This window comes from Massilia cellulosiltytica (genome assembly GCF_047325105.1).
Taxonomy (GTDB): Bacteria; Pseudomonadota; Gammaproteobacteria; order Burkholderiales; family Burkholderiaceae_D; genus Telluria; species Telluria orientalis.
Genome location: NZ_CP168562.1, coordinates 1,873,076 through 2,103,761, shown reverse-complemented (window position 1 = coordinate 2,103,761; position 230,686 = coordinate 1,873,076). Strand labels below are relative to the sequence as shown.

The following is a 230,686-nucleotide window of genomic DNA, read 5'->3' as shown; positions in this document are numbered from 1 at the left end:
TGACATAGGCTTCCACCATCGACCGGTCCAGGAACACGCGCAGGCGCACGTGCTCGTCGCGCAGGTCGAACGCGCCGCCCTGCACGCCGCGCGAGCGGGCGTCGGCATCCAGCGTCGTGTGCGTGCGGTCGATCTCGAAGCGCTTGCGCGCGGTATCCACGACGAGGTCCGTGTGCTCGGCATCGTCGGGCGTCCTGCGGACGACGAGCCCGCGCCGCGCGTGGCCGTCCGCCGCGAGTTCCAGTTCCACTTCCAGCGCGTCGCCCTTGATCGTTGCCAGCCGGGCCACCGCCGTGGCGGGCGTGACGTCGGCCAGGTCCAGCAGCAGGTCCTGGCGCAGGCTCCGAAGTTCGTCGATGGGGGCCAGGCGCAGGTCGTCGTCCGGGCCGATCGCGAGCGTGATGGGCAGGCCCGCGTTGTGGGCCCAGCCGCTCGCCCATTCGTCGCGCAGGCTGCGTTCGCCCTGGGCGATCGAAAACACGATGGTCCGTCCCGTCCTTGGATCGACGAAGCCGCTGGGACCGGAAAAATGGTGGTCGCCCAGGTCGAACACGCGCGGGGCCTCGCTGTCCGGCACGAAGCGCGCGGCGGCGGGGTCGAACACGCCGATCCAGTAATACGCCTGGGCCCCCACGTCCGTCAGGAACACGTGACGGGGGCGGCCGTCCGTCCCCATCCCGATCGGCAGCAGCACGGGCAGCTCGAACGTCTTGTCGAAGCCGGGATAGCGTTTCGCATCGAGCGTGAACAGCGGCCCCCGATAACGCCAGTGGACGAGGTCGGACGATTCGTGGACGAGCGCCGTGCCGCTGCCGCCAGCGATCCGCGAGCCCACGAGCTGGAACCAGCGGTCGCCGGCGTCGTCGCGGAACACGAACGGGTCGCGGAAATCGCCCGTGTGTCCGGGGCCCGGCTGCTGCTCGGTCACCGGCACGGGATATTTCATCCATCGCACCAGGTCCGCATCCGCAGGCCGCGCGAGCCCGGTGCGCTCGTGGATGGGCGCCTTGTCGTTCCCCGCCGTGAAGAACAGCACCGGCGTGCCGTCCCGCGCATGCGTGGCGCTGCCGGACCAGATGCCGTCCGGCGCGAGCGTGTCGTCTTCCGGCGCCAGCGCGATGGGCAGCTCGCGCCAGTGGACCATGTCCGGGCTGGCCCAGTGTCCCCAATGGATCTGGTGCCAGAACGGGCCGAACGGGTTCTTCTGGAAAAACAGGTGATAGCGGCCGTCCTGGTAGAACGGCGCATGCGGTTCGTTCATCCAGCCGGAATCCGGCATCGCGTGGTACTGCGGGCGATGCCGGTCGCCGGCGAACGTGACCGGTGCGATGGTGACGTCGGCCTGCGCCAGCGTGGGCGCCTTGCCGCCGTGGGCCGCCAGGTCGGCATGCACGCGGCGGGCGCCGCGATCCGGACCTCGTCCATCAGGCCGAGGAAGGTATTCAGCTGGAACACGCCCTCCACGGTGCGTGGCTGCGAATAGCGGCCGATTGTCAGCGCCCGCGCGGGCAACGCGAAGCTGCCCTGCGCCGGCGCCGAGCCGGCGGCCACCTGTTCACCGTCGAGGAACAGCCGGACCACGCGGCCGCGCGGATCGTAGCTCGCCGCCACGTGCGACCACGCGTCCCTGGGCAGCTTGCGGTCGCTCACGCGCAGGTCGAATTCCCCGCTCCCGAACCCCAGCTTGATGCCCCATGTGCCGAAGCGATACATCCCGAACGCGAAGCCGGTCTTGCTGCCCTCGTCGAACTGGCTCAGGAACGCCGAGTACTGGCCGCCGTCGCCCCATTCGAACGCGTGCGGCGCGACCCACGCACTGATCGTCCAGCCGGCGCCCAGCTGCGCCGCCGTGAGGCCGGGTGCCGTGATATCCGTCGAGTAGCCGTCGAACAGCAGGCAGCCGCCCCTGATGCATGCGCCCGCCGGGCGCCACAGCGGGTCGGAATCCGGCTTGAAGCGGGCATGGTTGAAGACGTACTCGACGGGATCGTGGCGGCCCGAGACCGCTTCCATCGTCCTGCTGCCGCGCTGCTCGTCGAGCGGCCAGGCGGCGATGTCGGTAGCCGCCCCGGCACGGGCCGGCGCGAGCAGCGCCAGCAGCATTGCCGCCACGCTGCGCCGCCACGGCCGCCTTCCTTGGTTGAAGGGAATCACGGTGTCTCCTCCATGATGGTTGTCCATCGTTGTCATTCCGGTGCCAAAATGTCGTCCAGCCGGTAGCGGCCATGCTCGAAGCGCAGCGGGATCGGGTCGCTGATCTGGCCGACGAACCGCCCGTCCGGCCCCGCATCGAGAAAGGCCATCAGGCAGTCCTCGCCCGTCACCGGGTCACGCAGGATCTTGCCCGCGTAGCGCCGGCACGGTACGTCGCCATCCAGGAAGCCTTCGGCCGGTTGCCACGGGCCGAGCGGATTCTCGGCCACGAGGTAGTGCGTGCCCGAGACGCCGCCGCCCTGCTGCGCGCGCTGCGCCTCGGCCCAATGGTCGCGCACGTTGCAGAAGGTGCAGAACCATCGCCCGTCGCGCGCGAACACCTGCGGCACTTCCAGCTGGCCGTAATGGCCGCCCTCGTACACGGGGGCCGTCGCTTCCCAGTGCACGAGGTCGGGCGAGACGGCATGGCCGATGACGCCGCGCTCGAACCTGGGGCCGTCGTTGCGGCGCGCCGTGAAGAACATGTGGTACATGCCGTCGATCCGGTCCGGCAGCACCCACGGGTCGCGCAGGGCGCGGTCGTGCCAGCGGCCCTCCGCATGTTCTTCGTAAAAGCGTGCGTCGAGATCCAGCGCGAGGCCGTCGCCCACGCGCATCCACGGGCCGTCGATGCTGCCGGACGTGGCGTGGCCGATGCGCTGGCGCAGGCCGTTCTCGGCGCGGCACGTGCCCGTGTAGAACAGGTGGTAGCGGCCTTCCGCATGGATCACGGAACCGGTCCACGTCGTGAAGTCGTCCCATGCGGGTCCGGCGGACGGCCCGAACACGGTGCCGCGGTAATCCCACTGTCTCAGGTCGCGCGACACGGCGTGGCCGATGGAGACGTTCCAGTGGCGCAGGTCCGGATCGCCGATGGCGCGGTCGGCCTGCAGCATGAACAGGTGCTGGGCGCCGCCTTCCGCGTAGTGCCAGAAATCCCAGATGTATTTGTCGTCGAGTTTGAGTGTCATGATGATTGAATCGATTCAGCCCTTGATGCCGGAACCCGCCACCGAGGCGACGAACTGGCGCTGGAACGCGAGGAATATGGCGAGCACGGGCAGCGTGACCACGGACGCATAGGCCATGATCTGGCCCCAGGAATTGGAACGCCCGAAGAATTGCTGGATGCCCGGCTGCACGGGGCGCGCCGCTTCGCCCTGCACGACCATGATCGGCCACAGGTACTGGTTCCACGCCGCGATGAAGAGCACGATCGCGGCCGTCGCGATCACCGGACGGCTGTTGGGCAGGATGATGCGGAAGAACAGGGTCCAAGGTCCGGCGCCGTCCATCCTGGCGGCTTCGTCCAGCTCGCGCGGGATGTCGCGGAAAAACTGGTAGAACAGGAAGACGCAGAAGGCGTTGGCGAGGAACGGGATGATCTGCACGTGCAGGCTGTTGAACCAGCCGATGTGCCACGTCAGCGCGCCCTGTTCGATGCCCGGCCACGGCAGGCGCGCGACCAGCGACAGCAAGGGAATCGCGATGACTTCGAACGGGACGATCATCAGCGCGACCACCACGGCCAGCACCGCGCGGCGGCCGCGCCAGCGCATGCGGCTCAGGGAAAACGCGAGCATGCTGTTGACCAGGACGCCGCCCATGACGACGCACGCGGCGATGATCGTGGAATTCAGCAGGAACAGCGGAAGGTTGCTGCGCTCGAAGATGGCCGCGTAGTTGGCCAGCGACCATCCCGCATCGGGGACGAAGGCGGACCAGCTGGCGAGGTTGGCGAAGATGGCGTCATCGCGCTTGAACGACGACGCGAACATGAACAGCAGCGGCGCCGCGAACACGATCCCGAGCACGCCCATGGCGGCGGCCAGGAAGGCGGTGCGGAGGAACGGCTTCATGCGTTCTCCCCCCGCGCGACGAGGACGCGCTGCAGCACGGCGACCAGCAGCACGATGCCGAAGAAGACCATGGCGATGGTCGAGCCGTAACCGATGTCCTGCTGGCGGAAGCCGGTGCGCACCGCGTGGTACACGACGGTCGTCGTCGAATCGAGCGGTCCGCCCTGCGTCATCACATCCACTTGCGTGAACAGGCCGAACGCCAGCAGCAGGGTCGACACGACGACGAAGACGATCGTGTTGCGCAGCCCCGGCAAGGTAACGTGCACGAAGCGCTGCCACGCATTCGCGCCCATCAGGGTCGCGGCCTCGTACAGCTCCGGCGAGATCGACTGCAGGCCCGCGAGGAACACGAGCATCTGGAATCCCGCGCCCTGCCAGGCCGACATGATGGCGATGGCGGGCAGCGCATAGCGGGGCTCGCCCAGCCAGTCCGGCCCGACGTTCGGATCGCCCGTCACGGCGCGCAGCAGCTCGTTGATCATGCCGCGGTCGGCGTTCAGCATGAACGACCAGACGATAGCCGCGACCACCATCGACGTCACGACGGGCGCGAAATACACGGTGCGGAAGAAGACGCGCCCGGCGATGCGCTGGTTCACCAGCAGCGCCAGCCCCAGCGCAGCGCCGCATTGCAGCGGCAGCACCAGCAGCGCGAACAGGAAGGTGTTGATGAGGGAGCGGTAGAACAGCGGGTCCGTCGCGGCCAGCACGAACCGGCGCTCGCCGAACCGGACCTGCCACGCGGGGCGGTATTGCGCCAGGCCAGGGTGCGCGCGGCGCGTCTGGCGCCACGTCGGGAAGCGGATCCCCTCCTCGTCGCGCAACGCCGCGCCGGCCGCGTCGCGCAGCGGCTCCACCTCGACCACCTGCAGCGCCAGCAGGCGCCGGTAGTTCTCCAGGCCGATGTAGCGGGTCGGCTCCGGCGACACCAGCCGGTGATCGGTGAACGTGGCGCCGGCCGCGAACAGCAGCGGCAACAGCATGAAGAGGCCGAGCAGCAGCAGCGCCGGACCGGCGAAGCCGGCGATCGCCAACGGATGGTCGCGGCCGGGCAGCGTATTCATTGGCGCGCCACCGCTTCGCGTCGGATGAATCCGTAGCCACCGTTGCGGGCGATGTCGTGTTCGATCGTCTCGACCGCCTCGTCCATCGCCTCGGCCGCATCCTTCCCGGCACGGACATCCGCCATGGCTTTCTCGAACGCCGCCGAGATCGCGGGATAGCCGGGCGTCGCGGGCCGCGGCCGCGCATAGCGGGCGGCGAAGTCGAAATAGATGCGCCAGGCGCCGCCCGGGCGGTAGTGCGTCGTGAGCGCCGCGGCATCCGCCGTGACGGGGACCAGTCCGGTCATGTGCGAGAACTCGGCCATCTCCGGCGCGGACAGCACGTGCTCGAGAAACGCCGCGGCGCCCGCCGGATAAGGACAGCTGCTCGACACCGCCCATTGCCAGGACGCCGCGCCGATCCGGGGGCCATGGCCGAAATCGGGCGGCGGCATCACGACGAGATCGTCGCCGAAGCGTTCGCTGTAGTCGCGCGCCTTCCACGACCCGGTGTACTGGAGCAGCGAGCGCCCCTGTTCGAAGCTCTTGTCGTCGGCGGGATTGCGTTCGGCGAGACGGTCCCTGAACAGGCGGCCGTAGTAGCGGGCGACGCCCACGGCGGCGTCGCCGTTGAGCACACCGTCGACGCGCAGGTAGTTGCCGCGGTCGATCAGGTCCGCCCCCGCGCTCTCGAGCCAGGGCGAGAAGGCATAGCTGAACCACTCGCCTGTCGACTTGCCGTTCAGGTCGAGCGGATAGCGGTAATGGCCGGACCGCTTGACCTTCAGGAGGATGTCGTAGAGCTCGCGCGCCGAGTACGGCTGTTCGATGGTCGCCACGCGGATGCCCTCGGCGGCGAGGCGCGACCGGCGCGCAAACAGCGCCAGCACGACGTCGAACTGGCCCACGCTGTAGAGCCGTCCCCGGTACGTGCCGCGCCCGCCCGGCAGCAACGGTTGCACTACCGCCGCCGGCAGCAGCCGGTCGAGCGGACGGATCGTGCCGGCCCACGCGAAGTTCGGCACGGCCGGCTGGTCGATCGCCATCACGCACGGCAGGTGCCCGACGAGGGACGCCGCCGTGATCGATTCCGTGTACGTGCCTTGCGGGATCGTCTCGACGACGACTTTCCACTTGTCCTGGGCGCGGTTGAACCGGTCGACCATGTTCCGGCTCGCGACCATTTCGGCGTCGCCGGTATCGTGGCGCCACACGGTAATGTCGATGGGCGCCGCCAGGGCGGGCGACGCCACCATGGCGAGTACCGGAAGCAGCGCCCGTTTCATCATTGTCCCGCCTTCCCGCCCGACGGCGCCGCCACGGTACCGCGCAGCACGGCGCGGCATGGCACGCGGACGATGCCGGGCTCCAGGTCCTTGGCGAGCGCCCGGCGCGCGGCGAGTGCACCGATCTCGCGATACGGCAGCGTGACGGTCGTCAGGCCGGGATCGGACGCCTCCGACAGAAGTCGGAAGTCGTCGAAGCCGACGACGGACACGTCTTCCGGCACCCGGAGGCCGCGCCGCTGCAGCAGGAAGATCACGCGGATCGCCATCTTGTCGTTCCCGCACAGGATGGCCGTGGGACGTTCGGCGCCCGCGAACAGGCCGGCTATCGTCGTCCGCAACTGCGCGAACTCGTCCTCGACACCGGGCGTGGCGCCATGCAGCAGCCAGGCGTCGTTCGGCCGTACGCCGTGGTCCTGCATGGCGCGGCGAAAACCCTGCAGGCGCAGGCGCGTCGCCACCATGCCCTCGATCAGCTGCAGGAACGCGATCTTGCGGTGGCCGGCGCGCAGCACGGTCTCGGCCGCCGCATAGCCGCCGCCCTCGTCGTCCGGGATGACCTCCGCGAACCGCGATGCCGCTTCGAAGCAGTTCGCGAGCACGGCCGGCGTCTGGCCCAGCGTGTCGGTGACCGTCACGGGACGGTGGAACGTGGTGGCGAAGATGATCGCCTCGACGCGGCGGGTGCGCATGTCGGCCACCAGGCGGCTGGCGACGTGCGCCTGTCCGCCCGTCTCGCCGATGATGAGCATCTTGCCCAGGTCTTCGCAGACGGACTGGATGCCCTTGATGATCTCGGACGAATCGGGGGTCGTGGTGAGCTGGTCCGCGATGACGGCCACGAGATCGGTCGGACGCCCGCGCAGCATGCGCGCGGCGGCGGACGGCGCGAAGTCGAGCGCCTGCATGGCGTGCTCGATCCGCTTGCGCGTCTTTTCCGACACGCTGCTCGCGTCGTTGAGCACGCGCGACACGGTCTTGATCGATACGCCGGCTTTTTCGGCGACATCGTGAATGGTCGACACCTCGTCTCCTCCGCCCCTTCGGGTCTTCGAACTGGTCAGCGTCGGCGTCGCGGTCGTCTTTCACCGCAATTTGTCCAACGTTGTCATTTGACCGAATGCTATCGGCTTTTCGGGCCGTGGTCAACAACTTCAGGTGGGGGAGCGGTGTGGAAGGAGAATGAAAGGCGAGGACGTGAGTCGAACACGTCTGAACGGCTTTGCAAGCCGTCGCATAACCGCTTTGCTACCTCGCCGTAAACAATGATAGGCGGGTATCCACGACGGGTATCTGTGCCATATCAAGCGAACGCACCGCCGTGGTGCGGCACTTACCTGCCGGATTCTGGTCAAACGTGTTTCCAGCCCTGCTTCGGAGGCATCGCATCATGAACATCCTGTCCGACATCCCGCCAAGCGAACAGCGGCGCGAGGCCAGCACGTGGCAGGGCGGCGCGCGGCCGCGCTATCCCGAGGCCAGCGTCGAACACGCGCACGTCGACCTCGCACTGAACGCCGCGCTGGGGCGCCTGACCGGCTACGTGTCGCCGGCGGCCCTGGCCGGCGCGTGGCACGACTGGGCCACCCACCTGCTCCTCTCGCCCGCCAAGCAGCTGGAGCTGGGCGTGCAGGCCATGAACAACATGCAGCGCTGGCTGCAGTACAGCACCAGCGCCATGTTCGGCACGCCGGCCGAGCCCGTGCAGCCGCTGGCCCAGGACAAGCGCTTCAACGATCCGCTCTGGCATGCGTGGCCGTGGAACCAGCTGAGCCAGGGCTTCCTGCTCACGCAGCAATGGTGGCACCGGGCCACGACCGACGTGCGGGGCGTGTCGTCGCACCATGGCGACGTGGTCACGTTCGTCGCGCGCCAGCTGCTCGACGGCGTCGCGCCGTCGAACTTCATCGCCACCAATCCGGTCGCGCAGCAGGTCACGCTCGCCAGCGGCGGGCAGAACCTCTTGCACGGCATGGCGCGCGCGGGCACGGACATGCGCCGCACGCTGGCCGGCACGTCGGCGCCCGCCGGCCTCCGGCCCGGGCGCGACGTCGCCATCACGCCCGGCAAGGTCGTGATGGAAAACCACCTCGTCGAGCTGCTGCGCTACGATCCCGTCACGCCGCAGGTGCATGCCGTGCCGCTGCTGATCGTGCCCGCGTGGATCATGAAGTACTACATCCTCGACCTCTCCCCGCACAACTCGCTCGTGCGCTACCTCGTCGAGCATGGCCACACCGTGTACATGATCTCGTGGAAGAATCCGCAGGCCGACGACCGCGACCTGTCGCTGGACGATTACCGGCGGCACGGCATCATGGAGTCGCTGGACATGGTCGTGCGCGCGAGCGGCGCCCCACAGATCAATGCATGCGGCTATTGCCTTGGCGGCACACTGCTCGCGATCGCGGCGGCGGCGATGGCGCGCGACGGCGACGAGCGCCTTGCCAGCATGACGCTGCTGGCGGCGCAGGTCGACTTCACGGAGCCGGGCGAGCTGTCGCTGTTCATCGACGAGAGCCAGGTCAGCTTCCTGGAAGCCGTGATGTGGCAGCAGGGCTACCTGGACACACGCCAGATGGCGGGCGCCTTCCAGCTGCTGCGCTCGAACGACCTGATCTGGTCGCGCCGCCTGCGCCACTACCTGCTCGACATCCCCGACAAGGACAATGACCTCGCCTCGTGGAATGCGGACGCCACGCGCATGCCCTACCGCATGCATTCGCAATACCTGCGCAACCTGTTCCTGCAGAACAGCCTGGCCAGCTCACGCTACCTCGTGAACGGGCGGCCGGTGGCGCTGACCGACATCCACATCCCCATCCTCGCGGTCGGCACGATGACGGACCACGTGGCGCCGTGGCGCTCCGTCTATAAAATCGTTCCGCTGAGCGATACGTCGGTGACGTTCCTGCTGACGTCGGGCGGCCACAATGCGGGCGTCGTGTCGCCGCCGGGTACGCCGAACCGCAGCTACCAGATGAGCACGCACGAGCACGACGCGCCGTACGTCGATCCCGATACCTGGCAGGCCGAGACGCGCGTGCGGGAAGGCAGTTGGTGGCCGGCGTGGGAACATTGGCTGGCCCGCCTGGCCGGTCCGTGGGTGGCGCCGCCTCCACAAGGACGCAGCGTGCGTGATGCGCCCGGCCACTACGTCCTGGAGCCGTGAGCCGTCAGCCCGGCAGCACGATGCCCGTGGTGCCGGGGCAGACAGGACGCGAGAATTCGCGCGAGACGTCGATGCAGCCGCCATCGGCATACACGCCGCGCGTGTCGCGCAGGCGCGACATGCGCGCGACGACGGACGCCAGCGCGGCCGGGTTGGCGGCCGTCTCCGCCACGTGCGCGGCGACGATCGCCTCGTTCATCCGCAAGTCGCCGGCGGCGTCGACATACGTGCCGTGGCGCCAGTGGTAGATCTCCAGGCATTTCGCGACCAGGCTGTAGGGGCGGTCGCGTTGCCAGAAATTGCTGAACAGGCCGTTGCCGAGATAGATGACCCACGAACCCTCGTAGCCGGACGCGTCCGACGAGAGCCCGTCCGGATTGCGGAACCACACGCGATCGCCCGGCACGTACCAGCGCGGCGGCAGCGGCGCGTCGAACGAGCCGTATTCGACGAGAAAGACGTCGTGGAAGGCGCCCGACTGGATCGCGGACGTCTCCCACTGGCGCTGCAAGGCTGCGAGCAACGGCGGGTTGGCCCGTTCGAGTTCGCGCGCGATCCCGAGCAGCATCACGTATTCGGTCGCGCGGTAGCAGGAGAACGCGTACATGCGCCCGTCGCCCGCGCCGGGCTGCGTCGCGAGCGTGAGGGCCTCGATCAGCGTCCGTCCGGGCAAGACCGTGAAGCCGCGGTCTTCGTCGTACGTCCAGTGGCTGGCCGGGCGGTCCGCTTCGGCCGTGCCGAACGCGAGCTGGGTGGCGCGCGCGGCCACGACAATGTTGCGTCGGATCGCGACCGCCGCCAGGAATTCGGCGGCACTCGCAAAGCGCAGCAGGCGCGGCGCGGCCAGCAGCGCCAGCACGATCTCGCGTTCGAGGTGGACCATGTTCGCGGCGGTGTCGAGGCCGAGATCGCGGCACAGGTTCAGCGTGTCGCCATCGTCCACGAGCGCATGCGCGGCGTCCGCCGACAGCGCGACACCGCGGCCGTGGTCAAACGGCGCGAGATAGGGCCGCAAGCCGAGCTCGTCGAGCTTGTCGAGGACCTGGCGGTGCTGTACGGGATCGTCCCCGAGGATGGCCAGGCCGCCGGGTTGCGGTGGAGCGAGTTCCTGCGGGGCGAGCTCTTGGTATGCGGCGAGTTTCACGGGCGACAGCCTTAAAAGGGACGAAGGACAGGGCAAGAAATGCTTCCGATATGCAATGAAAACGGTACGCCGCGAACCTGAAGCGAAAATTAAAAACAGGCTCGTCGAACATTACAGATTGGAAAGGCTGCCGTGTCTCGCGTGGCTGGCGTCAGGCTTGATGCGCCTCAAATGCGTCCAGGGCATCGAGTACCGCGCGATCGGTATCCCGGTGTAACAGGCCACGCGCCTGCGTAGGCGTCACGAGGTGGACGGCCTGCGACTCCCACCCCATGTGCGCGGGATGGCCACCAATCCGGCGCGCAATGTAAAAGCGTGTAAAGGTCTGGGTGCGAGGGAAGTCGCCCAGCCAGGCCACCGGTTCCACGAGCAGCCCCGATTCCTCCCAGACCTCGCGGATGGCCGTCGCCTGCAGCGGCAGGCCCGGTTCGACGCGCCCTTTCGGAAAGGTCACCGCATAGCCGCCGAAGCCGTTCGACGGCGCCACGAGCCAGATGCGGCCGTCGGCTTCGCGCACGACGGCGCCGGCCGCCGCCTGCTTCCCGGACGGGAGGAGGAACGGCTGTTCCACGAGCGTGGCGCCACCGACGCAAGCGGCATCGACCATGGCGCGCGTGCACGGCACGAGCGGCACGCCAGCCAGCATGCCCGCGCATGCGCTGCCCGGCACGAACGTCACCGCGGCCTGCGGGTCGGCCAGCGCGGCGAGATTCGCTGCGCACGACGGCGCGTGCAGCCGCACCTTGCGGCCGTGTTCGTCCAGTTGCGGATGCCAGGTGTCGTCCATGCCGGCGACTATACCAGCGCCGCGTAAACATGGTGTTCATCATCCAATCGTACGACAGCCTCATCCGCAAATTTGTGAGAATATCGGCCGGGCGACACGTTGATCAAACGCAAGGTCGCTCGCGATTCGTATTGACACATCGAGGAACGGATGAAGCCAACCCCATCGCTCCGCAACGGAGCCGGCACGTGAACACACGGGATCAAAGCGTACTGCACGAAGGCACGCAGGCGCCCGCCGAAGTACCGAAAGCCTGCGCCACCGAATTCGACAGCATCGCGCTCGTCCTGCAGGGCGGCGGCGCGCTCGGTGCGTACCAGGCCGGCGTGTACGAAAAGCTGCTGGAAGCGGGCGTCGAGCCCACGTGGGTGTCCGGCATTTCGATCGGCGCCATCAACAGCGCGATCATCGCCGGCAATCCGCGCGAGCAGCGGGTCGAGCGGCTGCGCGAATTCTGGGAACTGGTCAGCGCGTCCGGCGACGGCATCGTGGGCGACCGGTGGACCGGCGTGCCGCTCGTCGATACGCTGCACGCCTGGGTCAACCAGGTCGCGGCCGGACGCGTGCTCGTGCAGGGCGTGCCCGGCTTCTTCGAACCGCGCGTGCCGCCGCCGTACCTGTCGTGGCCCGGCCTGGGTGCGACGAGTTTCTACGACACGACACCCCTTCGGGCGACCCTGGAGCGCCTCGTCGACTTCGACCGCATCAACGCGCGCGAGATGCGGCTGTCGATCGGCGCCGTCAACGTCAGGACCGGCAACTTCGCCTACTTCGACAATGCGAAGGATCGCATCGGGCCGGAGCACGTCATGGCCAGCGGCGCACTGCCGCCGGGCTTCGACGCGGTGGAGATCGACGGCGAGCGTTACTGGGACGGCGGCATGGTGTCGAATACGCCGCTCGACTGGGTACTGTCCGCGCGTTCGCGCCTGCATACGCTCGTGTTCCAGGTCGACCTGTGGAGCGCGCGCGGCGAAGTGCCGAAAGACCTCGCGGCGGTCGCGACGCGCATGAAGGAGATCCAGTATTCGAGCCGCACGCGCACCGCGACCGACGCATTCCGCCGCACGGAAAAGCTGCGCACGGCGTTCAACGAACTGCTGGCGATGATGCCGCCCGACCTGGCCGCGACGCCGCAGGCGCAAATGCTGGCGGAAGCGTCGGATCCCGCGCTGTACAACATCGTCGAACTGGTCTACCGCTCGCCGACCTACGAAGGCCAGTACAAGGATTTCGAATTCTCGCGCCGCACGATGAAGGAACACTGGCAGGCCGGTTACGCGGATGCGACGAAGACGCTGGCGCATGAAGAGATCTTCCAGCTGCCGCGCTTCGAGTGCAACCCGGCCACCTACGATTTCCTGACGCCTCCCGCGCACCCGCTTCCTCTTCCCCCCTCCGCAGAAAAGGATCCACTATGAACATGCAGGATAAAGTCGCCGTCGTCACGGGCGCCGCCAGCGGCATCGGCAAAGAGATCGCGAAGACCTATTTCGACCATGGCGCGAAGGTCGCCATCGCGGACCTCAACCTGGAAGCCGCGCAGGCCGTCGCGCGCGAATTCGATCCGACCGGCGAACGCGCACTGGCCGTCGCGATGGACGTGACGAACGAGGAACAGGTCGACGCGGGCATCGCGCAAGTGGCCGATCGATTCGGCGGCATCGACGTGCTCGTGTCGAACGCGGGCATCCAGATCGTCGCGCCGGTCGACGAATTCAAGTTCTCCGACTGGAAGAAGATGCTCGCGATTCACCTCGACGGCGCCTTCCTCACGACGCGCGCGTGCCTGAAGCGGATGTATGCGCAGGGCCGCGGCGGCAGCGTGATCTATATGGGGTCCGTGCACTCGAAGGAAGCCTCGGTGCTGAAGGCGCCGTACGTCGCGGCGAAGCATGGCCTCGTCGGCCTGGCCAAGGTCGTCGCCAAGGAAGGCGCGAAGCACGGCGTGCGGGCGAACGTGATCTGCCCGGGCTTCGTGCGCACGCCGCTCGTCGACAAGCAGATCCCGGAACAGGCGAAGGAACTGGGGATCAGCGAGGAGGACGTCGTCAAGAAGGTGATGCTGAAGGAGACGGTCGACGGCGAATTCACGACCGTGGAAGACGTCGCGCACACGGCGCTGTTCCTCGCGACGTTCCCGTCGAACGCGCTGACGGGCCAGTCGATCGTCGTCAGCCACGGCTGGTTCATGCAGTAGGTCTTGCAGCCCGCGGGCGATCGTTACCTAGGACCTTCCAGGGGACGGTAGTTCACGTCCTGCACCTGCAGGCGGCCCAGCGCCGCCGGCATCCGCGCCTCGAACCCCGCATAGTCTTTCAGCGCCTTTGGCGTCCACAGGCCTTCGGCCAGCGCCACGAGGCGCGGCCAGGCCATGTATTCGACGTCGCGCGGGGTCGCCATGTATTCCGTCCACAACTGCGCCTGGCTGCCCAGCACGCGCCGCGCCTGGGACGCCGGCAGCGCGGCCGGCAACGGGTCGTACGCATACACGCGCGCGAGCGTCGTCACGTCGCGCACGCCCATCGGTTCGCGGAAGCCGGGGCTCTTCGGGTCGGCCTGGTAAAAATCGAAATAGGTCTCGCGCTCCGGCGTCATGACGACGTCGTGTCCGGCGCCGGCGGCCTTGATGCCGCCCGCCTCGCCGCGCCAGCTCATCACGGCGGCGCCCGGCGCGAGGCCGCCTTCCAGGATCTCGTCCCAGCCGATCAGGCGGCGGCCGTGCTGCGTCAGGTACGCATCCATGCGGCCGATGAACCAGCTCTGCAGGCCGTGCAGCGCGGGATGTTCGGCCGGCTTGCCCTGCGCATCGCGGTAGTCCTGGATGTCCTGCTGGGTGGCCGTGACCGGCACGAGGCCCAGCTGCTTCATGCGCGCCAGCGCGGCCGGCGACTGCGCCCATTCCGTCTTCGGGCACTCGTCGCCGCCCACGTGGATGGTCTGGCCCGGGAACAGGTCCATCACCTCGTCCAGCACATTCTGCAGGAAGGCGATCGTGCCGTCTTCCACGTTGAACACGTGCGGGATCACGCCCCAGTCGGTGCCGACCTGGAGTGTCCGATCCGGCCGGTTGCCCAGCTCGGGATACGCCGCGACGGCGGCCTGCGCATGGCCCGGCATCTCGATCTCCGGCACGATCGTCACGTGGCGCGCGGCCGCGAAGGCGACCACTTCGCGGATGTCGTCCTGCGTATAAAAGCCGCCGTGCGGCTTGCCGTCGTAGCGCGGCGGATCGTACGCGAGCATGCTGTCGCGGCGCCACGCGCCCACCTGCGTCAGGCGCGGATAGCGCTTGATCTCGATGCGCCAGCCCTGGTCGTCCGTCAGATGCCAGTGGAAGACGTTCATCTTGTGCTGGGCCAGCAGCTCGATGTGCTTCAGCACGAATTCCTTCGGCATGAAGTGGCGCGCGGCGTCCAGGTGGCTGCCGCGCCACGAGAACCGGGGCGCGTCCTCGATCGCCACGGCCGGCAGCGCCCACGTGCGTTTCACCCGCGCCCGGCGGTAAATGTCGGCTGGGAGCATCTGGCGCAAGGTCTGGATGCCGTAGAACAGGCCCGCGAGCTGCGCCGCCGAGATGGTCACGCCGCGCGCATCGCTCACGAGGCGGTAGCCCTCCTTGCCCAGCTCCGCCTTCGGGTCGAGGCGCAGGCGGATCGCGTCGGCGCCGTCGTGCGCGGTCACCGGCAGGTCGAAGCCGGTGGCCGGGCGCAGGTAGTCGCGCAGGGTCGACGCCTCGGGCAGCGCGGCGCCGCTGGCGACGATGCGGGTGGCTGCCGTCAGCATGTAGCCGCCGGTCCCGCGCTCCAGTCGGGCCGGACGCGGCACGATGTCCTGCGCGTGGACCGCGCCGATCAGGCAGCTCAAGGACAGGACGGCGAACATGCGCATGACGACACCTCGATGATGAAAGAGTGGATTCACAGCCTTGCCCAGCTGCCCTTGTACAGCACGGGTCCCGTCGGCCCGTTCGGATCGGGCGAGCCGCCCTTCGGCTCCAGGCTGATCGCGAGCAGCGCCACGTCCGGCGCGGTCGCGCGCGCGTCCAGCGTCAGGTCCGTGCTGCGGTTGTCGGGCAGGATGCCGAGCGAGCGGGGTTTGCCCGTGCGCGTGATCGCCCACAGTTGCAGCGTGCGGTCGGCGGGGACGTGGACGTCTTCCGCCACGCGCACCTGCAGGCGGCGGTGGCGCGTGTCGGCCGTGACGACCATGACGGTCTGCGACTGGGCGTCGGACAGCGCGGCGATCTGCTGCGTCCGCGGCGTGGCCGCCGGCGGCGCGGCGAGGCGCACGGCCAGCACGAGCGCGCCCGCGCCCGCGGCCAGCGCCAGCACGCCCCACGGGCGCGCGGCGGACGTGCGCCAGAACTGCCACCACGGCGGCTGTACCGCAGGCCCCAGGCAGCGCTCGATGCCCTCCCACACGCGCGCCGGCGGCGTCACCGGCCGCTGCAGTTCGGCCAGCGCCGCGAGCCGGCCCTGCCAGTCGGCGACGGCGGCGCGCAGCAGGCGGTCGTCGCGCAGCCACGTCTCGAAGCGGCGCCGCGCCCCGCCGCGCAAGGTGCCGAGCGCGTATTCGGCCGCGAGCCGGTCGCGCAGCGGCGCGTTGTCGCGGATATTCATGCGGCCTCCCGTCTGGACAGGCAATCGCGCAGCCGGTCGAGGCCGCGCCGGATCCACGTCTTGACCGTGCCGAGCGGCAGGCCGAGGCGCGCCGCCACGTCCGAATGCGACAGGTCGTGCAGGTAGGCCATGCCGATCGCCTGGCGCTGGCCGCCCGCGAGCGTGTCCATGCAGCGCGCCAGCGCCTGCGCGTCGCGCGAGAGCTGCGCCAGTTCGTGCGGACCCGCCGCCATGTCGGCCAGGCTGTCGGCATCCGCGAGTTCGACGCGGACGTCGCCGCCGTCCGCCCGCGCGCGGCGGCGGACGTCCAGCGCCTTGTTGCGCACGATCGTCACCATCCACGTGAGCGGCGCCGCCAGGTGCATCTGGTAACTGGCGGCCGCGTGCCAGATCGCGACGTACGCATCCTGCACGGCCTCCTCCGCCAGTTCCTCCTTGTGCAGCACGCGCAGCGCGAAGCCGAACAGCTTCGCCGACGTGGCCTCGTACAGCCTGCGGAACGCGGCGCGGTCCTGCAGGGCCACGGCCGCGAGCAGGTGGTACAGCTGGTCGTCCTGGTCGGTCTCCTGGCTCACGGCGCCTCTGTCATTGATTTAATGAAAACATTGTAACCGTACAGTGGCAGGACTGGAAACGATTACATGCGTGCGGACAGGTATTGCTCGCGCACGGACAACCCGGTCTGCGGCAGATGCGCGGCCGTCACGGTGGCCACGTAGTCCGCGTAGCGGTATTGCACGCGCGCCGTCTGGATCGGGCTTGCCGCCAGCACGTCCGGCGCCGGGTCGCCGACCGCGAGGCCGGGCGCACCCAGCGCCGCGCGCAGGCGGCCGGCCGCGTCCGACCACACCGCGCGCACGTCGTCCGGCCGCATGCCGCGCCGGTACACGTCGACGCCGACGAGGCGCCCCGCCGGTCCGAAGCTGAGCCACATCTCGCTGACGGGCGGCCCGGCCAGCCCGAGCGCGGCCGCATCCACGCCGCGGCAGCGCAGGTGGCGGTAGCCGCGTGCCTGCACCTCGCACGCCGCGTGCGCGCGGGCGAGGAGCGCCTGCGCCTGCGCTTCGGTGGTCATGTCCAGGACAAGGCCCGCGACGGCCGGGCGGACCGGCGCGGCGGTAACGCCGCGCAGCCCGGCCAGGCCGGCCCGGCGTACGTGGTCGACCTGCGCCGCCGCGACCCGGTCGACCGGGCACGGCACGCCCAGCGCCGCCAACGCACGCAGGCCGGCGCGCGTGTGCATCGCACCGCCCACGCCCAGCACGAGGAGCGCGGCGCCCGCCCCCGCCATCACCCACGCGCGGGCGCTCATGACTGGCAGTTGGCCGCGGTGGTCGAGCCAAGATAGACGGGCGTCTTCGACACGATGTCGCCCTTCAGGCCGACGAGCGTGGGCGCCACGCGGTTGATGTACGCATCCGGCACGCCGTCCTGCTTCATGACGGCCGCCAGGTCGACCATGAACTGGTCGAACACGCAGCCGGGAATGCCGAGATCCTTGTGCGCCGCGACCATGTCTTCGCACTGGACCGTCGTGTTGTCGGCCGTGGCGGAGCCCGGATACGTGTACGGTCCGCCCAGCACGGCGTTGAACTGCAGGCGCAGGCAGGCTTTCAGGCGGTCGACGGAATCGTGGCCGGGTGTGCCGACGACGGCGAAGTACGGCGCCTCCTTCGGATCGGCCAGCAGGCCGGCGGCCGCGTCGTCGACGACCTTCGCCACCGCCGCGGGCGCTTTCGCGTCCCCGCCGAGGGCCATCCAGATGTCCTGGTTCTGCGCGAACTGCGCCTTCGGCATGTCGTCGTCGCCGCCGCCGCACGCGGACAGGAAGGCGCACAGGGATGCTGCTGAAAGGATGAGGGCAGGCTTCATGTCGATCTCCGGGTTGAGGGTTGTGGCGGGGGAAAACCTCCCCCGCTCCCTCTTGTACGCAGCCACCCGGCGATCGGATTCAAGAATTTACTACACTGCCGTCTTCAGCGACTTCACCAGCTTCACGCGCTTGATCTCGCCCACGATGAACACATAGCTGAAGATCGCGACGGCCGCGTTGGCGCCGACATACACGAGCGCCCCCGCGAACGAGCCGGTGCCCTGCAGGATGTAGCCGATGACGATCGGCGTCGTGATGCCGGCGATGTTGCCGAAGGTGTTGAACAGCGCGCCGGACAGGCCGCCCGCTTCCTTCGGCGACGTGTCCGCGACGACGGCCCAGCCCAGCGCGCCGACGCCCTTGCCGAAGAAGGCCAGCGCCATCACGGCGACGACGACGGCGTCGGCGTCGATGTAATTACAGGCGATCATGCTCATCGACAGCAGCATGCCGCACACGATCGGCACCTTGCGCGACATCGACAGCGAGAAGCCGGCCTTGGCGAGGCGGTCCGAGATCGTGCCGCCCACGACGCCGCCGAGGAAGCCGGCGATGGCGGGCAGCGACGCGACGAAGCCCGCCTTCAGGATCGTCATGTGGCGCTCCTGCACGAGGTACACGGGGAACCACGTGAGGAAGAAGTACGTCAGCGTGTTGATGCAGTACTGGCCGATGTACACGCCCAGCAGCATGCGGTTGCCCAGCAACTCTTTGACGCAGGCGAGCGTGTCCACGGCGGGCGCCTGCGCACTGCGTTTGGCGCCGTCGAGGTCGACGAGCGCCCCGCCCTGCTCGATGTATTCCAGTTCGCCGGCGCTGACGGACGGGTGGTCCTTCGGTCCGTGGATGACCTTCAGCCAGACGAAGGCCAGCGCGATCCCGAGGCCGCCCATCACGATGAACACGCTCTCCCAGCCGAACGCGTGGACGAGCCAGCCCATGATCGGTGCGAACAGCACGGTCGCGAAATACTGCGCGGAGTTGAACAGCGCGGACGCGAGGCCCCGTTCGTGCGTGGGGAACCACGCCGACGTGATGCGGCTGTTGCCCGGGAACGAAGGCGCTTCCGCCGCGCCGACGAGGAAACGCAGCACGAACAGCGTGCCGACGGCGGCGGCCCCGGTGAGGAAGCCGACGCCGCCCGTCAGCAGCGTGAACAGCGACCAGAGAAAAATGCTGAAGAAATAGGTGATCTTCGAGCCGAAGCGGTCGAGCAGCCAGCCGCCGGGCAGCTGGGCCGCCACGTACGACCACGCGAACGCGGAAAAGACGAAGCCCATCTCGACGGGCGACAGGCCCAGGGCCTTGCGGATTTCCGGACCCGCGATCGAGATCGAGGCGCGGTCCGCGTAGTTGACCGTCGTGACGATGAACAGGATGGCGAGTATGCCCCAGCGCGTGCGCGACGCGAGTCTGGTTGCAGCAGCCGGCATGGCGGTGGTTGTCGTGTGCTCCATGGTCCCTCCAAAGATTGGTATGCCCGCCGGACTCAGAACGTCTGGCGGATGCCCAGGTTGTAGCCGGTGTTGCCCGTACCCGGCTCCGTGTTGTTGGCGACCGTGTAGCCGGCGCCGTTCTTGTTATGGATATGTGCGTACGCCGCGTACAGGCCCGTGCGTTTCGACAGCGGATACAGGTAGCCGATGCCCCACTCGTGGGCGTCCTGGTTGAGGTGCGTGCGGTCGTCCTTGCGCTGCGTGGAGAACATCAGCGTGCCCGGCCCGACGGGCGCGGAGAAGCCCAGCAGGATCTCGCGGCCGTCCGTCGACGGCGTCGGCTTCACCCCGCCGTACGGGTTGTTCGCGTTGCCCAGGGTGGCGCTGTTGAAACCCTTGTCGACTTCGAATGCGCCGTACAGCTTGATCCATTTGAAGTCGTAATTCGCACCGAGGAGCACGTTGCGGCCCAGGTCGTGGTTCACCCCCGTCGCCGCCACGTCCGTGTTCTTGTTGTTGTACGCGAGCCGTACCCGCAGTGCGCCCTGCGCGTAATCGAGCGCGCCGCCGAACTGGCGACCCGCCGACAACTCGGTCTGCTCGCCGGCGCTGTACGCGAGTTCCGCGTGCACGCCGCTCACCTTGGGCGACGTGTACGTGATCGTGTTACTGGCGCGGACGTTGGTGCCGTTGTCCGGGAAGAGGTTCTTCGCCGTGCCCGCGTAGCCGGTGCCGAACGGGTCGGCGACGGCCGTCAGGGTGAGGTGGTAAGGCGTGTACTGGCGGCCGAAGGCGATGGCGCCCGCGTTCGTCCTGATGCCCACGAAGGCCTGGCGATTGAAGATCGTGTTCGCGGCATCGAGTTCGCCCGTGTCGATCTTCGCGCCCGTCTCCAGCGTGAAGAACGCGGACATGCCATTGCCCAGGTCCTCCGTGCCGCGGAAGCCGATGCGCGATGCGGACGCGGCGCCGCTCGTGATCTTCGTCTGGTGACCGGCGCTGGAACCGTTCTCGCCCACGAACGCCGCGTCGGCGATGCCGTAGATCGTGACATTCGTCTGGGCGTGCGCGCCCGCGCCCGCGGCCAGGCCGAGGGCGATACATACTGCTTTCTTCACAATGTCTCCTTGCTGTTGTCTGTCTTGTGTGGTCGTCCGTGCGGTCAGGTCACGGGCGCAGGATTGAAGAGCGTGAGCGCGTTGTGGAGCTTCCAGTGCTCGGCCCACGTCTTCTTGCGGCCGCTCGCCACGTCGAGCAGGAAGTGGAACAACTCCCAGCCCACGTCCGCGATCGTCGCGTCGCCGGTCGCGATGCGGCCGGCGTTGATGTCCATGAGGTCATGCCAGCGGCGTGCCAGGTCGTCGCGCGTGGCGACTTTCACGACCGGCACGGCGGCCAGGCCGTAAGGCGTGCCGCGGCCCGTCGTGAACACGTGCATGTTCATGCCGGCGGCCAGTTGCAGGGTGCCGCAGATGAAATCGCTGGCCGGCGTGGCCGCGTAGATCAGGCCTTTCTGCTGCAGCTTGTCGCCCGGGGACAGCACGCCCGCGATGGGTGCCGTGCCGGACTTGATGATGGAGCCCATCGCCTTTTCGGTGATGTTGGCGAGGCCGCCCTTCTTGTTGCCCGGCGTCGTGTTCGCGCTGCGGTCCACGCCGCCCCGCTTCAGGTATTCGTCGTACCACGCCATCTCGCGGATCATCGCCTCGGCGACGCCGTCGTCGGCGGCGCGCGCGGTCAGCTGGTCGATGCCGTCGCGGACTTCCGTCGTTTCGGAGAACATGACGGCGGCGCCGGCCCGCACGAGCAGGTCGCTCGCGAAGCCGACGGCCGGATTCGCGGTCACGCCGGAAAACGCATCGCTGCCGCCGCACTGCACGCCGACGACGAGTTCCGACGCCGGCACGGTCTCGCGCCGGCGCTCGTTCAGCACCGCCAGGTGCTTCTCGGCCGTGCGCATGATGGATTCGATCATGTCGCCGAAGCCCACGTGAGCGGCATCCTGCAGGCAGACAGTGTCCGGCGCCTGGATCGGGATCGAGCCGGCCGGGAACATGCGCGCCGGCTGCAGCTTTTCGCAGCCCAGGCTCACGAGCATCACGCGGCCGCCGAAGTTCGGGTTCTTCGCGATGTTGCGCAGGGTCCGGATCGGGATCTCGGCGCCTGGCGCGTCGATGGCGACGCCGCAACCGTACGTGTGCTCGATGGCGACGACGTCGTCCACGTGCGGGTAGTTCGGCAGCAGCTCCTTCTTGATGCGGTCGATGGCGAACGCGACGACACCCGACACGCACTGCACCGTCTCGCTGATGGCGAGGATGTTGCGCGTGCCGACCGAGCCGTCCGGATTGCGGAAACCTTCGAACGTATAGCCTTCCAGCGGCGCCAGCGGTGCGCGGTCGCGGACGGGCTTCGGCAGGTCGTCCAGGCCGCGCGCGGCCGGCATGCCGACCAGCGATTCCTCGATCCACGTGCCGCGGGCGATGGGTTGCAGCGCATGGCCGATCGTGACGTCGTAGCGGACGATGGGTGCGCCCTGGGCGATGTCGACGAGCGCCACCTTGTGCCCTTCCGGCACGCGGGTGGTCAGGGTCAGCCCGTCCGGGAAGATCGTGCCTTCCGGCAGGCCGCCGGCGTTGACGACGATGGCGACGTTGTCGTTCTCGTGCATGCGGATGGTGCGGGGGATAGTCATCAGCGTCTCCATGATTGCGCAATCATTTAGTAGCAAAGCACAACAGCCATGCGCTTTGCGCAAAAAATGACACCGCAATCATTCTTGTCTTAAAAATATGGCCGGTAGGTCGGCCGAGGTGTTTGGTATGATACCGCAATCATCTTCGAACGCAAGCGTTTTGTGATCGGATGTCGTACAAGTGATAAAGAACACAACAACATGATAGCCCCCGCAGACGACACGCTCCCCACCAACGGAGACCGCCCGAAAAGCATCACGCTCAAGGATGTCGCGCGGCTCGCGGGCCTCTCTCCGATCACGGTATCGCGCGCGCTGCACAACCCCAGGCTCGTCAAGCCGGACACGATCGCGCGCGTGAAAGAAGCGGCGGCCGCGATGGGCTATATCCCGAACATGCTGGCCGGCAGCCTGACGACGAAGCGCAGCCAGCTGATCGCCGCCATCGTGCCGCAGCTGTCGAACTCGATGTTCGCCGAGACGGTGCAGGGCCTGAACGACGAATTGTCGGCGCACGGCTACCAGCTGCTGCTGTCGTTATCGAACTACTCGCGGCAAAAGGAAGAAGACCTGCTGACGGCGATCCTGTCGCGCCAGCCCGACGGCATCGTCCTCACCGGCATCCATCACCACCCCGGTGTGCGCAAGAAGCTGCTCGCGACCGGCGTGCCCGTCGTGGAAGCGTGGGACCTGACGCCCTCCCCCATCGACATCGCCATCGGCTTTTCGCAGGAACGCGTGGGCGAAAAGGTCGCGCAATACCTTTTATCCAAAGGATATAAACGGTTCGCGTCGATCTGCGCGCGCGACGAGCGCGCGAACCGGCGCCGCCTGGCGCTGGAGGCGGAACTGGAACGGCACGGCGTGGTGCCCGTCGCCACGCACCTGGCCACGCCGCCGACCGTGATGAATCTCGGCCGCGAAGGCCTGCGCGCGATCCTCGCGGAAGGCCACGCGCCCGACGTCGTCGTGTGCAGCTCGGACGTGCTGGCCCAGGGCGCCCTCATCGAGGCGCAGGCGCAAGGCATCGCCGTGCCGGAGACGCTCGGCATCATGGGCTTCGGCGACTTCGACTTCGCCGCGTACACGCATCCTCCCATCTCGTCCGTCCACGTCGACAAGCGCGCCATCGGCGTGCAGGCGGCCCGGGCGCTCATCGCGAAGATCGAAGGCGAGGCGCCGGCGGGGAATGTCGTGGACGTGGGGTTCAACCTGGTCGAGCGCGGCACGACGCGGCAAATCGGTTAAGGCCTGACACGCAAAAACCGTCGCCCCCGGACTAGGCGTCCCCCTTGGCGGGGGCTCATGTTGCACGCGGTCTCGCGACGCGGACAGAACTTGGGTCCCCGCCTCCGCGGGGACGACGTTTATGCGCACATGACCAAAAAATTCTTGCGATGCTGCGATCTTAGTTGTACGATGTCTGACAAGTTAAACCCACCGCCCTGGAGCAAAAATGAATCCGCAAGAACTCAAGCAAGTGATGTCGTCCGGCCTGCTGTCCTTCCCCATCACCGACTTCGATGCCGAAGGCAACTTCCGCAAGAGCACCTACATCGAACGCCTGGAATGGCTCGCCCCGTACGGCGCCACCGCCCTGTTCGCGGCCGGCGGCACCGGCGAATTCTTCTCGCTGACGCACGACGAGTACTCGCAGGTGATCAAGACTGCCGTCGACACGTGCGCCGGTAAAGTGCCCATCCTCGCCGGCGTCGGCGGCCCGACCCGCGCCGCGATCGCCTTTGCCCAGGAAGCCGAGCGCCTCGGCGCGAAAGGCGTGCTGCTGCTGCCGCACTACCTGACGGAAGCGAGCCAGGACGGCCTCGTCGCGCACGTGGAAGAAGTCTGCAAATCGGTGAACATCGGCGTCGTCGTGTACAACCGCGCGCAATGCCGCCTGACCGCGGAATCGCTGGAAAAGCTGGCCGACCGCTGCCCCAACCTGATCGGCTTCAAGGACGGCATCGGCGACATCGAACTGATGGTCTCGATCTGGCGCCGCCTGGGCGACCGCTTCAGCTACCTGGGCGGCCTGCCGACCGCGGAAGTCTACGCCGCGGCGTATAAAGCGCTGGGCGTGCCGGTGTACTCGTCGGCCGTCTTCAACTTCATGCCGCAACTGGCGATGGATTTCTATCACGCGATCGCCAAGGACGACCACGCCACGACGAACCGACTGCTGGACGAATTCTTCCTGCCCTACCTGGCGATCCGCAACCGCAAGGCCGGCTACGCCGTGTCGATCGTCAAGGCCGGCGCCCGCCTCGTCGGCCACGACGGCGGCCCGGTGCGCGCGCCGCTGACCGACCTGACGGAAGAAGAACACGCCATGCTGGATCAACTGATCAAGAAGCAGAACGTGCGCTGATCACCAGAAGGTCGCCGGCGTCCCCATGATGACGACGTCGGCGATGCGGCAGTTGGCGCCCGCCAGCCGCAGCCGCAGGCGCCGTCCCGTGACGGCGCGCACGGGCACGTCGAACGTGTCGGCCGCCGCCGGCACGTCGGCCAGCACCTGCCACACGCCACCCGCATCCTGCGCTTGCGCCGTCACGCCGCAACGCCCGTCCGGCGCGAACCGCACGGCCAGCCGGCGGTAATTCACGATGCGCTCGGGGTCGATGGCGATCCACGGCGCGGCGTCGTCCGCCGCCGGGGCCCACCACGTGGCGGCGTCGCCGTCGTTGGCCAGCGACGGCGCATGGCCGGCCGCGCTCGAACTGGCCTGCGTGGGATTCTTCAGGCCGAACGCCTGCTCCGTCCCCACTTCCATCTTGCGCTGCAGGTACGGCCGGTCGGCCGCCAGCGGCGTCACGCCGTCCACGAAGGCCGGACCATCGACCGTCTCCACCGCCAGCACGCCGTCGGCGAGGCCGGGCGACGTCGCGCGGATGCGTGTCGTGCCGCGCTGCCAGCTGCGCATGGCGATGGCCGCCTGGCCGTCGCGGATCGGGATGTCGCCGTCCGGCGTGAACGCGATACCGCGCCCCGTCGGCAGCTCGCCCGGCCCCGCTTCCAGCGCCAGCCGCACGGGCGGGCTGTTGGACAGCGCCTTGCCGGCCGCGTCGACGACCGTCACGACCAGCTGCACGTCGTCCGTGCCGTCCGCGTGGCGGATCACGGGGCTGCTGGCCGTCACCCGCAGGGCGGCCGGCTGGCCCGGCTGCGGCCACGCGGGCGGCGCGATGCCGCGGTAGGCGTTGCGGTACCAGTACCAACTGCGCTTCGGCAGCCGCGCATAATCGACGAGGCCCATCGAGCCGAACTTGCCCGCGATCGAGCCGTGGTCGAACCCGGCCCACACGGCCTCTCCCGCGCGCCACGGGAAGCGCCACGACGCTGGCTCGCCCGCCTTCGCGCCCGGCGTGTGTTCGATGTCGCCCCAGCCCGGGTCGTATTCGCCCGGCCGGTCCGAGATGGTCGAGCCGTACTCCGCGACGAAGTTGGCGATGCCGGGATTCGGGAACAGCACGGCGCCGTCGCCGTTGTAGCCGGCGATGTCGCCAATGCGGTCGATATCGCCCCGCTGCGCGCCGTCGACGGCCGCGGGCCGCGTGGGATCGAGCGTGTGCGACAGCGCCACCTCGTCCGCCAGCAGCTTGCGCACGGCCGGCAGCGTGTCCTTGTCGGTGAAGAAGACCTCGTTGTCCATGCCCCACGCCACGACCGACGGATGGTTGCGGTTGATGCGGATGAGTTCCGCCAGCTGCTGCTTGACGCTGTCCTCGAACGCGGCCTGGTGTTCGGCTTCGGGCGGATAGGCGGACCGGCTCCACGGACTCTTCATGCCGGCCGTGCCCCAGAACGGCGCCTCCGGCAGGAACAGCATGCCGATCCGATCGGTCGCTTCGGCGAAATGCGGGTCGTGCGGATAGTGCGAGCCGCGGATGAAATCGAAGCCGGCATCCTTCATCAGCTGCACGTCGCGGTCGATGGCGGCATTCGTCACGGCGTCGCCCCATCCGGCCTGGTCCTGGTGGACGTTGGCGCCGCGGAAGTAGCGGTGCTCGCCGTTGAGAAAAAAGCCCTGGTCGGCCGTCCACTCGATGGTGCGGAAGCCGAACGACGTCTCGAAGCGGTCGCGCGGGCGCCCCGCCACGGCGAGGGTCGTGACGGCGCGGTACAGCGTGGGCGTCTCGGGACTCCACAGCTTGAGGCCCGCAAGCCGCGCGGACTGCTGCGCGACGTCCAGCGTCCGCCCCGGCGGCACGCGGACGGCCGCATCGGGCAGCACGGCCACGGTGGCGCCGCGGGCGTCGGCGATGCGGGTGCGCACCCTCACCTTGACCGGTTTGCGGCCGTCGTTGCGCACCTCCGTCGCCACGCGCACGGCGCCGCTGCGGCCCGCCAGGCCCGGCGTCGTGACGGTGGTGCCGGTCCAGGGGACGTGCACGTCGTCCGTCGTCACGAGCCAGACGTCGCGGTAGATGCCGCCGCTGAAGATATGTTCGCCGGCGCGCGGGGCGAGCGTGGGGTCCCAGGTGTTGTCGACGCGGACGGCGATCACGTTGCGCCCGGGGTGCAAGGCGCTCGTAAGATCGACGGGAAAGCCGGTATAGCCGCCGCGGTGGCGCGCGATCTTGCGGCCGTTCGCGTACACCTCGGCCGTCTGGAACGCGGCTTCGAATTCGAGCGTCCAGCGGCGCCCGGCGGTCACTTGCGGCAGCACGATGTCCTTGCGGTACCAGCCGTAGCCGACGTACACCTCGGGCGCCTGGAAGTAAGGCGTGCTGAAACTGTGCGGCAGGCCCACGGCCTGCCAGTCGCCGTCGTCGAAGTCGGCCTTCTCGGCGCCGCCGATGTCGCCCAGGTGGAAGCGCCAGCCGGCGTTGAAACTCTGCCGCTGGCGCGCGGTGGGTGCTTCGGCCGGGGTTGCGGCATGGACCGCGCCGGTCAAAATGGCAAGCGCGATGGCGGCGCGGGTCGCCAGGCGTGTCAGGGTCGCCGTCTGCGAACGCATTCGTGCTCCAAGTAGAAAATCGTTATTGTGCGGATGCCCGGCCCACCCGGGCAATGATGAAATCCACCGGAGCGGCGAACGTTTTTTCAGCGCACGGGCGCGAGCCCTTCGGCGGACGCATCCAGTTGCAGGGCCACCACAGTGTCCATGTCGTCACGCGCGGCGGCCGGCACCGAAATCTCGATGCCGCGCGCGGATTGCTCGACCTTCGCCGCGCCGCCGCCCAGCACGGACGCGCGCACGACGCGGGCGGGGATCGCCGGCAGCGCGAGCTTGTCGCCCGGCCAGTTCAGCACGTGGACATAGACCGTGTTGCCGCGGCGCGTGGAGGCGCCCCAGCTGCCCGGCAGGAACGGCCCGCCGCGGGTGCCGTAGATGCTGTCGCCGTGCTTGCCCAGCCACGCGCCGATCTCGCGCAGGCGCTGGGCCTGCGCCGGGTCGATGCGGCCGTCGGGGTCGGGCCCCACGTTGAGCAGCAGGTTGCCGTCGCGGCCCGCCACGTTCGCCAGCAGCTGGATGTAGTGCTTCAGGGGCTTCGGCTGCATGTTCGGCTGGTAGCCCCAGGCGCCGGCGATCGTCGTGCACAGCTCCCACGGATGCTGGTCGTCGTAGTCGCCCAGCGCGCCGTCACCCTCGCGCGAATGGAAGTCTTCCTTCATGTCCGCGCGGCCGTTGATGACGACGTTCGGCTGCAGGCGGCGCAGCATCGTGTGCACCTTGTCGTGCTGCCAGTCGAAGCCGCCGCCGTAATGCTTGCCGGGCGCGCGCTTCTGCCACTGCGCGGCGGACCAGTCGCCGCCGAAGCTCAGCCAGTCGGTCTCGCCGCCGTCGAACCACAGCACGTCGAGCTTGCCGTAGTTGGACAGCAGTTTTTCCATCTGGCGGTGGTACTGGGCCCGCATCGCTTCCGCGCTGTCCCGGTACAGGTCGGGGAAGAAGTAGCCCGGGTAGCGCCAGTCCAGCGGCGAGTAATACAGCCCCACGCCCATGCCTGCCTTGCGCGCGGCCTTCACGTAGTCCGCGACGAAATCGCGCTGCGCGGCCGTCTTCGTGCTCGAGAACGGATTGTCGCCGTCGTCGAACATCGCAAAGCCGTCGTGGTGGCGCGACGTGAACACCATGTATTTCATGCCCGCGGACTTCGCCAGCTGCGCCCACCCGTCGGGGTCGAAGTGGCGCGGCTTGAACTGGCCGGCCAGCTTCGCATATTCGTTCACCGGGGTCTGTTCCATGAATTGCGCCCACTCGCCGCGGCCGGGGATGGCGTACAGGCCCCAGTGGATGAACATGCCGAAGCGGGCCTGGCGCCACCAGGCGATGCGGGCGGCCGCGTCGCCGTCGGCGGCCGGCGCTCCGGCGGCCGGCGCCCCGGCGGGGGTCGTCTGCGCGGACGCCGCGCCCGGCAGCGCGCATGCGGCGGCGGCCAGCAACAGGCCGGCCAGGGCGCGACGGCGGCGGCCGTGCGCGGGGATGAATGGCTTCACAGTGTCTCCGTTGGATTTTTCCGGATTGTCCGAGTTGCGGCGCATCTCCGCAATCATCAAATCACTTTTCGCCGTTATGAAAAATGTCGAACCGGCGCACGGCACGATGGTATCGTTAACAAATCGATTTCTGCAATACAATCTTGCGAATTCGACTAAATGTGTCCTGTTACCATGCCCAGTTCCACATTGTTTCCCGCCGCCGTCCGGGTCTCTGCCCTCCTCGCCACCCTGCTCGCCGCGCCGGCAGCCATGGCCATCGTCCCCGCGCAGAACGACGATATCGCGGAACTGAGCCTGGAAGAACTGGCCAACATCCAGGTCACGTCCGTGTCGAAACGGTCGGAATCGCTGTCCGACGCGGCGGCCTCCATCTTCGTCATCACGGGCAACGACATCCGCCGCGCGGGCGCCGCCTCGCTGCCGGAAGCGCTGCGGCTCGCGCCGAACCTGCAGGTGGCGCGCGTCGATGCGCGTAACTACGCGGTCACGGCGCGCGGCTTTTCAAGCCCGTTCGAAAACAAGCTGCTCGTGCTGATCGACGGCCGCGCCGTGTACTCTCCCTTGTTTTCCGGCGTGTTCTGGGACGTGCAGGACGTGGTGCTGGACGATGTCGAGCGCATCGAAGTGATCAGCGGTCCGGGCGCGACCTTGTGGGGCGCGAATGCCGTCAACGGCGTCATCAACATCATCACGAAGTCGTCCGCCGCCACCCAGGGCGCACTGCTGGCGACGACCGTCGGCAAGGATGCGCGCGACGGCGCCGTGCGCTACGGCGGCCGGCTGGGTGGCGACGGCCACTACCGCGCTTACGCGAAGCATGCCGAAAACGACGACACGCACACGGCGACGGGCGCCACCTCGCAGACGGGCTGGCACCGCGACCAGGCCGGGTTCCGCACCGATTGGGGCGATGGCCTCACGGTCCAGGGTGACGTCTACGATGCTCGGCTGCGCCAGGCGAATACGCGCGACATCAGGGTCGCCGGCGCGAACCTGCTGGGGCGCGCGGCGCGCACGTTCGCGGACGGCTCGTCGGCCACCGTCCAGCTGTACTGGGACCATACGGAGCGCGACCAGCCGAACGCCTTCCACGAACGCCTCGACACGTTCGACCTGCAACTGCAGCACGCCGTGCACGTCGACGGCAACCACCACGTCGTGTGGGGCGGCGGCTACCGCCTGGGCCACGACCGCGTCGAGAACGGCCCCGCGTTCGGCTTCCTGCCCGGGACGCTGAACCTGCGCTGGGCGAACCTGTTCGCGCAGGACGAGATCGCGCTGCGCGACAACCTGCGCCTGATGGCCGGCCTGAAAATCGAGGACAACAATTACACGGGCGCCGAAGTGCTGCCCACCTTGCGCCTCGCGTGGAATCCGCGGCCGGCTGCCCTCGTGTGGACGTCGCTGTCGCGCGCCGTGCGGGCGCCGTCGCGCATCGACCGCGATTTGTACAGCCCCATCCGGCCACCCGTCGTAAACGGCGTGCCGCAGTATGGCGTGGCGGGCGGTCCCGGGTTCGAATCGGAGACGGCCAAGGTGTTCGAACTGGGCTACCGCGGCCGGCCCTCGGCGTCCCTGTCGTATTCGACCACGTTGTTCTTCAGCCGCTACGACCGGCTGCGCACGCTGGAGCCGAATCCGTCCGGCCCGGGTTCCGTGTTCGAGAACCGGGCGGACGGCCTCACGCGCGGCATCGAAGCGTGGGCCACGTGGCAGGCGGCGGATGCGTGGCGCCTGTCCGGCGGCGGCGTCGTGCAGCGCGTCGGCACGACCCTGGAACCCGGCAGCCGCGACCTGTCGGGAGCGACGGGCCTGTTCACGAGCGACCCGACGCATTACTGGCAAGTGCGCTCCTCGTACGACATCGGCGCCGGCCAGGAATTCGACGTCACGCTGCGCCACGTGGGCGCGCTGCCGCGCCCGAGCGTGCCCGCGTACACGGCCGTCGATGCGCGCTGGGGCTGGCGCATCCGCCGCGGCCTCGAACTGTCGATCATCGCCCAGAACGTTTTCGATCCGCGCCATGCGGAATTCGGGGCGCCGGCCACGCGCAGCGAATACGAGCGCGCGCTCGCCGTGCGGGTCGTGTGGACGCCCTGACGCCAGCCGGCGTCAGGACGGAAACCGCAGGCTGAACACGGTGCGCCCGCCCGGCACGCTGTCGACTTCCGCCGTGCCCCCGTGCAGGCGCATGATGGCGCGCACGATCGACAGCCCCAGGCCGACCGAACTCCCCGCGCCGCGCGCCGCGTCGGCCCGGTAATAGCGTTCGAACACGCGCTCGAGATGCTCGGGCGCGATGCCGTCGCCGCTGTTTTCCACCGACAGCGTGACCCACTGGCCGTCGCTCGCCGCACCCAGGTTGACGGCGCCGCCCCGCGGCGTATGCGCGATCGCGTTCGACACGAGGTTGTTGACGGCGCGCCGCAGCAGCACCGGGTCCGCGTGCACCTGCAGGCCGGCGACGTCGCCGAGGCCGAACCGGATGCCCTTGTCCTCGGCCAGCATCTCGAAATATTCACGGATGTGCTCCAGTTCCGCGCGCACGTCGAGCGCGGTGCTCGCCAGCGCCAGCTGGGCGTTGTCGGCGCGCGCCAGGAACAGCGTGTTCTCGATCATGCGCGCCAGCCGCTCGTATTCCTCGAGGTTGGACGCCAGCAGGGCCTCGTACTCGTCCGCCGTGCGCACGCGCGCAAGCGCGACCTGAGTCTGCATCATCAGCGCGTTGACGGGCGTGCGCAGGTCGTGCGCGAGGTCGGCCGCGAAGCCCGACAGGCGCTGGACGCCTTCTTCCAGCCGGTCGAGCATCGCATTGAATGCGACGGCCAGCGCGCGCAGCTCGGCCGGCAGCTCGGCGGCGGGCATGCGCACCGCGAGGCGCTGGGCGTGGATGGCGTCGGCGCGGGCGATCACGCCGTACAACGGACGCAGGCCCCGCTTCACGGCCGCGAACCCGAGGGCCGCCGCGACGAGCGTGCCCGCCACGAGGGCGCCCAGCAGGTCGAACGCATAACGGCGCAGGATCGCGAGCCGGTCGGAGCGCGTGCGCACGAGCGTCACCTGCAGCGGCGCCGCGGCAGCGCCGGCGAGCACGGTGACGACGCGCCGGGAGCCCCGCGCATCGTCGCGCGCGGCGATGTCCGCGAGGCCAGGATCGCGCCCCAGCGGCACGGCGCGCACGCTGGCGTCCGCCGCGCTCACCTGCAGGGTGACGCCGTCCTGGCCGATGGCGCGCACCAGCAGCGCGGGATCGCGTGTCGGCAATGCGCCCAGCAGCTGGCGCGCCAGCACTGCCTTGTTGAGCAGGTCCGCATCGTCGCGCCGGCCCATCTGGTGCGCCAGCGTCTGGTACAGATAGGCGCCGACCGCGACGAACACGGCGGCGGCGATCGCGGCGAACAGCAGGCCCAGACGCAGCGCGATGGACATCGGACGCGCCGTCACTCGCGCTCTTCCATCAGGTAGCCCATGCCGCGCACCGTGTGGATCAGTTTGACCGGGTACGGATCGTCGACCTTCGTGCGCAGGCGGCGGATGGCGACGTCGACGACGTTCGTGTCCGAATCGAAGTTCATGTCCCACACCTGCGACGAAATCAGCGAGCGTGACAGCACCTCGCCCTGGCGCCGCGCCAGCAGCACGAGCAGCGCGTGCTCCTTCGGCGTGAGGTCGATGCGCTTGCCGGCGCGCGTGACGCGGTGGCGGCGCAGGTCGATCTCGAGGTCGGCCACGGCCAGGATGTCCGGCTCGCGCGTGGGCGCGCGCCGCAGCAGCGTGCGCACGCGCGCCAGCAACTCGGCGAACGCGAACGGTTTCACGAGATAGTCGTCCGCGCCGAGCTCCAGGCCGCGCACGCGGTCGGCCACGTCGTCGCGCGCCGTCAGGTACAGCACCGGTGTTTCCTTGTGCTCGCGCAGTTTGGACAGCACCGTCCAGCCGTCCATCGCCGGCAGCATCACGTCGAGCACGACGAGGTCGTAGTCGTGCTCCAGCGCCAGGTGCAGGCCGTCCGGTCCGGTGCGCGCGAGGTCGGCGTTGAAGCCGGACTCGCGCAAGCCCTTGTGCAGGTAGTCGCCCGTCTTGGGCTCGTCTTCGACGATCAATATGCGCATGCTTCCTCCTGCGGACATTGTGCCGCAATTCCGGGCCGCGCTGGATGACAGGTGCGCCATCCGGCTGTCATCGAATTGTCATTCAGGAGTCACCCTCGCGTCAGCGGCCCTTTTGCACAATGCGTCCATCCCAACCACGAAGGAGAACCGCATGACCAAGCTGACCCGCACCCTCGCCCTGTCCGTCCTCGTCCTCGCCGCCGGCACGGCCGGCGCCATGCCGCGCCCGATGGATGCCGGCCGCGTCATCATGAGCGACACGGCCGACCTCGACGTCGCCGTCGACGCCTCGACCCGCTGGGTCAACGTCACCAACGGCCAGACGGTGCGCTTCACGGTGGGCGGCCGGCAGTTCACTTACGTCTTCGACGCATGGCCCAGCACGGATTCCATCCCGCTGTCGGCCATCGCACCGAAGGGCGTGACCGTGCCGGACGTGCGGGTCTACATCGCCCCCAACCCGCTGTACCAGGACTGAGGCCATGAAAGCCCTCATCGCCACCCTGGCGCTGTGCGCCGCCACCACCGCCGGCGCCCAGCACATGCACGGCGCGCCGGTACCCGCATCGTTCGTCGCCAGCAGCGACAAGCCGTTCGCGGCGCTGATGAACGACGCGATGGCGATCATGGACCGCGACATGGCCGCCGCGCCGATGAACGGCGAGCCGGGCCACGACTTCGTCACGATGATGATGCCGCACCACCAGGGCGCCATCGACATGGCGAAGGCCGTCCTGCTGAACACGCAGGACCCGGAACTGCGCAACCTGGCGCTCGGCATCATCGCCGAGCAGCAGAACGAAATCAACGTGATGCGGGCGTGGCTGGCACGTCACCCCTCGTCAACAAGGAGTCAGCATGAACACCATTGAACGGCTCGCCATTGCCGCGGGCGCCCTCGCCGTCGCGCAGGCGGCAATGGCCCTCCCGGCGGCCTCGGACCGCGTGTACACGGCCGACCAGAACACGAACACCATCTCGGTCTTCGACCCGGCCGGCAACCGTCTGCTGGGCCAGATCGTGCTGGGCAACCAGCGCCCCGACGTGCTGTCGCCGCTGTACCGCGGCGAGATCAACGTGCACGGCCTCGGCTTCTCGCCCGACCACAAGACGCTGGTCGCGATCTCGAACGGCTCGAACTCCGTGACGTTCATCGACACCGCGACGAACAAGGTCAAGGGCAAGACCTATGTCGGCCGCTCGCCCCATGAAGGCTTCTTCACGGCCGACGGCAAGGAAGTGTGGGTCGTCGTGCGCGGCGAGGATTACATCTCCGTCATCGACCCGCGCACGTTCAGGGAGACGCGCCGCATCCCGACGGCCGTCGGCCCCGGCATGGTGCAATTCCTGCCGGACGGGAAGCTGGCGTTCGCCGTCTCCAGCTTCACGCCGGAGGTCGACGTCATCGACGTCAAGGCGCACAAGGTCATCAAGCGGATTCCCGTCGTCAGCCCGTTCTCGCCCTTCCTGCAGTTCACGCCGGACCATCGCGAGATGTGGATGACGCACAAGGACGTCGGCAAGGTCACGCGCATCGACACGCGCACGTTCGAGGTGACGGGCGTGATCGACACGGGCTTCATCACGAACCACCTCGCGTTCGCCCGCGTCGGCGGCAAGACGCTCGCGTACGTGACGGTGGGCGGCGAGAACGTCGTGAAGGTGTACACGACGGACAAGGAGGCAAAGCTCCTCGCCACGATCCCGACCGGCGCGCTGCCGCACGGGATCTGGACGTCGGACGACAGCAGCCGCGTCTACGTGGGCCTGGAAAACGGCGACGGGGTCGACGTCATCGACCCCTCCGTCAACAAGGTGGTCGCGCACATGCCCGGCGGGCAGGCGCCGCAGGCCCTCGTCTACCTGTCGCACGTGGCGGCGCCGGGCAGCGCGGACAACCTGAGTCCGAGGATCAACCAGGATGCCGTCAACATCCCGCTCGCGGCGCCCGACGGCGCGGCGGCCCGCGGCTTCGTCGTCGCGCGCCAGCTGGGCGTCGTCGATGCGCTCGAGGTCAACGTGTTCAAGCTCAAGCCGGCGACGCAGTACAGCGTGGTCCTGGGCGGCCAGCCGGTCGGCACCGTGCGCACGGATGCGAAGGGCAATGCGAACGGCACGATGATCGGACCCGTGCGGTCCTTCACCCGGCCGGACGCGGCGCCCGCCGGCCAGGCCGCCGGGAAGATCCTGATCATGGAGGGGACGACAGCCCCCTCCGCGGCCGCGGCCGTGCTGGCGGGCTGACGCCGTCAGAACTTGTAGCGGGCGCCCAGCATGTAGCGCGGACCGCCCGTCGTGACCGACAGGACCTGCATGTCGGTACGGCCGTGCTGGCGCTGGTGCGCGTCGGTCAGGTTGATGGCTTCCAGCGACAGGCTCAGGTTGTAGTTCACGTTGTAGCCGATCGACAGGTCGACCTGGCCGTACGGCTCCACATAGCCCGGATTGGCGCGGATCGTCCGAGCCGCCGATCTTGCTGAAGAACTGGCGCAGGTCGGCCGGCTGCCACAGCGACTGGTCGTAGACGTTGGCCGCGTTGGCGTGGCCGCCCGGCGCCGTGCCCTGCCACGCATCCTGCTGGACATGCTGGAACGCCGAGTTGATCCGCGCCCGCGTCGTGCCCACGCCGAAGTTCAGGTTCGACGACGACCCGATGTTCAGCTTGCCGCCGGCCTGCACCTGGTCGATGGTCTGCTTGACGGCCGCGTCCTGGAACCAGGAACCGGCCACCTCGTAGCCCATCGGCATGATATACGCTACCAATGTTTGCTAACATTTGTGTTATGCGCAAACACTCACGCCGATTTCACACGGTGTTAAGCAAACAATCCGCAGCGGTGCGATCATTGCGTTCTCTGTATCCGAACAACTCATAGAGGACCGACGCACCCATGACCACCTCCAGCTATCCCGACACCCGCCTCCTGATCGCCAACGAATGGGTCGACGCCACCGGCGGCAAGACGATCCCGGTCGTGAACCCGGCCACGGGCCAGGCGATCGGCACGGTCGCGCACGCGGCCATCGCCGACCTGGACCGCGCCCTCGCCGCCGCCCAGCAGGGCTTCGAGAAATGGCGTTTCGTGCCCGCGGCCGAGCGCGCCGCCACGATGCGCCGCGCCGCCAACCTGCTGCGCGAACGCGCCGGCGACATCGCCCGCCTGCTGACCCAGGAACAGGGCAAGCCGCTGGCGGAAGCAAAAATGGAAGCACTGGCCGGCGCCGAGATCATCGACTGGTTCGCGGCCGAGGGCATGCGCGTGTACGGCCGCATCGTGCCGGCCCGTAACCCGCAGGCGCAGCAGCTCGTGCTGAAGGAACCGGTCGGCCCTGTCGCCGCCTTCACGCCGTGGAACTTCCCGATCAACCAGGTCGTCCGCAAGCTGGCCGCCGCGCTGGCCACCGGCTGCTCCTTCCTGTGCAAGGCACCGGAAGAGACCCCGGCCTCCCCGGCCGCGCTGTTCCAGTGCTTCGTCGACGCGGGCGTGCCGGCCGGCGTCGTGGGCCTCGTGTTCGGCGATCCGGCCGAGATCTCAGGCTACCTGATCCCGCACCCGGCCATCCGCAAGGTCACCTTCACGGGTTCCACGCCGGTCGGCAAGCAGCTCGCCGCACTCGCGGGCGCGCACATGAAGCGCGTGACGATGGAACTGGGCGGCCATGCGCCGGTGATCGTCGCCGAGGACGCGGACGTGACCCTGGCCGTCAAGGCCGCCGGCGCCGCCAAGTTCCGCAACGCGGGCCAGGTCTGCATCTCGCCGACCCGCTTCCTCGTGCACAACGCGATCAAGGACGAGTTTACGCGCGCCTTCGTCGCGCATGCGGAAGGCCTGAAGCTGGGCGACGGCCTGCTCGAGGGCACGACCCTCGGTCCCCTCGCCAATTCGCGCCGCGTGACGGCGATGGCGAAGATGGTCGAGGATGCGCAGGCAAAGGGCGCGATCGTCGCGACGGGCGGCAAGCGCGTGGGCGATGCTGGCAACTTCTTCGCGCCGACGATCCTCGCCGACGTGCCGCTGGAAGCGTCGATCTTCAACGACGAGCCGTTCGGCCCCGTCGCCGGCATCCGCGGCTTCGACAGCCTCGAAGATGCGATCGCGGAAGCGAACCGCCTGCCGTACGGCCTGGCCGGCTACGCGTTCACGCGCTCGATCAAGAACGCACACCTGCTGATGAACCGCGTGGAAGTGGGCATGCTGTGGATTAACCAGCCGGCCACGCCGAGCGCCGAGCTGCCGTTCGGCGGCGTCAAGGATTCCGGCTACGGTTCCGAAGGCGGCCCGGAAGCGCTGGAAGCCTACCTCAACACGAAGGCCATCTCGATGGTGGGCGTCTAAGCGACGGCGACGCGGTTGCGGCCGGCGTGCTTGGCGCTGTACAGCGCCGCGTCGGCCTGCGACAGCAACGTGCCGATGGGCGTGTCCGCGGCCTCCCGGCAGCCCAGGCCGATGCTGACGGTGGCGTGCAGGCGCACGCCGCCCTCCAGCACCGCGGGCTGCGCCGCGAACGCGTCGCAGATGCGCTGCGCGATCGCGCGCGCGTCCCCGGGCGCGCAACCGGGCAGCAGCACGGCGAACTCCTCGCCGCCCAGGCGCCCCAGCACGTCGCCCGCACGCAAGCATCCCGCCGCCACGCGCGCGAAATGGGCCAGCACGGCGTCGCCGGCCGCGTGGCCGTGGGTGTCGTTGACCTTCTTGAAAAAATCGATGTCCATCATCAGCACGGCGGCCGCCTGCACCGTGTCCGCGCGCGCCATGAAGCCGCCGCGGTTGAGCACCTGCGTCAGCGGATCGTGCGAAGCCGCATGCTGCAGCCGCGCCAGCAGCTCGTTGCGCGCGACCATCACGCTGGCGACGGCCAGCGGCGCCAGCGCCGTCAGCGTCACCCCGACGCGCAGCGACATGACGGCTTGCGGGGTATCGACTGCAGCGCCGATCGCGAGCATGCCGCTGGCGATCGCAAGCAGGGTCCACATCGAGAACAGCAAGGTGATGCCGGCCGTGGCGAACAGGCTGTACGTCAGCGCGCACCACAGCATCGCGGGAATCGGGAAGGAGATCACGCCCGGCCCGCCCAGCTGCGTCTCCAGCCACAGGCTGCTTGCGAACGCGGCCAGCGGCGCGAGATGGCCGATGCGCCAGGCGGGCGCGTCGCCGCGGCGCCCGCGTCCCGCCAGCCGGCGCGCGAGGTCCGGCATCGTCAGCAGCACGGGCAGGATCGCGATGGTGTTGACGAGCTCAGTCGAAAACCAGAACAGGAAGCCGTAGGCGCGCGTGCCGCCGAACAGCGCCGGGTGGATCACGGTGCCGCCCACGCCGGCCGCCGCGGCGCCGCACAGCGCCACCAGCACGAAGCGCAGCATCGAGCGCGGATGGCGCAGGCCGCGCATGTCGTCGCTCATCCGTTTCAGCAGCGCATAACACACCGACACGCCCATCAGGTTGGTCGTCGTGAGCATGACGGTCTTGGGCCAGCCGTGCCGCATGATCAGGTCGGCGACGATGTAGCCGGCGATGGCGGCCAGCCAGTGCGCCGCTGTCGGCGGATGGGCGCGCCGCAACAGCAGCCCGACGAGGACGGCGTTCGTGGGCCAGAACGCGGCCAGCACGCCCGGGGGCGCCGTGTAGATGCCGAAGATGGAACAGACGAAGACGAGCGCGCCGACGAGCAGCGCGTCTTTCAGGTCGAGGCCGGCAACCGGTCGATGGGGGGCATGGGAAAGTTGCACGGCTCGAAGGAATCGGTGAAACACGCTTCCGGCCAGATTAGCACAGTTCCACACGGAAACAATCTATTCTGACAAGGGGCGTGTTCACACCGCAACGCCGTCATCCCCGCTTTCGCAGGGACGACGAGTTTGGGTGCTTACGGCTTGCCGACCACGATCCCCCGACCCGCCGTGCTCATGTAGACCACGCCGAACGTGTTCATGTCACCGACGACGAAACGGCCGTTGCCCGGACCGCCGTACTGGTGCGCGTTGTCGTTGATGCGGGTCCAGCTCTGGCCCGCGTCGGTGGACCGGTACACGCCGGTCACGCCGCCGATGGTGCCCCAGATGAACACGGTCGGATACGACGCGCCCGCCGCGGCCTTGCCGAAGCCGACCGCGCCGCAGTACGTGACGTTGGCGATATTGCTGAATTGCCAGCCCGAGCTGGTGGTCCGAGCGAGGCCGCCCCAGTTCAGCGGCACCCAGATATCGCCTTCGCGGCCCGGCGCGGCGCGGATCACGTCGCTGCCCCAGGTGGCCAGCGTGTTGAACTTCCAGAACGACGCGCCGCTGTCCGTGCTGATCATGAAGCTGCCGTCGGCCGGGTTGTACACGTAGAACTTGCTCGCATTGGCCGGATCCGCGACTGGCCGCGCATTATTCACGCTGAGGCCGCCCACCGTCGACCAGCTCGCCCCCATATTGGTGGAACGGTACATGGTCGACGAATTGGACGGGTTGTGCAGCAGGACCGTGCCGCTGGCCGAGAGTGCCACCTGGCCGTATGTGCCGTTCATATTGGCCTGGTTCCAGTTCACGCCGCCGTTGGCCGACGTGTACATCTTGTTCCCGACCCGCACCGCGAGGCTCTTGTTGGCGTCGGCGACGGCCAGACCCGTGGTCGTGCCCATCGTCGGCGCGAACTGCGGATTCGTGTACGTGTCGATGTTGTAGTGCAGGAAGCCGTCGTAGTCGCCGATGGCGGACAGCACGGGGCCGCCCGGGATGCTGTTGATGTTCAGCGGCACCGTTTCTTCCAGACCCTTGACGGTGAACGTCCACGTGGTCGGCACGGCGTCGATATTGGCCGTCTTGAAGATGCCGTTGCCCGAGGTCACCCACACGGCCTTGTTGTTGAACGGATCGAACACGGCCACGCCGGCCCAGTGGATCGCCTTGCCATTGATCCAGGGCACGCCGCCATTGTCGCGGACGAAGCCGCGGTTGATCACGTCGGTCCAGCTGGCGCCGCCGTTGGTCGAGATGTAGATATGGTCGCCCCAGCTGTCGCCCTGCTGCATGTACTGGTTGATGGTCGACGCGACCAGGCGCTGCGAATTGGACGGGTCCACGCTGATGCCGCTGAACGCCGCGTTGACGCCGGACGGGGTCACGTTGGTCCACGCGCCGTTCGAGATCGTGTAGCGCCAGATCTGGCCGCTGTTCATGGGCTCCGAGCCCGAGCCGTTGCCGTTCGGTCCGGCGCCGTTGGCATACGTGATGACCACATTGCCGGCGCCGTCGAACGCGGCGCGCTGCGGCATCAGGCCGGATGGGCTGCCGGAGATGGCGCTGAACGACGCGCCGCCGTTGTCGCTGCGGTACAGGTTCGCCCCCGCCGAGCCGTAGCGCGAGACGCCCACCAGCAGCCGCTGCGCCACGCCGCCCGACACGCTGGACGGATCGGCCAGGACGAGGCTGATGCCATTGTCGTTGGGCGTCGTCGTCACGTTCAGCGCCGTCACCCTGGCCCAGCTCGCGCCATAGTTCGTGCTCTTGAACAGCCCGCTCTGGCGCGTGCCGGCATACAGCACATTGCTCGATCCCGGGTCGACGACGAGCCGTTCGCCGTTCTGGCGGCCCATGCCGTTGCCGTGCGCCTTGAACTGGCTCGTCACGTCGGCGACCGTAAACGTCCTGCCGTAGTCGGACGAGCGCAGCACCGCGGTCTTGCCATTGTTGAAATAATTGATCCCGACGGTCATGTAGACATTGGCCGCGTTCTTCGGGTCGACCGCGAGCGCTTCGACCCCGAGGAAGCCGACCTGGTCTTCCGCCACCCAGTCCAGCAGCGACACCCAGCGGCCGCTGGCATTGTCCCACCGGTACGCGCCGCCGACGTCCGTGCGTGCGTACACGACATTCGCTTCCGTCTTGCTGGGAATGACGGCGGACACGAATCCGCCGCCGCCGATGCCGACATTCCCCCACGAATACGCCATCGCCGGCTGCTGGACGGCCAGCGCGGCCGCCGCGAGCAGTGTTGCATTGATCAACTTCATGTAATGCCTCCTAAGATTTGTTATGCATCTGAAGTAAGACAACGCCTGTTTCTGGGCAGGCGTCGATTCCCGCATCGGCCTGTCTCCTCCAGGCCGAACCGCAAGAATCTTCGAAACATATCTCAGGGATTTGCGCGCACACCGTGCTGTAACCGTGCCTGCGATAAATTGTTCAGGCACTTGGTGATTTTTATAACGGCGTGGCGCCGCCGCGGGCCTCCAGCACCCGGTCGATGAGCCCATACTCGACGCCCTCGGCGGCGGACATGTAACGGTCGCGATCCGTGTCCTTCTCGATCCGCGCCAGCGTCTGCCCCGTGCGCTCCGCGAGCATCGTGTTCAGGCGGTGGCGCTGGTACAGCATCTCGCGCGCCTGGATGTCGATGTCGGCCGCCACGCCCTGCGATCCGCCATGCGGCTGGTGGATCATGATGCGGGCGTTCGGCAATGCGTACCGCTTGCCGGGCGCGCCGGCCGCCAGCAGGAACGAGCCCATGCTGGCGGCGAAGCCCATGCACAGCGTCGATACGGCGGGGCGGATGAACTGCATGGTGTCGTACACGGCCATGCCGGCATACACGGACCCGCCGGGCGAGTTGATGTACAGTGAGATGTCCTTGTCCGGATTGTCCGATTCGAGGAACAGCAATTGCGCGACGATCAGGTTGGCCGACTGTTCCGTCACCTCGCCGACGAGGAAGACGACGCGCTCCTTCAGCAGGCAGGAATAGATGTCGAAGGCGCGGTCGCCGCGGCCGGTCTGTTCGATGACGGTGGGAACAAAATTCATGATGGTCCTTGCGGTGGTGGAAGGTGCCGCCATGACGCTTGCCGCCGGGCGCCGTGTGACGGCGTAAAAAATATTCCGGCGGCGTGTCACATCCGGGCCGCGCCGGGCGTCAAGCGGTACCACCACCAGCGAGGAGATGCATGATGCCATGCACCAGCGCCACCGACGTGTTCGAACAATTGCGTCCGCGCCTGATCGCGCTCAGCCTGCGCATCGTCGGCAGCGCGGCGGACGCCGAGGACGTCGTGCAGGACTGCTTCCTGAAATGGCAGGCCGCGGACCGGGCCGCGCTGGCGACGCCCGCGGCGTGGCTGACGACCGTCGTGCAGCACCAGTCGATCGACCGCCTGCGCCGGCGCGCGCGCGAGACGCAGGCCGCGCACGCCGCCATGGAACTCGTGCCCGCCGCGCCGCCCGCCCCGCCGGACGAGGCGCTGCTGCGGCGCGCGGACGTGGGCGACGCGCTGGCCCGGCTGCTCGCCCGGCTGACGCCGTCGGAGCGGCTGGCGCTGGTCCTGTTCGACGTGTTCGAATGCAGCCACGCCGACATCGCGGCCGCGCTCGGCACGACACCGGCGAACGCGCGCCAGCACCTGTCGCGCGCGCGGAGGCGCCTGCGCGCACCCGAGGGCGACACGTCGCCGGACGACAAGCTGTGCCGCGAGCTCATCCGCCGCTTCCATGCAGCGCTCGACGGCCTCGACGTGCCGGCGATGATCACCCTGCTCGGCGAGACGCAGCCGATGGCCGTGCGCGCCCAGGCGTGCGCCAACGATGGCGTGTACGGTTTCCTGCTGGCGGCATAGGGACGGCGGCGACGTTATAATGGCTCGTCCATTGCTGACGCGTCCCTCCATGCATTACGCCCTCGCGCCGCGCACGCTCTTCTTCAGTCATTACTTCTATACCGGCCTGCGCATCGCCACGGGCGTCGTCGGCCTGACGTTCCTGACCTACGCCGTCGCCGACCTGCCGACCGCGATGGCGGTGGCGATGGGCGCGCTGTGCACGAGCCTGATGGACCTGCCCAGCCCGCTGCGGCACAAGTTCAACGAGATGCTGGCCGGCGTGCTGACGTGCTCGCTGGTGGCGCTGCTCGTCAGCCTGAGTTCTCCCGTGCAATGGCTGCTGCGCACTGTCATCGTGCTCGTCTCCTTCCTCGCCAGCATGATGACCGTGTACGGCCGCAAGGCGATGCCGCTGCAGTTCGTCGCGCTGTTCGTGATGATGCTGTCGAGCGACGCCGCCGCCACGCCGCTGCAGGCGCTGCGCCACGCCGCCCTGTTCTTCGCGGGCGGTGCCGGCTACATGACGTATGCGATGGTCGTCGTCTGGCGGCTGCGGCGCCGCCTGAAGCAGCAGGTGCTGGCCGAAGCGCTGTACGAACTGGCGGCCTACACGGGCATCAAGGCGGGCTGCTACGACATGGCCATCCCGCTGCCGGCGCAGATGGAAAAGCTCGTGCGCCAGCAAAGCGTGCTGGCCGAACGCCAGCAGGCGTCGCGCGACCTGGTCCTGCGCGGCAAGCCGAGGGACGACGAGGCCGTCCTCGTGCGCGTGCACTACGCCATGTTCGACCTGTACGAACTGGTGCTGTCGACGCACACCGATTACGCCCTGCTGCGCCAGCATTTCGCGGGCGGCCCCGTGCTGCCGCTGCTGGGCGACCTGATCGGCAAGGCGGCGCGCGACATCGAATCGGCGGCATACGCCATGACGCGCGACCGGCCGTCGCATGCCGATACGGACTACCGACCCGAACTGGCCGCGCTGGAGACGGCATTGCGCGCCCTGCCCCCGGCCGACAGCGACGAAGTCAACGCGCAGGCCGTGCTGCGCGCCACGTCCAACAAGATCCGCGACATGATCGCGATGATCGCGCGCCTGCACGCCGCCAGCGGGACGGACGGCGGGACACTCCCGATGGCGCCGGGCAGCGACCTGACGCCCTTCCTCACCCAGCAGCGCTACAACCTGGGCACGCTCGTCGCCAACCTGCGCTGGACGTCGCCCACGTTCCGGTTCGCGCTGCGCGTGGCGATGGCGATCTCGGTGGGCCTGCTGTCGTCCGAATGGCTGCCGTACACGTCGCACGGCTATTGGACGGCGCTGACGATCGCCGTGATCCTGAAGCCGACGTTCAGCATGACGCGCCAGCGCCGCACCGACCGCCTGGTCGGCACGCTGATCGGCTGCGTGCTCACGGCGCTGATCCTCCGCTTCGTCCATTCGCCCGCCGCGCTGATCGGCGTCCTGTTCGTCGCGACCGCGGCCGGGCCGACCTTCCTGTCGATCAAGTACCGCTACACGGCGATCGCCGCCAGCGTACAGGCCCTGCTGCTGATCGGCCTGACGGTGCCGCATTTCGCGGGCGCCATCGAGCAACGCCTGCTCGACACGCTGCTCGGCGCGCTGATCGCCTCGTTCTTCAGCTACGTGCTGCCGAACTGGGAACACCAGAACCTGCCGGAACTGGTGGACGCCGTGACCGCCGCCAACCGCGGCTACATCGACGCCGCCGAGGACCTGCTGCTGGGACGCGCGGCCGACGACGCCCGCTACCGGATCCAGCGCAAGCGCTTCATGGACGCCCTCGCGAACCTCAGCGCGGCGCTGGGCCGCATGCTCGACGAACCGGCGGCCCAGCAGCGCGCGCCCGCCGAGCTGAACCGCTTCACGGTGCAGAACTACCTGCTGATGGCGCACATGGCCGCGCTGCGCCTGCTGCTGCAGCGCTATGCGGACAACCTGCCGCACGCGGAAGTCGAAGCCACGCTCGGGCACGCGTTCGCCCGCCTGCGCGGCACGCTCGGGGCCGCGCAGGCGGAACCGGGGCCGCTGCCCGGCAGCACGGTCCGGATCGCGGCCTGGGCGGGCTGGGCGCCGCTGCGACGCCGGCTGCGGCTGCTGCAACAGGACGCGGCGCAGGTGGCGCTGTGCCATGGCGTGATCGATGCCGCGCTCGGGCGCACGATGCATCGATCCACTTCAAAAACCGCGGACGCCGAATGGAACTAAATACGCCCCGATCCGCTCTGTAATTCATGATCCTGGCGCAGACACGCGATCATGAACACCTCCAAACCACTCTCCGGCAAGCGTATCGCGGTCCTGGCCGCGGACGGATTCGAACAGGCGGAACTCAAGATGCCGCTCGCGGCCCTCGCCGACGGCGGTGCCGACGTGACATTGATCTCGCTGCGGCGCGGACGGATCCGCGGCATGCACATGCACCAGCCCGGCGACCTCGCACGCGTCGGCAAGGCCATCGACGACGCCCAGGCCGCCGACTACGATGGCCTGCTGATCCCCGGCGGCTACATCAGCCCCGACAGCCTGCGCCAGTCCGCCCCGGTGCGGGCCTTCGTGCGGCAGTTCGATACGGCGGGCAAGCCCATCGCGCTGCTGTCCCAGGCGCCATTGATCCTCGTGTCGGCCGGACTTGCGCCGCGGCGCACGCTGACGTCGTGGCCCGGCATCCGCGACGACGTCGTCAACGCGGGCGCGACCTGGCTGAACCAGGACGTGGTGCGCGATGCGCACGTGCTGTCGTGCCGCGGCATGCAGGACCTGGCCGCGTTCGTACAGGCGTTGACACCCTTCTTCGCGGGCGAACCGGCGACGCAGGCAGACGCGGCCGAGGCGCGATCGGACCCGGCGCAGGACAAGCCGCTGGAACAGCCGAACCAGTCGCTGCGCTGGCTCGCGGCGCCGTCGTTCGGAACGATGCTCAGCCTGGCGCTGCTGGGCGTGGGCGTCGTGGCCGCGCAGCGCGTACGGCAAAAGACCGCGTCCGCGGACGTGCCCGCGGAAGACGCTAGTGCTCGCGCACGAGATTGAATTGCCGGGCCTGGCGCTTGTAGTCGACCACGGCCTGGCGGATGTAGCGGGTCAGCGCATCGCCCGTCAGCGCGAGCGGATACAGGCCGATCTGCGCGCGCATCTGCGCGAACTCGGGCGCCGACTCGATGCGGTCGAAGGCTTGCACCCAGCGGCGGTAATCCGCGTCGGACACGTCCGGCCCCATCAGGATGCCGCGGATCAGCGGCCACACGATATCGTAGCCCTGCTCGCGCGCCGTGGGCACGCCGGCCATCGCGCCCGTCAGGCGTTTATCGGACAGCACGGCCAGCACGCGCACCTTGCCCGACGCCGTGTACAACGCCGTCTCCGACACGTCGCTCGACACGACCTGCACATAGCCCGCCTGCATCGCGACGAATTCCTCGCCGCCCCCTTCCAGCGCGACGAAGCGCAGCTGGCGCGGGTCGAGGCCGGCCTGGCGGGCCAGCAGCGCCATCTTCATCCAGTCCTGGCTGCCGATCGTGCCCGACATGCCGATCACGATCTTCTCGGGGTCGCGGCGCAGGACCTCCACCAGGTCGCGCAGCGAACGGTAAGGCGAATCGGCCGGCACGGCGATCACGCCGTAGTCGACGCCGAGCGCCGCCACCCAGCGCACGTCGTCCGGACTGGCCTTGCCGAACTTGCCCTGCGCGAGGTTCAGCAGCGACCCGCCGGAAAACGCGACGAGCGTATCCGGCTCGGCGCGCCGCTGCGACACCATCGTGTGCCATGCCACGGCGCCGATCCCGCCCGGCAGATAGCTCAGCTTCAGGCGCGGCGCGCCAGGCTTGGCTTGCAGCGCCTTCTGGGCGAGCTTGCAGGTCAGGTCCATCGCCCCGCCCGGCTTGGACGGGACGAGGCATTCGGCGGCGGGTTGTGCCGCTCCGGCGGGCAGCGCGGCCAGCAGCGGCAAGGACAACAGGATCGTGCGCAGGGACTTCATGACGCTCATGATACTCGCGTTCGCGTGCGCTTCAGTGCAGTTGCGACATTGCCAACAAGGTCAGCGTGACCGTGATCGCGCCGCCGATACGGGTGGCGATCTGGGCGAACGGCATCAGCTGCATGCGCTCGGCCGCCGTCAGGATCGCGACGTCGCCCGTGCCGCCCTGGCCGCTGTGGCAGGCGTTGATGATCGCGGTCTCGATCGGGTACATATTCATGCGGCGGCCGACGAAGAAGCCGGTGGCGATCAGGCTGGCGACGGTCGAGACGATGACCGTCAGGTTGACCACGTTGAAGGCGGAGACGAGCTTGTCCCACGGCGTCATGGACGCGCCGATCGCGAACAGCAGCGGGTACGTGACGGCCGTCGAAAAGAATTTGTAGACGATATAGGAACTCTGCTGCAGCTGCGGCGACACGAGACGCGACAGCTTGAACATCACGGCCACGAACAGCATCGCGACGGGGGCCGGGAAATCGAACAGGCGGAAGCACATCATGCCGACCATGTACAGCGAGATCGAGGTGATGCCCGCGGCGGCGATGTTGGCGATGTCGAACTGGCCCGGCAGGCTTTCCGCCTGCGGCGCGATGGCTTCCTCGCCCGGCTGCAGGCGGCCCTGGCCGGTCAGGTGCGGACGCTTCTTGCCCAGCGAATTCAGCATGCCGGACAGCAGGATCGCCGTCAGACTGCCCAGCATCACGGGCGGCAGGACTTCGGCGAAGATATGGCCCTGCTCCTGGCCCAGGATGCCCGCGTAGCCGATCGACAGCGGGATCGCGCCCTCGCCGACGCCGCCCGCCATGATCGGCGCGACGAGGTAGAAGAACGTGTGGTACGGGCCCAGGCCCAGCAAGGTGCCGACCGCGGTGCCGACGGCGCCCGCCACGACGGACCCGATGGCCAGCGGCACGAAGATCTTCAGGAAGCCCTTGATCAGGACGTTGCGGTCCATGCTCAGGATGCTGCCGACGATGATCGACGAGATGAACAGGTACAGGAAGTTGGTGGACTTGGTGAAGTCGACGACGTTCTTCAGCACGGGCGCCGGCAGCAGCTTGCTGAAGGCGAGATACGACGGGATGAACGTCGCGAAGATGGCGGCGGCGCCGATATTGCGGAAGTACGGCAGGCGCTTGCCCAGCTCGGCGCAGGAAAAGCCGCCGACGGTGAGGATGGCGATCGACACGCAGATGTCGTTCGGCACCTTGCCGGTCGCGACGAAGCCGCCGATCAGCGCCAGCAGCAGCACATAGACCGGCAGCGGCACGATGCCGATGCGGGTACGCGCAATCTTGAGGCAGAGCTGGGGGATGGATGAGCCGGCCGCCTGCTGTTCTGCGTTCGCCGGAGTGTAGGTTGTCGTGTTCATGTGTGCTCCTCGTTCTTGTCCAGGCAAGATATCGGAACCGTTGATACGGCCGATCAGCCTGGTGAATGGAGCCCACTATATCGACGCAACCCTTCAATTACCTTTCAGCGGCATAATGGCGGGTTTTCGCCGTCCTTGACGAGGTTTTCGTGTTTTCTCCCGTATCGCTCGACGTCAGCGCCGCCATCAAGACCCTCGTGCTCACCTTGGACCTGCTGGGCACGTTCGTGTTCGCCCTGAGCGGCGCCGTGGCCGGCGTGCGGCGCCGGCTCGACCTGTTCGGCGTGCTGGTGCTGTCGTTCGTCGCCGCCAACTCGGGCGGCATCGTGCGCGACGTCCTCATCGGCGCGACGCCGCCGTCCGCGATCCGCGACTGGCGCTACCTGGCCGTGTCGCTGCTCGCGGGCGTGCTGATCTTCTTCTGGTATCCGCGCATCAAGCGCCTGCAGAGCCCCGTGCTGATCTTCGACGCGGCCGGCCTCGCCCTGTTCTGCGTGGCCGGCGCCCAGAAAGCCCTCGTGTTCGGGCTGGACCCCGTGATGGCCGCGCTGCTCGGCATGCTGACGGGCGTCGGCGGCGGCGTCGCGCGCGACGTGCTGCTGTCCGAGATCCCGGCCGTGCTGCGCTCGGACATCTACGCCGTCGCCGCCCTGGCCGGCGCGGCGGTGATGGTGACGGGCGACGCGCTGGGCGTGCCGGGCACCGTGAGCGCCTGCGCCGGCGCCGCGCTGTGCTTCGGCCTGCGCCTGGCGGCCATCAAGCTGGACTGGCACCTGCCCGTCGCGCATGCGTCGCTGAAGGCGGCGGCGGATGCGGCGAAGGCGGAGGGGCGGAACGAGCGGTAGGAGCGGCTTGGCCAGTCTGGCGGTGACAGTACTGCCGACTCGCCCTGGTCCAGCGAGACGGACGACAATCTCATTGAATCGTAAATTTCAGCTGACTTTTTTTGAATGGATTGTTACTTCATGCGGGACGGATGACTACTTGCAATCTCAGCAATTTTGCAAATAAACTAGTTGTCCGACAACTTTCCGCCCGATCATGAAAACCGACTTCAACAAGCGACTTGCCGTTCTCGGATTTGCCGCGCTTGCCGGCTGCGCAACGCAACCGGCAGCCGTTCCCTCTGCCCTGGCTGACGCGCTTGCCCGCCAGGGTGTCGGTCCCGTGGACAACTTCAATTACGTGGATGAGCATGGCAAGCCGATGACCGAGCGCGACTTCGTGGCGCAGGTCAGGCAGTCACGCCAGTTTGCGGTCACCAGGGCACACGACGACCGCGAGCGGGACGTGACCTTGCGCTTGCGTCCGGTTGGCTACGATGCCGGCCAGACAGGCAGCGCGCTGCCGTCGGCATCGCTGAATCCGGCCGAGCTGCCCGCCATGATCGATTTCAAGACGTGCCCGAGGCCGGCCTATCCGCCGGACGAGGTGCGGGCGAAGCACATGGGCCTGGTCAAGCTGAACTTCCTGATCGGCGCCGATGGGGCCATCAGGAAGGCGGAGATCGGCACGTCGTCGGGCTACCCCGCACTCGACCAGGCCGCGCTGGCCGCCCTCTCCCGCTGCAGCTTCACGCCGGGTACGTCGGCCGGCGCGCCGGTGGAAAAGGTGTCTATCGTGCAGTACAAATGGACCATTGAATGACGCCGGGTCAGCGCGCGCGCCGGTAGTGCATGGCGACCGCGCCGTTGTGCAGCGGTGTCGCGGAGAGCAATTCGAGCCGGCGTGTGGCCGGCAATCCGCTGTCGTACAGCGTCGGGCCGTGCCCGGCGATCCTGGGATGGACGAGGAACCGGTATTCGTCGATCAGGTCCAGCCGTTCGAGCGCGGCGGCGAGCTTGCCGCTGCCGAGGAGCACGCCGTTCGGGGTCGCGTCCTTGAGCTGCTGCACGCTCGAACGCAGGTCGGCCGTGACATGGTGGCTGTTCGTCCAGGGGAAGTCGGACCGGGTCGAGGACACCACGTACTTCGGTTTGACCTCCAGCTTGTCCGCCCATGCGCGCAGCGCCGGCGGCGCGTCGACGGCGCCGCGCGCGACCGCCGGCCAGTAGGCCTCCATCATCTCATAGGTGACGCGGCCCCACAGCATCGCCCCGGCCTCGTCCATGAGGTCGGTGAAAAAGGCATGCGTCTCGTCGTCGGCGATGCCTTCCCGGTGGTCGACGCAGCCGTCGAGGGTCAGGTTGATACTGAAGGTCAAAAGTCCCATCGTGTCTCCGTTCGCTTGGTCGCTCCAACTATACCTTTCGACGTACCGCCATCAGCGACGAACGCGATAGCGGATGTGCGTCGCATCCGGTGTGTCGATTACCCGGACGATCTCCAGCTCGATCCGTGAAGGCAACACCTCGAACAGCCGCCGGCCGCCACCGAACAGCACCGGTATCTGATGGATCTGCAACTCGTCCAGCACACCGGCCTCAAGTGCCCGTTGTGCCGTGTACGCGCCGAGCACCAGCACGTTCAGGTTGCCGGCGGCGGCCTTCGCCCGCGCCATCGCGTTCTCGATGCCGTCGCGCACATACGTCACCAGCGGATAGTTTGCGACGGATGGGCCGGCCGGCCGGTGGCTGGGTACGAAGATCGGGACACCGTGATTGTCACCGCCCCAGTGATCAATTTGCTCCACGGTCCGCCGCCCCGCCAATATCGAACCAGGCGTATTCCACTCGTCCCACAATTCTCCAACAGGTCCAGACGGCCGGGAAAAGTCCCCATACCACTCGTGCAGCCGATCGAAGGCATCGCCTCCAGGATTGCCGACTTCGTCGTTCGGACCGGCAATATATCCGTCGAGCGACATTGACATGAATAGTACCGACGAAGCCATTTGAATCTCCTGCGCTCATGAGAAATGATGTTGTCTCTGCACGACGTACGAGGAACAGCAGGATCGACATGATTGCTTCAGATTTTTTTGCGACGTGCATGCGACGAGCGCCGGCCGCCCCCGAGCGGACACTCTGCGATATGCGGAAGTCCGTAAAGGGCCGGGCACGGCGAATGTTGCTTCAACTGAAATATTGGGTTTGCCAGGCGGACTAGGTGGGATTGATGCTGTTCAGTCCCAGGTAACGCCCTTCCTGGTCGACGTGCGCCGGGTCTACATCCATCTCGCTGTCCGGCACTGCAGTCAGTTTGTTGAGGATGATGAATTCCATCGTTGCGTAGCCATGCGACAACGTCACGTCATTGCCGACTGGGTACTGCGCGAAGCGGTAGACTTTTACGGTCATCGATATCTCCAGTTCGGGCTTCATTTAGGTTGCGCTTCTTTCAGGTAAAGAACCACCTGAAAACAGGCAGAAATTTCGTTCTTGCACAACCTGGACCAAAGTGGACTGTCGCCTCCGCTCTGTTCGCCAGCGCGATGCTCGCAGTATCGATATCGCCGCGGCGGATCGGTTCCAAGTTTCAGCCAGAGGGCCAACGTTAAGCCAAGGCGCATATGACAGATAATATCTTCATCATAGGTCTTTAAGTCAGTATTCTCTAGGCGGCATTGCGGACGTCCGCTCCTGGCCGAACCCGGCCGTTCGTAACGGCTCAGCGCACGGCCCGTATTGCTCTCCCGGCAAGTCCGGTTTTTGGTCGACGTATTTAGTCCCCCGGCCCGTCGCAGGGCAGCTTGTCCATGTCCGCCAGCGTCCACTGGTCGCGCCACCGCACGACCGGCTTGCCGTCCTCCCACTCGATGGGCAGCCACACGTAGCGCCCGTCGATCGCATCCTCCTTGCGCCAGATGTCCAGCATCAGGATATGCCGCGTGCAGCCGTTGCGCCGGAGTGTCAGCGTATACGTCGACTGGCCGCCGAACGTGATCTTCTGCTGGTCCGGCGTGCCGCGCACGGGGTTGCCGAGCGCGCGCCACGGGCCCAGTATGTCGTCCGCCACGTACGACTTGGCCGCGTTCGGCGCCCAGCCCGTCAGGCCCGACGTCACGAGGTAATACTTGCCGCCGTGCTTGAAGACGGCAGGCGCCTCGTCGTCGCCGTTCTGCTTCACGCGCGCATACTGCCCCGCCGAACGCAGGTAGTCGTCCGTCAGGCGCGACACGTGCATCGTGTGGTTTTCCTCCGACGCGTAGAACTGCCAGGCCTTGCCGTCGTCGTCCACGAACAAGGTCATGTCGCGCGACATCTGCCCGCCCGCGAAGTCGCGCGCGAGGAAGGACGTGGCGGCATCCTTGTCCGCCGGCGTCACGTCGACCGGCCATGCACCCGCGTCCGGCCGGAACGAGCCTTGATACACGTACGGCCCCGTCACCTTGTCGGCGACGGCCACGCCAGCTCGTGCGGCGTCGTAGCGCTTGCCCTTGAGTTCCAGGTGGAACCACATGACGAACTTGCCTGTCTTTGCATTGCGGATCACTTTCGGCCGTTCGATGATCGCGCCCTTGACGATGTCGCTGGCCGGATCGGCGCTGACAGCGAGCGCGATGCCCTCGTCCTTCCAGTCGGTCAGGTTGCGCGAGCTGTACACGTGCACGCCGACCTGGGCCACGTTGCCCGCCGTGCCGGACACCTTGTGCTCGCCGAACCAGTAATACACGCCGTCGTGTTCCAGGATCCCGCCGCCGTGCGCGTTGATGTGCACGCCCTTGTCATCCGGCCACAGCGCGCCGGGGCGGAGCACGCCGTCCGCCCGCGCCGCCGCCGCCGCGCTCAGCAGCGCTGCCGCCGCCAGGAAAAGCTTCATCTTGTGCTTCATACGTTCGCCTCCATCAGTGGACGTGCAATGTTATCGATATCCATACCTTTTGTCGCGGACTTTTTATTACACTGGCCGCCGCGATCGATGAAAGGAAGACAATGAGACCGGTGCTTGCCCTGCTTGCGGTATTCAGTGCGACGTCCTGCTTCGCCCAGCCGGCACCGGCGCAAGAGCAGCTGGCGTTCTGGGTGGACGCCGGTGACCACGGTATCGTACAGTGCACGCTCGCGACGATGCCGGCCGGGGGCGACATCCGGCAATTCCTGCACCTGACCCTCGGCGTGGGCGTCGACCCCAGAAAGCTCGAACTGGTCGGCAAGGTCAGGCTGCGCGAGGACGACCCGCCGGCCCGCCCCCACCTGTTGGAAATCGGCGCGGGCGCGCAGACGGCACTCAGCGTCGCGCTCCATCCGGACATGGCCGACCGTGCGTCCGCGCAGATCCCCGCCCCGGCCATGATGGACGTGTTGCGGGCGTTCCTGCGCCAGCGGACGCTGTGGATGCGCATCGACGGCGCCGCCGCGCGCACGGTCGCCGTCGCCGGCAAGGAGGCGGACCTGGCGTCCTGCGTCGCCACCCTCGAACGCGACTTGGCCGACGAACGCGCCTCCCGCGCCCGCGGCGATGTCAGCGACGCCTTCCCGAGCCTGCAGAGCGATTAGGCACCGATTGCATCCGGCAGCGGATATCTGCTACCATGTGATCGATAACAAATATGGGAGACCTCATGCGCCAATTTTTCGCCGTCGTCTGGCTGTGCGCCGCGGCCGTGCACGCCACCGCCGCGGACATGATCGAACGCGTCGCCTCGCCGGACGGCCACATCGTGCTCGAACTGGCACAGAAGCTGGACGCCGCCGGCAAGCGCGCCCTGTCCTACAACGTGCGCTACGACGGCGAGACCGTCATCCGCGACTCGCTGCTGGAACTGCGCCTCGATAACCACCTGTCCGAGAACGCGATGGCCCTGCCCGTCGACCATCATGCGCGCTGGTTCGAGAACCTGCGCGTGACGGGCGTGCACCGCGCGCGCCACGACAGCACGTGGACGCCCGTCACCGGCGAGCGCACGCACGTCCGCGACCAGTACGAAGCCCTCACCGTCGACCTGGTCAAGGACGACAACCCGACCTATAAACTGTCCGTCGAAGTACGCGCTTACGACGCCGGCGTGGCGCTGCGCTTCGCGTTCCCCGAGAACGAAAAAGGCACGTACTACCGCATCATCGGCGAAGACACGGAATTCGCCCTGCCCGCCGGCACGCGGGCGTGGTTCCACGGCTGGGCCCAGGGTCCGTACCAGCTGATGCCCCTGTCGAACTGGCCGGACCAGGCCGAGCGCCCGCTCACGCTGCAGCTGCCGAACGGCCTGTCCGTCGCCCTGCTCGAAGGCCAGATGGTCGATTACGCGCGCACCAAGTTCAAGCTGAGCCCCGACAAGCCGGACACCATCGTGACGGCCATGCACGACCCGGCCGACCTGGTCTCGCCGTTCGCCACGCCCTGGCGCGGCATCATGATCGCGCGCCGTCCCGGCCAGCTGATCGAGAACAACGACTTCATCCTGAACCTCAACGCCCCGTCGCGCATCGCCGACACGTCGTGGATCAAGCCGGGCAAGATCATGCGCGTGATGTCGCTGACGACGAAGGACGCGAAGGCCAACATCGACTTCGCCGCGCGCCACAAGCTGCAATACGTCCTGTTCGACTTCAAGTGGTACGGCAACGCGTTCTCGTTCGACGCGGACGCGACGAAGGTGGCGATTCCCGACTTCGACCTCCCGGGCATCATCGCCTATGCGAAGGCCAAGGGCATCGGCGTGTGGCTGTACGTGAACCAGCAGGGCCTGATGGCGCAGGGCGACACGCTGTTCCAGACCTACCGCGACTGGGGCGTCGCAGGCGTGAAATTCGGCTTCGTGCAGGTCGGTTCGCATCGCTGGACGACGTGGCTCGAGAAGACGATCCAGCAGGCGGCCGCCGCCCACATCATGGTCAACATCCACGACGACTGGCGCCCCACCGGCGAGCAGCGCACCTGGCCCAACCTCCTGACGGCGGAAGGCATCCGCGGCAACGAGGAAATGCCGGACGCCACGCACAACACGGTGCTCCCGTTCGTGCGCTACCTCGCCGGCGCGGCCGACTACACGATCTGCTACTACGACCCGCGCATCCGCACGACGCATGCGCACCAGCTGGCGCTGGCCGTCGTCTATTACAGCCCGCTGCAGACGCTGTACTGGTATGACACGCCGGACCGCTCGCACGACGAGCCGGAGCTGGCGTTCTGGGACCGCATCCCGACCACGTGGGACGAGACGCGCGTGCTGGACGGCGCGCCGGGCCGCGACGTGACGATCGCGCGGCGCAAGGGCGACGAGTGGTTCGTCGGCAGCATCACGAACAACGACGCGCGCCGCATCCCGCTGCGCTTCGACTTCCTCCCGAAAGGCAAGCGCTACGAAGCGACGATCTACGCGGACGACCCGGCCGCGCCGACGCGCACGAAGGTCGGCATCCACACGCGCACGGTGGACGCGGCCACCGTGCTGCAGCTCGACCTGCCCGCTTCCGGCGGCCAGGCGCTGTGGCTGCGCCCTCTCTAGGCCTCGTACCAGCGGTCCTTCGCCAGCAGGATCTCGTGATGCCCCCGCCCCGCGGGGATCATCGGAAAGCAGTTCTCGGCCTGCTCGACGCGCACGTCGAGCAGGTACGGCCCCTCCGCATCCATGCACGCCGCCACCGCGCCATCGAGTTGGGCGGGATCCTCGACGCGGCGCGCCTGCCAGCCGAAGGCGCGCGCCAGCGCCACGAAGTCCGGCAGCGCTTCCGAATAACTGTGGCTGTAGCGCCCTTCGTAATGCAGCTCCTGCCACTGCCGCACCATGCCCATGCAGCCGTTGTTCGACAGGACCAGTTTCACGGGACACCGGTGCTGCACCGCCGTCGCCAGTTCCTGGATGTTCATCAGCACGGACGCGTCGCCCGAGATGCACACGACGAGATCCTCCGGATGCGCGACCTGGGCGCCGATCGCCGCCGGCAGGCCATAGCCCATCGTGCCCGCGCCGCCCGACGTGAGCCAGCGCCGCGGACGCTCGAAACCGAGATACTGCGCGGCCCACATCTGGTGCTGGCCCACGTCGGTCGACACGATCGCGCCGCGCCGCGCCACGTGATCCGCCAGCGTGCGCATCAGCCGTTGCGGCAGGATGCCCGCGCCGGACACCGGCACGTCGAGGCAGCGCGCGGCGCGCCATGACGCGATCCTGTCCCACCACGTCGCGACGGGCGCGGGGTCGACAGCGTCCAGCATCCGGAGCAGTCCATCGAGAATGGCGGCGCAATCGCCCACCAGGCCGACGTCCGTGCGCACGACCTTGCCGATCGACGCGGGATCGACGTCGACGTGGACGATGCGCGCGTCCGGACAGAAATGCGCCAGCTTGCCCGTGACGCGGTCGTCGAAGCGCGCACCCACGCACACGACGAGATCCGCCTCGTGCATCGCGAGGTTCGCTTCCAGCGTGCCGTGCATGCCCAGCATGCCGAGCCAGCGCGGGTCCGACGCGGGAAACGCGCCCAGCCCCATCAGCGTCAGCGTGCACGGCGCATCCTTCCAGCGCACGAGCCGGCCGAACGCGGCGCATGCGGCGTCGCCCGCGTTGACCAGGCCGCCGCCGCCGTAGAACACGGGCCGGCGCGCGTGCCGGATCAGGTGCGCGGCCTGCTCGAGCGCGGCTTCCTCGAGCGCGGCTTGCGGCACGCTTGACGGGACAGCGCCGGCGGACGAACCGCACCGCGCCGCCACCACGTGGCTCGCCTGGATATCCTTCGGCACGTCGACCAGCACGGGCCCCGGCCGCCCGCCCAGCGCCGTCGCGACGGCGGTGCGGATCGTGGCCGCGACGGCCGCGGCGTCGCGCACCTGCGTATTCCATTTCGTGACCGTGCGCGTGATGCCGAGCGCGTCGCACTCCTGGAACGCGTTGGTGCCGATCGCACCGGTCGCGACCTGGCCGCTGACGCACAGCACGGGAATCGAATCGCTCAGCGCGTCGAGCAGACCGGACGTCGTGTTCGCGACACCGGGGCCGGACGTCACGAACACGACGCCGAGCCGGCCGGTCGACCGCGCATACCCCTGCGCCGCGTGGACGGCCGCCTGTTCGTGGCGGACGAGGATGTGGCGGATGCGCCGGTCGAGGGCGAGCGCATCGTACAGCGGCAGCACCGCGCCGCCGGGATAGCCGAACACGGTGTCGACGCCGCAGTCCACCAGCGTGTCGACCAGCACGCTCGCGGCGGTCAAGGGAGGAAGTGTTTTCATCCCTGAATTTTATCGAGCTTATGGCCGAAAGTGCTTCACGGTTTTCGCTATAATCTGGCACCTTACTGAAAAATTTTCACCCATCATGGACGATCAGAGAAAAATTTACGATGCAGCCGATCTGCAGATCCTGGCCATCCTCCTGAAGGACTCGCGCACGCCGCTGCAGGAGATCAGCGGCGCCGTGAACCTGTCGACGACGTCGTGCTGGAACCGCATCAAGCGGATGACGGACAGCGGCCTGCTGGAGGCGTACACGGTGAAAGTCGACCTGGCGAGCCTCGGCTACCACGACACCGTGATCGTCCAGGTGACGCTGGACAGCCACAGCGAGGAGACGCTGTACAAATTCGGCCAGGCGCTCGAATCGATCCCGGAAGTGCTGGAGGCCGCGCTGATTTCGGGCGACTACGATTACTTCATCCGCATCGCCGTGAAGGACACGCGCGACTACGAACGGCTGCTGCGCGAGCGCATCTACAACATCCCGGGCATCCGCCACAGCAAGTCCAGCTTCGTGCTGCGCACGCTGAAGAAGGTCGATACGCCCCTCACCTGAGGGGCCGGCGCCACACTTTCGGGCAGCTTTCACAGTTAACCGATATTACGTCTTATGTCTTATAGAAGACTTGAGATACAATATCGGCAGTACCGGGCCAGCAACCGCTGTCCTGCTTTTCAAAACGACTGAAAGAGCTTCCCATGTTAGCCGCATACCGCACCCATGTCGCCGAACGCGCCGCCCTCGGCGTGCCCCCGCTGCCCCTGTCCGCAGCCCAGACCACGGACCTGGTCGAACTCCTGAAGAATCCGCCGGCTGGCGAAGAAGACTTCCTGGTCGACCTGATCACGAACCGCGTCCCGGCGGGCGTGGACGACGCGGCCAAGGTCAAGGCCGCGTTCCTGAACAAGATCGCCCGCGGCGAAGACACCAGCCCGCTGATCTCGCGCGAACTGGCGACGCGCCTGCTGGGCACGATGCTCGGCGGCTTCAACATCAAGCCGATGATCGACCTGCTGGACGACGCCGTCGTCGGCAAGGTTGCCGCCGAAGGCCTGAAGAAGACCCTGCTGATGTTCGACTACTTCCACGACGTCAAGGAACTGGCCGACCAGGGCAGCGCCAACGCCAAGGAAGTGATCCAGTCGTGGGCCGACGCCGAATGGTTCACGTCGCGTCCGGCCGTCCCGGAAAGCATGACCCTCACCGTCTTCAAGGTGTCCGGCGAGACCAACACCGACGACCTGTCGCCCGCCCCGGACGCGACCACCCGTCCCGACATCCCGCTGCACGCGCTGGCCATGCTGAAGAACCCGCGTCCGGGCATCAACCCGGAAGAGCCGGGCAAGATCGGCCCGATCAAGCAGATCGAGGCACTGAAGGCCAAGGGCCACCTGGTCGCCTATGTCGGCGACGTGGTCGGCACGGGCTCCTCGCGTAAATCCGCCACCAACTCGGTGCTGTGGTTCACCGGCGAAGACATCCCGTTCATCCCGAACAAGCGCTTCGGCGGCGTGTGCCTCGGCACCAAGATCGCCCCGATCTTCTACAACACGATGGAAGACGCCGGCGCCCTGCCGATCGAAGTCGACGTGTCGAACATGGAAATGGGCGACGTCATCGAACTGCGTCCGTACGACGGCAAGGCCCTGAAGAACGGCGAAACGATCGCCGAGTTCAAGGTCAAGTCCGACGTGCTGTTCGACGAAGTGCGCGCCGGCGGCCGTATTCCGCTGATCATCGGCCGCGGCCTCACCGCCAAGGCCCGTGAAGCGCTGGGCCTCGCGCCGTCGACGCTGTTCCGCCTGCCACAGAACCCGGAAGACAGCGGCCGCGGCTTCTCGCTGGCCCAGAAGATGGTCGGCCGCGCGTGCGGCCTGCCGGAAGGCCAGGGCATCCGCCCGGGCACGTACTGCGAACCGAAGATGACCACCGTCGGCTCCCAGGACACCACCGGCCCGATGACCCGCGACGAGCTGAAGGACCTGGCCTGCCTGGGCTTCTCGGCCGACCTCGTGATGCAGTCGTTCTGCCACACGGCCGCGTATCCGAAGCTGGTCGACGTCAAGATGCACAAGGAACTGCCGACCTTCATCGAGAACCGCGGCGGCGTGGCACTGCGTCCGGGCGACGGCGTGATCCACTCGTGGCTGAACCGCCTGCTGCTGCCGGACACCGTCGGCACCGGCGGCGACTCGCACACCCGCTTCCCGATCGGTATCTCGTTCCCGGCCGGCTCGGGCCTGGTCGCCTTTGCCGCCGCCACCGGCGTCATGCCGCTGGACATGCCGGAATCGGTGCTGGTCCGCTTCAAGGGCGAGATGAAGCCGGGCGTCACGCTGCGTGACCTCGTCAACGCGATCCCGCTGTACGCGATCCAGCAAGGCCTGCTGACCGTCGACAAGAAGGGCAAGAAGAACATCTTCTCCGGCCGCATCCTGGAAATCGAAGGCCTGCCGAACCTGAAGGTCGAACAGGCGTTCGAACTGTCCGACGCGTCGGCCGCGCGCTCGGCCGCCGGCTGCACGGTCCACCTGGACAAGGCACCGATCATCGAGTACATGAACTCGAACATCACGCTGATGAAGTGGATGATCGCGAACGGCTACCTGGACCGCCGCACGCTGGAACGCCGCATCAAGGCGATGGAAGCGTGGCTCGCGAAGCCGGACCTGCTGGCACCGGACGCGGATGCCGAGTACGCCGCCGTCATCGAGATCGACCTGGCCGACATCCATGAACCGATCGTCGCCTGCCCGAACGATCCGGACGACGTCAAGACGCTGTCCGACGTCGCCGGCGACAAGATCGACGACGTGTTCGTCGGTTCGTGCATGACCAACATCGGCCACTTCCGCGCCGCTTCGAAACTCCTGGAAGGCAAGACCGACATCCCGGTCCGCCTGTGGGTCGCCCCGCCGACCAAGATGGACCAGCAGGTGCTGACGGCCGAAGGCCACTACGGCACGCTGGGCCGCACCGGCGCGCGCATGGAAATGCCGGGCTGCTCGCTGTGCATGGGTAACCAGGCGCAGATCCGCAAGGGTGCGACCGTGATGTCGACGTCGACGCGTAACTTCCCGAACCGCCTCGGCATCGACACCCGCGTGTACCTGGGTTCGGCCGAACTGGCCGCGGTCTGCTCCACGCTGGGCAAGATCCCGACCCGCGAAGAGTACATGGCGCACACCGGCGTGCTCAGCGAGAACGCCGACCAGATCTACCGCTACATGAACTTCGACCAGATCAGCGAGTTCCGCGACGTGGCGGATACCGTCGCCGTCTGAGACCGGCGCGTCAGCCAGTAGAAGGCCGGGTCCTGTAACATACGGGGCCCGGCCCTTTTTCTTTGCATCGTCTCTTGAACAGCCTCCCTCCGTTCGGCTTCCGCCGCGACCTGCCCCGCTGGCGCCAGCTCGTCACGCCCGCGTGGCTGGCGGGCCGCGCCGACGCCGCTTGCCGCCTGTTCGAAGTCGGATGCGACGGTGCGGCTGACCATGCGGCCGGCCATATTCCCGGCGCCGGCTACCTCGACACGATGTGGTTCGAACACGGACCGCTGTGGAACAAGGTCCCCGACGCGGCACTCCAGCGGGTACTGCTCGCCCACGGCATCCGCCACGATGTCACCGTCATCCTGTACGGCCGCAACGTCCTCGCGGCCGCGCGCATCGCGCACCTGCTGCTGTACGCGGGCGTCGAGGACGTCCGCCTGCTCGACGGCGGGTTCGCGGCCTGGCAGCGGGCCGGCCTGCCGCTCGAACCCGGGCCGCCGCGTCCCGGTCCCGCTGCGGACGATTTCGGCGCGCCCTTCCCCGCGCGGCCGGACTACCTGCTCGACATGGACCAGGTGCGCGGCCTGCTGCGGCATGGACAGGGCACGCTGGCCAGCATCCGCACGTGGAACGAATACATGGGCCGGACATCCGGCTACAGCTACATCGATGCGCGCGGCGACATCCCCGGCGCGCTGTGGGGCCGCGCCGGCGAGGACGGCGACGTGAACAGCATGGCCGCGTTCCAGCACGCCGACGGGCGCATGAAACCCGCGGCGGACATCGTGCGCATGTGGGCGGCGAGCGGCATCCATGCGGGCCGGCCGACCGTGTTTTATTGCGGCACCGGCTGGCGCGCGTCGCTGGCGTTCTTCTACGCGTGGCTGATGGGCTGGGAGCGCATTGGCGTCTATGACGGCGGCTGGTGCGAATGGAGCCGCGACGGGGATAACCCGATCGTGTGCCGCGTCGACCTCACGCTCGTGCGAGGAAGCGCCGCAGCGTCGCCGTGAATGCGGCGGCCTGTTCCAGGTTCGACACGTGCCCGCAATCGGGCAGGATCGCCACTTCCGCCTGTGGCAACAGGCCGGTGATCGCGAGGTCGATCGTTTCCTGGTCCCCGCGCACGACCAGCACCGGCATGGCTGGCCTGGCCGCCGTGAGCCGTCCCTTCACCGACCGCCCGAGCAGCAGGCGCGGCTCGACGTGCAACGGCTGCCACGCCGGCCACTCGTCGATCATGCGCCACAGCGGACACCGCAACGCCTCGCGCCCGCTGCCGCCGTGGCTCACCAGGTCGTCCAGCCAGCGCCGCTTGAACGGGGCGATGCCGGATGCCTTCAGCGCCGCGATCTCGCCGCGCCGACGGGCGACCGCGTCAGCGGTCCACGGCTCGTCCGGCCCCGGCACGTCGAACAAATCGCCGCCGGCCATCGTGGCGCTCAGCGCGCGGTCGGGGTACAGCGCGATGAAGTCCGTGACGACGAAACCGCCCAGCGACAGGCCGACCAGGTGCGCGCGCCGGATGCCCAGTGCGTCCATTAACCGGCGCACGTCGTCGGCATGCAGGAACGGTTTGTCCTCCTCCGGTTGCGACGAGCGTCCGTAGCCGCGCAGGTCGTAGCGGATCACGCGGTGACTGCGTTCGAACGCCCGCACCTGTGGCGCCCACTGGCGCCGGTCGAAGCCGTGCCCGTGCAGGAAGATGAGCGGCGCACCGCTGCCGCTGTCCTCGACATAAAGCCGGCCGCCGTCGATGGGGACGAACGACCGCCTGGTACGCGTGTCGCGGGCCTCTTCCAGGGCCGTGCGCACCATGGGCGCGTAGATCGACGAGCCGAGGAAGGTGCTGTAGCCGTCCGCCACGGCTTTCCCGACATTGGCCTTGGCGATGACGACGCCCCAGACGTCGTTCGTCCGGTCGACCCACGCATAGGCGCCGGCCCAGCCCGGGGAGGACTGCAGGTCCACCTCTTCGCGCCACAGGCCGAGGCCATAGACATCCGTGCGCGCGACGTCCTGGCGCGCGAGTTCGACGTACTCGCCGCGCTTCACCGCCGCGGCGCGCACCTGGTTCGCCTCCAGCGCGGCGATGGCATGCGTACTCAGGATGCGCCGGCCGTCCGCCATGCCGCGGCGCGCGATCATCATCAGGAAGCGGCCGTAGTCGCGCGTGGTGGTGAACAGGCTGCCGCCCAGCATGGGGCTGAAGCCCGGCTCGGTCGACACGGGCGTGTAGCCGGAATGCCGCATGCCGAGCGGGCCCGCGATGCGCGACTGGAAGATGGCGTCGAACGGCTGGCCGGCGGCGATTTCCGCCATCCGGCCGGCTACCTGCATCGCCAGCCCGCCGTATTGGAACACCTCGCCCGGCCTGGCGACGGCCGGCAGGTCGACGATGTGCGCAACGGCTTCCTCCAGCGTCGGATAATCGTCGCGGCGCCGGCCTTCCGGCTGGTAGTCCGGATAGCCCGCCGTGTGCGACAGCAGCTGGCGCAGCGTCGCGTCGCCCTTCCCGTCCGTGAATTGCGGAAGCCAGGCGCGGACCGGATCGTCCCAGCGCAGCCTGCCTTCGTCGACGAGCGCGGCGATCGTGGCGGCCGCCGTCCACTTGCCCGTCGACGCCACGTGGCGCACGACGTCGGGGCCGCCGTCGCCGACACATGCCTCGTGCAGGATGCGCCCGCCGCGCCCGATCGTCAGGCCCATGCCGTCGAACCAGCCGTTGTCCACGCGCTCGCGCAGGCGCGCGTCGAGCCAGGAAAAATCGGGCACCGCCCTGCCGCCGGCCGCGCCCGCGTACGGTGCGAACAGCGAGGATGCGGACAGGTGGAGAAAATGGCGTCGTTTCATGATGCACTCGCAAAAAAGGCACACCAGCCCGGACGGGCATGGCGTGCCGAACCTCCGAGGAGAACGGAAGCAGGTCAGAACGTGTACCGGGCCTGGATGCCGAAGCGCTTGTTCAGCGGCTGGTAATTGGCCTGGTTGTGCGGATTGCCGTAATACGTCTCCACCGCCGCGCCGTTGACGTTCACGCCGTCCACCACGATGGACAGCTGTTTCGTGACGTCGTAGCCGATCGAAAAGTCCAGCGTCCCCATCGACTTGCTGAAGATCGGCACACCCATCGCGCCCGACGAACTGGTCGAGACCACATACCCTTCGCGCCAGTTGTAGGCGATGCGCGCCTTGAACCGGCCCTTTTCATACATGCCGATCAGGTTGTAGCTGTTCTTCGACAGCCCCTCCAGCGGCACCGTACGGCCGGCGACGGCGGATGCCGCCTTCGAATCGACGTACGTGTAGTTCGCCTGCAGGCCCAGGCCGTCGAACGGCGCGGGCAGCATGTCGAAGAACTGCTGGTAGCCCGTCTCGACGCCCTTGATCGTCGACGTGCCCGACGACTTGAACGTCGACACGTTGTACGTCTCGCCGTTGATCACGCGCTGCTCGGCCACCGTCTGGATGAAGCCGTCCACTGTCTTGTGAAACGCGCCCAGGAACGCCATGCCGTTGCGGCCGAAGTAGTGTTCGAGCGAGACGTCGAGATTCTTCGACGTGAACGGCTGCAGGTCGGGATTGCCCGCGCGGGCATCGTGCTGGACCTGGTTCGTGATCGTCGTCGCGGCCGCCATGTAGCCGAAGTTGACCGGCGCGAGCGTCTTCGATGCGCCCAGGCGCAGGTTCAGGTTGTCGCCGAGCGCGATGTTGGCGTTGAACGAAGGGAGCACGTCGTGGCGGGTCGAATCGCGCGCCTGCAATTCCAGCGTGCCCGCCGCGTTCGCGCCGTACGACTCGCCGTGCAGCTTCGTCTCGATGGCGCGCACGCCGACGTTGCCCGTCACGGGGCGGTCCGCGAGCGTGAACTCGTAGTTCGCCTTCAGGTACAGCGCCAGCGTCTTTTCACGGTTGAGCTGGTCCTGGTCCTGCGTGTTCGATTCACCCGCGGGCAGTCCGTACAGCGTGCGCAGCGCCGTCTGCCCGCGCACCGCGGCCGTCGCATACGTCCAGTACGGCCCGACAAGGCGCGATTCGGCCGCCGGCACCTGGTGCAGCAGCGCGGGGTCGACCGTCGCCAGGGTCCTGCCGCTGTTGCAGCCGTCGATACAGTAGAAATTCACGAAGCCGAACGAGTGCCGCGTGTAGTCGTTCGCCCGCAGGCCGAAATCGATCGAGTTGACGATGCCGCTGCCGGTCCGCCAGGTCGCATCGAGCGTCGACGCGGTATTGCGTTGCGTGCCGTCCAGGTGGATGGCGAGCAGGTAGTTCGGGTGGTAGTTCGCGAGGTTGTTCAGGTCGATGCCGGCAATCGACAGGCCGGTCGGCGCGCCGTCGTTCATCGTCATCGTCATGGACGGGATGGTGGCCGCGATGCCCCATTCGTACAGCGTGTTCACGACGGCCGTCTCGTTGTGCGCGAGGCGCGCCCGGACGGTCAGCGGTCCGCCGTTGCTCCACTTGCCGCCCACGTCGAACAGCTTCGATTTGCGGTGCTCGTCGCCGATCACCGACACGTCGGTCAGCGGGTTGCTGGTGAACGTGCCGGATTTCAGGTTGTCGCTGCCGTCCGCGTTGGTATCGCCCCACGACGTGAACGACGGTGTCGGGGTACCGTGGTAGACGCGCGCGGTCTGGAAGTTATTCCGCAACAGGTAATCGATGCCGACGTAGTTCGCGAAGAAACTCAAGCCCGGGGTGACGCGCCACTGGTACGACGCGATGACCGTGTCGCGCTTGCGGTCGCCGTGGTGGCCGTTCCCGGTGAACAGGCCGATCGGCAGCGTGACGCCTTTGCCCGACCCGGCGTAGTCCGGGACCATCTCCGTCCGTTCCACTTCGTTCTCGGCCAGGCCGAAGGCGCTCTCCGTGTGCGCGGCATTGACCAGGAACCCCATGTCGCCCACGCCCGTCTTCCAGCGGTCGCTGTACAGCGCCGAGACCTGCCCTTTCGTCTTGTTCCCAAACCCGCCGGCCATGCGGTAATCCGTTGCCTTGGCCGACACCGTCGCGGCCCGGCCCTGGAAGTCGAACGGCTGGCGCGTGCGGATGTTGACGTAGCCACCGAGGCCGCCCTCGATCTCGTCGGCCGACGAGCTCTTGTTGACGTCGATGCCCGCCAGGACGTCGGCCGGCAAGTCTTCGAGGCCGAAGCTGCGCCCGTTGTATTCGCCGCCCGCGCCGACCATCTCCAGGCCGTTCAGCACGATCTTGTTCTGGCCCAGCCCGCGGATCTGGATGCTCGCGCCCTCGCCCTTGTTGCGGCCCAGCTGGATGCCGGGAATGCGCTGGGCGGCTTCCGCGATGTTCTGGTCCGGCAGCTTGCCGATGTCGTCCGCGACGATCGAATCGGAAATCGCATCGCCGTTGCGCTTGCGGTTGCGCGCGCTCTGCAGGCTCGCGCGCATGCCCGTCACGACGACGGTCGCCGTGTCTTCCCGTTTGACCGCGCCGTCCGGCGCCGCGCTCCCGTCGGGCGCCGTTTGCGCATACGCGGCGCCCGCGCTGCCGAATGCCAGCAGCACGGCGCAGCACGTCGCGCGCCGTTGCATTGGAATCGTACCTGTCACTGTCTTGTCCCCTTTCGATGTGCGGTCGGGGCCCACGATGAAGATGGCCCCGCTCGCGTTCATACGACTCGTCAGGCCGGTCCGGGACAGCAGCTTGTCCAATGCTTCGGCGACGGTGAACGTGCCGCGCACTGCCGGGGTCTCGATGCCCGCGAGGACGTCGCCGGAGGCCAGCACGTTGATGCCCGCCTGCCGCGCGAATTCCACGACGGATTGCAGCGCGGACCCGGCCGCGATGTCGAACGGCTTGCGCGCTTCCTCGGCATGGACCGCCCGCGGCAGTGCGGCAATGCTCATGCTGAGCACGACCGCGGCCGTTCTTCCGCACAGATCTGGAACCATCTCGCTGTCTCCTCCAAACCAACCTGTTTATCCGGATTGTCTCCGTTATCGATAACGACGAACGGTGCGACGACTTCCTACGGGACTGCCGGGAATTTATTCAACTGCCGCCGATGACGATCTTCTCGGCCGTAATGGACACCGGAATTTGCAGGACCGCGCCGACGTCCTGCGCGAACCGCTCGGGCGCATCGATCTGGTATTGGCCGACCAGCTTGCGGCGCCCGAGCGCCGGATCGGCGATGACGATCTTCTTCTGGCTGTAGCGGTTGAATTCCGCCACCGCTTCGCCGAGCGTCTGGTTATCGAATATCAGTTTGCCCTCCCGCCACGCGAGTTTTCTCTCCACTTCCACCGGTTGCCGCGCGACCGCGATGTCCGCCGCCCGGTCGGCCACGACGGTCCGCTCGCCCGCGTGCACGAGGCGTTTGCGCGCGCTGCCGTCGCTGCTCCATACCTCGACCGTCCCCTCCGTCACGAGCACTTCCGCGCCATTGGCGAAACGGCGCACGCCGAAGGCCGTGCCGACGGCACGCACGCGGACCTCGCCCGCCTCCACGATGAAAGGCTTGGTCTTGTCCTTGGCGACTTCCAGCCACACCTCGCCCCTGGTCAGCCTCACCTGTCGCGCCTGCGCGGTCATCCTGACTTCAAGGCGGCTGTTGCTGTTGATGTCCGCCACCGACTTGTCGGCCAGCGGCACCTTGCGGAACTCGCCCCTGGCAGTCGTCAGGACCGTCCTGTCGGCGCCGGCGAACAGGCCGGTCAGCGCGAACAGGCCGGCACCGGCGGCGACACCGCCGGCCGCCAGGAACGCGCGCCGCGAACCGGCCACTTGCCACGACGCGCCGGCCCATTCCGCTTCCAGGCGTTCGCGTTTCGGCCGCAGGGATTCCTGCACCGTCGCCCCGTTGAGCGCGCGGTGGATGGCGACGGCGCGCAGGTACGCACCCTGGTGGCGGATGTCCGCCGCGTACCAGGCATCGAATGCGCGCTGGCTCTCGGCGTCGAGCGGATGGTCGGACTGGCGCACCACCCAGTCCAGCGCCTGGCGGTCAATCGTTGACATGGCGCTTCCCGACGGTGGACCTTGCCCTCGCGCGCGACACCTCGTGCACGCCGACCCGGGCGATCATGTCCGAGATCAGGCCCATGCCCCGCATGACCTCCTTCTCGACGATGCCTTCCGAGATCGCCAGCGCCGCCGCCGTCTCGGTCTGCGACAGCCCGTAGATGCGGCGCGACATGAATACCTGCTTGCAGCGGTCGGGCAGGTTGGCGATGAGGCCGAACACCCAGCGCAGCTCCGCTCGCGCCAGCGCGACGCGTTCCGGGGTCGGCGCCGCATCCGCGATCTCCAACTCTTCCAGGTTGGCCACCGACTCGATGCTCACGATCGCGTCGCGCCGCATCCGGTCGATGACGAGGTTCTTCGCCGTGCGCACGAGGAACCCGCGGGGCTCGCGCACATGGTCCAGGCTCTCCGACTGGAGCACCTTGTAATAGGTTTCCTGCACCACGTCGTCCACCTCGGCCGGGCCGCTGCAGACGCGGGCCAGCATCTTGCGAAGCTCGGCTTCGAAAGGCAGGAAATTCGACATGACCCACTCGACGACATCATCATCCATAGCTCACTCACACATTGCGCCTACCCCTACGACGAACGGGAAAAAGTTTTCCTACGATCCTAACGCAAAAAACAACAAGGAAGTTATCGATATCAAAAATCGTTGTTGACAAAGAAAAAATCACATAGAATCCGCCAAAGTTATCGATACCACACGATGACCGATCCCATTAAAAAGAGGAAAACATGAGGAAGACATCCAAGCATGCCTGGCGCCTTGCCGCGTTCAGGCCTACCCCCGCCGTCGCCGCGCTGGCCGGCGCGGGTCTCCTGAGCGCCAGCCTGGCGCTGGCGCAGGACAAACAACAGGAAGCGAGTCCCACCCAGACCGTGATCGTCACGGGCACGGTGGGCGCGACCGAAGCGAAGCGCGCCAACGTGTCGTATTCCGTGCTGGACGCGAAGGACCTGGGCAAGTTCACGCCCATGAGCGCGGACGACTACCTGCGCGACATGCCCGGCGTGGTCGTCGAGAGCAACGAGGGCGTCGCGCGCAACGAGTCGTTCACGCGCGGCATGAGCGTGGGCACGGGCAGCCCGACGAGCGGCAACTTCTGGACGTCGATCCTGGAAGACGGCCTGCCCGTCGTCCCCGTCAAGTACAACAACTTCCAGGACAGCGACTTCTTCCGCGCCGACATGAGTGTCTCCCGCGTGGAATCGATCCGGGGCGGCTCCACCGGCACGTCCGTCGCCTCGTCGGCCGGCGGCGTCTTCAACTTCATGCCGGGGGCTATCCGTCCCGGCGCCTCTGTGCAGACCCGCCTCGGCTTCGAAGGCGAGAACCCGCATTTGTCCTGGAAGGAGGTGGGCGCGCTGTACGGCTGGAAGAACCAGGCCGGTGACCTGCGCGCGGAAGCCTCCGGTTTCTACCGGACGTCGACGGGGAAAGTCGATCCGGGCCATCCGCTCAACCTGGGCGGCCAGGTCAAGCTGCGCGTGCAGAAGACCTACAACACCGCGTCCGGCGGCGGCGGCACCGTCAGCCTCACGGCCAAGCACCTGGACGACACGAACTCGTGGAACGGCCAGTTCACCCTGCCCGTGCACGGCGTGCTGAATCCCGTGATGGCGCCCGGCTTCGGCAGCTCGCCGAACATGTTCTTCCGGGGTGGCCAGCACGTCGTGCCGACCGACGTCGTCGACGGCCCGGGCTCCACGCGCTATCACGATCCCGAGAAGGGCGCGAACTACAAGCAGGACGCCCTGTGGCTGAAATGGGAACACGACACGGGCGGCCGCTGGACCTTCAACTCGGCCGTCAAGGTGCAGAACAGCCAGGCCTATCTGCAGCAGGCGTTCTACAACGCCGGCCCCACCTCGCTGTGGAACGCGAGCACGTTCCAGGATGCGTTCACCGTCAACCAGGGCCTGGCCCCGAACGTGGCGGCGAGCCTGAACCGCGTACCGGGCACCTACGAGGTGTATGACCTGAACACGGGCGCCCTGCGCGCGCGCATCGCCAACAACGTGGGCGCGTCGAACGGCATCAACTACCGAACGGGTGCCGCCTGCCCCGCCGGCTCGATCGCGAGCCCGGCGCAATGCGTGCTGTCCACGAACCTGCCGAACGCGAACTTCGACCTCGGTGGCGGCCTCGTGAACGGCATCATGGTGCCGTCGGCGACCAGCGTCTCCAACCAGGACGTCGTCTACATCACGAACTCGAACCTGGGCACGCGCACGTCGAAGGACATCATGCTCGACTTCATGACGACCTACGCGGGCGACAACTACCGCATACAGGCGGGCATGTTCGCCGTGCAGGCCGACCAGGGCATGGACACGTACTACAACGGCCGCGGGCTGTCGGCCTTCGCGGACGGCCAGGTGACCAACCTGGGCGTGCGCTACGTGACGCAGAACGGCACGTACCAGTTGACGGATCCGGCAGGCTGGGGGCGCCTGGGCGGCGGCAACGTCGACGGTTTCACCGCCTACCGCTACCGCGACCGCGAACGCGACATCTCGCCGCTGCTGGGCGCCTCCTGGTCGCCCGGCAAATGGGACCTGAACGGCAGCTACAAGGGCACGCTGACGCTCGCGAAGACCCACACCATCCCCTACGTGACGGCGCCGCAGGCGACGGGCGCGAACTCGCTGGGCTACGGTGGCCTGGACGGCAATCCGTATACCTGGTACGACAACCAGAACTATGTGCGCGCCGCGCCGATCGAGGCGACCAAGCGCGTCTTCCTGAAGAACTGGACCGCGTCCGTCGGCTACAACGTGACGCCGTCCGACAAGGTGTATTACCGCCACAGCATGGCTGGCAACAACATCAGCGGCATCCTGACCCGCTATGCGACACAGTTCAACGCCGACAACAAGCCGCTTTATCCGCAGGCCGACCTGAAGCAGGACGAACTGGCGTGGGTGTTCGGCCGCGGCTCGATCAGCGGCCAGCTGACGCTGTTCCGCACCGAGCTGCTGCTGTGGCAGCAGCAGACGCCGCCCAACGTCGACGGTTCCACCTACGTCGTCGAATATCTCGACCACTACCTGACCAAGGGCGCCGAGGGATGGCTGAAATGGCGCGTGACGCCGAAGTTCAGCTGGACGAGCTCAGGCCTGTTCTCGCAGGCGCGCGCGCTGGCGGTGGGCAGCTTCTCGGCCGGCAGCCCCGGGCCGGACGATGACGTGCTGACGACGGTGGCCGGCATCATGGCGCGCACGCCGAAGTGGGTGGTGTCGAACACGTTCTCGTACGAGTGGAACGACTTCCAGTTCAACGTGCGCCACCGCTACATGTCGCGCCGCAAGCTGGACAACAATCCGGTCAACAACATCTACCTGCCGGAACAGCGCAACGTCGATTTGTCGGTGCTGTATGCCGGGTTCAAGAACCTCCGTCTCTCGCTCGACGTGCGCAATGCCCTGAACAACAAGTACATCAGCGGCTACGACACGATGCTCCCGACGGTGACCGGCGTGACGAAGAACGACATTTACCAGCAGTTGCCGAACGCCGGCGGCTGGGTGGCGCTGAACTCGCCGCGCTCGTTCTGGCTGACCGCGCGGTACGACTTCTGATGCAAGCGTTCCGACACTGCGCCCTCGCGGCGCTGCTCCTCGTCGGGACGTGCGCGGCCGCGCCAGGATCGCAACCGCCGCAGCCGCGGACAGGCCATCCGCGCCTGCTCGTGGATGCGGCGCGCGGCCGCGCCGACCTGCAGGCGCTGCTCGCGCGCGATGCGGACGCGGCCCGCCGCTACGCCGCGCTCGTCGCGCGCATGCACCCGTACGTCGACCGGCACCGCACCGACCCGGCCTGGATCGTCTCGCGCCTGCAGATGTACTGGCAGTCGCACAGCACGAAGGTCTTCGTGAAGAACGGGGTCTACGACCATGCGGAAGGCAGCGCGCCCGTCCCCACGGTGCGCTTCACGGGCACGCGCGACGCCGCGTCTGCTTACTTCACGCCGAAGCTCGAAGACGTCAAGCCGTACATGGGCGAGCGCGACCTGCTGTGGCTGCAGAACCGCAACGCATCCGGCCAGCCCTGGGAATGGGTGAGCCAGGCGAAGAGCGGGCGCATCGTCGAAGCGATCAACCTGCGCATCGCGAATCTCGCGCGCGACGCCGCGTTCCTGTACTGGGCCACGGGCGACGACGCGTATGCGCGCTTCGCTTACGACATCTTCTCGACCTACATGGCGGGCATGACCTGGCGCGAGGAACCGGTCGACCTGAACCACGGCCACGACCAGACGCTGCTCGGGCTGCAGTCCTTCGAAACGATCCACGAAGACATCGTGGTGCCGCTGACGGAAGCCTACGATTTCATGCACAGCTACGTGCCCGCCGACCGGCGCCCGCTGTTCGACCGCGCCTTCCGCCAGTGGGCCGACCTGATCGTCAGGAACGGCGTGCCGTGGAATAACTGGAACCTGATCGAGGCCCGCTTCATCCTGCACATCGCCGCCGTCTTGCCGACTCAGGAAGGCGACGCCTACGTGCGCAAGGTGCTCAAGGAAGGCGCGGCGCGCCAGTGGACGCTGCGGCGCCTGCACGACCACGGCTACAATATCGGCGACGATCGCGCGACTGGCATCTGGAACGAATCGCCGGGCTACTCGATGAACGTGGCGAACGACTTCATGGAATGCGTCGAGCTGCTGGACGAGGTCTTCGGCATCGACGTGCTGCCCGACCTGCCCGCGCTGCCGCGCGCGGCGCGCGCCCTGCCCCAGTACCTGCTTCCGAACGGGCGTACCGTCGGCTTCGGCGACTCGCGCTACGAAACGCCGCGCACGGGCATGATCGCGCGCCTGCTCGCCCACGCGCGGCGCCACGGCAAGGCCGAAGACGCGGCGGCGTACGCTACGCTGCTGGCCACGCTGCGCGGCGCGGACGAAGGCGGCGGCACGGATCCCGTGCGCGGGCTGCTGGAAGCATCGAAGGCCCCGGCGGCAGCTCCCGCCAGCGTCGCCGCTTACCAGACGCCCACGTTCTACGCGCCGAACGCGAGCTGGCTGGTGCAGCGCAACGGTCATGCAGGTCCGGACGCGATGGCGATTTCCGTCGCCGGCTCCAGCGGCAACCACGCGCACGCGAACGGCATCGCGATGGAGCTGTATGCGCAGGGCCTCAGCCTCGCGCCGGAATCCGGACGGGGGTCCGGCTATCTGCAGAACGACCACCTGGAATATTACTCGCAGTTCCCCGCGCATAACACGGTGGTGGTCGATGGCGTGTCGGCCTACCCGTCGATGAAAAGCAATCACCCGTTCACGCTGCTGGCCGCGTATCCGGCGCCCGGCAGTCCGGCCGCCGCCGCGTTCCCGCGGGCGACGTTCGGTGCCGTGGCCTTCCGCGAACCCGAGACGGACGCGGAGCAGCAGCGCGTGCTGGGCATCGTCCGCGTGGACGGTACGCACGGCTACTTCGTCGACATCTTCCGCTCGCGCCGGCGCGACGGCAAGGACCGCTACCACGATTACCTCTACCACAACCTCGGCCAGTCGCTGCGCTTTCTGGACCCCGCCGGCCAGCTGCTGGCGACGACACCGTCGCAGCGCCTCAGCTTCGCCGACGGGGACCTGATCGGCTACGACTACTGGCGCGACCGCGCATCGCTCACCAGCCGCGCCCCGCTGCGGGCACGGTTCGACCTGCAGTTGTCCGGCCAGCAACGCACGATGACGGCCTGGCTGCAGGGCGGCGCGGGGCGCGAGTTCTTTTCCTTGCTGGCGCCGCCCTCCACCGCGTGGTCGGCGGGCATGCTGCCGCGCGAAGTCGAACAGGCCCCGCTGCCGACCCTCGTCATCCGCCAGGCCGGCGAAGCATGGCTGCGTCCCTTCACCGCCGTGTTCGAACCGGGCGACGGCGGCCCCGCGCACGTCGTCGGCGTCGAGCAGGTCGGCGATGGCCGCGCGCTCGCGCTGCGCGTGCGCACCACGGACGGTGCGCGCCAGACGATCTTCTCCGGCGACGCCGAGGATGCGGTGTTCGAGCGCGACGGCCAGCGCCTGCGCGGCCGCTACGGGATCGCGGCGGAGCGCGACGGGCGCCTGCAATACCTGTTCCTCGGCCAGGGGCGCGAGATCGCATCGTCCGGCTACGCGCTGTCCGCGCCGGCGGGCGCGGCGGCGGCCCTGTGGCAACAGGACGGCCGCTGGCGGTTCAGCGCGGACCGGCCCGTGCGGCTGCAGGTGCCGGCCGCGGACTGGCCCGCGCAGCTTGCGATCACGGTGGACGGCCGCGCCACGCGCATCGCGGCCCGGCGCCGCCAGGTCGACGGCAGATCCGTCCTCGACTACGCCCTGCCCGCCATGACCGCGGCGATCCTCCGATGAACGCGCGCTGGTTGATGTCGCTGTTGACCGTGGCGCTCGCACCGCTGATCGCGAACGCCGCCGAGTACCAGTGGTCCGTGACCGTCGATACCGTCGTGTCGAGCGAGACGAACGCCCACCCGCGCGCCTTCCTGTGGGTGCCGCCCGGCTGCGACCGGATCCGGGCCGTCGTCATCGGCCAGCACAACATGCAGGAAGAACCGATCCTGGAACATCCCGTGTTCCGGCGCGAGATGGCAGCGCTGTGCTTCGGCGAGGTGTGGGTAACGCCCGCGATGGGCTCGAACCACTTCCGCTTTGACCGCGGCGCCGGCGCCATGCTGGACCGGTTGATGGCGGCGCTGGCCGAGCGCTCCGGCTACACCGGGCTGGCGCGCGCCCCGCTGGTGCCGCTCGGCCATTCGGCGATGGCGTCCTTCGGCTGGGACATGGCGGCATGGGACCCGCAGCGGGTGCTGGCGGTCATCTCGACCAGCGGCATGTGGCCGTATTTCAAGGATACGGGCAAGGGCAATGCCGAGCCCCCCGACTGGGGCGACCGCACCGTCGACGGCGTGCCGGGCCTCGTCGTCAAGGGCGAGTACGAGGTACAGGGCAATATGCGCGACGGCTGGTACGCGGGCCTCGAGGGCGATTCGCTGCAGCGGCATCCGCAAACCGTCCTTACCCACGTGATCGAACCGGGCGGCGGCCACTTCGACGCCTCCGGCGAGCGCGTGGCCCTGATGGCCCTTTTCCTGCGCAAGGCCGCGCACTACCGGCTGGGAGGTCCGGCGGCGCCGGACGGCAGCACGCCGCTCATCCCCGTCGATCCGCGCCGCACGGGCTGGCTGTACGAAGGCTGGCAGCTCGACACGGCGCCCGCTGCGCCGGCAGCGCCCGTGGCGGCCTACCGGGGCGCGCGAGCCGACGCTTACTGGGCGTTCGACGGCGAGATGGCCGCGGCCATCGAGACCCTGCAGGCGCGCTTCCGCCACCGGCGCCCGCTGGCGATCGGCTACCGGCAGCGTGACGGTATCGTGCCGCCCAGTCCCGACCACGCGATGATCCACCTAACCTTCGAACCATTCGACGACGACCTGCATTTCAGGCTGGCGGGCGCCTTCCGCGGCGACGTGCCGAACGATCCCGGCGGCCTGCGCATCGACCGGATCTGCGGTCCGGTGGTGCAAACGGGACCCGACACCTTCGCCATCCGCTTCTACCGGATGGGCATGACGAACGCCAAGCGGTCGAACGACGTCTGGTTCGCCCTGACCTGGCCCGGAGACGGCAACTCCAAGCGGACGGTCCAGCAGGCTGAACTCAGATTCCCGTTGACGAACACGGAGGGCCGGGAGCAGACGCTGAGGTTTCCTGCGATTCCCGACCAGCGCGCGGACGGGCCGCTGGCGCCCATCCGCCTCGACGCGACGTCCAGCGCGGGCGCCCCCGTCCATTACTATGTCCGCGAAGGCCCGGCCGAAGTGAGCGACGACGGCGTGCTCACGTTCACCGCGCTGCCCCGCCGCGCACGCTTTCCGATCGACGTGACGGTCGTCGCCTGGCAATGGGGGCGCGCTACCGAGCCCCGGCTGCGCAGCGCCGCACCCGTCGAACGCCATTTCCTGATCACTCAACCCTGAAGACCACCACCATGACAACAACGATCTCCCACCGCCTGCTCGCCATCGACGAAGGCCGCCAACAACTGTCGCTCGTCGACACGGCCACCGACACCTTCCACTGGACCCTGGACCTGTCCCCCTACCCGCTCGCGCGCGACCTGCAGCGGATCGACGCGGCCCGCGCGCTGGTCGGCTTCGACCGCGGTTTCTTCGAGCTGGACATCGAATCGGGCCGCGTCCTGCACGCGTGCGCGCGCTGGACCGACGTCACGGCCGTGCACCGCCGGCCCGACGGCCACACGCTCGTGACGGGCTGGAACCTGGACGGCACGGGTGGCGTCAACGTGCTGACGCTGGACCGCGACCGGGACGTCGTCGCCAGCGCGCGCCGCGACGGCGACTACGTCCGCCTGATGCGCCCGACGCAAGACGGCACGTACCTGCTGTGCACCAACGACCACATCCTCGAAACGGCGCCGGACCTGACGGAACGCCGCCGCTTCGCGGTGCCGGAGTTCGAGCATGCGTGGAAGGCCGAACGGAACGCGGACGGCACCACCCTCGTGTCGGGCGGCTATGGCGCCGTGATGGTGCTGTTCGACGCGGCCGGGAACGTGCGGCAGCGCTGCGGCGCCGCGGCCGACCTGCCCGCGGAGGTGGCGCCGTTCTTCTACGCGAGCTTCCAGCAGCTGGACAACGGCCACCTGCTCGTCGCGAACTGGCAGGGACACGGTCCGGACAACGGGCACAAGGGACGGCAGTTGCTGGAGTTCGACGCGCAGCGCCGGCTGGCCGGCACGTGGTCGGCCCCGCAGCGGATCTCGTCGCTGCAGGGCATCCTGGTGCTGGACTAGTCCGCCACCGTATCGGCCTGCGTGGCGGACGGTGCGCCGCGCGCGCCGATCCGCTTCACGAGCAGCTGGTCGATGCGATAGTGGTCCACGTCGAGCACTTCGAAGCGCATGCCTTCGTATTCGACGCTGTCGGTCGGCTTGGGCACCTTGCGCAGCATGTACATCATGAAGCCGGCCGCCGTCTCGTAGTGCTCCTCCTCGGGCAGCGCGTCCAGTTCGAGCACGCGCTTCATGTCCGCCACCGGCGTGCTGCCGTCGATCAGCCAGGAACCGTCCTCGCGTTGCAAGGCCTGCTGGTCGGCCTCCAGCGGCGCGCCCCATTTGCCCATGACGGTCACCATGATGTCGCTGAGCGTGACGACGCCGACGACGAGCGCGTACTCGTTGATCACGACGGCGAACGTCTCCTTGGTGGCGCGGAAGCGGTCGAGCAGTTCGGACAGCGTCAGCGAATCGGGAATGATCAGCACCGTGCGGATGCTCGATTCGTTCAGCTGAAAACGGGACTGCCGGTTCAGCAGCTGCACGAGGATGTCGCGCGTGTCCACGTAGCCGATCACGCGGTCGATCACGCCGTCGCACACCGGGAATTTCGACAGCGCGTGCGTGGCGATCTTCTGGCGGATGCTGTCCTCGGATTCGGTCAGCGTGAAGAACACGACGTTCTCCCGCGTCGTCATCGTCGACGTGACCGCGCGCGATTCCAGCTCGAACACGTTCTCGATGAAGTGCTGCTCCTGCTTCTGCAGCACGCCGGCCTGCGCGCCCGCTTCCACGACGGCCGAGATTTCGTCGAAGGTGATGCGGTCCTCGCGCGTCGTGTCGACGCCGAATACGCGGAACAGCATGTTCGCCACCTTGTTCAGCGCCCAGGACAGCGGCTTGAATACGCGGATGACGACCATGACCGGCCGCACGACGGCCATCGCCGTGCTCTCCGGCGCGATCATCGCGAGGCGCTTGGGCATCAGGTCGGCGAACAGCACGAACAGCGTCGTGACGAACACGAACGACAGCGCGAACGCGACATTGTCGCGGCCCGGCCCGTCGTAGAAGAGCGTCAGCCATTCCAGGAAAAACGGCCGCAGCGCGCCCTCCCCGAGGATACCGCCCAGGATGGCGATCGCATTCAGGCCGATCTGCGACGCGGCGAAGAAGTCGGCCGACTGCGCCTGCAGCGCGATCACCTTGTGCGCGCGCTCGTCGCCCGCCTCGGCCAGCAGTTTCAGCTTGATCTTGCGTGCGCCCGCCAGCGCGATTTCGCTCAGGGACAGGAAGCCGGCGGCCAGCACGAGGACGGCCAGCAAGGCCAGATGTTCGAACAGATTCATGGGACACCCGGAATAATGATGTCACTTTAACATATGCCCTAACCCTGCCGAAATTGATATACCGGATGACACATTTAATAATTGTCGAACGCTCCTGCGCTTTGCATAATCTGCTATTACGTCCACATCTCACACTGGAAATCCCGATGCAAAAGCCTCGCCTCGCCCTGATTCCCCTGTTGTTCGCCGCAGCCTTGTCTCATGCCGCCACCGACCCGCTCGCGCCGACCGCGCGCTGGAGCGCCTACACCGCCGGCCATGCGGCCACGCCGCCGATGGGCTGGAGCAGCTGGAACGCGTTCGGCACCGACATCGACGAGGCGAAGGTCCTGGGCGCGGCCCAGCGCCTCGTGGACAGCGGCCTGGCCGCCAAGGGCTACCGCTACGTCAACATCGACGACGGCTGGGCGCTGCGCCGCAACCAGCCGGACGGCCGCCTGATCGTACGCCCGGACCGGTTCCCGTCCACCGCCAACGGTGGGTTCCGTCCGTTCACCGACAAGATCCACGCGATGGGCCTGAAGGCCGGCATCTACTCGGACCTGGGCCGCAATACGTGCTCGCAGGCGTACGGCGGCGACGACCCGAACCTGCCCAAGGGCAGCGTGCTCGAACGCGAAGTGGGCCTGTACGGCCACATCGACCAGGACATCGGCCTGTTCTTCCGCGACTGGGGCTTCGACTTCATCAAGGTCGACGGCTGCGGCCTGCGCGCGTACGGCGCGGACAGCCCGAAAGTCAAGACGGGCAACTACCGCGCGCTGAAGCCCGTGCTGGACCTGGAATCGGTCGCCCGCTCGGACATCCCGGCCGTGCAGGCGGAATTCACGCAGATCAACGAGGCGCTGAAGCGCAGCAATCCGGACGGCGACTACCTGCTGTCGCTGTGCGTGTGGGGCTCGGCCGACGTGCGCGCCTGGGGCAAGAACTTCGGCAACCTCTCGCGCACGAGCGACGACATCCGCCCGAACTGGCCGCGCCTGCTCAGTAATTACGACAGCGCCGCGCGGCGCGAACTGTACGGCCATCCGGGCAGCTGGAACGATCCCGACATGCTGTACATCGGCGCCGGCGATTTCGACGCGAACCACCTGACCGAAGCGAAATCGCACTTCGCGCTGTGGGCCATGCTGAATTCGCCGCTGATGACGGGCGCCGACCTGCGCACGACGCCGCAGGCGCTGATGGACATCTTCGGCAACGCCGACATCATCGCGCTGAACCAGGACCCGGCCGGCAACCAGGCGGTCCTCGCCTACGACGCCGACGACGTGCAAATCCTCGTCAAGACGCTCGCGTCGGGCGACAAGGCCGTCGCCATCTTCAACCGCGGCCTCGCGGCCATCGACGCCGACCTGACGGCCGAGCACCTCAAGCTGCGCAAGGACGGCAAGATCACGCTGACCGACCTGTGGTCGAAGGAAGCTTCTTCGTTCACGAACGAGACCAAAGTGAAAGTGGCGCCGCGCGAGACGCGCATCTTCCGCGTCCAGGGCGCACGCGCGCTGGCGGACGGCCTGTACCTGTCGGAGCAGCCGGGCAGCGTGAATCCGGCCGTCGACGGCGTGACCAAGCCCACGGCCGATCCGACCGTGTTCCGCTCGTCGTTCGGCTGGAGCGGCACCAAGGGCGGCGGCGAACGCCCGATGTACGCCGGCTTCGGCGGCGCGCGCGCGGACAGCACGCCGTACGGCCAGTGGCTGCAGATCGGGGGCAAGCGCTACGACGCCGGCATCGGCATCCTGGCCAATTCGCGCCTGGAAGTGCGCAACCACGATTACCGCCGCCTGGAGACGAAGGTCGGCGTCGACGATTCCGCGCAGGACCGCAAGAACGGCGTGACGTTCCTGGTCTACGGCGACGGCAAGCTGCTGGCGAAGAGCCGTGCGCTGCGCTGGGGCCAGCCGGCGCAGGCGCTGAGCGTGGACGTCGGCGGCGTCAAGCTGATCGAACTCGTGGCGAAGAGCACGGGCGGCGTCAACGAGCAGCTGCCGGTTACCTGGGGTGACGCGGCGCTGACGTCGGCGCGCTGATGTTCGAGGACTGGCGGCGTGCCGCCAGTTCCTGTTCCAGCTTGACGTCGCGGCCGTAGATGTCCGCGGCGAAGCGCGCACCGCCCTCGCTGTCGACGATGGCGGTCGCGTAGAACAGCACCACGGGAATCGAACGAGCCAGGTCGACGTGCTTCGTCGGCCCCGGCTGCAGCGCTTCCTGGATCGCATCCGCCGTCCACTGGCGCTGCCCGCCGAGCACGTACTGCGCCAGCGCGGCCGGATGCTCGACGCGGATGCAGCCGTGCGACAGGTCGCGCCGGCTGCGTTCGAACAGTTCGCGCGCCGATGTCGAGTGCAGATAGATGTCCATCGGGTTCGGCATCGCGAACTTGATCGGTCCCAGCGAATTCTTCGCCCCCGGGCGCTGGCGCACGCGCGCCCGCCCTGCCTTCAGGTCCGCCACGCTCGCGTCGGGCGGCACCGTCTCCATGTCATGCTGCTTCAGGTACGCCCGATTGCGCGCGAGCTTCGGCAGGATCTCTTTTTCCAGGATGCTGCGCGGGACATTCCAGTACGGGTTGAATTCGAGGTAGCGCATCTGCCCGACGAACAGCGGCGTTTCCGTCTTGACGGCGGAGCCGACGACGACGCGCATCTCCAGCGGCGCCTCCGTGCTGCCGTTCTGCAGCGCCCACAGCCGGTAGGCCGGCAGGTCGACGACGATCAGCGGGCCGGGACCGAAATCCGGCAGCCAGCGCAAACGCTCCAGCGTCAGTTCGAGCTGGCGCACGCGCTGCACGGGCGGCACGTTGAGCGCATTGACCGTGCCGCGGCCCAGCACACCGTCTTCCTCCAGCCCATGGCGGGCCTGGAAGTGGCGCACGCCCTCTTCCAGCTTGTCGCCGTAGATGCCCTCGGCCGGCGGCGCCGCATCGGCCGGCAGGTCGCCCAGCAGCACGAGGCGCTCGAACAGCGCCTGCGTATCCGCGTACGCCCCTCCCGGCTTGACCTTCGCCTGAGGCACCGGCAGCGCAGGATACGGCTGCTGCGCCAGCTCGCGGTAATGCGCCAGCGCCGCCTTGACCTGCGCGTACAGCGGCAGCTGCGGCTCGGCCGCCTGCACCGCGTCGCGCAGCTTGCCGGCCGCGAGTCCCGTGCGCAGCCGCTCGACCGGATCATAGCGCTTGAGGCGCGCGTCCGACTTGCCGGTGTGGTACTCGGAGCGTACGCGCCCCACGCGCAGATCGGCCAGGTAGTGCAGCATCGCCGTCGTCAGCGCGACGTCGAACCAGGCCGGATCGGCACGGCCGGATCGCAGCTGCTGCTGCAGGTCGTCGGCGCCGTAATCCCGCGGATCGAGGCCCTGCACGGGGGCCTGGCGCAGCACCCACAGCGCGGCGGCGGCGGTCTGCGGATTCCACGCGGGCGCGTACTTGCGCGGCGCGTAGAACCGGTCGAGCCAGCCGCGTTCGTCGTAGGGACCGGACGGCAAGGTGAGCTGGAGCGCCTGCGCATGGATGGCCGCGGGGATGGACTGGGCGAAGGAGAAACGGGGAACGAGGGCCGCGGCACAGAGCACGAGCGCGGTGGCGATTTTCTGGCTGGACTTCATGGATGCTTTCGGACTTCGGCAACGATACGTTACCGATGAGCATCATACCCGCAACGCGTGATATCAGCGTGTACGATTGGTGCGCGTGGCGAGCCAGCACAGGATGGCGCCGCCGCACACCATGGCCGCGCCCTGCCAGAACGCGAGCGACAGTGGCGCGCGCAGCATGAGTGCCGAGAGCGCCGCGGACAGCACGGGGATGAAGTACGACGCGCCGGCCAGGACCGTCACGTTCCCGTGCAGGATGCCGACGTTCCACGCGCCGTAGCCGAAGCCCATGGCGCCCGCGGCCAGCAGCAGGTAGACGACGGCCTCGAGACTGAAATCCATGGGGCCGCCGCCCTCCAGCAGGTACTTGCCCCACAACGTCGCGGCCACGAGGATGAAGAACAGCGTGACGCCGTTCTTCCCTTCCGCGATGCGCGCCGTCACCGTGCAGTACGCGGCCCAGATCACGGCCCCGGCGAACGCCAGCCCATAGCTGAGCGGGTTGGCGCGCACGTTGCGCAGCATGCCGGGCAGGTCGACGCCTTGCGCGCCGCCCAGCACCCAGCAGATGCCGACGATGGACAACGCGAACCCCGGCACGATCAGGACATTCGTCTTCTGCCGGTTGAACAGGATGCTTGCCACGATCGTGAACGTGGGCCACAGGTAGTTGACCATCCCGACCTCGATGGCCTGGCGCGCCGTGTCCGCATAGCCGATCGACAGCGACAGGCACAGCTCATAGGTCACGAACAGCAGGCTGCCCCAGGCCAGGTAACGGCGCGGCAGCCGCGCATGGCCCACCGACAGCAGCAGGAATACCGACGCCACGCTGTACATCAGCGCGGCCCCGCCCGTGGGGCCGAGGTGGACGCTGACCTGGCGGATCAGGCCCACGATGGCGCTCCACAGCAGCACGGCCGTCAGCCCGATCAGGGTCGCCTTGTTCCTGTCTTTCACAAGGCTTCCCTGACGTGCGGGATGCTTAGATCGTCGTAGATCGAATACACGGCGGCCAGCATGTTTTCCAGCTCGGGCGCGCGGTCCATGTGGCGCACGCTGAAGAAGATCGGCGACACCGCGTGCTTGTCTTCGATGCGCCGGTACACGACGTTCCGGTGATGCATGCCCTGCACGCTCTCCGGCACGACCGCGATACCCTGCCCGGCCGCCACGAGGCCCATCGCGATCTGCAGTTCGCGCACTTCCGTCACGTGGTCCGGCGTCAGGTTCGCTTCGCGGAAGGCGGCCAGCACCTGGTCGGCAAAGCTGGGCCGCGGCGCCTTCGGATACACGAGCAGCGCCTCGTGGATCAGGTCCGTCAGGCGCAGCTTGCCCTCTTTCTCCGCGAGGCGGTGGCCGGGGAACAGCGCCACCACCATCGGCTCCTCGCGCAGCAGGATGCGGCGGATGCTCGTGTCCTCGCTCTTCAGGCGCCCGAAGCCCACGTCGATGCGCCCTTCCTTCAATGCCTTGAGCTGCTCCACCGTCGTCATCTCGTGCAGGGTCACCTCCACCTCCGGGTGGTTCTCGCGGTAGCGTCGAATGATGTCCGGCAGCAGGCCGTACAAGGTCGATGCGACGAAGCCGACCGACAGCGTCCGTTCCAGCTTGCCCACGCGCTGCGTCATCGTGCGCAGGTCGCGCACCTGGTCGAGCAGCGGCTTCGCATGCGCCAGGAAAAAGGCGCCGGCTTCCGTCAGGCGCAGCGGCCTCACCCCTTTTTCGATCAGGGTCACGCCCAGGTCTTCCTCCAGCTGCTGGATCTGCCGGCTCAGCGGCGGCTGGGCGATGTGCAGGCGCTCGGCGGCGCGCGTGAAGTTGCGTTCTTCCGCGACCGCGACGAAGTAGCGCAGGTGTCTTAATTCCATACTCGATACCTATAGGGTATTGAAACCATACCAAAACGGTGTTGGACGCCCGTCATTTGCAGGAATATCGTGTCCTCACCTCACCGAATTATACGCAAATAATATGATTCAATATATCAAAACCTTCCTGCTCGACGTGCCGACGATCCGGCCGCACAAGCTGTCCGTCGCGACGATGAACACGCAAACCCTGGTGCTCGTGCGCGTCCGCTGTGCCGACGGCATCCAGGGCTGGGGCGAGGCCACCACCATCGGCGGCCTGGCCTACGGCGAAGAGAGCCCGGAAAGCATCAAGGCCAATATCGACACCCACATCGCCCCGCTGCTGATCGGCATGGACGCCGCCCAGCCGGCAAAAGCGATGGCGAAGGTGCGCAAGGCCATCCAGGGCAACCGCTTCGCCAAGTGCGCGCTGGAGACGGCGCTGCTGGATGCGCATGCGCGCCGCCTGGGCGTGCCGCTGTCCGACCTGCTGGGCGGCCGCGTGCGCGACGCTTTGCCGGTCGCGTGGACGCTGGCCAGCGGCGACACGGCCAAGGACATCGCGGAAGCGGAACACATGCTGGAGATCCGCCGCCACCGCATCTTCAAGCTGAAGATCGGCCTGCGCAGCGTGGACGCCGACGTCGCCCACGTGCTGGCGATCAAGCGCGCGCTGGGCGACCGCGCCAGCGTGCGCGTCGACGTCAACCAGGCCTGGAGCGAAGCGCAAGCCGTGCGCGGCATCGCGCAGCTGGAAGCCGGCGGCGTCGACCTGGTCGAGCAGCCCGTGAAAGCCCATCACACGGCGATGCTGGGCCGCCTCGCGCGCCGCTTCGACGTCGCGATCATGGCCGATGAGGCCCTGCACGGCCCGGTCGATGCGCTGGCGCTGGCCCGCGCGGACGCCGCCGACGTCTACGCCGTCAAGATCGCCCAGTCCGGCGGCCTGTTCGCGGCGCTGGAAGTGGCGGCGGTCGCGCGGCTGGCCGGCATCGGCCTGTACGGCGGGACGATGCTCGAGGGCGGCATCGGCACCGCGGCCACGGCGCACGTCTGCGCGACGTTCGCCGACCTGGAGTGGGACACGGAATTGTTCGGCCCCCTGCTGCTGACCGAGGAAGTGCTGCGCGAACCGCTCGTGTACCGCGACTTCGAACTGCAGGTGCCGACCGGGCCCGGTCTCGGTGTCGACATCGATACCGACAAGCTGCGCAGCCTGCAACGCAAGTAAAGACACTGGAGACCACCATGCTGTTCCACGTCCGAATGAACGTCGACCTGCCCGCGACGATGCCGCCTGCCGAAGCCGCGGCGCTCAAGCAGACCGAAAAAGACCTCGCCCAGCGCCTGCAGCGCGAGGGCAAATGGCGCCACCTGTGGCGCATCGCCGGGCAGTACGCCAACGTCAGCATTTTCGACGTCGACAGCGTCGACGAGCTGCACACGCTGCTGACGTCCCTGCCCCTGTTCCCCTACATGCACATCGACGTCATGCCGCTGTGCCGCCATCCCTCGTCCGTCCGCGACGGCGACATTTGACCCAACCTAAAAAAGGAGACCTGAAATGAACCACGCAGACATCGAACGACTGGCCCACAGCTGGGTCGTGGACGCCGCCGACCGCCCCGCCGACCCGCGCGTGCAGCAGGTGGTGCTGCGCCTGCTGGGCGACCTGTGCAAGGCGATCGAGGACCTCGACATCACGCCGACCGAATTCTGGCACGGCGTGGCCTACATGTCGGCCGCGGGCGCCGCCAACGAACTGGGCCTGCTGGCCGCGGGCCTGGGCCTGGAGCGCTTCCTCGACATCCGCGCCGACGAAGCGGAACAGAAGGCCGGCCTGGAAGGCGGCACGCCGCGCACCATCGAAGGCCCGCTGTACGTGGCCGGAGCGCCGGAAAGCGTGGGCTTCGCCCGCCTGGACGACGGCACGGAAAGCGAAAAGGGCGAGGTCCTGTTCATGCAGGGCACCGTGTTCGACCAGCAGGGCAAGCCGCTGCCGGGCGCGAAGGTCGAGGTGTGGCACGCGAACCTGACGGGCAACTACTCGTTCTTCGACCAGACGCAGGCGCCGTTCAACCTGCGCCGCACCATCGTCACGGACGACCAGGGCCGCTACCAGTTCCGCAGCATCATCCCGGTCGGCTACGGCTGCCCGCCGGACGGCACGACGCAGCAGCTCCTGAACCTGCTGGGCCGCCACGGCCAGCGCCCGGCGCACATCCACTTCTTCGTCAGCGCCCCGGACCATCGCAAGCTGACCACGCAGATCAACATCGACGGCGACGAATACCTGTGGGACGACTTCGCGTTCGCGAGCCGCCCGGGCCTCGTGCCGCCCGTGAACCGGATCGACGACCCGGCGCAACTGGACGCCAAGCGTGTCGACAAGCCGTTCGCGTCGATCGACTTCGACTTCCACCTGTACCACGACACCGCCGCCGCGCCGACCACGCAGGTCGACCGTCCGCGCGCCGCCGCCTGAGGACACCGCCATGATCCCGATCGTTCCTGTCGACGCGTTCAAGCCCAAACGGCTGGACGACTACATGATCGAAGACGCGCAAACGGGCGACCACCGCCTGCACCGCAGCGCCTTCACCGACGAGGCCCTGTTCGAGCTCGAGATGAAGCACATCTTCGAGGGCAACTGGATCTACCTGGCGCACGAGAGCCAGGTCGCCAACGTCAACGATTACTACACGACGCACATCGGCCGCCAGCCGGTGTTCATCGCCCGCAACAAGAGCGGCGAGCTGAATGCGTTCATCAACGCGTGCAGCCACCGCGGCGCCCAGCTGTGCCGCCACAAGCGGGGCAACAAGGCGACGTACACCTGCCCGTTCCACGGCTGGACCTTCAACAACAGCGGCAAGCTGCTGAAGGTGAAGGATCCGGAATCGGCCGGCTATCCGGAATGCTTCAACAAGGAAGGCTCGCACGACCTCAAGAAGCTGGCGCGCTTCGCCAACTACAAGGGCTTCCTGTTCGGCAGCCTGAATCCGGACGTCGAACCGCTGGAAGCCTTCCTCGGCGAGGCCGGCAAGATCATCGACATGATCGTCAACCAGTCGCCGGAAGGGCTGGAAGTGCTGCGCGGCTCGTCGACCTACACGTTCGAGGGCAACTGGAAACTGCAGGCCGAGAACGGCGCCGACGGCTACCACGTGACGGCCGTGCACTGGAACTACGCGGCCACCACGAACCACCGCAAACAGGAGCAGGCCGCGGGCGAAGACAAGATCCGCGCCATGGACGCCGGCAACTGGGGCCGCCAGGGCGGCGGCTTCTACGCCTTCGAGCATGGCCACATGCTCCTGTGGTCGCAGTGGGCGAATCCGGAAGACCGCCCGAACTTCGCGCGTCACGCCGAGTACACGGAAAAATACGGCAAGGCGACCGCGGACTGGATGGTCGGACGCTCGCGCAACCTGTGCCTGTACCCGAACGTGTACCTGATGGACCAGTTCAGTTCCCAGATCCGCGTGCTGCGCCCGATCGCCGTCGACAAGACCGAGGTGACGATCTACTGCATCGCGCCGAAGGGCGAATCGGCCGAGGCGCGCGCGCACCGCATCCGCCAGTACGAGGACTTCTTCAACGTCAGCGGCATGGCGACGCCGGACGACCTGGAAGAATTCCGCGCCTGCCAGCAGGGCTACAACGGCGCCGCGATGCAGTGGAACGACATGTGCCGCGGCGCCAGGCACTGGATCCACGGCGCGGACGACGCGGCGCAGGACATCGGCCTCGCACCCGTCATGAGCGGCGTGCGCACGGAGGACGAAGGCCTGTACACGATCCAGCACCGCTACTGGCTCGACGTCATGAAGAAGGCATTCGACGCCAAGGGAGAAGCGAAATGAGCGCGGTCACGATCCAGGATATCCAATCCTTCCTCTACCGCGAAGCGCGCCTGCTCGACGACGAGCAATGGGACGACTGGCTCCAGTGCTACGACGCGAACGCGCGCTTCTGGATGCCGTCGTGGGACGACGACGGCACGCTGGTCCAGGACCCGGAGCGCGAGATCTCGCTGATCTTCTACCCGAGCCGCCAGGGGCTGGAGGACCGCGTCTTCCGCATCAAGACGGAACGCTCCAGCGCGACGATTCCCGATACGCGCACGAGCCACAACATCGCCAACGTGGAACTGGAACAGGTCGACGGCAGCCGCCACACGGTGCGCTTCAACTGGCACACGCTGAGCCACCGCTACCACACCAACTACAGCTATTTCGGCATGTCGCGCTACGTGATCGACTTTTCCGGTCCGGCGCCGAAGATCCTGGACAAGTACGTCGTGCTGAAGAACGACTACATCAGCCAGGTGATCGACATCTATCACATCTAAGCAGGAGACGGTCATGAGCCACACGATCGCACTGCAGTTCGAAGACGGCGTCACGCGCTTCATCAGCTGCAACCCCAACGAAAAACTGTCCGACGCGGCCTACCGCCAGAAGGTCAACATCCCCCTCGACTGCCGCGACGGCGCCTGCGGCACGTGCCGCGGGCTGTGCGAATCCGGCAGCTACGACATGCCGCCGGACAGCTACATCGAGGATGCCCTCGAAGAAAAGGATGCGGCGGCTGGCTACGTGCTGGCGTGCCAGATGCGCCCGACGTCGGACTGCGTCGTGCGCATCCCGGCCACGTCGGCCGCGTGCAAGACGGGCGTCGGCGACTTCCCCGGCACCGTCACCGCCGTGGAACAGCTGTCGCCGTCGACGATCCGTTTCTCGATTGCGCCGGACCATCCCGACCAGCTGGACTTCCTGCCCGGCCAATACGTGAACGTGACGGTGCCGGGCACGGACCAGACACGCTCGTATTCATTCGCTTCCGCGCCGGGCGCGGAACAAGCCAGCTTCGTGGTGCGCAACGTACCGAATGGCCTGATGAGCACCTGGCTGACCGGCCAGGCGCAATCGGGCCAGCCGATCTCGTTCTCCGGTCCGTACGGCAGCTTTTATTTGCGGCCCATGCACCGTCCCGTGCTGATGCTGGCCGGCGGCACCGGCATCGCGCCGTTCCTGTCCATGCTCGATGTGCTGGCGGCCAAAGGGTTCCCGCATCCGGTACGCCTGGTCTACGCCGTCACCAACGACCATGACCTGGTCGGCCTGGCGCAACTGGACCGCATCGCGGCCGCGCACCCGCAGTTCCAGTACGTGACCTGCGTCGCGGCGGCGTCCAGCACGCATGCGCGCAAGGGTTATGCCACGGCGCACGTGGAACCGGGCTGGATGCATGGCGGCGACGTCGACGTCTACCTGTGCGGCCCCGTGCCCATGGTCGACGCGGTGCGCGGCTGGCTGGACGGCATCGGCGTGAAACCGAATTCGTTCCACTTCGAGAAGTTCTCGGCCACGAGCACGGCGGGGGTGACGGCATGATGCATCCGGACCGTTTCAGGGACAAGGTCATGATCGTCACCGGCGCCGCCCAGGGCATCGGCCGCGGCGTGGCGCTGGCGGCCGCCGCGGAAGGCGCGCGGCTCGTGCTGGCGGACCGTTCGCCGCTCGTGCACGAGGTAGCCCGGGAGACCGGGACGCAACCCATCGTCGTCGAGGCCGACCTCGAAACGTGGGCCGGCGCGGCCACGCTGGCGGCACGCGCGCTGGAGGCCTGCGGCCGCATCGACATCCTCGTCAACAACGTGGGCGGCACGATCTGGGCCAAGCCCTACCAGGAATACGATCCGGACCAGATCGAGGCCGAGATCCGCCGCTCGCTGTTCCCGACGCTGTGGTGCTGCCGCGCGGTGCTGCCGGCGATGATGGCCGCGCAGGCCGGCGCGATCGTCAACGTGTCGTCGGTGGCCACGCGCGGCATCTACCGCATCCCCTACTCGGCCGCGAAAGGCGGCATCAACGCGCTGACGGCCAGCCTGGCGATGGAGCACGCGCAGGACGGCATCCGCGTCAACGCTGTCGCCACCGGCGGCACGGAAGCCCCGCCGCGCAAGGTGCCGCGCAATCCGAAGGCGCTGAGCGAGCAGGAGCAAACGTGGTACCAGGGCATCGTCGACCAGACCATCGCGACGAGCCTGATGCACCGCTATGGCACCATCGACGAGCAGGTCGCCGCCATCCTGTTCCTCGCCTCGGGCGAAGCGTCGTACATCACGGGCACCGTCCTGCCCGTGGGCGGCGGCGACCAGGGGTAAGCGATGAGGTACGTTGACATTGACGACGTCCGCCTGCACGTGCGGACCGACGGCGATCCCGCGCGACCGTGCATCGTGCTGTCGAACTCCCTCGGCACGGACCTGTCGATGTGGGATCCGCAGGCCGCCGTCCTGGCCCGCGACTATTTCGTGCTGCGCTACGACACGCGCGGCCACGGCCTGTCCCGGCGCGGCACGATGCCTGTGACGCTCGAACGCCTCGGCCGCGACGTCGTCGGCCTGCTCGACGCGCTCGGGATTCCGCGCGCGCATTTCTGCGGCATCTCGATGGGCGGCATGACGGGCCAGTGGCTCGGCATCCACGCGCCGCGGCGGCTCGACAAGCTCGTGCTGGCCAACACCGCGGCGCGCATCGGCACGCACGAGGGCTGGACCGCGCGCGCCGCCCAGGTGCGGGCCGGCGGCATGGATGGCGTGGCCGACGGCGCCGCGGCGCGCTGGTTCACGCCCGCCTTCCTTGCACGCGAACCGCACGTGGTCGCGCGCATGATCGCCCGCCTGCGCGAGCAGGATGCCGAAGGTTACGCGGCCTGCTGCGATGCGCTGGCGGACGCCGACCTGCGCAGCGCGATCGGCACCATCGCCGTCCCTACCCTGATCATCGCCGGCGCCGCGGACCCGGTCACCACCGTCGCCGACGCCGGCTGGATGCGCGACCGGATTCCCGGCGCGTGCCTCGCCACGCTGGCGGCGTCCCACATCTCCAGCATCGAAGCGGCACCGCAGTTCGCCGGCGCCCTCGTGTCCTTCCTCGCCGGCTGACCGGGGAAAGGCGGCAGCAACCCTGCCGCCTTGCCGCCATCAGAACGCGTGCCGCAACCCCGCCATCACCCCGCTCTGCGCCTTGCCCGGCGCCGTCGTGCCGCCGGCATCGAGCGCGATCGCGGCCGCGCCGTGGTTGTCCATGCGGCCGACGCCCGCATACACGGCGCTGCGCACCGACAGCGCATACGTCAGGCGCGCGACCGCCAGGTTCGTGTCGTCGGGCGAGCCCCTGACGTTCTTGCGCGCCACCTGGGCATCCAGCGTCAGGCGCGGTGCGACCGGGATGCTCGCGCCGAGGTAGAACAGGTCGGACTCGGCGACGCCCGACGCGGCATCCGTCTTGCGGTCGATGACGCCGGCGCCGATCTTCGTCTTGCCCGCCATCATCCAGCCGTTGGCCGTGATGCGGCGGTCGTAGTGCGCGCTGTCCGTCAGCCCACCCGCCGCGCCCGTATTCCCATACAGCTTGTCGTACGTGGCATTGATGCCGTAGGCCTTCGTGTCATAGCCCAGCAGGGCCGTGTATTGGCGGCAGGCGCGCGCATTGCCCGGCGCCTCGCCCGCGCAGCCGGTCGCGGACGGACCGCCGGCCGCGGAGCCATCGCGGCCGAAGCTCCAGGTGGCGCCGACTGTCCAGCGGTCGAACGTGCCGAGATAGCCGATCGCGTTGTCGCTGCGCGCGTTCGGTAGATATAAATCGATGCTGTTGATCGAGAAGAGGTTCGGTCCCAGCACGTCGCTCTTCATCGTGGCGAGATACGTCATGTTGAGGATGCGGCCCAACTGCAACGTGCCCCAGCGGCCGCGCAGGCCCACCCACGCCTGGCGTCCGAACAGGCGGCTGCCCTGCCCGAGCGTGCCGACGTCCGGATTGAAGCCGCTCTCCAGGTTGAACACGGCGGCGAGACCGCCGCCGAGGTCCTCGCTGCCGCGCAAGCCGATGCGCGACGGCAGGCTGCCCGTCAGCGACGGTTCGCGCGTGACGCCGTGGCCCGCCGCGTCCGCGTTGTTCATGTGCGCCAGCGCCACGTCGACGATGCCGTACACCGTCACCTGGCTTTGCGCCTGCGCGCCGCCCGCTCCCAGACCCGCCGCGAGGGCGATCGCTACTGCCTTTTTCATCATGTCTCCTGTTGGTTGTTGTTCGGGCGGAGGCAAGGCTCCGCCCTGGATGCCGCGCACCCATGAAAAACGTGTGTGAGGGAATCCGGTCAGGCTTCGGCGACGGCGCCGGTGTGCTGCGGCACGGCGGACGCCGAGCGCCCATGGCGGATCAGTGCTACCGACACGGCGGCGATGACGGCCGGGATGGCCATCGCCTGGAAGTTCTGCTGCAGCGGCAGCGCCATGCCGACGAGCGTGCCGATGACGATCGGTGCGAGGATGGCGCCGCCGCGGCCCACGCCGGAGGCCCAGCCGATGCCGGTCGAACGGATCGCGGTCGGATAGAACTGGCCGGCATAGGCGTAGGTGACGATCTGCGTGCCGATCGTCGACGCCCCGGCGAGGCCGACGAGCACGAACAGCGCCGGCGTGGATACCGGATAACCCAGCAGCGTGATCGAGACGGCGGCCAGCGCATACATCGCCACCAGCACGTACTTGATGTGGAAGCGGTCGGCGAGCCAGCCGCCGCCGACGGCGCCGACGACGGCGCCGAAATTCAGCACGAGCACGAAGGTCAGCGCGGACCCGAGGCTGTAGCCCGCCCCGGCCATCAGCTTGGCGAGCCAGGAGCTCAGCGCGTACACCATGAACAGGCACATGAAGAAGGCGATCCAGAACATCGCGGTGGAGAATCCGCGGCCGTCCTGGAACAGCTGTCCGATCGGGGCGCCCTGCGCGCGGTCGGTGGCGGGCAGGTCGAAGCGGTCGCCGGCTTGCGCGCGGTACGATGGCTCCATGCGCGCGAGCGTGCGCTGCAATTCGGCCAGGCGCTTGCGCTGCACGAGGAAAGTCATCGATTCCGGCAGGCTTTTCAGGATGAACGGAATCAGCAGGACCGGCACGCCGGCCGCGAGGAACACGGACTGCCAGCCGTGCTGCTCGATCAATCCCTTGCCCAGCAGCGCGGCCAGCATGCCGCCCACCGCGTAGCCGCTGAACATCAGCGTGACCATGGTCGCGCGGATGCGCCTGGGCGAATATTCCGTCATCTGGGCGACCACGTTCGGCATCACGCCGCCGATGCCGAGGCCCGCGAGGAAGCGCATCGCGCTGAACACGTACGGATCGCTGCTCATGCCCGCGGCGGCCGTGAACACGCTGAACAGCGCGAGGCAGATGACGATGGCGTGGCGCCGGCCGACGCGGTCGGCGATCGTGCCGAGGAAGATCGCGCCGAACATCATGCCGAACAACGCGGAACTGACCATGAAGCCGGCGTTCTGCGCCGTCACGCCCATCTCCTTCATGATCGACGGCAGCGCGATGCCGGCCACGGCGAGATCGTAGCCGTCGCAGATGATGATGAGGGCGCACCACGCGAGGATGCCGGCGTGGAAGCGGTTGAACCTGGCCCCGTCGGCCAGTGCGTGGATGTCGATGTGCCGCATGCGATTGTCTCCTTATGGATGTGGTGTCGTGGGGTGATGCAGGATGCGGTGCGCCGCCATGCCGATGACGACGCCCCAGAACGCGGCGCCGAGGCCGAGGAAGGTCATGCCGGACGCGGTGGCGAGGAAGGCGATCACGGACGCTTCGCGGTGGTCCCCGGCCGCCATCACGCCGGCGAGGTTCGAGCCGATGGCGCCCAGCAGCGCCAGTCCCGCCAGGCAGACGATCAGTTCCTTCGGCAGCGCGGCGAACAGCATGACGATGGAACCGCCGCACAGGCCCGCGAGCAGGTAGAACACGCCGTTGGCGATGCCGGCCACGTAGCGGCGGCGCGGGTCCTCGTGCGCGTCGCGGCTCGTGCACATCGCGGCCGTGATGGCGGCGAGCGCGATCGTGATGCCGCCGGTGCACGCGATCGCCAGCGACACGAGGCTGCACGTGACGATCACCGGCCGCGCCGGCGTGGCGTAGCCGGACGTCTTCAGCACCGCCATGCCGGGCAGGTACTGGCCGGTGAGCGTCACCAGCACGAGCGGCAGCGCGAGGCTGAACGTGCTGGTCCAGCTCCACGCGGGCGCGATCACCGCGGGCACGACGAACCCGAAGCGGACGGCAGAAAAGTGCGTCGCGCCGGACAGCCACGCGATGCCGGTGCCGGCGACGAGCAGCAGCACGACGCCGTAGCGCGGCACCGCGCGCCGGAACACGAGGTACGCGGCGATCATGCCGAACGCCAGCAGCGGCAGCGTGCCGGCCGTCCTGAATGCGTTCATCCCGAACGGCACGAGGATCCCGGCCATCATGCCGCTGGCGATCCCTGTCGGCACGTGGGCCATGATGCGTTCGAGTGAGCCGGACAGGCCGATGGCGAGCAGGATGGCGGCCGCGGTGAGATAGGCCCCGACGGCCTCGCCCAGCGGCAGCTGCGGAAACAGCGTGATGAGGAGCGCGCTGCCCGGTGCCGACCACGCCGTGATGACGGGTGCGCGCAGGCGCCAGCTCAGGACGATGCCGGCGATGCCCGCGCCGACGGAGATGCCCCACACCCACGATGCGAACATGGCGTCCGGCATGCGGCCCGCCTGCGCGGCCTGGTAGAAGATCGCCAGCGGTCCGGAAAACGAGACCAGCACGGCCAGGAAGCCCGCGGCCACGGCCGACAGCGATCCGTCGGACCAGCGCCGGCCGCGCACGGCGGCGCACTCCACCTGTCCTGTGCCCATGGTGTCTCCTTGTCTTCTCGTTATCGGGACCAAGGGTAGAGAGATTGCACAGGCGCGTCCAAGACCGATTTGGTATCCATTCGATACCTGATGGGTATGGCGTGTGCGCGGTTTTGTGTCGCGTGTCCCCTACAATCTGGTACTGTTTTCCTGGAGACCCCTGGCGAATAATCGACGATTTCTCGCCAAGGAATCTCCATGAAGCTCCTGCTGCTCATCCCCTTCCTGGGCCTGCTGTGGACGCCGTTCTACAACGAGCCCCTGCCCGCCCTGTTCGGCTTTCCGTTCTTTTACTGGTACCAGTTCCTGTGGGTGCCGCTGACGTCCTTCCTGATCTGGCTCGTCTACCGCCACGAGCAAAGAAAGGGGGACCAGCGATGACATCCACGATCAACTGGACCGCGCTGTGGGTCTTCATCGGCTTCTTCGTCCTCGTCACGGTGATGGGCTTCATGGCCTCGCGCTGGCAGTCGGGCGGCGCTGGCAAGGGCGAGCACCTCGACGAATGGGGCCTGGGCGGCCGCAACTTCGGCACGTGGATCACGTGGTTCCTCGTCGGCGGCGATTTCTATACCGCCTACACCGTGATCGCCGTGCCGGCCCTCGTCTACGCGGTGGGCGCCTACGGCTTCTTCGCGCTGCCCTACACCATCCTCGTGTACCCGATCGTCTTCGTCATCATGCCGAAGCTGTGGGGCGCCGCGCAGGCCGCCGGCCACGTGACCGCGGCCGACGTGGTCTACGGCCGCTACGGCTCGCGTCCGCTGGAACTGGCGATCGCGCTGACGGGCGTCGTCGCCACGATGCCCTACATCGCGCTGCAGCTCGTGGGCATGGAGGTCGTGATCAGGGCGCTGGGCCTGACGGGCGAACTGCCGCTGGCGGCGGCGTTCATCGTGCTCGCCCTGTACACGTATGCCGCGGGCCTGCGCGCGCCGGCGCTGATCGCCTTCGTCAAGGACGTCATGATCTACATCGTCGTGCTGGTCGCGGTGGTGCTGGTGCCGGTGAAGCTCGGCGGCTATGCCGGCATCTTCTCGGCCGCCGGCGACGCGTTCGCGGCCAAGGGCGGCGCCACCGACCTGGTCTTGCAGCCCGCCCAGATGCTGCCGTATGCGACCCTGGCGCTCGGCTCGGCGCTGGCCGCGTTCATGTACCCGCACACGCTGACCGGCATCTTCGCCGCGAAGAGCGCCGACACGATCCGCAAGAACGCCATCTTCCTGCCGGCCTACACGATCCTGCTCGGCCTGATCGCGCTGCTCGGCTACATGGCGCACGCGGCGCACCTCAAGGTGGCGAGCAACAACGACGTCGTCCCCGCCCTGTTCGGCGCCCTGTTCCCGGACTGGTTCAGCGGCTTCGCCTTCTCCGCCATCGCCATCGGCGCGCTGGTGCCGGCCGCCGTGATGTCGATCGGCGCCGCCAATCTCTTCACGCGCAATTTCTGGAAGCCGTACGTGAACCCGCACGTCAGCCCGGCCGGCGAAGCGAAGGTGGCGAAGATGGCATCGCTGGTCGTCAAGGTCGGCGCGCTGGTCTGCATCGTGTTCCTGCCGACGAAGTTCGCACTGGACCTGCAGCTGCTGGGCGGCGTGTGGATCCTGCAGACCTTCCCCGCCGTCGTGTTCGGCCTGTTCTCGCGCCGCTTCGGCAGCACCGCCCTGCTGTGCGGCTGGGCCGTCGGCATCGTGGCCGGCACGTGGATCGCGTTCGGCGACGGCATCAAGCCGGTGCATACGCTGCACGTGGGCGATGCCGGCGTGACCCTGTACACCGGCTTGCTGGCGCTGGCCGTCAACGTCGCGGTGGCGCTCGTCGTGCAGGTGGTGGCGGGTGTAGCGCAGCGCGGCGTCGCGGGGAAGAACGCCGCGTAGGGAAGCGTATTGAACAACGTCGAGGCGCTTGCCGGTGGCCGTGCCGCCGCAGCGCCTCGCACAGGTCCCTGCCGGGAGATGCACCGCTGTCGGACATGCACGAAACGGGGGTGACAGGGGATGTACGGCGCCGACTGTACCAGTTGCGCCACGTATCGTTGCAACGGCTGCCACGAATCTGCCCGCGCGTTCCAGATTTCATCCTGTCGGTCACCCGACTGCTGTACTCTGGGTGACTTCACCATTCGAGCCCGGATACGTTGATCATGCGAAACCAGATGAACATGCCAGACAGCGCCGTGGCGCTCATGAACTATGTCGACGGTGCCGGCTGGACCGAACACGCGGAGGTCGTCGTGCAGATCATGATGTCGAGCGTGCATCCGGACATCGAGTCATCCATCGCGACGGTCGCATGTCTTCCGAATCACCTGCGGACGAACGTCGCCCATTTCCTGACCGAGATCCTCACGGGCGCCGTCGACAACGAACAGCGGCACGCCATTTTTTCGTGGACGCAGTGCTGGGCGCTGGCGAGCCTCGACCAATAACCGCCGCCGCATCGCACGACCGGCTTTGCCGGCGGTTGACAGCCTACCTACTAGAAGGTAATCTCACTGTCATGAACAAATCGCTCTCCACTGCCGACGATATCCTGGCCTGCGCACGTTCCCTGATCGTCGCCGGCGGTTACAACGGATTCAGCTATGCAGACATTGCCGAGGTCGTCGGTATCCGCAAGCCGAGCATCCACCACCACTTCCCGAGCAAACTCGACCTGGTGAAAACCCTCGTCATCCGGTACCGGGAAGCCGCCGAAGAAGGCATCGCCAACCTCGAGCGCGCCGTGCCGGGACCGCTCGATCAACTGCGCGCCTACATCGGCTACTGGAAAACCTGTATCGGCGACGCGAGCGCGCCGTTTTGCGTATGCGCCCTGCTGGCCAATGAATTACCGGTATTGCCGGAAGAGATCGCGCTCGAGATCCGTGCGTATTTCCGCTTCCTGTCGGGCTGGCTCACGGCTGTCCTCGAGCGCGGCGCCGCGCTCGGCGTCGTGGCGCTGACCGATACGCCGCGCGTGGAAGCGGAAGCCTTCATGGCGACCGTGCACGGCGCCATGTTGTCGGCGCGCGCCTATGGCGATACCGCCATCTTCGGGACCATCATGGACCCGCAACTGGCGCGCCTGTCGGCCGGGGCCTGATCGTACCGTATGTCCGGGTCCGGTGCGCCGGGCCCACTTTTTGCCATCACCATCTACCAACTAGTAGGTCGGATTTCATTAAAGGAGTTTTAGCATGCCTCATCCTCTCTCGAACGTCGGCGCCATTCACACGGTGCTGAGCCTGATCCCCATCGTCGCGGGGCTGCTCGCTTTCGTTCGCCAAGGCCGCATCGATCCGGCCAGCGGCCTGGGCAGGATTTACTGGGTGGGAATGATCCTGTCCGTCGTCACCGCCTTCGGCCTGTCGAGCACGGGCGGGTTCAATCCGGGACACGCGCTCGGCCTGCTGACCTTGCTGGTGATGGCGTGCGCCACGGCCGCGCCCCGCATCGCCTTCCTGGGCCGTGCAGCCGGGTATCTGCAGGTCGGGCTGATGTCGTTCAGCTTCCTGCTGCTGCTGGTGCCGGGGACGAACGAGACGCTGAGCCGACTCCCTGTCGGCCATCCGATCGGGCATGGTCCGGACTCGCCGCCCGTCAAGCTGGCGCTGGCCTGCGTGTTCGTGCTGTTCGTGCTCGGCACCGGTTACCAGATGTTGCGCCTGCGCCAGCGCCATGGAAAGCCAGCAACACTTCGGTAATTTTTACAGTCTAGGATGAGTCTGGCGGCGGCGCCATTCCAAGTCATTGAAACCAAAGCCTATTTTTTCCTTGGCATGGACATTGCTGGTTACCCGTCAAAACAAAGCGCGACCAGCTGTTGCCCAGGAGACCATCATGAACTCGTCCGCGAACAACCCACCGATTCCCCTTTGGAGAATCAACCGGTCCGTACTGTTGGGCATGTGCCTGATTGCACTGACTGCCGTGCTGTTTTACGGACCGGTTCTGCTGCTACTGTGGCGCGAGCTGGGGTGAGGTTGGGCCTGCTTACAGCCGTCCACGCAGTTCGAGCGCGATCGCACGCGGCTTGCTCACATAGCTGTAAGGGGAGCCGACGACAGAACCGAGCGTGCTGATCGCGATCGTTTGCCGGTTGGTGAGATTCGTCACGACCGCACCCACGCCCCAGTTGCCGGACGGCGCCGTCCAGCCGAGACGCACGTCGACTTTCTCGCGCGCCGCCCCGGTATCGACGCTGCCGTCGGGGTTGCACGTTCCCTGCGCCCGCGTGTCGGCATTGCAGCGCCGTTCACCGATGTAGCCGAGCATCACGTTGAAGTCCGCCGTCCCGTTCCACAGCGCCCAGCGTGCGGTGGCGCCGGCACTGGCGCTCAGGCGCGGGGCGCCGGCCGGCTGGCCGTCCAGCCGGACACCGGACGGCGACACGTAATGCGCATAGGTCTGGTCGAGGTAGGCCAGCGCGCCGTTCAGGCGCCAGATCCGGTTGAGCGTCCACTGCGCGCTCAGCTCGGCGCCCGTCGCGCGCTGGTCGCTGTTGACGACCTGGTAGCTGGGCACGCCGGCGCCGGCATTGGCCGGCACCAGGGTCAGGCTTTGCAGGTTGGTGTAGTCGTAATGGAAGATCGACGCCTCGTAGGACAGGCCCAGCGCACGCACCCGCCCCTTGATGCCGATCTCGGTATTCGTCACCAGCTCCTCGTCGTAATAGCCATTCACGCCGAGGGCATCGAAACCGCCGGCCAGATAGCCCTTGCTCCACGAGCCGTACACCATGTGATCACGCGTCAGGTGGCGGTCCAGCACGATGCGCGGGCTGAAGTTGTTCCAGCTCCTCGATGCGGGGAACGGGCTGGTGCTCGACACGGTGTTGTTGAACTCGACATTGCGTGCCACGACGGCCTGTAGCGATGCCGCCTGTTGCGGGGTCAGCAGTTTCAGGGCCACAGCCGTCGGGAACAACTGTGCTTGCTGCATGACGGCGAGGCGAGCGTCGAGCTCGCTGGCGATACGCGGCGGGTTGTACCAGCTGAAGCGCTTGTCGTCGTGCGTCAAGCGGCCGCCGACCGTCAGGTTGGTGACCGGGTTCACATGCCAGAGCAGGTCGCCATACACGGCGTACGCGCGGTATTCGCCCTTGTCGTGGATGCTCTCGCGCCACGGCAGGCCGGCAAGGCTCAGCCCTTGCAGCGCCGCGTTGCCGGTGGCACGGCCGATACCCTGGGCCAGGCCGGTCAGCGTGGCATAGGGCGCGCTGCCGGCGGCATGGCGAATCAGCGTGTCCAGCGACAGCGTCGTCAAGTCCACGTGTTGCGTCTGGGTGGCGCGCTCGCGATAGGCACTGACGCCGCCTACCCAGTCGAGCGCGCCGTTCTGTCCGCTCAGTTTGAATTCCTGCTGCCAGGTCGAGTTCGATTCGACGTTGCCGATGCCGATATACGCCGCCGGATTCACCGAGCCGTCGTTGTCCTGCCAGTTCTGCGTGTTGAAGTGGCGGTAGGCGGTGATGCTGCTCAGTGTCGCATGGCGCAGCGGCGTCGTCACGCGCAGGGTGAGGCCGTCGAAGGTGCGCGCCTGCGCATTGGGCTCGGCGTCGTTGGCCAGCGGCTGCTTGCGCGGATCGACCCACGTCGCGGGCCCGCCGAAGTCGATCTTCCCGCCCGTGAGGGAAAACACCGGCGGGCCGGACACACGCATCACCCCGTGTTCCCAGCCGAGGATGGCGTCGGTGTCGTCGCGCCGCCAGCGCACGGTGGCGCGCAGGCCGCGCTCGCCTTCGTCGCCCATGCGCTGCCCGTTGAAGGTGTTGCGGACCCAGCCGTTGTCACGCTGGTCGAGGGCCGAGATGCGCAGTGCCAGCCCCTCGGCCAGCGGTGTGTTATAGAGCAGCTCGGTATGGACCGCCCCGCGGGTGCCGACCCGGACCAGTCCACTCGCTTCGGTCCGCTCGAGGGGATCGTTGGTGACAATGGAGATGACGCCTGCTGCCGCATTGCGTCCGAACAGCGTACCCTGCGGACCTTTCAGCACTTCGATCCGCTTGACGTCATTGAAGTTCAGGAGCGATCCGCCGGTCTTGCCGACATACACGGAGTCGGTGAAGATGCCGACCGGCGAGTCCGTGCCGATGCCGTAGTCCTCGGTGCCGACGCCACGCAGGAAAATGATCGGACGAGTGGATTGCAACGGCTCGACCGACAGGCCGGGGACGAACGCATCCATGCCGGCCAGGTTGACCACGCCGACATCCCTGAGCGCGCTGCCGGCCAGCGTCTGCACGGCGATCGGCACGTTCTGGATGTCCTGGCTGCGGCTCTGCGCGGTGACCGTGACCACCGGCATGACATCCTGCGCGCGACAGGCGTCCGGCGCGCCCGCTGCCGCGACGGCCGTGGTCAGTGCAAGCTTGACGGCATGCCGGTCCATCCCCCGACGCAACTTCCGCTGACTCGATTTCATTATTGCCCCGTGAAACGTTCTATCAATGCGATATCGTGATCACATCGGCAGACCTTGGCAAGACCAATCGAGCGCTTTGCCGCATGTTTTTCTCAGGCAGCCCGCCCTGGCCCGCCTTCTTCGCATATTGGGCGGGGACGCTCGAGCGCCTATACCGGACTGTTCGCAAGCATTCGACCACGCGCAGACATGCAAGGATCGCGGATCAGGATATGGCAGACCAGCGAAATGAAACGGTCGGACGCCTTACCGCCTACGCCCAGATAACGTCGTTTCTCCAGGCCTCGCTCGCAATGAGCGATTGCAGCTTCTCCTGCAGCATCGTCGACCATGCCTCGACCAGCCTGGATGGCCGGTTCTCGCGCAGCGTCGTAATGGCCACGGTCGACCGGATCGAAGGGCGTTCGATGGCGTGGGCGACGACATCGCCCCGCGCCACCTCGTCCTTGATCGCGACTTGCGTCAGGATCGAATAGCCCAGTCCCGCCTTCACCAACTGCTTGGTCAGGGCCACGCTGTCGACTTCGATCTCGACCCGCAGCCGCACGCCATGCTGGATCGCGGCCTGCTCCACAAGGCGGCGATTGCTGTGGGGTAGCCCAGGGAGAATGAGAGGTATGTCCGCGAGATCCCGGATGTGGTAACTGGGCTTTCGTCCCGCATCGCCGGCCGGACCGATCAATATCATGGGCTCGCTGAACAATGGAAGGACATTGAACGCGTCGAGCAGCGGCTGGTTGTACACGACCGCCAGGTCGACCCGCTTGTCGAGCACCCACTCCTGCAATGAACTGCTGAGCCCTTCGCGCAGGTGCAACGTCACGCGCGGCCAGCGTGCGCGGAAATCCTTGATCAGGTCGGCCCCGATCAGTGCCCCGATCGTCGGCGGCAGCCCGACGGCGAGATGCCCCCCCTCCTCGTCCGCGCTGGCACGCACCTGCTCGCCGGTCTCGTTCACCATGTGCGTGATCATCTCGGCCCGTTCCAGCAGCCTGGCGCCGGCGGCGGTCAGGCGCACGCCGCGGCCATGGCGGATCAGCAACGGTACGCCGATTTCGCCTTCCAGCTTGGCGATCTGCCGGCTCAACGCAGGCTGGGCAATGTAGAGCTCGGACGCCGCACGGCTGAAGCTCCCCGACCGCGCCACGTGAATGAAGCTCCTGAGTTCTCGTATATCCATATCCAACACCAGCCATGCCGAAGAAGCATAGGATCATATATTCATACGGTCTTTGTCAAAGTTTTTACATGAACCTATGCTTCATACAAATAGCAAGCCACTCAAAACAAGCCGCCATCGGCGACCTTAGGAGACGTGATGAAACAACTGAAGAAACTGCATGTGCAGGTATTGATCGGGCTGGCGTGCGCCGTCGTGCTCGGTCTCTTGGCGCCCGCCACCGCCATCGCGATGAAACCGCTGGGACAGGGCTTCATCGCACTGTTGAAGATGATGCTGGCACCGATCATTTTCTGCACCCTGGTCCAGGGCCTCGCCCACGTCAAGGACATGCGCAAGCTGGGACGGCTGGGACTGAAATCCCTGGTCTACTTCGAAGTCGTCAGCACGGTCGCGATGATCATCGGTTTCGTGTTCGTGAACGTCTTCGAGCCCGGCGCGGGACTGCACGCGACGAACATGGTCGAAAGCGCCGACGCCCTGAAAGCGACGGCCGGCGCCGGCCAGATCTCCGCGGTCAACTACCTGCTGGGCCTGATTCCGCACACGCTCGTGGACGCATTCGCCAAGGGCGACATCGTGCAGGTCCTCATCATTTCTATCCTCGCCGGACTGGCCCTGAACGTCTCGGTCGGCGCGGATTCGATCCTCCTGCGCGGCATCGACGAGGCGCAGGCCGTCCTGTTCAAGATGCTGGCGTTCATCATGAAGCTGGCGCCGCTGGGGGCATTCGGCGCCATGGCGGCCGCGATCGGCAGCTACGGCGGCATGACGCTCGTGTACCTGTTGAAAGTCATCGTCGTCTACTACGGTGCGTCGCTGGTGTTCGTGTTCGGCGTCCTGAGCTCGATCAGCTGGATGATCGGCCTGCCGTTCTTCGGCGTGCTGAAACTGATCCGCGACGAGATCCTGCTGATCTTCGGCACCGCGTCCAGCGAAGTCGCCTTCCCTCGCCTGCTCGAAAAACTGCAGCGCGCCGGTTGCGACGAGGTCGTCGTCGGCTTTGTCCTGCCGGCCGGCTACAGCTTCAACCTGGACGGCACGTCCATCTACATGGCGATCGCGATCGGCTTCATCGCCCAGGCGACGGACACGCCGTTCTCGCTCTGGCAGCAGCTGGGCCTGCTCGCCATCCTGAGCCTGACCTCGAAGGGCGGCACCACGGTGGCCGGCGGCGCGTTCGTGAAACTCGCGGCGACCCTGCAATCGGTACGCACGCTGCCGCTCGGCGGCCTCGGCCTGCTGTTCGGCATCGACCGCGTGATGGCGACCGCCACCGCCCTCGTCAACGTCGTCGGCAACACGATCGCGGTCTTCGCCATCTCGCGCTGGGAGAACGGCTTCGATGCGGATGCGTTTGCCCGTGAGACGGGAACGCGTCCTCGCCGCACCCGCCTGCAGCCGGACAAGGCCGCGGCGCAATCCCAGCCGGCCCAATCGAACATCTGACACCAGGGAACCACCATGCCACGCATTTCGCCTATCGATCCCGAGCGTCTCGACGCCGCGCAGCGCGCCGTCCACGACGCCATCGCCAGCGGCCCGCGCAAGGGCGTCCGCGGCCCGCTCGCGGTGTGGCTGCACCGCCCGCAGCTTGCCGACCGCGCCCAGGCGCTGGGCCGCTACTGCCGCTACGACAGCAGCCTGCCGCCGCGCCTGTCCGAACTCGCCATCATGCTGATGGGCCGCCACTGGCTCGCCGAATACGAGTGGGCCGCGCACAAGCCGTTCGCGCTGGAAGCCGGCCTGTCGTTGGACGTGCTCGATGCGATCCGCGATGGCCGCGCACCGGCCTTCACGAAGCGTGACGAAGCCTTGATCCACGCGTTCATGCAGCAGCTCCATGAACGCCGCGCCATCGACGACGCGCTGTATGCCGACCTCGAACGCGAGATCGGCCGCGACGCGCTGGTGGACCTGGTCGGCGTGGCCGGCTACTACACGCTGATCTCGATGACGATCAAGGTCTTCGAGGTGCCGCCGCCCGCCGGCGTTGCACCGGAACTCCCTACCTCCACGAATTAAGGAAAGCAGCATGGAAACTTCAACCGCACACCCGTCCACGGCGCCGGGACGCCTGAACAACAAGGTCGCCATCGTCACCGGCGCCGGCTGCGTCGGCCCGGGTTGGGGCAACGGCCGCGCCGTCGCCGTGCTGTTCGCGCAGGCGGGCGCAAAGATCTTCGCCGTGGACAAGAGCGCGGAAGCGATGGAGGAGACCGTCCGACGCGTCCGTGAGGCCGGCGGCACCATCACGGCGCACACATGCGACGTCACCGACAGCGCCGCCGTCGAGGCCATGGTCGCCGCGTGCCAGGCCGAATACGGCCGCGTCGACATCCTGGTCAACAACGTGGGCGGCTCGGCGGCCGGCGGTCCGGTCGCGCTGTCCGAAGACAAATGGGATGCGCAGGTCGCCTTCAACCTGAAGAGCGTATTCCTGACTTGCAAACACGTGCTGCCCGTGATGGAAGCGCAGGGCTGCGGCGCCATCGTCAACACGGCGTCGACCTCCGGCATCCGCTGGACCGGCTCCGCGCAGGTTGCGTATGCCGCGTGCAAGGCCGGCGTGATCCAGCTGGGCAAGGTCGTCGCCGTCGAGTATGCAAAAAAAGGCATCCGCGTGAACACGGTCGTACCGGGCCAATTGCATACGCCGATGGTCGAAGTCCGCCTGGCCGGCCAGCGCAGCGGCGGCGACGTCGACAAGCTGCTGGACAGCCGGCTCGCGCGCATCCCCCTCGGCTTCATGGGCGACGGCCGGGATACCGCCAACGCGGCGCTGTTCCTCGCGTCCGACGAAGCGCAATTCATCACCGGCACCGAAATCATCGTCGATGGCGGCATGACCGCAAGGTGCGACTGATGGTCCGGCCCGCGCTCACCGGCGGCCCGTGGGACTGCCACACCCATATCTACGGACCGTGGGACGCGTTTCCCCTGCCCGCCACGGCCGCGTACCGGCCGGCAGCGGCGCCCATGACCGAGCTGCTGGCGATGCACGAACGGCTCGGGATCGGCCACGGCGTGCTGGTGCAGGCGGCCTGCTACCAGTCGGACCACAGCGCGCTGCTGGCGGCGCTCGCGGCGACGGATGGACGCTACCGCGGCGTGGCGCTCATCGACGAGACCATGGATGACGCCGACCTGCGCTCGCTGCACGACGGCGGGGTCCGCGGCGTGCGCTTCAATTTCATGGGACACCTGCCCGGCGACCGCGACCTCGACCGGTTGCGCAGCGTCGCCGAACGGGTGCGCCCCCTGGGCTGGCATGCGCTGCTGCACGGACAGCTGGCGCAAGTCCTGCCGGTCCTCGACGCCTGGCGCGACCTCGACATGCCGCTCGTGATCGACCACATGGCGCGCCAGGATGCGACGCGCGAATGGGACGAGTCCGCCCTGAAGCGGCTGGAACGCCATCTTGCGCATCCGCAGCGGTGGCTCAAGCTGTCCGGCGTCGACCGCGCGATGCAGGGCGCGCCGGCGCCGTGGCCCGCCGCGCTGCCGCTCGCCCGACGCCTGCTCGCCGCCGCGCCGCAGCGCGCGATCTGGGGCACGGACTGGCCGCACCCGAACATCCAGGGCCCCGTGCCCGACGACGGCCAGCTGCTCGACTTCCTTGTAGAGGTCTGCGGCGACGCGGCGACCGCACAGGCCGTACTGGTGGATAACCCGAAGCGGCTGTATTTCTGACCACACGATTGCATCAATCAAATAACGACAGGGAGACGATGGAATGAACAAATCAAGTAACCGTGCTTGTGCGACAGCCCTGCTTGCCCTCGGCTGTTCGGGATTGTTGTCGACCACGGCGCAGGCCGCCGACATCCATGTCCTCGCCACGGGCGCGCTGTCGGCGGCGTTCAGGCAACTCGGCCCCGACTTCGAGAAGAAGTCCGGCCACCATCTGGTGGTGTCGTGGGGCCCGTCCTACGGTAGCTCGCCCGATGCGCTGCCCATGCGCATCCAGGCCGGCGAAGCGATGGACGCGTGCTTCATGATCAAGGCGGCGATGGCCGACCAGATCAAGCAGGGCAAGCTGCTGCCCGCGACCGCCGTCGACCTGGCCGAGTCGCGCGTCGGCGTCGCCGTACGGGCGGGCCTGCCCCGGCCGGACATTGCGTCAGTCGACAGCCTGCGCGCCACGCTGCTCGCGGCGAAGTCGGTCGCGTTTTCCGAGGGCGCGAGCGGCAAGTACATCGTCGGCACCCTGTTCCCCGAGCTCGGTATTGCCGACGCGATGAAGGCGAAAAGCGTACCCATCCACGGACGCGAACTGGTCGGCACGGCCATCGAACGCGGCGACGCCGACCTCGGCCTGCAGCAGATCAGCGAGCTGCGCGCCATCCCCGGCATCCAGTACGTCGGTCCTCTCCCGGAAGCCGTGCAAAAGGTCAGCGTCATCGCCGCGGCGATCGGCAAGGACGCCAGGGAGCGCAAGGCCGCCGAGGCCTTCCTCGCCTACCTGAAGACGCCGGAGGCCGCAGCGACGTTCGTGAAGACGGGACTCGACCCGATCGGCGCGAAATAAAACGAATAACCACGACAGACAGGAGACTCACATGAAACTTCGCAAGCTCAGCTACGCATTCGTCCTCGCCGCAACCTTGTCGGCATGCGCGTTCGCCGGCACCGCCGGCACGGCGGATCATCAACTCGTCAAGTACGGCAACGTGCAGATCGACGTGATGCGCCAGGGACAAGGCCCCGTCATCGTGATGCTGCCGTCGCTCGGTCGCTCGGTGCGGGACTACGACCAGGTCGCCGAACGCCTGGTGGCGGACGGGTTCCGCGTGCTGCGTCCCGAACCGCGCGGGATCGGACTCAGCAAAGGTCCGATGGAGAATCTCAGCGTGCACGATTTCGCGAAGGACGTCGCCGCCGTGATCGAGCACGAGAACAAGGGACCGGTCGTGGTGGTTGGCCATGCCTGGGGCAACTTCGCGGCGCGCCAGCTGGCGGCCGACCGGCCCGACCTCGTGCGCGGCGTCGTCGTCGCGGCCGCGTCGGCCGGCAAGGTGCCGCCCGGCTCCAACGAAAAACCGATCGGCCCGGAGATGCGCAAGGCCATCGACGGCCCTTCCGACATGAAGCTGCCGGAAGCCCAGCGCCTCGACTACTTGCGCAAGGCCTTCTTCGCGCCCGGCCATGACCCGCGCGTGTGGCTGACCGGCTGGCACTCGGAAACGCACGAGGCTGAATCGCACGCGCGCAACACGACGCCGGTCGACGATTACTTCGCGGCCGGCACGGCCCCCATCCTCGACCTCCAGGCCGAAAACGACGCCGTGGCGCCGCGGCGCTTTTCCCAGGTCCTGAAGAACATGCTGGGCGACCGGGTCACCGTCGTCGTCATTCCGAATGCCGGCCATGCGCTGGCGCCCGAACAGCCGCAAGCCATGGCCGACGCGATCGCCGCGTTCGCGCACCGGGTCTTCGCAAACAAATAAACGCTTCCCGCTCGCATGCGGCATCGGATCGCCCGGCGAGCAAGCCGGGCGAACGGCACTCCTTTACCTGTTCGGTCAATACCAAATGAAAAAGCAGATCATCGCATCGGGACTGCTCGTCCTGGTGGGCGGCACGTCGTCCGCGCAAAGCAATGTCACGCTGTACGGGATCGTCGACGTCGGTCTACGTTACGGAAACGCCTCTACGTCGAACGCCAACACGCTGTCAGTTGGATCGGGGCAGCAACGGGCGTCGCGTTTCGGTTTTCGCGGCACCGAGGAGCTGGGCGACGGACTGTCGGCCAGCTTCCAACTGGAAAGCGGCTTCAACGCCGACGACGGCACGCTGGGCTACGGCAACCGTCTCTTCGGCAGGCAATCGTGGGTCGGGCTGAACGGCGGATTCGGTTCGATCCGCTTTGGCAGGCAGACGACCGCGGTCTACGACGTGCTGTTCGCGGTCGATCCGTTCGTCATCAACGGCACCGGCAACGCGCAACGGGTGTTCGCCTACGGCCTCGGAAAAGCCGATCCGCTGTCCCGGGCAGACAATGCGGTCACGTACAGCATCCGATTGCACAACGGCGTCGGATTCTACGCCGGCCACGCGTTCGGCGAAAAGGCCGGGAGCTTCGCCAGCAACAGCAGCGACTTCGCCTCGGTGTCGTATGCGTCCGGCAGGTGGAACGTACGCGCGGCGTACCAGCATGCCGACGGCGTCGACCTCGGCGCGGCATCGACGCCGCTGGGTGCCCTGGTCGGCCCAGCACATCTGGGATCCGCGAACGTCAACGTGAAAAGCGCGGTCGTCGGCGCCGTCTACGATCTCGGACCGGTCAAGTTCCACGGCATTTATGGCGATACGCGCATCGGCAATGGCGGCGCGCTGGCGATGCGCAGCTACATGACCGGGGTGACCGTCGGCGCCGGGCGCGGCACGATGTGCGCATCGTGGAATCGCAACGACATCAGGGAGTTCCGCAACGGGGTCTCCGACCAGTACGCTCTGGACTACACCTACCCGCTCACCAAACAGACATTTCTCTATGCCGCGGCCGGCTATACGAAAAACGGTGGCGGTGTGCGCCTGAACTCGGCAAGAAACGGTTTCAGCGAACGTGAGGTAGAGACTGGAGTACGTCACACGTTCTGATATGGGCTATCGGAGCTGAAGTGGCACATCGATGGCCGACGTGCGCATGCCTGAAGGCTGCGATGCGTAAACGAGCGAAATTCACTGGTGACGTAGATCAGCGCCAATGCGCTGATCTGACAGAATGCTGGAGGCGAGGACAGGAGTCGAACCCGTCCAGACGGCTTTACAGGCCGTTTCGGCTGGTACGAATCAAGGAGTTTGCTCTGCACCGCACTTCGCACCGCATGAGGTCGCTGGAGCATATCGGTCAAAACCCGACTAGCGAACTCTCCGGTTGGTCATACTTGCCGAGTGGAGCCCGCTTTCGATCCGAAGCAGACGCCGACGACCAAACGTCAATTCGGAGCGATGACGTCGTGGGGCTGCAGCACGCTCCAACCTGTGCCTGTTGCATGAGGTGAAGATCGTCACCGTCACGGGAAAATTAGCGGCAGGGTGCATCCCCACATCAACTTCAGCAACGTCAGGTACACCAGTCCAATCCTGGCCGGCAGTCCCGCACGGATAGGGAAGAAAGGGAAGAAAGGGAAGAAGCCTAGGATCTATTACGAGCCTCCGGACATCCGTGTTGTGAAGGCATTCTTCAGTGACGGCACCGCAGACAACAACGCTTGACGCTGGCGCATCAAAGCTGATATGTTATCGATACCTCGCGAATGCGGGTATTTTTTCCGCAATTAATGTTATCGATAACTAATTGTCGCCCCGGAGGCGATCGAGAATCAGGAGACTACCTTGAAACTGAAACTTAAACGCCGTCACCCGGCCGTTCTTGCATGGCAGGCCGGTGCCGGCCTGCTCGTCCTCGGTTCTACGGCCTTCGCGCAAACCACGATGGCGCCAGCCTCTGGCAAGGCGGACGCGGATCCTGCACAGGTCGTCGTAGTTACCGGCGTCCTGCACGATACCACCGCCGACAAGGCCGCGATTTCGGTCACCACACTCGACGAAGAGCGGATACGCGCAGTGGCGCCCGTCAGTGCGGCCGACTTGCTGACCGAGATTCCGGGCGTGGTGGTGACGTCGGACGCCGGTGAAAGCCGCAATACCGTGTACACCCGCGGCATCTCCAACGGCACCAGCGCGGGCACCGTAGGCTATTACTGGAACGCCCTGATGGAAGATGGCCTGCCTGTCGTAGGCGGATTGTTCTCGAACTTCTCGCCCGACATGTTCTTGCGCGTGGACGCCACCACGAGGACCGTGCAGGCGGTACGTGGCGGTTCCGCGGCCGTCACCGGCCCGAACGCGCCGGCGGGCCTGTTCAACTACCTCTCGAAAAACGGCCTGGACAATCCGGGCGGCATGATCGGCGCCCGCCTCGGCGTCGAGAACAAGGACCATCCCGGCAACCTCTACCAGAAGTACGACTTCTATTACGGGGCGCGCAGCGCGGATGGCACGCTCGGCTGGTCGGTCGGCGGCGATTACCGCCGCAGCTATGGCTACCGCGACATCGCCTATGCGCCCAACCGCGGCGGCCAGATCAAGGCAAACGTCAAGAAGCTCTATCGGACCGACATGGGCAACGGCAGCCTTCTGTTGTCCGTGAAACTGCTGGACGACCACACCGGCTACCTCGACATCGTGCGCCCCCTCGCGCACGGCTTCGGCCCGATCACGTTCGACACGCCGTTCGGCCAGACCGCCAATTTCATCCCGACCGGCGACCTGGCGCACGCCATTCCGTCGGGCCTGAATGGCCGGACGGACTACTGGGATCCGAGCCAGTTCGCACGGAACAAAGGACGTGCGCTCGGGCTGAAGTGGGACCATGATTTCGGCAATGGCTGGAAACTCGGCAACAACATGCGCTACCAGGTCAACGAGGTCCACCACAACGAGGCGGAAGGGATCAGCTACCAGTCGATCACCAACTCGACCGTGACCAATAATCTTGGCGCCACGCTTGCAGGCCTGAACAGCACGCCCGGCTACTATACGTTCATCGACCGGGCCACTGGCCAGGTCATCGCCCGCGTCAACCAGCGCACCGCGGCCAGCACAGGCACCGGCGCGGCGTGCGGCAGCCTCTGCCTCCAGTCGACCACGCCGAATCTGCTCCCGAACAGCACGATCAACGGCAATTCCCCGATCGCGAACAGTAACCTGACACTGGGCGTGTCCGCGATCAACAACCGGATGCGCAGCACGGACATCGTCGACCTGTTCACGGCCAACAAATCGATCAGGCTGGCCGATGCCTCGGCGCTGAACGTGACCGCCGGCGCTTACCTGGCCTGGATTCACTTCGTCCGTGATTCGCTCAACGGTGGCCAGGGCGTCATGCCGCTGCAAAATTCACCCGATCCATTCGACGTGACCTTCACCACGCAGGCAGCGACACCGGTCACCTACCAGCTGACCAATCCGCAAGGGTTCGGCGCAGTCGGCGGCCCGGGCGGCAACAGCGTGGGCAGCCTGTACGACGACGTGCATACCCGCGAAGTGTCGCCGCTGCTGGGCCTGACCTGGGAAAAGGACAAGTGGCTGCTCGATTTCGGCGCGCGCTACACCCACTACAATTTCCACGGCAAGAATTACCGCTACGTGACCAACCCGAACGCCACGAGCCGGTCCTTCGGCGGGCTCGACGGCAACCCGTTGACCATCTACGACAACCTGTACGCGGTCGTGCCGGCCGAGCCCGTAACCTTCAACAAGAATGTCCACTATTTCCAGTACACGGGCGCGGTAAGCTACAGCTTCAGCAGCAAGCAGATCGTCCACGTCCGCTATACGCTCGGCCACAAGAACGGCGACGGCTACTGGAACAACTACGATGCCCAGTGGAAGGTTGACGCCACCGATCCGAACATCCTGCCCGTCATCAAGCAGGCCGAGATCGGCTACACCTACCGGACCAAGGGCTTCAGCATCGAAGCGACGCCGTACTTCGTCGACATCGACAAGGTCGGCGTGACGAGCTACGGCACGCTGGCCGATGGCGTGACGCCGTACACCCGGCCGCTGATCTACAGCCACTTCCGCTCCTACGGTATCGAGTTCGACAACCGGTTCCGGATCGCGCGCTGGCTCGGCATGCACAATATCCTGACGCTCAATGAAGGCAAGGCGCTGCGCTCTGCCGCCTGGGCGGCTGGTTGCGGCGGCGTGTTGAGGGCGTGCGCGGCCGGCGTTGCGCCCACGCCCGACACCCCGGTCTATACGTCCGGCCCGCAGGAACGCGCGGCGAAGGTCGTCTACAACGGCACGCTGAACGCCGACTTCGACCACTACGGCGGCTATTACCGCTTCCGCTATATCGGCAAGCGTCCCACCACGACGGCGGCACTGGCTTACCTGCCCCCGAACCGGGTGTCGGATATCGGCCTGTACTACAACTACGGCGACAAGCTGCGCTTCGACTTCAACGTCAACAACGTGTTCAACGACCGCAACGCGACACAGATCGGTGTGCTGGGCAGCCTGCCGACCGGTGTCACGCTCGACCAGTTCATCGCGCAGTATCCGAACGCGCTGACCACGGTCCAGACCAACGCGCCGCGCTCGTTCTTCTTCAGCGCGACCCTGCAGTTCTGAGCGCCGCCACGTTCACCCGCCGCAGCGGCGGGTGCGCCGCCTCATCCACAACTATTTCGCGAACGCCTGCCGTTCGAGGCTCAACATGATGAAACGAATCGTTCAACAGCAGCCACGCCGACGTGCCTGCCGTTCTCTCCAACGGGGCGCTTTGCTCGCCATACTGCTTGCCGACGCGCTGTCCGCACACGCGGACGTGCTGCGCTTCGGCGACAGCGTCTCCGAGCGCGCGCACGGCCTGAGCGCACAGCACAGCGACGTCTTCCCCGGCGCCATGGGCGCACCGGCCCGCCGCCTGCTTCCGCCCGGCGACAAGAACTGGCGCGGCGGATCGGTGTCGTTCGACATCGCCGTCGACCCGAAAGCGCAGAACTACGCAACGCTGACGCTATGGGGCGGTGAGGAAAACCACAACCGGCTCATCCTGTCCTGCGACGGCAAGCAGATCGGCACACGCCACCTGGGCGACACCGACCTGCTCGACATCGGCAGCGTGGCCCCGATGGCGGCCGGCCGCTTTTTCCACAATACGTCCCCCCTGCCCCTCTCGCTCACGCGGGGCAAGGACAACCTCGCCTGCCGCATCGACAGTACCGGCGCGATCTGGCCCTACGGTCTGACGTTCGAGCAGTTCCAGAAGCCGATGGTGGCGCCGGCGCGCGGCATGTACGCACTGACGGTCCACACCGATCCCTTCGTGCCCGCGGGCCCGCTCGAGCGAAAAGGCGGCGCACCCGCACCGAAAGTCCGGCCGGCGCCCGGCGCGGAGGTGCTCGCGGCGCTCAAGGACCGTGTCGGCCGAACGGTCGACGACCTGCTGGCGGCGGACCGCCCGTTGCGCCAGCCCGAGATGTTATTCCTTGCGAACGCCCATGACGTGGCGTGGACGCATGCGTACGGCAATCCGGCCATCGGCAGGAAACTCGTACGCGCCATGGACGATTATTTCGTCCTGTACCGAGCCGACATGCAGAAGGTGATCCGCGACCCCTCGACCTACAATCCGGGCTGGTTCGGTCTCGGCCAGGCCGCCTGGGCGTTGATGCTGCGCGAGGAGCTCGTCAAGCCGTCCCTCGACGAACGCATCGCCGATCCGAAAGGCGGCACGATCGTCCGCCGCGACGCCTGGGTCGAGATGCTGGCAGGTGTGCGCGACTGGCAGCGCACGCATCGCCGCTACTACACCAACCAGTCGATGATCGTCGACACCTATGGCATCTACCTCGCCAACCGCGGCATCGCCATGCTCGCGCCGGCCAGGGCCATGCCCGAGCAGGACGCGCGGCGCTACCTGTACGAGGCCGCCGGCCTGGAGCCCTGGCGCGGCGACGACCTGCCCGGCGGCGGCCACCGCTACGGCGCGGGCGGTCCCGACGGCACGGACAAGGGCGCCTACCGACTCGGGCAGCATTATTACCAGGTCACCGCCAAGGGACTGACCCGGGAGTTGGGCTATGTCGGCAATTACGGTGAAGTGCTGGACTGGCTGGCCGCGATGTACGAGGCCACGCGTCCGCACGCGGGTCAACCGGGCGACCCGAAGATCCTGGCCCAGCTCCTGAAGATCGCTCATGCCCGCGCCCCGTTCCGGTACCCGCTGACGGATGCCGATGGCTACCGTGCGATGGCACTCGAATCCGTGGTCGGCTGGCGCGACGTCAAGTATCCCGGCGACGTCGTCTATGCGCAACGGCCGAGCTGGGACGCCTCGGTACTCGAGGTCGCGGCCATGACCCGCGATTCCGCCCTGGTCGCCTACACCCAGCAGATGTTCGAGGACAACCAGTTCTTCCAGTCTGTCGTGGGGCAGATGAACAGCGCCGGTTCCCTGCGCGTCACCGCCGGCCTGTTGCCCGTGCCCGGCCAGTACGAAGCGCTCATGAAACTACCGCGCACCGGACAGAAGCTGCCGATGAGCGCCGGCCAGCCCGACTTCGTATTCAGCGACGAGGAGGACGGCGTCGTGGCCGTGAAGGCTGGCGACGAGATCCTGTACGCCTCCCTGTACTGGCGCGCGCTCAATGCCGTCAACGGCCTGGCGCGCATCCACTACATCACGCCGGTCATGGACCGCATGGCCGTGGTCCATGAACAGACCGTCGTCGACCCGAGCGGCCACACCTGGACGCGTCCGGAAGACACCCTCGGCGGCTCCGACCCGAAATTCGGCAAGTTCGCCTATCCCGACGGAACCGGCGCTACCGTGGGAGAGACGCTGCCGATCGCGCGCTACCCAGACGACGTCCCGACCCATTATGGCGATGCGTCGCCGTATGCGGGCAAGGCCGAATTCTATACCCTGCGCTACGGCCCCTTCATCATTGCGATGAACACGACCACCGGCAAATCGTTCGATGTGACGGTGCCTGCGGGCACCGCCATGCGCGAACTCGTCGCGCGCCGCGCGGTGGCAGCCGGAGAAACGCTGAAGGTCGGGCCCCGTTCCACCGTCGTGCTGTACGCTGGCAGCGGACCTCGCTGAACCGGATGACTTCCATGAACCGATACTTGCAACGATACGCCTGCGCGCTGGCACTGCTGGCCACTTCGGCCCTGCACGGGGCCGCGGCCGCTGAACTGAAGACCTACGACTATCCACGTCCGGTCCGCTATCATCCGGGCGATGCCGTGCGCGATACGCACCGCAATCCCGAGTTCGTCGTGCGCGTGCGCACCCCGTCCGGGGCCTGGCAGGACCTGTACGAGCACCGGGTCGACGTCGACTGGAACGACCCGCACAGCGCGACGCTCGTGCGCTTCGATTTCCAGGGCAAGGTCGAGCTGGCGATCCAGAGAAGCTACGCCGGCTTTTCGAAGGTGGCCGTACGTCCCGCCTCGCTCGGCCTGCAGCCACGCGTCGCGGACGACACCGTGTATGTCACGCTCGACCGGCCCGCCAACTTTTCGGTGGAATTCGACGGCGACAAACACCGTAACCTGCACGTCTTTGCCGGCGCCATCGAGTCCAGCCCCAAAGCCGGTGCGCCCGGCGTCGTCGTGTTCGGCCCCGGGGTCCACCGGCCGCCCGGTAACGCGAAGGTCTTCAGCTTCCAGTCGGGACAGACCGTACTGATCGACGGCGCCGCCGTGCTCGACGCCGGCATCTCGCTCGACAAGGTGCACGACGTGACGATCAAGGGCCACGGACTGATCGAGCGGCCCGGCGGCGACGTCCGCATGACCAATAGCGCCGACCACGACAACTCGCCGGCGGCGCACATCGACGGCTCGGCCGCGATCGGCATCCGCGATTCGCGCAATATCCGCATCGAAGGCGTCACCATCATCAATCCGCCCGGCGTGTCGCTCGGCTGCATGCAGTCCAGCGGCGTGAGCATCGTCGACGTCAAGGCCTTCAGCGCCGGCCCCTGGGCGGACGGCATCGACATCTATTCGTGCCAGGACGTCGCGATCGACCGCGTATTCCTGCGCGTGGCCGACGATTGCTTCGCCCTGTACAACCGGCGCTGGGACCTGCGCGGCGACGTGCGCCGCATCCGCGTCGAGAATTCCACCTGCTGGGCCGACGTGGCGCACGCGATGTACATGGGGCTGTTCGGCGACAAGGACCAGCCCGAGGTCACCGAGGATGTCGTCTTCAGGAACATCGACGTCCTGGAGATCAACGAGACGCAGCCGCGCTTCCAGGGCGTCATGGCCATCAACGCGAACAATTCCACCGTCGTGCGCAACATCCTGTTCGAGGACATCCGGGTCGACCACATGATCGAAGGGAAGCTGTTCAACTTCGCCGTCATCGGCGACGACCGGTTCAGCCTCAGTCCGGGCGGCGGCATCGCCGGCGTCACGCTGCGCAACGTCAGCTATTCCGGCAAGGGCGTGGCCGGACCGTCGACCATCCTCGGCTACGACGACGCGCGCGCCGTGCGCGGCATCACGCTCGACAATGTCCGCATCGGAGGCCGCAAACTCACCGGACCGGATCCCGACCTGCTGCAGGTCGGCCCCCATGTGACGGATATCCGCTTCCGCTGAACGACACCGATATGACATCACACCCGTTTCCTTTTCGCGCACACGTCCGGCCGATGGTCCTGGCCATCGCCTCCGTGTGCACCTGCGGCGCCACGACGGCGGCGCAACCCACCGCCCCCGACCATCCGCGCCTGCTGGTCCGGGCGGATACGGGCCGGATGGCCCTCGACGCCCGGCTGCGGCACGATCCGGCCGCAGCGCACGCCTACGACGCCATCCGGACGCGTCTGCAGCCTTACATCGAGCGGCACCGTACCGATCCCGCCTGGATCGTCTCGCGCCTGCAGATGTACTGGCAGGCGCGCAGCACGCGTATCTACGTGAGGAACGGTGTGTACGACCACGCCGACGGCGAGGCACCGGTACCGACGGTGCGCTTCACCGGAACCCGCGACGCCAACAGCCAGTACTTCACACCCAGGCTGGAAGACGTCAAGCCCTACATGGGCGAACGCGACCTCCTCTGGCTCCAGAACAAGGACGCGCGTGGCCAGCCATGGGAGTGGGTCGCCCAGGCCAAGAGCGGCCGCATCATCGAGTCGATCAACCTGCGTATCGCCGAACTGGCGCGCGATGCCGCCTTCCTGTACTGGGTGACCGGCGACGAGGCGTATGCGCGCTTCGCCTACGACATCTTCGATACCTATGTGAGCGGCATCGCGTACCGCGAAACGCCGGTCGACCTGAACGGCGGCCACGACCAGACCCTGGTCGGCCTGCAATCGTTCGAAGTCATTCATGAAGATATCGTGGGTCCGCTGACGGAGACCTACGACTTCATGCACGACTACATCGCACAACGTGCCGGCGCGAAGCGCACCCTGTACGACGACGCGTTCAGGAAATGGGCCGACCTGATCATTGCCAACGGCGTCCCCTGGAATAACTGGGACCTGATCGAAGCGCGCTTCGTCCTGCACATCGCCGCCATCCTCGACCCCGACGAACGCTACGCGGACCGGCGCGGTCGCGAACATTACGTGCGCAGCGTCCTCGAAGGAAGCGGCGCGCGCCAATGGTCGTTGCGCCGCCTGCTCGACCATGGCTATGACACGGGGACCGGCATCTGGAACGAGTCGCCTGGATACTCGATGAACGTCGCGAATGACTTCATGGAATGCGTCGATCTGCTCGACAAGGTATTCGACATCGATGCCTTGCCCGACCTGCCCGTGTTGCCGCACGCCGCGCGCGCCCTGCCCCAGTATCTGCTGCCGAACGGCCGCACGGTCGGCTTCGGCGACACCCGCTACGAGACGCCGCGCACGGGCATGATCGAACGGCTGCAGGCGCATGCGTTACGCCATGGCCGGATCGGGGCGGCGGAGGAGTACGCCGGGTTGCTGGATGCGCTGCGCGGCAGCGACAGTCCCATGCACCGGGACGATGTCCACGCCCTGCTGGAGGGTCTCGACGCCACGCCGCGAGCGGTCCTTCCCGCCCGTACGGGTGGCCCCGGCGTGGCTGCCTACCAGACCCCGACATTCTACGCACCGAACGCGAGCTGGCTCATCCAGCGCAGCGGCTACGACCGGCCGGACGCGCGCGACAAGGCACTGGTCATTTCCCAGGCCGGCTCGAACGGCAATCACGCGCATGCCAACGGCATCGCGATGGAGCTGTATGCGCATGGCCTCAGCCTGGCGCCCGAGAGCGGACGCGGGTCGGGCTACCTGCAGAACGACCACCTGGAGTACTACTCGCAGTTCCCCGCGCATAACACGGTCGTGGTGGACGGGCTGTCGGCCTATCCCTCGATGAAGAGCAATCATCCGCTCACCCTGCATGCCGCCTACCCCGCGCCGGCAAGCCCTGCGTCCGCCGCCTTTCCCTGGGCTACGTTCAGCGACGTCGGATTCCTCGAGCCCGAAACCGATGCCGACCAGGCCCGCACGCTCGGCATCGTTCGTCTCGACCAGGACAATGGCTACTTCGTCGACATCTTCCGTTCACGTCGCAGGAACGGCAAGGACCGCTACCACGACTACATCTACCATAACCTCGGACAGTCGCTGAATTTCGTCGGCGCCGACGGCGCGCCGCTTCCCACGACACCTTCCGAGCGCCTGAGCTTCGCCGACGGCGACTTGATCGGCTACGACTACTGGCGGGATCGCAAGTCGGTCTCTCCGCACGGACCTCTGCGCGCGCGCTTCGACCTCCGGCTTCCCGACCGAGCCGTAACGATGACGGCGTGGCTCCAGGACGCTCCCGGGCGCGAGTTTTTTTCGGTGATGGCGCCGCCGTCGACCGCATGGTCGTCCGGCATGCTGCCGCGCGAGATCGAACGTGCTCCCCTGCCGACCCTGGTGGTCCGGCAGCACGGCGCAGCCTGGGAACGGCCATTCAGCGCGGTGTTCGAGCCTGGCGCCGGCACGGCCACCAATCTTGTGAATGTCGAGCAGATCGACGGTATCCACGCAATCGCATTGCGTGTGACGGCGTCAGGCCGACGCCGCCAGACAATTATCTCGGGCGATGGCGAGCATGCGCGCTTCCGGCACGACGGCCTGTTTGCGCTCGGCCGCTATGCCATCGTGGCCGAACGTGATGGTCAACTCGACTACCTGTTCCTCGGCCACGGACGCGAACTGTCAGCCTTCGGCCACACGCTGTCCGCCGCGACGGACGGCACCGCGGCGGCACTGTGGCGCGCGGACGGCCGCTGGCTGTACACCGCCACCAGGCCGGCCCGGCTCCGGGTTCCCGCCGAGGCATGGCCACGTACGCTCGTGGTCACGGTCCACGGGAAACCGATGCGCCTTGCCGGCCGCCGACGTACCGTCGACCGTCACAGGATCATCGAATTCGACATGCCGGCAATGCCCGCGACGCCGATACGTTGATTTGCCGCGAGAAGGAAGTGGTTTCTCGGTATCCCGGATAAGGTAACCCTGTCCTTTACTTTTCCCACGTGGACGCATCGACGGTGCTGCAACTGACTTTGCCGGCCTCCGGCGGCCTGGCGTCCAGACTCTCAGGCCGGATCGAGGAAAAAACGGAGCAATTCCAGGCTGGCATTGGGACCGCTTTCATCGCTGTAGCTGCCGCGCCCCGTGCCGCCCGACCATGCATGGCGGCCGCCCTTGATGGTCCAGTGTTCGACCACGACACGCCCGTCCGCACCGCGATGCACCTGCCGCTCGTATGCGCGCCCACGCGTGCTGCCGGTCTCCGTCGCTACCGACACTACCACGGCGTTGTCGAGAAACTGCCGCACAATAGTCGTCCCATTGTTCGGGTGGACCGTGCAGTCGGCGTCGCCGTGAAACACGATGATGGGTCCACTGTCCGCAGGCCCCGCATGGGCCAGGGCTTCCGCATCGATGCCGCCCCGCATTGCCTGCATTGCACTGTAGCTGTCCGTCGCGCTCCCGTGCGCCAGGCCTGAATGGCAACCGATCGCGGCGAACAGTTCGGGATAGGTCCTGCCCAGTATCACCGCCATCGCCCCGCCGGCGGACAGGCCGGCGACGTACACCCGTGATGCATCGATCGCGTGCTCATCGATCACCTCGCGCGTGAGCGCCGCGATCAGGCCCGGTTCACCCTGGTCACGACGGTGATGGCGCGGCTCGAACCAGTTCCAGCACAGGCTCCAGTTGGCGCGGGATGACTGTTCGGGGTAGAGCACGGCACAACCGTATTCTTCCGCCAATGCATTCATACCGGTACCGAGTGCGAAATCGTCGGCATCCTGGCTGCCTCCATGCAGCATCACCACCAGCGGCAATGGCTCACCCGTACACCCGGCGGGGACGAACAGCTTGTACCGCAGCGATCCCATCACACTGTCGAAGTGCCGTACAACAAAGTCAGGTGCTTCCGGCACGGCGGGCGCGCCGATCCACGGCGGTTGGGTCAGATTCGACCAGGCGTCCAGCATTGTGTTTAGCATATTCGGCTCCCAAGACATGCCTGGATTGTCGCGCCATGCTGCATCGCAGCAAAGAGCGTTGTGCCTGTTATGGTGTAGGACAAACACTGGTGAGTAGCGAGCAAGGGAAATCAGCGTTTCACGAAATATTCGGTGAGCCGCGCAAAAACGCTGATCGACAAATATTTCTGAGCTCGCTGGGTCAACAGCAAGGCCAAGCAAACTTGTAGATGGAATCGATTGCTGACGTAGATCAGCGCCAATGCGCTGATCTACAGATGTGCTGGAGGCGAGGACGGGAGTCGAACCCTTCTAGACGGCTTTGCAGGCCGTTTTGGCTCTGCAGTTTGCCGTGCTTGTAAGGTGGTATGTCCACCCAACATGCTCAGTCGAGCAGGGATGCCGCCTATGTTGCGACGCCATGCGCCAAAGGTTGGTGTTTGCGTTATCCGTTACCTGAAGTAACCCGCGACCATGATTGCGATCACCAGGCCGGTGCAGACGAAATTCGCGGTGTTCTCGCGCTGGTCCTTGCGAGTGCCGGGGTGCAGAGACCAGACGATTTGCACCAGTACCTGGCCCACGCACAGTACGACTATGGCGGGCCGGGACAATTCGCTCGGTACGATGCCGGCCATGACCGCGCCGAACGGGACCAGGATCAGCAGAAACGACAGACACAGGCGTGCCGCATAACTGCCGACGCTGCCCTGGGAGGCGGAAGAAGTGATTGCATGCGCGTTCATACGAACTCCTTGACATGGACGAACGTGAAATGAAGACTCAGTGCCAGGTCGCGTCGTGATCCGGCGCCGGCGCATGAGTTCGGGACTACGTATGAATGCAGACTACTTGAAAGCAATTTCCATACATGAGGACAAAATGTCCTACATGTCGGCCATACAAGATGACGTCAAGCCGGCCGCAAGACCGGGAGCCCCTGCCAACTGCGCGCGCCTTCAGTAAACGACATCGCCACCACCTGCCGCAGCCAGCGGTTCGACGTGTCCTCGTGATACCGCTCGTGCGAATGCCGCTTGACCGGGAAGGTCGGCAGTTCGACGGGTGCTGGCGCCTCTCCTGAGACGATCGGGCAAAACGTTGCGGCACCCGGGCATGGCGGTCATGCCCGGCGGCGCCCAGAATGTGTCCATGCATATTCACCGAGGAGCCATCATGTCGCTACTGACCCAACACACGCTTTCCACCGCCCCGGAGGCGAGCCGCGCCCACGTCGAGCGCGCACTCGCCAATAACGGGTTCCTGCCGAACCTCGTCGCCGTACTGGCGAATTCGCCGGCCGCCATCGAGGCCTACTACACCGTCGGCGCCCTTAATGGGCGCACCAGCCTGACGCTGGCCGAACGCGAGACCGTGCAGATCACGGCGGCGGCCGTGCATGGCTGCGGCTTCTGCGTTGCCGGCCACACCGCGGTCGTCACGAAAGCCCGTCTCGATGCCGATGTCGTGGCGGCGCTGCGCGCACTGGCGCCCGTGCCGGATATCCGCCTGGATGCCGTCGCCCGCTTCACGCGCGCGGTGATCGCGCAACGGGGTGCCGTCGGCGCGGACGCGCTGCGCGCCTTCCTCGACGCCGGCTTCACGGAGGCGGCTGCACTCGACGTCGTGCTGGGCGTGAGCCTGGCCACACTGTGCAATTTCGCCAACAATCTCGCCGGCACATCACTCAATCCGGAACTCGCGGCCTACGCCTGGACGCCGGCCGCCGCCTGAATCGCCATCGCAAGGAGGACACCATGAACCACCTGAACGTCGACGTCGCCATCATCGGCGCAGGCAGCGCCGGCATGAGCGCCTACCGCGCCGCGCGCGCCCACACGGACCGCATCGTCGTGATCGAAGGCGGCGCGTACGGCACCACCTGCGCGCGCGTGGGCTGCATGCCGAGCAAGCTCTTGATCGCAGCGGCAGACGCCGCGCATGCCGTCGCCACGGCCGGCCGATTCGGCGTCGTGACCGCACCGCCCGCGATCGACGGCGTGGCCGTGATGCGCCGGGTGCGCGCGGAACGCGACCGCTTCGTCGGGTTCGTCGTGGAAGCGGTGGAAGCCTGGCCGGAAACGCACCGCCTGCGCGGCCACGCGCGCTTCCTCGCGCCGCACGAACTGGACGTCGGCGGCCACACCCGCGTGACGGCAGGCCGCATTGTCATCGCGACCGGCTCGCGGCCGCACGTGCCGGCCGGCTGGCGCGAGACGCTGGGCGACCGGCTCGTGATCAACGACGATGTCTTCGCGTGGACCGACCTGCCGGCGTCGGTCGCGGTCGTCGGCACTGGCGTGATCGGGTTGGAACTGTCGCTGGCACTGGCGCGGCTGGGCGTGCGCGTGCGCCTGTTCGGCCGGAGCGGCCGTGTGGGACCACTCACCGATCCGGACGTCGCGGCGAAGGCGCGCGCGATCGTTGCCGGGGCGCTCGACGCGTCGCTCGATGCCCACGACCTCGTCCCGGCGCGCAGCGGCGACGGCGTCGTGCTGCGCTGGACGGAGGACGGCACGCGGCGCGAGGAGTCATTCGATTACGTGCTGGCGGCCACGGGCCGCGTGCCCGCGCTCGACGGCCTGGACCTGGACCGGGCCGGCATCCCGCTCGACCACCGCGGTATGCCGCAGGCCGGACGCCATACCAGGAGAGTGGGCCGCTCGCACGTGTTCATCGCGGGCGACGCGTCGGACGAGGTCGCGCTGCTGCACGAGGCGTCGGACGAAGGCCGCATCGCGGGCGACAACGCCGGCCGTTATCCCGACCAGGTGGTGCGCCCGCGCCGCGCGCCGCTGACGGTCGTATTCAGCGACCCGCAGATCGCGCTTGCCGGAGAGACCCACGCCCAGCTGCGCGCACGAGGCGCGCGATTCGCGGTGGGCAGCGCCAGCTTCGACGACCAGGGCCGCAGCCGCGTCATGGGCCGCAACCTGGGCATCGTGCGCGTGTACGGCGAGGCGGACAGCGGGCGCTTCCTCGGCGCCGAGATGATCGGACCGGCGGCCGAGCACATCGGCCACCTGCTGGCGTGGGCGGTCCAGCACGGATTGACGGTGCAGCAGATGCTGGACAGTCCGTTCTACCACCCGGTGGTCGAGGAAGGCGTGCGCACGGCGCTGCGCGAACTGAAGGCGGCGCTGGACCTGCCGGCGCCGCCGCTGGCGGACTGCCTCGACTGCGCGCCGGCAGCCGTGGCGTAGCGCGCTACTGGATCGGCGCCTGCAGTTCGCCGAGGCCGGCGATCCACACGCGCACGACGCTGCCGCACATGCACGGCGAGGCGGCCTGCCTGATGGCGCCCTGGCGACGGCTCAGAACGTGAAGACCGTGTAGCCGTCGGCCGCGATCTGCGCGATGCTGGGCAGGCCGGACGTGCCCGGCACGCTATTGTCGGTGATCAGGTCGAAGCCCGCCTTTTCCACTTCCTCACGGGCGCCGAACACGTCCGCACAGCCGCACGACACCCCCACCACCCGGTCTTCCACGGCCTTGTACAGCGCGTGGATCGGGTGGGCCGTGTCCGCCAGCACGCCAGGCCAGCGGGTGCCCGTGCCCTGGAAATAGATGCCGACTTCGGTGTCCTTCTGCTTGAAGTCATAGGCGGCGGCCAGGCCGTTGAACATGCGGCCCAGCGCTTCTTCGCCGGCTTTCGGATCGGACAGGATGATGATGGCTGCTTTCATGATTGCTCTCCACAAGGTCGGGTTGATCGTTTCGTTACCGCCGCATCGTGCAGCGGATGAGGCCAGTCTAGGCATTTACGATCGCGAGATAAACCGTGCTCAAAGCAATATATTGTTTCGCCAAAAGAAATTACGTCATCAATTCAGATGGGGATGCGCACGCAACTCTTCCGCGAGCATGTCGATGAAGTTACGCACCTTCGACGAGCCGAACTTGCTCTCGCGGTGTACCAGGTGCACCGGCCACGGTGCCTCTTCATAATCGGACAGGATGATCTTCAGGCGCCCCGCCGTCAGTTCGTCGGCGATCTGGTACGACAGCAGGCGGCAGATGCCCAGGCCGTTCGTCGTCGCTTCGATCGCGGCGTCGTTGCTCGTCACGGTCAGCCGGGGCTTGAGCCGCACCATCGTCGGGTCGTCGACCGCGCCGAACTTCCATTCCACGCGGGGCGAGATGCCGCTTGCTGCGATCACCGTATGGCGCAGCAGGTCCGCCGGATGTTGAGGCACCGAGTGACGCGCGAGATAGTCGGGCGAAGCGCACAACACGCGCCGCACGTGGCCCACGCGCAGCGCCTTCAGGCTGGAATCCGGCAGGTGGCCGATGCGGACGGCGACGTCGATGCCTTCGTCGACCAGATTCACGATCCGGTCGAGGAACAGCGCGGTCACGTCGACATCCGGGTACTCGTTCAGGAAGCGGACGATGCACGACATCACGAACGTCTTGCCGAACAGGACGGAAGCGGTCACGGACAGGTTGCCCTTGGGCGCCGAGTTGACGCCGGCCGCCGCCTCGTTGGCTTCCTGGATGCTGGCCAGGATGCTGCGCGTGTCGTCCAGGTACCGGCGCCCCGCTTCCGTCAGCCGCACGTTGCGCGTGGTACGCAGCAGCAGTTTCACACCCAGCTGCTCTTCGAGGCCCGCGATCGCGCGTGTCACCGCGGCGGGTGACAGGTCGAGGCGCCGCGCGGCGGCCGCAAAGCCTTCTTCTTCGCCGACCGCCACGAAAACATTCATCAGGTGTATCTGGTCCACTTGTTTCTCCAGGCGAAAGAGTGACTTGCGTGACGCGTGCATTCCGGTCGCCCGCATTATTTCGCAAAATGGAGGCATCAGCAATAAATGCGACGGGATAACCATCATGAATGCGAATAAAACTTTCATACCGCCTGCCGCCGTCCGTCTCTACGACCTGGCGCAAGGCGGCACGCTCGACCCGCAGACGCGGATCCGCATCGCGCTGTACCTCGCCCGGCGCGGCCAGGGCGTGTTCGAGGCGGGGTCCCTGCGGCTCTGCGGGCGCGCGGCGGGTATGAACGGCGCCGAAATGGCGGCGAACGAAGCGGGCACGAGCCACGATGCGAAAGGCACCGCGTGCCTGGCTTTCGTGCGCACGCTGCTCGACGTACCCGATGCGCCGTCCGCCCTCGACGTCGACGGCATGGCCGAGGTGGGCTACCGCGCCTCCGACATCGCGGAAGTGATCGGCCAGGTCGGCATCAACCGCCACCTGCATCAGTCCCCTGGCGCGATCGCCGACTGCGGGCGCCTGCAATCGCATCCGCAACCATCCACGAACGAACAGGAGCAACCATGAACGACAAATTCCACGAAGGCGAGCGCGCCGTCCAGGCATCGGCCGAGGAAACCGCGATCGCGGACCGCAACATCGCGGTGCTCACGCAGACCGTCATCGGCGGCGCGCGCCCGTTCATCGCCAAGCAGTTCATGGTCGTCCTGGGCAGTATCGACGCCGAAGGCACGGTGTGGTCCTCCGTCGTGTTCGGCAAGCCGGGCTTCCTGCACACGCCCGACGGCACCTCGATCGAGATCAACGTGCCGCTCAAGGAGCGCGACCTCGCCGACCCCGTATGGGCCAACCTGGAAGCCAATCCCGACGTCGGCATGCTGTTCATCGAGCTCGGCTCGCGGCGACGCTACCGCGTCAACGGCACCGTGCAGCGGCTGGACGCGCGCGGCGTGGAGGTGGCAATCCGCGAGGCGTACCCGAACTGTCCCAAGTACATCCAGCGCCGCGAACTGCGGCAGCTGGGCGAGCCGCGCCTGCCCGTGCAGGCCGCCGAAGGGACGGTCCTGCGTGGTGCCGTCGAGCAGATCGTCCGCCGTGCCGACACCCTGTTCGTCGCCAGCCACCACGCGGCCAGCGGCGCCGACGCGTCCCATCGCGGCGGTCAGCCGGGCTTCGTGAAACTCGTCGATGAGACCACGCTGCGCATTCCGGACTACGCCGGGAACAGCCTGTTCAACACGTTCGGCAACTTCAAGGTGGACAGCCGCGCCGGTGTCTGCATTCCGGACTTCGAGCACGGGCACCTCCTCCAGCTAACCGGGCGGGCGACCGTGTTGTGGAACCAGGACGATCCCGCCAACGAAACAGGCGGCACGGGCCGCTTCTGGGAATTCAAGGTCGAGCGCTGGATCCTGCGCGACACGCCGCAGGCGATGGCCTGGGAATACCTCGACGCCTCGCCGTTCAATCCGCCCGTCCGCTGAGCGGACCAACTTCAGGAGCCTTCATGAAAGCACTTGCCGCAATTGCCCTCGCCGCCGCCGGCGCCGCCCAGGCCGCACCCATCGCCTACCGCACCGTCAACGTGGACGGCGTCAATATCGCCTACCGCGAAGCCGGCCGGGCGGACAAGCCCACCATCTTGCTGCTGCACGGCGTCCCGAGCTCGTCGCGCATGTACGATGGCCTGATGCGCAGGCTGGGCGACGAGTACCATCTCGTCGCGCCCGACTATCCGGGCTTCGGCAACAGCGATGCGCCGGATGCGGCCACCTACACGTACACCTTCGACCGGCTGGCCCAGGTCATGCAGAAGTTCACGGACGCCGTCGGCGTGAACCGCTACGTGCTGGTGATGCAGGACTATGGCGCCCCGGTCGGCATGCGCATGGCGGTCACCCGTCCGCAGGCCGTGCAGGCCATGATCTTCCAGAACGGGAACGTCTACGAGGAAGGGCTTGGCGCGATGTGGGCGAAGCGCAAGCCGTTCTGGGCCGACCGTGCCGCGCATGAAAAGGACGTGGTCGCGGCGCACCAGTCCGTGGCCGTGACGCGGGCCCGCCATATCGGTACGGATCCGAACGTCGAAGCGTACGATCCCGACCTGTGGATGGACGAAGTGGCCTACCTGAACCGTCCGGGCCAGGCGCGCATCCAGGCTGACCTGATCTACGATTACCAGAACAACCTGGCCGCGTACCCGCAGTGGCAGGCCTGGCTGAAGCAGCACCAGCTGCCCACGCTGGTCGTGTGGGGCAAGTACGACCCGGCATTCATCGAGCCGGGCGCGCACGCGTTCCGGCGCGACCTGCCGTCCGCCGAGGTGCACGTGCTGGACGGCGGCCACTTCGTGATGGACACGAAGCTCGACGACGTAGCGGCCATCACGCGCGCGTTCATGCGCAAGCTGCCGGCGGCCGCTGCCCGTTGATTCGCCCCCTCCAGCTCCGGCCGGCGCCGGAGCTTCCCCGCCTCCGCACTTCCCTCCCTTTGTTTGCCCCGGCATTCAACGCCCGTACACCGCCGAGATGAAACGGCTCCGCCGCGTCTTATATCCCAGTCCTGCTCCACGCGCGTCCGGCGGCCGTCTTGGCGATAGCCTCGCCGCCGGAACGGGTCGCGTTGACGCCGGCGACAATAGAGCGCCTGGCCTTCAGTACCGCATCTGGCAAGGGCACCTTTTCTTATATCGCACTGATTTGACAGGCGCGAATCGGCAAGGACCTGTCGGCGCACGCGATGGGCGCCACGCTCCGCGACAGGCGCGGCCTGCTCCAGGATGCGACCGCGCCGGCGGGAACCCCGGCCGGCACGGTCTTATACCGGTTCGCCCGCTGGCGCGTCGACGTGGCGCTCGCCGTGGCGTATTGCGAGCCGAGTGTCAATGCATGCAGGGAATTCGCGATCGAACCGACGACAGCGTTCATCGAACCGTATGCGCAACCGGAAGATCTGCTGTCCGAGAAAGATGTCGAGGTGCCGTGTAGGCGGACTGGTGGGGAATTACAGGCCGGGCTCCGCGGCGGAAGCCCGGCGGACGGCTCAGCGTTTGACTTTGCGGTTGAGGAAATCGCGCACCAGGCGGGCAATCTCGTCCCCGTCCTCTTCCAGCGCGAAGTGGCCGGTGTCGAGCAGGTGCAGCTCCGCCTTCGGCAGGTCGCGCAGATAAGGGGTGGCGCCGGCGGCCGGGAAGATCTTGTCGTTCTTGCCCCAGACGATCAGCATCGGCGGCTGGTATTTGCGGAAGTACGCTTGCCAGCCAGGGTACAGCGGCGGGTTCGTGCCGTAGCTGTGGAACAGTTCGAGCTGGATCGCCTTGTTGCCGGGACGGTCCATGTACGCCTGGTCCAGGATCCAGGCGTCAGGGCTGACGTGCAGCGCCGGGTTGCGGAAGCCTTCGGTGTACTGCCAGCGCGTGGCGTCGGCTTCGAACAGCGGGCGCAGCTTGGCAGCGTTGGCTTCGCTCTTGTCGGCCCAGTAGGCCTTCAGGGGCGTCCAGAACGGGTTGTCGATGCCTTCGTCGTACGCGTTGCCGTTCTGGACCACGATGGCGCTGATGCGCTCCGGATGTGCGGCGGCCAGGCGGAATCCGATCGGTGCGCCGTAGTCCTGCACGTACATCGCGTATTTGGTCATTCCCAGCTTGCCGGTCAGCTTGTCGACGACGGCGGCCAGGTTGTCGAAGCTGTACGCGAACTTGTCCATTGCCGGCTGGTCGCTCTGGCCGTAGCCGGGATAATCCGGCGCGACGACATGGTAGCGGTCAGCGAGCTGCGGGATCAGGTTGCGGAACATGTGTGACGACGTCGGAAAGCCGTGCAGGAGCAGCACCGTCGGCGCATCCTTCGGGCCGGCTTCGCGGTAGAACACCTTGACGCCGTCGATGTCGGCCGTGTGGTAGCTCACGGCATTGGCGGCGCGGGCCGTCTTGGTCGGCGTGGCGGCCGAGGCGGCGGCGTAGGCGGGATGAGCAAGCGCAACGGACAACAAGGCGGCAAGCAGCGGCAGGCGGGTACGGAACGTGGTCATGTCGATCTCCTTGGGTGAGGTTGATGGTTCGGTGTGTCGGCAATTCCAGTGTCACTGATTCGGCTGGCAAATAGAATCCGCGTCAGACGCAATTGATTATTGCCCTTGAAGGAATTGTCTTCGCGTTCCACGAATGACAACGCCCCGGCGGATGAGGCCGGGGCGTTGCGGGCGGACGCGGGTCAGAGACCGAGGTCGGACAGGCCGGGATGGTCGTCGGGCCGGCGGCCGAGCGGCCAGCGGAACTTGCGGTCCGCTTCCCGGATCGGCATGTCGTTGATGCAGGCGTAGCGGCGTACCATCAGGCCGTCAGGGCCGAATTCCCAGTTCTCGTTGCCGTACGAGCGGTACCAGTTGCCGGAATCATCCCGGCTCTCGTACGCATAGCGCACGGCGATGCGGTTGTCCGTGAACGCCCAGAGCTCCTTGATGAGGCGGTACTCCAGTTCCTTGTTCCACTTCCGTTCGAGGAAGGCGCGCGCCTCGTCGCGGCCGTTGGCGAATTCGGCGCGGTTGCGCCAGCGCGTGTCCAGGCTGTACGCCAGGGCGACCCTGGCGGCGTCGCGCGTGTTCCAGCCGTCTTCGGCCAGACGGACTTTTTCGATCGCGGATTCGCGTGTGAACGGCGGCAGCGGCGGGCGGACTTCGGTGGTCGACGACATAGTGGGTCTCCTTGTGGATACGGCGGTGGGTGGATGGCGCTTCAAAGATCGAGTTCGAGTTCCGGCGTGCTGGCCCACGACACGCAGGTGGTCATGCCCTGCGCGCGCTGCGGCCCCGTGAGGCACACGTCGCGGTGCACGGGTGCGCCGGACAACACGCCGGCATAGCAGTTGCCGCATTCGCCGCGCCGGCATTCGTACGAGACGAACACGTCGGCCGCGATCATCGCGTCCAGGATCGACTGGCCGGGCGCGACGTCCAGCACCATGTCGGACTGGCGCAGGTAGACGCGCACCGGCTGGTCGGCGCCGCCGTTGCGGGCGCCAAAGCTTTCGAACCGCACGTGACGCGGGGGCCAGCCCAGCGCGGCCGCCCGCTCGGCGACCGCCTGCAGCAGCCCGGACGGGCCGCACGCATGCAGTTCGCATCCGGCCTCGTACGGGCCGATCAGGACGTCGAGATCGGGCCGTCCTCCGCTGCCGGTGACATGGGTATGGATTGCGCCCGCCAGGCCGCGCAGGTCGTCGAGCAGCACGAGGCGGTCCGCGTCCTTCGCGATGTAATGCAGTTCGTAGGCGGCGCCCGCGGCGTCCAGGGCGTGCGCCATCGGCACGATCGGGGTGATGCCGATGCCGCCCGCGATCAGGATGGTGCGCCGCACGCCTGGTTGCAAGCGGAAGTCGTCGCGCGGCGCGCCGACCTCGAGCTCCATGCCGGGTGCGAATTCGTCGTGCAGGGTGCGCGAGCCCCCGCGGCCGCCCGCCTCGCGCTGCACGGCGATGCGCAGCGCACCGGCGGCGGCGCCGACGATGGAATAGGCGTTGCGATGCCGGATGCCGGTCCGCGAGGCAAATACCAGTTCCACGTGCGCGCCCGGCTGCCAGGGCGGCACGGCCGCGCCATCGACTGGCACCAGACGGAATTCCTTGACGACTGGACCGTGCGCCAGCACGGTGGCGATACGATAGCGCGTGGTCGGTTGGGCGGAGGTGGTCATTGCGGTTTCCCATCGTCGTTGGTCGATGGGATCATTGTCGGGAATAACCCTGCCGCCAGAAATCATCCTGTCCGCAATTCATTATTTCGGGCACAGGAACAATGAGGACTATTGCGTCTACCTCAATGGTGTATTCCGCTGAGGGGCGGTAATCGCGGGAGATGGCCGGCCGTAGAATCGACACGTTATGAAACTCGACCTGAACCTGCTGCGCGTGCTGGTGGCGATCCACGACACCCGTAACCTCTCGGCTGCGGCCGGCCTGCTGAACGTGAGCCAGCCTGCCGCGAGCGCAGCACTTGCCCGGCTGCGCCATGCGTTCGGCGATCCCCTGTTCGTCCGGACGCCGTCCGGCATGACGCCCACGCCGCGCACGGATGCCATCATCGGCAGGACCCGGGAAGTGCTCGACGCGATCGACCGCGACATCGTGGCGGGCATCGAATTCGATCCGCTGCGCGCCGGCGGGGAGTTCACCTTCTGCATGACGGCAATCGCCGAATTCGTCTTCCTGCCCCGCCTGCTCGCAACCCTGAAAAGGCAAGCGCCGGGCATGCGCATTCGTTGCGTGTCGCCGGCGCCGGGCCAATTGCGCGACGGCTTGCAGGACGGGCGCATCGACCTGGCGCTCGGCTTCTACCCCGACCTCGTCTCCGCCGATTTCTACCAGCAGCGCCTGTTCTCGCACAGCCTCGTATGCGTGGTACGCGACAAGCATCCATTCGCAGGCCCTCGCCTGACCGCGAAGGAATTCCGCCAGGCGGACCACATAGTCGTCGGGGATGGCAGCCGCAGCAGCGAAATGCTGGACGCCCTGCTCGCCAGCGGCCGCATCGACCGCAACGTCGTCCTGACCACGTCGCATTACCTGTGCGTGCCGCCGGTACTCGCGCAGTCGGACGCGGTCGCTGTCGCGCCCCGCATCGTGGCAGGCATGTTCGCCGAGCGGTACGGCCTGCGCCTGCTCGGCCTCCCGTTCGACGTGCCCGACTATGACCTGAAGCAGCACTGGCACCGCAAGTTCCACCACGATCCGCGCCTGGTCTGGCTCCGCACGCTGATCCGGCGCGAGTTCGGCGACGGCCACCTCGACGACCTGATGGAGACGCTGGCCGCCTGAATCACCAGGCCGTGGTGCCGCCATCGATGGCGAAATCAGCGCCGGTGACCCATTTCGCTTCGTCGCTGGCCAGATACAGCGCGCAGTACGCGACATCTTCCGGCGTACCCACCGCGCCGTCCAGCATGAGCTTGCGCTTCATCGGCCCGAACCAGTGCGGGTCGGCCATCAGCGCCTCGGTAGCGCCCGTGCGCACGAGACCCGGCGAAATGGAGTTGGCCCGGATGCCATGCGGCCCACCTTCCATCGCCAGTTGATGTGTCATGGCGATTACGCCGCCCTTGCCGGCCGCATGTGCGAGCGCTGGCAGGACCTCGTACGCGATCTTGCCCGACACGGAGCCGCAATTGATAATCGAGCCACCCTGCCGCTTCAGGTGCGGCCAGGCGGCCTTGCAAGCGTTGAACACGATGTCGAGTTCACCCTTCATCGTGGCGCGCCACATCTCGTGCGTCATGTCCTCGATCGATGCGAAATGCACCGCGGCGGCATTGTTGTAGAGGATGTCGATGCGGCCGAACTTCTCGATGGCGAAGTCGATCAGCGCCTGTGCATCCGCGGGTTCGGACGGGTCGCACGGGTGCAGCGCGGCGCCGCTGCCGCCCCGTGCGACGAGCGTCGCCATGGTCTCGCGGCTGCCCGCCTCATTGACGTCGCAGCCGACGACGTGCGCCCCTTCATTGGCGAACAGCAAGGCCGCCGCGCGGCCCATGCCGCTGCCGATGCCCGTGATAATGGCTACCTTTTCCTGCAGTCGATTTCCCACTGTCGTCTCCTTGTGTCGTTGATGATTCGTATTGTCGACACAGCGTAGCGTCGGTGAAGGACGTGAGGAAATCGATTCTCTTTATGTGCCGTATCCGCTTTAATGATGGGCAGAGCGGGACTGGAGGCGAAACAACGCTTCGAGTCCGCTATCCTCCAGATCCTCGAGAATGCGGATCAGGGTGACCGACACTTGCTTGAGTTCGTGCAGGAGCGGCGCCATCTCGGCGGGCCCGGCCCCGGCCCGGATACGGGCGACGATGCGCGCGCCGACGTCGTGCAAGCCACGGTGCGGCGCGTCCAGGTCGCGGAACATCGGCAGGTCGGCGAAATGGCGCCCTTCTCCCGCATACCACTTGCCAAGCGCGCACTTGGTCAGGCAGAGCGCCGGATAGGTGTTCGTCTGTCGCAGCGGCGAATCCGGCGGCAGGCTGCTGCGCTGGATCGCGTAACTTGCCATCTCGCGCCGCCACTGCACATGGTCGACGATCGCCATGTGCACCAGCCCCACCGGCAAGCCGCGGCAGTGCGACGGGTGTGCACAGAAGGCCTTGAACTCGGCCAGCGGCAAGGGCCGGCTGAGCAGGAAGCCCTGTGCGATGCGGCAGCCTGCTTCCACGAGGAAGTCGTGCTGGGAAACAGTCTCGACGCCCTCCGCGACGACTTCCAGCCCGAGTTCGTGGGCGAGCCGGATCGAGGAGCGGACGATGGTTGCATTTTTCGGCGAATCGAGCATGCGCTCGACGATGCCCTGGTCCAGCTTGATCGTCGTGAACGGCCATTGGCTGAGCGTATCCATGCTCGAATAACCGATGCCGTAATCATCCATCGCGAGCCCGATGCCGGCATCGGACAATGCGCGGATATTGCCGAGGACCTCCGGGCCGCTCTGCAACGCCTGTGTCTCGGTGATCTCCAGTTCGAGCGCCGCCGGGGGCAAACGTTGCGTGAGGATCGCATCGAGGATAGCGTGCGTCAGCACGGGATCTTCGAGGTCGCACGTGCTGACGTTGAACGAGACGCAGAGCTGGTCGGCCAACCCATGGTCCACCAGGTCGCCGATGAGCTGGGGCAGCAACTGGAGCGTCAACCGGTTGATCAAGCGCTCCCGCTCGGCGAGCGGGACGAAGGCGCCTGGCGAGAGAATCGTCCCGTCCGGCCGGCGCCAGCGTACGAGCGCTTCCGCGCCGACGATACGGTTGGTGATCAACGAGGCCTTGGGTTGGTAGTAGAGAATGAACTCGTTATTGCGCAACCCGCTGCGGATCTCGTCCGCCGTGACGTTCACCATGGCAGTTCCTGATTGGCGCCGATAGCGACGTTATCCGCCAACAAGGCCGTTGCGTCAAGTTCGTCCCGGCGCTGACCGCATTGTTCGGCTCAAGCCAGGTTCGGCGCGACGTTGACCGGTTTTCGGCCGACGCTCAGCGCGCCGGGCCCGAACGCTGCAATGTGAAGGAGGCCGCCAGCCATCGAGATATTTTTCAGCAGATGGGCGAACTGGTTCTGATCGCCGAACTGGCCATGAAACAGGAGCCCTGCGGCGACGCTGAACAGCGCCAGCGCCAACGCAGGAAACCGGACGCGGTAGCCGAACATCAGAAACAGCCCGCCAACGACTTCGAGCAGCACCGTGATGCCGTACGCGACTTCGGGCAGTGGCATGCCGACACCTGCCAGCAGCTTGATGGTCGACGTCGGGTCGGCGATCTTGGAGATACCGCTCACCACAAAGATGGTGGCGAGAAGCACGCGGCCCACGAGAGAAGTCGTGTCTTGAAAGGTGTTGGTCGAGTTCATGTTTTGCTCCTGAAAGTGGATTGAAGGACTTTCGGTCCGTCGCGTTGATCGCTGACAGACACACTTTACGAACTCGGAGATACGAAATAAAGATGGGATAGTGAGATGGACTAGCTCAATAAAACACCTAATCCATTCGCACAGCCGCAATGCTTTTCTCTGTCTATAGCAGGTTCTGTTCTTTGATCGTTGCCGTCGCAAAGTCGAGAAACGCCGACACCGCGCGCGGAAGCTGCCGGCGGCTGAGATAAACGAAGTGCACGCCAATTGGGCCGGAGCCATAACCCGGCAGTACTACCTGCAAACGCCGTGCCGCAACGTGCGTTGCAATCAGGGCCGCCGGCAACAATGCAATACCCAGTCCCGCGATCGCGCCTGATAACTGCGCTGATGCGGTATTGACCTTGAACGGGCCGTCGACTTCCACCGAGACCGACGTATTGTCCGGCCCAAACAGCTGCCACTTGGTACGAGAACCGCCACGGCTGGGAACGCTGATGCAGTCATGCGAGCCCAGTTCTTCGGGGGTGCCAGGTATGCCCCGTCCGGCCAGGTATCCAGGACTTGCGACGAGACAGGTGCGGCTTGTTCCGATTTTGCGCGCGACGAGCGAGGGATCGTTGTCTGCCGAGCGCAACGCAACATCGATTCCCTGTCCGAACAGGTCGACCCGGGCGTCATCCAGTTCGAACTCCAGCCGTACGCGCGGATAAGCCGCGGCAAAACGCGTCAACGCGGCTGTCGGGAACCATGTAAAGAAATCGGCGGGCGCCGCGATCCGGACTTTTCCTGCGACCTCCGCCCCACCCTCGGTTGCCTGGCCCGCGGCATGCAAGAGAGCATCGATCTGGTCCGCGCACTCTGCAAAAAGGACGCGTCCGGCATCCGTCAGTGTCAAGCGCCGGGTTGTCCGCTGCATCAACCTCGCGCCGAGCACGTCTTCCAGTCCCTGCAGGCGTCTGCTGGCCGTGCTCGATGGAATCCCCAGTCTTCGTCCCGCTTCGGCAAAACTGCCTGCCCTTACCACGTTGACAAACAGCGCGATGTCGTTGAGGTCCATGATTACGCTTTCAAATGCACGAGTCTATCCCATTCTCCCATCTTTATCCCCCACTGGCCAGTTCGTATAGTGGTGCTCACTGACGCAGCAGTGTGAAGGGGACGCAGGACAAGTTCTTCTCTTCCGATTCCGCGTCCAACTTCGGCACAGGAGCCAAACATGAATGTCATTTCCGTCATCGTCGGCAGCACCCGCGAGGGACGTTTTTCAGAATTCCCGGCGCACTGGATCAAAAACCACCTTGAACAACGTTTGGACCTCAAGGTGCAACTGCTCGACCTGCGTGATTTCGCGATGCCGCTGTTCGACAGCGCCATGCTGCCGGGTATCCCTGGCCGGCCGCCGTACGAGAACGAAGCGGTCCGCCGCTGGACGGCATCGATCGGGGCGTCGGACGCCTTCATTGTCGCCACGCCGGAATACAACTTCGGGCCGCCGGCCGTCCTCAAGAACGCCATGGACTGGGTCTATCCGGAATGGCAACGCAAACCGGTCGGCTTCGTGAGCTGGGGAAGCCAGGGCGGTTCGCGCGCGGTTCAACAGCTGCGCGAAACGGCAGTCGAATTGCACATGGCGCCGATCCGGAATGCGGTGCATCTCCCCGTCACCGCGATCTACGCGCATTTCCAGGGAAAGTCGGACGACATCCAGGCGATCCTGCATGCCAGCGACGCACAGGCCAATACGATGATCGACGATCTGCTGTGGTGGTCGGATGCGCTCAAAGCGGCACGCACCGCCGGCGCCTGAGCCATCCATGTCGATCAAGGAGACTTTTCCATGTCAGCCTTAGCCCAACAAAATACGCCGGCACTGCGCCGCATCGCGCACCGTACGAACGGACGCACGAATGGCCCGGCCAATCGCCTGATGAGTCCTTCGGACTTCGGTGAATTGATCAAACCTTTTGTCTTCCTGGATTTTTTCGACTTTCAAGGGCTGCCCTTTACCGGGCAACTCCATCCGCACTCCGGGATTGCAACCTTGACCTATCTGATCGAAGGTCGCATGGACCTCATCGATCCCGACGGACATACCACCGTGCTGCCGAAGGGTGGCGTGGAGTGGATGCAGGCCGGCCGCGGCATGTGGCACGGCGGCAGCGTGGGCGACAAGGAACGCAACCGGGTCCGTGGTTTTCAGCTGTGGGTTGCATTGCCGCCGGAGCATGAGCTCGGGCCGACCACCACCGTTTTCCAGGCAACCGAAGAGATCGCAACGAGCGGCCCCGTGCGGGTACTGCTCGGTAGCCACGGCGATGCCAGGAGCGTGATCCCGGCGCCATCCGCGATGAACTACCTGGCCGTCAACCTGAAAGCGGGCGAACGCTGGATGTATGTGCCGCCGGAAGATCATACGGTGCTTTGGGTCGCATCCGTCGAAGGCGGCCTGCTGGCGAATGGCGAGCCGATTGGGAAGGAGGAGTTGGTCGCATTCGAACAGTCCAGGCTCGGTGTGGCGTTCCAGGCCGAGCGCGACACCGAGTTCATGCTCGGCTCGGCCGTACCGCATCCGCACGATCTCGTGATGGGCTACTACTCGGTCCACACCTCGCAACAGGCTTTACGCGAAGGGGAATCCCGGATCCAGGCGATCGGAGCGCGCCTGCGCCACGAAGGCCGGCTCTGACGGCATTCATGAACTTCATAGGACAACATCATGCGTGACGCAGTGTCGCCAGAGGTGCTCGACCAGCTGTTCATCAAAGCCAGGTCGCACCATGCATGGACGGACAGGCCGGTGCCTGACAGTACCCTCCACAGTCTGTACGAGTTGATCAAATGGGGGCCGACCAGCGGCAACCTGCAGCCAGCACGCATCGTGTTCGTGCGCAGTGACGAGGGCCGCAAAAAACTGATGCCGGCGTTGGAGGGTACGGGCAGTAATCCCGCCCAGGTGCAGGCGGCCCCCGTGACCGCCATCATCGCGCAGGATACCCGCTTCTACGAGCAGGGGCATCGCCTGTTCCCCCGCATGAACGTCAAGCCCATGTTCGAGGCCGATGCGGCATTTGCCGAGTCGATTGCGTATCGCAGCAGTTCCTTGACGGGGGCGTATTTGATTATCGCGGCCCGCGCTCTTGGACTGGATGTGTGTCCAATGTCTGGATTCCACAACGCGATTCTGGACAACGCGTTCTTCAAAGGCACGGACTGGAAGGCGAATTTCATCTGCACGATCGGTTATGGGGATGACGCCCGACTCTATCCGCGCGACCCACGGCTGACCTTCGAAGAAGCGTGCAGGCTCGAGTAATTACATCAAAAGGAGAACATCATGACCAGCATCGGCATCATCGGCGCAGGGCAGATCGGCGGCGCGATCGCCCGCCAGCTTGCGCGTCTCGGTATCGAAGCAACCATTTCCAACAGCCGGGGCCCGGCGACCCTGCGCGAGCTTGCGGAGCAGCTGGGGCCCACGATCAAGGCGGGCACGCGAGAAGAGGCAGCGGCAAAGGATCTCGTGTTCGTCGCAGTGCCGTGGCCCAAACTGCCTGCGGCGCTCGCGGATTTGCCGCATTTTGGTGGCCGCATCGTCGTCGACACCAACAACCCACTGCAGAAAGCGCCGCTGCCGCCCATCGACATCGGCAACCAGGCGTCATCGGCGATCTTTGCCAGGATGGTTCCAGGCGCACGTGTCGTAAAAGCCTTCAATCATCACGCTTTCTGGAACCTCACGGCTGATCCGGACAAGGAAGGCGGTCAGCGCATCCTCTTCTATGCGGGCGACGATCAAGCAGCGAAAGCCGAGGTGGCTGCCTTGATCGAACGCCTGGGCTTTTTCGGGGCCGACATGGGCGACATCGAGACCGGCAGCAGGCTGTTCCAGCCGCCGGGCGCCGCCTTGGCCGGTCCTAATCTGGTCAAGATGGAGTTGCGCGCATGAACCCCATTTTCTCTCCGCTGACGCTTGGCCGCGTGCGGCTTCAGAACCGGATCGTGATGGCGCCCATGACCCGTGCGCGGGCCAATGCCGACGGCACGCCAGGTAGTCTTGCCGCCGAATATTACGGGCAGCGGGCAAGCGTCGGCCTCATTGTCACGGAAGGTACGCAGCCTTCCGATGATGGCCAAGGCTATCCGGCGACGCCGGGCATTTACACCGAAGCCCATATCGCCGGCTGGCGCAAGGTCACCTCCGCGATTCATGCGCACGGCGCGAAGGTATTCTTCCAGTTGATGCATGCGGGCCGGATGTCTCATCCCGATAACACGCCGCATCACCGCCAGGGCGTGGCGCCGTCCGCGATCGCGCCGGGGGAACAGATTTTCACGCTTGCCGGCATGCGCGATATCCCCGTCCCCCGAGCCCTCGCAATTGAAGAGATTCCAGGCACGATCGACGCGTACCGCCACGCCGCACGGTGTGCGATCGAGGCCGGCGCGGACGGGGTGGAGATTCACGGCGTCGCCTACCTCATTCACCAGTTCCTGGCACTGAGTGCAAACCAGCGCACCGATCGCTATGGCGGCTCGATGGAAAACCGCGCCCGCTTCGCCATCGAAGTCGCGCAGGCCGTTGTTGCGGAGATCGGGGCGGACCGTACCGGCATTCGCCTGTCACCCGGCTTTACCGGGATGGGGCTGAGCCACGGCGACGAGGGGCCGGATCTGTATCGCTACCTCGTCACCGAGCTCAACAAGCTTGGGCTCGCTTACCTGCATATCGTGCATTATGGCGACGAATCGCTGCTGTCGGACTTGCGTGAGCGCTGGGACCAGGTACTGATCCTGAACAGGCCGGAACGACCGCGTGACGAGATCGGGAACGATATTGCTTCCGGCTTGGCCGAGCTGGAATCGTATGGGCAGATGACCCTGGCCAATCCCGACTTCATACACCGTCTGCTGACAAATGCCCATTTGAGCGCGGCGGACCGGACGACATATTTTGGCAATAGTCCTGAGGGATATGCGGTTGGCTATACGGATTACGGATCGCTGACAGACGTGTCGCCCTACCCCAGTTCGCTCGACAAATCTTGACCGCCCGAGTGGCTGCACCGGTGTACGCAAGAGTTGCTCTTGGGTCAAAGTAACGATGTTTGTTGCTTGCACCGGATGGCTGACGTAGATCAGCGCTAAGGCGCCGATCTACAAGTATGCGGGAGGCGAGGATGGGCGTCGCACCCATCTACACGGCTTGGCAGGCCGGCTGGCAGACTTCGATGATGCCTGCTTTCAGACACTCCAAGCGGCGCCGCACGTACTCCAAACGTCGCTCAACATGAGTCGCTGTACAACTCCTTGCATAGCGCCGTGAACGCAAGCGAAACAGCGGACCGGTAAACGCCACGCCGGTACAGCAAGGTTGCGGTACGCGGTTGCGGTTCAGGGGTGATAGCGACGTTATGCAGATCGGCATGCTGCATGCCGATGGCTTCGGGCAGCATCGTGATCACGTCGCTGTGGCGCACCACCTCGATCAGCGCGCTGATGGTGTTCGCTTCCACTGCAATGCAAGGCGTGAGGCCTCGCGAACGCAAATAATCATCCACGTGAGTACGCGTCGCAAAATCCGGGCTGAGTACCCCCAGCTTCTCCGAGGCGAGCATTTCCGGCGTGATCGGTCGCTTACGTGCGGCGAATTTGTGCTGCGCACCGACGACAACACTCAATCGTTCAACCAGCAAAGGCTGGCATTCAATGTCGTCCGCGGGGCGCGAGACCGTAAACGCGATGCCCAGGTCGACTTCGTCAGCCGCTACAGCTGCGGCGATGGTATCGAGGGACTTCTCCTGTAGGCGCACCGTGATGCCAGGGTAACGTGCATGAAAAGCCGCCAGTAAGGGGCCGACCAGGTAAGCGGTAAAAGTTGGCGTGGTGGCCAAGCGGAGCTCCCCACGTGCCAGGTCCTGCACATCGTGGATTGCACGACGGCCTGCCTCCAGCTCGCGCAAAGCGCGTTCCGCATGCTCGATATAGACCCTGCCGGAATCCGTGACCTTGACCGTTCGCCCGCTCCGATCGAGCAGCGTAACCCCGAGAATGTCCTCGAGCTGGATGATCTGCTGCGACAGCGTCGGCTGCGAGACATGCAAGGCTTCGGCGGCGCGGGTGAAATTGCCGTGTTCAGCGACGGCCAGGAGATAACGGATCAGACGAAGTTGCATGGCACCTAACTATTGGTTTTCCTATCCTGACTATTCTAAGCCAGCCCTCGAACTATTGGTTCTACCTATTGCAATCATTCGAAACCGGTCTTGGACGCAATAACATAATCATCCGAAGATGAGCTCACACCGACACCAAGGAGTGAGATCACATGAAACCGTTTATTCAAGGCGCGATGCAGTTCCAGGCAAATGTCTTCCCCGGCATGTCCAGCCTGTTCAAGCAATTGGCCACCAGCCAAAAGCCGGGCACGCTGTTCATCACCTGCTCGGATAGCCGCGTGGTGCCCGAGCTCCTGACCCAGCAGCAACCGGGCGACGTCTTCGTTATCCGCAACGCCGGCAACATCGTGCCTTCGTACACCTCCGAGCCGGGCGGCGTCACCGCCAGCGTGGAATATGCCGTCGGCGTGCTGGGCGTGACCGACATCGTGGTCTGCGGCCACAGCGACTGCGGCGCCATGACCGCCATCGCCAAGTGCACATGCCTGGACCACCTGCCAGCGGTGGCCGGCTGGCTGCGCCACGCCGATGCGGCCAAGGTCGTCAACGAAGCGCACACCCACATCACGCCTGAAGCGAAAGTGAGTGCCATGGTCTACGCCAACGTCGTGGCGCAGCTGACCAACATCCGCACCCACCCTACCGTCGCCCTGGCCCTCGAGCAGGGCAAAGTTGCCCTGCATGGCTGGGTGTACGACATCGAGACCGGCGGCATCAACGCCCTCGACGGCGCAAGGAACGAATTCGTCAACCTGGCCGGTCATCCCGACAGCGTGGCTTACCAATCCACCCGGCAGCTCAAAGCCGCCTGATCGAACCACCCACCCTTTACCTGAAAGGACTTCATCATGCTGCAATCGAACGTAACCCAAGACGCCCGCGTCGCCCTGACCTCCCGTGTGATCGCCGCCAAGGCCATCAAGGACCTGAGCTTCGCCCAGCTGGCCGAGGGTACCGGCCACCGCGTGGCCTATGTCACTGCGGCGCTCCTGGGCCAGCACGCGCTGCCGAAAGCCGCCGCAGAAGTGGTGGCCGACCGCCTCGGCCTGGACGCCGCCGACGCCAGGCAACTGCAGGCGGTGCCGCTGCGCGGCAGCATCCCGGGCGGTGTGCCGACCGACCCTACCGTGTATCGCTTCTACGAGATGGTGCAGATCTACGGCACCACGCTGAAGGCCCTGGTGCACGAACAGTTCGGCGACGGCATCATCAGCGCCATCAACTTCAAGCTCGACATCCAGAAAGTGGCCGACCCGGACGGCGGCGAGCGCGCCGTGATCACGCTGGACGGCAAATTCCTGCCCAACAAGCCGTACTGAACCATCTGGAAGGCGCTGCGATGAACACCGATGAACAAACCCATGTGCAGATCTGGTTCGCGCAACTGATGGGGGCGCGGCGCCTGAATTTTCAACGTGCAGCGGAAGGTTGGCTGATCACGCTCGACGGCTTCCCGATGTCATATGGAGAAACCCAGGAAATCGCCACCGGCTGGGCATATGTGATGAGTCACAAGTCCGCGTACGAATAAGAGACCGGCACCGGGACTGATTCAAGGTGAACCTTCGTACGCGGTTGCGCATGCCATTTGGCATGTGTCTTATGCCTCCGCTTGGCCGGGAATAAATCTTTTGATATTGGAGCTCCCATGAACATGCATAGCCAGCGCCAACAGGCGATCGACACCTGCGTTTTCGCCAAGGAAGCGCAACAGGACGAGCAATCGAAAAACCTGGATGAAGCACTGGAGGAATCTTTTCCCGCCAGCGATCCGGTTGCAATCAGTATTACCGCCATCGATCCTGCCGGGCGCGGAAGCAAGGACCGATTCCCGTCAGCTATCGGCAGTCAGCGCAAGGAAATAAGACTTGGTTTAACCGAAGCGCCATTTTAAGTTTTCGTACCGAACGGTACCCCTGTACCGATCATCACACTAAAGGAGAAGTACCATGTCGACCCGCCCACCCCTGCCCCCATTCACCCGTGAAACCGCCATCGAGAAAGTACGCCTGGCAGAAAATGGCTGGAATACCCGAGATGCCGAGAAAGTCGCCTTGGCTTATACCGAAGACAGCTGGTGGCGCAATCGCGCCGAGTTCGTGCAAGGCCGCAAGGACATCATCGCTTTCCTGAAGCGCAAGTGGACCCGTGAGCTCGACTACCGCCTGATCAAAGAACTGTGGGCCTTCGATGGCGCCCGTATCGCCGTGCGCTTCGCCTACGAATATCGTGACGACTCCGGGCAATGGTACCGTGCTTATGGTAATGAAAACTGGGAATTCGACGAAGCTGGCCTGATGCATCATCGTCACGCATGTATCAACGAGCATCCGATCAAGCCCGAAGAACGTAAATTCTTTTGGGACAACAGCGGCCCTCGCCCAGCCGACCATCCCGGCCTGAGCGAATTTGGATTTTAAGAAGATGTAATGGCGAGAGTCATCGCAGGGCGAGAGGATGTGATACCGCTGCTGGCACAGGTCTTCCGCACCGACGGTTTCGGGCGCGCCAGACTGGCGCGCATTACCATGTTTGATCAAGTTGAGCGGCTTCCTCTCGGGCCGCAAGGTATGCCTGGTCGCTGTCTTTGCCTTTAGAAATGCGCGTGACCGTTTGCCGAGAAAGTCTGTGATGACTTCTCCGCATGGAGCACGCACCGGCCACCGCGCCGGTCCGTGCCAGGCGCAGCAGTGACGATGCCACAGCATTGTCGGAAGTTCGGCCGGCGAACGGAGTTACGGGCCAAACGGCTCAGCGATGGGCAAGCTGCCGCCAGGTCGAGCATCTTGATCATCGTTCCGCGTACCCGCAGCACAGCCGTATGTCATTGCGGAGGCATCGGCCTTCCTGATCTAGCGCGCCAGGCCCAGTTCGTCATTCGTCACCCGCGCCTGGCGCCCCGCTTTGTCGGCCCGCCGCGCCATGCTCTGCAGGTCGAGCGGGCGCGTGAGCCGGTGGCGCGCCAGCGCCGCGCCGCCTACCGCGACCACGTCCGCACCGAAGCGCGAAGTGCGGATTTCCGGCGCGGTCAGCATCGCGGCATCCGCGTACTCGCCTAGCACCCGCCGTGCCGGCTCGATCAGCGTGTCGCCCAGCCGCACTGCCGGTCCGCCGATGACGATCGCCATCGGGTCGAAGCTGGCCCAGAGGTTGTTGAGCAGGACGCCGAGCTGGCGGCCGGCTGCGTCCACTGCGGCGCAGGTGGCCGGGTCGCCGTCGACCACGCGGCGGAACAGCCGGTCCAGCGCGGGATGGCTGGGCAGTTCGGCGCCTAGCAGCGCGCCGAGGCCGATCAGGGCATCGGCGCAGCCGCGCCTGCCACACGAGCACAGCGGCCCGCCGGCCTGCAGGATCGCGTGGCCCGCTTCGCCGGCAAAGCCGTGCAGGCCGGTCAGCAGGCGGTCGTTGACGATCACGCCGGCGCCCACGCCATAGCCGATTGACAGATAAATCAAGGGATCGGTGCTGGCCTGGTCGGCGAATTCGAACTCGCCCAGCGCGGCGACGTTCGCCTCGTTCTGCACGTACAGCGGCAGGCCGTCCAGCGGCGAGCCCTTGGCGTGGGCCTGGACGATCCCGGCCACGTCCACGTTACGCCAGCCGAGGTGGGGCGCGTGGTGCAGCAGGCCCAGCGCCTCGTCGACGGCGCCGTGCAGGCCGATGCCCACGCCGAGAACGGGGCGCCCGAGCCGTTTCGCCAGCTTCGCGAGCGCGAGCGCGGCCAGCCGGATGCACGACGTGGGGTCGCCCGGATCCTCGTACGTGAGGATGCGCGTGTCGAGGACTTCGCCCAGCAGGTTCGTCGCGACGACGCGGGCTTCGTCCACGCCCAGTTCGGCGCCGAGCAGGGCCAGGCGCGACGGATCGAGATGCAACGGCGTGGCACGCCGGCCGACTTCGCCCGTCACGAGCAGCTCGCTTTCGGTGAGCCAGCCTTCGTCGACCAGTGCGCGCACGAGCAGGCTGATGCCGGCCTTGGTCAGGCCCAGCACGTCGGCCAGCGCCGCGCGCGACAGCCCGGGCTGGGTGCTCACCTGGCGTACGACGGCCATGCGGTTCAGTTGTTTGAGGAGTTGCTGGTCACCGGTAACTTGCATGGGGTAAGAAAATCAAGTGGTTGTGATGATTATGCAACGGTTGGAAAAATTTGTTGATCATGCAAACTGCATATTTACAACATTTTTTCTGTCTCGCAACGCGAAGTCTCACGGCCTGGTCATCCTCATCGTATTGGATGAAGTGATTGATTTAATTATGAAATCGATTTCTCGCGTACGTACCGACATCAATGTACGTATGTTACGTAATCCCTGCTTTCACAATCAAAACTGAGTCCCGCCGTGGTGCACCGACGCTCATTGTTGGGGCAAACATTTGGTTTGATCGATTGACCAAAATATTTAGTGTCATTAATCTACGGGAAATGATGTCCGCTATCAATGATAAATGAGGCAACAAAGCGACGGCTGCCGCAGCCGCTGCAGCGGACAACAGACCCGCCGGCAATGACCCGATGCGGGCCGCCAGGTTGTAGCACCACCAGTACGGACGCCGCCGCCCGTCGGGTCCGGCGTTTTTTCGAGAGACGAGAGGAGACACAGTGCAACACACCAAGAGGGTTTTTTCCCATCACCTGAACACCAGGCATCGCCTGATCAGCCTCGCCGTTGCGAGCGCCTGTGCCGGCCTGGTTGCGCCGGCCCATGCGCAGGATACGGGCGCCGCCAACGGCATCGCCGCGCCGACCGACCAGACGGGGTCCACGCCCGCGCAGGGCGTCGCGACGAATACCGTCGTGGTGACCGGTATCCGGGCCAGTATGCAGTCGACGCTGAACCTGAAGAAGAACTCCGATGGTATCGTCGACGGTATCGTCGCCGAAGACATCGGTAAATTCCCGGACACGAACCTGGCCGAGTCGCTGCAGCGCATCACCGGCGTGTCTATCGACCGTCAAAATGGCGAAGGCCAGAAGATCACGGTGCGCGGCATGGGCCCCGACTTCAACCTGGTGCTGTTGAATGGCCGTCAAATGCCGACGGCTGACCTGAACGACGCGAACGGCCGCTCGTTCTCCTTCGACAACCTGGCGTCGGATGCCATTTCGCAGCTGCAGGTCTACAAGACCAGCCGCGCCCAGGATCCGTCCGGCGGCATCGGCGCCACGGTCAACATCATGACCGCGCGTCCCTTCGACCAAAAGGGCACCGTGGCGAGCGTTGGCGTCAAGGGCGTGGTGGACCAGTCGAGCCAGAACCTGCCCGACTTGCTGAAGGGTAAGCGCGTTACGCCTGAAGTTTCCGGCATCTTCAGCACCGTCACCAAAGATGGCATGTGGGGCTTTAGCGGCAACGCCAGCTACTCGAAGCGCGACTCGGGCTTGAATCGTGCCCAGATCGCCAATGGCTGGATCGGCCCCTACAAAGGTTCGGATGTGATTGACGGCTCGACCTTGCCGCAGCCCGGTGCGCCCGTCGGCAGCGTAACGAACCGTCCAGGTCCGAACGATCTGTATGAGCGCCCACAAAACTTTGGTTACCAGGTCAACGGTCTCGAGCGCGAGCGTGTCAATGGCCAGGCCGTGCTGCAATTCCGTCCGGTCAAAGAACTGACCGCAACCCTCGACTACACCTTCGCGCAGAACAAGCTGCACACCCGCCGCGCCGAGATGAGCGTCTGGTTTGCCCAGACCCCGACCTCGACCAGCACCTGGCCGGGCGGCAGCAACCAGGCGCCGTTGACTTACTCGGAAGTGTACAACTCGCCCCAGGATATCTCGGTCATCTCGGCCGACTTTGCCACCAAGAACACCCTCAATTCGGTCGGCTTCAACACGGTCTGGAAACCGCGGTCCGGCCTGAGGTTCACGCTCGACGCCCACTCGTCGAGCGCCGAATCGAAAGCCGACAGCCCATGGGGCAGCAGCAATCAGCTGAGCAACGCCAGCTTCAGCCGCGGCAGAACCTCGATCGACTTCACCCACGAGCTGCCGATCCTGGGCATTGACGGCGCCAACGTGGCTGCCGAGCCGATCCAGGCAACCGGTTCGCAGTTCACCAACACCTACGTCAAGTCGACCGTCAAGCAGTTGCAGTTGAGCGGCGAGTGGAAGGTGGCCGACGCGTCGAACCTGAACTTCGGTGTCGGCTATACCGACGTGAAAAACCGCTCGACCTCATCGCTCGTGCAGAACAACGGATGGTCAGGCTTGACGAGCAAGAACGACTATCCCGCCAGCCTGTTCCAGAAGAGCGACACCGCCAGCTACTTCGACCAGTTCGGTGGCGCCGGCGCGGCTGGCATGTTCAGGGACTTCTACACCGCCGATTTCGGCGCACTGCGCGCGGCAACCGCCGCCGCCGCCACCAAGCCTGGCTATGTCAGTAACGACGGTCTGAAAACGCAAGCAAGCTTCCTGCCGAATTTCGCCACGACCGACAGCGACCAGCGTCTGGAGGAAAAAACCACGACGGCCTACGTGGCCTTGAGCCAGGACTGGGACCTGGCCATTCCGGTCCACACCTCGGTCGGCCTGCACTTTGAAAAAACCAAGGTCACTTCGGTGGCCCAGGTGCTCCCGGCGACAGGCGTGACCTGGATTTCGCAGAATGAGCTGCCGCTGACCTTTGCCGGTACCGCCTACTCGACCACGCATGGCTCCTACAGCAACGTGTTGCCAAACGTGAATGCCGACTTCGACGTGACCTCGAACTTCAAGGTGCGCGCCGGCGCCGGCGTGACGATCAGCCGTGCCCGTTATAACGAGCTGCAGGGCGGCCTGAACATCGGCACCGGTTCCGACTACTACCTGGGTGGTACTGCTGCGACGGGTAATCCGAGCCTGAAACCAGTGAAGTCGAAGAACCTGGACTTGTCCTTCGAGTGGTATTTCACGCAGCATAGCGTCGCCTCGCTGGGTCTGTTCAACAAGAAATTGACTGACTATACCGCCCAGAGCCAGGTCCTGGAAAACCAGTACGGCATCCATACCCCGATCGGCGGCGCGTACTATAACGCCGCCTTGAACACGGGTCATTGCACCGTTGCCGACACCAACTGCATCCGTAACTACATTCTCAACAACTACAACGGCCAGCCTGGCGTCACGAAGACCGGTGTGAACTCCGTTGGCAATGCCACCGGTGTGATCACGGGCATTCCGAGCGACCCGCTGATGCAGTTCAGGACGTCCAGCTACGTGAACTCGCAACCGGCCAGCTTGCATGGCGCCGAACTGGCCGTGCAGCATATGTTCGGCGAGACGGGCTTTGGCGTTCAGGCGAACTACACCTACGTGACCTCGCCGTTGAAATACAAGAACGACCAAACCACCGATCAGTTCGCAATCCTGGGTCTGAGCAATTCGGCCAACCTGGTGGGTATTTATGAAAACTTCGGTTGGACGATACGGCTTGCCTACAACTGGCGCGACTCGTTCCTGGCCTCGAAGACCGACGGCGGCGGCCACCTGGATCCGGTGTACACCAAGGCGTATGGCCAGACCGACCTGAGCGTGGGCTATGCCGTGACCAAAAACCTGAACGTGCTGTTCGAAGGGATCAATCTGACCAATTCGACGCAACGCCAGTATGGTCGCACCCAGGCCCACTTCCTGAACGCAACCCAGACCGGCCCACGTTACATGGTTGGCGCACGTTACACGTTCTGATTACCTAAGGCAGCACTAGGTATGTGAGCAGATCCTGAAGCAGGCTGTGGTGACGACCATGGCCTGCTTTTTTCTTGCTACACTGAATCGCTATAACGACTTACTACGATGGAAGATTCGCGTGCGCAGTAAACCCCTGGAACAGGTCGTGATTGTCGGTGGCGGCTCGGCCGGCTGGCTGACCGCCGCGCTGGTCGCGGCAGCGCATCAGACCCCTGCCGGCCCGGCCCTGAAGGTGACCCTGATCGAATCGCCCGAGGTGGCGCCGGTGGGTGTCGGCGAGGGAACCTGGCCCGGCATGCGTGAGACCTTGCACCGCATTGGCGTTTCCGAGAACGATTTCTTCCGCGCCTGCGACGTCTCGTTCAAACAGGGTTCGCTGTTTGTCGGCTGGGTCGACGGCAGCGATGACGACGCTTATTACCACCCGTTCGAACTCCCCTACGGCTATGGCGAGACCCATCTGGCCGCGAGCTGGCAGCGCCAGCACGGCGCCGTGCCGTTTGCCGACCTGGTCAGCGTCCAGCCGCACCTGTGCCGCGCCGGCAGGGCGCCCAAGCAGGCGACGACGACGGAGTTCGCCGCCGTGGCCAACTATGGCTACCACCTCGACGCCGCCAGGTTCGGCCTGTTCCTGCGGCGCCACTGCACCGAGAAACTCGGCGTGATCCACGTGCCGGACCATGTGGTGGCGGTCCATGCGCACGATGACGGGGACATCGCCTCGGTGCAGACCAAGCTGGGCGGCGCCATCGAGGGCGATCTGTTCATCGATTGCAGCGGCTCGCAAGCGCTATTGCTGGGCAAGCATTATGGCGTCCCCCTGCTGCCGCAACAGCATATCCTGTTCAATGACCGCGCTTGCGTGGTCCAGCTGGGCTATCCGGAGCCGACCAGTCCGATCGCATCGCAGACCAGGTCGACGGCGCAGGAAGCCGGCTGGATCTGGGATATCGGCTTGCCGACCAGGCGCGGCATCGGCCACGTGTATTCGAGCGCCCACACCAGCGACGCGCAGGCCGAGCAGGCCTTGCTGGCCTACGTCGAACGCAGCGGCGGTGGCGCACCGATGCTCACCGCGCCGCGCAAGCTCGGCTTCGAGCCCGGCTACCGCGACCATTTCTGGCACCGCAACTGCGTGGCCATCGGCCAGTCGGCCGGGTTCATCGAGCCGCTCGAGGCGTCGGCACTGGCGATGGTGGAGTTGTCCGCCACCATGCTCAGCGACGGCATGCCGGCCAACCGCGCCGTGATGGACATCGTCGCCAAACGCTTCAACGATGCCTTCACCTACCGGTGGGAACGGGTGATCGATTTTCTCAAGTTGCATTATGTGCTCAGCCAGCGCAACGCCAGCCAGTACTGGCGCGATCACCGGGCGCCGGAATCGATCCCCACGCGCCTGAATGAATTGCTCGCGCTCTGGCGCTCGCAGCCGCCGTCGCGCTACGACCTGCACCGGATCGAAGAGCTGTTTCCCGCCGCAAGTTATCAATACGTGATGTACGGCATGGGGCTGGTGCCGGAAGTGGACCGGCGGATCCGCCACTGCGAGCACGCCGATCTGGCCGACGGCTACTTCCGCCAGGCGGCCGCAATGACCCGCAAGATGCTGGCGGGGCTGCCCGGCAACCGCGAACTGATCGGGCATATCGTGCATCACGGCATGCCGACCAGGTAGTCAATGACATTTGAATGAAGAGGCAAGCAATGACCCACCGTGTTTTGTTGAACAACGTCGAACACAAAGACCTGAAAATCATTCTTGGCCGCGGCACCCGGTTCGGTGACGGCGAGACGATCTGCCCGACCTTCCCGGCCGAGTTTCGCAATGTGCTGGCCCACTATCCGATCGTGTTCCGCGAGACCGGCAACGAACAGCGCTACGAGCCGGTGGCGCTGTTCGGTTTTGTCGAGGGCGAAAACTTGTTTGCCGGCGCCGATGCCTGGGATGCGCTGTACGTGCCGATGGCCGTGGCGCGCCAGCCCTTCTCGATGGGACTGCATGGCGACGCTCTGCTGGTGCATGTCGACCTCGATCATCCAAAAGTGAGCACGGCCACCGGCTATCCGCTGTTTCTCGAATACGGCGGCCAGAGCGAGCTGCTGGAACAAGTCAACAGCCTGCTGCTGGCTTTGCACGAGGGGCTGCAGAGCAACGCCGGCTTTGTCGCCGCGCTGCTCGACCATGACCTGATCGAGCCGTTCACGCTCGACATCGAATTGAACAACGGCTCGCACAACCAGCTGCTTGGTTTTTCGACGATCAACGAGGAAAAGCTCGCCGCGCTCGACGGTGCGGCGCTTGCGCACCTGCATCGGCACGGCTACCTGATGGCTGCCCATCAGATGGGTGCATCGCTCGTCCAGCTGCGCGAGCTCATCGAGCGCAAAAACCAGCGCGTTGCGGTCGATGGCTAAGCCGATGCGCGAGATCAGCGGCGCGCTACCTTCCGCGCTGACTGACGCCATTCTCACTGCGACCGAGCCGCTGGTGCTGCGCGGCCTGGTCGCAAGCTGGCCGCTGGTCAAGACCAGCCTGCGCTCGCAGCGCGAGGGCATCGCCTATCTGCGCCGCTTCTACCGGGGCGAGGTGGTCCGTGCACTGATCGGTCCGCCCGAGATCGCGGGGCGCTATTTTTATAACGACGACATCAGCGGATTTAACTTCGACGCCGTCAACGCCAGGCTCGACGCGATCCTCGATCAAGTGCTCGAACACCTCGATGACCCGTGTGCGCCGACTTTTTATGTCGGCTCGACGACAGTGGACACCTGCCTGCCAGGCTTCCGGGACGAAAACGATCTCGACCTGGGCGATCGCGATCCGCTCGTCAGCGTGTGGACTGGCAACCGTTCGCGCATTCCCGCGCACCAGGATCTACCCGATAACCTGGCCTGCGTGGCCGCCGGGCGTCGCCGCTTCACCTTGTTCCCGCCCGAGCAGTTGAGCAACCTGTACATCGGGCCGCTCGATTTTGCGCCGGCCAATCAGCCCATCAGCCTGGTCGATTTTCATCGGCCGGACCTGATGAAATTCCCCAGGTTTGCCGAGGCCATGGCGCATGCGCAGGTGGCCGAATTGCTGGCGGGCGACGCCATCTTCATTCCCAGCATGTGGTGGCACCATATCGAGGGGCTCGACAGTTTCAACGTCCTGATCAACTACTGGTGGCGCCAGTCGCCAGGCTATATGGATGCCCCGGTCAACACCCTGATGCACGCCATCCTGACGCTGCGCGAACTGCCGCCGCCCCAGCGACTGGCATGGCAAGAGGTGTTCCGCCACTACATATTTGAAGCGGACGGCAGTGAAGCGGCGCATATCCCGGAACCGGCGCGCGGGGTCCTCGGTCCGCTCGATCTCGACAAGGCGCGGTCCATGCGGGCCGCAATCATGCAGAAACTAAAACGGTAGCAGGAGACACCCCATGCAACAGAACAATCCGGAAAATATCGGCAGGAAGCCCGTGCGGCGCGTCGTCATCGCCGGCGGCGGCACAGCCGGCTGGATGGCCGCTGCCATCATCTCCAGGATCTTGGGCAAGACACTGGACATCACGCTGGTCGAATCCGACGAGATCGGTACCGTCGGGGTGGGCGAGGCGACCATACCCAGCTTGATTCAGTTTCACCAGTTGCTGGAACTGAACGAAGCCGACTTTATGCGGGCAACCCAGGCGACCTTCAAGCTGGGCATCAGCTTCGAGAACTGGCGCGCGCCCGGCGAGGACTATATCCACTCGTTCGGCTTGACCGGCGTCGACCACTGGTCTGCGGGCTTCCAGCATTTCTGGCACAAGGGCCGCCAGCGCGGCCTGGCCAGTGACTTCGGCGACTATTGCCTGGAATTGAAGTCGGCCCAGCTTGGCCGCTTCGCGCATCTGCCGAACGACGTCATGAATTACGCTTACCATCTCGACGCGACCTTGTACGCCAGGTTCCTGCGCAAGTACAGCGAAGGTTTCGGCGCCAAGCGGGTGGAAGGCAAGATCGACCAGGTGATGCTTGACGCCGCCAGCGGCCACGTGACCGGGCTCAAGCTCGGAAACGGCGCCTTGATCGAAGGCGATTTGTTCATCGACTGCACCGGCTTTCGCTCGCTGTTGCTGGGCCAGACCATGGGGGTGGAATACGACGACTGGTCGCAATGGCTGTTTAACGACACCGCCATCGCGGTACAGACTGAATTGATGGGCGAACCGGTGCCGATGACACGCGCGATTGCGCGCGGCGCCGGCTGGCAGTGGCGGATCCCGCTGCAGCACCGGGTTGGCAATGGCCACGTATTCTCCAGCAAGTATATGGACGGCGAGGAAGCCATGCAGATCTTGCTCGACAATCTGCATGGCGAGCCGCTGACGCAGCCGCGCATGATCAAGTTCAAGCCAGGCCAGCGCAAGCAATCGTGGAAAGGCAACGTCGTCGCCATCGGCCTGTCGAGCGGCTTTCTGGAACCGATCGAGTCGACCAGCATCCATCTGATCCAGCGTAATCTGATCCGTTTGATGCAGATGTTCCCGGCCGACGGCATCTGCCGCTCCGACATCGACGAGTTCAACACCCAAGTGCAAAGGGAGATCGCCCACATCCGCGATTTCATCATCCTGCATTACAAGGTGACCAGTCGCGCCGATACCCCGTACTGGGAAGCTGCCAGGAACATGGAAGCGCCGGCATCGCTGCAACACCGCATCGACCTGTTCCGCGAAACCGGACGGGTGTTCCGCACCGAGGGTGAGTTGTTTACCGAGTCGTCGTGGCTGCAAGTCATGCTGGGCCAGGGCATCATGCCCGAGCAGCATCACCAGTCGGCCGACCTGATGGGCGATGCCGAGCTGTCGCAGTTCCTGGGCTCGATTCGCCAGAAGATCGAAAGGACGGTCCAGCAGTTGCCATCGCATCAGGCTTACGTCCAGCGGTTCTGCCGCGCAGAGCGGCCGAGCTGATCCTTTTAATTCGGAGCCGCCCATGTTCAACCCAAATCCCTCGATGAGTAAAGTCGCGCTGAACGATGGCCGTTCTTATGTAGTCGTTGACAATATCCTGCGCGATCCCATGCAATTCATCGCCCATGCCGTCGCGCGGCGCGCGGATTTTTCGCCGGAAGATTCTCACTACTATCCCGGGCCGGAACTGCGGCTGCCCCCAGCCGCGCACCAGGCATTCGAAGCGTTTTTTTCACAATATATCCGGGGTCAGCTTGGCGCCCGGCGCACCCGCAGCGCCTTGTGCAGGATGTCGATGGTCACGCGCAAGCCGGAAAATCTCGAGCCATTCCAGAGAATCCCGCATGTCGATGGCGGTCCCTTCCAGCCGGGCGAAGGCAATTTCGCCATGGTCCTGTATTTGTTCAAGGATGAACGGCTGGGTGGCACGAGTTTTTTTCGACCGCGGGTCGACACCGCGACATTGTCGGCCATGATGGCCCGCGGGCAGCATATGGACCGTGACGCGTTTTCGGCCTTGATCGACAGCGCCCCCGCGTATCCGACCAAGACCAACGCATATTTTGAAAAGATGGCGACCGTCCCGGCGGCGTTCAACCGCGCGTTGTTCTATGATGGCACGATCTACCACAGCGGCGACATCCGCCATCCGGAGCTGCTCAGCGCCGATCCGGAACAAGGACGGCTGACCGTCAACGCGTTCTTCGGGGTGCGCCTGAACGCCTGCTGAAGCGCGGCTTCGAAAAGCTAGCGCGCTTTCGCGTGGTCGATGTTAAACGCGATGGCGATGCGATCCTCATCGGTCAGGTTGGGGCCGACGTGGTGTTCGACCCAGCTTGGGAACATGATCAGCTTGCCCACTTCGGGCACCACGGATGCCGCCTCGGCCTGCACATTGCGGTAAAAGCTGCGGGTAAAGGTGCGCGCCAGGATCGGATCACGGAAGCAGAGCGAACCGGCACGTTCTTTCGCGGCCGGCACCTGCGGGTAATACACGCCGCTGATCCAACTGCCCGGGTGATTGTGGGGGCTGTTGGCGTGCCCTTTGCCATTGATAACCCCCCACATCGCGCCGAACTGCGCTTCCGTGACCTCCGGTTCCGCAAACCATGCGCCTTTGACCATGCATTCGTTGAGCACCCGCAGCACGAGTTGCTTGAGCTGTGCAAACCCCGGGAGCGGCAACAGGTCATAGCTACGGAAGCCGCCATAGTTCGACAGGCCAGTCTTGTCGGCGATGCCGGCTGCGACTTCCTCGTCGCGAATGGCATAGATCTGGCGCGCCAGTTCCTCGTTGTCTACCCCTTGGGTCTGCACAACGAAAACCGGCGTCGGAAATAACTCCAACACCTGCATGGACGCTTTCATGTTACTCATGGACCTACTCAGGTTACGCCCTCGCCAGCGAATCCGAGGACTGGAATTGTCGAGATCCAAATTATGGCATTAATGTTGAAGGTCCGCCAATGCACCGGTGTGATCGAGCCGTATGTAGTGTCGCAAACGTAATGCGTCGATTTGAAGGGATAAGCTACATCGTTCACTTAGATCAGCGCCAAAGCGCTAATCTACAGATATGCTGGAGGCGAGGACGGGAGTCGAACCCGTCTAGACGGCTTTGCAGGCCGTTTTGGCTCTTACAAATCAACGGGTTAGCGTAGCACCACACTTGAGCACCACATGAGTTCGCCTGACCACACGTCCATGGGGCTCGAAAGAACTCTGCAATTGCCCTCTCGAACCCAGTATAGATCGCCTCAGATCCAAGCCAGTTGATCGGTTGTTCAGAAATCTAAACGACTTGCCCTCCTCCGCATCGCGGTCCTTGCCATATATCACCCGACGATCGAAGCCATTTCCAGTACAGGGTTGGAGCACAAGTCGAATGCGGTACGAGCCCACTCATGTGCCAATTGCCGTGATGGCATCGCCAACATTTGTTCGAGCCGTTCGAAGAGCGTGATCACCCCATCATCCGAAGTCATGCAAAACTCCGAAAGCGCGTGCAGGTTGTTCGCGTCCAGCGGGCATACGAAGACCCCGGCTTCGGCTTGCGGCCAATAGAGCATCGGGCACAAACCCTTGCGCCCCTTCGCCGGGTAAATCACGAGCCAGCAGTGGCCTTCCTCCTCCGGATGCCGCCTTACCTGCAGCGGAACCATTTCGCCAGCGCCGGCAGGCCCATCCTGCAGGTCGGCTGGGTGGATCCCCTGGATCCTGGTCCGGCCAGTAGCAAGCTCGCGTCGCTCGACCAGGCTGTGTTGCAACCGGTATTGGATGGACAGATGTACGCCGATCTGGTCAGCCTCCTGCTCGACATCGTCTACCAAGTCCTGCGGAAAGGCCATGCAGCCCATGTACGCACGAGGTAGATGCACGAGGCTGTCCAACCAATCGAACGACATGCGCAACAGGTTGCGGTAGCGGGGATCGTTCGCGTCGAACATCGCATGTGCCCCTGGCCCTGCCATGCCGTACTCTACGGAGTCGCGCTCGTCCCAATAGACGTCAGGAATGTCGAGCACACCGGTACGCGGATAGAACCAGTCAGGATAAGGCCACGAGGGAGGGCGCGAGCCCGTGGAGGACATACGCCGCTTCACCTGTGCCGTGCGCACGAACAGACCTTCGATGCCCTCCTTGTCATTGCCGTATGCGACGAGCGCATCGGTCGCGCGCACGAGCGCCTGCAGGTGGCCAGCCGCGCGCGCGTATCGTTCGGGGTCGATCGCGTCGCCGGCGAACGACGTACCGGCGAAGATGCGCCGGCACACATGTTCCCGCGCGTCGCTGGAAAACATGCAAAGCGCCTCGATCAGGCGCCCGAAATGACCCGCGTTAGCGGACAGCTTGTTGCGGCGTTCTTCCCAGGCCTCATAGTCCGTGGAGTACCACGGCGCTATTACGAATTCACCGTATCGCTTGGTCGCATTACCCGGCTCATCGAGTCCGGCCGCGCGCATCCAGGCCGCCTTGCTGAACGGCTGCCCGTCGCGGACGGTACCGAACAGGCGTTCGACTTCGCAATGTAGGGCAGTCGCGATACGCTCGCGGTCGCTTGGCGCCAGGCGTCCCGGCTTCACGGTTGCGAACTGCCTGAGCAAGGCCAGACTCTCGCTTCCGCTACGTCGGACCTGCCTAGCCAGGTACCTGCGCCATTCCCTGGCCCACGTCGCCGCCGGATCGGCCAACTGGTCGATAAGGCCCATCAATCAGCCTCCCGCAGCGCCAGCAGTTCGGCGTACTCGGACGCGTGGCTGCCAGCGTGGTTAGCCATCCCAGGGCGGGTCAAGCAGCCTTTGGGCGCGATGTAGCTGTCGATGCGACGCTCGGGCTGTTCGTGCCAGCCGATGTTGAAGGCGGCGAGCTTCGGGAAGAAGTACAGCGACGAGTAAGGAAGATGGTCATGGATCCACCAAGCCAGTGCCCGCCAGTCCGCACCGGTTGCGTAGCGGTCGGCGAACCAAGGCAAGACGATGCACGCCATCGCGCCGCGGCCGTGGTCGTCCGGGACGTCCCAGATGTGGCGGGCGTAATTATGTTCATTGGTGGCGCAGCCCAGACCGAGACGGTTGCCCAACTCGTTCACGGCAAGTGACCGATAGGCCGAGCGGATCGCGATCCTGCCGAATTGGCGCTGCAGCGGCTCGAGCAGGCTCTCGCACAGCTGCCCGCCTACCTCGATTGCGAGATCTGGATTCTCTGGCACGTTGAGCAGCCCGTGCATAGCCGCGATCTCGCTGTACAGGAAGTCTCGCATGTAGAACGAAGCCGACAGGCGCACGCGGCCGAGGTCTTCGAGCTTTGCCACGGACTCAGGCTTTTTCATTGTGGGCGACCTTCAGGTAGTGGAAATGGACCGAATTCTTCGCGGCGTGATGGCGCAAGTCGTCAAGGGTCGACGGCGCCAGCGAAGATTGACTATTGTCAACAGCGATCATAACGTAATCCGGCTTCGACACGTCGGCATAACCCGCTCCCAACCTCGCTTGGCCGAGGCGTTCGCGCCACCACACCAGCTTGTCGATATCCGCGGCGATCTTTTTAGCGAAGGCAGCAGCGCTGACGCGTCGCGCGTTGGCGCTACTCTTGACTTCAATGACCGCCTGCAGGTCGCCGATCTTGATGCCATCGTTGGGGCGCCTGCGGTCGCCGCTCCGGTACAAATTAAACCGTCCGCCCACACGATCGCCAAATACACATAGGTCGGGACGCTGGTGCATCCGCGTCCCCTGCGCCGCACAGTTGAAATAGGTCTCGAGCGAGAGGCGATTAGTGCCGACGCCGGCGCGCTGCAACGCGTGGTAAATGAATCCAGTGACCGTGTCCTCCGTGACGTCTGCCCGATTGAGCAGCGACGCCAGCTCCGGCAAGCAGTCTTGCCACCGCACGGGGCCTTCGTTGCGGACCATGCCACACGCCAGCGCGACGTCGACCGGCTTCGTTCCCGGCCGTGCGATCACGCAGTGGTCGGCACCCTGGGCGTAGTAGGCGAAGTGGACGCCGCGCCGCGCACACTGGCCAGCGACGCGTTGTTGCTGGCGTGGCGACAACGCCAGCCCTAGCTCGGCCATGTCTACGCACACGAACCATGCCTCGGCGCCCTGGCGACGCAGCGTCGCGAGCTTGTCCATATCAGCGCAATAGCCCTCGGAGTCGATGGTGTCGTGCAACGCATTACGTACGTTGTAGGCGCCGCCTTTGAACTCGAATGCCACTACCGCATCGTCGCGTGCGAGCCACCGGTCGCCGCTCCGGTTGGCATGCACGACCAGGTCGATCCGCTTGTCCCCATCCGCGTGTTCGCGCGCGATGCAATCCCTTGGTACCCCGTCCATCAACAACTGGTGCATGAAGTTCGCGTGCAGCGTTTTCTCGTGGCCGCATACAGCGGCGGTGTCTGCGAAGAATCGGGCAAAAAGATAGTCCATGTCGTTATGTCCTTGTCGAGGACGCCAGACTTTTAGCTGACGCTGAATTGAGATGGACACAACTTTAGGACGTGCGGTAATTTAGTTCTACCAAGAAAATGCGGTGTCGGCGCCGGCAAAAATCCTGGTAGCCACAGCATTAATACGAGCGCGGTTGCTGTCATGGCAAGAACGAGGCTGTGGTCCCTAGGAGTCTGTGCGGCAGAAGAAAAAAGAGAAAATTGATGTTGTAGGGCCAGTCGTGGATGTTTCCACGTGAGCCAATGTTTGTTGACGGCAGACGAGGTGCTGGTAGCGAGCTGTTTTGGTCCGCTACCTGGTCCTTTCGTTTTGAAGATGCCGCGAGGTAGCTCATCCGCCGTAAGTTTCGGGGCGGCACAAACAAGCTTCCATTCAGCCGCCACTTTCCGCAGTCCGCGCAGGCTGAAGCTACGAAATCCCAGCACATGTTTGATCCAGGCGTTAGGCGCCTCGACGATGGCCTTGCGCCGTCGATAGGCATCCTTGGCTGCCGGCCACTCAGCGTTTTGGATGTCAGCGCGCCCTAATAATTTGCGGCGCGTCGGCCACCTGCGCCAAGTCGCATTCAAGGACTACCCTGTCCCTCGGTATGCGCACACCAACGGTGAAGCCACCCCAGGCTTGGACGCGCAACTGAACGCGGCCGGCGCGGAACGGCACCTTGACTTCGGCGGGCGAAAAGGTCGGGTGAAGAATGAAGCAGGCGTAGTCTTCCATTCCGATCCGTGCCGGGTCGTCCGCCATCACGGTCAGCACGACAGCGACCCACTTCCGGCTGTCCGACGGCTCGAAGCGCGCGTCGAGGCTGAATCCGTCGCTGCGGGACTGCCCACCGAACCGGTTCTTGTTCGGGTCGCTGGGCAAAGTACTGGCCGGCGTCGGCTCGTCGCCGCCGCCGCCGCCGCCGCCGCCGCCGGCAAATCGTACTCTATCGGGTTACCCTCGGGCAGAAACTTGCTCGCCCCCAGGACCATGAATTTGCCAAAGCCCAGCTTACGATAGTTGTTGCACTTGAGGCAAGTTTAAAATGTTGCGGGTTCTGAGGAGACCTCCCGTGTGCCGACCTGAACTTCCAACCTCCCCCCTGCTGATGTCGCGATTATGTCCATGCTTGGCGACATGTAGCCAAGTCTGCTCCTGGTCGAACCAGTATTGCTCTAATGGCAAGTTTGGTTTGATAGACGGGAGCAGATCTTGACTTTAATTGCTGTGCACAACGTTATGCATGAGTTCTCTCGCGAAAGGCTGCTGGCGTGCCGCGATGCCAGAAACCGCAATCCAAAGCGTTGGACGCATGCCACGAGGAGTTGGAAACTGGAAGATCCAGTCTTGTTGAATCTGAAACGAACTCGGTCAGAGACTTTAAGCAAGCAGTTTGATGTGACGCGACAACTGCGTTGACAAACGCCGAAAGTCGCATCACGAACTACAAATTGAATGTTCCCGGCTCTTGACTTAAACCGTTTAGCAGATTTGATTGTTAGTGCTGGCCTAATTCAGTGGCTCATCAATAAGCGGAGCTAGACGAGATTACTGCTTTCCTTGCGCATTAATAAAGAAGCCCCAAGGGGCCTTTTTATGTTATCCATGAGTATTCCCACTCGCCATGAGTACGTATTTTAACCATGAGTACTCATGATTAGCTTTTCCACTCATGATCATCAAATCAAATGAACTAGATACCAAATTATTATTGAAACACGAGCCTTTTCCCGCCAAATCAGTTTGAAGCGATAGTAGAATTCGTTCGTTAAACACTATAAGGAGAGATAACGATGCAAAGACTTTTTGAGATCGGTTTTCAACGAGCAGGCCGGTGGAGTTTGGAAGGTGAAGAACTCATTCTTCAGCTAAACGATCTGGCGGACCGTCAAAACGTCCTGTATGCGTTTGTCACAGGTGGCACAGTGAAATATGTAGGAAAGACCACTCAAAGCCTTCAGCGTCGCATGTTCGGCTACCAGAAGCCCAACGTAGACCAGCGCACGAATTGGCGAAACCGTATCGCTATCGTTGAACTTTTGAAGCGCGGCCAGCAGATAGACATCCTTGCCCTGGCGGATACTGGCCTGCTTCGCTATGGCAGCTTTCACCTCAATCTTGCGGCAGGGCTTGAAGACAGCATCATCCAAACTCTGAAGCCAGAATGGAACGGTGGCCGCACGAGTGCCGTGATCGAGACGCCTACCGAGGCAAATCCGACGGACACCAGCACAGAAGCCAAGCTTGAAGAGAAGGTTCAAGAGGTCGTGCAGCACCTCCCTAAGCTCGAGCCTGCACCGGCCCGGCCGCACGTCGCCATCGAGATCCGCACCGACACCAACGGCGCACCACCAGTTGCCGCCCCAGTAGACAAGACACTCACAGCCGCGCCCTACTTCCTCCTGACCCTCCAGAACACTTACCACCGCACAGGCTTCTTCAATGTACCGCTCAACAGTGACCGCTACTTTGGGAAAGACGAGCAGAACATTACGATTTACTGCGGGCGTGAGAAGCTTCAGGTCGTAGGAAAGATCAACAGGACTGCAAATACCAACGGCACACCCCGAATCATGGGAGCCGTACCGCTACGCCAATGGTTCCAACAGCGACGACCAATGAGCCAACTGAAGGTTTCAATCCTTGATCCGACAACGATCCACATTAACGACGCCTAGTGCTGCCTAGATGAAAACGGAAGCCCGACATGCGGCAAGTTTGTTTTCACTCACCGAGTTCTAAAAGCTTCCGAAGCGTTTCACTGTCAGTTCGCTGACGATGCAATAGCCAGCATCGAATTGCCGGACCTGACGTAGGTCAGCTCAAATGCGATGACCTACATGTATTTTGGAGGCGAGGACGGGAGTCGAACCCGTCTCCGCGGCTTTGCAGGCCGTTTTATCTTTTACAAATCAAAGGCTTAGTGGAAAACCGCACTTAGCACCACATCAGTTCGCCTAAAGGCCATACGAAACCAACTGATGAACCGGTCCTCCTCTACTGCAGAGACCGCTTCCGACCCGAACTGGATTGCCGCAGACACACCATAAGTTTTTGTAGATCACAGACGGATGGGATCACTGGCCCGCAGCGTCTAGCTGAGACCGTTCGCCACGAATCCAGCGGACCTCCTTCTCACCGACCGCGAAACTATTGGAGATAGCCCCGCCGCAAGCCGGACGCACCATGAAATCGAAAATGCGCCGGGTGCCATCGATACACACGCTGCGCTCGCGCGTGACCTGAAATCCGGCGGCCACCAGGTAGGGCAGTAAGGCCTCTTGTGCCCGTATTTCGGGCCTGGAATTCATGGCCAGTTACGCAAACAGTGACAGCGGTGTGCCAGAAACAGGGTGGAACGACGTCACGATACCGGACGACGTATCTGGCCGGTAGCGCAATTGCGGACTGCTCAGCGCGTGGCCGAGCACGCGGAAGACCTGGTCAGCGAAGCTCATCGGTTGGTCCAATGCGATTAACGGCCTAGTTTCGCCAGCGCTCGGTTCAGGGGGATGATCGCCCCTTTGTTCGGCCCTTCGAACTCGTGCCATAAATCGTCCAGCACCGGGCGCAGGATGTTTTCGAATTCCTTGCGCTGTTTTTTGAGAATGCGTAGCCCGAGAATCTCGTCGTGTTCTGCCACGATTTGCAGACTGCCATGTTTTTTTCCTGGCCCCACATCAAGTTCTGCCAGCCGGCCCCACACCCCATCGCAGCTGTATTTGCCGTTCGGGTGACGTTCGAAGCTGATGAGGATGCTTTCCTCCGGCAAGTCCGGCCAGTGTTCATAGAAGCTCAGCTTGTCCAAGAGCGCCGGTTCAAGCTGGGCATTTTCTTCCGCTTGCGACACGACTTTCGCATAGGCCGCGTTCGCCCCTTCCGATGCTTTTTCGCCCCAGATGACGACGTAGAGGTTGCGATCCTTGACATCGGACGAAGCAAAATCCAATAGCGATTTGACCTGTTTCACCTTTGGACGCGCAGCGCGCCGACGTTTCCAGGCCAGCGCTGCCTCCTTGAGGTCTTGCGCCTCAATCGGGCGCGCCCGGCGCCATTCGGCGTCGAACCACTGGGCGATATCGCGAAGATCGGCGGCGGACGTCGTCAACAGACCCGCTTCCGACCACCCAAGAGCTTCCTTGCCCTCCAACTGCAAACCATTGGTCGAAAATTCGCGGAGCCGATCAAGGCCGAAGAGGTACCGAGGACGACTTTGGCATGCAAATCGTCTAATTGTCTGAGATCGATCCCTTGTTTGAGCAATCGTTTAATGGGGTCGGGATTGGTGCCGCCACTCGACAAATTGCAGATCACCCGCATCGTCTTGTTGCCGGTGTTGGCGAGCAGTGCATCGCTACCCTCCCCCCAAAACGCGACCGCAATATCGATGCGCTCACTGCTCTTTATCAACGCTGTGACTTCATTTAAATAATTTTTAGACGCGACGAACATGGCTCTCGATTCAAAAAGTTTCAAAACGATAATACCCCGCCCAGCTTGCCTTGGCTACCGATGTCAATCGATGCGGCGGGGCGAACGATTCGCGTCCGTAAATATGAATTCGGATGCGACACAGAATGTCGTCTTTCGGCCTTATCGTAACGGCGGTCTCGTTATCGCCCCCAAAACTTTGTATTGCGGCCGAGTCGCCAATCGGTATCTGATGACGGGCTCAAACGCTTGAGTTCGCTAATCATGGTGTGGCGCGTGGAAGACGATTTGGTAGTGCGGCCACAGGTGTGCTCGACACGAGCGGAGTCAATACGCAGGGCATCGGCGCCCCAAACAACATGTGCCGATAACGCAACTGCCGGGAATGAAAGAGCTCTTTCCAATATGCAAGGATTCACGTAGACTAGTTAACGAACATTTATTAAATGATGGTAACGACGTTTTACTGGTTCTAGTGCTAGTTTTTGAACCTCAGCAACCTACAGCCCGCTCGCAATCTCAACGATCCATGCTAGAGGTCCCAGCATTCACTTTTGCGCTCCCAAGCCTGTGCCTCGCGCGAGGTCGTACGGCACATCGGCCACAAGGAGCTGCATACGCGGCTGGCCTCTACACAAACGACATCCCTCACGCTCCGTATTTGCAGGGGCACCATCTTCCTGCACCCGAGTTTGGCGCTGTGATGACACTGCGAAGTACCGCTTCGTCACGACGCACTGGGGAAGCAGATCGACCTTGCCGGGAACACGCTCATGTTCCACGCCAGCGCGGATCGACAAAGGGCATGAGGTTGAGCACGGCCGTGCAGCATTTACTGAATGCCACAGACCGGCATGCACTGGCGCTTCCTCCCACCGCGCAGGCCCGCATTTCTTCCACTTTCTAGGATTCTTTTTATGAGCAACGTCCCGTTCGATCCGTCGCAATTCACGGCCCCGAAAGCGAAGCCGCTGCCGGTCATTCTCTTGCTGGATGTCAGCGGCAGCATGAGTGGGGAGAAAATCCGCAACTTGAATGCGGCGGTGCGCGACATGCTGAGCGATTTCAGCGACACGGAAACGAGTGAAATCGAAATCCATGTGGCCATCATTACCTTCGGTGCGCAAGTGCGTCTGCACCAAGCGCTGACGAGTGCCAGCGCCATCCAGTGGCAGGATCTGTCCGCCGATGGCATGACGCCGCTCGGAACCGCCCTCCAGATGGCAAAGGCCATGATCGAGGACAAGGATACGGTGCCATCGCGCGCGTATCGCCCGACGGTGGTGCTGGTCTCCGACGGCGGGCCGAACGATGCCTGGGAAAAGCCGCTGCAACAGTTCATCGGCGATGGCCGTTCGGCGAAATGCGACCGCATGGCGATGGCCATCGGCGCCGATGCCGACGAGGCGGTACTCAGCAAGTTCTTGGAAGGCTCCTCGCATCCGCTGCTGTATGCGGAAAATGCGAAACGACTGCGCGAGAATTTCAAATACATCACCATGTCCGTCACCATTCGGACCAGGTCGCAGACCCCGAATACCGTGCCGGCACCGGATGCCATCGATATCCAGCCCACCACCATTGAGGCCCGCCAGCCGAACGCGAAGTCGACCACGCAGACCGCCGCGGCGCAGGACGGAGGGTACTGGTAATGGCACAGGCCGTCGGCGACCCGGAGGAACTGGAGCGCTTTGCGTATGCCTTGCAGCAGTTCGTGGATTCGCTCAACGACGCCGTAGGCAACCTCAACGGTGCATTCGCCGCGCTCGGCGACACCTGGCAAGACGAGAAACGACGCCGTTTCGAGGAGGATTACCACGCGCTCGTGCAGCAGCTGCAGCAGTTCGATGCGAACGCGTCCGAGCAAGTACCCTACCTGGTCCAACTTGCAGCGCGCTTGCGGGATTACTTGCAAAGCTGAGGCGCGGACATGGCACAAGTTTCAATCGGCCAAGTAGAGAACCTGGAAGACCTGTTGCACGGCTTGCAGTCGGTGCGCCAGGCGATGGCGGGCGCATGCCATGCCCAAATCGCTGCCGCCGCACAGAAATTCCAAGACGCGCACGACGAAACCGCGCGCAGCGAAAGCATGTTGGAACGGGCGGTTCAGCAGGAGCAAGCCGCAAACCAGGCGGTCGACGACGCCCAGCAGGCGCTGGAAGGAAGTCGCCACGCGCTTAGTACTGCCGAATCCTCCTTGTCGTCCTGCCTTGCGCAACCCGTCACCGAGGAGGATGCTGGCCCGGACTGCTCTGGTGACTACGCTGCCGTCACCGAAGCGCAAGCCGATGTCGAGCGGGCCGACTGCGCCCTCGCGCAAGCGAAGGCAGCGCTCGAGCGCGCCATCGAGAACCGCCAGTCGATGGAACAGCGCGTGGATCTAACGAGACAGGCGCAAGCGATGGCGGCACAAGTTCTGGAGCAAGCCCAACAAGAATGCAATGCGCGCCTGGCGGCTGTCGATCAAGCGATCGCGATCGGCGCTGCGCGGGTGCGTGCCGCGCAACAGGCGCTGAATGCCTATCTCGACACTAACCCACCGGCGGCGCAATTCCACGCCTGGTTGACATGGAATCCCGCCCTGCACGGTGGCCCAATCACGCCCGACATCCTGCGCGATCGGATGAACCTGTCGTCAGAACATCGACGGCTGCTTCAGCACTATCTGTACGAACGCAATCCCGCCTATCGCCGGCAAGTCGACAAGTTTCGCCAGCAATGGGCGACGGCCCGCGGCGATGCGGAGCGCAACATCGTTGCCCGCAGGGCGCGCATCCACCTGAGCGGCGAGTTCGGGGAGCAGATCGCACGGCGCGCCCTGGCGCCACTGGGCGGGTGCATCGAGACGCAAGGCCGTACCTTCGTCGGCGACCACGGACGCTACACGAAAACGGATCTGCTGGTGAGCGACTTGCAGGTGCCGGTCATCTTGGGACGCGGCGACGGCATGGCCGCGCCGGTGGGCGGCTCGATGGCATTCGAGGTGAAATGCGGCAAGGCGGACTACCTATATGCGCAGATGGCGCACATGGTGTTCCAGGCCGAAGGGCATAAACAGGCGGACGCCCAATGCACGCTGTGCTCGCGAGACATCCACGACCTCGCCCCGGAAAAAGAGAAGGAACTTCGCGATGCCTTGCGGGCGGCCGGCTCGCCGATGGTGGGGATGTTGCCCACCAAAAATGAGATCGACCAATCCTGCCTGGAATTCGTGCGCGAACACGAGGAAGGTGAGCCATGAAAATACGAATGAGCGTCGTCAGTGCGGCACTGGCCGCCGAAGTGCAATCCGAGGTCGACCGACTTCGACACGCCGTCGAGGTCGGCGACATGGACGCGGTGGACGCCGCCACCGCACGCCTTTTAACACTGACGGTCGATTGCCGTTCGATCGAGTTGTCCGAGGAAGCATGGCGCGCGTTCACGAACGACATCAGGACCAGGCTTCCGGCGTTCGAATCCAATTACCTGTTGCCGGGTACGCTTTGCGCCTCGCTGTTTCCGACCATCGGCGCCAGCGAGCAAGTCCTCGAACTGCCGATCGATGACGACGCGGACGAGGACGAGATCGATGTTTGACGATGTCCTCGGACTGGCGAGCCTCTGCGCCGCAAGCTTCCGCGCCGGCGTGCGCGATGGGTTTGGCGCCTCGATTGCCGCCGACGTGCTCGATCCGATTCTGCAGGAAATCGATTCGCTGCGGATGTTCAATGCAGAGTTCCAACGGCAAGCGCTCAGCATCGACATGACCCTCGCGGATGCGCGCGGCATCCAGGAAAAAAATCACGGACAGGACAGATGAGCGGCGTTCCCGACTATTACAAAGACACGATCGCCAGGATCCACAAGGCGATCGCGGAGTATCGCGAAGGGCGCCAACGCATCACACGCGAATACGAGGCCGTCTACCAGCGCCTGGATCAATCCCTGCGCGGCGCGCAGGGCGCAACCGCGCAACGGCTCGCGGACGAGCGGCAGCAAGCGGACACCAACCGCGCGAAACGGATCTTGAATTGGCAGGCGGTGTTTGCCAAAGAATGGGACAAGATCGCTGCGCTGGCGGCGCGTTCTGGCGCCGCGCTTCTTCGCAGCCAACCGCCCTTGGTCGATGTCCGCCGCGATCACCCGTCGCTGGCGACGGAAGTCCCCACGGCGATCGCGCTGGGGTCGCAGCGCATTGCGTTCGAAACCTTCTCCTGCATGGTGCCCTACACCGTGCCGTTTCCCTTCGCCCGCCCGATCGCCGTGTCGGCAGACGACGCGGCCCAACAAAAGCTTACGGATCACCTACTGCTGCGCTTGCTGTCGGCTCTGCCGCCGGGGCACTTGGAATTGACGCTGGTCGACCCGCTTCGCCTGGGACAATCGCTCAGGCCAATCCTGTCGCTGCTCAAAGTGGCGCAACTAGTGCCGCAACAACGTGTGCTCACCCGCGCCGACGAGATCGAGGCCACGCTCGGCCAATTGACGGACGAAGTCGAGGATTTGATCCAACATCGGTTCAACGACCAGGCTAGCACCTGGTCGGCGTACAACGTTAAGAACCCAGACAACGCGCTCCCTTACAAGGTGGTGCTGCTGTTGGACGTGCCGGAGCAGCTCTCGGACAAGAGTGTGTGGTTCCTGGAACGGCTTTGCGAGAACGGTCCGCGTTGCGGGGTGCTGCCCGTCATCGCGGTCGATGGCGCGCGCATGGCGGACCGACGTTACGCGAAGCTGCAGGCCACGATCAACACCTCGGCCATGGGCGCCGACGCGCTGCTGGCCGGCCCCCAAACCGGCGGCGACGGCTTGACCCTCTCCTACGAAGCGGAGCAATGGCCCCGCCAGGACGCGCTGGACGGCTTTTTCGCCACGCTGAGCCAGGCCTGCGCCGACAAGGCGCGATTTAACAGGGCGCTGCCGGATCTGTGGACGGATTTTAAGGAAGGCGCAAGCACCAGCGGCGGTTTCGATGTGCCGATCGGGTGGACATTCGCCGGGGAGCCGGTGACGTTGACCTTGGGCGCGACCACGTCCGAGCACCATGTTTTACTGGCAGGGAAGACGGGATCCGGTAAATCCAACTTGCTGCACGTGCTGATCCACACGCTGTGCGAAAAATACGATCCGGCAGAGCTCGATCTTTACCTGCTGGATTACAAGGAATCGACCGAATTCACTGTGTATGCCGCACCGCCTCTCCCCCATGCCCGGCTGGTGGCCACCGAAAGCGATCCCGAATACGGGGTCACGGTGCTGCGCCATCTCGTGGATGCATTGGAACAGCGGGCGCGCATGTTCAAGCAAGCAGGAGTGCGCGATTTTGCCGAATACCGCAGTACCAGCACCGCGCGCCTGCCGCGCATCCTGTTGGTGATCGATGAGTTCCAAGTCCTGTTCTCGGAAACGCGCCAAGTTGCGGAGGCGGCGGAGCAACTGCTGTCGCAACTATTGAAACAGGGCCGCTCGTTTGGCATCCACATCCTGCTGGCCACGCAAACCCTGAAGGGGATCAACGCCCAATCGATCGGCAGCCTCATCACTCAGCTGGGCAGTCGCATCGCGCTGGCTTGCGGTCAAGAGGATTCGGCGATGATCCTGGGCGGTAACAACTGGGCGGCGGCCGAGCTGCGCAGCCCTCCCGAGGGCATCCTCAACAATGCCAACGGCGCGAAATCCGGCAACATCAAATTCTTGATTCCGCTGGCGGAAGCAGCACTGTGCCGCGAACACATCGCCAGGCTGTCGGCGCAAGGCAGCACGCCCGAGACGCGCGCCAAGACCCGCATTTTTAGTGGCGCCCATCTGCCGGCGCTACCGGCAGCCGGCAGCTTCGCGGCAAGTTGCGGACCCAACGAGATTCTGCTGGGCGAGCGCCTGACCTTCGATGCCGACGCGCTCATCGTTCCGCTGACCCGGCGCGCGGCGTTCAACGTCCTGTTCAGCGGTTACGACGACCAGATACACGACGGCTTACTGGCCGCCATGCTGGCCAGCATAAGGGTCGCCGGCGACTTCGAGGAGGTCGTGTATTTCAACGGGCGTGGCGTGCTGCCCGCCGGCGGCGTTCCCGCTGCCGCCCAAGCGCTGGGAGCGCGGTTCCAGGCCTTCGACGACCTGACTGAGCTGCCCCTACAAGCGATCGCGGACGGCATCGGTACGCGTCGCGTCGCCTTGATCGTCGACGGTCTCGATGCCGAGAAAGCGCTGCATCCCGCGCCCGCCTTCCGCGTCCCCAAGCCCGGCGAGGCGCCATCGCCGGCGGAGTTGCTGAAGCGCATCGCAGAGGAAGGCCCGCGCAAAGGCACCTTCGTGTTCGTCTTCGTCGACCGATGGCAACGCTGTGCCAGTGCTTGCAAGGACCTCCTGTCCTTGTTCGAGTTGCGGGCGGCGTATTGCATGAACGAGGACGACGCCGGATCGCTCGTGAGCGGCGGTATAGGCAAGTTCAAGGGCATCGAAAAGCCGAATCGCGCCGTGTTTGTCAATCGCATGACCAACGAGATTGCCTGGTTCAGACCCTATATTGAAAAGAGCTCGCCATGAAGAAGTTTCTGCTGACCTGGTATGGCATCACCGACTTTCGCGCATCCTTGGGCTTTGAGAACACCGAGGGGCCGATCGCCGGCGCGCTGGCGGCCGAGGCGTATTCCGATGTCGTCGTGCTGTGCTACACCCGCATCGACGAACCAGCCGACGAGGCCGAGGCCCAGGCATCCTTCGACACTGCGCTGGCGGCGATCCATGCGGCCGGCCAGCACCAGGATTGGAAGGTGACCGGCGAATTCGTGTCCCGATTCGCAAATACCCCCGCGGCGCATGCGCATTTCGCCAACTGGCTGAAGGGCAAGGTAGAGGCCGCGGGCGGCCAGACCGACATCTGGTTCAAGAGCGAAAAGCTGCGCGAACTGAATGACACCGAGGGCATTTACGCCTGCGCCATGCGCGCGCTCGACTTTGCCGCCAAAGCAAGTGGCGAGAAGCTCGTCACGCTCTATCTGAGCCCAGGCACGCCGGTGATGGCGTTTGTGTGGTCCCTCGCGGCCCTGCGCTACCCGGATCTCAAAAAACGCCTGATCGTGTCGCCGGTGATCGGCAAGCCGCCCGAGGCGATTTCCTTGCCTGCCGAATGGCTCGAACGGCACAACGCCAGCCAGACGGCGGCGCGCGGCGTGACCGACGGGTTCGACGTGACCTTTCACCTGTTCGGCGAGCAGCGCATGCCGTCCTTGCTGGGAATTCGGCAGTTCGAATCGAAAAAACACGTCTTCGTCAATTCCAAGGAATATCCCGCGACCTGCATAAAAGCCTTTCTCGACGGTCGTCCATTCGAAGAGCTGCCGGTCTCGCCCTGGGATGCCAGAGCGGTCCACGAGAAGATCCTCCACCACGCCAAGCCGTTTGCGGCCAACGCCCGCATCGGCATCAACCTCACCGGCGGCACGAAAATGATGTTCACCGGTGCGCTGTCGGCAGCGCGGGCCCTCGGCGCGGTGCCGTTTTACTTTGACAGCCGCAACCGTCGCGTCACCTATGTCGACAGTCATTTTCAGGAAACGGTCAGGCCGATCGACTCGGTCGAAGACTTCTTGCTGCTGAACGGTGACGGCCTGAAGGTCGCGGAACGCGGCGTGCCAAGCGCACTACCCGTAGATCGCCATCGGCTGACGGACATGCTGTGGAAGAACCATACGAAGATCGCTCGCTGCTACCGGAAACTACGCGAGTGGAACGACGCATTTAAACCCTTCGTCTTCGAAAACGAACATTTTTATTTTGAGCTGCGCAAGGACGCCTCTGCCGTCGTACGCGGTTTCGGGCTCGACCTGCGTTTCCAGCACTGGCCGGATTTCGCGAAATATCTGACGGGCGGCTGGTTCGAAGAATACGTGTATGCGCAGTTCAAGCCATACGCAGACAAGGGCGTCATCAAAGACTTGCGGATCAACGTCAGGTTGCAGCTGGACCATGAAAGAGCCCCGGAAAGGCTGCGCGCCGACAGTGCCTCGTACAACGAACTGGACGTCGTCTTCACCGATGGCTATTCGCTCTATATCGTGGAGTGCAAGGCCGGCGATGTGACACAAGAACAGGTGATGAAACTGCAAAACCTGGTCCGTTTCTATGGCGGGGTCGAAGGTCGGGGCATTCTTGCTTCTTGCTTCCCACCCAGCACCGACGCAGTGCGAAAGAAGGTCGCGGATGCGCGCTTATCGCTTTGCAGCGGAAAATGGTTCCCGGAACAGCTCGATGCGCTGATGCTTGGCATCGCCGAACGCACCCAATCGATGCGGAGCGCCGCATGACGCTCCATCTGGTTTGCGACCTGTCCGGCAGCATGGGCGAGGACGGCAGGCCCTTCCTCATGCGGACCGCGGTGACGACGATCGCGCAGTGGGTAGGTCTCGGATACGGTGCCGCGCAGATCAAGTTGTGCGCCTGGGCGTCCGAGGCCAGCCTGTTGTCCGATTGGGCGGTACAACAAGACTACCCGACGGCGCTGCTTGCTTGTCAGGGGACGGCGAACTGGAAGGCTTTAATTCACCTGTTTGGCGACAAGCCGGACGGCAAGATTCTCCTGTTGACGGACGGTTTCTGGTCGCGCAGCGACGCGCGCATCTTCAAGCAGTGGAAAGACCGCCTGCCGGCGGACACCCTGCGTATTCTCAAAATCGGGCCGGACGCCAACCCGCAGCTCAAGGGCGTGGACGTGTTTGCGACCGAAGAAGTGTTTGCCGCGCTCGATGGCTGGCTGGAAGGCGTGCCGGCATGAGCCTTTGGAAGAGTTATGGGGCCAGCGTGCGTGGTCCCGCACATATCGCTAGCGGCGAACCGAACCAAGATGCGTGGGCATCGTTTCACCGGGTCTGGGGAGACGGCATTGTCATTTCCGACGGCGTCGGCTCTAAACCGTTTTCCCATATCGGCAGCGATGCCGCCTGCTTCGCGGCGCAGTACGCCGCACACGCCTGCCGTGACGACGCTGCCATCGCCCCCGAATCCTTGTTCCAATCCATCATGAGCGTTTGGCTTGCCAGCGTCGCCCCGCTCGAGCCGCGCGATTGCGCGGCCACTTGTCTGTTCGCGTTTCGGCTGCGCGATCGCCTGCACATGGGCATGCTCGGCGATGGTCTGGCCGCTGCGGTCCGCGCCGATGGCTCGGTCGTGTCCCTGGTGGAAGACAAGGCGCAAGGCTTTTCGAACATCACGACGGCATTGTCGCCCAACGTGAGCCCACAAGACTGGCGCTATTTGGTGCTGCCGGCGAACGAGTACAGCGCCGTCTTGCTTTGCACCGACGGCGTGTCGGACGACCTCGACAATGTCGACGGCTTTGTCACCGGCCTGGTCGGGGCCTATCGCCCGCTGGCCGCCGTCAGTGCCAGCCGCCATGTGCGGGCGATGCTCGAGAGCTGGCCGACGCCGAAACATAGCGACGACAAGACCCTTGCCTGTCTTTGCCGCACGGAGGCCACGGATGCGTGAGTTCGACAAGCGCCAAGGCGGCGCCTCGCTGACCGACGAATACGGCAACGTCCATCGCCTCGCCGACGAACTCGCCAGGGGCGGCCAAGGCGTGGTGTTCCGCACCAGCGATGCCGACCTGGCGATCAAGCAACCGCTCGACGCAGCCGGCCAGCCGGACCGGCGCGCCAACCTGCGCGACCGTTTCCGGCACATCCGTCTGCTGCCCCTCCCTGCGCGGGTGCCGGTGTCGCTGCCGCTCGCCATTTTGCGCGACGAGCCCGGCTACGTGATGCGTCTCTTGAATGGCATGCAGTCATTCGAGGCCTTCAATGTGGGCGGCAAAACCAAGAAGGCGCTCGACGACGACGATGCGGCCCTGCCGCCATGGCTGAGCAAGGTGCCGGACCGAGAAATGGCCTTGCGCCTGCTGCATTACGCCAACACGGGCTCCACGCGCCGACGCCTGTTCGCGCTCGCGCGCTGTGCCGCCATCCTCGCCCGTCTCCACAGTGCGGGACTGGTGTACGGCGACATCTCGACCAACAATGCCTTCATTGGCGAGGGGACGTCGGGTGAGGTCTGGCTGATCGACGCCGACAACATGCGATTCGAATTGGCGAGCGCCGGCACGGCGGTCTTCACGCCGGGTTACGGTGCCCCCGAACTGGTGCGCAGAACCGACGCTTCGCGTCCGCGCACCGATTGCTGGGCGTTCGCAGTGATGGCGTTCAAGTTGCTGGCGCTATGCCATCCCTTCATCGGCAAGAAAGTGCTGGAACCCGAGGAGGATGAAGGCGGCTGGGATGACGAACCGCTGGAGGACGGTGCGCCTGCCGACCTGGATGAACGGGCCTATGCCGGTTACTTGCCGTTTGTGGATGACGAGAACGATCGGTCGAACGCGAGCACCGGCGGCCTCCCGCGCACCTTGGTCGCCACGCAGGGATTACGCCGCCTGTTCCAGGAGACATTCAACGCCGGAAGACAGCACCCGCACCGTCGTCCCACGATGGCGTTTTGGGCACTGGAGCTCGCCAGGGCCGGCGATCGTTCGCTGGCATGCGCGGCATGCGGGATGAGCCATTTCGTGGACACGCAAGGCGCCTGTCCTTACTGCGGCGCGGCGCGCCCGCCTTTCGTTCGCGCCAAAACCGCGCGCTGGGACATCCTGCTTCCCGCCGGCACCGCCGAGGTCGCCCTGCCGCACCGGCTTTTTCACCCATTTTCGTTCGAACACAACGACGACACCGCATACGAGGCAGTTCTGGATTTTTCAAACAAGACCATCGTGCCGGTCCGGGGTACGGGACCGTTCCCTGACGATTTGAGCTTCGAGTTCGTGGACGCGGAAACATGAAATTTCAAGATCTCCCCGCTGACATCCTCACCATCCGCGTCAAGCCGACCGGCGACGATGTCGCCACCCTGCGCGAGCAAGCCGTTTTGTCGGTCGACGCGGATCCCTCGCGCCCGGACGAATTTGCGATCCGTCTCAAGGATACCCTGGTGTTCATGCGACCGGTGGTCGCGACCGACATCCGTCTCCTCAACGCCGAGCTTGCCAGCGGTCGCAGCTTGCTCGCACAACTGGCGAATCCGGCAGCCGACGGCAGCGTCGAGCTGCGGCTCGCCTTGTTCACCGGCGCCTGTCTCGAAATGGGAGACATCGAAGTCGGCGTGGACGAGTATGTGGAACACGCGATGACGAGGCTGATGCCCCGCAAGGGCGAACTCAAAGGCGAGCGCCTGTATAGTCAGCTCGAGCGACGTTGCTGTCTCCGCCACGGTGACGCCGTCTACTTCTTTTTGACGGCCGGCCCGGCCATCGACGACGCCTTGGCGCCGGAAAACGTCGCACCGGCCGCGCAAGACGGCGACGATGCGAACGGGCCAGAGTCAATGAGGACTGACGCCGTGCCGCCCGCGCTGGCCCCTGCGGCCCGCTCGCAGCAGGTGGCGCTGACCCGCAAGAACTCCTTCTGTGTCAGCGGCGACGGCATCCGCTTTGTCGCCACCGAAACTGCGCTGCCGCATCACAAGTCGATTTTCGTGGCGACCCGCCTGACCAAAGCCAGGAAGGGACCGGACCGCGCGCTGCGTCTGGCTCGCGGCAGCCTTCGCTTCGTCGACTGGACCCACGCAGGACAAATCCAACTGCTGGCCAAGGCCCAAATGACGGCGCTGACCCAGGACCAAGGAAGTTATTTGCGAAAGTGGGACGAGTTTGGCGAGCTGGAAGGCGAGCGACTACTGAAGCAAGCACGCGAGGTCGGTACGCTACAGTTTACAGATATGGAGCAACAACGGGACGGCACCGTCTCCGTTCGCATTGCGCAGGCCTCTGAATCGGCCTTGACCGCCTTGGCTGAGAGACGGGTGCCGGACATCGAGATCGTCGACGAACCGCCCGTCTACTTGAGAGACGAAACGCTGCCCTTCGCGGAGTTCGCGACCGGGGTTGAAAAAAGCGAGGAAGACAAGACGTCGCCCCAACAGCATGGGCGGCGCCAGGGAAAGACGAATTTCGGCGTCGCCGGCTTCGACAGCGATTCGATGCGGCTCACACTGAAGACGGAAACCTTGCCGCGCGCATCCGGCATCCTGATCCTCTCGCTCGCTGGGGAGAGTGCCCAGATCAAGCGGCGGATGGCCGCCCGCAGTGCGATTCTTCAGGGCCGCTCGGCCAATCCTCAGCTCGGGCTCTTGATTGAAGAAAAGGGGAAAATTACCCCGATCCGGTCCGCGCACACGGTTGCGCCGCTGAGCGGCTTTGTGCGCAACAAGGTTTTCGAAAAGCCACCGACCGAGATGCAAAAGGCCGCCATCGAAGCCGCGCTAAACACCCCCGACATCGCCCTCATTCAAGGACCGCCCGGCACCGGTAAGACCACGGTCATCGCCGCCATTCTCGAACGGCTGAACGAGCTTGCGGACAAGCGCGGCGCCACCATCAAAGGGCAGGTGCTGTTGACCGGCTTTCAGCACGATGCCGTGGAAAACATGATCGAGCGGCTGTCGCTCAACGGCATCCCGGTGCCGAAGTTCGGGAAACGCTCGAACGCGGAAGAAGACGACGCCAGCCTGTTTGAGGCGCGGCTGGAAGCATGGTGCGAACGACTCGCGGCCGACCTGCGGGCGCGCAATCCGCGGATCGCCGACATCGAGCAGGAAACGGAAATCAAGAATCTATGCCTGCAATACCTTCAGGCCCCGACACGCGCGCTGGCGGCGCGTCTGGCCGGCAAGATCGCAGCCCTCGGCATTGCCATTCTCGGTGAAGAGACGGCCCGCCGGGCTGCCCAGGTCGCCACTAAGCTGACGCAAGAAGACAAGCTCAACGACGACGCCAGTCAGTGGCTCCAGCTCGTACGGCGGCTGCGCACGCATCCGGACAGTTTCGCCGACGACGGTCCGGAGCGGGCGGTCGAAGCGCTCGACGCGCTGAGCGGCGTACTGGACAAGCCCGATCGCGATTTGTTGGACAAAGCCAGCCTGTGGCGCAGCGGAGACGGTCACCCGCCTTTCCTAGATGATTTGGCGAAGCTCAGGCATGCGCTGCTGGCCCGCTTTACCGCCCCGCCGCTGTTCCGCGTAGAGAAGCAAAACGATGAAATCCTGGCGCTGGCGGAGACTGCCACCGAGCGGATCAAGGCGGCGGGACATACGGCAAAGGACGCCAAATCCGCGGCTCTGGCCGAGTTTCTGACGGAACTGGAAAGCAACCCCTACGGGATGATCGATGCGGTGTCCGAGTACAGTTTCGCATTCGCTGCCACATGCCAGCAAAGCGTGAACAAGCGCATGCAGATCCAGAAAGGCATTATTGGCCGCGACGTCGAGCAGCGCCAGAAATGGATCGAATACGAATATGTGATCGTCGACGAGGCGGCTCGCGTATCGCCTCGCGATTTGATGGTGCCGATGGCGCAGGGCAAGCGCATCATCCTGGTCGGCGACCACCGACAGTTACCCCACATCATCGATGAGGAGGTGGCTGAGCAGATGGAGGCGGGCGAGACCGGACTGCAGGAGTCCGATTGGCTCAAAAAATCCATGTTCCAGTACCTCTTCTCCGAACGCTTAAAAACCTTGGAGGAGACCGATGGCTTCCCGCGCCGTGTCACGCTGGACCAGCAATACCGCATGCACCGCTTGCTGGGCGAGTTCATCAGCCGCAACTTCTACGAGCGCTTCGATCCAATCGAGAAATTCGGCTCCGGGCGGCCCGATAGCGATTTTATGCATGCGCTGCCGGATACCCACGGCCGGCCGGCTGTCTGGCTGAATGTGCCTGCCAACAAAGGCAAACACCAACGCAGTGGCACCAGCTGGACGCGCTTGGCGGAGGCCACCGTCATCGTCCGCCAATTAAAGGCATGGATGCAGTCGGAGGCGGGCAAGAAGCTGTCGTTCGGGGTGATTTCCTTTTATAAGGCGCAGGCCGAACTCATCAAGAAGCAACTCGGCACGCTCCGGGTCGATGACAAGAAACTGCGCGTCGGCACGGTCGACTCGTTCCAAGGGATGGAGTTCGACGTCGTGTTCTTGTCGATGGTCAGGACTTGGCCGCAACACCAGAAAGCCGACGCTGGCGCGCGCGAGATACAAGCGCGCAAGGTGTTCGGCCACCTCTGCCTGTACAACCGTCTGAACGTTTCCATGAGCCGCCAAAAAAAGCTGTTGGTCGTCGTCGGCGATGCAGATCTGTTGCACAACGACCTTGCCACCGAGTTCGTTCCGGGCTTGGTCGATTTTCACAAGCTCTGCCGTGAAGAGGGAGTGGTGTTGCAATGCTGAAGCTCCTGGACTACGGCAAGCCGACTCCTTTCGGCCAGATCATCGGCAGGCCGCGCCATCTCGCATGGCCGGTCCACGCCTATCGTGTGACCTTGCCGCGACGGGCCCACGATGGCGACGACTTGAATGCGTTCGAGCGCGTCGTCCTAAAACTCCTCGCTGCGCTCGGCCTCATGAGCGAGCAAGAGCTGGCGGATGAAACCGGCATTCCGCTGGATCTGGTACGCAGCATCCTCCTCCGTTTGCAGGACAAGCAACGGATCGACGGCTCGCACGCCCTCATCGAACAGGAGCGCGATCGTACCGACGGCGACGATGCGAAAGCGCCGGTGTTCGTCACCGCGCTCGTGTTTCGTGAACTGGTTACCGGAAAATACCTGCCGTTTGTGCATTGGCTCGACAGCGCGAATCCGCTCCAAACCAGGGAGGGCGAAGAGGGTTTGGTGCGCACCATCCGTGCGGACGACGAGCATAAGAACGCCCCCCTCACGCAGCGCGAGGTGATCGGTGTGTTGCGCGCCGCGCAGCGGCGATCGGCAGCGTTTGGCAAGGACGACGGGATGCCGGCCATGCAACAGATCAGGATCGTTCCTCAAGCTGAACTGCATTACCTCGACTGCCCAATCGCCATCCAGAAAAGCGATGGCGAGTTCCGCATCGCCGATCCCTTCGGTAACGGATTTTCCCTGGTGCTCGAAGCAGCGCTGGAGCGTCTGCTTGAACAGGATGAACAACTTGCTGAGTGGCTGCAAAAGTGGAAGCTCGCCCTGAGCAATCCTCGCGCGCAAGAGGCCGACGCCAGACCGCAAGCGCCGTTCGAGAGCAAGGCCAACTGGCAACGCTATCCGAAACTCCTCGCGAACTTGCGATTGTTGCGCGGCGCCGCGTTTCACTCGCTTGCCCAAATTTACGCGTCCATCGAATGGGCATTGTTCTATGCCAGCTGCCGGCGCCCGTTCGAGAGCGTCGTTGCCACCCTGAAGTTCACCGCCCAGACCGACCACCCCGCGCTGCTGGACGACGCCGCGAAACAAGTCGGCTTGCGCCTGCCACCGTTCGGGTTGCGGCCGATTTGGGACGGCAAGCTCATCGATTTCAAATCGGGCAAGGCGGAATTGGCGACGCTCCTGGCCATCGCCCTGCTCCAGGCACAAGACGATGCGACGCATCCTCTGCACAGCATCGCGGCGGCCGACCCGGATTGCATCCTTCGTCTTTTCAACATCAAGAGAAAACGCGATGAGAAGGGCCACGGCAAAGGCAACGCCGATGCCCCAACCCAGGAGCTATCCGAGGCGCCGTTCATGCGCGAGATCGTCCACGCCCTCCTGCCAGACATCGTCTTTTCCGACACGCCCGGCGCCGCCCCGGATCGAAATTCCCAGGCCGACGCGCTGCTGGACGCTCGCGCCAGCATCCAGAGCGAATTCGGCTTCAAGACCTTCAACCGGCTGGGGGCGAATCTGAAAGAGCGTCTGATCCATGCGGAACGCTTTTTCCTGTCCTGCAAGGACGGCGACGACGGCTTGGGCTTCGTGCGCGAACTGTATGCCGCGCTGCAGGCGACCTTCGAGATGAGCTTGGCGGGCAGGCTGCCACCGGATATCCAAGATGCCATGCTCATCGAATCGGCTAGCAACAGCGCCATCTCTACCAATCTGTGCAGCGAACTGCCGGCAAGTCTGCGTACCGTGAAAGCCTCGGCTATCCGTCAGACCCTGCAGGGCAACGGCCAATCGCTGGGCGCTTGTGTTCTGGCATCGCTGCTAATGTCCGACGAGGACCGGCTGCGTTCGATCGCCGATACCCAGCCGTCCTTCGTGAACGATGTAGCGACCGTCATCACCAGGCGCGGACATGGCAACGAACCACTGCCGCTGTCGAAAGCGGACACCGCAGATCTTCGCAAAGCGGCCTACAAAACAATCAAAACACTTATTGAGGGATAAGGAATGGAACAATCTGCTACGTCGCACGAGGATTTACAAGGGATTGCCGCTGAGCTGCAAGCACGCGCAACCGCCTTGACGCGACGCGAGGACGAGCTCGCTCGGCAAGAACGCGTCCTGGCCGACGGCGAGCAGCGATTGGTCACCGAGCGCCAGGCGCTCGAGCAGCAAAAGGCGGATTTGCTGACGCGCGAGCAAGCCCTGATCGCGGCCGAACAGAAGCGCGATGCCGGCTTTGCCGACGCGCGCGCCGCCTTGTACGCCGAATTGCGCGACAAACGCGCCGGCACAGAGAGCGCCATCGCGCAAAATCGGGAGCAGAAGCTGTCCGCGATCGAGCACGAAATCGCGAGCCTGCGCGCCAAACGCTTGGAAGACATCGCGAATGCGGAAAACAGCGAGCGCGAGCGCATCCGAGCCGGCATCGCCAAGGAGCGCGAAGCGTGGACCAGACAGCAGGACGACGCGCGCAAACTGCTGGATGCCGAGTACGCAGAACTGGGCAAGCAAAAGGGTGCCTTGTCAGCCCTACAAGGGCAAATCCAAGAGCGAGCGGTCGAGCTTGAACAAGCCGAGCGGGAGCTGGAACGCAAAGAACAAAGGTTGGAACAACGATGGCAGCGGCGTAGCGAGCAGCTCGATGACGAACTCGACGATCGGCTGGACGAGGCGCGCCGCTCCCTGGCCTCGCAAAAACAAGCCCTCACCGAGGAAAACATCCGCCTGCGCGACAGCCTCGCCGTCCAGACCGGTCTGCTCGGCGCCTTCGAGCAGCTGAAACGACAACTCGGCGGGAAAGACCCAGCCGAGATCCTTCGCGATCTGAACAGCCATACCGACGAGCTCAAGCGCCTCAGGGAAGAACTCGCGACCCGTCCGACCGAAGAGACGCGGGCGCGCAACCAGGCGCTCGAACTGGAGGCGCGCAATCACAAGGCGCGCGCGGAAGAACTCGCTCGCAATCTCGCCAGCAACGAAGCGGCCATGGCCGAGGTGGGCGACCTGCGCCGCAAAAACGCCGAACTCCAGGCGGACAAGCAATCCCTGGCGCAGAAAGCGTCGATTTTCGAAGGTGCGGCCAACGAGGCACAAACTGAGCTCGAGCGTCTACGCCGCGCTTACGAACGTCCCGCTGAAGTGGAGAAACGTCACAAGGAAATCGAGATTCCACGCCTCGGCGTGGACAAGGTCGTGCGCCCCCACGACACGCTCACCGACGAAACGGTATGGCTCAAGAGAATTGGCGATGAGTGCGATAAGTACGGCTTGCACTTCAATTCTCGTATCCTGAAAGCCTTCCATACCTCGCTGAAAACCGCGGAATGGTCGCCGCTGACCGTGCTGGCCGGCGTTTCCGGCACCGGCAAGTCCGAACTGCCGCGTCTGTACTCGCACTTCGGCGGCATTTACTATGAGCCACTGTCGGTGCAGCCGAACTGGGATGCACAGGAATCCATGCTCGGCTTCTTCAACTCCATCGACAACAAGTTCGACGCCCAGCCGGTGCTGCGCTTTCTGGCACAAAGCCAACAACCATGGAGCGACGAGTATCCGGGCTTGTCCGACGCGGTCTGCCTGGTGCTGCTCGACGAGCTGAACTTGGCCCACCCCGAGCTCTATTTCGCCGAATTCCTGAGCAAGCTCGAACTGCGGCGCGGTCGCAAGGGCGCGGATGTGCCCTGCCTGCCCGTGAAGATCGGCGCGGGATTGCCGCCCTATGAACTGCCGCTAGGCCGTAATGTCCTGTGGGCGGGCACGATGAACCAGGATGAAACCACCAAGTCGCTGTCCGACAAGGTGATCGATCGGTCGATCATCATCAACTTCCCGCGTCCCACCGAACTCAAGCGTCGCCTAGAACTCACGCCGCTCGATCACAAGAATCGTGGCCCGGCATTGCACAAGCAATCCTGGTTTAAGTGGGTGGTGCAAGGCAGCGACTTCTCGGACCAGGAAATCGAACCGTTCAAGAAATTCGTCGAGAAAATGAACGCGGCGCTCGCGGTGTCCGGGCGTGCCCTCGGTCACCGCGTGTGGCAGTCCATCGAGTACTACATGGCGAACTACCCGGATGTGCGCGCGGCGAAAAAAGAGTCGGAGGAACGGAAGCGGGCCATGCACACGGCCTTCGAGGATCAGCTGGTGCAGAAGGTCATGCCGAAGCTGCGCGGTATCGACACGCGCGGCAAGAGCAAGACCGAGTGCCTCGACAGCATCAGGGCGCAGATTGTCGCTGGTATCGGCGGCAGACGCTTTAACCTTGACGAGGATTTCGACCTTGCCTGCGAACTCGGCTACGGCCAGTTCATGTGGCAATCGGCGAATTATCTGAACGAACCCGGCGCGGCAAGCCCGACCCCAGCGACGGAAGCAGCGGCGAACGGACAGCCTGGTCACGAAGAGCCGCCGGCCTCGTTCATGAAGAGCGAGCGCGACCAGGACAAGCGCCGGCGCGCATGGCGCGCGAAGACGCCCGAGCAGCAAAATAAGCTGCGCAGGGACCTAGAAGAAAACGAGAGGACCGGACGAATTGTCGCGCACGATGCATGATGTAAACGTAGCGAACGTCACGCTGCCCAAGCTATACGCGGATTATCGCGGCACTGACGCAGCCGCTGCCCTGGCGCGGCGCTGGTTCGAGCAGTCGGACTGGTTTTGCCACGTTGCCGAGTTCGATCCGAAAACCGGCGCGGCGATGCCGCAGTCGCTGTCGTCGGTGCTGGCCAAGATCGCCCGCTATGCGCCGCCGAGCGCCGGCGCGCCGGTCCGCGACCGCCTGTGGCGCATCGCCGAACACAGTCGGGCCGCACTGGAGCGACTCTTTCACGCGCTCAACGAGAGCCCCCGTCGCGAGCAGGCATTATTGCCGGTGCACGCGGTGCGCGAGCTGGATGCCACCAGTTTTATCAAGCTAAGCAATCGCCCGGGACGCAATATTCGCGAAAAGCTGGCCGGCAACCCGTATCTGCAAGCGGTACGTCGGTATCAATCCGTCGACTTGCCGGAGAACCGCCTTCTGAAAGCCTTCGTTGTTCGGCTGGCGGAACTGCTCGAATTGCGTCGCGATTGCTTGGGGCATGAAGACGAACTTCTTCCCACCGTCCAGACCTGGCTTCGTTCTGCGGAAGCGCAGGGCATCGCCCGCTGGGACAATCTTCCCCCGAACAACACGCTACTCGCGCATCGCGATTATCGGCGCGTTTGGGATGCTTGGCGTTGGCTGCAATCTCTCGATGAGGACATCGCGCGCGATTTCGCGCAACGAGAGCTACGCGACAAAACGATGCGTCTGTGGAAGCAATGTGCGCAGATGTGGGACGGTGGCAAATATCTGTTTGCGCAAATGCCGCTGCGCTTCGATTACGAGAAATTCGAGATCCTGCCCTGGCCTTCCCACCCGCCGCTATTCAAGGAAACGAAACAGACCGTTTCGCGGCAGTGGCAAGTCGACGAAGTGTGGGAGCCGGTTTGTGTGGACCTCACCCTCTTACGCCCGCATTACGCCACTGTGTGCAGTACCGCGGCACAATCGCTGCGCGCGAACCTGCTGTGGCAGCAATGGAGGCGGGACGATGAAGCGATCAACATCGCGCTCTTCGATGCGGATGCCGCCTATCTGCATCCGGACGCCAATGCCGTGTCTTTCTCGGACCTCTTTTTTGCCAAGGACAACGCCACCGCGCAGTTCGATGCGGCCGCGCGCGCCTTCGCCAGCAGCTTACGCAGTGCGTTCAAGCACGATACGCTCGTCTGGCTGGTTCCCGACTTCCTCAACGACTTCTCGCTCGAGGTCATACGCCGCAATCTGAACGCCCGCTTTCCCGATGCGGAGCCGCTCCCGCGCAGTGTGGCGGCCGCTTTCGAGAAGGTCGATTATGCCAAGATCAGGGACGGCTTCCCGATCGTGGTCATCGATACGATTGGCGGCACGACAAGCGTCACCAAACTGATCGCCAAATTCGACCGCGAACTCAAAAAAACCGTCCCTGAAACCCAAGGTTTTTATTGGGAGCGACATCCGCCCATCGTTCTCGCCAGCCCGGCCGCGGACGACGCCACCACGCCTAGCTACGACATCCCCACAGTGGACGCCAAGGGTCAGTGGTGCAGTGCGATGCGACCGCCCAAGCCGGCGTCGATCGACGCCGCCTCCCTCAAGGACGATCCGCGCATCGGTGCATTCGCGTTCCCCATCAAGCTGATCGACAGTCCTGTTTCCGGCGCTGTCCGTCTACATGCACTGCAACAACGCGCTGGCAATCTTCCGCTCTGGCGCGACCAGATTCCTGAGCTGTCGATCAAGGTCATGAAGAACGGTCGCCTGCAACGCTTTCATCTCGTTTCGCGTGGCACGACCGTGAAACCGATCCGCGGCGAGGCGGTCAGGATCGATGTCGATGAAGACTTCACGCTGCCGGCCGGCCGACTGTCGTACACGTTTCCGCTTTTCCTGGGCGAAAACGCCGACGATCTCGGTTTTTCGGCGAGCCTCCACTCTTCCGCATTTCCGCTACAGCACGCCGTCGTCTGCAGACTAGACCTTACCTTTGAGTACGGTGCGAACGATCCCTACGAACTCGTGTTTACACCGCTCTGCCAGTCGTTCCCACCTGTACGCGCCACCTGGCGCCGTCCGGAAAAACGCATCTTCGACGATGCCCCTGCCCCAGAATACCCGGCGCCGTTGTCCTGGTCAGATTTGCGGCGCATGCCAAAACAAAGCGGCAATGAGACTGCCGACCTCTTGGAATGGGTGCACAAAGCGATTGTGCGTCTGGATCAGGAGATTGTGCATCGTCCCAAACCGAGAGCAATCGGCGTGATCGGCAGGGAGTGGCGTGCCGACAAGAACGGTGCCCACTTCACCGTCGCCACCTGCAACGCTACGACCGAATCGGTATTCATTCACGAGAAAAGCTTTGTTCGTGGCGTCGACTATGCCGACTTCACGACAGGACAGACCATTTCGTTCGAGCTTCAGGAGCGGGAAGGCAGATATTCTGGCGCGAAGGTGGCGGCATCGGACTACACAGAGACGGCGCGTGTAAAGGACTTCGACGAGGTGTCGGCCCGCCGCGTGACGGAGAACATACGCAAAGGTCTGTACTTTCCTGTCATTCAAGTCTGGCGCGACGGACGTTCGATACGCAACGCCGAATGTCCGAGCGAGTTTGCCGATGCGATGACGGGGAACATCGCCTATCTCGCCGCATTATTGGAAGAAGACGGTCTTCCCGAAATGGTGGCGAATGAAATCCGCTTTCTGTTAGCCTGTATGCACAAGGATGCTGCTGCGAAATGTGTCGAATGGGTCAAAGAACAGGTCGACAATGGCGATATTCGCCAAAAGCAAGCTGTTGGCTTCGCGCTTGGAGATGTGTCGATGCTATGGCAAACGGAGGTACTGTCGAAGCTCCTTGCGCGCCCGACTGGGGACGTCCTACGTGTGCTGGCGTATGCCATTTGGCGCGAGCAGCGTTTGCTTGAAAAATTTAGTTGTAACGCATTGAACTCCATTCTGAATGTGCTGGGAACGCTGCTGGGCTCAATCAAGCCATGTCCGCCAACGAAAGACAGGCGAGCCGTCGTCAACTGGACCCGTGCAACGACAGAGCCGCTCGAACTCCTGCTCGGCTTGCTGCGCACCCGTGCCTCAGCCGATCCCGAGATCAAAATGCTGCTGCAGCCACACCAGAAACGCACCAGGGAACTCGCGAAGCATGTCGAACGGGTGACGGAGATCGTTGCAAGATCGAATGTTGGCCTCTTTTCCCGTGTGCGGATCAAGCTGCAAAAGCCCGAAGGTGACCGCACTCCCGACTTGCTATATGCGCTGCGTCTGTACCTAACTGGTGACGATGGCGCAAACACGATTCACATTTCCGGCGTCGCCGATAGTGAGAGCGACTAACAGGGTGTAGAAAAAATCAATAACGTTACTGTGTGGACTTCCCCCACTCCGGTAGACATTTCTGGCCTATGATTTAAGCATAGGAAAAATGCTAATCTAGCGGATCGACGCAGAACTTGCATCGTCTTTGCTAGATCAGATCCGGCCGTGCGCATCCCATAGATTCCTGTCAGACATATCGAAGCGCGGCCTCGGTCGGTAGTATGACCACGTCTCATCGTCGAACAGCTTGTTGAAACCTACCGACTTCCCGTCCGAGCGCATGGATGTGCTTGCGGTAACATTCGTGTCGCCCGTTCGCGCGACTCATGGAAGACGTGCCGAAGCGCATCTTTTAGATTACTGGCTTTCGGCGCATCGCCGGCGTGTGAGATCGACGAGTCCGGGACGGTGTCCACGACATGGGCCACCCCGAAGACGCGTGCCTGAGCCAGCGGGCGAAAATCTCGATGTCGTAAGCAAAACGAGAACGTGCGCTTCGTCGATAGCAGGCTAGGCAAGTAAGCCGTAAACGGCACAATGGCCGCATAAGCGGCCATTGCGTGCGGGATTCTCTTAACCACTCCAGGTGGGACCTCGACGAGTTGCCTCGGTGAGGTGGCACTACGCTTTGAACACCCGCTCGATACGTAGCTTTTTACATCTGATAGGACGCATGGTACGCAGGTTCCCCTGGTTTGTCAACGCGAGGGGAGTTGACCCGGATCGCAGTTGGTATCGACAGAGCGCCGCCGGACTAGGGCCGGATCTTGCGGTTCTCAAAGGTTGCCTTGAGTATCGTAAGCAATTTCACCGGCTTCGACTCGGCTTCCCGCTTTGAGATCTGCTGGCGCAGATACGCGCTCTGGACACGAAGCTTCAGCTTTCGCTGACGTTCCTTCTCCACCTCGAAGAACACGCTGTAGTAACCGCCCTGGGCGTTCGCGACGTTGAGCTCCAGGGTGACGAAATTACCATTTTTGCGCTTTTCATCCGCTACCGTGATCTTCCGGGTGGCCAAATCCTTGACGAGTTGGGGTAGATACGCCTTCGAGAGTAGATAACGCTCCTCATCCAAGATGCGCGATTCGCGCTCGTCGCTGTACCGGTCGGCGGGATCGACCGAGCCAGAGGCTTTCTCCGCCTCCGTCTCGTCCCTGGTGAAGCAGTGACATGAAAACAGCACAACGACTCGCAAGGGCGCTGCATGCCCCGGGACGGTGACGAGGAAGCTGAAGGGTTTCAGGTGGGAAAGGTCCCAGGGCGTTCCGCGATACACAACCTCACTGAAGGGAAGTACGCCCTTCAAATCGTCGGGTTCGACAGGTACTTCATTCTGAAAAAGAACACTAACGTGAAGTTGGGCGCTCATGATATCGGGAAACTATTGGCATCTACATAGGTGTCACAGGCTTGTAAATCGCGAGACTTGTTCAGCAGGCAACCAAGGACGTGGATCGGAGCTCGGTGCTGGTTCGTTAAGCTGAGACCGAATGCTACCATAATTCCATTGTTTTGGAACTTGACTTTAATATTCCATTATTGAAGAATGGCGTACGATCAATGTAAAACAAGATAGAGGGTCCACATGCCGCGGCTGAATGTTCAAAGCGCACGGATTGAAAATCTCATAAGCAACTGGATGCTGCCGTTGCTCCTCGTCGCCGGCAACGTCGCGGCGCTCACTAAGCTCTTGAATGAAACACTGCAGAGCCTGGGCGTCGATGCCAGGCTGCATCCGAATCGCTTGCATGCGCTCTTGTCGAACGATGTGACGCGGTCGCTCAACGAAGCGACCGTGGCCCTCGCCGAGCAGGCCGCGCGCGCGACGTTCCAAGCCGATCCCACCGTGACCGACGGAGCGGCGACGGCGATGGGAGAACTGCAGGCCAAGGCGCGCGAGCTACGGGTGTTCTCGGTGGGCTCTCTCGACGAGATCGCCGAACGCTTGTCGATTCCGCCGGCGCTGGCGGCTCGACTGCTGAAAGAAACCTCCGATACCGCTAGGACGAGTGTGGCTGGCGCGATGCGTTCGACCGATGGGGCCGGCTCTCGGCACGAGCCGCCGGACTGGAGCTATCAAGATACCGCCGTCACAAGGTGCATCGACGCCTTCACTCGACGCCCTACCGGGAGAGTCGGCCTGGTGTTGCCGACCGGGGCGGGCAAGACACGTACGGCATTACGCATCGTTTTGACCATGCTTGCCAAGCGTCCTGAAGACATGGCGCCGGCGTATTGGGTGACGCATCGGCACAATCTACGTGAGCAGGCCTATCGGGAACTGCAAAAGCTGATCGTCAAGCAAGACGATCCTGTCGAGGGCGTCAGGTTGACCGAGCGCGCCAATCGAATCAAGTTCGTCATGGTCCACGAGCTGTCGGCGCTACTCGACGCCGCGAAGGTCCAGCCGACGCTGGTCGTCGTCGACGAAGCGCACCACGCCGCTGCACCTTCCTATCAGCACGTGTTCGCGGAGCCTCGCGCGTTCCCAGTGCTACTGCTGACGGCGACGCCGAATCGGGGTGATCGTCTGCCGATCGGTATCGATGAGATCGCATTCACCATCACTTACCGCGAACTCGCCGAGCGCCGGGCCGTGCTCACACCGAAATTCCTGGATTTCCCAGTCGCGGACTTCGACTGGTCGCCTGCCGCCATCGACGATCTGGCCGAGGACATCGTCGACCGCGCCTCGACGGATTTTACGAAAGTGCTCGTGCTCGCACCACGAATCGATCGCGTCGAGGAGTTCTATAGGGCACTGCTGCACTGGTTACCGGATGAACACCCGCTGGACGTCGCGGATATCGGTTTCGTTCACGGGACGGCCAACTCGCTCGGCATTGAAACCGAGGATTTCCTCGCCCGCTTCCGCAACAAGCCGCGAGCCATCCTGGTGTCCGCGCAGCTGTTGCTGGAGGGCTTCGACGATCCGAGTATCAACACCGTCGTGCTCACTTACCCGTCGACCAGCGTCATCCGCTTGATGCAAGCCGCGGGACGCTGTGTGCGCTACGCCGCCGACAAGCGCGCGGCGTATGTCGTCCAAGCCAGGAATGACACGATCGCTTACCACTTCGACCAAAGGTGGCTCTACCAAGAGATCGACGACTTCTTACGGCCGCAACTCATCGACGTGGACTATCTGAGCCAGGACGATCTCTACGAGAAGGCGCGGCTCTTGTTGACGGAGCACCGTGTCCGGGAAAAACAGGCCCAGCGTGTACTCGGCCATATCGAAACCTTGGTGCCAGGTGAAACCTGCCGCCTCTTCTTCTACGGACTGCCACACTTCGGGCGCGCCGATCGGTTCGAGCAGGAAGCAAACTGGGGCGTCGTGTTGGAGACGGCCGACACCTCCGCGATGTTACGTGGCATCTTCAACGCTTTTTGTTCGTCAGGCGCCGATCTGTCCGACCCGTCGGATTTCCTCCAGCGCGAGGGTGCCGCTTACGGCTTGACCAAGGATTTGAACGCCGGTAGTCAATGGATGGAACTGACCGGACTGCTGACGGCAGCGTATTTCGCCAAACGCGAAGTGCATGGCCCATCGTCCATCGACGCCGAGGGAACCAGGCCGTTCCAACCCCATGGTGCGACGACCTGGCTCAAATACGCGTCGTTGACCTTCCGGCCCGCCATCCCGGCCGCTCTCAGCGAATTCCTCCGCGATTGCCACAATGCCGCGCAGATCGAGGCCGCCTATCTCGAAACGCCATCGGTCCACGCGGTTGTAGTCAAGGTGCCTTTGCCGCTGGCCGGATCGGAAGCGTTCCTGCTCGACGCGGCTGCGTCGGCCGAACTGACTGCTGCACTAAATGGCTTGAGACAAAAGCTCGTCCAGGTCGCGCCAGCAGAGCAGTTCGGCGCGCTCGCCGCCTATCTCGTCAGCTCGATCCATCCTCGACTTCCTGCGCGCTTGCTCCATCGGAGCGAGTTCCTGGTCGACCCAGCCGCACGCGCCGCACGCGTCTTACCGCTTACCGACAACCTGAATGTCGAATACACCAAGGAGCACAATGATGAATGACCATGTCCCCCCCATGCGCGACTTGCAAGAAGCCAAGTCCGTCCCGTTCGACAGAATCTATCTCGACCCAAATAACCCACGCATCGCTCCCGAGGATCCGCCGGGTTATCTCGATGAGAAATCACTCTTCGACAAAGATCTCCAGCAGACGCTCGAAGAGCGGGTGCGCGCCGTGTACGACGTCGCGACCTTGGAAGATTCCATCCTCGCACATGGTTGGGTGCCCATCGACTCCATCGTCGTCTGGGAGCACCCGCAACGTCCCGGGTACTACATCGTCGTCGAAGGGAACACCCGAACGGTGGCATTGCGTACATTACGTGGCGACAGGCTGGAACGAGAGCAGAAAAAGCTGGAGAAGCTCAAGAAAACTCCAAGCCGCTACCAAGAAGAGCTGCGAGTACAGCAGGATCTGGTCGACCGACTGGTTCAAATCGCAGCTCAAACGGACCAGTTGCCTGTTTTTCCTGTCAAAGCAAAATCTGTCGATGAGCTCCAGGCGATCCTGCCACGCTTGCTCGGCGTACGTCACATCAGTCACGCGCGTGAATGGGCGCCTTACGCTACCAACCTATACATTCTTTCCTTGTACGAGCGGCTGTTCCGTGCGCGACACGGGGATAAGGTTGCGTTGCGACTCGAGGACGATTTGGTGAACGAGGTCGGTGACATGGTCTCCTTGGGGGGGACCAAGACGAGGAGGAACATCCAAGCCGCGTCGGCCTTCACCCACTTCAAACGCGACTATGAAGATCGGTTGCCAGAGGGCGAGACCTTGTCCGATGAGGACCACTACTTCTTCGAATTGATCCTGCAAAACGCGTATGCGAAAGAGCAGTTCAACGTCAACAAGGATTCGCTTCGCCTCCCCAAGGAATCGGAAGAGGTCCTGTTCCAATGGGCTTTCTCCAACCCGCGTTCGGGCAAAGGCGAGGACAACGAAAACATCTTGTATAAGGCCGAGAGCGTGCGTCTGTGGAACCAGATGGCCACGTACGATGGCAAAGCCGGCACGAACTTCGCCAAGCAACTCGATGTCGACGCGCCCGACGAAGCCAGGCCGATTCGGGTGGTTGAAGCCGAATTCCTGCATCACAAGACGCAGAGGACGCCGGTCGACGCTCTCACTTCCTTGATGAAAGCACTCCAAGACTTGAAGGTCGATACATTGCTATCGCAGCAGCAACATCTGGGTCCCATCCTTGATCGGATAGCGACCCAGGTCGCGCGTTATCAAAAAATGATGCAGGCTGTTGCTGAGTAAAGTCGATATGGTCTGGGTCACGCCGTTTGCGCAGGCCGGCGTGACCTAGTGATCCAAGCAACGGCGCATTCGATAAAACGCTTCCTGAGAAGCCGAAGGCACAGCCAGGGAAGGTCGGCGCTTCTGCGTGAATCAACTGGGCCAGCCGAGACGCCTCATTGTCATCAAAGCGAGGAGCCCCCCTCGACCATGCCGGCTTGTTTCACGCTTGCGATGTCTGAATTCATCAATCGTCTGTGTTGAGATGATCTGTCGATGAGGTGAAGGTAGAATTCGCTAACAGGCTCTGCAATGGTGAAAGCGTGGATTGGCCTGCCGCCGATTCAGATGACACGCTTTAAGCTTTTTTAGGTTTTTCAAATTGTGCCGGACTGACGTATCCAGTCGAAAAACCGCGCGTAGGATCGTAGAAGCGTTCGATGTAACCGAACACGTCTGAGCGAGCTGGGCGCGGATACGCTACATCTATCGTGATGTGCGTTCGGTCTTGAGTGAGCCAAAATAACGGTGTGGTCGTGAGTGTAAGCGAGTGCGACGCGAATCATGGCCAGCGGACCGTCACGATGGCGCCAAGGGCATCGGCCTTTGATGGATCAACATAGATTGGCAGTTCGATCTGCCCACTAAATTTCGCAACCGTATAGCGATGGTTGCCGCCTTCCAGGCAAATTTGCTTCTGCGCCGGCAAAGGAAGCACTAACGGAGGCGTGATCGGCTTCCCTCTCCGGAGATAAGCAATCGCCATCGCCAGCTTGTCTTTCTCGCCGACCTTCCAAAGCTCCCCGAGCGCGCGTCGGTTTTGCAAGCTCAACTTCGAATCGAACGCCTCTACCGATACCCATCCGAGACGGAGCCCCAGCGGATAACTTTCTGCGAAGCTGTCGGGTTGACACCCATCCAGTGCAAATCGCTGGGCCTCGGCGCGGAAATCCCAGTTGAATTCGAGGCTCGGCCATTGGGCGGGTGCCAGCAGCCTGTATTGCTCTGCTTCCTTTGCGATCTCGTCATATTCAAGTTGTCGGGCTCTATGCGCTTCTAAGTCCCCTCCACGTAGTACTGCCAACGCTTCCGCCATCGTCATCGGACCGAGCGCGGTTAAGTCAATTTCCTCTAAAGGTCTACTCATTATATTTTCCAAAGACTTTGTCGGCACCATGATGGAACACAGCCACGTCCTCCAACGTCGATTTCGATTCCCGAGGAAACCAGGTACCTCGAGGTGCCGGCCCGAGGGATGAACGGGCCATCCGGCACCGCTCTCGATGATCGTTATCTGACGCCACTGGGCTGTACCCGTGACACGGCCTGGCTTTCTTCTCGGCTGCTGGCGACCGTTATTGCAACAGTTCCCAGAATGTACTGTCACGCATCTTCTGGATGCGCTTCTCGCCATCGATGTACAAGCTGTAGTGTTTGTCGAGTTTTCGGATAACTTCCATTAGGTTTTCTTGATCCGCCCTGTCATCCTTATTGAAAATCGCCTTGACGTCCGCGTTCTTGATCTGCGATACCCGGTGCACGACCCAGCTCAGGATGTAGGACGAGTAATCGTTCTCGGCCGTCTTGAAATGCGTGATGTCCTGGGTCGACAGGATCACGCCCACGCCATACTCGCGGCCCTCCTTGAGGATGCGGCGTAGCGCCGGGAAGTTCTGCGACATGAAATTGTCGGCCTCGTCGACCAAGATCATCTTCGTGATCTGGCGGAAGTCGCCAACGACTTGCGGTTTCCCACGCTTCTGCATCTGCGCGTAGAACAGGTCGAGCGTCAGCGCGACCACCAGGTTCTGGATCTCGGACGGGTAGCCGGCCAATTCGACGACGGTGACACCCGAGATCAGGTCGTACAGACTGCCCGTCCTGGTCGCGTCCGGCTCGAAGATCTTGAAGCGCGCGAGTTTCGATAGCGCGGCGTAGAGCGAATCCTCGTCGACCTTGTCCTGGGCGAGGAACAGCTGCCACACGTCCTCAATTGTCGGCGCCGGCTTCGACCAGCTCGACCTGTCCTCGGGATGGATGCCGGCACTGGCATAGCTTTCGATGATCAGATTCTCGAGTTTCAGCTGCTGCTTCGCGCCTAAGCCATAGGCGCGGGCCATCGTCTCGGCGAAGCCGGCCGCCGTGTGCAGCGGCAGCATCGGCGTGTCGCCGAACAAGCTCAAAGGATTGTAAGGCAGTTTGCTGAGCTGGTATTTTCTCGCCCCGGTCGCCTCGATAAAGCCATCGTCGACGTAGTCCGACTTGTAGTCGAAGATCAGCATGCCGATCGGCGCACCGTTGACGTTCTGGTCGTGGTTGCGCACCAGCTGCGTCACGACCGATTTAGTGAACTGGGTCTTACCGGTACCCATCGTGCCGATGATGCCCGAGTTGCTATTCATGAAGCGCGCCGTGTTCGTCGGTTCCCAGTACAGGGCTTGGTGGGTGGTGACGCTTTCCCCCACGCGGATGCGCAGGTTCCCACCCGTGTCGGCGGGCGCGGCGGACGTCGCGTCGACGGTCTCGATCACCGGCACCGGCGCCTGTTCCAGTGCAGAAGCTACCGGCGCGACTTTGGACGCGTAGGACACTTCGCCCAACAGGTATTCCACGGGCACGTGACACTGCGCGCGCAAGGCGCGGATCTGCTCGGCGTTGGCTGCGTCGATCAGTGAGTCGAGCAAGCCAATCGGCAGATCGATCAGCATCACGTCTTGCTCGACGCGGTAGGAGGAATCGAAGCACGTGTCGCTGTCGAGGTGCGACACCACGACGCCGGCAGGGTAGTCAGTCAGTTCGGCCAAGGTATAGTCGCCCTTGAGCCACCACTCGCGGCGCGCGCTCAAGTGACGGAGGTCGGCGTCGCTCAAGACCCCATACAGCCGGTACTTCTCGACTTGCATCAAGACCTGGCGCACGAACAAGCCACGGTAGAGTTTGCCTACCATGGTGTCGGGACCCAGGATTTCGTCGCGCAAGAAGCGCTTGAGTTCGCGCGCTTGCTCCACGGCCTTGTCGTAGTCGGGGCGCGCGCCCGTCTTGACTTCGAGCGGCAGCAGGTACATGTGTTCCCCTCGGAAGCCGACGAACAACACGTCGTCCGAAATCGCGCCGCGCGTGTACCCCTGCAAGCCGCGCGAGAAATCGCTGCCCGACATCTTGAGTCCGACGTTGCCCGAGACCCGGATCATCTCGGCGATCGACAGCGGCACCCAGGTGATGTCCGCATCCATCAACAGGGCGCGCACGAATTTGTAGGCGCCGATGATGCCGCGCCGCTCCTTGCGCGTGTTGTCGTTGGCGGTCAGCATTTGCAGCAGCCAGCCACCATTGAAGGCGTTGAATTCCGACAGCAGGCTGTCCTTGCCGAGCAAGCGCCGGAACAGGTCGACCTGCTTGGTCACGGTGATCGCGTCGTAGCCGGCCGAACTCGTGTACTGGTCGGAATAATGGATCAGGACGACGTCGCGTTGGGACGTGAAGAAGTCGAGCGTGACCTTCGGGTCGACGATCGTGGTCCACAAGGCGCTGTCGTAGGAGCGGGTCAGCAAATCGCGGAAGGCGGTGCTGGCCGCCAGGCCGACGCTCATGCCCACATACGGGCTGCTGGTCTCACGCGCGGGCTGCATCAAGGCGCCGACCAAGCGCGCCAGGCGCAGTGGCTGATAGGGTTCGACATCGACGTTGCGCAGGCCGAAGCACGAGAAATAGGCGTTTTCGATGTTCTCGGCCGATTCGCCGGCGATCAAGCCATCGCACAACACCCCGCTCAACGCGCTGTCCGCGCGCACCTGCCGCACGTCGACCGGCGCGTTGTTGCGGAAGAAGGCCAGGTGCGCGTAGGCCAGCTTCTCGTCGTCCCTCGGCGTCTTGAACTTGCTGTACGTGAGCCGGCTACGGATCAAGTCGATCAACAGGTCGGCGTCGTCGTGCACGCCACCGCGTCCGAGCTGGTAGGTGTCGCGCAGCGCTTGCGCGGACACGCATTCGGCGAAACCGTCGAACTCGTTGAACGCGATCCGGTCGTCATAACAATTGACGTGGATCGCGCAGGCCTCGTCACGGTGCTTTTTGAAATAATCGGTCAGACCCAGGAACAGCTCGCGCGCCGGGCCCATGTTGATGACGTTGAGGATCAGGGTACTGCGCGGTCCGGCGCTGAACAAGCGGGCGTAGGCCTGGGTGAATTCGCCCAGCTTGTCGCGCACCAGGTTGCGCACATAGGTGAAACTCGATTCCCTTTGCGGAATCAGTTCCAGCCAGGCCGCGTTCTCGCGCATCGCGCTTACGTGGGCAACGCTGTTGGCGCCGTCGTAGACGAAGGGGATCAGGCCCGCCGGCGTCAGGCGTTCTCGGGTGACGTCGGGCAGCGTGGCGAAGCTGTCGTGCCCGGCCTCGCGGTCGGCGACGATGGTCTCGACCAATTGCAGGTGGTAGGACAGATTCAACGGGTGGAACGGCGTGATGAATTCCTTGCCGTCGTGCTCGGCCATGCCAACGCGCAGCAGGGATTTATGGGCGTCGCTCAGCACCCTGTCGCGTGGAATGGCCGACAGGACCCGCTCGTAGGCGCGCGTGACCGCGCCCGTAAGTCGGCGATATTCGGGACCCCACGACACCAGGCTCGGAGTGGTGCCGCGCGCGCACAGATAGGCGTACCAGGCGCTGTAAGCGGCGTGCAAGTCGGCGTCGATCTCACGCAGGTCGTCGACGCCGATCTGTGCGCTGCTCGAGCGGTGCAGCACCTGCTCGGTCACCATCGCGGCTTCGCGCGTCAACAACAGTTGGCGCACGCCGGCCACGGCCGACTCGCGGTTGTCGATCACCAGGCGATTACCGTTGGCGCCGAATTCGGCGCGGTAGTCGTCGTCCTGGAACAGGCGCGCGTAGCGATCGCGGTCGTACATCAGCGGCACCGTGACCGATTCCTCGGCCGCCGCGCCCTCGATATTAAAGCTGAGTCGTTGCTCGCCGTTCGCGATCTGAAACCCGATCTTCTCGGACGCGTTGGCCTGACGCGCGAAGTCCACGCTCGCATAGGCGTTGTTGTCGATCACGTCTTGCGGATCCTCGGACGTGAAGCTCGGCCCGTCGATCTCGGCGATCGCCAGGCGGTTCGCTTCCATTTGCAGGGTGATGCGCTTGGCGTGCGGCTCGACCCGGAAATGGTTTTTGAAGCCCTCGACGAAGAACGCGCCCTGGCGCAGGAACAGGCAGCGGAACTGGTGGTTTTCGGCGCGCGCGCGGCGACTCAGTGTCAGCGTGAAGAACAGGGGTTCGCTGGAGAACGGCGCACGCACCTGGACGCGGCTGCGCTTGCCTCCCGCATGGCCGACCTTGAGGCTGATGGCGTCCTTGTCGATCGAACTCTGCGACACTTTCAGCTCCGACGACATGACGTCGGGGGCCAGGAAGGTGATGTCGAAGCGTCCCTCTTCGGCTTCCTGGGGTAGCTCGAGCAGCACGCTCAAATCCTTGCGACCGGCCTTGCTGCCGCTCTTGGCGCGATCGAACAACTTGCCGTTGGCGTTACCGACGTCCTCCAGCGTCAAGGACTGGATGCGGTTGCTATCGAGTTCTTGCTTGAAGTCGCCGTAGTTCAGGGCCTTCCAATCCTGGGTGTCGACGAAGTGGTCGCGAATGAACTTGGGGCCGAACTGTTCGCGGAACTTGTCCTCGACCTGGTCTACGAAGTTCTCGGTGACGGATTCGATCTGTCGACGCAGTTCACGGTTGTCCTCGAGGCGCTTGCGAATCTGCGCTGGATTGTTGAGCGAGGCCATCAGCGGATCGTCGAACAAGCCGAGCTTGCTCAATTGGATGTCGCCCTCGGCGATTGCCTGGTACAGGGGCGCGAAGCCGAACACCGTCGCCCCTTCGCTGACCACGAAGTTCAGCTGGTCCTCGAGCAGACAGGCCAGCAGGTTGCGGTTGCCCGCGTGCTCCTGCGCCAGCACCTTCAGACGTCGCGCTAGGATTTGCGGATGCCAGGCGCGGCCCTCCGCGGCGAGATCCTCTGCGCTGTTGATGATGGTGTCGAGCTTGCTGTTGTGGATGATCAGCAAGGCGCAATCGGCGAAGACCGTCGTGCGGCCCGCCACGCAGTCGCGCAAGTGCGAAATGTAGTTTTCGGAGAAGCCCTGCCCCTGCTCGCCATGTAGCACCGGCAGCAGCTTGGTGGCGCCGCACGTGATGAAGGGCAACTCGACGCCTTGATAGGCGATCGCGCCGTTGGTCCGCGCCAAGTAGGCGTCGTGCAATTTGCCGGCGTTGTTGTGGTCGGGAGACTGGAATTGGTAGCGAAAGCCGGGCTGGGCCTTATCAGTCGCCCACTCGACGAACACATCGACCAGGTAGCTCTCAAACGGTCTTGCGGACATAGACTGCCTCTCCACTGTCACTCATGCGTTCAACATTGCCCATGCGCTCGAAGAACTCAATCAGCACTTGTTGACTTTGATTATCGAAAAAGAATCCGCGCTGGCGGAATTCGCGCAGTAGCTCGAAGAAACGCAGCTTCTCGTTATGGCCGATCGCCAGATTGGTCAGCAATAGCAGCTGGTCCTGGTTCAATGCCAGGATGTTGCCGGCGCGCCCACGGAACTGGATGAAATCGGCGAACACCTTTTTTTCCAACTCGCGCACATACCGCTGATTGACGCTGTGGCGCTCGCTCTTGCCCGGATCGAACTGCCGGATGGCGAGGACGACGAATTGCTTGAACGCTTCCTCCAGCGTGTCGGCCAGGGCCGGCGCCTCGAGTTGGCGGCTGCTCGCGAACTGGCCGATATAACGGTTGAGGTCGTCGATCAGTGCTTGCCGATCGAGATAGGCTTGCGCGTCGGCGTAGATCCGCCACAGCGGGCGTTGCGCGCCCTCGGTTTGCAACACCTCGCCGGCGGACAGCAGCGGAAACAAGTCCTTGGCGTTCGACGCCAGCGAGCGATAACCGTGTTCGCGGATCTTGTCGCGCTCGGTCGAGGCTTTCTCGACGTCGAGGATGAAGTACAGCTCCCTTGGCTTGGGCGTGCCGTCGCGCCAACGGCGCACGGTCAGCGACAATTGCGAGCAGTAGCTGAACGCGTACAGCTTTAAGGTGTTGGTCAGCTCGGCCACCAGGTATTGCGGATGGGCCGACAAGAAGCGCATGTCGCGCTGGAAGGCCTCGGTCAGGAAAGGTAGATAGGGCAGATCCTGCTGGCACTCCTTGCCACCGAGCGGACGCAGATGGCGGACCAGGACGTCGAGCATGACCTGCTCGAGAAAATGCAGGTTGTCGTTCGGCTTATCGTCGAGTCTGAAGTCGCCGAGTAGCCCGGCGAACATGTCGCTCATGCGTTGGTTGGCGGCGGCGTCCTCGTCGTCCTCGCGCGCGGCCTTTTGCGCCTTGAACAGCAGGAACAGCGGTGAGACCTGCAGCACCGCATGGCTCGAGAAATACATATGGTCGAGCCATTCCCACACCTTCGGGTCATTCAACAGCTGTTTGAACGCGTCGCGGCATTCGTCTCGGAATGCGTCGACACTATAGTCCTGCAGGCCCTGCTGGAGTACGTTGCCGAGCACTAGGCCGGTCACCGAGGCCCACGAGAATTCGTTTCCTTTTTGCCTGACGGGCAGGTAGTTCGGCGACTTGTTCTTGTCCGATACCTGAAGGTCGTTTGCGATTGGATACATTACATTTCTCCAACGGTCTCGATCGTACCGTCTTCGTATCTCAGCGAGATGTGTTGTCGTTCCCGATACAGTTTCAGGCGGTTGTCCTGCTTGACCAGCGCCTTGATCTGCTCGACCAGCTCATCGAGCAGGACGATGGCGTTCTTGTCGTACTTGTTCGGGCGGTAGCCCTCGTTCAAGCGCACCAGCAGGCCGAACAGATTGATATTGAAGGGCATCGGCTTGAGCGATTCGCCGCCGACCTTGAGCGCGACGTGGAAATGGGCGATTGGCGTCCTGGATGCGAGTTGCTGGAGCGCTGTGTAGTCCGGCCTCAAGTCGGCCAGGCCCGCGATTTTGACGCCGTGGAATTCGCTGAGCAGGATCTCGTCGGTACGCAGCTCGGGCGCGTTGCGGTTCGCGTAGCGGAAAATGCCCGCCGTCAGAACCCGTCGATACAAGCGCTGCAAAGCCGTCTTGGCCTCGTTGCCACCGTCGAACTGGGCGTGCATCTTCCAGACCTCGGCGTACTCGACCATCACCTGGTCGGTGAACTCATCGGCGAAGCGATGGTGGTAGTCGTTGCCGATCGGCTCGCGCCGCAGCACATACAGCAGGCGGACCAGGGACGCGGCCGTCGGCTGCTCCGTCGTGTCGAAGCGGACGTTCCAGGACGCCAGTTCGGCGAGGAAGGCGTCACGCTCGGGCTCGGGCAGACCCAGTTCGTAACGCAAGACCAGCTGGTCGAGCTCGCGTGTGCGTAGCAAGGCGGGATCGAACGCGGCGATTTTTGCCGCCAGCTCGTTGTCGCTACCGGAGAACAGGTTGTCGAACAGGTAGCCCGGTCCAGTCAACACGTGGTGCAACAGGTCGAGCAAACCGCGCGCCGTCACGAACTGGTCTTTGGCCAAGCGCGCCTTGGCGATGTTAGCGATGATGGCGTCCTGGACGCCGTCTAGCATCAGCAGGCGGAAGTTCGCGTACAACAGCGGCTCGCGATGGCGCACGTCGTCCCGGGTGAATGCCGCGTAAAACGGGTTGTCGGCGTTGGGCTCGGTCAGCCGGCGCATGATGTTCTTGGCGAAGGGCGCGACCGGCATCCCGTTCTCCATCCTGAACTTCGGATAATCCTCGAAGTTGAAGAAATAGTAGGGCGCGGCCGGCGTGGCGTTGTCCAGGAAGGCTTGCATCGCGTCGCGCACTTGGCGCAAGTCCGCGTGCCCTTCTTGCACGTAGTTACCAATCATGCCGATGTTGATGCCGACGACCAGGATCCGCTGCTCGGCAATCGCGGTGCGAAAGACCTGATCGAGCGCTTCGATCGCGGACTGGTTCGGTTGGAAGCTGTGGGTCGCGTCCAGGTGGAACTGCACCTTGCCGTCGTACTCGTGATGGGCTCTTGTGAGGATCTCGGATTTGCCGTCGCCGCTACTGCCGCACAAAAAAAGCATGTCCCCTGGCCGGGCCTGCACCAGCCGGGCACGCAAATCCTTTTCGATGTCTTGTTGGATGTAGAGCCAGTTCTTGAGCGCGTCGAAGCCATCCGGCGCGCGGGTCGACATGGTCTTGACCGAGAACGGCGACGACTTGGAGAGGACGGAAAGCGCCTCGCGAAAGGTGATGGATGTCATTGCCTGTCAGATGCTGAGCATGGGTGAAGGGGCACCATCCCGACGCCGGCGATGGTCGTATGTAGCGTGTGCGCGGCTGTCGCGCGACTCGTGGCTCTGGTGTCGTCCGCTCGATCGATAGCGACCTGGCCGACGAGTGTTGGATTGCTGGCGACGCGCCTACCGAACCGGGATGCGTCGCCGATTCTCGATTCACGGGCGGCTCTTCTTTTGATGCGAGCGCCGGTGGGCGGGGGCGATGCGGGACCGAGACGGTTGAACGGGCGGAGCGCGGAGCGTGTATACATGGGATGGAGCCGAGGGCGATCAGGGAGTGTAACGGCTCGTTTCCATTGATAAACTCACACATTATCACTTGTTGGTTATTAACATCACGCCATCGGATCGCTATGGTAATTGATGCAGTTGATCATAGGCAATTTTTAGTTGTCAGTTTAATATAGGAACGCGACAGTTTTTGTCGTTTGCTATGTGATCCCGACGGCATGTCCAATTCCTTGTCCCGCGTGATGGCGATGCTGCGCCATATACCGCGCCATCCGCGCAAGATCGATACCAATGCGCTCTCGAGGCGACTCGAGCGTGCCGGCTACACGATCTCGATCCGCTCGATCCAGCGCGATCTCAACGATCTATCGTGCATCCTGCCGCTGGTCGCGGACAACGGCCGGCCGCAAGGCTGGTCGTGGCAGGCCGACGCCGATCCGTTTCACTTGCCCTTTCTCGATCCGCAGGCGGCTCTCACCTTTCACCTAGTCCAGCGGCATCTGAGCGCCTTGTTGCCGGAATCGACCTTGGATTACCTCGCGCCGTGGTTTCGCACGGCCACCGCGGTGCTCGAGGCGAACGACCATGGGGTGACGCGCTGGCCCGACAAGGTGCGCGTCTTGCCGCGTGGCTTGCGCCTGCGATCGCCGCCGATCGACCCGGGCGTGCACGCCACGCTCTACGACGCCCTGCTCCGAGAACGGCAAGTGACGATCCGCTACCTTCCGCGCCAGGCCACGGCGCCCAAGGAATACGTCGTGCATCCACTGGGCGTGGTCGCCCGCGATACCGTCATCTATCTGGTCTGCACGATGCGCAACTTCACCGACGTGCGTCAGCTGGCGCTGCACCGCATGCGCTCGGCGATCATGCTCGACGAGCCCTGCAACCGGCCCGAGGGTTTCGATTTGGACGCGTACATCGCGGATGGCGCCTTCGGTTACTCCGAGAGCGGCGACACGATCCAGCTCGAGGCGCGCTTCACCAGCGACGCAGCGGCGCATCTGTTCGAATATCCGCTCGCCGACGACCAGCGGATCGTGCCCGATGGCACCGGCGCCGTGCGCGTCAGCGCGACCGTGCTCGATACTAAGGAGTTGCGCTGGTGGCTGCTGGGGTTCGGCGACCAGGTGACGGTGTTGGGTCCGCCGCGCTTGCGCGATCGGATGCGCGACACCGTTGCCGGCATGGCGGCCGCTTACGGCTTGATGACGGCGTCGGTCGCTTGAACCCCTACTCTCAAACCTCTGTTCTGGAGCCCATATGAGCGCTGTACCTGCCATCGCGAGCGTCGAGCAGTTCAAAAATGCCTTGTTGACCTTGCGAGACAAGAACCTCCCATCCAGTCATTTCATCATGCTCCGCGCGCAGTGCCGTGCGCTGGACTCGGCGATCACGGCCACGCAGTTGGCCGAAGCGGCCAGCTACGAGAGCTATCACGCCGCCAATCTGCAGTACGGGACGCTGGCGTTCAATCTCGCTGGGATTCTCGAGTTCACGCCGCAGCTGACGCATCGGGACGGCAGCTTGTGCTGGTGGACGACGTTGTCGATAGCGGGCGAAGGCGCGGCTTACGAGGACGAGAAGCAGTTCCACTTCGTGATGCGCCCGGAATTGGCGCAGGCCTTGCGCGAGATGCGCTGGGCGTGACGTAGAAGAGGAACGCATGGTCCATTCGGCGAACGAACTGGCGCTGGCTCGGCTAGGATTGCCCTAGTGAAGTAGATCGGCGAAAACAAAATTCCTCTCGGTAGGACCGCTCCTGATGAAATCCTGAATTTTCCAAGCCCCCCCCGCATCTTCGATGTCGATGCGTTCCTTGCCTCTCATCCCGGCACATTCACCTGGTTGGTGACCCGGTTACGCGAGTGACATCGCGGTAGGGGACCGTGTCTACCTTTGGCGAGCGGTGGCCGGCGACGGTGACAAGGCCGGCATCGTGGCGGAGGCGGTGGTGATCTCGCCGGTCGGCAGGATGATCCCCGACGAGCACACGGCGCGATTCTGGCGCGACCAAGTCGATATGTCGATGGAGGAGAGCCGGGTTTGGCTACGCCTGACGCAGAGAGGCTCCGCGCGCGAGATCCTGAGGCGAGACTGGCTTCGTGAAGATCCGGTCCTCCACACGATGCTCGTCTTGAAGCAGGCGGCAAGCACGAACTTCCCCTTGAGCGAGGACGAAGCCCAGTGTCTCGAGCAGATGTGGGCGTGTGTAGGCCAGGATTGGCCTCGTAGCGAATCCATCGCTGGACTGTGGGCGTATACGGCGACCATTGGCAAGCCCGTGTCACGCTTGGCCGGCTCGCCCGTGTCGACTGTCTCCCACTTGACGGGACGCGCGGTGCCCGGCATCTATAACAAGGTCATGAACTTCCGTAGCATCGCCCCCCGCGACGAACGTGCTGGGATGAGCGGCGCGGGAGCGATCGATCGCGAGGTATAGCAGGAGTTCTTCGATGCCGATACCCTGCAGCTTCATGTCGATGAAATCGACCAAGAGTTCATGCGTCTGTGGGGCGATGCCTTTGGGGGAGAGACGAGCAAAGCGGACGCCGAAGCGCTCGACGCCGCAACGGAGCGCGAAGCCGACAAGCTCGCGGGCAAGCCGCTATCCGAACTCTTGCAGACCTATGCCGAACAGGACGTGCAGAGAGTGGTGGACGGACGAAACCGGCTGCGAGATCGGCGAACAGTCTCGTATTCGAACGAAGCAGCCTCGTCATCGCGATCGCAAAGTCGCGGGCGGATCATCGATGCGAGGTGGAAGGTTGTGCTCATCCGCCTTTCATGGGCAAGGACGGGAAGCCCTATAGTGAAATCCACCATATCGTGCCGCTTTCGCAGGGCGGCAGCGACACGATCGATAACGTTGCTTGCGTCTGTCCCGCGCATCATCGAGAAGCGCATCTTGGGATGCGCGCAACCGAACTAAGGCAAATGCTGACGGCTCTGCGACGACGAGGCCTGGATGACCAGGCTCGGGAATAGAAGAAGGGAGTACCCTTGGTTTCAGGGCTCGTCAACGACGCCCGTCATCGCGATCAAGCCGCGCAAGTGTTCCGCGCCGTTCATCAGGTACGCGATGCCACGGTGCAGATGGATCTTGAAGAACTGCGGCAGCTGGTCGTCGGCGACGCTGTCGTCGTGCGCACGCTGACGTACGACGGCGGTGATGGCGTCGTCGAGGGTACCGGCGAAGGTCTTCCAACTCATCTCGACATTGCTGTCGGTGACGATCTCCTCGTGAGGTGGGATGGTGCGCTCGGCGAGCGAGGCCAGCAGCGCCCAGCGGCACAGGACATTCCATTGCTGAATGCCGGTGCGGCGCTTGAGCGTCAGCAGCTGGTGCTTCGCCTTTTCGGAGACGCGGACGACGTCGATGATCATGTGTATGCCTCGTCAAACGTGAAATAGCCGCGCTGGATTTCGGAACTCTGGTGTTCTTGGCTGTATTCGATCAGGTACTCCTGCGAGGTGACCTTCTGGATCTTGCCATACAGGTCCTCGTCGATCTCCTGGTCGGTGGACAGCAAGATGACCTGGTGGCTCGCCTTCGGGAAGTAATTCTTGACCAGCTTGTTGCGATGCTGGCCGTCCAGTCGTCCCAAGGGGGTATCGATGATGGCCGGCAGCGAGCGACCCGAGGCGCGGCTCAGGCCCCACAGGATCGAGACCGCCAGCAGTTGACGCTCACCGGCGGAGAGCTGGTGGCTCGGCACTTGGTGGCCACTGTGGTCGAACAGCGACAGGCGGTAGTCGACCGGCGAGATCTCGATCCGCTCGAACATCTTGGGCTTGCGCGTAATGGCCTGGAAGCTCTCCAGGATCAGGTCGGACAAGCGCTTCACGTTGCGCTGTAAGACAGCGTCGCGATAGCGCTTCAAGCTCCCCTCGACTTTGTCGAGATGCGCCAGCACTCGCTTATTGGTCTTGTCTTTCGCGCGCTGGTGCGCCAATTCGACCATGAGCGTTTGACGCTCACGATCGACTTGCTCCCTCGCGTCGATGCATTCGTCATACTGATGTCTCAGCTGCGCCACGGCGCCTTCTGCCTGGTCGTAACGTCGGCGCTGCTCTTCGACACGCTCGCGTAGCGGGGCCAACTGTTCGGGGTTCGGTAACGCGGCCTTCGTGCGCTCCAGATCGTTCAGTCGCTCGGCGAGGACACGCTGCCGTTTCAATCCTTCGGTCACGTCCAGGCGCAGGGTCTCCATTTGTGCGGCCGTGTAGGGCACGAGTGCGTCGGGACGCAGGTGAAGATAGGCCGGTGTCTGCACGGCGGTGGCGCGGGCCTCTCGATCGCGTTCCAGCTGCTCGGCCACGGTGCGGCGCACATTCTCGTCCACGGCGCCGTGCGCGAGCAGCGACAATACGCGGGTATCGCGCTCTTGGATCTCGGTCAGTATCACCGCAGCCAGCTGCGCGTTGCTCTCGACCGTCAGCTGCGTGCGAGCGCGCTGCAACAGATCCTCCACGAGTAGCAATGGCGTCTGCCCCGCGGCGAGCTTGTCCCGGAGGTAGGCGTCATGCAAATTCTTTTGCTCCTGGGCCGCCTTGAGCCGGGCTTCGATGCTGCTGGCTTGCTCGGCCAATTCACCACCCTGCTGCCGGTATTCGTCGACGAGCGCGTTCAGCGCCTTCAGGCGTTCCTTCACCTCTTCCTCTTGCGCCACAATCTTCGCCTGCAGCGTGTCTGCCTGAGCGCTCAGGGCCTCCATCTTCTCGTACTTGGCGCGCACTTGGGATTGCGCCTCTTGATCGAGTTCGTCGACGCGACGACGCCTTTGGATGACCTTGATGTCGGTAGCGAGTCGATCGACCACATCCAGGCCCAACAGCGCATGGATACCGGTGCGGATGATGGCGGCGGCGGACTGTTCTTCGGCCAGGGCCTCGATCTTTTCGCCGTCGAAGAAGAACAGTTCCGATATCTGCGACGGGATGAAGTCCTCGACGAACTCGCTCCAGCGCTCGGACAGAACCGCGTCGAGGACGCCATCACGGAAGACCTCGAGCCTTTCACGCGTCGTGGTCTCGTTTCGTCCGTTCCAAGTGCGCTTGATGCGGATGGTGCGCCACTTGCCCTCATGGTGGTGGATGAATTCGAGTTCGAGCCCAGCGCCCTCTTGCGGCGGGACGTAGCGGTTGATCGTACTGCGTAGGAAGTCCGGATACGCCATGTTGCCGCGCCCCGTGCAGCGGGCGTGCTTGCCATATAAGACCAATTGCAGTCCGTCGAGGAAGGTCGTCTTGCCCGAGCCGTTGAGTGCGCCGAACAGGACGATGGGCCGCCCCGGGCCCGTCGTCAGGTCGACCGCGTGACGTCCCTTATAAATACCAAAATTATGCAGGACGAATTCTTGAAATAACATTCTTACGGTTCCTCGGTGAGCTCGACATCCGCTTCGTCGACGGGCGTGATCGGAATCACGCGTTTGACGAAGCCATGTACGGTTTTTTCCTTGGCTTTCTCGACGCTGAGGGTCTTGTCGATGGCGAAATCCAAGGCTTCCAGCTCGTCATTGAACGCCTGGCTTTCCAGGACCTCGTTGAGTTCGTCGAAGAGGCCGGCGCGGCGCGCCGCGTGTTGGTACTTGCCCTCGACGGCCAACAACTGGCGCACCAGGTGGAAGTGCAATTGGTCCGGGTCGTCCTTCGACGCGGTGATCTCGCGCAGGACGTCGATGTCCCCGGCATTGAAGACCTGGCTCTCGTCCAGAGGCGGAGCCGGATAGGCCTTGCCCATGACTTCCTCATAGATGCGCGGTACGCTGTCCTCGATCTCATGCTTCTCGAACAGCCAGATCCGGCGGATCTCTTGCAGATCCTCGATCGTGAACAAGTCAAACCGGATGTCGTCCGGGGCCTTCTCGTCGACCTGTTTTTGCGCCTCCAGCAAGCCGCGCAACAGCTCCTCACGGTAGGTCTGCTTGTAAGGACCATGCACGAGCTGATAGAGCTTGCCGTCGGCGCCGCGCTGCACGTCTGGGCCCTCCTTGCCCACTTCCATGAGCGTCAGGCGGCCGTCGATGCGGCGGAACTCACGCAGGTGCCGATCCTTGGTCGTCAGGAGCTTCTTGTTACGCAATTCCAGCAGCGGCGACATCCATGCCTTTTCGCCATCGTTCTGGATCATGGCCTCCATCGACTTGTCCTGGGACACCATCGTGCACACATAACAGCCGAAGCGGCTGTCGCCACAGCTGGGCGTCGTGGAATCGACGACCAATGGGCATTCCCCGTCGGCCGTGGCGCCCTGGTACATCCCGAGGAGCTCGTGGTTGTCGAAGCCCCAGGGATTCTTTTCCTGCATCAGGTAGATCCAGACGTCGTCGTTGACCCAATCCTCGATCGGCGTGAAGACCCAGCTGCGATCGAGCTGCCCGTTGCGGTTGAGCCATTGACGGGTGCTGCCCTCGTGACGCCTCATCGACGCAGCGCGCGACGCGCTTTCCGCCTTGCGGGTGCCCAGCACGACGATCGCCTCGCCATTCTGCTGCTCGAGCTGCTGAATAAAATTGTTCGAGGGGCTGATCTTCAAGCGGCTGGTGCACCAGCGAAACTTCGGGCGCGGCGCCGGATAGCCCTTGCCGACCAGGTTGACCCAGAAGCGGTCCTTCACTTCGGGCGTCAAGCGATGCGGTCTGATCGGTAGCCCTTGTTGCACGGCGGCCGCGCGCATGACATCGAGCGAGTGCGCGACCCACTGCGCGACGATTGGGTTTTCGACGAGGGTATCGGTGCTGATCACATGCACGTCCTTGTGCAATTGCTCAGGCGCGAGCTGACGCAGCGCGTTCCACACCAGCTGCAGCGTCGCCGTCGAGTCCTTGCCGCCGCTGTAGCCGATCACCCAGGGAATGGGATCGTCCAGGTACAGTTTTTTGACGACCTCCATCCGTTCGCTGACGGTCGCCCTGAAGCCAAGTTCGGCGAAGGCCGAAACGGATGCCGGTTTGTTACTTTCCATGTTGTCCTCGCAGGAAGGCATCCTCGGTGCGTTGTTCGTCCGGCCCCAAAGGAATATTCAGATGTTTCTTGAGTTGATTGATGGTCAGCGCCACGTTGTTCGAGGCCTTCGAAATCGTTCCTCCCACCATCGCCCGCCCTTCCCAGGTCCGCGCGTTCGAACGCGACCAGTCAAGTTTGCTGAGCGGGCTGAGTGTGTCGTTCCACACCGTCCTCGGCTGGCGTAGCACGTGGTTGCCGACTGCGCCGATGGCTTGTAAGGCCACCGAATGCGAGTGAATGAAATCGCGACGCACGTCACCCGCGCTCAAGCGCGATTCCTTCACCCTCTGCCATTCCGGGATGTGACCGCTGACCGTGTCCCAGTAGTCGGCGCATAGCTGCGCGGTCTCGTCGGTGTTCGACGTGTCGATCCCGTCCAGCAGAGCCGAGTTCGCCGAATAGATCGCGCTCAGGGTGAACAGCTTACGGGAGCGTTCCGACAAGGTGTTTCTTTCCATCTCAACCATGTCGCAGAAGAACTTCGATCTCAATACGATCAGCTTGGTGAGTTGGGAACGTTGGTCACGGTGGTCATACAGCAGCCCAAGCGAGCGGCTGGGACGGATCGCGTAGCGATTCAAGTCCGCGAACATCTGCTGGCAGCGCTCCAGGCCCCGGTCCACGAAGAACACGACGGCGATGGTCTCGTCGCCGAGTCCCGGTTCAGACTTCAAGGCCATCTCGATCGCCGCGCGGCGATGCTGACCGTCATTGATGATGAAACGCGACTGCATGTTGACGTGCAAGGTCCCGAGCAGGCTGCCGTGCGTGGTGCCGATCGCGGGTACGAAGCGTACGTCGCCGTCGATCGACGCTGTAATGGCCGAGAACGTATAACTCTGCCTGTTCCCCAGAATGTACTCGGCGATCTCAGGCACGCGTCCCTTGTTGAGCGTGCGTTGGGCACGCAGTTCGGGATTGAGCTCGTCGTCGTCGAACAAGAAAATCTTGGGAATCAAGCGTAAGGGGCACATAGACACGAAGTACTCGCGTCCAGATTGGACCCCTTTGATGGACGGGAAAACGTATTCGAAAGCGCCGTTCATGATAGGTCGGTTGATGTTTGTGCTACTATAACACAAACATCAACTCAAAAATACACAAACTATGGCCACGTACCTTGATTGTAATGCCACCACACCGGTCGAATCTGAGGTAATGGATTTGATGATGCGGTACTTGGCGGAAGAGTATGGGAACGCGGGTAGCCGCACCCATGAGTTTGGCGTACGCGCGAAGCAAGCTGTCGAGCGTGCGCGTGAGCACGTGGCTGCAGTGGTCGGCGCGCGGCGCGACGACGTCATTTTCACGAGTGGCGCTACGGAAAGCAACAATATTGTGTTGCTCGGCCTGGCGGCGAGTCGGGAAGGCGCAACACGGCGTCACATCGTCTCTACCAGCATCGAACACAAGGCTGTGCTCGAACCGCTCGAACATCTAGTCGAGCAGGGTTTCGAGGTGACCTTGATCGATCCCGACCAATCGGGCCGGATCGACGCGCAAGCCGTGCTCAATGCCGTCCGACCGGACACCCTGCTGGTCAGCGTCATGCACGCGAACAACGAGACTGGGATCGTGCAACCGGTCGAGGACATCACTGCCGGTTTGCCGGACGCGGTCTGGCTGCACGTCGACGCCGCGCAGACCTTTGGCAAGCTCATCGCCCCATTACAGAGCCCACGCATCGACCTGATCAGCGTATCAGCCCACAAGATCTTTGGTCCGAAGGGGATCGGCGCGCTCATCAGCCGTCGGCGCAACGGTCAGCGCGCACCCCTGTCGCCCTTGATGTTTGGCGGCGGCCAAGAACGCGGCTTGCGCCCCGGCACGCAAGCCGTGCATTTGATCGCCGGGTTCGGCGTGGCGGCGCAGCTCGCCTTGCGTGACCACACCCAGCGCCAAGCGGCGTGCGTAGCGTTTCGTGACGGTGTGCTGACGGCGATGGCCCGACTTGGTGGGCAGGTCAATGGCGACCAGGAGCACTGTCTGCCGCACGTCTTGAACGTGTCGCTGCCGGGCTTGAATTCGGAAGCGGCGATGGTCGCGCTCAAGGGCATCCTCGCCTTGTCGAACGGCTCCGCTTGTACCTCGACGAGCTACGATCCAAGTCACGTGCTGGTCGCGATGGGACTGGAACCGGGACGCATCGACTCCGCCCTGCGCTTGTCGTGGTGCCACCTGACCCCTGCCGTCGACTGGCCGCATGTATGCGAGGTGTTGCGCCGCATGATGTAGCGCATCGCTGGCGAGGCCCGGCGTCGCATGGGGGGCCATCGTGGAGTGAGAACCGCCTTCCCGGCGCCACCTTAGGCTACAATCGATGCTTCCATTGCAACAGGGCGTGACTACGGACGGACGCGCCCGTTCCGGTTCGATGCCGGTTGGGGGAGCTCATGCCAGAGCCGTTACAAGGGGCGGTCGGTAAGCGTGTCGCTGATCACGTGTACGGCCACGTCACCGCGCTGGCCGCTTGGCCCGATGCGCTGCGTGCGCGCATCGAACACGCTGCAACGCTCGCGCGCGTCACGCCGGGCGAGCACTTCAACGTCGTCAAAATGCACGCGCTCGGCGAGCAGTTGTCCTTGCTGGCCTACGAGGATTTCGACGCCGTCCCTTTTCCCACCTTAAGCAAGAGCTGGCGCGTCAACGTCGTCACCGCCACCGTGGTGTATCGCGACTACGCGGACTCGCGCAATCCGCCGGTCCTGCACCGCAAGGAATTGTTGCTGTCTCCCGACGATCCGCGGATTCCTGGCTATGCGGCGCTGACGCGGACGGCGGAGGCACTGGGTTTGTTCGACGATCCGAGTCGCATCGGATTTCGCGAACAATGGCTGGCGCGTATTGCCTCGCGGGGCTACGCGCTGCAGGGCGATGAATTCATCCCGATCGCGAACGTCGAGGACGTTCAGGACGTCGCGCCCACGGCGGTGCTGGCCGGGCCGATCCAGCGCCACCTGACGGCCCTGTCGCGCACGAATCTGTCCGCGCCGGTGCAAGCCTTGTGGCGCCATGGCTTGATCGGTTCGGAGCGCACGTTTTTCGACTATGGCTGCGGCAAGGGTGACGACGTGCGCACTCTGCGCGCCAACGGCATCGATGCGAGCGGCTGGGATCCGCACTATTGCCCGGACGCCGGCGTACGCACCGCCGATACCGTCAACCTGGGTTTTGTCGTCAACGTCATCGATTCCCTCGACGAGCGGGCCGAGGCGCTGCATCGCGCCTATGCTTGCGCCGACGGCGTGCTGGCCGTCGCCGCGATGCTGGCGAGCCAACAGCCGCCGGATGGACGCGTGCATGGCGATGGCTATCTCACGTCGCGCAACACCTTCCAAAAGTATTTTACGCAAGTGCAACTGCGCGACTTCATCGAGCACGTGCTCGACGAATCGGCCATCGCGGTCGGCCCAGGGGTCTTTTTCGTGTTCAAGGATAAAGGTCTGGAGCAGCGCTTTTTACGGCGCCGTTATGGTGCGAGGGCTGCGCACGCCCTGCAGGGCACGTGGCTGCGCATGGCGCAGGTGGCGCGGGCGCCGGCTCCACGACGCGAGCGCGAACCCAAACCCGGTCGCGAAGCGGCGTTCATCGCGTCCCACCAGACACAGCTGCACGCACTGTGGCTCGCTCATGTCGAAGTCGGCCGACCGCCGTTGCCGGACGAGCTCGCTCCCGAGTTGGTCGAGCAGCTCAGTGCAGGTGGCGCGTGGTCGACACTGTGCCGGATCGCGACCAGCGCATTCGATGACGCGCCACGGGAGCGTGCCGCGCGCCAAAAACAGCAGGATCTGATCGTCTTCGCGGCGCTCCAGCAGTTCGGGAAGCGCCAGCCTTATCGGGATCTGGAGGTCGGCTTGCAGCGCGACATTCGTCATCATTTCGGCGATTACCAAGCCTTGCGGGACGCTGCCAAGCGTTCACTGGGCGAGCTGAGCCGGCCTGAACACCTGCACGCCGCATGCGTCGAGGCGAGCGAACGCGGCCTGGGTTGGCTGGAAGACAGCCATTCCTTGCAATTGCATACCCAGCTCGTGCCGAAGCTTCCCGCTCTACTGCGTATTTATATCGCCTGCGCGACCGTGCTGGTCGGGGACATCGCGGACTTCGACCTCGTCAAGATCCACGTCCGCTCCGGCAAGGTGACGCTTCTCAGTTTTGAAGACTTCGATGCCAGTCCGTTGCCGCGGCTGCGCCAGCGCGTCAAGGTCAAGCTCAAGGAGCTCGACCTGGACCTGTTCGATTACGGGAGCGCCGCGTACCCTTCCCCGATCTTGTACGCCAAGTCGCGCTTCATCAACGAGGAATGCGCCCATTATCCGGAGCAACTCGAGTTCGAAGCACAGTGCGAGCGCTTGGGTTTGATGCCGCCAGCTGGCGCGGAACCCGACGCGGCGGACTTCTTCGCCAGCCTCGAAACGCGTCGCTGGCGGATCGATGGCTATCGCCTCGTGCGCAGCCAGGACGCGCCAGCGCTCGACGCGGCCTGCGGTCGCTTTTTGACGTATCGCCACCTCATCGAGTGCGGCGAGACGCAGCGGCGCACAAAGCTGCCGAATCTGCCACGCCAGCCCGACAGCTACACGGCCTTGTACGAGTTGGCCGCTTTCATCCTGGATCCGGTCATCGAGTACTTCGGCATGATCGAGCTGAGCTACGGCTTTTGCTCGGCCGAGTTGGCCCGGGCGATCCCCGGGCGGATCGCTCCCACTTTGGATCAGCATGCGGGTCATGAGTTGAATCGTCGCGGCAAGCCGATTTGCGAACGCTTGGGCGCGGCCTGCGACTTCGTGGTCACCGACGAGGACATGGAAGAAGTGGCCTTATGGGTGGCCGCCCACACGCCTTTCGACCGGCTCTACTTCTACGGTAAGGACCGCCCCATACACGTGAGTTATTCGAACACGCCGGCGCGGCAGTTCGTCAGGATGGGTCCCAATGCTTCGGGAACCCGCGTGCCGCGGATCGACCGCTCGGTACTCCTTTATCGACGAGAGAATCGCTGAACGAGGTCTGGTCGAACGCCCATTGCGCTGACCGATTTCTTAGGCAACGTCGTTGACGGCACGTCGCCACGTAATGCGCGACGCGCGAACGAGCCAGTTGGCCGAGTATGTGAACGCGCAAAGGTTGACTTAGCTCAGTTGGTGTCAGCGCGATTTCCACATTGCCTAGCGTGTTTCGGGCTCAGTCCTATTCGGGAACATGAGCCATGCACGCCGATCAGACAGCAGCGCAACTCTCCCTGGTGTCCGCGCTTTCAGGGTCTTACGTGGGCTTGATCACGATGTTTAGCAGCAGTTCGGATAGCTTGCTCATATCGCCGAGCCTCGCCCCAAACTGCATCGGCGCTCGCAGTACTTCTATCCCATCGCAGTTCCGAATTTACCTTGCGGGACAGGTATATTGTCCTGATATTTTTCTAACCCCTCGATTCCCCTAAACGCTTGTGCCGGTAGGCTTTCGTCGACGGCAAAACGAGTTCGATCATCTCGGGGCACGCCTTCAAATGCCAGACAATTATGCATGCGACTTTTCAGGTCACGCGTCCCAGCTCAGCGCGCCGCCGGTCTGGTACTCGGTCACGCGGGTCTCGAAGAAGTTGCGCTCCTTCTTCAGGTCGATCATCTCGCTCATCCACGGGAACGGGTTTTCCTCGTGCGGGAGCAGCGCATCCAGGCCGATCTGGACGGCGCGGCGGTTGGCGATGAAGCGCAGGTAGCCCTTGAACATGGCTGCGTTCAGACCCAGCACGCCGCGCGGCATCGTGTCTTCGGCGTAACGGTATTCCAGGTCGACGGCCTGCAGGAACAGGCCCTTGATCTCTTCGCGGAACTCCGGCGTCCACAGCTGCGGGTTTTCCATCTTGATCGTGTTGATCAGGTCGATACCGAAGTTGCAGTGCATCGATTCGTCGCGCAGGATGTACTGGTACTGCTCGGCCGCACCCGTCATCTTGTTCTGGCGGCCCAGCGCGAGGATCTGCGTGAAGCCGACGTAGAAGAACAGGCCTTCCATCAGGCAAGCAAACACGATGATCGAACGCAGCAGCTTCTGGTCGTTTTCCAGCGTGCCGGTGTGGAACGTCGGGTCGTTGATGACTTCGATGAACGGGATCAGGAACTGGTCCTTGTCGCGGATCGACGGGATCTCGTTGTAGGCATTGAAGATTTCGCGCTCGTCCAGGCCCAGCGATTCCACGATGTACTGGTAGGCGTGGGTGTGGATGGCCTCTTCGAATGCCTGGCGCAGCAGGTACTGGCGGCATTCCGGCGCCATGATGTGGCGGTAGGTGCCCAGCACGATGTTGTTGGCGGCCAGCGAGTCGGCGGTCACGAAGAAGCCGAGGTTGCGCTTGACGATGCGGCGCTCGTCTTCGGTCAGGCCGTTCGGGTTCTTCCACAGCTCGATGTCGCGCTGCATGTTCACTTCCTGCGGCATCCAGTGGTTCGCGCAGCCGGCCAGGTATTTGTCCCACGCCCATTTATATTTGAACGGGACCAGCTGGTTGACGTCGGTCTTGGCGTTGATGATGCGCTTGTCGTCCGCGTTCACACGTGAACTGCTGACCTGCGCTTCCGACTGCTCATCGTCCCACGATAACATTTCAAGTCTCCTAGTACGTTGCCGGCCATGGCTGTCGAGATGTGGCGAATGAAGCGAATACCCACACTCCAAGGTGGAGGTGGGTCGATCTGCAGCGGATGAAACGAGACGGCGAGCGCTATCTCTCCTTCGCTACCTCTTTCGCTCGAGGTGACTCGCCTTGATCAATCGCCTCTTTCGCTACTGCCGACGTTTGCTCGGGAGCCGGCCTGCTTCTCGCGTGGGCGACATAGATCTTTGGGCCTTTTACGGACTCGCCCGTAACGATCTTTTGTATGACATGCCGTCTGGCGAGACCGACGAACTCCTCGCGCGCCTCCTCCGGCAAGTGAGCTTCGGCAAATTTCCTAGCTACGTCGACGACGCCGTATGCAGGCGCGAGTTCGGGATGGTTTTTCAGCACGAACGATGGCTTGTCCTTTTCGAATGCGGATGCCTTCGCGACCAGATCCGCTTTCAGCAGTGGAGACTCGCTCGATTTCGTCGCTACACTGTCAAGCTGCCATACTGGTGGCTGGTCTGCGCCCGTATCCGGTTGCCTAGCGGCGGGGGCAGCCGGCACCTTGTCCAGGTCTCGTTGGCGCCCTTTCTCGACCGCGTTTCTCGCGGGGCGATTCGCCAGCTCGGCCAAATCCAGAGCCGTAGGCCGATATCCCGCGACTTTCATCCCAGCCTGAGCCGCTTCCATCCAGGCGCTACGCCGGAATTCGTCAGTACCCTTGACCGTGATGCTCGTCCAGCCGCGTGCCTGGGCGATTTCAACCAGCGAGCGAACCACTTCCGGATGGGCGCCGCGTGTCGCCAGCTTGTCCCCGCGATCACTAAACGCCGGCGACTTATCTGGAAAGTAGTATTCCGCCTCTACCTTGAGAAAACGCCGAGCCACGCTGGCCGGAACGACGCGAGCACTACCTTCAAGAGGCACGGGCTGCTTGACTGAGTCTGGAGATGGCTCCGCCATCCTCGAAGTCTCGGCCTGTTTTGCTTTACTGTGTAGCCATGCGCCGGCGACGTCGGCTGTGTTACCCATGACCTGTAAAACCTTTTTACCGAAGCCCGGCAAAGACTTGCTTTCAGCAGCGGATGCCGGCGTCGGCGCCGCAACGTCGATCGCAGGTGGCTTGTCGAGCTTCAGGACGGGACCACGCTCGATCGTGTTTTCAACCTCGCTTTCACGGTTCTTGAGCTCTGCGACCGGGGCAGGCGTCCGTACCTGGACGACTTCGGTCACCTGACGCGGCCCATAAAAATGCGGAGATCTAGTCAACGTCGATTTATCGGCTTTGGGCGTTGCCGTTATCGATGCCGTGCGGGAGTGCGCCAGCTTCGCAAGCAGCGCATCGGCAGTCTTCTCGAACTCGGGACTGAACTTCGGCATGTGCGCGACCAGATAGCTGCGCCCCGCCGCGATGTCCGCATCCAGCCGCTGCAGGTTCGACATGTGATACAGGACGAATTCACGGCTCTCCGGTTGGAGTTTGAACAGTTCTGGCACCTTCGCGTCGGAATTGGCGAGAAACGCGATCGCTTCTTCGGTAACGGGAGGGACGTCAGCCCGATGCGACGCCGGCTGCGCCACGTCCAGTTTTACGTCCTTGCTCGGCGATGCCCGGCGCCGAGTACGTTTTGGTTCCGACGGCGCCGATGCCGGCAGTTCCGCCGCGTCGGTCACTTTCGCTGCAGCACGTGTCTTTCGTGCCGGTTTGACAGCCGTATCCATTTGTCGAGCGGTGTCGCCGATGCCAGCTTCCTTGCTTTTGGATGTCCGCCTTTTTGCAGCTTTTGGTATGGCGTCCGCTCCATCACTTCCTTGCGTGGTTTCAGTCGTTGCGCTTCCACTTCCATTGTCTTTCGAGCCCTGCGGTACAAGATTATCCGTTGGAGGTGGTGTACGTTCCTCTTTGTCTTCGATACTCATGTTTGCTCCTGTCAGGTTGCCGCTTCAACTTCGCGGATGAAGGAATCGAAAACTTTTTGCAGATCCTCGCCAGTCAGCTTTTCTCCTTTCGGTAGTTGGACATCTTTGAAATCCATCGCGTAATCCGTCAGCTTCAGTTTGCCAAGCTTCGGTACGTCCTGCGGTGTAATGTCGCGCGGAGCCTTGGCTTTGCCAGCAGGTGCGTCGTCCTTGTCGAGCAGCAGCGGCGGTGCTTCCGGCATCTCGATTTCGATCGGCGCCATCTCCGGCAACGGACGATTGGCACGACGCAGGAATACGGGGCGCTGCCAGTACCAGATCTTGCGGCAGAAGATCGGCAGGCAGTGTTCGACGAACACGATCTCGTTGTTCACGCCCATCATCTTCACTTCTTGCGGATTGAGGAGTGCGCGTGCCGTCTTCGACTTGGTCACGCTGCCTGGACGCACACTCATGGCGGGACGCGAGTCCGACGTGCTGTCCGCTGTGAACGTGCCGAGTTCGCGAGAGATGTCGGTGGCGTAGTCGCTGTCGTTCGGTGCATACACGACGCGCGCGCCGCAACAGGCGATAATGTTCTTGGTGTGATCCGGGCCATAAACCGCGCGCAGCTGGGGAACGGAATGCGCAATCAGCAGCGGACGGATACCGTAGCCGCCCATCAGCTGGATGCTCTTCTCGATGATGGGCATGCGGCCGAGCGCGGCCAGCTCGTCCATGATCGGCAGCAGCTCGTGCCGGATGGTCGGATCGTCCTCCGGCATCTTGTCCATGTTCGCGTCCAGCATCTGCGTGAAGAAGAGATTCATCAGCAGGGACAGGCGGTCCAGGTCTCCGGGATTGACGCCGAGGTAGATCGAGAGACGCTTGCGGCGAAGGTCGTAGAAATTAAAGGAATCAGCGCTGGTGGCGGCATCCACGAGCGGGTCGGTCCACAACTGCAGCTTCGCGGTGAACGTCTTCCGTACCGACGACTGCGTTTGTGGGCTCAGGGCAATGAAGTCGTAGAGCATCCGCTTGCAGGTCGACGACAGCGGGTTATCCGACTTGTCGCGTTCGCGAATGATCCTTTTCCAGTGATCGCTCACGGAATCGTCCGCGCCATGCATGATCTGGCGCACCATCTCGCCCAGCGTGCGCGGCAGCGACGGCGTTTCGATCACGTACAGGCCCATACCGAGGAACAGATCGCGGCACGACGCCGGCCAGAACGGATCGCCCGAGGCCGGATCGGGAGACAGCTGGTTCGCAAGTTTCTGCAACGCGCTTACGCGCAGTGGAGGATCGTCGGGAACGTAGTATTTCGAGATCGGATTCCACTGGGCCGTCACACCTTTGCGCGACAACGGATCGAACAGGTGGACTTCCGAAAACAGGCTGCGAAAACCTGCGGTGATCCGGTAACACTCCTTGCGCACGTCGTTGACGACGATACTCCCGAGCCAGGAAAGCGCGTTCGGCTGCACGAGACCCGCGCCTTTGCCCGACCGCGGAGGTGCGATGACGATCGCTGCCAGCTGGCGGCCAAGCACCAGGTAGCGCCGCCCCCACCTGCCGAGGATGATGCCAGTCTCCCCGAACAGGCCCGCGCGGGCGACCTCACGCTTGGTAGCGAAGCGGGCATCGCCGTGCAGCGAGCGGCTCACGGGCCGGAACAATGCGATCGCGGCGGCCGCCGCCGGGCTGGCGCCAGCGATGAGGCAGCCGATCAGCCAGTGGCGCGTGTACGGATCGGCTCCATACTGCTGCCAGTAACGCAGCACCGTCATCGGCGTCGCGGCCGCCGGCGGAAGCAAAGGGTTCGCGAGCCGCACCAGGAACAGGTAGCTTGCGAGATAGAGGGTGGTCAGCACCGCGCCGATCAGCATGGCGGAGAAGGCCAAGGCCTTCAGGCGGGGACTGTCGATAGGGGTAATGAGCATCGCGGCCCCCTACCCCAGCTGGCGCGCCGCGAACGCAGGATCGTAATAAACCTCGGCGGCTATGCGACGGCCTCCCGACAGGCGTTCCATCTGGACGACAACGTCAACGAGCGCATACAGGTTCGCGTAGATATCGTCGAGATCGAGTCCCGCCCCTTCCGCGCTTCCCTTGATCATGAGAGCGAGGCGGCGGAACGCCAGCTTCGCCCGTGTTGCGTGGACCGTCGTGATTGTTCCCGGGTGCCCGGAGTTGAGGACGTTCTGGATGAAGAAAAACGTCTCGTCGCCCCGCAGTTCAGCCAGCAGCACCCTGTCCGGACGCATGCGCAGCGTGGCCTCGAGCAGGTCGCGCGGTTTCAGCGTCGATACGCCGTTGGCTCCCTTCGGATAAAACAGGTTGACCTGGTTGAGATGGGGCAGGCGCATTTCTGCCACGTCCTCGACGGTGATAATGCGTTCATCCTTCGGAATCATCGCCGCCAGCGCATTACCGAGGGTGGTCTTTCCGGAACCAGTGGCACCTGACGAGACGAAGTTCTTCCGGCCTTCGACTGACGCCCGAAAAAACGCATCCCATTGGCGTCTTCGAAACAGGTCGAGCATTTCTCGCTCCTTATCCGGGAGCGACGCTTCGATACGCGCTCGCTCGTCCGGCGTAAGCAACAGGGACTGTTCGCACCGTGTATTCTCGAACGCGCCGCCGTCGACGATTTCTTTCATCGACAGCGACTTGCTGATCGGACGCCGCGTCGTAAACGAGACCTTGCCGGCTTCGATTGCCGGTGGAATGACGACCTGTACACGTAAGCCTCCAGGCAATTGCGCACCGAGCAGCGGCCAGTCTTCCACGAGGTCCTGGTTAGCGCGATTCCGCAGCAGCATTGCGAGCCCGTCGCACCACTGGTGGGAAATGGCCGCGTTCTTGACGACCTCCCAGCCGTCCGAACGCTCCAGAAGCACCTCGCCAGGGCGGTTGATGACGATCTCGGTGACGCTCTCGTCGTCTAGATGGGCCGAAATCGGGCGCAGATGTAGGGCCAGCGTGGACACGTCGTCCACGGCGATCGCGGTATCGTTCATGGCTGCTTCCTTTCCAGCGCGTACACGTCGCGGAAGTCGATGTCGCCGGCGAGGTAGATCAATACCTCGCTGGCTTGCCGGGCAGTGATGGTCGGCCGAATGTCCAACGTACTTTTCAATACCTCGGACATGACCTCTTGCGGACCAGTCATCGCGGGAAATGCAATCGTGGTATTGCCATTTCCGCGTTGCGCCGTGGCGACCAGGTATGGGCCGACGTCGATGATCAGACTGAGGGCGATGGCGGCACCGAAGCGATCCCAGAAATGGTTATCGACCATTCCCGGAATCCCGGGGCGTCCCAGCGAGTCCGCTGCATCGGCACCGAGCGGCACCATCACGTGTTGAGGCGTCTCACACCGCTGCCAGATGATCCCGACACGTCGTTGTCCATGCGTGACACCACCGCCCTGCTCACCGACGCAATACGTGCCGCGGTCCATGAGCGACACCTTGTTGTCGGCGCCTGTCGCATCCACGGCAGTCACGCAAGACACGGTCCCGGTCAATGTGGTGTCGATCGCCGGAAGGACCGTACACGGAATGACTTTACCGCGCGTCATCATGAGCGTCGGATCGGGCAGCATGTAGGCGCGTGTCGGAGCATGTCCGGCGGGCTGCATGGGGCCAGTCGCGACCGCACGAGACGCGGAACCCGTCGCGCCATCTTCTAGAGGTTTCCGCACTTCGTCCGGACCGGCGGCCTTCGTCGTATCGATGGCATCGAGCTTAAAGCGCACTTCGCGCTTCAAGCGGCGCTCGTGCACGAGTTCAACACGACTCGACGCGGATGTATGGGCAGCAGACGTCGCGGTGTGCGCCGGGCTGGCAAACGATGCCGGATCTGCCGATGCCTGGAGCGGGGGCAGTTTGTCGGCCGCGCTGGCAACGACCGGTGCTTCTGCAGGTGCGGGTTCCGGCATCGAGAGGGGCGGCAACGTGGTTGTAGCCAGCGTACGGGTCACGTCCTTCGCCGGCGCCTTGGTCTCCTGGTAATGCCTGTACATTCCCGCGTAATACTTGTAGAGCAGGATACCTGCGAGCAGACAGGCACCGATGATCACCGCCCAATTGGTTAACCTGTTTTGCAGCGAGATCCCTCTGTTGACCGAGCCCAGCACGCGCTCGCCTTCGATGCTGTTCTCGTCCTCGGCATCCACTTCATCCTGCCGGCGTTTGAACAAGTTCATTTGGCAGCTCCTTTCAGGACGCGATCGACGAGGGGTGATACCGTGCTGGTAGTCGGACGCGGCTCGTCTGGGTCGAATCCTTCGTTGAACACGCAGGCAATTTGGCGGCCGATGCGCAGCACAAGCTTGCGGTGCATGCCCGGTATCTGCATGACGTCGTCCTGCATGACCGGGCTTTCCATCTGCTCAAGCGCGTCCTCGCCACTACGAACCGAATACACCGCAGGGATGCTGGCATTGGCGCGGAATCGCAGGAACGTCGTCCTGCCGTCGTCCCATGCCTCCACGGGAGCCAGATCGCTTGATCCCTGAACGGAATAGCGACGGTTGCTGACTGGTGCAGGCACGTCCAGCAGTGCGCGTGCCTGCTCGGAAGCGCTGACACGAACACTGGCGCTACGCTCGGACGCGGGATAACGGAAGTAGACCGTCATGAAGCCGACTTCGCCCTTGCCCTTCCTTGCCTGTTTCAGGTCGAAGGTGTAGGTCCGCTTCGTTGTCACCACATGCAGGTTCGCGTCGGGTAGCGGCCCCGCGGGCTTGATGAACAGTCCGTCGCGGGAATACTTGGTCGCGACGCCCCATGCGTCGACATCGCCGCCCGTCATGTCGACGATCTTTTCTTCCGGCTCGAGGACGATGTGGGTTTCCAGTCCGTCGCGGGTGTAGATCGTCACCACGTCATAGGGGTCGTAGGTGGCGAAACGGATGCGCACATCCTTTTTGGCTGCTTCGGGAATCTGCGCGCCGTGTGCAACCATCGCCGCCGCGAACATGAACAGTCCGGATACGAGTTTCTTGTTCATGGCGACACCTGTTGGACACTGGTCGGAGACACGAGTGCCATGGGCGACCCTGTCTGACGCGGAGCGGTATGTGCCGCCGTGCGGTCGGCAGCTGCCCGTCCGGCAGCGCCGAGATCGCGGTCGGCCGTGTAATCGGTGATCTCCATGCCGAGGTCATTGATGCGCCGGTCGCGTTCGTTCGTGGGTACGTTCACCCAGTGAAAGGACATATTGGCGATCCACTCGGTCGGCGTATCCTCCACGTCGTTCACGATCTCGGTTCGCGTGAAGCTGGCACGCGCTCCGATCGCAGTCCCGAGGCCATTGCGGAGCACCGTGATCGCACCGACCTTGATGCGGACTTTCCGTTCCTTCTTGTATCTGTTCGGCGGCGAATCGGCATTCGATCTGTCCCACCTCTGGGCCCATTGTGTCTGCATCTGTGGGCTCATGAACGCGGCGGATGTGTAGTAATGGATATCGGCCTGCTCGTAGCTGTAGCCTTCCCGGGCCAGAACGAACGTGTTGACGTTCCGGCGTATGGTCGCCTCTTCAGGCGCCATCTGGAATTCGGCCAGCGAAATCAGGGGCTGCACGATACCGTTCGCTCTGTCCACCACGAGTATTTCCGGCGGTGGCGCTGGACGCATCGACGTCGCGACCGCGCCGCCAGCCACCACGATGGAAATGACGGCCACGACGCCGAAGGTACCAGCCACGCGCCATGCATTCCGGCGCAAGGTCTCGCTCTGCTGGGCGCGGCGGTCGGCTTCGTCCGCAGCCAGATCGAGCATCTTCTGGATGTCGGCATGGGCGTCGATCAGCGCACGGGTAGCGGCTAGCTCTTCGACCAGTTGATCTGCGTTGGATCGGCTTTTCATTGCATGCTCCTTTATGCGGATGCGCTGCAGCTGGGGTATTGGGCTTGTGCACTGGCCGGGACGTTGATCGGGCGACGATCGCTTCCGTCGCATCCCGGCAATGGAGCACTCGCGCACCCGCCGAGTACACTGGCAGTCGCCAGCAGAATCAAAAGTTTGCGCATTTGTTCCTCACGGTTTGTAGGTCAGCAATTTCGTTTTGGTTTTCGACGGACGAATCGAATTGCGGCTCCTGTTCTTGTAGGCGCTCCAGGCGCCACGCGCGACCTTTTTACCCGCCGCCGCGACGTGGCGAGTACCTTGTACACCGACTTCTTTTCCTAACTTGAAGCTCCCCTTGGTCAGCAATTTGCCCAACAAACGCCCAATTCCAAACGAAGACAGAGAAACGCCTCCAGCCAGGCCGGCAGCAATACTGAGTACGGAAGCAAGTGCGAGCAGACATACAAGGCCCATGGTGAGAAATGGAAAGACCTCCGCGACTTCGGCGCTCGACTTCATCGCAGCGGGCCCGCTGGCCGCACTCGCGAACAGTTTCATGACGAGCAGATTGACCATGACGACCAGCACCGGCACGAGAAAGTAGTTCGCCAACTGGCGCAGCCAGGAATTGAAGAACCCTGAGGTGGCCTCGAACAGTAATCCGATGAAAAACACAGGGCCGATCGCGACCACTGCCGTGAGCACGACTTTCGATAACGCCATCAAGAAGAACGCATAAGCGGTAACGACGATAGTCATGACAATGACCGCCGCGGCAATCAAGTACATCCCAAAGTCGCCATCGAGCACTCCGGCTTTGGCCCAGAATCGCGTCGTCAGCAGCAGCCCGTCGTTGAGCATCGCATCCAGGCCACTGATGACGCCGTCACCGCCAGGACTCCGCGCCAGGCCTGCTACAAACTCATCGGGGCCACGTAAGAACGTGTTGGTGATGAGCGTGTTGTAGTTCGCGACGTTGAATCCGATGCCGAGAATCGCCGCCAGCTTCACGACCCGGTTGATGAATTCATTGACGGGCTCCCGGATCAAGCCGCGTAGACTGGCGAATCCCCACAGCGCGACGTAAAGGCCAAGCATCGCCGTCAAGAACGGGCCGACCACGCGGGCGACCGCAACAACGTTCTCGCCGACATAGCCTTCGCACACGGCATTGATGTAATTCATGCCGTCGCGGTAGAGGGTTGGCGCGGCCATGATCGGTCCTCCTAATGGGCCAGGTCGAGATGGAGATTGTCGGCAGTCCCCATCGATGCGATGTGGTCGGCTCGCCGGACGTTGACGCAATTCGGCGTCAATCCCATCCGGCCGGGATCATTCCGGCAGAGCGCACTCACCTTGTCGCGCAGTGCCGGCTGGGCGAGGAACTCGTCCACGGTAAGCACGCGATTCCCCAGTTCCGGGATCGCCCCGGCAGGCTCGCGTCCGCATCCGCACATGAAGACCGCGATCGATACGATGGCGAGAGTCGCTTTCATGAATGCCTCCTTCGATTGTTGATGGTGTCCGACGCTTATGGCAGCGGCGTCTCGATGCGCGGGATCGACGTCCCGACCGCGCCGGCGCGCATCTGGCTGATCATCAGGCGCTGGGCGCGCTCCTGGGCGGCGGCACCGTTCGCCGCGGCCTCCAGCTGGTTCTGGTCCTTGACAAGTTCCGCGTGCTCGATGGCGATCCGGTTGGCGAGGTCGTACGCCGCTTTGGGATCCTCGGTCCGCGCCAGCGTGGCGGTAAGAATCTGCAGTCGCGCCTGGCGTGCCGCCGCATCGTTGAATGCTGTTTGCGCCATCGCCTGGTTGGCGGCGGATATATCCTGCGCCTGCGCCAGGAAGCGTTGCAGCTCGGGAGCCAACCGTGCCGCCTGGTCGGGCCGAAGCACTGCCTGCGCTTGTCGAATCTGTTGAGCGAGCGAGGAAAGATCGCTCATCGAGCGCGCCCAATCCGTCGGAAGCGCTGGCGCGGCCGCAGGCAGGAGCCGCGACATGCCGCGGTCGCCGGTCATGGACTTGATCTGGTAATTGATGCTGTCGATCTGCATGGCCATCTGCCTGTACTGATCGGTCCATGCCTTGACCTGTAATACCGCCTGCGAAAGCACTGCGGGATCGATGACAGCCAACTGGGCGTGGGTCTGTGCGGACGCGCAGGCCAGCACGGCCGCGCCGGCGAGGATACGGAGCTTCATGCCGATTTCCTTTCGATGTCGAAGTGAGGTGCCCAAGCGTCGGGGTCTTCCCCGTACTGGGCGATAAGGCGATCCATGAGTTCGAGATTGGCGGTGCGCGCGGAGAGTATCGCCAGGTCGTCGTCCATCCCGGCGAGCGGCAGCCGGGCCACGACCGAATGGCGCCCCTGCTTTAGCAAAAACATTCCGGAGCCTTCAGGCAGGTCCGTCTTGATGAGGTTGAACTCTCTGTCCGACAATCCGAGTCCTTCCCTGTGCTCGGCGTAGTCGGCACCCGGATTTGGGAACAGGATCATCGTTGCGACCTGCTCGATCAGTGTGCGCGCCATCGGATGCCGCAGCGCGTCGCTGGGAGATTGCGAATCCAATACGACCAGGCCGTTCTTCTTGCGCAGGGTCTTCAGAAGGTCCTTGATGAATGCGGCAAAGTGTTTGTCCCCCATCGACTTCCAGAACTCCGAAAAGAAGACCGCCAGCCGCCTGCCATCGATCAGCTGCCCCGTTAGATGAAACAGATGTAGCGCGATAGGCGCACGGAGTTCGGCGTCGTCGAGGAATGCGGTGGTATCGAATACGGTGGTGCGTGCCTTCCCGAGCTCGTTGGCGATCGTGGCAGCCGGATTATCGAAGACCCACGCCAGAGGTCCATCTGCCCTCCCCTCTACCCGCGAATAGCACCACCGCGCGAGGCGCTCGTACAGTTCGCCTTTCGGAAGGAAATCGAGCACCCGGCCAAGCCGGCGCGCAGCGGGCTCCATGTCCAGGACCTGGGCGATCGCCTTGTCCACGTCTTTTTCGTCCTGAACTGTCAGCGGCTTCGTGTCGACTTCAAGCCCGCTTTCGGTGACCACAGGACGACTCATCAGCTTTCGCACGAGCAGCTGCAAATGCCGTACGTTCGAAGGAACGGCAGGATCCAGCACGAACGGCGCGAAGCCGGTCGGCTCGTTTAGCCTGAAAGGATGCACTTTCGCACCAAGACACCGGGCGGCGATTTCGGTATCGCGATCCTTTGAGAACAGTACCGACGTCACGTCGAACTTCTGCATCATCGACAACAGAAAGCAAACAGTCGCTGTCTTTCCCGAACCATTCGGTCCGAACAGGAGCGTATGTCCCACATCTTTCTTACCGCCTCCGTTCGGCGCCTGCGGGTCCGATGCGTGCAGGCTGAAATAATGCGGTGTGCCGGCTGCCGTCATCAGCATTGCGATCGCATCGCCCCAGTAGTTGCCTTTACGGCGTCCAACAGGAAAGTTATGCAGCGGATAGAAGCCGCAGAGGTTGCGGCTGTTGATGGGCGACAGACGTGGACGCATTGCGAAGTTGGCCGGTAGTTGCGCCCAGAACGCCGCCTCGAGCGCCAGGTCTTCGCGAGCCGGCTTGATGCCGGCATCTACAAGAACACGGCGTACATCGGCAATCTCGCGAGCCAGCATATCCAGCGTGTCCGCCTTGACGAAGACGTTGTAGTGATGGCTGCCCATGACAGTCCTGCGGGATGCCAGATCGTCGGCGATATCGGGGATCTCGTCGACTTGCGATCGCGCTGCGTCGCGCGCGTTCTCCATACGGTTCGTCTTCATTCGCATATTGCGAAGTGCCGTATCCTGCGCCTGGAACTCGAACGACTGCGTGACCACGAGTTCGACCGGCTGCGTCAGCAATTCGTCGAGGAATACCGGCGTAGTCTCGGATGGATAAGACTGAATCCCGAGCATGGCCCCGAAACGGCTCACGTCCGCATCATGTATTTCGACAGTTTCGTTCCCAAAGACAGGACGTGCTCCGCCTATCTGGTACCTGAGGGGGACCGGTGCATAAGGTACCGGCTCCCATTTTCCCGTCAGGAGGAAATTAAAAAACTCGGCAGGCTCCGAAAACAGCGCGCCGCGCCGCTCATACACCGCTAGCCGCTCGGGCTCGTAAAAGCCGAGCGATGCGACGAGGTCGGTGACGATCTGCTCAAGCTCCGCAACCTGTTCCGTGCGTGCCCGTGTGATTTCTTTCGGCGTGCGTGCGGAGAAAAGTGCCGAGAACAATCCTTGGGCTTTGCTTCGGAACGGCCGTAACACGACTGTCATGTACAGCTCGTTGAGCATCAGGTCTTCGCTGGCGATTCGAGCTTTGTAGCGCTCATTGAGGTCGTGCGCATAGCCTGGCTGGAATACGCCGTCCGGATACTGGTTCTCCCGCCTGCGCACAATGTGCTGCCAGACCGAGATGCGCGGGTCCGCCAAGCTCATCATGACCCGGTTAAGGCGGGTGTGCCGGTTGTTGATCTCGTCGTCGTCGCTACACTCGAACGGAGCGCCTGCCAGACGCAGCACGCAGAGGCATTCGCGCGAGCTGGTATCGATGATGGACGGTGTGAGATGACCTTGATACGGCACGTATCGTGCGACTGGTGTTTCGCGCCGCATCGCGACCGTACGTGATGCCGAGGTAATCATGCCGGAACCTCCGATTTCAAGCGTCGTTTGACGCGCCACCGCTTGACCGCACCAAGGCGCTCGCGGAAAGTCAGCGGACTGTATGACGACCCGTGCCAATACCTTCGCGTCCCGATGAGCGTGCCGAGCGTAGTGCGGGCCCATAGGAACAACAGCGCGAAGGATCGCGGATCGTTCAGCGTGATCAGATAGCAGATGCCATGAACTGGAACGCACATCAGCAGCCACAATAGGTTCTCGGTCAGGGACAATGCCTCGACCGACACAAGGATGTTGATTACGCAGGCTTCGTAGGGAACACCGAGAATTGTCGACGGCCGGGTGAGCGCCACCGCGAGCGGGTCGACGTCGATACCCTCCTCGCGGTCCATGTCATGCTCCCAGCCAGCCGCGGAACAGCGACACGACCTGGTCACGGCCGAAGAACAGAGCGGTTCCAAGGACACCGCCTGCGAACCACCCCCAGTTGACCCGGCCGGTGAGACACAGGATGCCGACGATCGCAACCGCAAGCGGCACGATGGGCGTCAGCAGCTGTACGAACCAGTTGGTCGCCTGCGTTCCGGCCCCCGTGAACTGCGCCATTGCAGGCGGAGCTTGCAGCGCCAGCAGGCCTACGCACAGGGCGAGCGTAAGTGCGGGTTGAGTCTTGTTATTCATGGCTTTCACTCCTTTGGCTGGTTGATGAAGCGTTGAAATCGGTGGCCCGGTTGTACGGGTCCCAGAATTGAGGGATGCGGGTGGGATTCGCGGTACGTGCGGCTGGACGAATCGCTTTGACGACGGCACGCCGAGGCGATTCATCACTACCGTGCACTGCGCTGGACTCAAGTTCCCGCTCCAGCGCCTTGATGTTTTCCTCGTGCCGGTGGATCGCGTCTGCCTCTTCTGTCGACCCCGCTGTATCCGACTTGGGCTTCGCCTTCGCAAGCGCTTCCCGTTCGGTCGCAAGTTCTGTTTGCAGAATCAACCGGCGATCCACGTCGCGAGCCTTTTGATCCGCCTTGGTGATGACTGGATAGAAAGGCTGCGCTTGCACAGACGGCAACGCCGCCGACAACAACAAGATGGCAACAAGACGATGTGTCATGGGTATCCTCAATGGGTATGCGCTCTACATTAGCCCTGCCCCCTCGCCACCGGTTTAATCCAACGCAGAGTTTCGCGTTGACTTAACGCGTACCTTTTACCTAGCGGAGCAATAAACAGCCGCGTGATCGGGGAGGATCAAATGACAGTGCGAAAGCGATTGACGCTAGCGGAGTTCGATTTCATCCGACCGCACCTGGAGCGTCAGAAGGAACAAAACATCGAGCACATCCGCCGCGTCCTAGTGGACGGTGTAAAGCAGCGGGATATCGCAGCCGAATTACAAATCACGGTGCAGGGTGTCAGCGCGATGGTGGCGCGTGCATGGCGCACGCATGTGGAGTTCGGAAGCCGGCCGGAAGGCTGGAGAGCGGTCAACGTAGCGCTGCCGGACAACGTAGCGGACGTCGTCGAAGAAATGGCAGACATCGCGAGAAGGCGGATGCTGAAATGAAGAAGTTCATGCCAGCGAACCAGAAAGGCGGCACAGGCAAGACCACGACCAGCTACAACTTTACGCACCACGTAGCTGACAGGGGTTTTCGTTCAGCCCTTGTCGATGCCGACGAACAGGGGAATGCGACTAAGGCGATGGCACCGTACGCGATCACGGAGTTTAATGCGGCCGATCTCTTCTCCGACAAGCCACTGCCTTTGCCAAAGGAGTTCCCGCGGCTGGTTCTGATCCCGACCGACAGGGTGCGCCTGCGCGATGTCGAACAGTCCGAACTCGACGATGCGCAGTTGCTGGAGAACCTGCGTGCGCGGCTGGCGGAGCTGGCCCCGCACTTGGACTACATGACGTTCGATACACCGGGCTCGAACAGCCGTATCGCCAACGCCTTCCTTGCCGTCAGCGACTTCGTGGTCGTGCCATGCAAAATCGATCCGTTCAGCGTTGACGTATCTGCTGAAGTGATCAGGCGGATCAAGTTCATCCAGCGGCACTTCAATGCCAATCTGGTCAACTTCGGCATCCTCGCCAATGAATTCGATGCGCGCCAACCCGCGCAGGTGCAAGACTTCAAGGAACTGCTGGCATCTCATCACCAGTACATGTTCCCGAAGCCGATCATGGACCGCCAGGCGTACCGCGAGGCTGCTGGCGCACAGGTGCCGGTCTGGCGCCTGAAGGACGGCGGCGCCGGAGAAAATCGTGGGCGCATCAAGAGCGCAGCTCGCGACGCGGGGCGAGAAATGCGCGCCATCTTCGACATCTTGTTGGAACGAATGGAACGTACAGGAGTGTAGACATGAACACTCGCCTGAACCTCACCGGACTGGCCGACCTGGCACACGAAGGTAAGCCCAAGGAGATGCCGTTGGGCGACATCATTCCGGATCCGGCAAACCCTCGCAACACGGATGACGAGAACGAGCCAGCTGCTATCGAAGCCCAGAAAGAGCTCGACGCAGACGTAGCGGAGCGCGGGGTGAAGACGCCGATCTCGGTCCGTCCTCATCCGAACATCCTTGGCAAGTACATCATCAACTATGGGCGGCGTCGCTATCGGGCCGCGTGCAATAACGCGTTCGCCACGATTCCTGCGTTTGTAGATGAGAAGTTCGACAGCTACGACCAGTTCAACGAGAACGAACTTCGAACTGGGCTCAGCACGCGTGCACGTGCCCTCTTCATCAAGAGCAGGCTCGATGCTGGGGATACAAGGGGCGAGATCGCGCAGCGGATGCGGAAGAAGAACCAGAACTTCATCACGGAACATATGGCGCTCCTCGATGCGCCAGCTTGCGTGAACAAGGCTTACGCCGATGGCGTCAAGTCGGCGCGGACGCTGTATGACCTGCGCCAGGCGTGGGAAGAATTCCCGGTGGAGATCGAAGCATGGTGTCAGCACATCACGCAGATCACACGTGAAGGCATCAAGGATGCGGTGGAAAGCTTCCGGCATGGGAGATTTGTCTCTTCCAACGGCGATGTAAGCGCAGGTTCGGAATCTTCAGGCTCTGGATTTCGTCATGACGAAATGTTGCATCCGGTCGAAGCGGACGCGTCAGCGGTGGCGTCGCAATTTCGTCATGACGAAAAGTTGCCTTTGGTCGAAGCAGATGAGCCAGCAGCAACGCCACAATTTCGTCATGACGAAAAAATCTTGCGTAGCGACCGACGATCAGGCATGGCTGCGGCTGCCCTGCAGGCCCGACCTTCTGACGGGATCATCGTTCAGTACAAGGGCAAACCCGCGACGGTCGTTCCAGGGACCACCGTGTCGATTGTCGTCGACGGGACGGACGTTCCATTGAACGTCCCTCTTTCCGAGTTGGTGTTTAAGCGATGACGTCATGAAGTGATCAGCGTGGGATATGAGCCACCAAAGTTGATAGGAGCAGTACATGAGGCGCGTCTCGAAGAAGGTAGCTGTTGTGGCTGGGAAGGCGGTACTCGGAACGGTCAAGTACAGCCTCTACGTGACCTTGTTACTGGTGGGGCGTGTGCTTGTGCCCTTGACCAGCCTTGCTGTGGCCGGCGGGATCCTCCTGTTCCTTTTTAGCCTGCTGTTCCTGCGTGACCGCACGCCACTGTTGATCTGCGGGGCTTGCCTGGCTGTGGGTGGGATCGTCATCCAGCTGATTTACCACGCCGCTTTGCGGCTTGTCGCGCCGGAAGGCGTAGTGATTGTGAGTGAGCTGTGAGATATACGCCCGCAGTCCCGAAGGGACGAGGACCCAATGCTTAATCTCGAAGAGATTAAGCATTCAAGACGACAGTCTATCCTGCCCCTTCTTAAAATCGAAAGCAGGACAAAACCGTCGAACGCGTACGGCAACACAAGCGCCAGACGAGGCGCCCACCAAACGTTAATCCAAGCAGGGGAGATGCCATGGCGGTGATCGGAGCAGCAGTCGATGACGAGACCAAGCAGGTGTTCAATGCAATCGCCCGATCGCGGTCATGCACTGCGTCGCGTCTTGCTGGGGTCTTGATCACGGACTTCATCAAGGCAGAGCAAAGCGGAGTCGTGTACACGCCAGCGTCGTCGCAAGTTCCTGCGGCGGCTGCGCTGCCAGTTCACGCCGGTGCAAAGACCGAACAGGTCTTCGTTCGTCTCGAACCCTACTACTACGTTGAACTCGGACGTCTTGCAACCGAACGGCGGTGGCACCGAAGTTCTTACGTGGCAAACCTGCTGTACGCCCACGTCGACAAGTGTCCGGTGCTGTGCCAGGACGAAGTGAACGCAGTGCGTCAAGTCGCCCGCCAGCTTGCTGACATCGGTCGCAACGTCAACCAGATCGCCCGAAAACTCAATACCTCGCTTGAACATGCACATGTCGCGGCGGCCTACGATTTCGAACTGCTCAGGATGCTGCTCGATGTGGAGACCGTGGCGGTCAAGGATTTGGTCCAAGCAAACCTGCGGCATTGGGGAGTCGCAGATGTCTATTAAGCGCACCGTCGTGCCAGAGCGGAATGGCCGCAAGTCGGGACTGCGCCGGCTGATCTATCGTCCACAATGGCAAAGGCAAGACACTCAAGACGACTGGCTGGCACTCAAGGACAGGCTGCGACGCACGGTCGCAAGGGTTCCCGAGGTCGTCATTAAGGTATCAGGTGGCGGGACAAAAATCGCGGGCGTGCTGCGTTACATGAACTATATTTCGCGTAATGGTGCGTTGATTGCATCCGACGAGAAAGGTGAAGGCGTCAGCGGCCGGGATAACGTAAAGGCGACACATGCATCGTGGGACCTGGACCTGCAGCGCGCCCACGACAGGAAAGGTGCCGCGTTGCACCAGTCTTTCAACATCATCTTTTCGATGCCGGCCAAAACAGATCCGGACAAACTGTTCGCCGCAGTCCATGCATTCGCGCGGGAGTACTTCGTCAGACGCCAGTACCTCATGGTTTTGCATACGCCTGAGACGGATCCCAGCGATAGTCCACCGCCACATCCGCACGTGCATCTCGCCGTTCGGGCAGAGGACGAAGACGGCCAGCGCCTGTGTATCCGCAAGAGCAAATTACGCCTTTGGCGCGAAGCGTTCGCAGCTGAACTTAGGGCTCTCGGTATTGAAGCGAACGCAACCTCGCGGGCCGAGCGTGGCGTGACATTCAAGGGAAGAGGTAGCGCGGAATATCACATCAAGGAACGGGGCGAAGTTCCGCACGTCGAAACACGCCGCTTTGTCGACGCTGTACTTCAGCTTGAACATGGGCGCACGGAACTGAAACCTTGGGAAATCGCGATTGCTGCACGGCGACGTAGCATCGTCGATAAACTCACGAGCAGCGCCAACAGATTGCGCGACGAAGGTGCGACCGAACTTGCCGAACAGGTTAAACGCTTTGCTCGGGAGCTCCCGCCTCTAGACACCGAGATGCGAAAGATGCAACGCGCAATTATCGCTCAGATCAATGAGCGTCTAAAGCGAGACGTTGATGTGAGCGAAAAAGCGGAGGAAGAGGTTAAGTGTTCCCTTGTCCGCAAAACTGATCAATCTCCCAGGCGTTGAGTAAGTCGACTGTAATACATCTATCGACTTAGCCGGCTTGGCAAAGCAGCCTTGCCCTATGGGTTAATGCAGGCCGCTCCAAACTGCAGCGCCGGGCTTCAAATCTGCGCCATCAAAGCCAGCCCAACTGTTTAGCGTCTGGTGCCTTCGACGATATAACCGGACAATCTAAACTGCACACCCTGTATATCTCCCAATTGCTTGAGGGCCTCGGCGTCGCATCGGACCAGCCATGTTGCATAAGGGCTGACTCCTGCGTACAAATCGTGTTCGGAAAAATCGTCGGTCAACAAAGGCTTGGATCCATCGAATGGCGTGAAAACCTGGATCGTTACCGGGTTGTGACTGAAATATACTGGCCGGTCGTCCAGCGGATAAAGCATTTCCAAGCCAAACTGACTCACCTGCCAGCCAAGCTGTTTTTGGCCTGCAAGTGGGCTTGCTCCTGTTAGTTCGATAGCCAGACCGGTCATGCGCAGTCCCGGCAGATAGCGCAAGGTCGCCTCATAGTCCGGATGGCCGCGTCGTAACGTGAACGATAGCGCGCCATATTCGAGAAACGTGGTCCATGCTTCGTCGGTCACAAAGTTCCGGAGTTCAAACACCAGAGCGCCTGGCTCCAGCTCCCGACGTGGACGAAAACTTTCCTTGGCAGTGACCCAGTCGCCAACGACGTCCTCGTGGGCGCCCGCGATGGCGGCTACGTTCATGGTGGAGAACCGAACGTCCGTCGTACGACCGAAGAGGTAGGCGGACGCTTTGGCTTCCGCATGGACCATCTGGCCGGCTAATCCCAGCGCATCCACATACAACCGCGTCATCACACCCTTTACATAAGGCTGCGACAGATCGCGGCCGGCGTTCGTGTCGCTTGATGCTTTCTTGATGATGCGGTGCGATGTGGCCATCATCGCCTGCAACTCTACCCATTGGGCTAACAGGGCATTGTAGTCTACGATGGCTTGGTTGCGAGCCTCTACGCATTTCAGGTAATGGTAACCAGCTTCCTTGTACGCTTTTGCCTGAGGAAGATTGGTGTAATGGGCGGCGATTTCATC

Annotated in this window: 191 protein-coding genes, 2 tRNA genes and 1 pseudogene (2 of these 194 cut by a window edge); 101 read left to right on the top strand and 93 right to left on the bottom strand. The window is 64.4% G+C overall.

Features of this window, described 5'->3' with window-relative positions; translation table 11 throughout:
- From ACEN9H_RS09420 to ACEN9H_RS09385, 8 genes are all read right to left on the bottom strand, one after another.
- A protein-coding gene (locus ACEN9H_RS09420; RefSeq protein WP_413675567.1) for a glycoside hydrolase family 32 protein crosses the window boundary here: on the bottom strand, positions 1-1,261 show its 5' portion. Its footprint begins 158 nt before the window's first position; only the first 1,261 of its 1,419 coding nucleotides appear in the window; it begins with the start codon at positions 1,259-1,261; its stop codon lies off the left edge, out of view.
- Positions 1,258-2,154, bottom strand: a complete 897-nt coding sequence (locus ACEN9H_RS09415) for a LamG domain-containing protein (RefSeq protein WP_413674552.1) — start codon at positions 2,152-2,154, stop codon at positions 1,258-1,260. The genes ACEN9H_RS09420 and ACEN9H_RS09415 overlap by 4 nt, the downstream gene beginning before the upstream one ends.
- A gap of 32 nt (positions 2,155-2,186) precedes the next feature.
- Positions 2,187-3,164: a family 43 glycosylhydrolase gene (locus tag ACEN9H_RS09410; protein WP_413674551.1), complete on the bottom strand. Its 978-nt coding sequence runs from the start codon at positions 3,162-3,164 to the stop codon at positions 2,187-2,189.
- A gap of 15 nt (positions 3,165-3,179) precedes the next feature.
- Entirely contained in the window at positions 3,180-4,052 is an 873-nt protein-coding gene (locus ACEN9H_RS09405; protein ID WP_413674550.1) for a carbohydrate ABC transporter permease, read from the bottom strand.
- Positions 4,049-5,119, bottom strand: a complete 1,071-nt coding sequence (locus ACEN9H_RS09400; RefSeq protein ID WP_413674549.1) for a carbohydrate ABC transporter permease — start codon at positions 5,117-5,119, stop codon at positions 4,049-4,051. The genes ACEN9H_RS09405 and ACEN9H_RS09400 overlap by 4 nt, the downstream gene beginning before the upstream one ends.
- Positions 5,116-6,387: an extracellular solute-binding protein gene (locus ACEN9H_RS09395; protein ID WP_413674548.1), complete on the bottom strand. Its 1,272-nt coding sequence runs from the start codon at positions 6,385-6,387 to the stop codon at positions 5,116-5,118. The genes ACEN9H_RS09400 and ACEN9H_RS09395 overlap by 4 nt, the downstream gene beginning before the upstream one ends.
- Positions 6,384-7,409: a LacI family DNA-binding transcriptional regulator gene (locus ACEN9H_RS09390; RefSeq protein ID WP_413674547.1), complete on the bottom strand. Its 1,026-nt coding sequence runs from the start codon at positions 7,407-7,409 to the stop codon at positions 6,384-6,386. The genes ACEN9H_RS09395 and ACEN9H_RS09390 overlap by 4 nt, the downstream gene beginning before the upstream one ends.
- Before the next feature lie 162 nt (positions 7,410-7,571).
- Positions 7,572-7,642, bottom strand: a tRNA-Cys gene (locus tag ACEN9H_RS09385).
- A 132-nt stretch (positions 7,643-7,774) separates the two neighbouring features.
- Here ACEN9H_RS09385 and ACEN9H_RS09380 point away from each other — a divergent pair.
- Positions 7,775-9,556 (top strand): PHA/PHB synthase family protein, encoded by a 1,782-nt coding sequence (locus ACEN9H_RS09380; RefSeq protein ID WP_413674546.1) that lies wholly within the window; start codon positions 7,775-7,777, stop codon positions 9,554-9,556.
- Positions 9,557-9,560: 4 nt separating this feature from the next.
- On the opposite strand, the gene ACEN9H_RS09375 is transcribed toward ACEN9H_RS09380, so the two are convergent.
- Together ACEN9H_RS09375 and ACEN9H_RS09370 are read right to left on the bottom strand one after the other, a co-directional pair.
- Positions 9,561-10,700: a hypothetical protein gene (locus ACEN9H_RS09375; RefSeq protein WP_413674545.1), complete on the bottom strand. Its 1,140-nt coding sequence runs from the start codon at positions 10,698-10,700 to the stop codon at positions 9,561-9,563.
- A 151-nt stretch (positions 10,701-10,851) separates the two neighbouring features.
- Positions 10,852-11,487, bottom strand: coding sequence for an NUDIX domain-containing protein (locus tag ACEN9H_RS09370; protein WP_413674544.1), 636 nt, complete (start codon positions 11,485-11,487; stop codon positions 10,852-10,854).
- Positions 11,488-11,675: 188 nt separating this feature from the next.
- Here ACEN9H_RS09370 and ACEN9H_RS09365 point away from each other — a divergent pair, with 188 nt between their 5' ends.
- On the top strand, positions 11,676-12,908 hold the full coding sequence (locus ACEN9H_RS09365) for a patatin-like phospholipase family protein (RefSeq protein ID WP_082577413.1): 1,233 nt from the start codon (positions 11,676-11,678) through the stop codon (positions 12,906-12,908).
- Positions 12,905-13,687: a 3-hydroxybutyrate dehydrogenase gene (locus ACEN9H_RS09360; protein ID WP_056135812.1), complete on the top strand. Its 783-nt coding sequence runs from the start codon at positions 12,905-12,907 to the stop codon at positions 13,685-13,687. Before ACEN9H_RS09365 ends, ACEN9H_RS09360 begins: the two co-directional genes overlap by 4 nt.
- 23 nt (positions 13,688-13,710) lie before the next feature.
- Here ACEN9H_RS09360 and ACEN9H_RS09355 read toward each other — a convergent pair whose 3' ends face one another.
- The 8 genes from ACEN9H_RS09355 to garD all read right to left on the bottom strand — a co-directional run bounded on the left by ACEN9H_RS09355 (position 13,711) and on the right by garD (position 22,113).
- On the bottom strand, positions 13,711-15,378 hold the full coding sequence (locus ACEN9H_RS09355) for a beta-N-acetylhexosaminidase (protein ID WP_413674543.1): 1,668 nt from the start codon (positions 15,376-15,378) through the stop codon (positions 13,711-13,713).
- Between the two features lie 29 nt (positions 15,379-15,407).
- On the bottom strand, positions 15,408-16,109 hold the full coding sequence (locus ACEN9H_RS09350) for an anti-sigma factor domain-containing protein (RefSeq protein ID WP_413674542.1): 702 nt from the start codon (positions 16,107-16,109) through the stop codon (positions 15,408-15,410).
- Positions 16,106-16,684 (bottom strand): sigma-70 family RNA polymerase sigma factor, encoded by a 579-nt coding sequence (locus tag ACEN9H_RS09345; protein ID WP_413674541.1) that lies wholly within the window; start codon positions 16,682-16,684, stop codon positions 16,106-16,108. Before ACEN9H_RS09345 ends, ACEN9H_RS09350 begins: the two co-directional genes overlap by 4 nt.
- 62 nt (positions 16,685-16,746) lie before the next feature.
- Positions 16,747-17,421 (bottom strand): hypothetical protein, encoded by a 675-nt coding sequence (locus ACEN9H_RS09340; protein ID WP_413674540.1) that lies wholly within the window; start codon positions 17,419-17,421, stop codon positions 16,747-16,749.
- The gene (locus ACEN9H_RS09335; RefSeq protein WP_413674539.1) at positions 17,418-17,981 is read right to left on the bottom strand and encodes a hypothetical protein; all 564 of its coding nucleotides are present in this window, start codon (positions 17,979-17,981) and stop codon (positions 17,418-17,420) included. Before ACEN9H_RS09335 ends, ACEN9H_RS09340 begins: the two co-directional genes overlap by 4 nt.
- A 90-nt stretch (positions 17,982-18,071) precedes the next feature.
- The gene (locus ACEN9H_RS09330) at positions 18,072-19,439 is read right to left on the bottom strand and encodes an MFS transporter (protein ID WP_413674538.1); all 1,368 of its coding nucleotides are present in this window, start codon (positions 19,437-19,439) and stop codon (positions 18,072-18,074) included.
- A 32-nt stretch (positions 19,440-19,471) separates the two neighbouring features.
- Positions 19,472-20,536 (bottom strand): porin, encoded by a 1,065-nt coding sequence (locus tag ACEN9H_RS09325; RefSeq protein WP_413674537.1) that lies wholly within the window; start codon positions 20,534-20,536, stop codon positions 19,472-19,474.
- Between the two features lie 44 nt (positions 20,537-20,580).
- Complete coding sequence (gene garD / locus ACEN9H_RS09320) at positions 20,581-22,113, bottom strand: galactarate dehydratase (RefSeq protein WP_413674536.1); 1,533 nt, start codon at positions 22,111-22,113, stop codon at positions 20,581-20,583.
- Between the two features lie 201 nt (positions 22,114-22,314).
- On the opposite strand from garD, the gene ACEN9H_RS09315 reads away from it, so the two are divergent.
- Together ACEN9H_RS09315 and kdgD are read left to right on the top strand one after the other, a co-directional pair.
- Positions 22,315-23,361: a LacI family DNA-binding transcriptional regulator gene (locus tag ACEN9H_RS09315; protein ID WP_413674535.1), complete on the top strand. Its 1,047-nt coding sequence runs from the start codon at positions 22,315-22,317 to the stop codon at positions 23,359-23,361.
- Between the two features lie 208 nt (positions 23,362-23,569).
- Complete coding sequence (gene kdgD / locus ACEN9H_RS09310; protein ID WP_413674534.1) at positions 23,570-24,481, top strand: 5-dehydro-4-deoxyglucarate dehydratase; 912 nt, start codon at positions 23,570-23,572, stop codon at positions 24,479-24,481.
- Here the strand turns inward: kdgD and ACEN9H_RS09305 are convergent, their stop codons facing one another.
- A complete protein-coding gene (locus ACEN9H_RS09305; protein ID WP_413674533.1) occupies positions 24,482-27,073 on the bottom strand; it encodes a glycoside hydrolase family 2 TIM barrel-domain containing protein in 2,592 nt (863 codons plus the stop codon).
- Between the two features lie 86 nt (positions 27,074-27,159).
- Complete coding sequence (locus ACEN9H_RS09300; protein WP_413674532.1) at positions 27,160-28,557, bottom strand: alpha-L-fucosidase; 1,398 nt, start codon at positions 28,555-28,557, stop codon at positions 27,160-27,162.
- Between the two features lie 174 nt (positions 28,558-28,731).
- Here ACEN9H_RS09300 and ACEN9H_RS09295 point away from each other — a divergent pair, with 174 nt between their 5' ends.
- A complete protein-coding gene (locus ACEN9H_RS09295) occupies positions 28,732-30,660 on the top strand; it encodes a TonB-dependent receptor plug domain-containing protein (RefSeq protein ID WP_413674531.1) in 1,929 nt (642 codons plus the stop codon).
- Between the two features lie 12 nt (positions 30,661-30,672).
- Here ACEN9H_RS09295 and ACEN9H_RS09290 read toward each other — a convergent pair whose 3' ends face one another.
- Together ACEN9H_RS09290 and ACEN9H_RS09285 are read right to left on the bottom strand one after the other, a co-directional pair.
- On the bottom strand, positions 30,673-31,989 hold the full coding sequence (locus ACEN9H_RS09290) for a heavy metal sensor histidine kinase (protein WP_413674530.1): 1,317 nt from the start codon (positions 31,987-31,989) through the stop codon (positions 30,673-30,675).
- 11 nt (positions 31,990-32,000) lie between these two features.
- Positions 32,001-32,672, bottom strand: a complete 672-nt coding sequence (locus ACEN9H_RS09285) for a heavy metal response regulator transcription factor (RefSeq protein WP_371758288.1) — start codon at positions 32,670-32,672, stop codon at positions 32,001-32,003.
- A 151-nt stretch (positions 32,673-32,823) separates the two neighbouring features.
- Here ACEN9H_RS09285 and ACEN9H_RS09280 point away from each other — a divergent pair, with 151 nt between their 5' ends.
- From ACEN9H_RS09280 to ACEN9H_RS09270, 3 genes are read left to right on the top strand one after another with little or no spacing between them, the layout of a single operon-like run.
- Positions 32,824-33,150: a CzcE family metal-binding protein gene (locus ACEN9H_RS09280; RefSeq protein ID WP_413674529.1), complete on the top strand. Its 327-nt coding sequence runs from the start codon at positions 32,824-32,826 to the stop codon at positions 33,148-33,150.
- 4 nt (positions 33,151-33,154) lie between these two features.
- Entirely contained in the window at positions 33,155-33,544 is a 390-nt protein-coding gene (locus tag ACEN9H_RS09275) for a DUF305 domain-containing protein (protein WP_413674528.1), read from the top strand.
- Positions 33,531-34,916: a YncE family protein gene (locus ACEN9H_RS09270; protein WP_413674527.1), complete on the top strand. Its 1,386-nt coding sequence runs from the start codon at positions 33,531-33,533 to the stop codon at positions 34,914-34,916. Before ACEN9H_RS09275 ends, ACEN9H_RS09270 begins: the two co-directional genes overlap by 14 nt.
- A 5-nt stretch (positions 34,917-34,921) precedes the next feature.
- Here ACEN9H_RS09270 and ACEN9H_RS09265 read toward each other — a convergent pair whose 3' ends face one another.
- Entirely contained in the window at positions 34,922-35,107 is a 186-nt protein-coding gene (locus tag ACEN9H_RS09265; protein WP_413674526.1) for a hypothetical protein, read from the bottom strand.
- A gap of 164 nt (positions 35,108-35,271) precedes the next feature.
- On the opposite strand from ACEN9H_RS09265, the gene ACEN9H_RS09260 reads away from it, so the two are divergent.
- Positions 35,272-35,409: a hypothetical protein gene (locus tag ACEN9H_RS09260; RefSeq protein ID WP_413674525.1), complete on the top strand. Its 138-nt coding sequence runs from the start codon at positions 35,272-35,274 to the stop codon at positions 35,407-35,409.
- A gap of 154 nt (positions 35,410-35,563) precedes the next feature.
- Positions 35,564-37,009 (top strand): NAD-dependent succinate-semialdehyde dehydrogenase, encoded by a 1,446-nt coding sequence (locus tag ACEN9H_RS09255; RefSeq protein WP_413674524.1) that lies wholly within the window; start codon positions 35,564-35,566, stop codon positions 37,007-37,009.
- On the opposite strand, the gene ACEN9H_RS09250 is transcribed toward ACEN9H_RS09255, so the two are convergent.
- The 3 genes from ACEN9H_RS09250 to clpP form a co-directional block, all read right to left on the bottom strand.
- Entirely contained in the window at positions 37,006-38,400 is a 1,395-nt protein-coding gene (locus tag ACEN9H_RS09250; protein WP_413674523.1) for a diguanylate cyclase, read from the bottom strand. The two genes, ACEN9H_RS09255 and ACEN9H_RS09250, sit on opposite strands and share 4 nt — an antisense overlap.
- 137 nt (positions 38,401-38,537) lie before the next feature.
- Complete coding sequence (locus ACEN9H_RS09245) at positions 38,538-40,667, bottom strand: exo-alpha-sialidase (protein WP_413674522.1); 2,130 nt, start codon at positions 40,665-40,667, stop codon at positions 38,538-38,540.
- Positions 40,668-40,857: 190 nt separating this feature from the next.
- Positions 40,858-41,457, bottom strand: a complete 600-nt coding sequence (gene clpP / locus ACEN9H_RS09240; RefSeq protein WP_413674521.1) for an ATP-dependent Clp endopeptidase proteolytic subunit ClpP — start codon at positions 41,455-41,457, stop codon at positions 40,858-40,860.
- A 140-nt stretch (positions 41,458-41,597) separates the two neighbouring features.
- Here clpP and ACEN9H_RS09235 point away from each other — a divergent pair, with 140 nt between their 5' ends.
- Genes ACEN9H_RS09235 through ACEN9H_RS09225 form a run of 3 tightly spaced genes read left to right on the top strand, consistent with a single transcriptional unit; the run spans position 41,598 to position 45,297 of the window.
- Positions 41,598-42,263 (top strand): sigma-70 family RNA polymerase sigma factor, encoded by a 666-nt coding sequence (locus ACEN9H_RS09235; protein ID WP_413674520.1) that lies wholly within the window; start codon positions 41,598-41,600, stop codon positions 42,261-42,263.
- A gap of 49 nt (positions 42,264-42,312) precedes the next feature.
- The gene (locus ACEN9H_RS09230; RefSeq protein ID WP_413674519.1) at positions 42,313-44,475 is read left to right on the top strand and encodes an FUSC family membrane protein; all 2,163 of its coding nucleotides are present in this window, start codon (positions 42,313-42,315) and stop codon (positions 44,473-44,475) included.
- Between the two features lie 51 nt (positions 44,476-44,526).
- Entirely contained in the window at positions 44,527-45,297 is a 771-nt protein-coding gene (locus tag ACEN9H_RS09225) for a type 1 glutamine amidotransferase domain-containing protein (RefSeq protein ID WP_413674518.1), read from the top strand.
- On the opposite strand, the gene ACEN9H_RS09220 is transcribed toward ACEN9H_RS09225, so the two are convergent.
- Together ACEN9H_RS09220 and ACEN9H_RS09215 are read right to left on the bottom strand one after the other, a co-directional pair.
- Complete coding sequence (locus tag ACEN9H_RS09220; protein WP_413675566.1) at positions 45,275-46,246, bottom strand: tripartite tricarboxylate transporter substrate binding protein; 972 nt, start codon at positions 46,244-46,246, stop codon at positions 45,275-45,277. The two genes, ACEN9H_RS09225 and ACEN9H_RS09220, sit on opposite strands and share 23 nt — an antisense overlap.
- Positions 46,247-46,277: 31 nt before the next feature.
- A complete protein-coding gene (locus tag ACEN9H_RS09215) occupies positions 46,278-47,621 on the bottom strand; it encodes a 2-hydroxycarboxylate transporter family protein (protein WP_413674517.1) in 1,344 nt (447 codons plus the stop codon).
- Positions 47,622-47,770: 149 nt separating this feature from the next.
- Here ACEN9H_RS09215 and ACEN9H_RS09210 point away from each other — a divergent pair, with 149 nt between their 5' ends.
- Together ACEN9H_RS09210 and ACEN9H_RS09205 are read left to right on the top strand one after the other, a co-directional pair.
- On the top strand, positions 47,771-48,466 hold the full coding sequence (locus tag ACEN9H_RS09210) for a trimeric intracellular cation channel family protein (protein WP_413674516.1): 696 nt from the start codon (positions 47,771-47,773) through the stop codon (positions 48,464-48,466).
- A gap of 196 nt (positions 48,467-48,662) precedes the next feature.
- Positions 48,663-49,268, top strand: coding sequence for a TonB family protein (locus ACEN9H_RS09205; protein ID WP_413674515.1), 606 nt, complete (start codon positions 48,663-48,665; stop codon positions 49,266-49,268).
- Positions 49,269-49,275: 7 nt separating this feature from the next.
- On the opposite strand, the gene ACEN9H_RS09200 is transcribed toward ACEN9H_RS09205, so the two are convergent.
- The 4 genes from ACEN9H_RS09200 to ACEN9H_RS09185 form a co-directional block, all read right to left on the bottom strand.
- Positions 49,276-49,833, bottom strand: coding sequence for a dihydrofolate reductase family protein (locus ACEN9H_RS09200; RefSeq protein ID WP_413674514.1), 558 nt, complete (start codon positions 49,831-49,833; stop codon positions 49,276-49,278).
- Between the two features lie 51 nt (positions 49,834-49,884).
- A complete protein-coding gene (locus ACEN9H_RS09195) occupies positions 49,885-50,454 on the bottom strand; it encodes a dihydrofolate reductase family protein (protein WP_413674513.1) in 570 nt (189 codons plus the stop codon).
- 211 nt (positions 50,455-50,665) lie between these two features.
- On the bottom strand, positions 50,666-50,884 hold the full coding sequence (locus ACEN9H_RS09190) for a hypothetical protein (RefSeq protein ID WP_413674512.1): 219 nt from the start codon (positions 50,882-50,884) through the stop codon (positions 50,666-50,668).
- A 340-nt stretch (positions 50,885-51,224) separates the two neighbouring features.
- On the bottom strand, positions 51,225-52,322 hold the full coding sequence (locus ACEN9H_RS09185; protein ID WP_413674511.1) for a glycoside hydrolase family 43 protein: 1,098 nt from the start codon (positions 52,320-52,322) through the stop codon (positions 51,225-51,227).
- A 113-nt stretch (positions 52,323-52,435) separates the two neighbouring features.
- Here ACEN9H_RS09185 and ACEN9H_RS09180 point away from each other — a divergent pair, with 113 nt between their 5' ends.
- Both ACEN9H_RS09180 and ACEN9H_RS09175 read left to right on the top strand, forming a co-directional pair.
- Positions 52,436-52,999: a hypothetical protein gene (locus ACEN9H_RS09180; protein WP_413674510.1), complete on the top strand. Its 564-nt coding sequence runs from the start codon at positions 52,436-52,438 to the stop codon at positions 52,997-52,999.
- Positions 53,000-53,064: 65 nt separating this feature from the next.
- On the top strand, positions 53,065-54,948 hold the full coding sequence (locus ACEN9H_RS09175; protein WP_413674509.1) for a glycoside hydrolase family 97 catalytic domain-containing protein: 1,884 nt from the start codon (positions 53,065-53,067) through the stop codon (positions 54,946-54,948).
- On the opposite strand, the gene ilvB is transcribed toward ACEN9H_RS09175, so the two are convergent.
- Positions 54,945-56,672, bottom strand: coding sequence for a biosynthetic-type acetolactate synthase large subunit (gene ilvB / locus ACEN9H_RS09170; protein ID WP_413674508.1), 1,728 nt, complete (start codon positions 56,670-56,672; stop codon positions 54,945-54,947). The genes ACEN9H_RS09175 and ilvB overlap by 4 nt on opposite strands.
- An 85-nt stretch (positions 56,673-56,757) precedes the next feature.
- Between ilvB and ACEN9H_RS09165 the strand changes: the two genes are divergently transcribed.
- From ACEN9H_RS09165 to ACEN9H_RS09155, 3 genes are all read left to right on the top strand, one after another.
- A complete protein-coding gene (locus ACEN9H_RS09165; RefSeq protein ID WP_056135907.1) occupies positions 56,758-57,231 on the top strand; it encodes an Lrp/AsnC family transcriptional regulator in 474 nt (157 codons plus the stop codon).
- A gap of 143 nt (positions 57,232-57,374) precedes the next feature.
- Entirely contained in the window at positions 57,375-59,960 is a 2,586-nt protein-coding gene (gene acnB, locus ACEN9H_RS09160; RefSeq protein ID WP_413674507.1) for a bifunctional aconitate hydratase 2/2-methylisocitrate dehydratase, read from the top strand.
- Between the two features lie 74 nt (positions 59,961-60,034).
- A complete protein-coding gene (locus ACEN9H_RS09155; protein ID WP_413674506.1) occupies positions 60,035-60,961 on the top strand; it encodes a sulfurtransferase in 927 nt (308 codons plus the stop codon).
- Here ACEN9H_RS09155 and ACEN9H_RS09150 read toward each other — a convergent pair.
- The 4 genes from ACEN9H_RS09150 to ACEN9H_RS09135 form a co-directional block, all read right to left on the bottom strand.
- On the bottom strand, positions 60,924-62,801 hold the full coding sequence (locus ACEN9H_RS09150; RefSeq protein WP_413674505.1) for an alpha/beta fold hydrolase: 1,878 nt from the start codon (positions 62,799-62,801) through the stop codon (positions 60,924-60,926). The genes ACEN9H_RS09155 and ACEN9H_RS09150 overlap by 38 nt on opposite strands.
- 74 nt (positions 62,802-62,875) lie before the next feature.
- Complete coding sequence (locus tag ACEN9H_RS09145) at positions 62,876-65,815, bottom strand: TonB-dependent receptor (protein WP_413674504.1); 2,940 nt, start codon at positions 65,813-65,815, stop codon at positions 62,876-62,878.
- Positions 65,816-65,960: 145 nt separating this feature from the next.
- Positions 65,961-66,929 carry a FecR family protein gene (locus ACEN9H_RS09140; RefSeq protein ID WP_413674503.1) on the bottom strand — a complete coding sequence of 323 codons (969 nt, stop codon included), beginning with the start codon at positions 66,927-66,929 and terminating at the stop codon, positions 65,961-65,963.
- A complete protein-coding gene (locus ACEN9H_RS09135) occupies positions 66,916-67,488 on the bottom strand; it encodes an RNA polymerase sigma factor (protein ID WP_413674502.1) in 573 nt (190 codons plus the stop codon). The genes ACEN9H_RS09140 and ACEN9H_RS09135 overlap by 14 nt, the downstream gene beginning before the upstream one ends.
- A gap of 185 nt (positions 67,489-67,673) precedes the next feature.
- Between ACEN9H_RS09135 and ACEN9H_RS09130 the strand changes: the two genes are divergently transcribed.
- From ACEN9H_RS09130 to ACEN9H_RS09115, 4 genes are read left to right on the top strand one after another with little or no spacing between them, the layout of a single operon-like run.
- Entirely contained in the window at positions 67,674-70,520 is a 2,847-nt protein-coding gene (locus ACEN9H_RS09130; protein WP_413674501.1) for a TonB-dependent receptor plug domain-containing protein, read from the top strand.
- Positions 70,520-73,285, top strand: coding sequence for a heparinase II/III family protein (locus tag ACEN9H_RS09125; protein WP_413674500.1), 2,766 nt, complete (start codon positions 70,520-70,522; stop codon positions 73,283-73,285). Before ACEN9H_RS09130 ends, ACEN9H_RS09125 begins: the two co-directional genes overlap by 1 nt.
- The gene (locus tag ACEN9H_RS09120; protein ID WP_413674499.1) at positions 73,282-74,910 is read left to right on the top strand and encodes a hypothetical protein; all 1,629 of its coding nucleotides are present in this window, start codon (positions 73,282-73,284) and stop codon (positions 74,908-74,910) included. The genes ACEN9H_RS09125 and ACEN9H_RS09120 overlap by 4 nt, the downstream gene beginning before the upstream one ends.
- An 11-nt stretch (positions 74,911-74,921) precedes the next feature.
- Positions 74,922-75,746 (top strand): hypothetical protein, encoded by an 825-nt coding sequence (locus tag ACEN9H_RS09115; protein WP_413674498.1) that lies wholly within the window; start codon positions 74,922-74,924, stop codon positions 75,744-75,746.
- Here the strand turns inward: ACEN9H_RS09115 and ACEN9H_RS09110 are convergent.
- Entirely contained in the window at positions 75,743-77,077 is a 1,335-nt protein-coding gene (locus ACEN9H_RS09110) for a hemolysin family protein (RefSeq protein ID WP_413674497.1), read from the bottom strand. The two genes, ACEN9H_RS09115 and ACEN9H_RS09110, sit on opposite strands and share 4 nt — an antisense overlap.
- A 146-nt stretch (positions 77,078-77,223) precedes the next feature.
- Between ACEN9H_RS09110 and ACEN9H_RS09105 the strand changes: the two genes are divergently transcribed.
- Entirely contained in the window at positions 77,224-79,110 is a 1,887-nt protein-coding gene (locus tag ACEN9H_RS09105; protein ID WP_413674496.1) for an NPCBM/NEW2 domain-containing protein, read from the top strand.
- On the opposite strand, the gene ACEN9H_RS09100 is transcribed toward ACEN9H_RS09105, so the two are convergent.
- The 3 genes from ACEN9H_RS09100 to ACEN9H_RS09090 all read right to left on the bottom strand — a co-directional run bounded on the left by ACEN9H_RS09100 (position 79,073) and on the right by ACEN9H_RS09090 (position 82,542).
- On the bottom strand, positions 79,073-80,683 hold the full coding sequence (locus ACEN9H_RS09100; RefSeq protein ID WP_413674495.1) for a L,D-transpeptidase family protein: 1,611 nt from the start codon (positions 80,681-80,683) through the stop codon (positions 79,073-79,075). The two genes, ACEN9H_RS09105 and ACEN9H_RS09100, sit on opposite strands and share 38 nt — an antisense overlap.
- A 63-nt stretch (positions 80,684-80,746) precedes the next feature.
- On the bottom strand, positions 80,747-81,631 hold the full coding sequence (gene yddG, locus ACEN9H_RS09095; protein ID WP_371763319.1) for an aromatic amino acid DMT transporter YddG: 885 nt from the start codon (positions 81,629-81,631) through the stop codon (positions 80,747-80,749).
- Positions 81,628-82,542 (bottom strand): LysR family transcriptional regulator, encoded by a 915-nt coding sequence (locus ACEN9H_RS09090; protein WP_413674494.1) that lies wholly within the window; start codon positions 82,540-82,542, stop codon positions 81,628-81,630. Before ACEN9H_RS09090 ends, yddG begins: the two co-directional genes overlap by 4 nt.
- A 103-nt stretch (positions 82,543-82,645) precedes the next feature.
- Between ACEN9H_RS09090 and ACEN9H_RS09085 the strand changes: the two genes are divergently transcribed.
- From ACEN9H_RS09085 to pcaD, 8 genes are read left to right on the top strand one after another with little or no spacing between them, the layout of a single operon-like run.
- Entirely contained in the window at positions 82,646-83,755 is a 1,110-nt protein-coding gene (locus tag ACEN9H_RS09085; protein ID WP_413674493.1) for a muconate/chloromuconate family cycloisomerase, read from the top strand.
- 17 nt (positions 83,756-83,772) lie between these two features.
- Positions 83,773-84,063 (top strand): muconolactone Delta-isomerase, encoded by a 291-nt coding sequence (catC, locus tag ACEN9H_RS09080; protein WP_056137391.1) that lies wholly within the window; start codon positions 83,773-83,775, stop codon positions 84,061-84,063.
- Positions 84,064-84,088: 25 nt separating this feature from the next.
- Positions 84,089-85,009: a catechol 1,2-dioxygenase gene (gene catA / locus ACEN9H_RS09075; RefSeq protein WP_056137389.1), complete on the top strand. Its 921-nt coding sequence runs from the start codon at positions 84,089-84,091 to the stop codon at positions 85,007-85,009.
- Between the two features lie 10 nt (positions 85,010-85,019).
- Positions 85,020-86,390: a benzoate 1,2-dioxygenase large subunit gene (benA, locus tag ACEN9H_RS09070; protein ID WP_160410123.1), complete on the top strand. Its 1,371-nt coding sequence runs from the start codon at positions 85,020-85,022 to the stop codon at positions 86,388-86,390.
- Positions 86,387-86,878: a benzoate 1,2-dioxygenase small subunit gene (gene benB, locus ACEN9H_RS09065; protein ID WP_160410122.1), complete on the top strand. Its 492-nt coding sequence runs from the start codon at positions 86,387-86,389 to the stop codon at positions 86,876-86,878. Before benA ends, benB begins: the two co-directional genes overlap by 4 nt.
- A 13-nt stretch (positions 86,879-86,891) precedes the next feature.
- On the top strand, positions 86,892-87,923 hold the full coding sequence (gene benC / locus ACEN9H_RS09060; RefSeq protein ID WP_413674492.1) for a benzoate 1,2-dioxygenase electron transfer component BenC: 1,032 nt from the start codon (positions 86,892-86,894) through the stop codon (positions 87,921-87,923).
- Positions 87,920-88,696 carry a 1,6-dihydroxycyclohexa-2,4-diene-1-carboxylate dehydrogenase gene (locus ACEN9H_RS09055; protein WP_413674491.1) on the top strand — a complete coding sequence of 259 codons (777 nt, stop codon included), beginning with the start codon at positions 87,920-87,922 and terminating at the stop codon, positions 88,694-88,696. The genes benC and ACEN9H_RS09055 overlap by 4 nt, the downstream gene beginning before the upstream one ends.
- Before the next feature lie 3 nt (positions 88,697-88,699).
- On the top strand, positions 88,700-89,479 hold the full coding sequence (gene pcaD, locus ACEN9H_RS09050) for a 3-oxoadipate enol-lactonase (RefSeq protein ID WP_413674490.1): 780 nt from the start codon (positions 88,700-88,702) through the stop codon (positions 89,477-89,479).
- Between the two features lie 39 nt (positions 89,480-89,518).
- Here the strand turns inward: pcaD and ACEN9H_RS09045 are convergent, their stop codons facing one another.
- The 3 genes from ACEN9H_RS09045 to ACEN9H_RS09035 form a co-directional block, all read right to left on the bottom strand.
- The gene (locus tag ACEN9H_RS09045; protein ID WP_413674489.1) at positions 89,519-90,604 is read right to left on the bottom strand and encodes a porin; all 1,086 of its coding nucleotides are present in this window, start codon (positions 90,602-90,604) and stop codon (positions 89,519-89,521) included.
- An 89-nt stretch (positions 90,605-90,693) separates the two neighbouring features.
- On the bottom strand, positions 90,694-92,037 hold the full coding sequence (locus ACEN9H_RS09040) for an MFS transporter (protein ID WP_413674488.1): 1,344 nt from the start codon (positions 92,035-92,037) through the stop codon (positions 90,694-90,696).
- Positions 92,038-92,049: 12 nt separating this feature from the next.
- Positions 92,050-93,261 (bottom strand): benzoate/H(+) symporter BenE family transporter, encoded by a 1,212-nt coding sequence (locus ACEN9H_RS09035; protein WP_413674487.1) that lies wholly within the window; start codon positions 93,259-93,261, stop codon positions 92,050-92,052.
- Between the two features lie 198 nt (positions 93,262-93,459).
- Between ACEN9H_RS09035 and ACEN9H_RS09030 the strand changes: the two genes are divergently transcribed.
- The 5 genes from ACEN9H_RS09030 (at position 93,460) to ACEN9H_RS09010 (ending at position 96,946) form a co-directional block, all read left to right on the top strand.
- A complete protein-coding gene (locus tag ACEN9H_RS09030) occupies positions 93,460-93,642 on the top strand; it encodes a DUF3311 domain-containing protein (protein ID WP_413674486.1) in 183 nt (60 codons plus the stop codon).
- On the top strand, positions 93,639-95,138 hold the full coding sequence (gene mctP / locus ACEN9H_RS09025; RefSeq protein ID WP_413674485.1) for a monocarboxylate uptake permease MctP: 1,500 nt from the start codon (positions 93,639-93,641) through the stop codon (positions 95,136-95,138). The genes ACEN9H_RS09030 and mctP overlap by 4 nt, the downstream gene beginning before the upstream one ends.
- A gap of 284 nt (positions 95,139-95,422) precedes the next feature.
- On the top strand, positions 95,423-95,689 hold the full coding sequence (locus ACEN9H_RS09020) for a hypothetical protein (RefSeq protein WP_371763305.1): 267 nt from the start codon (positions 95,423-95,425) through the stop codon (positions 95,687-95,689).
- Positions 95,690-95,760: 71 nt separating this feature from the next.
- Complete coding sequence (locus ACEN9H_RS09015; RefSeq protein ID WP_413674484.1) at positions 95,761-96,345, top strand: TetR/AcrR family transcriptional regulator; 585 nt, start codon at positions 95,761-95,763, stop codon at positions 96,343-96,345.
- A gap of 94 nt (positions 96,346-96,439) precedes the next feature.
- Positions 96,440-96,946: a hypothetical protein gene (locus ACEN9H_RS09010; protein ID WP_413674483.1), complete on the top strand. Its 507-nt coding sequence runs from the start codon at positions 96,440-96,442 to the stop codon at positions 96,944-96,946.
- A 289-nt stretch (positions 96,947-97,235) separates the two neighbouring features.
- On the opposite strand, the gene ACEN9H_RS09005 is transcribed toward ACEN9H_RS09010, so the two are convergent.
- Both ACEN9H_RS09005 and ACEN9H_RS09000 read right to left on the bottom strand, forming a co-directional pair.
- Positions 97,236-99,632 (bottom strand): TonB-dependent receptor, encoded by a 2,397-nt coding sequence (locus tag ACEN9H_RS09005; RefSeq protein WP_413674482.1) that lies wholly within the window; start codon positions 99,630-99,632, stop codon positions 97,236-97,238.
- A 286-nt stretch (positions 99,633-99,918) separates the two neighbouring features.
- Positions 99,919-100,845: a LysR family transcriptional regulator gene (locus tag ACEN9H_RS09000; protein WP_413674481.1), complete on the bottom strand. Its 927-nt coding sequence runs from the start codon at positions 100,843-100,845 to the stop codon at positions 99,919-99,921.
- Between the two features lie 138 nt (positions 100,846-100,983).
- Between ACEN9H_RS09000 and ACEN9H_RS08995 the strand changes: the two genes are divergently transcribed.
- The 11 genes from ACEN9H_RS08995 (at position 100,984) to ACEN9H_RS08945 (ending at position 117,836) form a co-directional block, all read left to right on the top strand.
- Positions 100,984-102,294 carry a cation:dicarboxylate symporter family transporter gene (locus ACEN9H_RS08995; RefSeq protein ID WP_413674480.1) on the top strand — a complete coding sequence of 437 codons (1,311 nt, stop codon included), beginning with the start codon at positions 100,984-100,986 and terminating at the stop codon, positions 102,292-102,294.
- Positions 102,295-102,309: 15 nt separating this feature from the next.
- Positions 102,310-102,870, top strand: a complete 561-nt coding sequence (locus ACEN9H_RS08990) for a carboxymuconolactone decarboxylase family protein (RefSeq protein WP_413674479.1) — start codon at positions 102,310-102,312, stop codon at positions 102,868-102,870.
- Between the two features lie 10 nt (positions 102,871-102,880).
- Positions 102,881-103,711, top strand: coding sequence for an SDR family NAD(P)-dependent oxidoreductase (locus ACEN9H_RS08985; RefSeq protein WP_056137348.1), 831 nt, complete (start codon positions 102,881-102,883; stop codon positions 103,709-103,711).
- Positions 103,711-104,538 carry an amidohydrolase family protein gene (locus ACEN9H_RS08980; RefSeq protein ID WP_413674478.1) on the top strand — a complete coding sequence of 276 codons (828 nt, stop codon included), beginning with the start codon at positions 103,711-103,713 and terminating at the stop codon, positions 104,536-104,538. Before ACEN9H_RS08985 ends, ACEN9H_RS08980 begins: the two co-directional genes overlap by 1 nt.
- 43 nt (positions 104,539-104,581) lie before the next feature.
- On the top strand, positions 104,582-105,376 hold the full coding sequence (locus ACEN9H_RS08975; protein ID WP_056137344.1) for a substrate-binding domain-containing protein: 795 nt from the start codon (positions 104,582-104,584) through the stop codon (positions 105,374-105,376).
- Positions 105,377-105,407: 31 nt separating this feature from the next.
- Complete coding sequence (locus tag ACEN9H_RS08970; RefSeq protein ID WP_413674477.1) at positions 105,408-106,295, top strand: alpha/beta fold hydrolase; 888 nt, start codon at positions 105,408-105,410, stop codon at positions 106,293-106,295.
- 85 nt (positions 106,296-106,380) lie between these two features.
- Entirely contained in the window at positions 106,381-107,448 is a 1,068-nt protein-coding gene (locus ACEN9H_RS08965) for a porin (protein ID WP_413674476.1), read from the top strand.
- Positions 107,449-108,186: 738 nt separating this feature from the next.
- Positions 108,187-110,994, top strand: a complete 2,808-nt coding sequence (locus ACEN9H_RS08960) for a TonB-dependent receptor domain-containing protein (protein ID WP_413674475.1) — start codon at positions 108,187-108,189, stop codon at positions 110,992-110,994.
- A 151-nt stretch (positions 110,995-111,145) separates the two neighbouring features.
- The gene (locus tag ACEN9H_RS08955) at positions 111,146-113,476 is read left to right on the top strand and encodes a hypothetical protein (protein WP_413674474.1); all 2,331 of its coding nucleotides are present in this window, start codon (positions 111,146-111,148) and stop codon (positions 113,474-113,476) included.
- A 14-nt stretch (positions 113,477-113,490) separates the two neighbouring features.
- Positions 113,491-114,990 carry a glycosyl hydrolase family 28 protein gene (locus ACEN9H_RS08950; RefSeq protein ID WP_413674473.1) on the top strand — a complete coding sequence of 500 codons (1,500 nt, stop codon included), beginning with the start codon at positions 113,491-113,493 and terminating at the stop codon, positions 114,988-114,990.
- Between the two features lie 11 nt (positions 114,991-115,001).
- Positions 115,002-117,836 (top strand): heparinase II/III family protein, encoded by a 2,835-nt coding sequence (locus tag ACEN9H_RS08945; protein ID WP_413674472.1) that lies wholly within the window; start codon positions 115,002-115,004, stop codon positions 117,834-117,836.
- 131 nt (positions 117,837-117,967) lie between these two features.
- On the opposite strand, the gene ACEN9H_RS08940 is transcribed toward ACEN9H_RS08945, so the two are convergent.
- A complete protein-coding gene (locus ACEN9H_RS08940) occupies positions 117,968-118,876 on the bottom strand; it encodes an alpha/beta hydrolase family esterase (RefSeq protein ID WP_413674471.1) in 909 nt (302 codons plus the stop codon).
- 443 nt (positions 118,877-119,319) lie between these two features.
- Positions 119,320-119,613, bottom strand: coding sequence for a cytochrome o ubiquinol/quinol oxidase subunit IV (locus ACEN9H_RS08935; protein ID WP_413674470.1), 294 nt, complete (start codon positions 119,611-119,613; stop codon positions 119,320-119,322).
- A 430-nt stretch (positions 119,614-120,043) separates the two neighbouring features.
- Here ACEN9H_RS08935 and ACEN9H_RS08930 point away from each other — a divergent pair, with 430 nt between their 5' ends.
- The gene (locus ACEN9H_RS08930) at positions 120,044-120,601 is read left to right on the top strand and encodes a carboxymuconolactone decarboxylase family protein (RefSeq protein WP_413674469.1); all 558 of its coding nucleotides are present in this window, start codon (positions 120,044-120,046) and stop codon (positions 120,599-120,601) included.
- Between the two features lie 23 nt (positions 120,602-120,624).
- Positions 120,625-122,070 (top strand): dihydrolipoyl dehydrogenase, encoded by a 1,446-nt coding sequence (locus ACEN9H_RS08925; RefSeq protein ID WP_413674468.1) that lies wholly within the window; start codon positions 120,625-120,627, stop codon positions 122,068-122,070.
- Between the two features lie 111 nt (positions 122,071-122,181).
- Here ACEN9H_RS08925 and ACEN9H_RS08920 read toward each other — a convergent pair whose 3' ends face one another.
- Together ACEN9H_RS08920 and ACEN9H_RS08915 are read right to left on the bottom strand one after the other, a co-directional pair.
- Entirely contained in the window at positions 122,182-122,553 is a 372-nt protein-coding gene (locus ACEN9H_RS08920; protein ID WP_056330894.1) for a DsrE family protein, read from the bottom strand.
- Between the two features lie 138 nt (positions 122,554-122,691).
- Positions 122,692-123,591 (bottom strand): LysR family transcriptional regulator, encoded by a 900-nt coding sequence (locus ACEN9H_RS08915; protein ID WP_413674467.1) that lies wholly within the window; start codon positions 123,589-123,591, stop codon positions 122,692-122,694.
- A 106-nt stretch (positions 123,592-123,697) separates the two neighbouring features.
- On the opposite strand from ACEN9H_RS08915, the gene ACEN9H_RS08910 reads away from it, so the two are divergent.
- The 3 genes from ACEN9H_RS08910 to ACEN9H_RS08900 are packed head-to-tail and all read left to right on the top strand — an operon-like array spanning position 123,698 to position 126,017.
- On the top strand, positions 123,698-124,153 hold the full coding sequence (locus ACEN9H_RS08910; RefSeq protein WP_413674466.1) for a hypothetical protein: 456 nt from the start codon (positions 123,698-123,700) through the stop codon (positions 124,151-124,153).
- A complete protein-coding gene (locus ACEN9H_RS08905; protein ID WP_413674465.1) occupies positions 124,150-125,070 on the top strand; it encodes a pyridoxamine 5'-phosphate oxidase family protein in 921 nt (306 codons plus the stop codon). Before ACEN9H_RS08910 ends, ACEN9H_RS08905 begins: the two co-directional genes overlap by 4 nt.
- A 23-nt stretch (positions 125,071-125,093) precedes the next feature.
- Positions 125,094-126,017, top strand: coding sequence for an alpha/beta fold hydrolase (locus ACEN9H_RS08900; protein WP_413674464.1), 924 nt, complete (start codon positions 125,094-125,096; stop codon positions 126,015-126,017).
- 611 nt (positions 126,018-126,628) lie between these two features.
- Here the strand turns inward: ACEN9H_RS08900 and ACEN9H_RS08895 are convergent.
- The 3 genes from ACEN9H_RS08895 to ACEN9H_RS08885 form a co-directional block, all read right to left on the bottom strand.
- On the bottom strand, positions 126,629-127,615 hold the full coding sequence (locus ACEN9H_RS08895; RefSeq protein WP_413674463.1) for an alpha/beta fold hydrolase: 987 nt from the start codon (positions 127,613-127,615) through the stop codon (positions 126,629-126,631).
- Positions 127,616-127,797: 182 nt separating this feature from the next.
- Positions 127,798-128,277: a DUF1348 family protein gene (locus ACEN9H_RS08890; RefSeq protein WP_413674462.1), complete on the bottom strand. Its 480-nt coding sequence runs from the start codon at positions 128,275-128,277 to the stop codon at positions 127,798-127,800.
- Between the two features lie 41 nt (positions 128,278-128,318).
- Positions 128,319-129,275 carry a PDR/VanB family oxidoreductase gene (locus ACEN9H_RS08885; protein WP_413674461.1) on the bottom strand — a complete coding sequence of 319 codons (957 nt, stop codon included), beginning with the start codon at positions 129,273-129,275 and terminating at the stop codon, positions 128,319-128,321.
- 187 nt (positions 129,276-129,462) lie between these two features.
- Here ACEN9H_RS08885 and ACEN9H_RS08880 point away from each other — a divergent pair, with 187 nt between their 5' ends.
- Positions 129,463-130,395: a LysR family transcriptional regulator gene (locus ACEN9H_RS08880; protein ID WP_413674460.1), complete on the top strand. Its 933-nt coding sequence runs from the start codon at positions 129,463-129,465 to the stop codon at positions 130,393-130,395.
- Position 130,396: 1 nt separating this feature from the next.
- Here ACEN9H_RS08880 and ACEN9H_RS08875 read toward each other — a convergent pair whose 3' ends face one another.
- From ACEN9H_RS08875 to ACEN9H_RS08860, 4 genes are all read right to left on the bottom strand, one after another.
- A complete protein-coding gene (locus ACEN9H_RS08875) occupies positions 130,397-131,161 on the bottom strand; it encodes an SDR family NAD(P)-dependent oxidoreductase (RefSeq protein ID WP_413674459.1) in 765 nt (254 codons plus the stop codon).
- Between the two features lie 99 nt (positions 131,162-131,260).
- Positions 131,261-132,451 carry an EAL domain-containing protein gene (locus ACEN9H_RS08870; protein ID WP_413674458.1) on the bottom strand — a complete coding sequence of 397 codons (1,191 nt, stop codon included), beginning with the start codon at positions 132,449-132,451 and terminating at the stop codon, positions 131,261-131,263.
- Between the two features lie 89 nt (positions 132,452-132,540).
- Positions 132,541-132,960, bottom strand: coding sequence for a DoxX family protein (locus tag ACEN9H_RS08865; protein ID WP_413674457.1), 420 nt, complete (start codon positions 132,958-132,960; stop codon positions 132,541-132,543).
- Between the two features lie 163 nt (positions 132,961-133,123).
- Positions 133,124-134,020: a LysR substrate-binding domain-containing protein gene (locus ACEN9H_RS08860; RefSeq protein WP_413674456.1), complete on the bottom strand. Its 897-nt coding sequence runs from the start codon at positions 134,018-134,020 to the stop codon at positions 133,124-133,126.
- Positions 134,021-134,179: 159 nt separating this feature from the next.
- Here ACEN9H_RS08860 and ACEN9H_RS08855 point away from each other — a divergent pair, with 159 nt between their 5' ends.
- The 5 genes from ACEN9H_RS08855 to ACEN9H_RS08835 are packed head-to-tail and all read left to right on the top strand — an operon-like array spanning position 134,180 to position 138,009.
- Positions 134,180-134,770 carry an NADPH-dependent FMN reductase gene (locus ACEN9H_RS08855; protein ID WP_413674455.1) on the top strand — a complete coding sequence of 197 codons (591 nt, stop codon included), beginning with the start codon at positions 134,180-134,182 and terminating at the stop codon, positions 134,768-134,770.
- Between the two features lie 30 nt (positions 134,771-134,800).
- Positions 134,801-135,649: a pirin family protein gene (locus ACEN9H_RS08850; RefSeq protein WP_413674454.1), complete on the top strand. Its 849-nt coding sequence runs from the start codon at positions 134,801-134,803 to the stop codon at positions 135,647-135,649.
- 30 nt (positions 135,650-135,679) lie between these two features.
- Positions 135,680-136,276 (top strand): malonic semialdehyde reductase, encoded by a 597-nt coding sequence (locus ACEN9H_RS08845; protein ID WP_413674453.1) that lies wholly within the window; start codon positions 135,680-135,682, stop codon positions 136,274-136,276.
- Positions 136,277-136,297: 21 nt separating this feature from the next.
- Complete coding sequence (locus tag ACEN9H_RS08840) at positions 136,298-136,909, top strand: NADPH-dependent F420 reductase (protein WP_413674452.1); 612 nt, start codon at positions 136,298-136,300, stop codon at positions 136,907-136,909.
- Entirely contained in the window at positions 136,906-138,009 is a 1,104-nt protein-coding gene (locus ACEN9H_RS08835; RefSeq protein WP_413674451.1) for an alkene reductase, read from the top strand. Before ACEN9H_RS08840 ends, ACEN9H_RS08835 begins: the two co-directional genes overlap by 4 nt.
- Positions 138,010-138,245: 236 nt before the next feature.
- On the opposite strand, the gene cynR is transcribed toward ACEN9H_RS08835, so the two are convergent.
- Positions 138,246-139,136 carry a transcriptional regulator CynR gene (cynR, locus tag ACEN9H_RS08830; RefSeq protein WP_413674450.1) on the bottom strand — a complete coding sequence of 297 codons (891 nt, stop codon included), beginning with the start codon at positions 139,134-139,136 and terminating at the stop codon, positions 138,246-138,248.
- Between the two features lie 152 nt (positions 139,137-139,288).
- Between cynR and ACEN9H_RS08825 the strand changes: the two genes are divergently transcribed.
- The 5 genes from ACEN9H_RS08825 (at position 139,289) to ACEN9H_RS08805 (ending at position 141,559) form a co-directional block, all read left to right on the top strand.
- The gene (locus ACEN9H_RS08825; RefSeq protein ID WP_056330854.1) at positions 139,289-139,951 is read left to right on the top strand and encodes a carbonic anhydrase; all 663 of its coding nucleotides are present in this window, start codon (positions 139,289-139,291) and stop codon (positions 139,949-139,951) included.
- Between the two features lie 36 nt (positions 139,952-139,987).
- The gene (gene cynS, locus ACEN9H_RS08820) at positions 139,988-140,458 is read left to right on the top strand and encodes a cyanase (protein WP_371763297.1); all 471 of its coding nucleotides are present in this window, start codon (positions 139,988-139,990) and stop codon (positions 140,456-140,458) included.
- Between the two features lie 20 nt (positions 140,459-140,478).
- On the top strand, positions 140,479-140,670 hold the full coding sequence (locus tag ACEN9H_RS08815) for a hypothetical protein (RefSeq protein WP_413674449.1): 192 nt from the start codon (positions 140,479-140,481) through the stop codon (positions 140,668-140,670).
- Between the two features lie 117 nt (positions 140,671-140,787).
- A complete protein-coding gene (locus ACEN9H_RS08810) occupies positions 140,788-141,033 on the top strand; it encodes a hypothetical protein (protein ID WP_413674448.1) in 246 nt (81 codons plus the stop codon).
- Between the two features lie 55 nt (positions 141,034-141,088).
- Positions 141,089-141,559, top strand: a complete 471-nt coding sequence (locus ACEN9H_RS08805) for a DUF1348 family protein (protein ID WP_371763295.1) — start codon at positions 141,089-141,091, stop codon at positions 141,557-141,559.
- A 432-nt stretch (positions 141,560-141,991) separates the two neighbouring features.
- Here ACEN9H_RS08805 and ACEN9H_RS08800 read toward each other — a convergent pair whose 3' ends face one another.
- A complete protein-coding gene (locus tag ACEN9H_RS08800) occupies positions 141,992-143,236 on the bottom strand; it encodes an ROK family protein (protein WP_413674447.1) in 1,245 nt (414 codons plus the stop codon).
- A gap of 503 nt (positions 143,237-143,739) precedes the next feature.
- Here ACEN9H_RS08800 and ACEN9H_RS08795 point away from each other — a divergent pair.
- The 6 genes from ACEN9H_RS08795 to ACEN9H_RS08770 all read left to right on the top strand — a co-directional run bounded on the left by ACEN9H_RS08795 (position 143,740) and on the right by ACEN9H_RS08770 (position 152,487).
- Positions 143,740-146,808 (top strand): TonB-dependent receptor, encoded by a 3,069-nt coding sequence (locus ACEN9H_RS08795; RefSeq protein ID WP_413674446.1) that lies wholly within the window; start codon positions 143,740-143,742, stop codon positions 146,806-146,808.
- A gap of 121 nt (positions 146,809-146,929) precedes the next feature.
- Complete coding sequence (locus ACEN9H_RS08790) at positions 146,930-148,489, top strand: tryptophan halogenase family protein (protein ID WP_413674445.1); 1,560 nt, start codon at positions 146,930-146,932, stop codon at positions 148,487-148,489.
- Positions 148,490-148,518: 29 nt separating this feature from the next.
- Positions 148,519-149,229 carry a SapC family protein gene (locus tag ACEN9H_RS08785; protein WP_413674444.1) on the top strand — a complete coding sequence of 237 codons (711 nt, stop codon included), beginning with the start codon at positions 148,519-148,521 and terminating at the stop codon, positions 149,227-149,229.
- Between the two features lie 4 nt (positions 149,230-149,233).
- A complete protein-coding gene (locus ACEN9H_RS08780) occupies positions 149,234-150,226 on the top strand; it encodes a cupin-like domain-containing protein (RefSeq protein ID WP_413674443.1) in 993 nt (330 codons plus the stop codon).
- A gap of 13 nt (positions 150,227-150,239) precedes the next feature.
- Positions 150,240-151,757: a tryptophan halogenase family protein gene (locus ACEN9H_RS08775; protein WP_413674442.1), complete on the top strand. Its 1,518-nt coding sequence runs from the start codon at positions 150,240-150,242 to the stop codon at positions 151,755-151,757.
- Between the two features lie 22 nt (positions 151,758-151,779).
- Positions 151,780-152,487, top strand: a complete 708-nt coding sequence (locus ACEN9H_RS08770; protein WP_413674441.1) for a DUF6445 family protein — start codon at positions 151,780-151,782, stop codon at positions 152,485-152,487.
- A gap of 17 nt (positions 152,488-152,504) precedes the next feature.
- Here the strand turns inward: ACEN9H_RS08770 and ACEN9H_RS08765 are convergent, their stop codons facing one another.
- The 6 genes and pseudogenes from ACEN9H_RS08765 to ACEN9H_RS08740 all read right to left on the bottom strand — a co-directional run bounded on the left by ACEN9H_RS08765 (position 152,505) and on the right by ACEN9H_RS08740 (position 157,573).
- Positions 152,505-153,125, bottom strand: coding sequence for a TIGR02466 family protein (locus ACEN9H_RS08765; RefSeq protein WP_413674440.1), 621 nt, complete (start codon positions 153,123-153,125; stop codon positions 152,505-152,507).
- Between the two features lie 467 nt (positions 153,126-153,592).
- Positions 153,593-154,966 carry a hypothetical protein gene (locus ACEN9H_RS08760; RefSeq protein WP_413674439.1) on the bottom strand — a complete coding sequence of 458 codons (1,374 nt, stop codon included), beginning with the start codon at positions 154,964-154,966 and terminating at the stop codon, positions 153,593-153,595.
- Positions 154,966-155,586: a hypothetical protein gene (locus ACEN9H_RS08755; RefSeq protein WP_413674438.1), complete on the bottom strand. Its 621-nt coding sequence runs from the start codon at positions 155,584-155,586 to the stop codon at positions 154,966-154,968. Before ACEN9H_RS08755 ends, ACEN9H_RS08760 begins: the two co-directional genes overlap by 1 nt.
- The gene (locus tag ACEN9H_RS08750; protein WP_413674437.1) at positions 155,573-156,688 is read right to left on the bottom strand and encodes a hypothetical protein; all 1,116 of its coding nucleotides are present in this window, start codon (positions 156,686-156,688) and stop codon (positions 155,573-155,575) included. Before ACEN9H_RS08750 ends, ACEN9H_RS08755 begins: the two co-directional genes overlap by 14 nt.
- Before the next feature lie 343 nt (positions 156,689-157,031).
- A pseudogene (locus tag ACEN9H_RS08745) lies at positions 157,032-157,188 on the bottom strand (transposase); the annotation flags it as partial.
- 34 nt (positions 157,189-157,222) lie between these two features.
- Positions 157,223-157,573, bottom strand: coding sequence for a pYEATS domain-containing protein (locus ACEN9H_RS08740; RefSeq protein ID WP_413674436.1), 351 nt, complete (start codon positions 157,571-157,573; stop codon positions 157,223-157,225).
- Positions 157,574-158,484: 911 nt separating this feature from the next.
- On the opposite strand from ACEN9H_RS08740, the gene ACEN9H_RS08735 reads away from it, so the two are divergent.
- A complete protein-coding gene (locus ACEN9H_RS08735; protein WP_413674435.1) occupies positions 158,485-159,369 on the top strand; it encodes a GIY-YIG nuclease family protein in 885 nt (294 codons plus the stop codon).
- Positions 159,370-159,539: 170 nt separating this feature from the next.
- Here the strand turns inward: ACEN9H_RS08735 and ACEN9H_RS08730 are convergent.
- From ACEN9H_RS08730 to ACEN9H_RS08715, 4 genes are all read right to left on the bottom strand, one after another.
- A tRNA-OTHER gene (locus ACEN9H_RS08730) sits at positions 159,540-159,649 on the bottom strand.
- Positions 159,650-160,008: 359 nt separating this feature from the next.
- The gene (locus ACEN9H_RS08725) at positions 160,009-160,149 is read right to left on the bottom strand and encodes a hypothetical protein (protein ID WP_413674434.1); all 141 of its coding nucleotides are present in this window, start codon (positions 160,147-160,149) and stop codon (positions 160,009-160,011) included.
- 17 nt (positions 160,150-160,166) lie between these two features.
- On the bottom strand, positions 160,167-160,799 hold the full coding sequence (locus ACEN9H_RS08720) for a hypothetical protein (RefSeq protein WP_413674433.1): 633 nt from the start codon (positions 160,797-160,799) through the stop codon (positions 160,167-160,169).
- On the bottom strand, positions 160,796-161,143 hold the full coding sequence (locus tag ACEN9H_RS08715) for a phospholipase D family protein (protein ID WP_413674432.1): 348 nt from the start codon (positions 161,141-161,143) through the stop codon (positions 160,796-160,798). Before ACEN9H_RS08715 ends, ACEN9H_RS08720 begins: the two co-directional genes overlap by 4 nt.
- Before the next feature lie 896 nt (positions 161,144-162,039).
- Between ACEN9H_RS08715 and ACEN9H_RS08710 the strand changes: the two genes are divergently transcribed.
- The 14 genes from ACEN9H_RS08710 to ACEN9H_RS08645 are packed head-to-tail and all read left to right on the top strand — an operon-like array spanning position 162,040 to position 183,229.
- Positions 162,040-162,774 carry a vWA domain-containing protein gene (locus ACEN9H_RS08710; protein WP_413674431.1) on the top strand — a complete coding sequence of 245 codons (735 nt, stop codon included), beginning with the start codon at positions 162,040-162,042 and terminating at the stop codon, positions 162,772-162,774.
- Positions 162,774-163,043 carry a WXG100 family type VII secretion target gene (locus ACEN9H_RS08705; RefSeq protein ID WP_413674430.1) on the top strand — a complete coding sequence of 90 codons (270 nt, stop codon included), beginning with the start codon at positions 162,774-162,776 and terminating at the stop codon, positions 163,041-163,043. Before ACEN9H_RS08710 ends, ACEN9H_RS08705 begins: the two co-directional genes overlap by 1 nt.
- Positions 163,044-163,052: 9 nt before the next feature.
- Positions 163,053-164,363 carry a hypothetical protein gene (locus ACEN9H_RS08700; protein ID WP_413674429.1) on the top strand — a complete coding sequence of 437 codons (1,311 nt, stop codon included), beginning with the start codon at positions 163,053-163,055 and terminating at the stop codon, positions 164,361-164,363.
- Positions 164,360-164,701 carry a hypothetical protein gene (locus ACEN9H_RS08695; RefSeq protein WP_413674428.1) on the top strand — a complete coding sequence of 114 codons (342 nt, stop codon included), beginning with the start codon at positions 164,360-164,362 and terminating at the stop codon, positions 164,699-164,701. The genes ACEN9H_RS08700 and ACEN9H_RS08695 overlap by 4 nt, the downstream gene beginning before the upstream one ends.
- Entirely contained in the window at positions 164,694-164,924 is a 231-nt protein-coding gene (locus ACEN9H_RS08690; protein ID WP_413674427.1) for a hypothetical protein, read from the top strand. Before ACEN9H_RS08695 ends, ACEN9H_RS08690 begins: the two co-directional genes overlap by 8 nt.
- Complete coding sequence (locus tag ACEN9H_RS08685; RefSeq protein WP_413674426.1) at positions 164,921-167,650, top strand: FtsK/SpoIIIE domain-containing protein; 2,730 nt, start codon at positions 164,921-164,923, stop codon at positions 167,648-167,650. Before ACEN9H_RS08690 ends, ACEN9H_RS08685 begins: the two co-directional genes overlap by 4 nt.
- Positions 167,647-169,410, top strand: coding sequence for a Card1-like endonuclease domain-containing protein (locus ACEN9H_RS08680; protein ID WP_413674425.1), 1,764 nt, complete (start codon positions 167,647-167,649; stop codon positions 169,408-169,410). Before ACEN9H_RS08685 ends, ACEN9H_RS08680 begins: the two co-directional genes overlap by 4 nt.
- The gene (locus tag ACEN9H_RS08675; protein WP_413674424.1) at positions 169,407-169,877 is read left to right on the top strand and encodes a VWA domain-containing protein; all 471 of its coding nucleotides are present in this window, start codon (positions 169,407-169,409) and stop codon (positions 169,875-169,877) included. Before ACEN9H_RS08680 ends, ACEN9H_RS08675 begins: the two co-directional genes overlap by 4 nt.
- Positions 169,874-170,590 carry a PP2C family serine/threonine-protein phosphatase gene (locus ACEN9H_RS08670; RefSeq protein WP_413674423.1) on the top strand — a complete coding sequence of 239 codons (717 nt, stop codon included), beginning with the start codon at positions 169,874-169,876 and terminating at the stop codon, positions 170,588-170,590. Before ACEN9H_RS08675 ends, ACEN9H_RS08670 begins: the two co-directional genes overlap by 4 nt.
- Complete coding sequence (locus tag ACEN9H_RS08665; RefSeq protein WP_413674422.1) at positions 170,583-171,929, top strand: protein kinase domain-containing protein; 1,347 nt, start codon at positions 170,583-170,585, stop codon at positions 171,927-171,929. Before ACEN9H_RS08670 ends, ACEN9H_RS08665 begins: the two co-directional genes overlap by 8 nt.
- On the top strand, positions 171,926-175,369 hold the full coding sequence (locus tag ACEN9H_RS08660) for a DEAD/DEAH box helicase (RefSeq protein ID WP_413674421.1): 3,444 nt from the start codon (positions 171,926-171,928) through the stop codon (positions 175,367-175,369). The genes ACEN9H_RS08665 and ACEN9H_RS08660 overlap by 4 nt, the downstream gene beginning before the upstream one ends.
- A complete protein-coding gene (locus ACEN9H_RS08655; RefSeq protein ID WP_413674420.1) occupies positions 175,363-177,318 on the top strand; it encodes a hypothetical protein in 1,956 nt (651 codons plus the stop codon). The genes ACEN9H_RS08660 and ACEN9H_RS08655 overlap by 7 nt, the downstream gene beginning before the upstream one ends.
- 3 nt (positions 177,319-177,321) lie before the next feature.
- Positions 177,322-179,868: a chromosome partitioning protein ParA gene (locus ACEN9H_RS08650; RefSeq protein ID WP_413674419.1), complete on the top strand. Its 2,547-nt coding sequence runs from the start codon at positions 177,322-177,324 to the stop codon at positions 179,866-179,868.
- Positions 179,849-183,229: a DNA-binding protein gene (locus ACEN9H_RS08645; protein ID WP_413674418.1), complete on the top strand. Its 3,381-nt coding sequence runs from the start codon at positions 179,849-179,851 to the stop codon at positions 183,227-183,229. The genes ACEN9H_RS08650 and ACEN9H_RS08645 overlap by 20 nt, the downstream gene beginning before the upstream one ends.
- A gap of 736 nt (positions 183,230-183,965) precedes the next feature.
- Here the strand turns inward: ACEN9H_RS08645 and ACEN9H_RS08640 are convergent.
- Positions 183,966-184,580: a hypothetical protein gene (locus ACEN9H_RS08640; RefSeq protein WP_413674417.1), complete on the bottom strand. Its 615-nt coding sequence runs from the start codon at positions 184,578-184,580 to the stop codon at positions 183,966-183,968.
- Positions 184,581-184,796: 216 nt separating this feature from the next.
- On the opposite strand from ACEN9H_RS08640, the gene ACEN9H_RS08635 reads away from it, so the two are divergent.
- The gene (locus ACEN9H_RS08635; RefSeq protein WP_413674416.1) at positions 184,797-187,241 is read left to right on the top strand and encodes a DEAD/DEAH box helicase; all 2,445 of its coding nucleotides are present in this window, start codon (positions 184,797-184,799) and stop codon (positions 187,239-187,241) included.
- Positions 187,231-188,505 carry a hypothetical protein gene (locus ACEN9H_RS08630; RefSeq protein ID WP_413674415.1) on the top strand — a complete coding sequence of 425 codons (1,275 nt, stop codon included), beginning with the start codon at positions 187,231-187,233 and terminating at the stop codon, positions 188,503-188,505. Before ACEN9H_RS08635 ends, ACEN9H_RS08630 begins: the two co-directional genes overlap by 11 nt.
- Positions 188,506-189,046: 541 nt before the next feature.
- Here ACEN9H_RS08630 and ACEN9H_RS08625 read toward each other — a convergent pair.
- From ACEN9H_RS08625 to dptF, 4 genes are all read right to left on the bottom strand, one after another.
- Positions 189,047-189,631, bottom strand: a complete 585-nt coding sequence (locus ACEN9H_RS08625; RefSeq protein WP_413674414.1) for a transcriptional regulator — start codon at positions 189,629-189,631, stop codon at positions 189,047-189,049.
- Between the two features lie 208 nt (positions 189,632-189,839).
- Positions 189,840-194,864 (bottom strand): DNA phosphorothioation-dependent restriction protein DptH, encoded by a 5,025-nt coding sequence (gene dptH, locus ACEN9H_RS08620; protein WP_413674413.1) that lies wholly within the window; start codon positions 194,862-194,864, stop codon positions 189,840-189,842.
- The gene (gene dptG, locus ACEN9H_RS08615; protein WP_413674412.1) at positions 194,845-196,161 is read right to left on the bottom strand and encodes a DNA phosphorothioation-dependent restriction protein DptG; all 1,317 of its coding nucleotides are present in this window, start codon (positions 196,159-196,161) and stop codon (positions 194,845-194,847) included. The genes dptH and dptG overlap by 20 nt, the downstream gene beginning before the upstream one ends.
- Positions 196,161-197,771, bottom strand: coding sequence for a DNA phosphorothioation-dependent restriction protein DptF (gene dptF / locus ACEN9H_RS08610; protein ID WP_413674411.1), 1,611 nt, complete (start codon positions 197,769-197,771; stop codon positions 196,161-196,163). The genes dptG and dptF overlap by 1 nt, the downstream gene beginning before the upstream one ends.
- Before the next feature lie 485 nt (positions 197,772-198,256).
- On the opposite strand from dptF, the gene ACEN9H_RS08605 reads away from it, so the two are divergent.
- From ACEN9H_RS08605 to ACEN9H_RS08590, 4 genes are all read left to right on the top strand, one after another.
- On the top strand, positions 198,257-199,267 hold the full coding sequence (locus ACEN9H_RS08605) for a helix-turn-helix transcriptional regulator (RefSeq protein ID WP_413674410.1): 1,011 nt from the start codon (positions 198,257-198,259) through the stop codon (positions 199,265-199,267).
- A 34-nt stretch (positions 199,268-199,301) separates the two neighbouring features.
- Positions 199,302-199,688 (top strand): hypothetical protein, encoded by a 387-nt coding sequence (locus ACEN9H_RS08600; protein ID WP_413674409.1) that lies wholly within the window; start codon positions 199,302-199,304, stop codon positions 199,686-199,688.
- A gap of 259 nt (positions 199,689-199,947) precedes the next feature.
- Positions 199,948-200,481 carry a hypothetical protein gene (locus ACEN9H_RS08595; RefSeq protein ID WP_413674408.1) on the top strand — a complete coding sequence of 178 codons (534 nt, stop codon included), beginning with the start codon at positions 199,948-199,950 and terminating at the stop codon, positions 200,479-200,481.
- A gap of 344 nt (positions 200,482-200,825) precedes the next feature.
- Positions 200,826-201,026, top strand: a complete 201-nt coding sequence (locus tag ACEN9H_RS08590) for an HNH endonuclease (RefSeq protein WP_413674407.1) — start codon at positions 200,826-200,828, stop codon at positions 201,024-201,026.
- 21 nt (positions 201,027-201,047) lie between these two features.
- Here the strand turns inward: ACEN9H_RS08590 and dndE are convergent, their stop codons facing one another.
- The 4 genes from dndE to dndB are packed head-to-tail and all read right to left on the bottom strand — an operon-like array spanning position 201,048 to position 206,095.
- A complete protein-coding gene (dndE, locus tag ACEN9H_RS08585) occupies positions 201,048-201,425 on the bottom strand; it encodes a DNA sulfur modification protein DndE (RefSeq protein ID WP_413674406.1) in 378 nt (125 codons plus the stop codon).
- Positions 201,422-203,410, bottom strand: a complete 1,989-nt coding sequence (gene dndD / locus ACEN9H_RS08580) for a DNA sulfur modification protein DndD (protein WP_413674405.1) — start codon at positions 203,408-203,410, stop codon at positions 201,422-201,424. Before dndD ends, dndE begins: the two co-directional genes overlap by 4 nt.
- Positions 203,411-203,412: 2 nt before the next feature.
- Complete coding sequence (gene dndC / locus ACEN9H_RS08575; protein ID WP_413674404.1) at positions 203,413-205,008, bottom strand: DNA phosphorothioation system sulfurtransferase DndC; 1,596 nt, start codon at positions 205,006-205,008, stop codon at positions 203,413-203,415.
- Positions 204,998-206,095, bottom strand: a complete 1,098-nt coding sequence (gene dndB / locus ACEN9H_RS08570) for a DNA sulfur modification protein DndB (RefSeq protein WP_413674403.1) — start codon at positions 206,093-206,095, stop codon at positions 204,998-205,000. Before dndB ends, dndC begins: the two co-directional genes overlap by 11 nt.
- 61 nt (positions 206,096-206,156) lie before the next feature.
- On the opposite strand from dndB, the gene dndA reads away from it, so the two are divergent.
- Together dndA and ACEN9H_RS08560 are read left to right on the top strand one after the other, a co-directional pair.
- On the top strand, positions 206,157-207,284 hold the full coding sequence (dndA, locus tag ACEN9H_RS08565; protein WP_413674402.1) for a cysteine desulfurase DndA: 1,128 nt from the start codon (positions 206,157-206,159) through the stop codon (positions 207,282-207,284).
- Positions 207,285-207,442: 158 nt separating this feature from the next.
- Complete coding sequence (locus ACEN9H_RS08560; RefSeq protein WP_413674401.1) at positions 207,443-210,052, top strand: DNA phosphorothioation-associated putative methyltransferase; 2,610 nt, start codon at positions 207,443-207,445, stop codon at positions 210,050-210,052.
- Between the two features lie 535 nt (positions 210,053-210,587).
- Here ACEN9H_RS08560 and ACEN9H_RS08555 read toward each other — a convergent pair.
- The 14 genes from ACEN9H_RS08555 to ACEN9H_RS08490 all read right to left on the bottom strand — a co-directional run bounded on the left by ACEN9H_RS08555 (position 210,588) and on the right by ACEN9H_RS08490 (position 225,156).
- Positions 210,588-211,652 (bottom strand): ribonucleotide-diphosphate reductase subunit beta, encoded by a 1,065-nt coding sequence (locus ACEN9H_RS08555; protein ID WP_413674400.1) that lies wholly within the window; start codon positions 211,650-211,652, stop codon positions 210,588-210,590.
- A gap of 118 nt (positions 211,653-211,770) precedes the next feature.
- On the bottom strand, positions 211,771-213,570 hold the full coding sequence (locus ACEN9H_RS08550) for an LPD7 domain-containing protein (protein WP_413674399.1): 1,800 nt from the start codon (positions 213,568-213,570) through the stop codon (positions 211,771-211,773).
- A gap of 11 nt (positions 213,571-213,581) precedes the next feature.
- The gene (locus ACEN9H_RS08545; protein WP_413674398.1) at positions 213,582-215,492 is read right to left on the bottom strand and encodes a type IV secretory system conjugative DNA transfer family protein; all 1,911 of its coding nucleotides are present in this window, start codon (positions 215,490-215,492) and stop codon (positions 213,582-213,584) included.
- Positions 215,493-215,501: 9 nt separating this feature from the next.
- Positions 215,502-216,572, bottom strand: coding sequence for a P-type DNA transfer ATPase VirB11 (gene virB11, locus ACEN9H_RS08540; protein ID WP_413674397.1), 1,071 nt, complete (start codon positions 216,570-216,572; stop codon positions 215,502-215,504).
- Entirely contained in the window at positions 216,569-217,762 is a 1,194-nt protein-coding gene (locus ACEN9H_RS08535) for a TrbI/VirB10 family protein (protein ID WP_413674396.1), read from the bottom strand. The genes virB11 and ACEN9H_RS08535 overlap by 4 nt, the downstream gene beginning before the upstream one ends.
- A complete protein-coding gene (locus tag ACEN9H_RS08530; protein WP_413674395.1) occupies positions 217,759-218,568 on the bottom strand; it encodes a TrbG/VirB9 family P-type conjugative transfer protein in 810 nt (269 codons plus the stop codon). Before ACEN9H_RS08530 ends, ACEN9H_RS08535 begins: the two co-directional genes overlap by 4 nt.
- A complete protein-coding gene (locus ACEN9H_RS08525) occupies positions 218,565-219,428 on the bottom strand; it encodes a VirB8/TrbF family protein (protein ID WP_413674394.1) in 864 nt (287 codons plus the stop codon). Before ACEN9H_RS08525 ends, ACEN9H_RS08530 begins: the two co-directional genes overlap by 4 nt.
- Positions 219,429-219,599: 171 nt before the next feature.
- The gene (locus tag ACEN9H_RS08520) at positions 219,600-220,625 is read right to left on the bottom strand and encodes a type IV secretion system protein (protein ID WP_413674393.1); all 1,026 of its coding nucleotides are present in this window, start codon (positions 220,623-220,625) and stop codon (positions 219,600-219,602) included.
- 11 nt (positions 220,626-220,636) lie between these two features.
- Positions 220,637-220,906, bottom strand: a complete 270-nt coding sequence (locus ACEN9H_RS08515; RefSeq protein ID WP_413674392.1) for an EexN family lipoprotein — start codon at positions 220,904-220,906, stop codon at positions 220,637-220,639.
- 35 nt (positions 220,907-220,941) lie between these two features.
- Positions 220,942-221,613, bottom strand: a complete 672-nt coding sequence (locus ACEN9H_RS08510) for a type IV secretion system protein (protein WP_413674391.1) — start codon at positions 221,611-221,613, stop codon at positions 220,942-220,944.
- Positions 221,610-224,066 carry a VirB4 family type IV secretion/conjugal transfer ATPase gene (locus ACEN9H_RS08505; protein WP_413674390.1) on the bottom strand — a complete coding sequence of 819 codons (2,457 nt, stop codon included), beginning with the start codon at positions 224,064-224,066 and terminating at the stop codon, positions 221,610-221,612. The genes ACEN9H_RS08510 and ACEN9H_RS08505 overlap by 4 nt, the downstream gene beginning before the upstream one ends.
- Positions 224,063-224,437, bottom strand: coding sequence for a type IV secretion system protein VirB3 (locus tag ACEN9H_RS08500; RefSeq protein ID WP_413674389.1), 375 nt, complete (start codon positions 224,435-224,437; stop codon positions 224,063-224,065). Before ACEN9H_RS08500 ends, ACEN9H_RS08505 begins: the two co-directional genes overlap by 4 nt.
- Before the next feature lies 1 nt (position 224,438).
- On the bottom strand, positions 224,439-224,726 hold the full coding sequence (locus ACEN9H_RS08495; RefSeq protein ID WP_413674388.1) for a TrbC/VirB2 family protein: 288 nt from the start codon (positions 224,724-224,726) through the stop codon (positions 224,439-224,441).
- Complete coding sequence (locus tag ACEN9H_RS08490; protein ID WP_413674387.1) at positions 224,719-225,156, bottom strand: hypothetical protein; 438 nt, start codon at positions 225,154-225,156, stop codon at positions 224,719-224,721. The genes ACEN9H_RS08495 and ACEN9H_RS08490 overlap by 8 nt, the downstream gene beginning before the upstream one ends.
- 141 nt (positions 225,157-225,297) lie before the next feature.
- Between ACEN9H_RS08490 and ACEN9H_RS08485 the strand changes: the two genes are divergently transcribed.
- From ACEN9H_RS08485 to ACEN9H_RS08460, 6 genes are all read left to right on the top strand, one after another.
- Positions 225,298-225,609: a TrfB-related DNA-binding protein gene (locus ACEN9H_RS08485; RefSeq protein WP_413674386.1), complete on the top strand. Its 312-nt coding sequence runs from the start codon at positions 225,298-225,300 to the stop codon at positions 225,607-225,609.
- Positions 225,606-226,406 carry a ParA family protein gene (locus ACEN9H_RS08480; RefSeq protein ID WP_413674385.1) on the top strand — a complete coding sequence of 267 codons (801 nt, stop codon included), beginning with the start codon at positions 225,606-225,608 and terminating at the stop codon, positions 226,404-226,406. The genes ACEN9H_RS08485 and ACEN9H_RS08480 overlap by 4 nt, the downstream gene beginning before the upstream one ends.
- 2 nt (positions 226,407-226,408) lie before the next feature.
- Positions 226,409-227,452: a ParB/RepB/Spo0J family partition protein gene (locus ACEN9H_RS08475; RefSeq protein WP_413674384.1), complete on the top strand. Its 1,044-nt coding sequence runs from the start codon at positions 226,409-226,411 to the stop codon at positions 227,450-227,452.
- Between the two features lie 55 nt (positions 227,453-227,507).
- Positions 227,508-227,807 carry a hypothetical protein gene (locus ACEN9H_RS08470; RefSeq protein WP_413674383.1) on the top strand — a complete coding sequence of 100 codons (300 nt, stop codon included), beginning with the start codon at positions 227,508-227,510 and terminating at the stop codon, positions 227,805-227,807.
- 188 nt (positions 227,808-227,995) lie between these two features.
- Entirely contained in the window at positions 227,996-228,562 is a 567-nt protein-coding gene (gene mobC, locus ACEN9H_RS08465; protein WP_413674382.1) for a plasmid mobilization relaxosome protein MobC, read from the top strand.
- Complete coding sequence (locus tag ACEN9H_RS08460; RefSeq protein WP_413674381.1) at positions 228,552-229,628, top strand: relaxase/mobilization nuclease domain-containing protein; 1,077 nt, start codon at positions 228,552-228,554, stop codon at positions 229,626-229,628. Before mobC ends, ACEN9H_RS08460 begins: the two co-directional genes overlap by 11 nt.
- Before the next feature lie 131 nt (positions 229,629-229,759).
- Here the strand turns inward: ACEN9H_RS08460 and ACEN9H_RS08455 are convergent, their stop codons facing one another.
- Positions 229,760-230,686, bottom strand: the end of a protein-coding gene (locus tag ACEN9H_RS08455; RefSeq protein ID WP_413674380.1) for a hypothetical protein. It continues 1,899 nt past the right edge of the window; only the last 927 of its 2,826 coding nucleotides appear in the window; the start codon falls outside the window, past its right edge — the gene reads right to left on this strand; the stop codon is at positions 229,760-229,762.

Excerpts from the sequence above, each read along its gene's own strand:
- ACEN9H_RS09410 (WP_413674551.1), bottom strand. The coding sequence starts at position 3,164 with ATGACACTCAAACTCGACGACAAATACATCTGGGATTTCTGGCACTAC.
- ACEN9H_RS09405 (WP_413674550.1), bottom strand. The coding sequence starts at position 4,052 with ATGAAGCCGTTCCTCCGCACCGCCTTCCTGGCCGCCGCCATGGGCGTG.
- ACEN9H_RS09400 (WP_413674549.1), bottom strand. The coding sequence starts at position 5,119 with ATGAATACGCTGCCCGGCCGCGACCATCCGTTGGCGATCGCCGGCTTC.
- ACEN9H_RS09395 (WP_413674548.1), bottom strand. The coding sequence starts at position 6,387 with ATGATGAAACGGGCGCTGCTTCCGGTACTCGCCATGGTGGCGTCGCCC.
- ACEN9H_RS09380 (WP_413674546.1), top strand. The coding sequence starts at position 7,775 with ATGAACATCCTGTCCGACATCCCGCCAAGCGAACAGCGGCGCGAGGCC.
- ACEN9H_RS09370 (WP_413674544.1), bottom strand. The coding sequence starts at position 11,487 with ATGGACGACACCTGGCATCCGCAACTGGACGAACACGGCCGCAAGGTG.
- ACEN9H_RS09360 (WP_056135812.1), top strand. The coding sequence starts at position 12,905 with ATGAACATGCAGGATAAAGTCGCCGTCGTCACGGGCGCCGCCAGCGGC.
- ACEN9H_RS09355 (WP_413674543.1), bottom strand. The coding sequence starts at position 15,378 with ATGCGCATGTTCGCCGTCCTGTCCTTGAGCTGCCTGATCGGCGCGGTC.
- ACEN9H_RS09350 (WP_413674542.1), bottom strand. The coding sequence starts at position 16,109 with ATGAATATCCGCGACAACGCGCCGCTGCGCGACCGGCTCGCGGCCGAA.
- ACEN9H_RS09340 (WP_413674540.1), bottom strand. The coding sequence starts at position 17,421 with ATGAGCGCCCGCGCGTGGGTGATGGCGGGGGCGGGCGCCGCGCTCCTC.
- ACEN9H_RS09335 (WP_413674539.1), bottom strand. The coding sequence starts at position 17,981 with ATGAAGCCTGCCCTCATCCTTTCAGCAGCATCCCTGTGCGCCTTCCTG.
- ACEN9H_RS09330 (WP_413674538.1), bottom strand. The coding sequence starts at position 19,439 with ATGGAGCACACGACAACCACCGCCATGCCGGCTGCTGCAACCAGACTC.
- garD (WP_413674536.1), bottom strand. The coding sequence starts at position 22,113 with ATGACTATCCCCCGCACCATCCGCATGCACGAGAACGACAACGTCGCC.
- ACEN9H_RS09315 (WP_413674535.1), top strand. The coding sequence starts at position 22,315 with ATGATAGCCCCCGCAGACGACACGCTCCCCACCAACGGAGACCGCCCG.
- kdgD (WP_413674534.1), top strand. The coding sequence starts at position 23,570 with ATGAATCCGCAAGAACTCAAGCAAGTGATGTCGTCCGGCCTGCTGTCC.
- ACEN9H_RS09305 (WP_413674533.1), bottom strand. The coding sequence starts at position 27,073 with ATGCGTTCGCAGACGGCGACCCTGACACGCCTGGCGACCCGCGCCGCC.
- ACEN9H_RS09295 (WP_413674531.1), top strand. The coding sequence starts at position 28,732 with ATGCCCAGTTCCACATTGTTTCCCGCCGCCGTCCGGGTCTCTGCCCTC.
- ACEN9H_RS09290 (WP_413674530.1), bottom strand. The coding sequence starts at position 31,989 with ATGTCCATCGCGCTGCGTCTGGGCCTGCTGTTCGCCGCGATCGCCGCC.
- ACEN9H_RS09285 (WP_371758288.1), bottom strand. The coding sequence starts at position 32,672 with ATGCGCATATTGATCGTCGAAGACGAGCCCAAGACGGGCGACTACCTG.
- ACEN9H_RS09280 (WP_413674529.1), top strand. The coding sequence starts at position 32,824 with ATGACCAAGCTGACCCGCACCCTCGCCCTGTCCGTCCTCGTCCTCGCC.
- ACEN9H_RS09275 (WP_413674528.1), top strand. The coding sequence starts at position 33,155 with ATGAAAGCCCTCATCGCCACCCTGGCGCTGTGCGCCGCCACCACCGCC.
- ACEN9H_RS09270 (WP_413674527.1), top strand. The coding sequence starts at position 33,531 with ATGAACACCATTGAACGGCTCGCCATTGCCGCGGGCGCCCTCGCCGTC.
- ACEN9H_RS09255 (WP_413674524.1), top strand. The coding sequence starts at position 35,564 with ATGACCACCTCCAGCTATCCCGACACCCGCCTCCTGATCGCCAACGAA.
- ACEN9H_RS09245 (WP_413674522.1), bottom strand. The coding sequence starts at position 40,667 with ATGAAGTTGATCAATGCAACACTGCTCGCGGCGGCCGCGCTGGCCGTC.
- clpP (WP_413674521.1), bottom strand. The coding sequence starts at position 41,457 with ATGAATTTTGTTCCCACCGTCATCGAACAGACCGGCCGCGGCGACCGC.
- ACEN9H_RS09235 (WP_413674520.1), top strand. The coding sequence starts at position 41,598 with ATGATGCCATGCACCAGCGCCACCGACGTGTTCGAACAATTGCGTCCG.
- ACEN9H_RS09230 (WP_413674519.1), top strand. The coding sequence starts at position 42,313 with ATGCATTACGCCCTCGCGCCGCGCACGCTCTTCTTCAGTCATTACTTC.
- ACEN9H_RS09225 (WP_413674518.1), top strand. The coding sequence starts at position 44,527 with ATGAACACCTCCAAACCACTCTCCGGCAAGCGTATCGCGGTCCTGGCC.
- ACEN9H_RS09220 (WP_413675566.1), bottom strand. The coding sequence starts at position 46,246 with ATGAAGTCCCTGCGCACGATCCTGTTGTCCTTGCCGCTGCTGGCCGCG.
- ACEN9H_RS09215 (WP_413674517.1), bottom strand. The coding sequence starts at position 47,621 with ATGAACACGACAACCTACACTCCGGCGAACGCAGAACAGCAGGCGGCC.
- ACEN9H_RS09205 (WP_413674515.1), top strand. The coding sequence starts at position 48,663 with ATGAAAACCGACTTCAACAAGCGACTTGCCGTTCTCGGATTTGCCGCG.
- ACEN9H_RS09200 (WP_413674514.1), bottom strand. The coding sequence starts at position 49,833 with ATGGGACTTTTGACCTTCAGTATCAACCTGACCCTCGACGGCTGCGTC.
- ACEN9H_RS09195 (WP_413674513.1), bottom strand. The coding sequence starts at position 50,454 with ATGGCTTCGTCGGTACTATTCATGTCAATGTCGCTCGACGGATATATT.
- ACEN9H_RS09190 (WP_413674512.1), bottom strand. The coding sequence starts at position 50,884 with ATGAAGCCCGAACTGGAGATATCGATGACCGTAAAAGTCTACCGCTTC.
- ACEN9H_RS09185 (WP_413674511.1), bottom strand. The coding sequence starts at position 52,322 with ATGAAGCTTTTCCTGGCGGCGGCAGCGCTGCTGAGCGCGGCGGCGGCG.
- ACEN9H_RS09180 (WP_413674510.1), top strand. The coding sequence starts at position 52,436 with ATGAGACCGGTGCTTGCCCTGCTTGCGGTATTCAGTGCGACGTCCTGC.
- ACEN9H_RS09175 (WP_413674509.1), top strand. The coding sequence starts at position 53,065 with ATGCGCCAATTTTTCGCCGTCGTCTGGCTGTGCGCCGCGGCCGTGCAC.
- ilvB (WP_413674508.1), bottom strand. The coding sequence starts at position 56,672 with ATGAAAACACTTCCTCCCTTGACCGCCGCGAGCGTGCTGGTCGACACG.
- ACEN9H_RS09165 (WP_056135907.1), top strand. The coding sequence starts at position 56,758 with ATGGACGATCAGAGAAAAATTTACGATGCAGCCGATCTGCAGATCCTG.
- acnB (WP_413674507.1), top strand. The coding sequence starts at position 57,375 with ATGTTAGCCGCATACCGCACCCATGTCGCCGAACGCGCCGCCCTCGGC.
- ACEN9H_RS09150 (WP_413674505.1), bottom strand. The coding sequence starts at position 62,801 with ATGAAACGACGCCATTTTCTCCACCTGTCCGCATCCTCGCTGTTCGCA.
- ACEN9H_RS09145 (WP_413674504.1), bottom strand. The coding sequence starts at position 65,815 with ATGAGCATTGCCGCACTGCCGCGGGCGGTCCATGCCGAGGAAGCGCGC.
- ACEN9H_RS09140 (WP_413674503.1), bottom strand. The coding sequence starts at position 66,929 with ATGTCAACGATTGACCGCCAGGCGCTGGACTGGGTGGTGCGCCAGTCC.
- ACEN9H_RS09135 (WP_413674502.1), bottom strand. The coding sequence starts at position 67,488 with ATGGATGATGATGTCGTCGAGTGGGTCATGTCGAATTTCCTGCCTTTC.
- ACEN9H_RS09130 (WP_413674501.1), top strand. The coding sequence starts at position 67,674 with ATGAGGAAGACATCCAAGCATGCCTGGCGCCTTGCCGCGTTCAGGCCT.
- ACEN9H_RS09125 (WP_413674500.1), top strand. The coding sequence starts at position 70,520 with ATGCAAGCGTTCCGACACTGCGCCCTCGCGGCGCTGCTCCTCGTCGGG.
- ACEN9H_RS09120 (WP_413674499.1), top strand. The coding sequence starts at position 73,282 with ATGAACGCGCGCTGGTTGATGTCGCTGTTGACCGTGGCGCTCGCACCG.
- ACEN9H_RS09115 (WP_413674498.1), top strand. The coding sequence starts at position 74,922 with ATGACAACAACGATCTCCCACCGCCTGCTCGCCATCGACGAAGGCCGC.
- ACEN9H_RS09110 (WP_413674497.1), bottom strand. The coding sequence starts at position 77,077 with ATGAATCTGTTCGAACATCTGGCCTTGCTGGCCGTCCTCGTGCTGGCC.
- ACEN9H_RS09105 (WP_413674496.1), top strand. The coding sequence starts at position 77,224 with ATGCAAAAGCCTCGCCTCGCCCTGATTCCCCTGTTGTTCGCCGCAGCC.
- ACEN9H_RS09100 (WP_413674495.1), bottom strand. The coding sequence starts at position 80,683 with ATGAAGTCCAGCCAGAAAATCGCCACCGCGCTCGTGCTCTGTGCCGCG.
- ACEN9H_RS09090 (WP_413674494.1), bottom strand. The coding sequence starts at position 82,542 with ATGGAATTAAGACACCTGCGCTACTTCGTCGCGGTCGCGGAAGAACGC.
- ACEN9H_RS09085 (WP_413674493.1), top strand. The coding sequence starts at position 82,646 with ATGATTCAATATATCAAAACCTTCCTGCTCGACGTGCCGACGATCCGG.
- catC (WP_056137391.1), top strand. The coding sequence starts at position 83,773 with ATGCTGTTCCACGTCCGAATGAACGTCGACCTGCCCGCGACGATGCCG.
- catA (WP_056137389.1), top strand. The coding sequence starts at position 84,089 with ATGAACCACGCAGACATCGAACGACTGGCCCACAGCTGGGTCGTGGAC.
- benA (WP_160410123.1), top strand. The coding sequence starts at position 85,020 with ATGATCCCGATCGTTCCTGTCGACGCGTTCAAGCCCAAACGGCTGGAC.
- benB (WP_160410122.1), top strand. The coding sequence starts at position 86,387 with ATGAGCGCGGTCACGATCCAGGATATCCAATCCTTCCTCTACCGCGAA.
- benC (WP_413674492.1), top strand. The coding sequence starts at position 86,892 with ATGAGCCACACGATCGCACTGCAGTTCGAAGACGGCGTCACGCGCTTC.
- ACEN9H_RS09055 (WP_413674491.1), top strand. The coding sequence starts at position 87,920 with ATGATGCATCCGGACCGTTTCAGGGACAAGGTCATGATCGTCACCGGC.
- pcaD (WP_413674490.1), top strand. The coding sequence starts at position 88,700 with ATGAGGTACGTTGACATTGACGACGTCCGCCTGCACGTGCGGACCGAC.
- ACEN9H_RS09045 (WP_413674489.1), bottom strand. The coding sequence starts at position 90,604 with ATGAAAAAGGCAGTAGCGATCGCCCTCGCGGCGGGTCTGGGAGCGGGC.
- ACEN9H_RS09040 (WP_413674488.1), bottom strand. The coding sequence starts at position 92,037 with ATGCGGCACATCGACATCCACGCACTGGCCGACGGGGCCAGGTTCAAC.
- ACEN9H_RS09035 (WP_413674487.1), bottom strand. The coding sequence starts at position 93,261 with ATGGGCACAGGACAGGTGGAGTGCGCCGCCGTGCGCGGCCGGCGCTGG.
- ACEN9H_RS09030 (WP_413674486.1), top strand. The coding sequence starts at position 93,460 with ATGAAGCTCCTGCTGCTCATCCCCTTCCTGGGCCTGCTGTGGACGCCG.
- mctP (WP_413674485.1), top strand. The coding sequence starts at position 93,639 with ATGACATCCACGATCAACTGGACCGCGCTGTGGGTCTTCATCGGCTTC.
- ACEN9H_RS09020 (WP_371763305.1), top strand. The coding sequence starts at position 95,423 with ATGCCAGACAGCGCCGTGGCGCTCATGAACTATGTCGACGGTGCCGGC.
- ACEN9H_RS09015 (WP_413674484.1), top strand. The coding sequence starts at position 95,761 with ATGAACAAATCGCTCTCCACTGCCGACGATATCCTGGCCTGCGCACGT.
- ACEN9H_RS09010 (WP_413674483.1), top strand. The coding sequence starts at position 96,440 with ATGCCTCATCCTCTCTCGAACGTCGGCGCCATTCACACGGTGCTGAGC.
- ACEN9H_RS09005 (WP_413674482.1), bottom strand. The coding sequence starts at position 99,632 with ATGGACCGGCATGCCGTCAAGCTTGCACTGACCACGGCCGTCGCGGCA.
- ACEN9H_RS09000 (WP_413674481.1), bottom strand. The coding sequence starts at position 100,845 with ATGGATATACGAGAACTCAGGAGCTTCATTCACGTGGCGCGGTCGGGG.
- ACEN9H_RS08995 (WP_413674480.1), top strand. The coding sequence starts at position 100,984 with ATGAAACAACTGAAGAAACTGCATGTGCAGGTATTGATCGGGCTGGCG.
- ACEN9H_RS08990 (WP_413674479.1), top strand. The coding sequence starts at position 102,310 with ATGCCACGCATTTCGCCTATCGATCCCGAGCGTCTCGACGCCGCGCAG.
- ACEN9H_RS08985 (WP_056137348.1), top strand. The coding sequence starts at position 102,881 with ATGGAAACTTCAACCGCACACCCGTCCACGGCGCCGGGACGCCTGAAC.
- ACEN9H_RS08980 (WP_413674478.1), top strand. The coding sequence starts at position 103,711 with ATGGTCCGGCCCGCGCTCACCGGCGGCCCGTGGGACTGCCACACCCAT.
- ACEN9H_RS08975 (WP_056137344.1), top strand. The coding sequence starts at position 104,582 with ATGAACAAATCAAGTAACCGTGCTTGTGCGACAGCCCTGCTTGCCCTC.
- ACEN9H_RS08970 (WP_413674477.1), top strand. The coding sequence starts at position 105,408 with ATGAAACTTCGCAAGCTCAGCTACGCATTCGTCCTCGCCGCAACCTTG.
- ACEN9H_RS08965 (WP_413674476.1), top strand. The coding sequence starts at position 106,381 with ATGAAAAAGCAGATCATCGCATCGGGACTGCTCGTCCTGGTGGGCGGC.
- ACEN9H_RS08950 (WP_413674473.1), top strand. The coding sequence starts at position 113,491 with ATGAACCGATACTTGCAACGATACGCCTGCGCGCTGGCACTGCTGGCC.
- ACEN9H_RS08945 (WP_413674472.1), top strand. The coding sequence starts at position 115,002 with ATGACATCACACCCGTTTCCTTTTCGCGCACACGTCCGGCCGATGGTC.
- ACEN9H_RS08940 (WP_413674471.1), bottom strand. The coding sequence starts at position 118,876 with ATGCTGGACGCCTGGTCGAATCTGACCCAACCGCCGTGGATCGGCGCG.
- ACEN9H_RS08935 (WP_413674470.1), bottom strand. The coding sequence starts at position 119,613 with ATGAACGCGCATGCAATCACTTCTTCCGCCTCCCAGGGCAGCGTCGGC.
- ACEN9H_RS08930 (WP_413674469.1), top strand. The coding sequence starts at position 120,044 with ATGTCGCTACTGACCCAACACACGCTTTCCACCGCCCCGGAGGCGAGC.
- ACEN9H_RS08925 (WP_413674468.1), top strand. The coding sequence starts at position 120,625 with ATGAACCACCTGAACGTCGACGTCGCCATCATCGGCGCAGGCAGCGCC.
- ACEN9H_RS08920 (WP_056330894.1), bottom strand. The coding sequence starts at position 122,553 with ATGAAAGCAGCCATCATCATCCTGTCCGATCCGAAAGCCGGCGAAGAA.
- ACEN9H_RS08910 (WP_413674466.1), top strand. The coding sequence starts at position 123,698 with ATGAATGCGAATAAAACTTTCATACCGCCTGCCGCCGTCCGTCTCTAC.
- ACEN9H_RS08905 (WP_413674465.1), top strand. The coding sequence starts at position 124,150 with ATGAACGACAAATTCCACGAAGGCGAGCGCGCCGTCCAGGCATCGGCC.
- ACEN9H_RS08900 (WP_413674464.1), top strand. The coding sequence starts at position 125,094 with ATGAAAGCACTTGCCGCAATTGCCCTCGCCGCCGCCGGCGCCGCCCAG.
- ACEN9H_RS08895 (WP_413674463.1), bottom strand. The coding sequence starts at position 127,615 with ATGACCACGTTCCGTACCCGCCTGCCGCTGCTTGCCGCCTTGTTGTCC.
- ACEN9H_RS08890 (WP_413674462.1), bottom strand. The coding sequence starts at position 128,277 with ATGTCGTCGACCACCGAAGTCCGCCCGCCGCTGCCGCCGTTCACACGC.
- ACEN9H_RS08885 (WP_413674461.1), bottom strand. The coding sequence starts at position 129,275 with ATGACCACCTCCGCCCAACCGACCACGCGCTATCGTATCGCCACCGTG.
- ACEN9H_RS08880 (WP_413674460.1), top strand. The coding sequence starts at position 129,463 with ATGAAACTCGACCTGAACCTGCTGCGCGTGCTGGTGGCGATCCACGAC.
- ACEN9H_RS08870 (WP_413674458.1), bottom strand. The coding sequence starts at position 132,451 with ATGGTGAACGTCACGGCGGACGAGATCCGCAGCGGGTTGCGCAATAAC.
- ACEN9H_RS08865 (WP_413674457.1), bottom strand. The coding sequence starts at position 132,960 with ATGAACTCGACCAACACCTTTCAAGACACGACTTCTCTCGTGGGCCGC.
- ACEN9H_RS08860 (WP_413674456.1), bottom strand. The coding sequence starts at position 134,020 with ATGGACCTCAACGACATCGCGCTGTTTGTCAACGTGGTAAGGGCAGGC.
- ACEN9H_RS08855 (WP_413674455.1), top strand. The coding sequence starts at position 134,180 with ATGAATGTCATTTCCGTCATCGTCGGCAGCACCCGCGAGGGACGTTTT.
- ACEN9H_RS08850 (WP_413674454.1), top strand. The coding sequence starts at position 134,801 with ATGTCAGCCTTAGCCCAACAAAATACGCCGGCACTGCGCCGCATCGCG.
- ACEN9H_RS08845 (WP_413674453.1), top strand. The coding sequence starts at position 135,680 with ATGCGTGACGCAGTGTCGCCAGAGGTGCTCGACCAGCTGTTCATCAAA.
- ACEN9H_RS08840 (WP_413674452.1), top strand. The coding sequence starts at position 136,298 with ATGACCAGCATCGGCATCATCGGCGCAGGGCAGATCGGCGGCGCGATC.
- ACEN9H_RS08835 (WP_413674451.1), top strand. The coding sequence starts at position 136,906 with ATGAACCCCATTTTCTCTCCGCTGACGCTTGGCCGCGTGCGGCTTCAG.
- cynR (WP_413674450.1), bottom strand. The coding sequence starts at position 139,136 with ATGCAACTTCGTCTGATCCGTTATCTCCTGGCCGTCGCTGAACACGGC.
- ACEN9H_RS08825 (WP_056330854.1), top strand. The coding sequence starts at position 139,289 with ATGAAACCGTTTATTCAAGGCGCGATGCAGTTCCAGGCAAATGTCTTC.
- cynS (WP_371763297.1), top strand. The coding sequence starts at position 139,988 with ATGCTGCAATCGAACGTAACCCAAGACGCCCGCGTCGCCCTGACCTCC.
- ACEN9H_RS08815 (WP_413674449.1), top strand. The coding sequence starts at position 140,479 with ATGAACACCGATGAACAAACCCATGTGCAGATCTGGTTCGCGCAACTG.
- ACEN9H_RS08810 (WP_413674448.1), top strand. The coding sequence starts at position 140,788 with ATGAACATGCATAGCCAGCGCCAACAGGCGATCGACACCTGCGTTTTC.
- ACEN9H_RS08805 (WP_371763295.1), top strand. The coding sequence starts at position 141,089 with ATGTCGACCCGCCCACCCCTGCCCCCATTCACCCGTGAAACCGCCATC.
- ACEN9H_RS08800 (WP_413674447.1), bottom strand. The coding sequence starts at position 143,236 with ATGCAAGTTACCGGTGACCAGCAACTCCTCAAACAACTGAACCGCATG.
- ACEN9H_RS08785 (WP_413674444.1), top strand. The coding sequence starts at position 148,519 with ATGACCCACCGTGTTTTGTTGAACAACGTCGAACACAAAGACCTGAAA.
- ACEN9H_RS08780 (WP_413674443.1), top strand. The coding sequence starts at position 149,234 with ATGCGCGAGATCAGCGGCGCGCTACCTTCCGCGCTGACTGACGCCATT.
- ACEN9H_RS08775 (WP_413674442.1), top strand. The coding sequence starts at position 150,240 with ATGCAACAGAACAATCCGGAAAATATCGGCAGGAAGCCCGTGCGGCGC.
- ACEN9H_RS08770 (WP_413674441.1), top strand. The coding sequence starts at position 151,780 with ATGTTCAACCCAAATCCCTCGATGAGTAAAGTCGCGCTGAACGATGGC.
- ACEN9H_RS08765 (WP_413674440.1), bottom strand. The coding sequence starts at position 153,125 with ATGAAAGCGTCCATGCAGGTGTTGGAGTTATTTCCGACGCCGGTTTTC.
- ACEN9H_RS08760 (WP_413674439.1), bottom strand. The coding sequence starts at position 154,966 with ATGGGCCTTATCGACCAGTTGGCCGATCCGGCGGCGACGTGGGCCAGG.
- ACEN9H_RS08755 (WP_413674438.1), bottom strand. The coding sequence starts at position 155,586 with ATGAAAAAGCCTGAGTCCGTGGCAAAGCTCGAAGACCTCGGCCGCGTG.
- ACEN9H_RS08750 (WP_413674437.1), bottom strand. The coding sequence starts at position 156,688 with ATGGACTATCTTTTTGCCCGATTCTTCGCAGACACCGCCGCTGTATGC.
- ACEN9H_RS08735 (WP_413674435.1), top strand. The coding sequence starts at position 158,485 with ATGCAAAGACTTTTTGAGATCGGTTTTCAACGAGCAGGCCGGTGGAGT.
- ACEN9H_RS08725 (WP_413674434.1), bottom strand. The coding sequence starts at position 160,149 with ATGAGCTTCGCTGACCAGGTCTTCCGCGTGCTCGGCCACGCGCTGAGC.
- ACEN9H_RS08715 (WP_413674432.1), bottom strand. The coding sequence starts at position 161,143 with ATGTTCGTCGCGTCTAAAAATTATTTAAATGAAGTCACAGCGTTGATA.
- ACEN9H_RS08710 (WP_413674431.1), top strand. The coding sequence starts at position 162,040 with ATGAGCAACGTCCCGTTCGATCCGTCGCAATTCACGGCCCCGAAAGCG.
- ACEN9H_RS08705 (WP_413674430.1), top strand. The coding sequence starts at position 162,774 with ATGGCACAGGCCGTCGGCGACCCGGAGGAACTGGAGCGCTTTGCGTAT.
- ACEN9H_RS08700 (WP_413674429.1), top strand. The coding sequence starts at position 163,053 with ATGGCACAAGTTTCAATCGGCCAAGTAGAGAACCTGGAAGACCTGTTG.
- ACEN9H_RS08695 (WP_413674428.1), top strand. The coding sequence starts at position 164,360 with ATGAAAATACGAATGAGCGTCGTCAGTGCGGCACTGGCCGCCGAAGTG.
- ACEN9H_RS08690 (WP_413674427.1), top strand. The coding sequence starts at position 164,694 with ATGTTTGACGATGTCCTCGGACTGGCGAGCCTCTGCGCCGCAAGCTTC.
- ACEN9H_RS08685 (WP_413674426.1), top strand. The coding sequence starts at position 164,921 with ATGAGCGGCGTTCCCGACTATTACAAAGACACGATCGCCAGGATCCAC.
- ACEN9H_RS08680 (WP_413674425.1), top strand. The coding sequence starts at position 167,647 with ATGAAGAAGTTTCTGCTGACCTGGTATGGCATCACCGACTTTCGCGCA.
- ACEN9H_RS08675 (WP_413674424.1), top strand. The coding sequence starts at position 169,407 with ATGACGCTCCATCTGGTTTGCGACCTGTCCGGCAGCATGGGCGAGGAC.
- ACEN9H_RS08670 (WP_413674423.1), top strand. The coding sequence starts at position 169,874 with ATGAGCCTTTGGAAGAGTTATGGGGCCAGCGTGCGTGGTCCCGCACAT.
- ACEN9H_RS08665 (WP_413674422.1), top strand. The coding sequence starts at position 170,583 with ATGCGTGAGTTCGACAAGCGCCAAGGCGGCGCCTCGCTGACCGACGAA.
- ACEN9H_RS08660 (WP_413674421.1), top strand. The coding sequence starts at position 171,926 with ATGAAATTTCAAGATCTCCCCGCTGACATCCTCACCATCCGCGTCAAG.
- ACEN9H_RS08655 (WP_413674420.1), top strand. The coding sequence starts at position 175,363 with ATGCTGAAGCTCCTGGACTACGGCAAGCCGACTCCTTTCGGCCAGATC.
- ACEN9H_RS08650 (WP_413674419.1), top strand. The coding sequence starts at position 177,322 with ATGGAACAATCTGCTACGTCGCACGAGGATTTACAAGGGATTGCCGCT.
- ACEN9H_RS08640 (WP_413674417.1), bottom strand. The coding sequence starts at position 184,580 with ATGAGCGCCCAACTTCACGTTAGTGTTCTTTTTCAGAATGAAGTACCT.
- ACEN9H_RS08635 (WP_413674416.1), top strand. The coding sequence starts at position 184,797 with ATGCCGCGGCTGAATGTTCAAAGCGCACGGATTGAAAATCTCATAAGC.
- ACEN9H_RS08630 (WP_413674415.1), top strand. The coding sequence starts at position 187,231 with ATGATGAATGACCATGTCCCCCCCATGCGCGACTTGCAAGAAGCCAAG.
- ACEN9H_RS08625 (WP_413674414.1), bottom strand. The coding sequence starts at position 189,631 with ATGAGTAGACCTTTAGAGGAAATTGACTTAACCGCGCTCGGTCCGATG.
- dptH (WP_413674413.1), bottom strand. The coding sequence starts at position 194,864 with ATGTCCGCAAGACCGTTTGAGAGCTACCTGGTCGATGTGTTCGTCGAG.
- dptG (WP_413674412.1), bottom strand. The coding sequence starts at position 196,161 with ATGTATCCAATCGCAAACGACCTTCAGGTATCGGACAAGAACAAGTCG.
- dptF (WP_413674411.1), bottom strand. The coding sequence starts at position 197,771 with ATGACATCCATCACCTTTCGCGAGGCGCTTTCCGTCCTCTCCAAGTCG.
- ACEN9H_RS08605 (WP_413674410.1), top strand. The coding sequence starts at position 198,257 with ATGTCCAATTCCTTGTCCCGCGTGATGGCGATGCTGCGCCATATACCG.
- ACEN9H_RS08600 (WP_413674409.1), top strand. The coding sequence starts at position 199,302 with ATGAGCGCTGTACCTGCCATCGCGAGCGTCGAGCAGTTCAAAAATGCC.
- ACEN9H_RS08590 (WP_413674407.1), top strand. The coding sequence starts at position 200,826 with ATGGGCAAGGACGGGAAGCCCTATAGTGAAATCCACCATATCGTGCCG.
- dndE (WP_413674406.1), bottom strand. The coding sequence starts at position 201,425 with ATGATCATCGACGTCGTCCGCGTCTCCGAAAAGGCGAAGCACCAGCTG.
- dndD (WP_413674405.1), bottom strand. The coding sequence starts at position 203,410 with ATGTTATTTCAAGAATTCGTCCTGCATAATTTTGGTATTTATAAGGGA.
- dndC (WP_413674404.1), bottom strand. The coding sequence starts at position 205,008 with ATGGAAAGTAACAAACCGGCATCCGTTTCGGCCTTCGCCGAACTTGGC.
- dndB (WP_413674403.1), bottom strand. The coding sequence starts at position 206,095 with ATGAACGGCGCTTTCGAATACGTTTTCCCGTCCATCAAAGGGGTCCAA.
- dndA (WP_413674402.1), top strand. The coding sequence starts at position 206,157 with ATGGCCACGTACCTTGATTGTAATGCCACCACACCGGTCGAATCTGAG.
- ACEN9H_RS08560 (WP_413674401.1), top strand. The coding sequence starts at position 207,443 with ATGCCAGAGCCGTTACAAGGGGCGGTCGGTAAGCGTGTCGCTGATCAC.
- ACEN9H_RS08555 (WP_413674400.1), bottom strand. The coding sequence starts at position 211,652 with ATGTTATCGTGGGACGATGAGCAGTCGGAAGCGCAGGTCAGCAGTTCA.
- ACEN9H_RS08550 (WP_413674399.1), bottom strand. The coding sequence starts at position 213,570 with ATGAGTATCGAAGACAAAGAGGAACGTACACCACCTCCAACGGATAAT.
- ACEN9H_RS08545 (WP_413674398.1), bottom strand. The coding sequence starts at position 215,492 with ATGCTCATTACCCCTATCGACAGTCCCCGCCTGAAGGCCTTGGCCTTC.
- virB11 (WP_413674397.1), bottom strand. The coding sequence starts at position 216,572 with ATGAACGATACCGCGATCGCCGTGGACGACGTGTCCACGCTGGCCCTA.
- ACEN9H_RS08535 (WP_413674396.1), bottom strand. The coding sequence starts at position 217,762 with ATGAACTTGTTCAAACGCCGGCAGGATGAAGTGGATGCCGAGGACGAG.
- ACEN9H_RS08530 (WP_413674395.1), bottom strand. The coding sequence starts at position 218,568 with ATGAACAAGAAACTCGTATCCGGACTGTTCATGTTCGCGGCGGCGATG.
- ACEN9H_RS08525 (WP_413674394.1), bottom strand. The coding sequence starts at position 219,428 with ATGAAAAGCCGATCCAACGCAGATCAACTGGTCGAAGAGCTAGCCGCT.
- ACEN9H_RS08520 (WP_413674393.1), bottom strand. The coding sequence starts at position 220,625 with ATGGCCGCGCCAACCCTCTACCGCGACGGCATGAATTACATCAATGCC.
- ACEN9H_RS08515 (WP_413674392.1), bottom strand. The coding sequence starts at position 220,906 with ATGAAAGCGACTCTCGCCATCGTATCGATCGCGGTCTTCATGTGCGGA.
- ACEN9H_RS08510 (WP_413674391.1), bottom strand. The coding sequence starts at position 221,613 with ATGAAGCTCCGTATCCTCGCCGGCGCGGCCGTGCTGGCCTGCGCGTCC.
- ACEN9H_RS08505 (WP_413674390.1), bottom strand. The coding sequence starts at position 224,066 with ATGATTACCTCGGCATCACGTACGGTCGCGATGCGGCGCGAAACACCA.
- ACEN9H_RS08500 (WP_413674389.1), bottom strand. The coding sequence starts at position 224,437 with ATGGACCGCGAGGAGGGTATCGACGTCGACCCGCTCGCGGTGGCGCTC.
- ACEN9H_RS08495 (WP_413674388.1), bottom strand. The coding sequence starts at position 224,726 with ATGAATAACAAGACTCAACCCGCACTTACGCTCGCCCTGTGCGTAGGC.
- ACEN9H_RS08490 (WP_413674387.1), bottom strand. The coding sequence starts at position 225,156 with ATGACACATCGTCTTGTTGCCATCTTGTTGTTGTCGGCGGCGTTGCCG.
- ACEN9H_RS08485 (WP_413674386.1), top strand. The coding sequence starts at position 225,298 with ATGACAGTGCGAAAGCGATTGACGCTAGCGGAGTTCGATTTCATCCGA.
- ACEN9H_RS08480 (WP_413674385.1), top strand. The coding sequence starts at position 225,606 with ATGAAGAAGTTCATGCCAGCGAACCAGAAAGGCGGCACAGGCAAGACC.
- ACEN9H_RS08475 (WP_413674384.1), top strand. The coding sequence starts at position 226,409 with ATGAACACTCGCCTGAACCTCACCGGACTGGCCGACCTGGCACACGAA.
- ACEN9H_RS08470 (WP_413674383.1), top strand. The coding sequence starts at position 227,508 with ATGAGGCGCGTCTCGAAGAAGGTAGCTGTTGTGGCTGGGAAGGCGGTA.
- mobC (WP_413674382.1), top strand. The coding sequence starts at position 227,996 with ATGGCGGTGATCGGAGCAGCAGTCGATGACGAGACCAAGCAGGTGTTC.
- ACEN9H_RS08460 (WP_413674381.1), top strand. The coding sequence starts at position 228,552 with ATGTCTATTAAGCGCACCGTCGTGCCAGAGCGGAATGGCCGCAAGTCG.